The organism is Latilactobacillus sakei (genome assembly GCA_002953655.1).
Taxonomy (GTDB): Bacteria; Bacillota; Bacilli; order Lactobacillales; family Lactobacillaceae; genus Latilactobacillus; species Latilactobacillus sakei_A.
Map to the genome: position 1 here is coordinate 1,498,978 of CP025839.1, position 230,686 is coordinate 1,729,663.

The following is a 230,686-nucleotide window of genomic DNA, read 5'->3' on the forward strand; positions in this document are numbered from 1 at the left end:
ATTCAGCGTAGTTTGTTAAAACGCCGTTGTGAACCAAGTAGAAACGACCATCTTCTGAAACGTGTGGGTGCGCATTGGCTTGACTTGCAATACCATGCGTTGCCCAACGTGTATGACCAACACCAATTGTCCCCTGTACTTCAGGACCAACGGCGGCTTTTAAAACACTAATTTTACCCGGTTCTTTAACCAAATAATCGCGACCCGTTTGACTATTAACATAAATCCCTGCTGAGTCATAACCCCGATAAGCTAATTTTTCTAAACCATTTAATAAAATTTCAGTTGTATCTTCTTTACCAATCACACCGACAATTCCACACATATCAAATTCCTCTTTTTCTCTTTGGTTTTATTTTTAAATTTAATTGGTATAACACTTAAATATAATAACACCAACGTTTTTATTGTCAATATTTTTATCGGTATATATCAATACATATAATTGGTATAGTCCTGAATAAACCCCATTAAATTATGCTATACTAGACCTATTCGAAACTTAATCGGGAGTCTTGATCATGAAAAAAGCCATTCTAATGCTTCGCCTTATTTCGCTAATCGGGTTACTAGTCGGGTTGGGTTTCATCTTGGTTGCCCCGCAGACCGTCGCCTTACATATCACCGCTGATAACGTCGTTGATTCATCTGGTAGTCGCTTCATGTTGCTCCTCGAACCGCTCTTATTGATAATCGTCAATGAAGTCAGTATCTTCAGTATCAAACGCTATCGCCACAATTTTTCATTAACCGAAGCACCGATGATTCTTGTTAAAGAGTGGTATTACATCTCCGCTGCGATTGCCTTGTTGATTACTTTTAGTTTTGTGATGTATCAACAAATCAGTTGGCATTAAAATCATGGGCACAAAAAAAGAGCGTCGGACAAAATTAATTTTGTCTTACGCTCTTTTTGAATCGTCAAAATTTCATCGTTTAAACGTGCTTTTTTGTTGCAACAACTTCCGCTTAATCTAAAATTGCCAGTAATCCTAAAACCTTGGATTACTGGCAATTTGGTCTTAATGCTCAGTTGCTACCCGCAACTAAAAGCACTCTTGATTTAAACATGCTTGTTGAAACTGACTTCTGCGCTTAACGATATTTGCCAAATCAGCGATTTTATCGCTAATTCGTCAAATTAGGTTAATGCTCAAAGTCAAACCGTTTCAAACGCACTCTTTTTTAATTATTCACCAATTTCAGATTGAACGACTGCGGCAATTTGGTCCGCATATTGGTTAACCTTTTCTTCAGTAGCGGCTTCACACATGACACGTAATAGTGGTTCTGTCCCACTAGGACGGACCAAGACGCGGCCATCACCGTTCATTTCTTTTTCAACAGTATCAATGGCAGCTTGGATCTTATCATTTGTTAACCAAGCATCCTTGTCCTTAACTGTTAAGTTAACTAATTTTTGGGGGTAAGTTTGAACTGGGGCTGCCAATTCTGATAACTTCTTACCGGTTTGTTTCATGACATTCATCAATTGAATCCCAGTTAACATCCCGTCCCCAGTGTTATGGTAATCGAAGATAATGATATGGCCAGATTGTTCGCCACCTAAGTTAAAACCTTTTTCGCGCATTTCTTCAACAACGTGGCGATCACCAACGTCTGTTTGGGCCGATTTCATCCCGTTAGCTTCAATTGCTTTATACAAGCCGATGTTACTCATCACGGTTGTAACAATTGTATCTTGTTTCAAACGGCCTTTTTCAGAAAGATAGTGACCCAAAATAAACATGATCTTGTCGCCATCAATAATGTTCCCTAATTCATCAACTGCGATACACCGATCACCATCACCATCAAAAGCTAAGCCCATATCAGCGCCTGATTCTAAGACCTTTTTAACAAGGTTTTCAGGATGGGTTGAACCCACACCATCATTGATATTTAAGCCATTTGGATGGGTCGCAGTGGTTGTAAAATCAGTTTCTAAATCAGCAAAGACCCGGCTAATCAAACCGCTTGTTGAGCCGTTAGCGCCATCAACAGCCACTTTTAAGCCTTCTAAATCATCAGGAATTGTATGTTCCAAGAATTGTGTATATTTCAAAGCACCTTCTGGATATTCTTCAACAGTCCCAAGGCCTTCACCTTCTGGACGTGGTAATGTATCTTCTGGTGCATCTAAAATAGCTTCAATTTCTTCTTCCGTGGCATCAGGTAATTTATAACCATCAGCTCCGAAGAATTTAATCCCATTATAAATAGCAGGATTATGTGATGCCGAAATCATGATACCGGCACTTGCTTCTTGAACCTTAATTAAATAAGCAACTGCTGGGGTTGTGATGACGCCTAATGATAGGACTTCAATCCCGACTGACAATAAGCCAGAAATTAAAGATTGTTCCAACATTTGTCCTGAAATCCGTGTATCGCGAGCAACTAACACTTTAGGCCGTTGGTTTTTATCAGCGTGTTTGGTTAAAACGTAGCCGCCAGCGCGACCTAATTTAAATGCCATTTCTGGGCTTAATTCTAGATTAGCAACGCCACGTACACCGTCAGTTCCAAAATATTTTGTCATGTCTAATTATCTCCATTCCATCTTCTTAAACGTTTTATGATTCGTTCGTATTTGCTGTACTGCTTGAGCTATCACTACTGCTACTTGACTCACTGCTTTGCTCATTATCAGTCGTCTGGCTCTCGCTTGTCGTACTACTGCTACTACTTTGCACTTGGCTTTGACTCATTGAAGTCGTTGACTCTGATGAAGACTGCGTTGTTGTTTCCGTACGACTAGTCGTCATCCCAGTTGGTGCCGTCACCTTAATATTGACCTTCACCTGTTTAGGATGACTGTCATAGACCCCACTTGGGAGCGTCAAAGTCACCGTGCGTGTCGTATCTTTAGTGATGTCCGTCATATCGACCGTTAGTGGTAAGTCTGTTAAGGTTGCCAAAGTTTGCTTCTTCCCGTACACCGTTACCTGTTCTGTTTCTGAACTCAACGTGTACTGGTAGCCGCTCTTTTCACCTGTTTTTTGTAAACTCAGTGGGACCGTCTTTTTATTCATTTGAACGGCAATCTTAATATTAACCGTTTGAGGTGAAATTAAAACATTTACCGTCTTACCATTACGATCAACCGCTTGTAGAAGCGTTTCTTCGTTAATATCATTTTTGGTCCCTTTATCAGGATCAATTGTCGCTACCACTCGCGCCACTGAATTAACAGCTGCCTTGGCACCACTGACTTGCACGACATCTTGACTAATCTTAGGATTGCCAATACTATAGCCAGTCGCCAAATTTTCTTCCTTGACGTTAACTTGTACTGGGAATTCCTTAGTCAATTTATGCTCGATTTTAACCTTAATGGTAGCTGGTTCAATCTTCACTTTGATGTCTTTGTTAATCCCGGTTTGGGTTAATTTAACCGTATGCGTCCCAGCACCTAACTTCGTTAAATCGCCAATCACTCGGAAATTCAACGTATTGACAGCCGATGTAATCAACGCATTAGGACCTGACAAGGTTACTTTTACTTTTTGAGGGTAACCGGTAATAAAATATTTATCGGTATCCGCGTTAATTTGCAATGGGACCTTCACAGTTTCACTGCGGGTTGCTAGCATTTGTGTGTTGTTATTATTAATTTGGCGCGTGGTATTAATTTTATCAACATTAACGTAGCTAAAAAGGAGTAACGATAAGAAAAGCGCTAATATCCGGTACAACCAAGGCCCTTCTATAAAGTTTTTCATTATTTATGGCCTCCTTTTTTGAAGCCGTCAACGAATTCTTGCAATAGGCTCACCTTATCTTCTTCTTGCGTAATTAAGTGTGAGTTTAAGTATTTCAAGTAATCTTCCCGCGTTAAGTCGCGCATCAATTCGTTATTCTTGGTTAACGTGACCCCGCCGGTTTCTTCAGAAACAACGATCGTCAACGCGTCGGTTACTTCACTAATTCCGACAGCCGCACGATGCCGTGTCCCCAGTTCCTTAGGAATTAGGTTACTTTCTGACAGTGGTAAGTAAGCCGCCGCAACGGCAATCTTATCCTCGCGAATAATAACGGCCCCATCGTGCAGTGGCGTGTTGGGAATAAAGATATTAATCAGTAATTCCCCTGTCACATCAGCATCTAGATCAATCCCAGTTTCAATATAATCTTCTAAACCGGTATTCATCTGAATGGTAATCAATGCCCCAATGCGCCGCTTTGACATGTACTGAATCGCCTTGTCTAAGGCTTTAATCAAGTTGTTTTCTTTTTCAAGCTTAGGATTATTGCCCCGCATCAATAGCGAACCGCGCCCGATATGTTCCAAGCCACGACGAATTTCTGGTTGGAAGATGACGATTAACGCAATCACAATCCAACTGATAAATTGATCCATGATGTACGACACGGTTCTTAGGCCAAGGTACCAACTGACAATCTTGATGATGGCGATGACCATGATGCCTTTGAAAAGCTGCACAGCTTTCGTGCCCCGAATCAACATGATTAATTTATAAATAAAATACCAGACCACAATGATATCCAAAATATTGGCTAACATGCGCCAGGTTAACAATTGTGCCCAATCAACTGACATGGTGACCTCCATTCAAAAAATTTCTTTTTCCATTATACCATGAAGCCTTTTTGTTTGCTGATAGCTTCACAATTAATGTTGCATCTTAAATTCTAGGAATAAATCGTTGTATAGACCAACCATCTCAGGTGATAAGTCGCTATAAACTTGTAGTTTATTGAGCACTTTTTGACTTGGGTAATAGGCTGGATTATTCCGGATTGCTGCCGGCAATAATGCTTTAGCTGGCATGTTTGGTGTTGAATAGCCAATGTATTCCGCGTTTTGAGCCGCATTTTTAGGCGCTAACATGAAGTTTAAAAAGGCATAAGCTGCCTTAGTGTGTTTAGCCGTCTTGGGAATCACGAGGTTATCAAACCAAACGTTACTCCCTTCTTCTGGGATCACATAGTGCAGATGTTTATTGTTGGCTAACATTTCAGCTGCTTCACCGGACCAAGTCACGGCAACACTCGCTTCATTTTGAACCATGTACATCTTAATTTCATCGGCAACAATCGCCTTAACATTAGGTGCCATCTGATCAAGGCGGGCCTTAGCAGCTTTTAACGCCACTGGATTAGTACTATTGACAGATTGGCCGTTTTCAATTAAGCCCACCGCCATCATATCCCGCGCACTATCAACAACCATGATTTTACCGCGATATTTTGCCTGCCATAAATCAGACCAATGGGTTAAGGGCCGATCGGTCAATTGATCATTATAGATAATACCTAACGTGCCCCAGAAATAAGGGAGTGAGTATTTATTGCCCGGGTCAAATGGTTGATTCAAATAAGGTTTGCCGATATTTTGATAACCAGTTAAGCGTGAATGATCGATTGGTTTCAAAAGATTGGCCTTCCGCATTTTTTCAATCATGTATTCACTCGGAACCGCCAAATCGTAAGCCGTCCCACCTTGTTTAATCTTAGTGTACATCGCTTCATTGCTATCAAAAGTTTCAACTGAAACGTGATAACCGGTTTGCTTTTCAAATTTCTTAATCAATGATGGATCAATATAATCGCCCCAATTATAGAGGGTTAATGTATTATTTTTTGTGTAACCTTGCGATTTTTGTAGCTGAACCGTCCCGAACCAAAGGGCTGCACAGACGACGAGGATTGCTAACGTTAATCGTCCTAATTTATTCATTTAACTGGCGCCCCCATTTTCTGCTTCCGTTTTGCTTTATGCGCTTGATTGCGTTGGTTTAATAAGTAATAACCGCCCACTAATAATAGTGAGAAGACAAACATCAAGGCTGATAGCGCGTTAATTTCTAAACTAATCCCCTGTCGAGCCCGTGAATAGATTTCAACAGACAACGTTTCAAAGCCGTTGCCAGTAACGAAAAAGGTGACCGCAAAATCATCAAGTGAATAGGTAAAAGCCATGAAAAAGCCGGCAAAAATACCTGAGCTAATATACGGTAAAATCACCTTGCTGAGCACTTGCCAATCAGTCGCACCTAAATCACGCGCCGCATCAACTAATGCAGGTCGCATTTCGTTTAATTTAGGTAAAACCATCAAGACCACGATTGGAATTGAGAAGGCAATATGGCTCAGTAAGACTGACCCAAACCCTAATCCTAACCCCAAGAATGTGAAGAAAATCAAGAAGCTGGCCCCAATAATAACATCGGGGGAAACCATCAAAATATTATTTAAAGATAAAATAATATTTCTTAAACGACGTTGCTTGGTGGAATAAATTCCCAACGCCCCAAAGGTCCCGATAATCGTGGCACATAGTGATGATAAAATCGCGATTAATAGTGTTTCTAGGACAATTTCAATCATCCGTGTATCCGCAAATAAATCTTGGTAATTTTGCCAAGTGAACGATTTAAAGCCGTTCATATTGTCGCCGCTACTGAAGGAATAGAAAATCAGATAAAAAATCGGTGCGTACAACAAAATGAAGACGACAATTAACCAAACATGTTGCCATTTAATCTTAGCTTGTTTCATTTCATCGCCACCTTCTTCTTCGTCTTCTTTTCACCCGTTAACATCATGATAAGGCCCATTGCAACAATCAAGACAACCCCGATTGTCGAACCCATGCCCCAATTCATCGTCGTTAGGAAATGCTCTTCAATCGCGGTCCCCAAAGTAATCACTCGGTTGCCCCCGATTAAACGCGTCAACATGAATAATGATAGTGATGGGATAAAGATCGCTTGGACCCCCGCTTTAACACCGGCCATCGTTAAAGGTAAAACGACTTTTGTAAAGGTCTGCCAATTGCTAGCCCCTAAATCGCGACTCGCATTCACTAAAGAAGGGTTTAATTCTTCCAAACTATTGAAAATCGGTAAAATCATAAATGGAATTTCAATATAGGTTGCCACCACCAAGAAACTAAAGTTGGTGAATAAAATCTGTTGTGGCCCGATACCAAACCACCCTAAGAAATGGTTGATGGCGCCATCTTGACTGAAAATCCCGATAAAGGCGTATGCTTTTAACAAGAGATTAATCCAAGTCGGTAAAATAATGAGTAATAACCACAATTGCTTATGTTTAGTTTGATGGAGCCAATAAGCGGTTGGATAGCTGATTAACAACGTGATTAACGTAATCAAAAAAGCATACCAGAGCGAATTAAGCGTCATCTTTAAATAAGTACCCGATTCAAAATAAGTGACGTAGTTTTGGAGCGTCACATGGTTATTAATATCAAAGAAGGACTGATAAACGATTAAAGCGACCGGCGCTAGCACAAATAACAAAAGCCATAGCGCGTATGGTAAATAATAAATTAATTGTTTTTTCCGCATAAGCCGCCTTAATCCTCCTCTTCATAACTTTCAAGACGCGCGTCAAAATCTTCTTCAGATTCGCCAAAGCGCATGACGTGGACATCTTCTGGTTCGAAGAACAGGCCAACTTGTTGACCGTCTTTAGCTGGATTAGTCGAATGAATTAACCACCGGTTATGATCGTCATCATAGGCAGTAATTTCATAATAATCTCCCCGGAATAATTGCGTATCAACAGTCACAACTAATTGCCCTTGGTTGACGGCCACGATATCCAAATCTTCAGGGCGCAACACAATTTCAACGGCTTCATTAGGTTTCATCCCCGCATCAGCACATTCAAAAACTTTACCCACCATTTCGACTTGATAATCAGCAACCATTTTCCCGGGCAATATATTGCTTTCCCCAATAAAATCTGCGACAAAGTGGTTAATTGGTTCATCGTAAATATCAACGGGTGTCCCGCTTTGAAGGACTTTCCCCTCATTCATAACGAAGATTTCATCACTCATTGCAAGTGCTTCTTCTTGATCATGCGTCACAAACAAGAAGGTAATCCCTAAGCGTTGTTGGAGATCACGTAATTCATATTGCATTGCTTTTCTTAGTTTCATGTCTAACGCTGATAACGGTTCGTCTAACAGGAGGACTTTAGGCTCGTTGGCTAAAGCACGGGCAATTGCCACCCGTTGTTGTTGCCCACCTGACAGTTCACTAATTTCGCGGTGTTCATAGCCCCCTAAACGCACAAGTTTCAGTGCTTCAATCACCTTTTTTTCAACGTCGTTTTTGTTAACTTTACGTAAATTCAACCCAAAGGCAACATTATCAAAAACATTCAGATGGGGAAATAATGCGTAATCCTGAAAAACAGTGTTAACCTGTCGTTTATTAGCCGGCAAATCATTCATCCGTTTTCCTTCAAATAAAACATCCCCAGAAGAGGCGTTTGTAAAGCCGGCAATAATTCTCAGAATTGTTGTCTTACCACAGCCTGAGGGCCCCAATAAGGTATAAAACTTACCTTTTTCTAGTGCCATATCAATTCCTTTTAGGATTTGATTATCGTCATACTTCTTGATGACGTTTTTGAATTCCACCATTGGTTGCTGCATTTTCATAATCCCCTCTACATACTATTATAAATAATGGCTTGATAAGTTAATAAATATCCCTTCAATTATACCGTTTCCGACCTAGTATGCCAATTCAAACCTTGTTTTGTTGTATAATGAAGCTAACTAAACTATCGGAAATGAGGTTTTATATTATGGTCGCTTATCAAGCTTTGGTTCTAACGCACGACAATGAAACTGTTACTGCCCAGTATGCAACAAAATTGACACCTGATTTACCCAAAGAAGGCGTCTTGATCAAAGTTGCCTATTCAGACATCAATTATAAAGACCGCCTCACGATGAACGCTAAAAGTGGCGTTCTTAAAAACTATCCCGCAACACCCGGTGTTGATTTTGTTGGGACCGTAGTCACTTCAGACAATCCTTTTTTTGAAGCAGGAGAATGTGTCTTATGTACAGGCTACGGGACTGGTATTAGCATCGACGGCGGTTATGCCCAATATGTCAAGGTCCCTAGCGAATGGCTCTTGAAGTGTCCAATTGAACTGACACCCCAAGAAACAATGCAACTAGGCACGGCCGGATTTACAGCCGCCATTGCCCTCACTAAGATTCTTAAACAACCCTTTACAAGAGAGCACGACACACCGCTCCTGATCACAGGCGCAACTGGTGGTGTGGGTAGCTATGCGCTCACAATGTTAGCACAACTTGGTTTCACCAATATCACCGCTACGACTCGTGATCTCAGCCAAGCTGATTACTTAACCCAACTAGGTGCCAACCAAGTGATTGCAACCGATGACCTCTTAAACGCCCCGCTCAAACCATTGGCCCATCAATCCTATACTGGTGTAATCGACACACTCGGTGGTGATGTCTTAGCACATATTCTCCCTTACATGGCCCAAGGTGGCTTAGTCGCCGCTTGTGGCAATGCTGCAGGCTTTAAGCTAGCCACAACAGTCTTCCCGTTCATTCTACGGGGCGTGACCCTCGTTGGCATCGATTCAGTGAACTATCCTCGTAAGGATCGCAAGGAAATTTGGCAACTATTAGCGACTAATTTCAAGCCTCAAATATGGCCCCAAATTCGAACAATTGCTTTTTCAGAACTAGCAACCGAACTAGACACGCCAATTAAACAAACTGGACGCGTCGTGGTTAAAATCGATACTGAACATTAAAAAAAGTGATTCTACCATTCCATAACGGATGAGTAGAATCACTTTTTTAATTAGACTTATTTATCCATTTTTTCTTTCACATCATCGATAACATCGTTTGTCTTTTCAGCGACTTTATCTTTGGCTTCTGCTAATTTTTCTTTGGCTTTACCCATCATACCCTTAGCATTACCTTTAGCTTCAGTTTCTTTATCGCCTGTTGCCTTACCGGCTGTTTCTTGAACTTTACCAGTAACTTGATCCTTCATGCCGTCTAACTTCTCTTTATTTGTCATTTAAAACACTCCTTACTGATTTAGTATATCTTTATGGTAACGAATTACTCAACCATTCGTCAAAGTTTATGATTATCATTTGTCGGTTAACTGTCCATCGCGCATGATGTAGACTTGATCGGTATACGCCAAAACCCGTTCGTCATGGGAGACCATCACAATTGTCTGACCTGTTTTTTTAGTGATTGCCGATAACTGCTCTGCTACTTGAATCGCCCGTTTGCTATCTAAACTAGCAGTCGGTTCATCCGCAAAAATTAAATCGGGCTGTCCATAAAGGGCACGGGCAATCGCAACACGTTGACGTTGCCCCCCAGATAAACTAGCTGGATATTGACGCTGTTGCTCTAACACACCTAGTTCCTTCAAAAGGTCTTCTGCCTTATTCGGACTTGGCGTTTGTCGTAAACGATCGACCAATTCAAATTGTTCACTGACCGTTAAAAAGGAAACGAGGTTTGAACTTTGTAAGATAAAACCAAAATCGTTAAATCGTAAGGCCGACCGTTCCTTTTCTGTTAAGTGCCCAATTTCTCGATCCTTAAAATAAAGCTGCCCATCACTAGGGCTTTGCAGGCTCCCCATAATCGTTAATAAGGTCGTTTTCCCCGAACCCGAAGGCCCAGTCAATCCAATAAATTGGCCTTTTTCAATCGTTAAATCGATTTGATTGAGGGCCGTCATTTGCTGGTCACCGCTACCAAATCGTTTTGTAATTTTCTCTAAGCGCATTAAACTCATCATTAAGCCCCTCCAATCGCATCTAACGGATCAATTTTTAAAATCCGCCAAATTGAAAATAGTGCGCCGATGACTGTCATCACCAATAACACGGCTGAAAAGGCGCCAATTAACAAACTATTATTGGCATACGGCACACTAACCGGTAATACCAAGGTGGTTAGTAAGTTACCAATCAGGCCAGCGCCCACACCAATCAACCCTAGGAAGAGTGATTGCCATATCAAACTTGAAACTAACTGGCCACCGGATATCCCTTGGGTTCGCATCACACCATAAACCGTCGTTTTTTCAATGGTAATAATATACATAAAAATACCCACGATAAAAGCGACGATGATTAACAAGGCCCCAATCATCAGTGCGAATGTTTTTACTTGTGGGCCATAGCCTGGAATATTATCAATTAATTGTTTAATCGTTAAATTGGTTAGCTGGTCATCTTTTTTAATAGCTGCACCATCTCTTAAAACAACGGCATTAACCTGATCACTAGCAGCTGGGCCATAACGCATCTGTCTAAAATCTTTTAAACTTAAATATGTTACTGGTTGTGTATTATACCGATGATCAGTCGTCAATCCGACGACTTTATATTTTTCTGAACGCCCATTTAATTGAATTTCTTGATTGATTTTAATGTCTTGCAGACTATCATCTACCACTACTTCACGAGTTGCTTTAGGTAAGCGACCCTTTGTTAGCGTTGGTTTTAAAAAGGCATCAAAGTCAACACCAAAAACGCTCGTATTTTGCTTCTTTACTTTGGCGCTGCTAACAACCCCCATCATTTGCCCTAAATAAGCTCGATCCTTCTTAGCACCTTTAATCGTCGGTAAAGACTGCGCTTGTAACTCAGAAGCTGCCAAGTTTTTATTAGCATACTGGCTCATAACGATTCGCTCTGCATCCCAGTGGTCAATTGCTGAACGGTTATTGTTGGCTAAACCATAAGCCAAACCCGTTAAAAAATAAATCAGGTAAGCAATTAAAAAAATGGTAAAAATAATTAATGAATACCGTAATTTGGCGTGTTTCATTTCTTTAATAGCTAAATACAAATCACTCATCCTTTCTTAAAGCCTATTTCCAAAATACCACATTCGTCAAAAATCTAGTATTTATCTGCTTTCAATATAAAAAAGGGGTGGAACAAAATTAACTTTTGTCCCACCCCTTTTTAGGCTCCAAATATTGATAGCTTAAATCTGTTCTATAAGGCGTTGTCCCTTGCGTGCTTAGTGCTTGGGAAATGTATATTTAGGTTCATCTAATTGATCATCATAATCAATCTGTAAGTCATAATCAGCAAAAAACCAAGCATCAGAGTCACTGGCAAAATAAGTAATCCCGTCTTTTTCAACTTGACCAATTGGTTGACTAACTTCTGCGCGTTCCATCCCTAATGAGAACCCATCATGCACGGCCGTTTGACCATATACTTTACCGAAAAAGCGCACGGCTTCCCCTGGTTTTAAAGCGAGTTCTTCTTGAAACCAATGACTTGCTGCATCTGTAACTGTAATTTGCATCTTCATAACCTCCCAAATTTTTAAACTAATCCGCTAATTGGTGCTTAATGGCATAAATCGCGGCCTGCGTACGGTCGTCGACTTGTAACTTCGCTAAGATGTTAGAAACATGCGTCTTAACTGTTTTGAGTGTGATGAATAATTCATCAGCAATCTCTTGATTACTCCGGCCTTTGGCAATCAAGCCTAGGACTTCTCGTTCACGATTGGTTAAATCTTCGTACAACTTCGTTTCTGCCTGATGGGTCATACGGTTCATCATCTTATTTGTGACTTCAGGCTCTAAAACTGATTGGCCCGCAGTTGTCTTCCGAATCGTATTGGCAATTTCTTCAGCTGTTGACGTTTTTAATATGTAACTTGCTGCACCAGCCTCGATTGCTGGATAGACTTTTTCATCATCAATAAAGCTGGTTAGAATAATAATCTTGGCTTGGGGCCAAGCCTTCAAAATCGTTTTAGTCGCTTCAATCCCATCCATTTCGGGCATGACTAAATCCATTAAAATCGCATCTGGCCGTAACGCCAAGGCTTTTTCAACGCCTTCTTGGCCGTTAACGGCTTGATCGACCACTTCTAAATCGTCTTGCACCCCTAAATAGGTTGAAATGCCCAACCGAACCATCTCATGGTCATCTACAATCAATACTTTTATCACTTTAATTTCGCTCCTTCAAAAGTGGTACTCTAATTTCAACACTCGTGCCTTGATTAGGTAAACTAATAATCTTAGCCGTTCCGCCCACCGATTGGGCGCGCTCTGTAATATTATTCAAACCGTAACTGCCAGCCTTTTGAGCGACCTTTTGATCAAAACCTTGACCATCGTCCATCACTTTCAATAAGACACTGGGGCCGATTTTTTTCAGATAAACTTCAATCTCTTGAGCCTTAGCATGTCGCAAGGTGTTCGATAATAGTTCTTGGACAATTCTAAAAAGATTGTCCTCAATTCCACTTGGTAGAGTGACATTATCAATATCCCAAGTAATTTCCACTGCAATTTTAGTCTTCAATTCATTTAACAACTGAATAATCCCATCGCGTAAACTCTTACCCTCTAGCGTGACTGGCCGTAGATGTAACAATAAGGCCCGCATTTCTGACTGTGCATCATTCAAGACCCGCTCAACCGTCGTTAATGATTGTAGCAATTGTGGATTATCCGCCTGTTTTTGGGCTACTTCACTCAAAGCCGATAGCATCATCGTCGCTGCAAATAATTGCTGACTGACAGAATCGTGTAGCTCGCGAGCCAAGCGGTGCCGCTCTTGGGCCAAAATTTCTTCCTTTGTCTCACCCGCAATCACAGGTGGCCGATCACTATAACTTTGGATGTCCCTTTGTAAGCGTATCATTTTTTGCCGTAATTGTTCAACTGTTTGTTCGATTGTCATTGCAAAATGATCATTATCGGCATTAATTTGCTTAAAGACCGGCGATTCATACTGACCGGAAACTAAATATTGTAATTGACTCTCTGTATGTGACACTTGTTGTCTCAAAACGAGATAAAAAATACTGGTCACAACCGTCGCCACAATCAAAGCTGCCACAATAATATAGGCGATTAAGGGCACATAGAAAAAGCGAACGGTTGCCAGACTCAGTAACCACTGATCCTGTTGAATGCTATAGAAATACGCAAAAAATAACGCCACTGAAAACAGAAGCGTCAACAATCCAGTACTAATAAACACAAAACTGCGCGCAAGTTTACTCATACGAGAATCACCTCAAGGTCACCAACCACTACGTTTGTAATGATTTTCAGATGGCGACTTTCTTCATCATAATTGGTACTATACAACTGAAGTGACTCATTTTTCAAGTGATATTGTTGTTCATCAATTGTGACAGTGCCTAACATCGCCGAGTGGTCTAAATAAACCCCGGTGCCAACTGGCACTAAAATCCGCGTTTTACCAAATCCCTTACGAATAACGATATGGTTATCATCCTTTGGCAAAATCGTACTGCCCAAATCGATAATCGTATCACCGGCTAAAACAGCAAAATTAATGTCATCCCATTCAAAAATGTTCGTACCGATTGTTTGATGACCAAACCAATTATGCCGAGTCACGGTCGCTTGTTTTGGCTTGGGGGCAGTCGTGTTGATTGGCATGAAGTTCTTTTTGCGCCAAGGGGCATTTTCAAATAAGTTATTCAAATTACGATTATTAAAATGACTCGCATGACTATGATTAATCGCTAAAAAGACAATTGCAACAATCAACATCAGCCATAATGAAAAATTAATCAACAATGGGACTGCAAATGCGACACTACTCATCATCGTTAACAACGTCGTCCAAAAACCCCGTTTATTAGCCATTCGACGTTTATTGGCCCAGACTAACCCGAGAATCCCGAGAATGATAAACACTAAATAAGGCGGATACGTAATAATCTGCCAAATAAAGGTCCCAAAAATGATTGCTTCTACGATTAAAAAAATCCGCCAGAAAAACGGCATAATTTGGTCTCCTCTCAACTCTTTAAAATCATTATACTAGCTTAATCATTAAACGCCAATCAGTCTAGGGGCTGATTAACATAAAAAGAGTGCGTTGTCAGTGGTTAGCTTTTGAGCATTTGCAGAACTTAGCGAATTGGTGATGCAATCACCGGTTTGATAAGTTTAGCAAAGCACAGAAAGTTACTGACAAAAGCACGTTAAAAAAAGAGTGCGTTTGAAACGCTTTGACTATAAAAGTTCAGCTAACAAAAAAAGGACCAGGACAAATTAATTTTGTCCTGGTCCTTTTTACTAGTAGACTATTTTTGAAACGTGCTTAATGACGCACTCTACTATTATTTAACTTCCGTAATGGTTACGTGCATGTCGCCGCCTGGTGTTTGAACGACGACTTTGTCCCCCACATGTTTGCCAACTAGTGCTTGGGCAATTGGTGAGTCATTTGAAATCTTACCGTTAAATGGATCAGATTCTGCAGCACCGACGATTTGATAAGTTTCTTCTTCACCGTCTTCATCATCTGTGAAGCTCACTGTTTTACCAACTGCAATTTCATCAATAGCGATACTATCAACATCAATCACTTCAGCAAAACGAAGCATATTTTCAACTTCAACGATTCGTGTTTCAAGTGAGCTTTGTTCATCCTTAGCAGATTCGTATTCAGAGTTTTCTGATAAATCACCAAAACTACGTGCAATCTTAATCCGATCGATTACTTCTGGTCGTTTAACCATTTTTAAGTTTTCAAGTTCTTTAGCTAGGCTTTCTTTACCTTCTGCAGTCATTGGGAATTTTTTTTGTGCCATTGTAGTCACCTCATTATTTAATTATTAATCATTCATATTTAGAATGGATTGAATCTTCGTTACCAAGAGATCAATCGCAACCCGATTATTACCGCCTTCGGGTACGATTAAATCTGCATAGCGTTTTGTGGGTTCAATAAATTCATGGAACATAGGTTTAACTGTTTTGAGATATTGCATCACAATATCGTCAAATGAACGTCCCCGACTCTCCATATCACGACTCATTCGTCTCAATAAACGAATATCGTCATCTGTATCAACGTAAACTTTGATATCCATCAAATCGCGTAAACGGGCATCTGCTAATACCAAAATACCTTCCAAGATAATCACATCTTGTGGTTCCACATGGACAACTTCATCTGTCCGGTTATGGATTTTATAATCATAGACAGGTTGTTCAATTGATTGATGATTTTTCAACATCGTTGCTTGTTCAATCAACAAATCAGTATCAAATGCATCTGGATGATCATAGTTAGTTTCTTGGCGTTCTTCAAAAGAACCATCTTGATGTTTATAGTACGCATCCTGTGGTAATAACATCACCGAATGGTTTGCAAATTTTTGCGCGATTGCCTGGCTAACAGTGGTTTTGCCACTACCTGAACCACCAGTTACGCCGATAATTATGGGTGCTTTTTTTTGACTCGTCATTAGACGCTCCTTTTTCTCAACTTCTTTTTGGACAGACAGAAGTCGACCCCACTTGAGGTCGACTTCTATGATACATTACTAATCTTCGATCGAGCTCGTTGTGTCTGTATGTTGCTCGAAAGTCTTCGAGTAATAAACCTTACCCGTCTTCAAGTTAGCCACAAAGTAGAGATAACCTTGATCACGATCAGCTGGGTTTAAGACCGCCGTTATAGATTGTAAACTTGGCGAGTTAAATGGTCCTGGCCCATAACCTGAGTGAACATAGAGGTTATAAGGTGAGTCGACTTTAGTATCTTTATTATAGAGATGTGTCTTATGCGTATTCAATGCGTACATTACCGAAATATCTGATTGGATTGGCATATCAATGTCTAAACGGTTGAAGAAGACCCCCGCAATCTTTTGACGATCGCTTGCAGTAACCCCTTCACGTTCAACTAATGAGGCCAACGTTAATGTTTGTTGAACAGATAATTTCTTGTTCTTCATTGTTGCATAATATGGTTGTAAGTTTTGATCAGTTGTTTTCACCATTTCAGTAATCAATTCTTTCAACGTGCTATCTTTATAGACTTCATACGTTGCTGGGAAGAGATAACCTTCTAAGTGATAACGAACATCCTTCTTAGCCATCGTTGATGATAAAAGTTGTGGGTATTTCTTCTCGAGGCTTGCCAAGAACTTCTTATCTTGAACTTGCTTCATGAAAGCAGCTTTCGAGAATTTCGTCTCTTTGCCGACTGCGGTTGCAATCTGTTCGAGGGTAACCCCTTCTTTAACTAAGACCTTACCTTTAGCATCCCGTGGGCGCGTTGGGGTCCCTTCTTTTTGAAGGTTGGCAATAATCTTATCTAAGCTCATTGATTGTTTCAAAACATGATAACCTGCTTGGAAATCGGTAAAGTTATGCGTCTTCACATAATAATTAAAGACCGATGCGTTCCGAATGAGTCGCTTATCTTGTAAGATAGCGGCAATTTCCTTGTTGGTTGATCCGTTAGGAATTTGAACCGTAATTTCTTGTTTGGCATTTGTATTATAAGGTTTCAGCGATGATTGCACAAAGCGATACCCCATAAAACCAATAATAATGACTAAGGCTATCAGGATACTGATAATCCAATAGACAATTTTATTAGCCGCTTTTTTTTCAGCCCGTCGTTCAGCGTATTGCCGTTCTTCAGCCGTTTTTTGATTAACTGGCTCCTTTTGATCAGCATTCTTCAAAGGATGACCTCCTAATTGCTCTTTTAAATACAATCCTTAAAACATTATACCAAATTATTTAAAAATTGCATTAACGATTCGTAGATTAACGGACTTTCGCTTGGAAAGTTGCGACTAAGTGGGCCACAACTTTTTCAAAAGCGGCGTTAACTTCTTCTTCTGTTAAAGTAGCGTCCTCATTGAGATATGTCAATGTATAAGCCATTGATTTCTCACCGGCTTCAATATGACTACCCGCATAAACGTCGAATAATGATACTGAAACAAGGTAGCGGCCGCCTTTTTCTTTAATCGCGTTGACCAAATCAGCATTGGTGATTGCTTCAGGTACTTGCAAGGCAATATCCCGTGTCACTTCTGGGAACTTAGGCGCTGGTTTAGCAATGATTGTTTGCCGTTGTAATTCTAAAATTTTAGCCAAATCTAATTCAAAAATATAAGTTTCTTTTAAATGTGTGGCTTTCGCAATTTTAGGATGAATTTGGCCCACAATCCCGACGAAGGTTTCACCGACATAAATAGCGGCAGTCCGACCTGGATGCATTTCTGGATAAGCATCAGTTGCTTGGTAGGCCACTGCTGCTTGCAAGTTATAGCTAGCCATCAAGGTATCAACGACACCCTTGATGGTATAGAAATCAACGGGTGCTGCCGCTTCTTGCCATGATTTCACTTGACGATTACCGCTCATTAAACCAGCAACGTATTCGACTTCATTGGGACGCACTTGATCAGCGTGTTGTAAAAAGACCCGGCCTTGTTCGTACAATGCTAAGTCCGTTTGTTTCCGTGCCACGTTGTAGGCCGCATCATCAAGTAGGCCAGTAACGAGATTCATCCGTAAATAAGCATGATCTTGGGTCATTGGCCAATCAAGAACGGTTGCTGTTTGTTTAGCAGCCAAGGTAAATTGACCCGCTTTTTCTTCGGTTGTCAAAGCATAGCTAATCGCTTGCGTTAACCCAGCACCTTCAAGTGTATGCCGTGTTCGGCGAAGCGCCTTTTGTTCGGTTGTCAAAGCACCAGTTGTCATGTCACCAGTTGGCAAGGTACTTGGTAAATTATCGTAACCGTATAAACGCGCGATTTCTTCAATGACGTCTGCTTGGATTTCAATATCCCAACGACGGGCAGGAATTGTCACCGTCAATTGGTCAGCATTATTAGCCACTTCAAAACCAAACCGTTCAAGTAAATCAATCATCGTTTGAACACTCATGTCAGTGCCTAATACACGGTTGACCCGTGCTGAATCGAGTTGAATCACTTTAGGTTGTGGGGCCAAGTTTGTTGGGCTCACGACCCCCGCAGTCACTTGACCAGCACCTAATTCAGCCATCATAGCGGCAGCGGCATCTAAAGCCACTTGAACGTCAGCGACATTCACACCTTTTTCAAAACGTGATGAGGCATCTGAACGTAAGTTATGGCGTTGCGCCGTCTTGCGAACCGCGGTTGGGGCAAAAATAGCAGCTTCGATAATCACATTTTTAGTATTAGCCGTAATTTCTGAATTGAAACCACCCATGACCCCCGCTAATGCGATTGGTTGGTTACCATCTGTGATGACAATATCTTCATTGGTTAAATCATGTTCTGCTTCATCAAGGGTCGTTAATTTTTCACCTGTTTTAGCTAAACGAACTTCAATTTGCTTATGATCGCCAGTTAAAGTATCGGCATCAAAAGCGTGTAATGGTTGACCATACGTTAGCATCATGTAGTTTGTCACATCAACAAGGTTATTGATGGGGCGAATACCAGCATTCCAAAGACGAGTTTGTAACCACAATGGACTTGGTTGGACCGTCACGTTTTGTAACATCCGGAGGTGATAACTAGGCGCTAACTGTTCATCAGCCACTTGTGCACTGAGTTGATCTTTTGTTTGAACATCACTTTCTGAAATAGCTACGTCTTCAAAATGAGGTGTCAATGATTCAATCGCTGCTACTTCATGAGCCACCCCGTGAATTCCAAGCGCATCGGCTCGGTTAGCCGTTAAATCAAGATCGATAATGTAATCAGTCATCCCAAGTGCTTCATAAACGTCAGTCCCCGGTGCAATTGCTTCTGGGAAAACAAAGATCCCATCGACATATTCTTTAGGCACAACGCTATCGGCAAAACCAATTTCTTGTAGGCCACAGATCATGCCCATTGAAACAACGCCGCGCATCTTGCCTTTTTTAATCTTCACGTTATCTGCAATTCGTGAGTTAGGTAAGGCCACAATCACATATTGCCCAGCGGCCACATTAGGCGCACCACAGACAATTTGGAAGGGCTCTTCTTCACCAACATCAACTTCACAAACATGTAAATGATCTGAATCAGGATGTGGTTCGCAACTTAAAACGTGTCCCACAACAATTTTTTTCAAGCCCGCACTCATTTGCGCAACATCTGCGACTTCAATCCCTGTCCGGGTAATTTTTTCTGCGAGTGCTTCTGGCGCTGTTGTTAAATCTAAATAGTCTTTTAACCAGTTATAAGATACTTTCATTGCTTAAACCTCCTGTGTGAATTGATTTAAGAATCGGACATCGTTTAAATAGAAGTTCCGAATATCATCCACACCATATTTCAACATTGCAAACCGATCGATTCCAAGTCCAAAAGCAAAACCACCGTAAACTTCTGGATCAACACCGCCGGCTTTTAAAACGTTTGGATGCGTCATCCCTGCACCCAAGACTTCAATCCAACCAGTTTGTTTGCAGACACTGCAGCCTTCGCCATTACAACGGAAACATGAGATATCGACTTCGACAGAAGGTTCCGTGAATGGGAAGTAACTTGGCCGGAAACGTAAATCACGATCTTCACCAAAAATATGGTGGATTGTGTATTCTAAGGTCCCTTTTAAGTCAGCCATCGTAATGTTCTTATCAATCACTTGGCCTTCCATTTGGTAGAATTGATGTGAATGCGTGGCGTCATCGGTATCACGACGGTAAACACGACCGGGGCTAATCATCTTGATGGGGCCATTAGCAAAGTCGTGGCTTTCAAGATCGCGTGCTTCGTTAGGTGACATATGGGTCCGCATCAACGTGTCTTTTGTGATGTAGAAGGTATCTTGCATATCCCGTGCCGGATGATCAGCAGGCATGTTTAACATTTCAAAGTTGTGTTTTTCATCTTCCACTTCAAACCCGGCAACGACTTGATAGCCCATCCCGATGAATAAATCTTCTAAATCATCAATCACTTGGGTTAAAACATGCGGTGTGCCCTTTTTAACAGGTTGTCCTGGTAAAGTGACGTCGATTGTTTCGTGCGCTAATTGAGCAGCTTCTTTTTTAGCTTCTAATTCTGCTTTGCGCGCTTCAATTGCTTGGGCTAAATCACTCTTAATTTCGTTAGCAAAAGCCCCTACTTTAGGCCGTTCTTCGTTACTTAAGTCCCGCATACCACGCAAGACCTCCGTAATTGGCCCTTTCTTGCCAAGTACTTCTACTCGAATCTGATTCAATGCATCTAAATCAACAACTTTTTGGATATCTTGCAAACTCTTTTGTTGCAAGTGTTCCAACTGTTCCTTCAATGACATTTGATTTCCTCCTTATTTTTGCCAACAAAAAAAGCCCCGTCCTCAAAAGGGACGAAGCTTCGCGGTACCACCCTAGTTTATGACCTAGTCATACACTCAAGTTTGCATAACGGGCAATACCGGACTCAACGGTCAACTCTGAAAGTGAACTTCACCTAAACTCAACTGAATAACTTACAGTCTATGATTATTCTCCCTGAAAGTTGGTTGTTAGGTTACTCTTTTTCATCTTTGTCTATAAACTTTATTTTAGCGTAAATTCAATGATTAAGCAACTAGTCGTTCGTATCGCACCATTGGTCAGACCAATTATGGACCGCATCCATAACAGGTGCTAGCGATTCGCCTTTTTCAGTTAGTTGATATTCAATCAACGATGAATCAGCACTCGTTATGCGAGCAACGATGCCCGCTTGCTCTAATTCTTTCAAGCGTTCAACTAACACACGATCACTGCACTTGGGCACACTATGAACCAAATGCTTGAAGCGCTGTGCGCCCCCTTCTAATAATACATCAATGATCAGACCATTCCACTTCTTGCCTAAAATTGAGAATGTTTTTTCAAATTTAGGACAGAGTTGGAAGGTCTCTTGACAGTCAGAATTAGCATTTTCTTTTACAATACTCATCATTACTCACCTCACACTTATTATTAATAAGTGTACTCAAAAAGGTTGCAAAAAGCAACCTTGAGGATTGGGGCATCTTTTATTTGTTGGTTTGTGTGGCCGCTGATTGATGGCGTACTTTTTGTTTGAATTTTGACCACAGTGGCGAACAAAATTCAGTAATCGCACAATAATCATCAACTAATGAAACGATATAACTCTCACGATATTTAGGATGGCTGACAGTTGCGCCCCACATATGTTTAACAATAATATCTTTTTCCATTGGTGACAATTCAGTTAACTTCTCAGCGTTCCGAAGAGCAATCCGTGGGTGCACATAAGCATGGGTCCCCAGATCAAACTTCGTATCGCGCCAATCGTAATAGAACAAATCATGTAATAAGCCTGCGCGGGCAACTGAGCGGACGTTAAGATGCCATTTCTTGGCAAGCTCGTAGCTTCGATAAGAAACACTGAGTGAATGTTCTAAACGATCCGAATGATGATGCTGTGTGTAATTTGCTAATTTTTGAACTTCTTCTTTTTCTAACAAATCGGCGATCAGTGCCATATAATCTGCATCTTGATACCACTTAGCTGTTGCGTTCATTCAAAGACTCCTGACTGATTTAAATTCAAATTCAAATTCTGCCACAAGAATAACAGCTTTTTGATTAAAAAAGAAGTCATTTGCTTCAAAAAAAACGCTTCATTAAGAAAACTTAAGAATTAGCCTTCAATCAATTTAAACATTAAAATCCCGGCAGCAACTGCAACGTTTAATGATTCTGCATTCCCAGGAATTGGAATGTAAAGGTTTTGGGTCGTAGCTGCTAAGACATCTTTGGCAACACCGTTTCCTTCATTACCTAAAATCAAAGCCATATCGGCGGTCTTAGGCACATCTTGATAACTGATGGCTTCGGGGTTTAATTCTGTTCCATATACCGGTACGTCTTGTGAGTTGAATTTCTTCATCCAGTCCATTAAGTTACCTTGATAGATTGGTAAATGGAAGTGACTGCCTTGCATTGACCGCAATAATTTAGGATTGTATAGATCAACACTCCCATTCCCTAAAACCACACCGGCAAAGCCAGCAGCATCTGCAGTCCGAATCATCGTGCCGATATTACCAGGATCTTGAACGGCGTCTAATAATAAGTAACGACCCGTTAATTTTTCAGGCATTGGTGTTTCTGACATTTCAACAACGGCAAAAATCCCTTGTGGCGCTTTTGTTTCGCTAAGGTGTTGGGCTACTTCCGGTGCGATTTCAAAAGTATCATCATATAAACCACGTAAGGCGCGTTCATCAACGTATTTTTCGGTGGCAAAGACTTGGCGAATCACTGCTTTATTTTGGATGGCTTCTTGCACTAAATGCCAGCCTTCTAATAAATAAGTATTTTCTTTACGTTGGTTTTTCTTGACGGTTAATTTCTTAGCCGCTTTAATCTTAGTATTTTGGTTCGATTGAATGTATTCCATGTTGTGCTCCAGTCTATTTAGTACTTTCTATTATACGCGACTTGGCCTGTAAATTCTATGGGGCCAACGCCTTGCTTTTTAATCGCCAAATCACCGCCAAGCGATTACAATGGACTAGAGGTGATTAATATGCAAAAAGCAGTCCAATTAGATGTATTTGGCCGGGTTCAAGGTGTCGGCTTCCGCTGGACAACTAAACTGGTGGCCGATCGATTAGGGATTACTGGCACCGTCTCTAACCAACCCGATGGTTCTGTCAAAATTATCGCAATGGGCCCCGATGCCATTTTGGAACAGTTCATTGGCGCCGTTAAAGCGTCTCCGACCCCTAGTGGGCGCGTTGATCGTGTTGTTCAAACACCCTTGCAAGATGTGTCAGCGTGTCATAAATTTTCAGTTGTCGGTTGAAAAACGTTGCCCCTTACAGTATAGTTACACTTATTGAAACTTATCTTGAAAGGGCTAAATTTATGAAAAATTCAAAACGCTTCGCAACACTTGCGATGCTAGCAATGACCGTTACATTATTTCTATCCGGCTGTATGCCACAAAAAATGAGTAGCCATCCTAAAGTCCCAACTGGCTTCATCTATGGTTCATCCTATAAATACATCGCCGTCCCATTACAACATATTATGGAACGCATCGCTGATTTCTTCGGCGGCATCAATGGTTACGGCTGGGCGATCATCATCATCACCTTCGTGGTGCGGATGATTTTACTCCCATTAATGCTTAACCAATCAAATAAAATGACTGCGCAACAAGAAAAAACGCGTCGTTTGAAACCACAATTAGATATCGTTCAAGCACAACAAAAGGTTGCCACAACACCTGAAGAAAAAGCCGAATTAAGCCAATTAATGATGAAGGTTTATAAGGAAAATGATTCAAGTATGATGCCTAGCCTTGGCTGTTTAACCTTATTAATTCAATTACCAATCTTCTCTGGTTTATACCAAGCGATTCAATACTCACCCGAAATTTCAAGTAGTCATTTCTTCGGGATTGGCTTAGGTCAACCCAATATCATTATCACCATTATTGCGACCCTCTTTTACGTTGGTCAAAGCGCCCTCTCACTAGTTGGGATGCCCGCTGAACAAAAGAAACAAATGCAAACAACCGTCCTTATGAGTCCTGCGATTACATTCTTCATTTCGTTATTCGCACCAGCTGGGTTAGCACTTTACTTCCTTGCCGGCGGGATGATTATGATTATTCAACAAATGATCACAACCTTCATCATCATGCCCCGTGTTAAAAAACGTATTGATCAAGAAATCAAAGAAAAACCAATCGTCACAGTCGTCACAAAAGACATGTTCACCAAAAAAGCAGCTGCTAAAGCAACTGAAACACCTGTAACACCAGAAACCACGCACACCAATAAGGCAACGACGCCTTCTGAAACAGGCAAACGTAACTCAGGCAAACAACGCCACAAACCACAAGCATAATTAGAAATACTAAAAGAGGCTCAGACAAAATAATTTTGTCTGAGCCTCTTTTTGATATCCGAATATTGATGGTTTAAACGTGCTTTTGTCAGTAACTTTCTGTGCTTTGCTAAACTTATCAAACCGGTGATTTTATCACCAATTCGCCAAGTTCTGCAAGTGCTCAAAAGCTAACCACTGACAACACACTCTTTTTGTTAATCGTGCTTTTTCGGGCATATTGTTGCAGTTAGCTACAAAATAACCGCCTGAAACGCACTCTTTTTTTAATCAGTATCTTCTTCTGGTGCGGCCTTTGTTTCTCTAACGAGTGGTAATTCAATCCGGAAGACCGACCCATGTCCGACACTACTTTCAAGTGAGACATTACCATCGTAGCCTTCAACTAATTGTTGGGCAATGGCTAATCCTAACCCATTACCGCCTTTTTCCCGACTCCGAGCCTTATCAACCCGGTAGAACCGGTGGAAAACCTTTTTCTTATCTTCTTCCGAAATCCCTTCACCAAAATCTTGGACAGCAACTTGCGCATAACGTTCATCGTTAGCCACCGCGATATGAATTTCCTTGCGCGTCGTTGAATATTTAATCGCGTTATCCAATAGAATAATCATGATTTGCTCAAGGTGGTTCCGGTTAATATTGACTAAAGCTTGACCATGCAAATCATCATCTAAAATAAACGTAAATTCAGGATAGAGCATCTCAAAATTATGATAATTTTGTAAAACGACTTTCCCAACATCCGTCACCTCAGTAGTGCCTTGTGTCACCGCCTGATCAGCCCGCGTTAAATCTAACATCTCTTGAATCAAGTTCTTCATCCGTAAAATTTCTTGCAAAGAAGCTGCTAAAGATTCCGACAAGACTTCCGGATCATCTTTGCCCCACCGATTCAATAATTGGAGGTGACCTTCAATGATCGCAACCGGGGTCCGTAATTCATGCGAGACATCGCTCACAAATTGATCTTGTTGTTCAAAGTAATGCTGAATCCGATTTAACATTTCATTAAACGCAATGACCAGGTCCGAAAGTTCATCTTGACTCCGCCTAGTTTCCGGAATCCGCACATTCGAATTTGGTTCAACATTAATAGCTTCAATCGTCTGCTTCATTGCCTCAATCGGCTGCAAGAAACGATTGGCTAATAAGTAACCAATTACAGCACTAAACAACATTGCAAATAACACAACAACCACCAGAACGATCCGCAATTCCAGCATCGCATGATTATAATCCCTTAGATTATTAGTCACTTCAACATAACCGATGGTGCGATTCGTGTTAGCAGTCTTAATGGGGCGAATCCCGATTAAATGAATCTTCCCAAAAATATGCTCCCGCTTTAAGACATCGGTGTCTTGCTTTGGAAAAGAGGTGGCTCGACCACGTGAGGCGAATAACCCTTGCCGATTTTGATCGTAAACTTTAACCGTCGTATCCTGCTGTGCCAAACGCATTAAAACCGAATCTTGATAAATTGCTTTAGAATCTCTAGGGGCTGGATCTAATTGTTCAGCAACAAATTCTGATGTTAGCGTCTTTTCCGGGCGCCCCAAACGTTGTTGGATGACAGTCACTGTATCGTGAACATTATCGACTTCCTTATGCAATAAAATGTTCGAAATACTACTGAAAATCACAATTGAAAAAATCGCAAAGGTGATAAAAATGGCCAACCCAACTGCAGCTGCCCATTTCACCTTTAACGATATTTTACGACCCTTATTATTATTTTCACTGGGTGTCTCTAAGTCATTTGTTATCACGAGCGCATCACATATCCAGTTCCCCGAACGGTTTGAATATAGCTTTGTTCGCCCGTTCGATCGATTTTATTCCGCAAATAACGAATATAAACATCGACCACGTTTGTTTCAACGTCGGAATCATAACCCCAGACCTTGCTTAACAAGACATCCCGCGCTAAGACCACGTTAACGTTTTCCATTAAGGTTAATAGTAATTCGTATTCACGTTTCGTTAATTCAATAATATCATCGCCACGGCGAACGATACGATTTTCTTTTTCGACTGTTAAATCGCGATAAGTCACCGTTGTTTGTTTGGCAGCATTATGTTCACCCTCAATATCAATCCGGCGTAATAAAGCGCGTAGCCGGGCTAAAAGTTCTTCAATCGCAAATGGCTTAACGATATAATCGTCAGCACCATGATCAAGCCCTGATACCCGATCAATAACGGAATCGCGCGCTGTCATCATGATAATCGGTGTATTTTTAACTTGTCGAACCCGTCGGCAAACTTCTAACCCATTTAATTCAGGTAACATTAGATCCAATAAAATTGAATCCCAGTCTTCGTTTAAAGCAGCTTCTAAACCAGTACGCCCATTGAAATGTACTTCGGTCTCATAGCCTTCGTGCTTTAATTCAAGCTCAACAAACCGGGCTAAATTTTTCTCATCTTCAATAATTAATATGCGACTCATTTAGTCACTCCCTAAAAAAGAAATTTAATGTCCACGCTGAACGTTCTTCGTAGATAAGAATTCTCTAAGAATCAACTCGTCAGTAGTAGCCACTTACTCATTCATTTTAGCATAGTTCCTCATAAATAACTAACAAATCTCGCTGCAAAGCACGTCCCCCTGATTATTTAAGCACCACAATAACGCAATTGGTAACGCCTCAAAAAAATCCAGACGAAAATGAGGCTTTCGTCTGGATTCTTTAGATTCGATTAAAAATTATTGTTCTTTGTACCATGTATAATGGAAGATACCTTCGCGGTCTGTCCGTTCGTAAGTATGAGCACCAAAGTAATCGCGTTGTGCTTGGATTAAGTTAGCTGGCAATACTTCTGAACGATATGAATCAAAGTATGTGATAGCAGCGGTTAAACCAGGAGCAGGCACACCTTGTTGGATTGCCAATGCCGCAATATCCCGAACAGCACCTTGATACTTCTTCGTAATATCTAAGAAGTAATCATCCAATAATAAGTTATTTAAGTCAGCTTTCTTATCAAAAGCATCCGTAATCTTTTGTAAGAAACGGGCACGAATGATACAGCCGGCACGCCAGATTTTAGCGATTTCGCCGTAGTTTAATGACCAGTCATATTGATCTGAAGCCACCCGCATTTGTTCGAAACCTTGTGCGTAACTCATGATCTTACTGAAATAAAGTGCTTGACGAATTTTTTCGATCAATTCTTTCTTGTCTTCAGTTAACTTAGCAACTGTTGGGGCAGGTAAAATCTTGCTTGCAGCTACCCGTTCGTCCTTCATTGCTGAGATATAACGGGCGTAAACTGATTCTGTAATCAATGATTGTGGCACACCCAATTCAAGGGCGCTTTGTGAACTCCACTTACCAGTCCCTTTGTTACCAGCAGCATCTAAAATAACGTCTACGATTGGCTTGTCTGTGCCTAAATCGTCTTTACGGGTCAAGATGTCAGCTGTGATTTCCATCAAGTAACTGTCTAATTCGCCGTGGTTCCATTCTTTGAAGACATCAGCGATTTCTTCAACAGATAAACCAACAACGTTTCTTAACAAGTTATAACTTTCTGAGATTAACTCCATGTCGCCATATTCAATCCCATTGTGGACCATTTTGACATAGTGACCAGCACCGTTAGGGCCGATGTATGTGACACATGGTTGGCCGTCTTCAGCTTTAGCTGACATTTGTTCCAAAATAGGGGCCACTAAATCATAAGCTTCTTTTTGGCCACCTGGCATCATTGAAGGACCTTCTAAGGCACCTAATTCGCCACCGGAAACACCCATACCAATAAAGTTAATCCCTGATTTGTCTAATTCGGCATTGCGCCGAATTGTATCGCCGAAGAAGGTGTTCCCACCATCAATTAAAATATCACCTTTATCTAATAAAGGTAATAATTCGTTGATGACGGCATCTGTACCAGCACCAGCTTTAACCATCAAGATAATCCGACGTGGTTTTTCTAATGATTTAACGAAGTCTTCGATTGTGTAACTTGCGACTAATTTCTTTTCACTATGATCTTGCATCACAGCTTCTGTCTTAGCACCAGTCCGGTTATAAATGGCAACTGTATAACCGCGGCTTTCAATATTCAATGCTAAGTTCTTGCCCATAACTGCCATCCCGATAACACCGATTTGTGGTTGACTCATGTAAAAGGCCTCCTAATAAGTTCTAATTTAATGGTGTATTATCTTCTCAAATTGCTTAATACACTTACTCTGATTATGTTAGCAGAATTGTTCACTAAAGAAAAGCATTTTAATCCATTTGGGCCGGTCCATTTTATAAATAAGTGCAAAAAAAGACGCCCGTCTTAATCGGCGTCGTTTTCTTGTGCTTCTAACAATGCTTTGAGCTTAGCTAATTCTGGATTAGGTGCCTCGGCCTCTTCTGCTTGTTGCTTCGCGTATTCTTCTTCAGAGATTACTGACCAAGCTTGACCAGTTGGCATCACATCTTCATTTTCTTCTTCCGGTGTCAAAATATGACTGGGAATGTGCAATAGGATATGATCTTCAACCGCCACTTGCATATCTAACATTTCACCTTCTAATGGGAATAACATGTCCTCATCAGGGAAACGTGATAATTCTTCATCCGTTGGGTCCACATAAATTTCAGTGAACGTAAAATCAAGTGGGAGGGCCACTGGATTCAAGCTTCGGGTTGATGGCACCGTTAATTGCCCAACCACGTGTAAGTCAGCAATGATGGCCCGGCGATCAACGGTTAATTGACCACTGATGACAAACGGCGTGGCTGCCAAAACATCATTTTCTCTTTCGTGGAGTTGCTTTTCTAAATCAACTGTTTCTTCAAAAGCAAGCGGGTGTTCACGATGCTTTTGTAATGCTTGTACTGACCATTTTAACAATGCGCTTCATCCTTTCCATGATAAAAAATCGGTTGTCTGGCAAAGTTTTGCGACTGCCAGCCAAATTGTTCACGCAAGCGATCGACACGGACTTCTAAGCCCAATAAACCAGTTTCGGCCCCCATTTTGGCGGAAACCTTACTGATAATGGGAAGCTCAGTCGTCTTCTTCAACTGGTGTAAGTGTTGCTGCCCAATCTCGTTAAAGCCCAACAAACGAATATAGGGCCGTTGAAGTCCCTGTTGAATATCCGCTGGTTGAATGTTTAATAAAACATATAGGCAAACCCGTTGAAGTCGGGCATACGTGTATCGTTTTGTTTTTAGAGCTTGTAATAACTCGGTGTAACTATTGGCTTTATGAATCACCTTTTTGAAACGGTATTCCAAACCTTCTGACATCTGGTAGACCTGCCGTAATTGTGCCAGCGACAGACTCTCGATGCGGTATTTTAAGAGTGGCCATAGTTGGTCTTCTGTAAGAAGCGTACTATCCGCTAAGGCTGCTAGCGTTCCGGCTGGTACAACGTGTTGTAAGGCTGCTAAAGCGGTGCCTTGCGTCACAACCTGGCGAATCGCACTCGCACTTGCGTACGGTGCCGTTGAAATGGTCTGATCACCATGTTGTGCTTGTTCTCGCTTGATAGCCAATAAGTTTAATGGTTGCGCTAGCCGTGCATTAGCGACGGCGTAACTAATCCCTAATAGATGGTTTGGTTGATCAATCTGCAAGGATAACTGTTCCTGATAGAACTCGTTCAGCTGTGTTGCGTACGTTTTTTGATAGTCAACAAAAGCAGCAGATTGCTCAGGTAAGTCGATAATCTGCTGCCCCGCTTGTTGATAATCAAATGTCGGTTGTTCACTGCCAAAGGCAATCGTCTGACAGCCAAGCGCTGCTAGCAGTTGCACCGCCCCCGTGGCAAAACGATCTGCTGGTTGCACCGCACTCACAAATGGCAATTCGACCACCATATCCGCCCCATTTTGCAACGCTAATTCAGCCCGCGTCCACTTGTCCAAAAGCGCTGCTTGCCCGCGCTGAACGTAATTCCCGCTCATGCAGACAATCACTAAATCCGCTTGGGATTGCTGGCGCGCTTGTTGAAGTTGATAGATATGCCCATTATGTAGCGGATTGTACTCCGCAATAATTCCTGTAATTCTCATCCTAACCTCTATTTAACCGCGCTGAAGAACCAACGAACACTGTCATCTTGAACCGCTTCTTGGCCAAAATCAGCGCTGACTTTAATTTGTTTAAAGCCGACCGTTTCTAAAGCCGCTACAAAGTCGGCCATTGGATACGTCCGTTCATGATGTAATTCGTTTAATTCTTGGTAACCACCAAGTTGTTCGTCCCAAACGAAGAAGGTTAAATCATGTTCAACTGAATGCGGCACTTCGCCTTCATAACTCGTCCACATAAAGGCCGTCTCTTCGGTTCGGTCATTATACATGAAACCGGGGAATAAAACGTCCATTTGATAGAGTGAATGCGCATCAAATAGGAATTGACCGCCCTCTGCCAGTTGTTGATAAACCTGTTTAAAGACTTGTTGGACCTGATCCAAATCTTGCATGTAGCAGATTGAATCGTCAAAACAAGTGATCGCATCAAATGTGCCCACCTCGCTAAGGTCTAACATGTCGCCTTGCAATAATGGAAAACTCACGCCGGCTTCAGTCGCTTTTTCAGACGCAATAGTCAACATTTCGGTTGAAAGGTCCAAGCCAACAACGTCCAACCCGGCTTGTTTTAAAAGGATGGCTAAATCCCCAGCCCCACAAGCGAGCTCTAAAACGCGGTGTTGATTTTGCAACGTTTGTAATGTGTAATCGCGCCATTGGCCATATAATTCATGATCCATTAAGCGGTCATAGACCGTTGCGAAACTTTGGTAAATCATTCTTCTGTTAACCATTCTGAAACATCAACCATTGGTGCTTCATCCCATAGTTTTTCAAGGTTGTATAATGCACGTTCTTCTGGCATGAAGACGTTGATGACGAGGTCGCCAAAATCCATTAAGATCCAACGTGAACCTTTTTTACCTTCAATTTTCTTAACCATTAAACCAGCTTCTTCTTCAGCATCTTCAATAGCGTCCACAATGGCATCTAATTGACGTTCTGAAGAACCAGTCATCATCACGAAATAATCAGCTAATAAACTGATCCCTTCCATGTTTAATGCCACAATATCTTCTGCTCTTTTACCGTCTGCTGCTTTAACAGCAATTTTTAATAAGTCTAAACTTTTCACTAATGTTCTCCTTTAATGGGCTTGAGTTGGCACCCAAGCATTGTATGTGTCAATTGTTTTAGGATAAATCTTCTTTTGCCCTTCAATTAAAAAGGTCAACGTATTTAAAATTTCAAACCGTACGCCAGCCGCTAAATCAGCAAAGGCAGTTTCCCGCGCTTGCACTACACCTGGAAAATCACGGCCCGGTTCGATGAAGTCAGCGACAAATAAGATTTGGTCGATAACTGTCATCTCTGGAGCACCAATGGTGTGGCGACGCACCGCGTTTAAAATGGTTTCGTCGTGAATGCCTAAATCGCGTTCGATGAAGTAAGCACCAACAACACCGTGCCAAATTGCATTACCGTATTGTAACAATTCCGGATCAAAGCCAGCTTCATGAATCGCTTCAATAAAGACTTCATCTGGTAATTGCTTGGCATAATCATGCACCAAACCAGCAATCGCTGCCCGTTCAACATCGGCATGATTAAGCTCAGCGAGCTTAATCGCAGTCTCTTCAACGCGTAAACAATGTTGAAACCGGCTCTCAGATAGATTGGCAGCCACTTTTTGCGCTAGTTCTGCGCGTGTATACGGCACAATATTTTCTTGGTAAGTAAAATCACTCACGGTATAACCCTTCTTCCTCAATATAATCCGCTACTTTAGTCGGTACCAAGTAGCGAATTGAACAACCCTGTTGCACCTTATTGCGAATCTGAGTTGAACTAATATCGACAAGTGGTGCATCAACCCACAACACGGGATAAGGCGTCTGGCGACTGTAGCCTGTGCGTTGAATACCGACAAACTGCACAAGTTGCACTAAATCATCAATCCGGTGCCAAGTCGGTAAATAATCAACCATATCGCCACCAATGATAAAATAAAAATCCGTATTGGGGTATTGTTTCTTTAACGCTACAATCGTGTCATACGTATAACTGACACCACCGCGTTCGATTTCAACCATTGATAATTCAAAAAGTGGATTATCAGCAATCGCCCGTTTGACCATTTCAACACGATGTTTAGCGGGTAACGTTTTTTTGGTATCGACATGTGGCGGGGTCGCATCCGGCATGAATAAAACTTTATCCAACCCTAATTGCGTCCCCACTTGTTCAGCCATGATTAGATGACCTAAATGTGGTGGATTAAAGGTCCCCCCCATGATGCCGACTTGTTGTCGTTGTTTATCTTCGACAACTAAGACAGACGGTTTTGACTCTGATACACCGTGCACTTTTTTTAATGTTGCATTTTGCATCTCATCACCGCCTTATTAACGTCCGAGCTTGGTAACAATCGTTGAAATTTTTTGGTATTTTTCTTTACGTGATGCCTTATAAATGACTAATGTGCGGCCAATTTTTTGGGCAATTTCAATCCGATTATCGTGTTGCTTCAAGAAGTTGGCTAATTCATCAACCGTTACCTCTGTTGTTTGCAATAAATTAATCTTGATTAATTCTCGTTTTTCGATAGCTTCTTCGATTTGTTCAAAATAAGCTTCTGACAAACCATTCTTACCTAATTGGAATAATGGTTTTGTTGTTTGCGCTAATCCTCTAAGATAGTGCTTTTGTTTACCTGTTAACACGCGCGTTACTCCCTTCGCTAACCTAAATAAGTGCTTTTCTGATCATCACTGAAACGCCTTTTGGTGCATAACCGGCGACAACCACGTTTTCTGGTAATGTAATCCAGCCTAAACCGGCGAAGACTAAATCACTCTTTTCTTTTGTTGAAAATTCATAACGTTGTAAGTCTGGAAAATCTGCTAAGTCTTCTGGATGAGGTGGCTGTAATAAATCACCTAACTGTCTAACATAGAAATTATCCGCATTTTCTAATTTTGTTCTATGGATGTAAAGTTCATTATCAAAGTAACCAACAAAACCGTGGCGGGGCCCTTGAAGATAATCAAAACGTGCCAAGCCGCCTAAGAACAATGTTTGTTGTTCATTTAATTGATAAACTTTAGGCTTAATTTGCTTTTGAGGGGCAATTAAGCGCAGATCCTTATCGTGTAAGTAATGCGCCATTTGTTGCGCATGAATAATCCCTGGCGTGTCAATTAAAGCATGGTCATCTTCGTATAATGGAATATCGATCCGATCCAATGTTGTTCCTGGGAATTGTGACGTCGTAATCACATCGTTATCCAAAATTCCAGTCTGTTTGATGATGCGATTAATTAAGGTTGATTTACCAACGTTAGTTACCCCCACCACATAGACGTCGCGCCCTTTTCGTTCCCGTTCGATGACTGCTAGTAAGTCATCGACTGAGTTCCCTTTTTTAGCGCTGACCAACATCGTTTCAATTGGATGTAAGCCATGTTCCTTTGCTTCTTTTTGAATCCAATTGATAACGCGATTAGGATTGAGGGCAGTTGGTAAGATATCGACCTTATTACCGACTAAGATTACTGGGTTATCACCGATAAACCGGTGTAATCCAGGAATCAAGCTCCCGTTAAAGTCAAAGATATCCACAACGTTAACAATTAAAGCATCACTATCACCGATTTGGTTGAGTAATGCTAAAAAGTCATCATCGTTTAACTTGATATCACTGATTTCATTATAGTGGCGTAATCTGAAACAGCGTTGGCAATAAAGCTGCCCCGTTTCCAACCCTTTTTTTAGGGCTGAATTAGGAGTATAGCCTAGTGCTTCCTTATCAGTCGTTTGAATCTGAGCACCGCAACCAATACAAAATAGTGCTTCTTCAGTCTGTTGTTGTTCTTCAGTCATTTAAATCCTCCCGCCAAGTTAAATCTGCGTGTTTTTTTAGTAGTTGTTGCATAATATATTTTTCAAAAAAACGATTAATAGAAGTATTCCAAGCGTCACTATCAATAATCGGTTTCACTAGAATTGTCCGGACACCGGCAACGTTACCCGCGTGCATATCGGTAATCAATTGATCCCCAACCATGACCACTTCGTGACGTGATAGACCGAGTTGCTTCTTAGCTTTCACAATCCCCGTTGCCAATGGTTTATTGGCTCTGGCGATAAAAGGTAATTGTAATTCGGCCAATGCGCGTTGGACCCGTTGCTGATTATTATTTGAAACCACCATAACCGTAATCTCAGCGGCTTGCATTTGCGCTAACCATTCTTTGAGTTGCGGTGTGCCGTTCGGATTATTCCAAGCAATTAAGGTGTTATCAAGATCCGTTAAAACGGCTTTAATGCCTTGTGCCTTGAGTTGTTCTGGTGTTAAATCGTAGATTGCATTAACCATCCAAGTTGGCTTAAAATTCTTTAGCATGCATTTGTCTCCTTTAATCTAGTCACTGATTAATTATAGGTTATTTAGCAGTAAATTGCACCTTTACGAGGTTAATTATTTGTCCATTCTAATTACCCTTCGAATTTTTAATGATTTTCCTCACAATCTAAGTCAAACTAATCGACATTTAAGCGCTTTTCTGGTACGTTTAAAGAAATTGAAAGGATGTGTTGTTATGGAAAAATTTGGGTTTAATCATTTTGGCGGACCAGATGTTTTTGAAACATTGAACCAGTCACAGCCAGTGCCAAAGGCAAATCAAGTCCTGATCAAAGTACTTGCGTTTGGGCTTAACCCTTACGATGTTGCCCTTAGAACCGGTTCACAACAAACAGTACGTCCTTTACCAATGCCCATCGTCCCTGGGACAGATGTGGTTGGTGAAATTGTGATGCTTGGCGCAGAAGTCAGCGATTATCGCATTGGCGAACTGGTTATTAATCATCGCCCACTCGGCGGTTACAGCGAATTTGTCACAGCTTCAACCAGTAAAATTATCCGTAAACCAGCCAGTCTCAGCATTGCTGAAGCTGCTGGTCTCGCAAGTGCCGGTATTACCGCTTATAATACGTTAATGCACTTTACGAACTTTAAACATGGTGACACAATTGCTATCATGGGCGCTAGCGGTGCTGTTGGTAGTTTACTTACCCAACTCAGCTTAGCTGCTCATTTAAACGTCATTGCCATTGCCCACAGTTCAAACCTTGATTATTTACGATCATTCGGCGTTCAAGAAACAATCGCCTATGATCAACCAGGCGATTTAAGTCATTTTAAACAAACAGCCAAGATTGCTGTCAATCTCAGTCGCGATCCAAAATCGACTGAATTATTGAATGAACTTGTCCAACCGGATGGTTTCTTTACAAGTACAACTATCCTGCCAAGTGAAGCAGAACAAGTGGCTGGTGTCACTTATCAATCTGTCTATCCTCGCCGTGACTATCCTGATTTAACCGCGCTACAAGATTTAAGTGAGCTCGTTGATCAAGGGCTATTGCACGTCACAGTCCTTGAAGAATTACCATTCACACTTGAAGGGGTTATCGAAGGTCATCAACTATTAGAAAGTCACCATGCACCAGGTAAAATCATCGTTTCTCATTAAAAATAATGCAATTTATAAAGAAAGAGTCTCGAACAAAACGAAGTTTTGTCCCAGACTCTTTTTTGGTCTTATTAATTATTTGTTTAATGCAGCTTTAGCAGCTTCAACAACTGATGTGAATGCAGCAGCGTCGTTAACAGCTAAGTCAGCTAACATCTTACGGTTCATGTCGATTTCAGCGACTCTTAAACCGTGCATTAATTGGCTGTATGACATGTCGTTCATACGAGCAGCAGCGTTAATACGAGCAATCCATAACTTACGGAAGTCACGTTTACGTTGACGACGATCACGGAATGCATAACGGTATGAAACCATTACTTGAGTATTTGCTGATTTGAATAATAAATGTTTAGCGCCGCGATAACCCTTGGCTAATTTTAAAATCTTTTTACGACGTTTGCGCGTCACTGTTCCACCTTTAACACGTGGCATAAGAATTTCCTCCTTGAATAACAAACAACGTCAAAGCGTTGTTGTAGTGATCTAATTTTTACTTGAATCCGAAAATGCTATGGCTTATTTAAGGCCTGATAACATTTGACGGATACGTCTCATATCGCTATTTGAAACCATTCCAGATTTTCTTAATTGACGACGTTGTTTCTTAGTCTTACCGTGGAAACGGTGACTTGTGTAGGCGTGGCTGCGTTTTAGGCCGCCATTACCTGTACGTTTAAAACGTTTTGCTGAAGCACGGTGTGTCTTAAATTTTGGCATGATATTTCCTCCTAATAAATCAGAAACAGATTTTTATTTTTGGTCCTTAAGCGGTTCTAACATTAAGAACATGCTACGGCCATCCATTTTAGGACGTGCTGTAACTTTAGCGATGTCCTCTGTTTCTTTAGCAAGTCTTTCTAATACACGTTGACCAATTTCTTTATGCGTAATTGCTCGACCTTTAAAACGAATAGAAGCTTTTACTTTATCGCCTTTGCTAAGGAATTTACGCGCATTGTTCAACTTTGTATTAAAGTCATTTTGTTCAATTGTGGGACTAAGACGAACCTCTTTGAGGCTAATGGTTTTCTGCTTCTTACGAGCATCACGTTGTTTCTTTTGAAGCTCGAAACGGTACTTACCATAGTCCATAATACGAGCAACGGGTGGTTTTGCGTTTGGTGAAACCAAGACAACATCCATATTAGCTTGTTCAGCTAAGGCAATTGCGTCCTGTGTACTCTTGATACCAAGTTGTTCGCCATCTTGAGCAATCAAACGTAATTCTCGTGCACGAATACCATCGTTAACCATCAAATCTTTTGCTATGACTCTTCACCTCCATGAAATTTAGAGAGAAAATGCAGCTAAGCACCAAAAAACGGCCCTTTCAACAGAAAGGCCCGCTATTCGATAACTTAATTCGTCCGAATTAGAAACTATCAGCCCAGAGACATCAAGTGTCTACTAAGGCGAGAAGCGGGAACTTCTGCTTTATTTCTCAACGAAAATAAGTATACTCGGTTTAAGTTTTAAAGTCAAGGTAATCCCAAGCGATTTTCAGAAATTAATTACCGTAGTGATTATCTACTAGCTGCGTTGCTTTCACTTCATCTATGTTATGCGTACCAGCAAGTTGCATCACTAATTCTAATTCCTTTTGTAAATATTCAAAGACGTTCTTAACACCGATACTACCACCTAATGCTAAACCATAGATTACAGGCCGGCCAATTGCAACAATGTCAGCCCCTTCTGCTAGAGCCTTAAAGACATGTTGACCACGGCGAACACCACTATCAAAGACAATTGGGACCCGTTTATTAACAGCTTTAGCAACCACATGTAATGAATCAAAAGCTGCTGGTCCACCATCTAATTGGCGTCCCCCATGATTTGAGACCCAAATACCTTTAGCACCGGCTTGAAGGGCAATTTCAACATCTTCAGCAGTTTGGATTCCTTTAACGAAGACTGGTAAATGTGTGTATTCGGAAATAAAGGCAACATCCTTAGGATTCAAACGTTGCTTAGCTGATTTGTAAACAGCATCCATTGTTTGACCCACACCTGTTTGATAGGCTTCAACAATTGGCAAACCAACTGGAAAAGTAAAATGATTGCGCTTATCTGTTTCACGATTACCACCAACTGTCGCATCAGCCGTTAAGACAATTGCTTTCACATTATGAGCCATTGCTTCGTCTAATATTTTGCGGTTGATATCATTATCTTTGCTCATATAGAGTTGGAACCATTGTGGTGCGCCATCAGCTGCGGTTGCCATATCATCGATACTTGCTGAGGCAAATGAACTCATCGTTAAAAGTGAGCCATATTCCGCCACCCCTTTAGCAGTTGCCACTTCGCCTTGCGTATTAACTAACTTATGTGCGGCAACGGGTGCCATGATGATTGGCGCTGTTAAATGATCCCCAAAAATTTCGGTTGATGTATCTGGATTTTCAATATCTTGTAAGACGCGTGGTGCGATATATTTATGATTAAATGCTGTGATATTTTCATTAATGGTATAGAGGTCACCTGCACCACTATAGATATAACCAAAACCGCCCTTAGGGACAACTTTACCAGCGGCTTCCTCTAATTCATAGAGATTGATAATATCCAATGCTTCTTCTGCAGAACCTGCCATATATTTTTCAGTTGCCATAATAAAACCCCCATTAATTGTTATTTATGAAATCGTTTACATTTATTATTATACCGCTTTTTTGATTGTGTACAACTAAAATACATAAAAAAAGCGCGTTAAATCAAAATAAATTTGATTTAACGCGCTTTTAGCATTTATCACCAATAACTGACCGGTATTACTGTACACAAATCTCAGAAGTTACCCGCTTTGAACGCACTCTTTTTTGAAACGTGCTTTTCAAAGCAACTTCCTGCGTTTAGCACTGTTAGCCAAATAATCGACCTGATCGATTATCCGTCTAACTATGCTAATCCTCAGAAGTTACCCGCTTTGAACGCACTCTTTTTTGAAACGTGCTTTTACAACTTGATTCCTGCGCTTTGCGTCACCTATCAAATAAGCGGTAAATACCGCTTATTCGCTAGGCTGTGCAAATGCTCAGAATCAACCAGTTGTAACGCACTCTTTATAGATTAATCTGCTTTGCGTGTTGTTTGCCATCTCGGCTGTAGTTACCGACTTCTGCAACAATTGCATTGATGAACATGTCTGAAGCTTCTTCGGCAGCATTTTCTTCGCCGTATTTACGGACAGAAACGGTTGCTTGTGCAAGTTCTTGATCCCCAACAACTAATGTGTATGGAATCTTGCTTGTTTGAGCTTCACGAATCTTATAACCCATTTTTTCGTTACGATCATCGATCCGAACCCGTAAACCGTGTTTAATCATTTCATCTTTAATGTTTTTAGCATAGTCATAGTGAAGATCATTCTTAACTGGAATGATCACAGCTTGTGTTGGTGCTAACCATGTTGGGAAAGCGCCTTTGTAAATTTCTGTTAAGTAAGCTGTGAAACGTTCCATTGTTGATACTAAACCACGGTGAATCATAACTGGCCGATGCATTTCGCCATCTTCACCAACATAATGTAGGTCAAAACGTTCTGGCAACATAAAGTCTAATTGGATTGTTGAAAGTGTTTCTTCATTCCCCATAGCCGTCTTTGTTTGAACGTCTAATTTAGGACCGTAGAAAGCAGCTTCACCTTCAGCTTCGACATAGTCTAGGCCAAGATCATCCATGGCACCCTTCAACATTGCTTGTGCCTTATTCCACATTTCATCATCATCGAAGTATTTTTCTGTGTTAGCAGGATCACGATAACTTAAACGGAATGTGTAATCATTGATGTTAAAGTCTGAGTAAACTTCGATCATCAATTTTAAGATTGATTTGAATTCATTTTGAATTTGATCTGGACGAACGAATGTGTGACCATCATTTAAAGTCATTTCACGCACCCGTTGTAACCCTGAAAGCGCACCTGATTTTTCATAACGGTGCATCATACCAAGTTCAGCTAAACGAATTGGTAATTCACGGTATGAACGTGGATGATGTTTGTAAACTTGGATATGTGATGGACAGTTCATTGGCCGTAATTCAAGCATTTCGCCATCGCCCATGTCCATTGGTGGGAACATGTCTTCACGATAGTGATCCCAGTGTCCTGATTGTTTGTACAAGTCTAAGTTCGCCAAGATTGGTGTGTAAACATGTTCGTAACCATTAGCAACTTCCTTGTCAATAATGTAACGTTCGATTGAACGACGAATTGTCGCACCATTTGGTAACCAGTAAGGAAGGCCAGCACCGACTTTAGGGTCAACGAAGAATAAGTCTAATTGATTACCAATAACACGGTGATCACGTTCCTTAGCTTCTTGACGACGTTTCAAATCAGCATCAAGTTCTTCTTGTTTAGGATAAGCTGTTCCGTAAATCCGTTGTAACATTTGGTTACTTGATTTACCTTGCCAATAAGCACCAGCAACTGATAATAATTCGAAGAATTTAACGTCACTAACTTTACCTAACATTGGTGCTAAGCTAAAGTCTGAGTAATCACCTAATTGGTAAACTAAAACGTGATCAGCTTCAACTTCGTCTAATAAAGCAAGTTTATAAGTTTGGCCGGCAAATAATTGCTTAGCGTCATCTTTTGAAACATTGACCCGTGAAATTGCTGCCCCTGATTGGATTAATTTAGCCATTTCTGATTTAATTTCTGGTAAATCTGTCACAGCAACTTGGCCAGCCTCGTTATCTGTATCATAGTAGAAACCATCTTCGGTTGCCATGACTTCACCAAATTGCATTTCTGGATAGTGTTGACTTAAAGTAGCAGCTAATACGAAGGCTGCAGTATGCCAAGTGGCAGTGAGGTTAACCGCTTGATCATCTTTAGTGATGATTTCGATTGCCCCGTCTTCCAAAAGTGGTTGTTGTAAATCAACCACTTCACCGTTAAATTTGCCGGCGATTGCCTTTTTTGCCAAGCTCGTACTGATTGATTTTGCAACATCTAGTAAACTGGTTGCTTGCTCAAATGTTTTTTGAGCACCATCTGGAAAAGTTAATTGAATTTCTGCCATGCTTGAACACTCCTTCTTATTTTTGTAATCAACAATAAAAAAAGTCCCTGAGACACATACAAATATGCACCTCAGGGACGAATTGATTTCGCGGTTCCACCCAGATTGAGAATCAGATGATGATTCTCCAACTTTAAGCGTCTTTAACGGAAACGACCCGACTAACTTAAGCCTCTAGAAAGTGGTCAATTAAATGTCCTTATGAAAAACTTTCAGTTATGTTTTTCTCCCTGATCAATCTCGCCATTTAAAAGGTATCTTTCATCGTTGATTGACTCTATTAAAACACTTAATCCGACTTTACGCAAGCCCTAATTTGATTGTAAGCGTCTATTTTGACCACTGACTTCAACCTCACGGGCTAAATAACGCACGCGTTGCATAATTCGGCCGGCCTTCACCGGCTCCTCATCGCCACGCTGGCTGGTTGTCAAATGTTTCTCCAGTTCGTTCATCGTAAAATTAGAACTGAAGAAAGTGGCTAATTGTTCTTGCATCCGGTATTGCAAAATAATGCCTAATACTTCATCCCGTACCCAAGCGCTCAGTGCATCCGCACCAATATCGTCAATCATTAGAATTGGTGCTTTTTTGATTTGGTTGACCTTTTCGAGGACGTTATTTTGACCAATCGCATTTTTCATCTCAACTGCAAAGGTTGGAAAATGGATTAACGTTGTTTCAAAGCCTTGCAGTGCTAACTCATTAGCGATTGCGCCTAGTAAATAAGTCTTACCAACACCAAACTGGCCGCTTAAATATAAGCCTTGATGAAAATCGGTGGGCGCTTGCCGATAAGCTTCAACAAACTTCAACGCTTCAATCAGCGGTACTTGGCGCTCACTCGCATCATAGTGCGCAAGGCTCGCTTCAACAATGTCTTTAGGCATGTTAATCGATTTTACACGCGCTTTTAATTCGGCTTGTGCGCGTTTTTGTACTAAGTCCGCTGTTGGTTCGTAACTGACATCGATAAAGTGGTTACTCAACACCAATTTAGGGGCGTAGCCAGGGGCCAACGTTGTTTCACCGTTTAAAATTTTCTTTTTTTCATTGACGTATTCATAGATCTTAGCGGCACTGCGCGCCACGGTTTCTTGTGATAGGGCGGCCTGATTAGCCTGAATAAAGGCCTGCACATCAGGATCTTGTAAGGCTTCTTCAACTAATTTATTAAAACGCTGATTCAGGCGTTGCCGGTTCATATAGTCGGTTAAATCTTTGCCCATATTTTCCATTATGATTCCCGCCCTTCACGGATTTTCTTGAGTAATTGATCGATCTCTTGCTGATCGGCCTTACTTGATGTGGTTGGTGGCGCTTGATAATCAGACTTAGCCCACTTCGGTACAGTCTCTTGTTTAGTCTTGGCTTGATAACGTGATTGTCGTTTAGTTTGCTTTGTTTCTTGTTTGGTTTGGAAATCACGAATTTGTAAAATGGCGTCAGCTGGGGTCTTAACACCTTGTTGCGCCCATTGGTTGGCAATCCGATCCAATAAGGCTTGTGTTAAGCCCTCATACTGGCTAATAATATAAACGACTAAAATATTTAAAACATCGTTGTTGAAAATATAACGATTTTGCAAATCCCGTAATGCGCGAATCTCATTTTTGGCCACAAAGCCATGATTTTTCTGCTTGAGATATTCTAAGTAATCAATTGGCAAATACTGCTGACTTTCAGTTAACCACTGCATCTCTTTTTCGTTAAAACCCGCTTTTTGCCATTCTTTTTGGAGGGTCTCGAGTGGCTTCTTAGCTGGTTGTTCGCTGTTATTTTGAACGTTATGCCGGCGCGTATAGTTATTCAAAACATTCTGTTCCAATGCATCCATATTAACCCGACTATCAGCCACATCCATGGTGAGGCCGATTAAGCGCCCTAATTCCATTTCGTCTAAGCCGTAGAAGTAGTGTAAATTAAATAACCGTTGCTCATTACGTAGAATTTCATCCGTATCAATTTGGTGCTGTGCAACCACTTCTTGTAATAAGGCCCAATCAAAGGTCCGCAACTCAACTGGCGTAAAACTTGGATTTTGCGCCTTTTTTTGTTGGTACGTACTTTGGGCTTCAGCAACTGCGGTAGGGGTCGTTGTTAAATGATCATTTTGCACGTGGAAGACCGTCAAAAAGTTCTTTGTGACCTCTTCGTATTCCTTAGAGCGCACTGGTTGTAATTTAAAGTGTTCTCTCAATTCAATAAAGCGCTTCTCACCGACTGACTCGTATAAAATGACACTTAACAAATCATCATTGAAGAAAATATGGGGCTGCATCGGTGCGTATAATTCATACACCAGATTACGACCCGTATTATTATTCTTCTGATAAGTCCGCATTAAGCCCAATGCTTCCAGTTTATTGCGTGCCTCATAGAAAGCCGGCAAATCAACCCCGAGTAAATTCAACAAAGTAGCATGGGTTTGGAAAGTCGTTTGGCTTTTAGCTTGTGTTGATTGGCTCCATAACAAAAGATAGAGACTGTACGCGACAGCCCCCATCAGTGGTTGATATAAATAGGTGACGACTGTTTGATCAAAATCGCTCAAATAGTTAGCTTTTGTCACCATAAACCCATCTTTAGGACTTAAATAATCAAATGCATCTGACATCCACTAACTCCTTTCGACTAATCTTGGTCTTTAGCCTTTTCTTTTTTCATCATTTCTTGTAATTCCGCCATGAAGACGTTCATGTCTTTAAATTGACGGTAGACACTAGCAAACCGAATATAAGCAATCTCGTCAACACCTGGTAAGACAGCCATGACGTATTCGCCGACAGCTTGTGACGACACTTCATTTTCGCCTAACGCGCGAATTTTATTTTCAACTTCATCAACAATTTCAGTCATTTGTTCCATCGTAACCGGCCGCTTTTCAGCAGCCCGAATTAAACCACGTAATAATTTATCGCGGTTAAACTCTTCACGCGTTCCATTTTTCTTAATGACTAATAACGGTGTTTGCTCCACTCTTTCAAAAGTTGTAAACCGGAATTGACAATTTTCGCATTCGCGACGCCGCCGAATAACGCGTCCTTCATCTGTTGGTCGACTATCAATTACCCGTGAACTATTTTGATGGCAATGTGGACATAGCATAAAGACACCTTCTTATCTTTTAATTTAAGGAATATTAATTATATTTTACTATTCTAAACAGACAGTATAACAATATTATAACATGACATGCAACAGAGTGGTCTACCAACTGGGTTGATTCTGAGGATTAGCAGGGTTAGGCGAATAACCGATGCAGTCGGTTGTTTGGCTAACATCGCTAACCGCAGAAATCAAGTTGGCAGAGCACGTTTCAGATTGATTTCGCACCGGGTTACTTTTGCGCATTTACGGAGTGGTGTGAATAGACCAAAAAAGGAGCTGGGACAAAAGTAATTTTGTCTTCAGCTCCTTTTCGATATCCGAATATTGATGGTATAAACGTGTTCTATAAGTCATATCCTTCCGGTTAACCTTGAATGGCAAACGATTGCTTGCAGCAATCATTCGCCATGCTGTGTTAATCCTCAGGACATCCCGACTTATGGCACACTCCTGCCAAAACTGCCTTTAATTGGGCTTCCAATTGAGCCAGTGAACCTTGGTTATCAATCACAAAATCTGCTCTGTCGCGTTTTTCAGTCAATGATGCTTGACTGTTAATCCGTTTCAAAGCATCTTCGCGACTTAATTGATTCCGCGCCATCAATCGCGCTAATTGCTTTTCAACTGGTAAATAAACGACCATCACTCCGTCGCAAACCGTTTCGTAGTGCTGTTCATACAACAACGGTAAATCCAAAATAACTAGCGGTTCTTGATGCGCTTTAGCTGCGGCCATCTCGGCCATAATCGTTTCCCGAATGACCGGTGCGGTAATCGCGTTGAGTTGCGCCAAGGCAGCTTGATTACCAAAGACCAACTTACCCAAAGCTGCTCGATCAACTTGGCCGTTTTGCACAAGTTGCTCGCCAAAAGTGGCTCGAATTTGTGCTTGCACCCTTTGATTATTCGCCAACACTTGGTGTGCGATTTGATCCCCGTCAATAATCGGCAAGCCTTGTTGGGCCATCATTTGCGCCACTGTTGTTTTTCCGGTAGCAATGCCACCCGTTAAGCCTAAGAAATAAGTCATTGTTTTGCATCCCTTTTAAGCTGACACTTTGGACAAAAATGCGTCCCCCGCTGTGCCACTTTAATCTTCTCGATTGGTGTGCCACACCGCTCACAAGGGACCCCTTTTTTGCCATAAACATGCAGCATTTCTTGGAAGGCACCCGCATGACCGGTCGCGTTCAAGAATGTGTTAACCGTCGTCCCACCATGATTAATCGCTAGTTCTAATTCGGCGATAATCTCATCATGAAGACGATCCGTTTCAGCACGCGTCAACACATTGGCTGGTGTTTCGGGATGAATCTGGCTCAACCACAGCGTTTCATCGACATAAATATTACCTAGACCGGTCACAACCTTTTGATCTAATAGCAATGGCTTAATGGCTTTGTGATGCTTTTGTAACCGTTGATAGAAGTCCGCCTTCAAAAAAGTCGTCGGTGTTGGTTCCGGCCCTAGGTCCTTCAACCCCGCTACCGTATTCTCCTGACCGGTTTCAATCAACTGCATTCGCCCAAACTTCCGCGTATCTAAGTAGCGCATTTGTTGCCCATCCGTGAATTCAAAAATCACGTGCGTATGTTTGGTAATTGGCACATTCTTAGCAACCACTTCATACTTACCTTCCATTCGCAGATGACTGACAACCGTCAGCTGTTCTCCGAAACGAATCAACAAATATTTACCCCGCCGATCAACAGCAGTAATTTTTTGGCCCACTAATCCGGCAGTAAAGACTTCATCTGGGTTAACAATGATTTTCGACCAGCGAATATCAATTGCTGCAACCGTTTTGCCAACCGCTAAGGTTTCAAGTCCCCGGCGGACATTTTCAACTTCTGGTAATTCAGGCATTTTCCGTCACCTTATTTCTTAATATCGTACCAAGTGGGGCCAAAACCACTTTCAACTTTCAATGGCACCGCTAATTTAACGGCTGAGTCCATCACACTTGGGACCAATTTTTGTAAGATTGGTATTTCTTCAGTTGGTGCTTCAAAAATCAATTCATCGTGTACTTGTAGTAACATTCTGGCTTGTAAGTTCGCCTTTTTCAATTCTTGTTGCATTAAAATCATCGCCACTTTAATAATATCCGCAGCACTACCTTGGATTGGCGTGTTCATCGCTGTCCGTTCTGCAAAAGAACGAAGGTTAAAGTTTTTAGCGTGAATATCTGGTAAATAACGACGCCGGTGGAAAAGCGTTTCGACATAGCCTTCTTCACGCGCTTTTTTTACAATATCCACCATGAATTGTTGGACACCTGGATATTGTTCGAAATAAGCGTCGATAAAGCGTTTGGCTTCTTGCCGCGAAATGCCGATATTTTGAGATAACCCATAATCGCTAATCCCGTAGACAATCCCAAAATTCGTAGCCTTGGCTTGGCGTCGCATATCGGGTGTCACTTCATCAGCACTGTCTAACCCAAAGATCTTCATCGCTGTATTCGCGTGAATATCCCGATCTTCCTTGAAAGCTTCTTGCATATTGGCATCTCCTGAAATATGTGCCAATACCCGTAATTCGATTTGTGAGTAATCAGAAGCAAACATTTGCCAATCTGGGTGACTTGGAACAAAAGCTTGGCGAATCTTGCGACCTTCTGCCAAACGAACTGGAATATTTTGTAGGTTAGGATCAACTGACGATAGACGACCGGTTTGCGTCAAGGTTTGTAAATAACGCGTATGGACTTTGTTATCTTGATGAATTGATTTCAATAGTCCTTCAACATAGGTTGATTGAATCTTGGCGATTTGGCGATAATCCAAAATGGTTTGAACAATCGGTGCATCCTGCCGTAATTGTTCAAGCACATCAACAGCGGTTGAATAGCCTGTCTTCGTTTTCTTAATGACTGGTAAGCCCATTTTTTCAAATAAAATGACCCCCAGTTGCTTAGGTGAGTTAATGTTGAAGGTTTCGCCAGCTTCCGCGTAAACTTTTTCTTCCAAAATCTTCAAGGTTTGGCTGAATTCTGAGCCCATTTGTTGGAGGCGACTGGCATCGACCCGAATCCCGGTTATTTCCATCTGTGCCAATACAAGGGCCAATGGTAATTCCATATCAGTAAAGAGATCGAATTGTTGATGTTCCTTCAATTGTTCTTCAAGTTGTGGTTGTAAATGATAAATGGCCGCCGCTTTTTGAACAAGATGTTGATACAACAAGGCGGGTTCAGTTGGGACAGCCCGTTTGGCACCTTTCCCATAAACGGCCTCGTCGGTTTGCACATTTTGATACTCGTGTAAATTAGCAACCGTTCCTAAATCATTACTATTATTCGTCGTCTTCAGTAAATAAGAAGCCAATAATAAATCAAAATCAACGCCCGCTAAATGCACCCCTAATCGATTAGCTGCCACTTGTGTCCGTTTGACATCAAAGACCGCTTTAGGATAGCTAGCATCTTCCAACCAATCCTTCAATACTGGTTCCGCTAGTAGCGCAACATCATCACTGACATACCAATGATCTGGTGCACCGATGTAAAAACCAATTAAATCGGCAGTATGGTAATTATCGGTTAACATTTCAACCCCGAAGGCAACCGGTGTTTTAATCGCTTGAACCGTTTCTAAATTATCCAACGTCAAAACGGTATATTGATAGTTTTCTGCCGGTTCAGCCACTTCGGGGGTCACGTTTAGCTGCTTTAAAAAGTTTTGAAAGTTCATCGCTTGGTAAAAAGCAATCAACATATCAATATTGGGGCCTTCATACGTGATGTCCGCTAACTGTGTTTCAATGGGGGCATCGCGTAAAATCGTCGCCAATTTTTTACTCATGAAGGCTTGATCACGATCTTCAATTAAATGTTCCTTCATCTTGCTCTTTTTCATTGCATCAACATTTTCGTAGACGCCTTCAATACTCCCAAATTCTGTTAAGAGTTTCAGGGCCGTCTTCTCGCCGACCTTTGTGACACCCGGATAATTATCGGAAGTGTCGCCCATCAAACCTTTTAAGTCTACGATTTGACTAGGTGCTAAGCCTAATTTTTCTTTGACGTGTGCTGGCGTGTAGGCTTCTGTATCGTTGACACCTTTGACCGTGATGTTGACAGTCGTTTTGTCCGTCGTTAACTGCGTTAAATCGCGATCTCCCGTTACAATATTGACGACAAAGCCGTCTTGTTCTGCTTGGCAGGCTAACGTCCCGATAATATCATCAGCTTCATAGTTCGCTAATTCAGCCGTCTGAATACCATAAGCGTGCAATAGTTCCTTGATATATGGAAACTGTTCTGTCAATTCTGGTGGTGTCTTAGAACGCCCACCCTTATAATCGGCAAATTGTGCCGTTCTAAAAGTTGTTTTGCCCGCATCAAAGGCCACTAAAACATGTGTTGGTTCAAATCGTTTCAAGATAATATCGAGCATATTTTTAAACGCATAAATGGCGTTGGTATGTAACCCATCTTGATTGGTAAAACTATCTAACACTTGGTGCATCGCGTAAAAAGCCCGGAATGCAACACTATTACCATCAATTAATAATAAACTTTTTTGAGAACCCATCGTGTTCCTCCTAAATTCGTAAAGTCGCTTCCTCTATTCTAACAAAGAAAAGCAAGAGCGGATACTGATTTGACCGTACAAAAAAAGGAATCTGGTAAAAAAGTTACCAAGATTCCTTTACTTTATTTTGCTTCTGGCCGATTAAGGTTCATTGACACCATTCGTTCAAAGATTTCTTTACTTTGACCGATAGTAGCATCAACTTTATCCTTGCCCACTTCGTTTTTAAGATCGTTGTATAGATCTAAATAGTAGTAAAGCAAGTGATTGTAAACTTGTAATCCTTTTTCAGTTAAATGTACCCGACGAATCCGTTGATCTTTTTCATCTGATTGTTCAGCGATAAAAGCCATCTTTCGTAATGAACGACATTGGCGTGAAATTGCAGAACGACTAACTTGCATCTTATCTGCTAAAGCACTATTAGTTGTTTCGTTATTGTTATTCTTAATCTCGTGCATCACTAAGAATTGATCAAATGATAATCCATATTTTTGACTTTCTCGGTTCATCGATTCGCTCAAATTATTGATGAGCCAACGATATAATCCTGCGAATTCCATAAAATCGGACCATGAATCACCGATTAGGTCGGACTTATTAGTTGCATCCATGTTTTTCCTCCTATATGTCACTGCCTCGCCACTCATCCATAACTAAGACGACTTACCACAATCTGTTCACTTACTTTAAATAAATAAAAATAAAGTAATCAAAACATAATTTATTCATCTTATACTATGAATTCAGTTGATTAAGCAACATTCCTTTAATTAAACTTCAACTCACTATGACTTAAAGCGTTATAAACAGTTTATAGTATTAAAAACTATATTTCAACCAACTTCCCTCAACTTAATAAAAAGATTAGTGTCGTTGACTATTTTGAACATTATTCACTTTAATATTTAGCAACAATATCAATATTTTTATAATTATTAATAATTGCGTCAAAAATTCATATCTGATTTGATATATTTTAAGCCAGTTCCTTGTTCAATAGCGGGTTAATAACCCATACTGGTTATCTTCTAACAACTAAATATAATATTAATATTTTTATTTTAACCATTAATAACTAACTAGACTTCATTAGGAAGCGTCACAGTAAAAGCAAGAACCTGATGGGTCAAATCCCACAAATTAACTGTAATCGATTGGGGGATAAGGCCATCAGTATCATAGTGACAGCTAGCTTCATATTTGAATTCGGTTTCAGCTTGCTTTTTACTCAAAATAATTCGTGTGGCTAATTGTTCAAAATCGTCTAACGAATAATGCGTCCCTACTGGTTCCCCTGGCACTTGAACATTATTTAGGACCAAGCGATAATGGTTATTTTGATAAATGCTATACAATTGATTTACCCGTGCTTGATTATTCATCATCAAGTAATTCATTTGGGGGCGATCACCATGATTCAAATGTGCTGTACCAGTAAATAATAACCCATCAATATTATCGCCTTCTGAAAGCGTAAAACGAAAAGGCAACAAATGTGTGCGATGATACAAATTAATTTTTTGTCCAGCTACCTTTACATAGTCGTGGCTCACTAAATCATAACCTGGCGTATAAGCCCGTTTACGCTGTTCATCACTGCGCTTAACGATACCGGTTTGAACCATTGCTTGCCGAGCCCTTAACATGCCGGTCGTCAGAAGCGCAATGGCCCCAATAGGTCGTCCTTGTGGCATTTCAGCGACCAATACATCACCAAGGACACCAGGTTTATCTAATTGATTCATGGTCTGTTCAAAATGAACTGCTGTTATGTAGCGATACTTGACTTGCGCGCTATCCAAAAGTGCTTGGTTCTGGCTAGTATCATCCACTTCATCCTGGCCACTGTGATGGCGTACAAATTGGTATAGTGCATAACCTAACCAAATGACGGCCGCAGCCTCCATTAAGGGTTGCTGCCACCATTTCCCAAGGTTATACAAAAGCAGCATTCCTAAATATTTTTTCATCAACTATCCTTTTAAACGAGATTATAAGCCTTAAAATAAATCATAATGAAGCATATACCAGTTTATAGTATTAAAGAACATGTTTCAACAGACATATTATTAAATTAAGTAAAATTTTGCTAAATAGACTATTAATGAGCTGAAATGCCCTTTTTTTACTAAAAAAACAGCCCTAACTAGGCTGCTTTAAATTTATTTAATAATCGTAATTGCAATATGACGCCGTCCCCAACTGACGCATTGGGCAACACTTGGGAAGTGAACATCAATAATGTGGCCCTTAATGGCACCACCCGTATCACCTGCAATTGCATAACCATAGCCCGGCACCAAAACAAGCGAATTTAACGGAATAACTTTTGGATCAACAGCAATACAATTAGGGTTTTTCACCAAATCAATGCCCGTTGCGCCGTAGCGACTTAAGCCTGGTTCTGCCGTTGAATAAGCCGTCGCTTGCACTTCAATTGTCTGTCCGGGCTTTCCTTTGGCAGCAGCAGCTAGCGCGGCTTGTTGTTGATTATTGACTGCTGATAATTTTTGGTTAGCAGCTTTAGCGGCAGCCTCATTTTTCGCCTTAGCAGCGGCTTTAGCTTGTTCTTCAGCTTCTCGTTTTTGTTCTTCAATCTTCTTTTTACTAATATCAGCAAGTTGTTTTTGACTCTGGCTCAAGTCTTTTTTCATCTGATCGACTTGCTTTTGTAAATCAGCCGTTTGCTGGTCTAAATCCTTTTTTTGTTTGTCTAAAGCGGCCTTACTTTCTTCTAAGTGTTTTTGAATCGTCACCATTTTCTGATAACTAGTTGCTAAATCAGTCATATTTTGATTATCCGCATCTTGTAGAATCGTCAAAGTGTAGACGCGACTAAATAGATCACTCAATGAATCAGCCGATAATAAAGTATTTAAGACATCCCGATTATCTTCTGATTTTTGTAATGCCTGCAAGTGGGCCTTGGCATAATCTTTTCGTTCCGCCAATTCCTTTTTTTGAGCCGCTAAAATCGTTTCGGCCTTATTAATATGTTCTTCATTTTCTGTAATTTTCGTTTTTAATTGATCAACTTCTTGATATTTAGTATTCACTTTGGTTAACGTACTTTGAATTTTACCGTTGATCGTATCGATACTTTTTTGTGTTTGATCTTCTTGTTGTTTTAATTCACTAAGACTGGCAGCGCCGACTGGTCCTGCTGTCGTCACAATAATCATCAGCCCTGTCAAAATCATTAAACCAATTTTCTTGAATTGCATCTTGCTTAAGCCCCCCTACGTTATCGCTATCCCAGATTAATTATACAGAATAACGATGGTTAATGCTATTACGTTTTAGTATTAACTATTACAAATTTCTCGTCAAGAAAATAAAGGTGTCTGTTTAGTTCACTTCAACCCCCTATAGTAATGATTACAGCGTAATCCTTCAAGTTTTTTTACAACACTAACTAAAAAAGAGGTCGGACAATATCGTCCGACCTCTTTTAATTAACGTTTTCGTAGTGCTCTTGCCATTTCACGATCTTGTTCCTTACGCTTGAGTGTTTCTCGTTTATCGTATTCCCGTTTCCCTTCACCAACGCCGATTAAGACCTTAGCAAAACCGTGTTTTAAATAAACCCGTAACGGAACAATTGTAATCCCTTTGTCCTTGGTCAAAGCACCAATTTTAGCAATTTCTTTCTTGTGTAACAATAATTTTCGGTTACGCAATGGATCATGGTTAAATTGGTTACCTTGTTCATAAGGACTGATGTGGACATTTTCCAGATAAGCTTCGCCCTTGCGAACGCGCGCAAACCCATCACGCAAACTAATTTTTCCCTTACGCACCGATTTAATCTCGGTCCCGGTTAAAACTAATCCTGCTTCAAATGTCTCCAGGATATTGTAATCATGCCCAGCTTTTTTGTTTTGAGCGATTAAGTTAGCTGGTTTTTGTGGATGTTTTTTTGCCATTCAATCACCTACTTTTTAAAAGTACGTTTTTGTGAGTCCTTTTTAGCCACTGGTCGTCTTGGATGACTGTTTTTCTTTTGGTCACCACGTCGTTGACCGCCTTTTTCATGGTCTCTTGGGCGAGTTGGGCGCTTAGGTCTTGCTTCTATCTTACTCAAAATTTCAGCAGAAGCCAAGGGAACTTCCTCGCTTGCTAATAATTCGAAGTCTACAGAATGTGCGTCTAAGTCAACATTAGCGACTTTAACCCGTACTGGTTGGCCAATTCGGAACATTTTATGGGTTCTTTCACCCACTAAAGCCAATTGACTTTCAACGAAGCTATAGTAATCATCTTTCATTTGAGAGATGTGTACAAGCCCTTCAACCGTACTTGGTAAGGCGATAAACATCCCGAAGCTTGTCACAGAACTAATAACAGCATCATATTCATTACCAACCTTATCAAGCATGTATTCAGCTTTCTTAAGGTCAACAACTTCACGTTCCGTATCAATTGAGCGTCGTTCTTCAAGTGATGTTTGTTCAGCGATGGGTTGTAACTTAGGTGCCCATTTTTCTTTTTCTTCAATCGTCATGCCATTTGTTGCATAACTATGAATTAAACGGTGAACCATTAAATCCGGGTAACGACGAATTGGTGATGTGAAATGCGTATAGAATTCAGCAGCCAAGCCAAAGTGACCCAGTGATTCATCTGAATAATGCGCTTGTTGCATACTTCTTAATAGCATTGTTGTAATAATAGGTTGTTCAGGTTGACCTTCAATTTGTGTCAAGACTTCTTGTAACATCATTGGCGTTACTTTTTTGCTTGAACCTTGAACTTGAATGCCATAAGCGGTGATAAATTCGAAAAAGTTCTTCATCTTATCAGCATCTGGTGTTTCATGAATCCGGTATAAGAAAGGTGCATTAGCCGTGCTGTAATGTTCGGCAACAGTTTCATTTGCAGCCAACATGAATGATTCGATCATGCGTTCTGAAAGACCGCGTTGCCGTAATTCGATATCGATTGCCTTACCGTTTTCATCAACGATGATTTTAGCTTCGTCTTCTTCAAAGTCGATTGCGCCACGATTATGACGTTTCTTCAAGAGGATTTCGTGTAATTCAGCCATTGTTTCAAACATTGGCACCAAACGTGCATATTGGTCACGTAAGTCAGCATCTTGGTCCGTCAAAATCTTATTAACATTGTTATAAGTCATTCGCGCAGTTGATTTGATAACACTTGGGAAAATGTTGTGATCGACCACGTTCCCATGTTCGTCAATTTCCATTTCACAAGTTAAGGCCAATCGTTCAACGTCTGGGTTCAATGAACAAATCCCGTTAGAAAGACGGAATGGTAACATTGGAATCACGCGATCAGTTAAGTAAGTACTTGTCCCCCGTTCGAGCGCTTCAGCATCTAATGGGGAACCTTCGGTAACATAATAACTAACGTCGGCAATATGCACGCCTAAGTAGAAGTGTCCATTGTCCAATTGACGGACATTAACAGCATCATCAAAATCTTTTGAATCGTCGCCATCGATGGTTACAACTGGTTGGTCGGTTAAATCTTTACGGCCAAACTTATCTGTTTCTAAAACAGTATCTGGAATGGCTTCTGATTGTAGTCGAACTTCTTCTGGGAAATCTGTTTTAATATCATGTTGGTAAACAATTGATAAAACATCAACCCCAGGATCGTTTTTATTCCCTAAGACTTGTTTGGCAATCCCACGCATTTGGCCAGGGGTATCGATACTTGGGTATGACGTAATATCGACTTGCACCATGTCCCCTTTTTGAGGGTGTAAACCGTTATCTGTTAAGTAAATTAAATAGCTGCTTAATTTTTTAGCATGGCTTTGAATGTAACCAATTAAGCCGGTTTTTTCTTTTTGGATATCTGAATAAGGCATGAATTCGCCGACGATTTCTTCAATCCCCCGCGTAATCACTTTAGCCACTTTTCCTTCAGGACCGCGGCGGCTGTTTTCTTCTGCTTCTTTGATGATGGCCACTTCAACAGTATCACCATTCATTGCGAAGTTTGTGTTTGGTGGGGCGATAAAAATATCGGGATCACTTGGTTCTTTATCAACCATTGAGACGAAACCAAAACCCCGATCGTTGGCGTGGAAAACCCCTTCGACTAAGCGTTGGCTAGCTGGTAATCTGAATTTACCGGCATCATCCATTAAAAGGTGCTTGTCCCCTTCTAATTCGGCTAATACTTTCACTAAATCCTTGAACCCTTGTGAGCCGGCCACACCGGTTCGTTCACTAATTTCTGATACGTTTAATTGTTGCGTTTCATCTGCTGCAAAAATGGCTAAGATGGCAGCTTTCATTTGGTCAACTTGTGTCAAATCAACACCTCTTCCTTATTTCTTATAACGTTTAATAAATACTTCAACATCTGCTTCTAATTGGTGGTGCGCCCGATCAACCGTAATCACGTGACCGGCATTGTCATACCAGTGATAATCAACTGGTGTTTGTTGTGCTTCTAAGCGTTGTTTTAATGCTGATGCACCGTTAGGATCAATCACTTGATCTTGACCACCTTGACCGATAAAGACTGGCTTATCACCAATCTGATCTAAATCGGCGGTGACTAACGCGCTAAAATCAGCGATTGCTTGTAGTTGTTGTGGTAATTGTTGCTTAATCTTAGCCAATTGAACGGCTTGATCAGCGGCCGTTTTTTCGGTCATCTGATAAAGGCGTTGCGCATAGCCCATAAATAGCGGTGCTAGTTTATCAGTTGGTCCTTCCAGTACTGGCGCGCTAAAAATACCGCCACCAATCACCGCTGGCATCGTTTCGATTGCGCGCATCGCGAACAATCCACCCAATGACAAACCAAACACAAATAGTGGTTTCTTGGCAGCAACTTGTAACTTCTGAATGGCAGCCGTTGTATCCGCCCACCAAGCTTGAACATTCCCTTTTTCTAAGATGTCGAGTGGTTCAAAAGTGGCGTGCCCTGTAAAGTGCGGTGCAAGCACACTGATTTGCTGTTTCTCTAAAAAACGGCCCATCATATGAACATCATTAGCGCTCCCTGTATAAGCGTGCAATAAGACTACGCCAACTGGGCCACTATCATAATAGTAAGGTTGTGGTAACCGATACTGCATTCAAACCCGCCTCCAGTACTTGACCGATTTAATTCATTTAAAAAGGTCTCCTGCTATTTGAACAGGAGACCGCATCAACGTTCTTATTAGAATTCGATCCGTCCTACTTGCTTTAGTGTGATGATAAATAAACTAATGCAATTGCAAAGACGAAAAATAAAGTTCCGAGGACCACTGTTACCTTCTGCATGAAGGCTTCAAATCCTCTAGCCTTTTGCTTACCAAATAAGTCACCAGATCCACCTGATAAAGCACTCAATGCATCTTGTTGTTTACTTGGTTGCATCATGACTGCTATCACAATCAAGATTGAATCGATTAATAATAAGTTCAGGATAAGATTTTCCAACCTAACTCCCTACCTTTCTATCTACACTGTCTTTTAATACTTTAGCATAAAAAGTAGTTAATCACCACTTTTTTATCAATTATTTCACGAGATTCTCATCCGCTTTTTTTAAGGTTTGAGCGGCGGCTTCAATCTGTCGGCGCACGGTTGCTCGCAAGTGATGATCGGTTAAAATCACCAGGGTATCGCCCGCGCGAATTAGTGTATCACCATGCGGAATCAATTCCGCTTCGCCACGGCGCACGGCAATTAACAAACAAGTCTCCGGCCAAGCAACATCGCGGACTTGATGATCTTCCAATGGTGCCCCCGCAAAAATTGGCACTTCTAGACGATCTTTAAATTGCGCCATATCCTGCTTAGGTTGACCGACCAGGCGTTGTAACAATGATGCGTAAATCGGTGCCCCGCCCATCAAATCAACCACGACATACGCGACTAACGATAAAATGGCCAGTGGCATCAGATGGGTGAGGGTCCCGACCATTTCGGTCACCAGTAAAATCGCCGTAAAAGGTGCTTTACCAATGCCGGCAAAGTAACCACCCATCGCAAAAATAATCAAGTTGGGCACATAAACCGGTGCTAACCAGCCCAGTTGAACCATTACCAAGCCATAGACGGCCCCAATTAATGCCCCTAACGATAAGATAGGCAAGAAAATGCCACCCGGCAAGCCAGAACCATACGAAATCATTGAGAAAACAAATCGCAAAACGAGTAACAATGCCACGGTTGCTAAAGTTGGCACTTGTTGCCCTAATTGTGTGATCAAACCGTTCCCCCCACCTAAGACTGTTGGCCACAGATAACCGATGGGCAATACAAGGACTAATGGCAATAAACCCCAATAATATTTAGGCACTGGCAAGCGCTTGTAAAACTGCGGTAGCCAAAGCAACGTTTTTTGATAAACATAGCCTAACAACCCAAGCACAATCCCTAAGAGAACCAAGTGCCAGTACTGATTAATCGGTAAGTTGTGCGTATACGTAATATGCAACGTCGGTGTTAACCCGAAGAAATTTAATGAAATGAAGTTCGCCCCAATTGCACTGGTCAATGCGGTTAACCAGACAAGTGGGGAAAAATTATGATAGATTTCCTCCAACACGAAAAAGGTCCCAGCAATTGGTGCATTAAAGGCAGCCGATAAACCAGCCGCCGCTCCACCGGCAATTAAAATGCGGCGGTCAGCACCATGATCATCTAAGCGGTCCGCAACGCCTTGACCGACTGCTGCCCCTAATTGAATTGAGGGGCCTTCCCGTCCTAGAAATAATCCTGGGGCAATACTTAAAATACCACCAACAAATTTCCGCCAAAGAATCGACCACCAAGCTAGTTCAAATTCACCTTCTAGCTGCCCTTCCACTTGGGGAATCCCCGAACCACTGATATTAGGTTCTTTTTTCAAAAATTGAGCGACTATTAAACCAATCACGATATTCGTGCCGATTAACCACAACCAGTTAAGCGGGTGGGTCTGCAAACTTTGATAAAGCCTAATCGTTAACGCTAATCCCTTTTCAATTGCTAGTCGAAAAAGACTGACTACTAAGCCTGTTACACCACCAACTAATAATCCCTTCAAAATAAAAATAAAGCGGGTTTTATTGAAGCGGCTGGCACGTCTAATTCGTCCGTTTTCCAATAGTGTTCATCCTCCTGTGACTTTTCTTTATCTTATTATAAGCTATAAATCCCGGAACTGCTTAAACGATTTTTTTCACAAATACCTTAATTTAGGATTGCCATTTGATTAAATTTCGATTATATTCAAAGTATACTCATAAAAGGAGGTTGCACATATGCAATCTAAATCGAAACAGCTCCGTTGGTATAATGTTGCACTTATTGCCTTTGTAGCGGTTTGGGGTCTTGGTAATGTGGTTAATAACTACGCACAACAAGGCCTCTCCGTTATTACGTCTTGGATTTTAATCATGCTCTTATATTTCGTTCCTTACGCATTAATCGTTGGTCAATTAGGTTCTACTTTTAAAGATGCTAACGGTGGTGTTTCTTCCTGGATCAAAGCGACAAGTACTAAGCGGCTTGCTTACTACGCCGCTTGGACTTACTGGGTGGTTCACATCCCTTATCTTGCGCAAAAGCCACAAGGGATTCTGATTGCGCTCAGTTGGCTTTTCAAGGGTAACGGGAACTTTGTCAACACGATTTCATCAATGGCCGTTTCGGTCATCTGTTTGGCCCTTTTCTTACTCTTCTTATGGTTATCATCGCGCGGAATCGCAACCTTGAACCGGATTGGGAGTATTGCCGGGACGGCCATGTTTGTCATGTCAATTCTCTTCATCATTCTCGCAGTTTCAGCGCCTTTTATGACAAAAGGCGCCCACATTGCCACACCAGACATGGGTAATATCAAAACGTACATTCCTAAGTTCGATGTTAACTATTTCACAACCATTTCAATGTTAGTATTCGCGGTTGGTGGTGCTGAAAAGATTTCACCTTACGTTAACAATACTAAAAATGCCGCTAAAGAATTCCCTAAAGGGATGTTAGTCTTAGCCGGCATGGTGGCCTTTTGTGCCATCCTAGGCTCATTTGGGATGGGTATGTTATTTGATTCAAACCATATCCCAACTGATTTAATGGCTAATGGTGCTTATGAAGCCTTCCGCCGTCTTGGTGTTTTCTACCACGTTGGGCCACTCTTCGTTATTCTTTATGCCTTAGCAAATACGCTCGCACAAGTGTCAGCTTTAGCCTTCTCAATTGATGCCCCACTCAAAATTTTATTGGGTGATGCCGATAGCAACTTCATTCCTAAAGGCCTTTCAAAACTCAACAAAAAAGGCACCCCAACTAAAGGTTATATGTTAACTGGGGTCCTCGTTGGTCTCTTGATTATCGTGCCTGCCTTAGGGATTGGTAACATGAACGAACTTTACAACTGGTTATTAAACTTAAACTCAGTTGTCATGCCACTTCGTTACCTCTGGGTATTCTTAGCTTATATCCTCTTAAATAAACAACTTAAAAAATTCACGTCAGAATATCACTTTACTAAGAACCCTAAAATCGGCTTAATCGTCGGTAGTTGGTGTTTCTTCTTCACCGCCTTTGCTTGTTTGATGGGCATGATTCCTAAGCTTTCATACGCTGCTAACCCTTCAACATGGTGGTTCCAATTAAGCTTAAACATCATCACACCAATCATCTTCATTGCGCTAGGTATGATCTTACCAGCAATCGCAAGAAGACAAAAAGCATAGAAGTGGTTTTCATAGCGTTTATACTCCGAGGATTAGCCTAACAAGGCGAATAATTGGTGCAACCAATTGTTTGACTTGTGTAGCTAAACGCAGGCGTATGCTATGAAAAGCACGTTACCATCTGAGTGCTATATAAAGCCGATTACGTTCCGAGCATTAGCCTAGTGTCGTGAATAAGCGACTTCAGTCGATTGTTTGCGATACGTAGCTAAGCACAGGAAGTTGCCTTTAAGCGCACGTTATCAACTCTAATCACAACCAAAAAAGGAGCTGAGACAAAAGTAATTTTGTCTTCAGCTTCTTTTTCGATATCCGAATATTGATGGTATAAACGTGTTCTATAAGTCATATCCTTCCGGTTAACCCTGAATGTCAAACGATTGCTTGCAGCAATCATTCGCCATTCTGTGTTAATCCTCAGGACATGCCCGACTTATGGCACACTCCCGTTTTTTATTAACTTAATCTTCTATTTTTAAATCGTTGCCATGGTCGCTCTGTATAAAGCCAACCGATAATCCCGATAATGACAATATTACGTAAGATGACCCACAGTAAGACTATTTTTTCATGGTTGGCTAATAGTTCATAAGGTTGGCGACTGAAAATACCATTCATCCCAAACAACCACGCCAAATATAATGTACCGATAACAACCAGCGGCTTTTTAAAACCAGCAATTTGGACCAGTTGGTTCTTATTTTCAAGTGATAAGCGTTTATAAATCCAAGCGCCACCCCATAACAATAGACAAGTTACTACGAACAAACCAATGATTAACCCAATTTGTTGTTGGTTACGATACAACCGGTATTGCCCATCACCCATTGTTAATAACTTAGTGAGTAACCCGCCATTACTATCAGGGTTAACACCATACTGTTCACTTCCTCGACTCATTACAAAACGTCGCGTGTCACTCATACTAGGAATAGCGAAAGAGAGTGAACAAATAAAACCAAAACTACCAATTAATAACGTTGGTAACTTACCAATTAGTAATCCAATTAAACAACCGATTGTAAAAATCCCTAACATTAAAACAAGGCTGCCAATCTCACGTTGGATTAGCGTTGGGATATTTAGCTGAACGTATGGCGCGCCAATTTTTAACTTCAGAATTGCATAGTAGATAACATCTCCTATCAACAGACTACTTAATAATGTTCCGATTCCATAGCCCAATTTCGTCCAGTATAGCCGTCGCCGCGAACTCTCTAAACTAAACAAGAACGTATCAAAATTAGTCCGTCGATCATTGGCAAATGTTAAGAGCCCTGCACCAAAAACAATCATTATTAGCACGATCATCGTTGGTGAATAAATCATAAATCCTGACTCGTAAGTCTGTTCAAAAACTGGATTAGCTTCTAATCTATAAGCCTCTAATGATTGTTTTTTGGGATGGCCTTTACGATCTTCTTGTAAATATGACTTTGGATGTTGCTTAAAATCTTTAATAAACTGTTCCGAATGATAGTATTGATCCGATGATTGCCATCTATCAACAACAGTCATACTTCTCATCCCTTGCAGCCCAACAATCATCACAAACAAACCGATCAAGTATTTCCAATAGCGTAATTGCATGATTTTCATTAACTGTTTTTGCATTTTTACTGCCTCCACTTCTAAACGAAGACTTGATAGTCTTGTTCGTTAATTAAGTTTGCTTCGAAAACATCTTCCAATGTAATCGGTAGTGCCTCGCATAAAACAGGGTCCAGTGCAGCCAACTCCTGTGCAAGTACATCTGTATAGTCTGGGAAATAAACAACCATCACGCGCCCTGAAACATTTAATAACCGCCCTTTTTCTTTTACTAGTGCTGGAATCTCGTTGGTTTTTAATACCAGTTGCAACTTCCGTGCTGTTTGGCGGAGTGTTTCTAAGCGATAATCGTGACTAATTGTCCGCTCCTTTAAAATCAGTGTCCGGTCAATCAAGGGTTCTAATTCTGCTAGATTATGTGATGTAATCAGCAGTGAAAATTGTTGTTCACCAACTTGATCGAGCAATAGCCGAATCACATTTTTACGAATAATGACGTCTAAGCCATCGAATGGTTCATCCAACAAAATGTACCGTGCATGACTACTGATAGCTAAAATAATATTGAATAAGCCCCGCATCCCTTTTGATAATTGCCGATAATTTTGTTTGAGTGGTAAGCGATACTGCGCTAATAAAGTAGTCAGCTGATTTTCATCAAACTGCGGGTAGGCTTGTTGGTAAAAGCGGCCAATCTGTAATAACGTCAAATTTTTGAAAAATAAGTGATCTTCGTCTAAATAAAAAATTTGGGTCCGCAAGCGACGATCTTCATCGATTGAAACTTGATCAATCAAAATCTGACCACCATCCAATAAATAATGACCGGCGATACTTTTTAGCAATGTCGACTTACCGGCACCGTTGCGGCCGACCAATCCCAAGATTTCCCCCGGTTCTTGTTCAAAACTAATCTCTTCTAGAATTGATTTTTGATCAATTCGTTTATGTAACTTGTTAATTGTCAGCATCTTTTGGACCCCTTTCAAATTGTGCGGTTAACCATTCACGCATCTCAGCCTCTGAAACGTTTAAATAAACAGCTTCTAAAACGAGTTCTTGTAATTGCGCCTTCAGTTGGGCGATTTTAACATTATCCCGGTCGGTCGCTTGGTGTTCAGCGATGTAAGTGCCCCGGCCTTTAACCGTCACTATAATGCCTTGCACTTCTAACAATTTATAGGCCTTGCTTACCGTGTTCGGGTTCATCATTAATTGCCGCGCCATTTCTCGAACCGATGGAATTTGTTCACCCGGTTTTAAAATTCCCTGAAGGACTTGTTCCTTAATCAATAAAATAATCTGTTCGTAGTACGGTTTAGCGCTTGTTTTATCAATCATCATCGCCTTGGCGCCTCCTTTAAATCAATCACTGTATTACAGTGTACTATTATACGTAGTACACTCTCGAAGTCAACCAAAAAAAAGACGCTCACCAAAATTATTCGTTTTGATGAGCGTCTTTTTGTTATTCAGATTTTATTTTTAAATGCGTTGCAAAAAAGTCGGTAATCGTCGTCATTAAGGCGGGTTGCACTAAATGGCGCTCTCCTTGCCCCGTCATAAACGTCACGTTTTGCGCATACGGTTGCCCTTTTATTTGTCGTTCAAAATCAGCCATTTGGTTGTAGGGGATCCGTTCATCCTCGGTACCATGCCAAAATAAAACGGGGCGATTCGCGAGTGCATTCGGTTGTTGCGTTAAATCATAGGCTGTTAGCCAACTCGTCAACAAGCCCAGATCAGCCGGTTGTTGTAAGCCGTGCTGCCGAACATTATCGCGGACCAAGCGTGCATAGGTCAAAGGGGCTGGCGAGCCCATAATACAAGCCGCTACTTTAATTTCTGGCTGTTTCGTCAATAAAGCCGCCGTGGTCATGCCACCCATGGAAACACCACCCACACCAATTAAATCGGCTTTAATCAGGTGCAGTTGCTGCCAATAATCGACGATTAAACTAAATTCCGCGAGATTAGTCTGAATGCTCTGCCAAAAAGTCCATGACGGAATTTCTGATACTGGCTGCAGCCGTTCACCATGATTAAGCGCGTCTGGTAATACGACGCGCATCCCAGCTTGCGCTAATTTACGCGCCTGTGTCAGGACTAGTTCCTTAGCTGAACGCCAACCATGATAATAAATGACTAACGGTAATGGCTGGTGGCGCATGGTTTCTTCAACAACTTCTAATACCGGAATCCCCTTAATCTGCCGCTTTAATACAAGTGCCATCCCAAAATCCCCCTTTTGAAAAGTTCACCATAACTATAGCGAATTATGAAGGAAAAGTCGCGTGTGGTGTATCCAAAAAGAGGGCCAGACAAAATTAATTTGTCTGGCCCTCTTTAATCACCAACACCCGGTTGCTGGTGATTTTGAAACGTGCTTTCATTAACAGCTTTTTGCGCTTTGCTACGTATCGCAAATAATCGGCTGAAGCCGCTCATTCACGACACTAGGCAAGTGCTCAAAAGCTACCCGTTAATGACGCACTTTACATTTCTTTTGGTGCTTGGACGCCTAATAGGTCTAGGGCTGTTTCTAAGACGATGCTGACACTCTTCACTAATGATAGACGAGCGTTTCTTTGGTCGTCGTCTGCCAAAATCTTAGAGTTAGCATAGTATTTGTTAAATGCTTTTGCTAAACGTAATGCGTATTTAGCGACGATTGATGGTTCATATTCTTTGCTTGCGCGTGCAATCACTGCTGGGAAGTTGCTTAACATCTTCAAGACGTCCCAAGCGTTATCGTCAGCAACCACTAATTGATCGTCGACAACGACTTCTTGGTTAGCTTTTCTCAAGATACTTTGCGCACGTGCATTTGTATATTGCACGTAAGGACCTGTTTCACCTTCAAAACGAACCACTTCTTCTAAGTCAAAGTCGAAGTTGTCTAAACGATCATTCTTCAAATCGTGGAAGATAACAGCGCCAATCCCAACTTGTTTAGCAACTTCTTCACGGTTAGGTAAATCTGGGTTCTTCGCTTCAATTTGAGCGCCAGCTAATTTAACAGCATCGTTTAAAACTTCTTCTAACAGAATCACACGACCACTACGAGTTGATAATTTCTTACCACCTTGTGTGATTAAACCAAATGGAATGTGATGGATTTCGTCTGACCAGTCGTTACCCATTTCTTTTAAAACAGCCTTCAATTGGTTGAAATGTTCCCGTTGTTCGCCACCCACGACGTACAATGATTGTACAAAGTTATAAGTGTCATGACGGTACATTGCAGCTGCCAAATCACGTGTCATATAAAGTGTGGCACCATCTGATTTTTTAATCAAAGCAGGGTTTAAGTTATAAGCTGTTAAGTCAACGATTTCAGCACCGCGACTTTCTTGTAGTAAGCCTTTTGATTCGATTGCTTCTACCACGGCATCCATCTTATCGTTATAGAAAGCTTCGCCGTTATATGAATCGAATTCGACACCCAACATGTCATAAATCTTTTGGAATTCCTTCAATGATTCACTTCTGAACCATGACCAGAGTTGTGTTGCTTCTTCATCCCCGGCTTCTAACTTCCGGAACCATGCACGCGCTTCGTCGTCTAGTTCTGGATGTTCAACGTCTTCTTGATGGAACTTAACGTAATATTTTAAAAGGTTTGTGATCGGGTCTTCTTTGACTTCTTCTTCACTCCCCCATTTTTTGTAGGCCACGATTAATTTACCGAATTGTGTGCCCCAGTCGCCCAAGTGATTGATTTTGATTGGGTTGAATCCAACTTTCGTCAAAATCTTAGCAATTGAGTTCCCGATAACAGTTGAACGTAAATGCCCCATTGAAATTGGTTTAGCGATGTTAGGTGATGACATATCGATTGGCACGTTACCACCATGACCTAAATCACTTTCACCGTATTTAGCAGCTTCTGTTAAAACGGTCTTCAAGATTTGGTCACTAAAAGCAGCTTTGTCTAAGAAGAAGTTGATGTAAGGGCCGTTGGCAACGACTTTTTCAAAGCCAGCAACGTCCATTTGATCGACTAAATCTTGGGCGATTTGTTGTGGTGCCTTCCGTAATGTTTTCGCTAAGATGAATGTTGGGAATGCATAATCACCCAAATCTGATGTCTTAGGTGTTTCGATGAGTTGTGCGACCTTGTCTGCTGGTAAACTGTCGCCTAAAACGCTAGTTAATGCTGTGACAACTTGTTGTTTAAAATCCATGTTAATAGCCTCCTTAAATTTTCGAACAAAAAAAGTCCCTTCCAAATAAATGAAAGAGACGAGAATTCCCGCGGTACCACTCTGATTGATCAATCGATCCACTCAATAGTATGCAATTGTTCAACCAAAAGTGCGCCGCATCAGCTTGATTATCCGGCTTCCACCAACCCCGGACTCGCTATTAATCGCTGCTAACACTATTCTTTTGACTGTTCTAACTTGACTCCTAGTATATAGAAGTCCCGTTGACATTTCAACCCCAATTATTCAGCTGCTAAGGCTTCGATTGGGTCTAATTTAGCGGCTTTGCGTGATGGGGCAAGTGCTGCGAGTAAACTAATCACCACACTAATGACAATCCCAAAAATCACATAACCACTGGTAATTGCCACAATCGGCATGTGCGTCAATGGTTGCGCAACCACGTTAACCAATGCTTGACCACCCCAGGCAATTAAAGCCCCTAGAACACTTGAGAAAAGACCGATTAAGAATGCTTCTGATACGAATAGGTGGCGAATATCCTTTTTACGTGCACCGATGGCCCGTAAAATACCGATTTCTTTCGTCCGTTCTGAAACACTGATGTAAAGGACGACGATAATCATGATTGCTGAAACTAATAATGAAATCCCTGCAATCCCAGCTAAGACGTAGAAGGCTAGCATGAGGTACGTATTGATTGAATCTAAGATTGCACCAACACCGGTAATTTGGTAATCTTTTTGCGTTTTACCATTTACCTTACTGTCGTAAGCTTTGATTTTATTTTGAACCGCTTTGACGTTTTGCGTCTTATTCACCGTAACAGCGGCAAAGTTAGGTGCTAAATCTAAGTTTTGGGCTTGATACATCTTCTCTAAAGTGCCATAAGTAATGGCTTCAGTCCCGGAATTGATAATCCCTGAAACCTTCACATCTTGACGCATTTGAACGGGGCGTTGATCCTTGCTAATCGCATTGACGTATATCGTTACTGTCCGACCAACCATCTTCTTGTAATTTTTCTTATCTAATTTTTTGGCAGTTGCTTTGGTTAAAAGAACTTCGTTGGTGCCTGGTTTTGTCCCAGTTTTAATATCTTGAATCCGTTCCGTCTTGTTAAAAGTTTGGAACAATTGGATTGTTTCACTCTTCTTTTGATAGTGAACTTGGACCCCATTGGTATAGTAGCCCTTTTCAACCTTTGTCACGTCTTTAATCTTGTCAAAGCGTTTAATATCTTTATTAGCTAAATTCCCTTGGTCGCCATTTTCGATTTGCTTTTGGCTCACGTTACGAGCCACTTGAATCGTATTGGGGTTCACTTGGGATGATACCTGATCATTGATGTAGCCGGTTACCCCTTGGCCTAAGCCCAACATTAAAATCACTGAGAAAATCCCGATGGAGGCACCAAAAATGATTAACAAGTTCCGTTTAATGTCATAGCGCATATGTTGCATCGCCATTTTAAAAGCTGACATGAAACTCAACGGACTATTTTTCTTAGGTGAGGATTCTGCTGGTGCTGGATAAGCATCCTTGAGGCGCTTATCATAATCAATTTGCCCATCAACCATGTGGACAACACGTGTCCCGTAATCCGCAACAGCCTGCGAATGCGTCACGGCAATAACGAGTTTCCCATCTTCGGCAATTTTTTGTAAAATCGCCAAGATTTCAGCAGTATTTTGACTATCCAAGGCACCGGTTGGTTCATCGGCAATGATCACATCAGGATCGGCAGCTAATGCACGCGCGATAGCGACCCGTTGTTTTTGGCCCCCCGATAGTTGGTTTGGATGCTTATTGATATGTTCCTTTAGGCCAACTTGTTCTAATAAGACGGTTGCCTTTGCAACCCGTTCTTTATGCGATAAAGCGGTCATTTCAAGTGGCACCATGACATTTTCTAAGTTGGTTAAGTGACTGATTAAATTAAAACTCTGGAAAATGAAGCCAATTGTCTGACTACGATAAGCATCGAACTTCTTTTCAGAAGCATTCTTCAGTGATTCGCCATCAACAATTAATTCACCTTCATATTGATGATCCAAACCACCAATAATGTTCAATAACGTCGATTTACCGCCACCAGATTCCCCTAGGATCGACACAAATTCGCCCCGATCAAATTTAAGATTGATGCCTTTTAAAACTTTAAACGCTTCTTTATTCACATGATAGGACTTATGAATATCTTTGATCTCTAATAATGTCAATTGACTACGCTCCTACTACTTATAGTACCCCCAGCATCATGCCGCGGGGCTTTGCTCATAAAACTACTTTACCAAACCGACCTTAACAAACAATCAGTCTAAAGTCTTAAAAATGACGCGCTGTCATTTTATAAAAATCAGCTCTTCAAGATTGCATTATTATATCATCTTGCAGTTTATTTGGACAAAAAAAGAAGCCAGACCATCTTGGTCTAACTTCTTCAATATTTATTCAACTGTTATCCATGAAGCGAGTGACGGGAATCGGACCCGCGACGCAAGCTTGGGAAGCTTGAGTTTTACCACTAAACTACACTCGCATTACTCATTTATTGTAGCATAATCTCCTAGATTTGTGAATATTTTTTTGAAAAAATGATGCAATGACTTAACAGGTACCCTATCAATACTGTATACTAAAGCTAACAACTCAAAGATTGGAGTCCTATTGATGAAAGATTCTCAAGAAACATCGCAAGAACTTTCGGAATCATCGGCTTTTCATTGTCCAGCGTGCCAAGCCTGTATTGATTACGGTATCAAACGCTGTCCGAGCTGTCAGACTGCCATCTTTTATCGTGATATGTCTGAAACTTTCTGGAATGATCGTAAGATTAAGATGTTCAAACAAAGTGACGCAATTCACCACAATCACTAACTTAACTATAAATTAAACCTAGACATCACGCAGAAACTATTTTGTGTGATGTCTTTTTTAGTGCTTATGATTTTTTTAATGTCTAAACGTGTTCTATCAGTCATATTCCTGCGTTTAACGCCGAGAGGTAAACGGTGACTTCCAGTCACCATTCACCTCCCTCTGTTAATCCTCAGAATATCCCCGACTGATGACACACTCTTCTTTTTTAGTGTTTAAAATTTAATACCAACTTTTTTTGTAACCGCCATCACACTATTAAGGACACTACTGGCGCCTATTTTCGTTGCTAAAATTCATTTGTATACCACTTTGATGGTTGCTATAATAGCACACCATACACAGGAGGTCTTTATGCTAGAAAAGAACAAAATGAGTTTATTCAGCTTAGTCATGTTAGGACTGAGCTCAATCATCGGTTCCGGGTGGCTATTTGGTGCTTGGGAAGCAACCACTGTCGCAGGACCGGCTGCCATTATTTCATGGATTGTCGGCGCGATTGTGATTGGGGCGATTGCCTTTAACTACGTCGAACTGGGGACCATGTTTCCTGAAAGTGGTGGCATGAGCCATTATGCGCAATACAGTCATGGCTCATTATTAGGTTTTATCGCGTCATGGTCCAACTGGGTGTCGTTAGTCACGATTATCCCCATTGAGGCTGTCGCCGCTGTTCAATACATGAGTTCGTGGCCCTGGTCTTGGGCCAACTGGACAAACCGTTTCATGCATCATAATGAGATTTCAACCCGCGGTTTATTAGTCGTTTTTGCTTTTATCATTGTCTTTACCCTTTTAAATTTCTGGTCAGTTAAATTCTTGACCCGTTTCACGAGTTTCATCGCCATTTTTAAATTAGCAATTCCATTACTGACAATTATTATGTTAGTTTCAACTGGGTTCCATGCTGAAAACTTCGGCCATTCGGTAGCAACCTTTATGCCGTATGGTTCCGCTAAAATTTTTGCGGCAACCTCGATTTCCGGGATTATTTTTTCCTACAATGCCTTCCAAACGGTCATTAATGTTGGGAGCGAAATTCGGGATTCTAAACGCAATATTGGTCGCGGGATCGCTATTTCACTTGGTATTAGTATCGTCATCTACTTATTACTTCAAATCACCTTTATCGGGGCTGTTTCTCCCGCTTTAATCGCTAAAACCGGCTGGCATGGTTTGAATTTCCAATCACCATTTGCCGATTTAGCAATTTTATTAGGGATTCACTGGCTCGCTGTCCTATTATACTTAGATGCTTTTATCTCGCCATTTGGGACCGGCGTTTCATTTGTTGCATCCTGTGCCCGCACACTGGCGGCCTTGAAGCAAAATAAACATATGCCACCGATTGTCGGTAAGATGAACCACCAATATAATATCCCCAGAGTCGCCATGGCGATCAACGCCGTAGTCAGCATGTTGTTAGTTTCCGTCTTCAGAAGCTGGGGCACGCTTGCCAGCGTTATTTCGACGGCGACTCTGATTGCTTACTTGACCGGTCCGGTAACCGTGATGTCACTTCGGAAAATGGCCCCGGATATGAATCGCCCCGTCCATTCACCATGGATGAAAGTGATGGCGCCGTTATCCTTTGTCCTCGCTAGTCTTGCGACTTACTGGGCAATGTGGCCCACCACAATCAAGGTCATCGGCGTGATTATGCTTGGCCTACCATTTTATTTCTACTATGAATATCGAATTCATTGGGAAAATACCTGGTCCCAATTCAAAGGCAGTCTCTGGTTAATTATTTATTTAGCCTTGTTATCATTAATTTCCTTCCTTGGTAGCCGTGAGTTCAATGGTATCAACGTGATTCCTTATCCACTTGATTTCGTCTTGATTAGCGCCTTAGCCCTCATCTTCTATTATTGGGGTATTATCAGTCGCTTCTATTCAAAATACTTCTCACGCGCTAAACGCATCAATCAGGACGTTCAACTTTAAAAGAGTGTGTCATCAGTCGGAGTTGTCCCGAGGATTAACCGCAAGGATATGACTGATAGAACACGTTTAAGCTAAAAGAATGTGTCATCATTAAAAAAGAGATTGAAACCAAAATTATTTTTGTTTCAATCTCTTTTTTTGCTATCATATCAGCGTTTCTGTTAAAATAAGCGATAAATGGAGGCGCTTAAACATGAAAAAATTTACCGTACAATCAACCGACCGTCAGCATCAACTCCATGTGGTTGCTTGGCTACCAACTCAAAAACCAATTGCAGTTGTCCAGCTTTTAACCGGCATGGCCGAATATATCGAACGCTATGATGCACTCGCTCAATTTTTAGCCGCTCGCGGCATCGTCGTGATTGGTCACGATCATGTGGGTCAAGGACACTCCGTTCAGACGACCGATGAACTCGGCTATTTTGGCCCCCATGGCTTACAGACACTCTTAAACGATTGTACTTTAATCGGGCGCATCGCCCATGAAGAATACCCCGAATGCCCGCTATTTGTGTTGGGCCATTCGATGGGGTCAATGCTTGCCACTCAATATGTCAAACAAACAACTGTCCCACTGGCTGGCGCAATTTTTATGGGCGTTATTGACGTCCCAGTCGTGCTCAAGCCTGTTTTACCACTTGTCAATTTAATCGGGGCTCTTGCGCCTAAACAACCCGGTAAGCTTTTGAATAACCTGGCTTTCGGGGTTTATCCTAAACGCTTTGACGCCAAACGGCCATTCTCGTGGCTTAGTTATAACCAGGACAATGTGGCAGCCTACGAAAAACATCCCCTTTGTGGCTACGTATTCAGTAATAACGGCTTTGCGATGTTATTGACACTGACAGAATTAACGCGCCACGCCGATTGGCAACTGGCCTTAAAAGAACGCCCAGTGCTAGTGCTGAGTGGTCAAGACGATCCTGCCGGCGGTTATGGCCGCCGCGCCCGCCATTTAACGACACAATTTAAAAAGCACACCGTCACTAACGCCACGGTGCGCATTTTGCCACATACAGCGCATGAAATTTTACAAGAAACAAATGCGGTTGAACAGCAACAAGCGATTTATGCTTGGTTGCTTACAGCAATTTCTCAATCTCCTGCAACACGCCATAATTCTCGTTAGTATCCGCGCGGTAGGTGGCATATTGCAACATATCATCATCCGCATTACCCATTAAATAACTGTATTTAACTGTTTGGAGCATTTCTTTATCATTATACGTATCCCCAAAGGCCATCATTTCAGCCGTTGAAATATTGAAATGATTAGCTAAAAAGCGCATCGCGTGGCCTTTATCAATCCCTTTGTTCATGATATCGACCCACTCCACACCAGCCACGGCCACTGAATAGTCAGCGCCAAATGTTGGCCCGTAAATTTGTTCGTAAAAATCGCGACTATTGGCTTCTGGGAAATAAACCGTAAATTTATCCGCTTCAACACTCACTTGCGTTAAATCGGGAACGTATTTGATTTCGGCATAGAATTGACGGAATGTCGCATCTAAAGCTTGGTATTGTTCTTCAATATAAACGGCATCCATTCCACAAATCATCCCGATTCCGGTTTGGCTCTCATTCACAAAAGCGACCATCCGTTGATAATCAGTCAATGGCAATAAGCTCTTGAAGATAATCTCACCTTGATAACTGATGACCCCGCCATTATCGCCCACGAGGCACATGTCATTTTCTAACTTAGCAAACATCTGCTTCAACGTATAGAGTGGCCGACCACTCGCCGCTGTGAAAATGATGCCTTTGGCCGTTAATTGTTTAACAACTTGTTCAAAATTCGGTGGCAACTGGCCACTTTCGTTTAATAAGGTATGATCCATATCTGATGCAATTAATTTAACTGTCATGCTTAACGCTCCCCTATCCTTAGTTACCTTAATAATATAACGGTTTCGGTCCGTCGTCGCAACCGTTTACATCTAACTCATTAAAAATAGCACTGACGCATTTAACGCGTCAGTGCTATTTTCGGTTTTATGCTAATTTTAATCGTTTTAGGCGTAGTGCATTTAATAACACTGACACTGAACTAAAACTCATCGCCGCCCCAGCAATCATTGGGTTTAAAAGTGGTCCCCAAAACAAGTGCAGGACCCCCATTGCGACTGGAATCCCGAGAATATTATAGGCAAAAGCCCAGAAAAGATTCTCTTTGATATTTTGCATCGTTTTTCGACTTAACTTGAAAGCCGTTGGAACGGCCATTAAATCATCGTGCATCAACACAATATCGGCTGATTCAATGGCCACATCTGTCCCTGAACCAATTGCTAAGCCAACATCGGCTTGCGCTAAAGCCGGCGCATCATTAATCCCGTCACCAACCATCGCCACTAATTGGCCGGTTGCTTGTAAGGTTTTAATTTGCGCTGCCTTTTGTTCTGGTAAAACATCACTAATCACTTGTTCGATTCCAACTTGGTGCGCAATTGCTTGAGCCGTCTTTTGGTTATCCCCGGTCAACATCACGACTTGAATCCCCATCTTTTGCAGGCGACTGATGGCCGCTTGACTCGTTGCTTTAACCGGATCAGCCACCGCAATTACCCCTTGTAATTGACCGTCTTGGGCCAAGTACATCGGTGTCTTGCCTTGTTCGGCTAATTGTTGCGCCGTTTTCAAACCGACTTCGATTACAACGCCATTTTCAGCCATCAATTGTTGATTTCCAAATAAAATTGTCTGGTTCGCAACTTGGGCGGATAGCCCGTAACCCGGAATGGCTGTGAAATCGGCCATTGCTGATAAGGTTAATTCACGTTCACTGGCCGCTTGGCTGATTGCACTCGCTAATGGGTGTTCCGAACCGACTTCTACGCTGGCCGCCAATTGTAACAAGTCATCTTCAGTGCCCTGATAAACAACCATATCAGTCACGATTGGTTGGCCAACGGTAATCGTCCCCGTTTTATCCAATACAACGGTTTGAATATGTTGTGCCGTTTCAAGTGCGTCACCGCTCTTAATCAAGACGCCATTTTCAGCCCCTTTACCAGTGCCCACCATAATGGCCGTGGGGGTTGCTAGCCCTAAGGCACATGGACACGCAATTACTAAAACTGAAATCGTAATCGTTAACGCAAAGAGCCACGATTCTTGCCCTAAAAAGAACCACGCTAATCCGGATAATACGGCCAACCCAATCACGATTGGGACAAAAACGCCTGCAATCTTATCCGCTAACCGAGCGATTGGAGCCTTAGTCCCTTGCGCCTGTTCGACCAATTGGACAATTTGCGCCAAGGCCGTATCTTTGCCAATCTTAGTGGCTTTAAATTGGAAATGACCGTTTTTATTTAAGCTCGCCCCAATGACAGCATCGCCAACTTGTTTTTCAACCGGTAAACTTTCACCGGTAATTAGCGATTCATCAACTGCGGAATGGCCCGCGATTACTTCCCCATCAACCGGCACTTTTTCGCCAGGACGGACCACAAGCACGTCGCCGACCACCACTTCAGCTACATCAATCGTCGTTTCGACACCCTCGCGTAAAACCGTCGCTTGTTTAGGCGCTAAATTCAACAATTTTTCGATTGCTGATGAGGTCTGCCCCTTAGAACGCGCTTCAAAATATTTACCCAACGTAATCAACGTCAAAATAACACTGGCTGATTCATAATAGAGGCTCATCACTAAATCGACATGTCCACTGATAATCGCTAAAGTGGCGATTAAGCTGTAACCCCAAGCAGCGCTAGTACCGAGCGCAACTAAGGAATCCATATTGGGATGCCCATTGAATAACGCCTTAAACCCGACAATGAAAAATTGCCGGCCCCAATATAACACTGGTAACGTCAATACTAGTTGGGTGACCGCAAAGTTAACCGGCGCTTGCATCGGTTGCCAAAACGTCGGTAGCGGTAAGCCAACCATATGCCCCATCGATAAATATAAAAGCGGCAACGTCACAAGAGCCGATAACCAAAAACGCCGCCAAAGCGCTTGTAAATGAGCCGTGCGTTTGGCCTGAATCGCCTGCGCTTCTTTTTCCGGATCAATCTGTTCTGTTGCGCCATAACCCGCTGCGCTCACCGCGTCTTCAATCGCGGTCACCGATAATTCGGAATCGTCATATTCGACCTGCATTTTTTCAGTGGCCAAATTGACCGCCGCTTTTTGCATGCCCGGTAATTTTTGCGTTGCCCCTTCAATCGTTTGTGCACAAGAAGCGCACACCATCCCATCAATGTTAAACGTTTTGGTTGTCATTTGCTGGTTGCTCCTTTCAATCCGGTAATCCTAGTCGACCGTGTAGTGTGTCCCTTCAAGTGCTGCTGCCAAGGTCGCATGATCAATTTCAGTAGCCGTTTGGAGCGTTGCTTGTTTTTGGTCTAAACTCACTTCAACCGATTGAACCCCTGCGATTTTTGAGAAGCGTTCCTGTACGTTTTGCGTACAACCATCACATTTCATCCCTGTAATTTTAACGATTTGTGTCATTGTTATATCCTCCAATATCTACATTTGTAAACTAATTGTTCAAAAAAATAACCGCCTCAGCGAAACGATCATTTATTCAATAAAGTTAGTTTACAACCGTAGACTTAAAAAGTCAACCTAATCATCCTAAGCAATAAAAAGAGACTAACTGAGTTGCTAAAAACAACTCGGTTAGCCTCTTATAAGCACTTCGTGATGCCCGTGGCAGGATTCGAACCTGTACTCGGTTACCCAAACAGCGACCTGAACGCTGCGCGTCTGCCAGTTCCGCCACACGGGCGATTTGCTACATGACTATTGTACCAGTGTTATGAAGCCCTGCCAATACCCTTTTAACACTATTTCGCTTATAATAGAGGCAACTAAAGGAGGTCATCAGATGCAAATTATCACAGACGAGTTAGCCCGCCAAGTAATTGTCGCTCGGCCCGCTATTAGTCACAAAGGCGATTTTGGCCGTATTTTAATCATCGGCGGTAGTCAGCAATATGGCGGTGCTGCTATTATGAGCGCCTCTGCTGCCGTTTATGCCGGGGCGGGGTTAGTTTCCGTGGCTAGCGATTTAAGCATTCTCGCTAGCCTGCACACCAGCTTACCCGAAGCCATATTTATTGATTACCGGCAACCCTTCGTCCAATGGGCACCCACTGTTCAAGCCGCCGATGTCATCGTGATTGGTCCAGGACTTGGACTAAGCGCCTTTGCATTGCTGCTTTTAAAACAAGTCTTGCAAGCTGTTCGTCCTGAACAGACGCTCTTAATCGATGGTTCTGCGCTTACCTTAATCGCCCGCGAAAAACTCGCCCTACCAGATGCGCAACTGATTTTAACACCCCACCAAATGGAATGGGCGCGTCTAAGCGGCCTATCGATTGCACAATAAACTGTCGCCAATAATCAAGCGGCACTGGCTGATTATCCAAAGGCCACGCTCGTACTAAAAAAACACCACACCGAAATTTATCACCAAACACAAGTCAGTCAACTCATGATTGGCGGACCCGCAATGGCGACCGGTGGTAGTGGTGATACTTTAACCGGGATTATCGCTGCTTTTTGTGGTCAATTCGGGACCAATTATCAAACTATTAGCGCTGCGGTCTATACGCACAGCGCCATTTCAGATCAACTCGCCCAAAAGCAATACGTCACTTTACCCACTCAAATGATTCAAGCTTTACCCCCATTTATGGCGCAAATGGCTCGTTAAACTTTAAAAACACAAAAATACTAGCCAATGACTGATATCAGTTATCGACTAGTATTTTTGTTAGCTAGTATAGCTTCAAATTTAATGACTCTTTCTTAGCTTCCGATAGAAACCAAGTACAACTGCACTAAGTGCTAATACCGTTCCCAGCACTGAAAGCAGTACTGGATTAGCAACCCCGGTTTTTGGTAATTGTTTCTTAACCGGTTGTGGTTGGGGCTTAATAGTTGTAATTTGCCCTTTTGAATGATCGTTAGGCTTTGTAACTTGGTGTTTATCATTATTGGGTTGGGTTTGTTGGTTTTGATTTGGCGTTTGATGATTAGTTGTTACTTTACGATAAACAAACTTAATGGTGATATCATCTTTCCCCAAAATACCAGCTGCATTCTTAGGCATCGCAATTAGTTGATAGCCTTTGATAGCTGCGGCACTCGCCTTGTAGTGATCGCCTTGTTGGCCAGTCTTAGTAATTGATTTAACTAATTCATGACCTTGTTCATCCACATAACGCGCCGTCATTTTAACATGAGTTGTTGGCACCGTCGTGGTTGTCTCTTTTTGATATTCATAAACAACGGTTTGTCCTGACGTTGTATATTGACCCTTGGCATTAGCCGGTGTCTTCACTAATCGATAACCCGTAATCATTTTCGCATTGGTTTGATAAGCGCTATTCAACTGACCAGTTAAAATATCCGATTTAGCAATTTCTTGACCGTCAGCATCCACATACCTAACCGTCACGGCTTTAGCTGTCGGTAACACTGCATCTTTGACATACGTGTAAATCACTGTTTGGTCCTTATCGGTAAAAGTTCCGTTAGCGTTGCTTGGTGTTTGACTTAAATGGTACCCCGCAACAGTTTTAGCGTTTGTTTTGTAAGATGAGCCTAATTCACCCGTCAGTGTTTCACTAGCTGCTAATTTTTGACCCTTTTCGTCAACGTAATTGACGGTTACAACTTTAGCCTCAGGTGCCACAGCGTCCTTAGCATACGTATAGGTGACTGTTTGCGCCTTATCAGTGAACATCCCTGTAGCATTGTTTGGTGTTTGTACGATGTGATACCCAGCGATGGTCTTAGCGGCGGTCTTATAGCTCGCACCAATTAGGCCCGTCAAGGTTTCACTATCAACCAATTTTTGTCCATTAGCATCGACATAATTAACCGTGACTGGTTGTGCCGTTGGTTTGATATCATCTTTTTTGAAATGTAAAACACCAGTCATCATTTTCCCTTGTTCATTAAGATATGAGAATGTGAAAGTTGTATCCTTCGTATTTGAGTAAGCAGGACTTGTGACTAGTCCGTCATGCTTATTAATCCCTTCGTAACTATAATTAGGGACATTTTCGCCTCGAATGATGATACTATACTGAACTTGATCAACATTAATTGTAGTATGGCGAGCAGTAGCTGCAACCTTCACATTAACCCCTGGCGCAACATCACGAATAATCGAATTTGAATCACCATTTAAAGCGGCTTTTTCAATTTCAGTCGTATCAAAAAAGAAATCTTTCGTCCCCGCCGTTTGGCGAGTATTAATGAACTTCATCTGTCTAAGATGCCATGTTGTGCCAATCTTTACAAAATATTGAATCGTCGTCCCCGCCTGAATATAACCAGAATCACCTAACAATAAACAATTATCATTCGTTGGTGAACCAGTTGGATCAAAGATGGCCCCTCTAAAACTAGCACCTTCTGTATTCAAACTAAAATGCCAACTAAAACCATCTGGTAATGGCGCTTGCTTTAAATCGCCATCCAATGCTGGGCTAAGATCAACGGTTGTCGTATTTTCGACAACATAACCGTGCGTACTAACCGGTTTAGCCATTGCAACTGGTTGTGCTACTCCAGTGGTAGTTGTTGGTGTGGTTGCAAATGTTGTCAGCGCTGGACTAATTGCTGGTAGTACCATGCCTGAAATTAACAAGCTTGTTGCTAGTTTTGATTTTAATGTTTTCATGAATTATTCTCCCAAAATAATTTACTGCTCCCTAAAACCTATGCTTCTTTTTGATGGTCTCTTAATTTGCGCATTAAAATCACAATGATAATAATTAAAATCAAGACGATGCCGGCCCCCGCAATAAGATAGAGGTTTGTGTGATTTTGTTCGATCGACACATCTTTCTTATTGTATTTGTTGGCTTCAGCGCTCTTGATTTCAAAGTCTTTTTGGAACCGCCAATGTTGCTGACCGCTCTTGGCCGTACCCTTGAAGGTATAGCGTCCTGGTTTAAAAGTCTTGCTATTCAAACTAATCCCAAAGTTAAAGTTTGAATTAGGGGCCATCCGTAATTTATCGCGCTTCGCTTGATAAAGCACTTTTGAATCGCCTTTTTCATATATTTTGCCTGAAATTGTCAAATCAGTTAAAATCGCGGCTTGATCATTTTGAATATTAGCATTGACCACATTCCGGTAGTTCACTTGACTTGGTTTCACCGATTTTAAATGTAAATCCGGTTTAACTTGCTTGTCAGTTTCCGTCAACTTAACCCCAATTACATAGGCGTAGCGGTTCACAATTTGACTCGATTCGCTACTCTTAGTCTTGGTGTCTGCCACCTTTTCGCTGAAGTAGATACCACCTAAAACGGTGCCATCAAACGATGCTTTAGGCATTTTAACCTTCACCTTAATCGGTTGGCTACTTTTTGCGGGTACCGTGACTTCTTTATTAGTGGTCGCGATATCTTTAAATGGTCTTTTTAAGGATTTGTCATTTTTCTTTTGTTCGTTATAGGCAACAATCCCGTTATCGTTAGTAGTGGCCGTATTGGGCAATACATTAACCGTGACCGGTTTGGCGGTATCATTACGCATATTAACCACTAAATCTTGTTCTTGTCCGGGTTGCATCTTCAAATCAAAGTAACTCTTAGTTTTATCAACCTGATTCTTCGGAATTTCAGCCTGGACTGAAAACTGCATTTCGGCTGCCGCGGCGGGCTTCACCGATAATACTAAGAATGCTAATCCCGCCAACAATAACCCTAAACCTTTTTTCTGCATGTTTAACGCTCACTTTCTTATGCTGGTGAATCGGTTAAAGTCCATGTTAATGTGGTCTTATATTCACCTTGTACTTTTTTAGTCTTACCCGGGACAAACATTGAGATGCTTTGTTTAGCCGCCGGATTATCCTTACCAAAACGATCTAACCAAGTCCCCGTTCCTTTATTAACAGTCGCATCAATCACGTCTGAGGCAGTGCCAGGTACTAAATTAATTTCGGTACTTGCAGTCGGTGCATCACCGTCATTAGGCGTTGAGAGCGTCCCATTTTTCATTGTGATTAAGGCACCATCTAACGTATCGTTACCGTTTTTAAATTGTGTATCCTGTGTGACTGATAAATGCCACCCAGCGTTACTCCCACGTTTATCCGTTACTTGAACGAAATCTGGTACTTCAACTTCTTTACCAGTACTATCAGTTACTTTGTCGAGACTTGCGTAGTAAGTCGCATCTGTCCCGGTTGTTTTTTGTTCCCCAAATTTAATATTCGAAACGTAATCGATACTCAATGGCCCAGCACTTGGATTTTCATGGCCAGGATCAGTTGGTGTCACTGGTTTGGTTAGATCTGGGTTAGTCGGATCAATTGGGGCCGTTGTACTATTATCGACAACGTACTTGATAGAACCGATTGAATGAGCGATACCGCCATCGGTTGCTACTGGCGCAGCCGCGTGAACTGCATTGCTTTGCCCGGTTAAAAAGCCCACAGCTAATAAGCTGGCCATTGTCAATGTTGTGTATTTGATTGTCTTTTTCATAATTTAATAACTCCCCTATATTTAGATATCAGAATTAAGCAGGTGTATCCGCTAATGTCCAGATTAATGATGTTTCGTACACACTATCTTTTACTTTGGCAGTTGCCCCAGGAACTTTCAAATTAATACTTGTTGCGCCTGATTTATCATCACCAAAGTTAGCTTTCCAAGTCCCCATACCTTGATCTTGTTGGGCCACAGCAACATCAAATGCCGCACCCGGTGTCGCAGTTGTCCCTGGGACCAATGCAATCTTAGCCCCGCCAGTTGGTGCGCCAGCTTGATTATCTGCATCAGTTGTCATATTAATGTTATCTAATGTTATTTCGGCCCCCGATAATTCTTTGGCCGCGGCATCTGTTGACGTTAACTGCTTCCCTTGCGCCACTTGTAATTTCCAGCCCACATTAGTGCCTCGGATATCAGTCAATTGAACAGCATTGGCAACATCGTTAGTCCCATCATTGTCCATTTTTGCTGAATAGGTTTCTTCCTTAGCAGAAATACTTTGCGTACCAAAATGAATATCTGAAGCCTTATCAATCGTCAACGGCGTTGCGGATTGCGTAAAGTTAACGTCCCCTTTAGTGGTTGATTGAATTGGTGTCGCCGAAAATGCGGTGGTTGCTGGGCCAGTGACCCCAGCCAATAATAAACTACTTGTTAAAATAATGTGCTTAACCTTCATGATAAAATCTCCTTTTTTTGGTTATCAAGTAACCGATTATTAGTAAACTCCCCAAAACTTGTAACTGCCAGACTGAAGTGGCCCCCGTTTGTGGTAACCGTGGTGCAGGTTGTGTAACGGTTGACGGTACCTCATGTTGACCATCTTCAATCACAGGCGGATCGGTCGTTGGGATATATGTCCGATCAAACCCGATGTTCGCTTGACTCGTGGCAGTGGCCGCACGAACATCAACCGTACTAACACTGATGAAAAACAGCATTAATACCAACGGTATTAAAAAGCGACTCTTAGACACCTCAATTCCTCCCTACTAATTAGATTTAGACTACGCTGGTGCATCAACCAAGGTCCATTGCATCGTCCCAGTATAGCTTCCCAATTTAGCTAACCCGGGTGCGATACTTAAGGTAGGTCCTGCATCAGCAGCCCATTGCACATCTTGATAATCTGCAGTGCTAGACTTACCATCATAAACATCAACCGCATTAGTCGTATTAATGACTTGATTAGGTTGCCCAGTCTTCTTAAAGATGACGCTATCGCCAAGACTGTCACCATTGCTATTCTTTAATTCGGAAACAAGGTTAGCGGTAATATGCCAATCGGTCTTATTTAAACGCGTATCTTCAATCTGCATCTTCCAATCAGATAATTTGCGCTTAATCTCGGTCGTCATGTTTGCAATCTGACTATTAGCAAAACTCATGGTACCGGGAACAGAAGTAAATAATAGTTGGCCATTTTTAATGGTCATATCGTTATTCAATGCTGGTAGTTCCTGTGTATTACTCAATAACACTTGATGATTGAGAATCGCCGTATCAGTGAAAGCTTCTTTAGCAGTAACGCTATAGCGTAATTTAATTTTTTCAGTTGGTTTTAAATCAATATCTTTAACATTGACCTGGTAGCCATCTGCATTTTCTTGAACGTCGCTGCCCGGAATAGCTTCCCAACTACTTGTATTTGGTTTTTGCATTTCAAAAGTAGCTGGATCAATTGATACTTTATCCTTATCAACCGCTTTAATTTTTTCATTCATTTTGCCAATCTTAAAATCAACTGCATCATCATTTTGTAAGATACTAATCATCTTAAATGGCTTATTTTTGACGTATTTAATCTGATTACCAGCACCAACACTGGGATCTTCGGCTTGGAAAGACTGTGTTACTTTAGGCAATTTGGCTTCTATATCGAGTACAATTGTCGCAATTAATTGGTGCTTCTCATTCATATCATCTGTTAATGTTTCTTGAGTATGATCCATTCGAATTACATATTGCGTATCTTTGCTTGTCGGTGATAATGTAATGCTAGGATCCGCAGGACCATCATAAATAGTTTTCCCAGCAGTATCTATTATTTGATAGGTATGGCCTGATAATAGCGGTGTTGTATCACCGGTCGTTACTGTCCTTGATCCTAATCCTAAATTTAGAATATGCTTATCCGTCGTATCTAAGTTAGCATTTAAATTATCAAAAACCTTTATCTTTTGACTACCACTAATTAACGGTATTTCAACCCATCCATTGATATCCTTATAGACTGGGTTTATATAATTAATAAGTTGTTTTGTATTACTATCACTACTATTAACTTGCCTTTTTAAAAACACGTCACTGGACTCAATAATCCTAGACTGTGGATCTATAATTGTAAGTTGAGTCCCGGCTAGGTTGTATCGACGGATAGGAAAATTCGTTGCTACTTTTTCCGATATAATTCCCATCATTTTATGATTACCAGACAAAAAGAGACTAGACAAATCTAAATTATTGTTAGGTAAATTAGCATAAGAACTTGGAATATTCCCTTCTAAATCATTGTCTGAAAGATCCAATTCTTCTAGTGACTTACAATTTCCTATACTTTCTGGAATACTCCCTTTTATATTATTATTATTTAAAGTCAGTTTTTTTAAATTTTGTGCATTTCCTATATTTTCCGGAAGTTCTCCTGAAACATTAGTGTCTCCTAGCTCAATAGTATCTAATGTAGGTATATCGAATAACTCTTTTGGAAGTGGCTTCCCACCGCAAAAGTTTTTCACTCCATAAACCTTAAAATCCTTCAAGAATTTCAATTTTCCTATTTCGGCAGGGATGGTACCAGAAAGATTAATATTTCTAGGTTCTGCAGTATAAATTCCCATCTCAAAGACCTTAACATTAGGCAGATATTCTATTCCTCTAGGTATATACCCTTCCTTTACGTCTTCCTCCGATACATACCTTAAGTCAATTCGAGTAATTTTTTTTAAATCACCAAACGTAACATTTCCTTGGCTAATATCAAATCCATTTACTTTTATCACTGCTAATAACCATCTTTGATTATCAAAATCATCTGTGGTTACAATATCTGTATCCGCATGGTCCGGTAGGTCTTTTGTACTGTTCTTTTGTTGTTGCGTTGCTTCTTTTGTAGCTAAACTCTGACTACTTGTGGTATTTGGTTCTTGTAGCCCAGGCACCGCTACTTTTTCCGATAACGTTGCTTGATTATTACTTTGAATGCTACTTGTTGGGGTACTTTCCACCGGTGTAATTGTAACCGATGTAGGGGCAGTATTAACGGGTGTGTCATTCCGTGTCGTTTGCGCCTTGAAGACGTATGTCCCCGCCTGAGCTGCTTTAACCGTTAGATTCACTGTTTTGGGGTGCTTAGCTAACCAATCGATCACAATTTGGTGATTAACTTGATCGTAGGTTACCCCCGCATGGGGTTGTGTAGTGGGGGTGTAGCTAAGTTTGTCTGTCAGCGGTACGACCACTTTCGTATCCGCTTGATTCTGATCAGTGATGGTTAGTTGAATCGTTTGATCTTGATTATTAACCTGACTCTTCAACGTTAAGTCGGCGACTTGCGTATCACCGGCCAAAAATTTAGGCACTACTAGATAAATACCAACACTCAGGAATACGCCTAAACAGGTTATTAAAGCTGTTAAAACTAATCGCTTTTTGCGTTTCATTATGCTCATCTTTCCTCCTATAATCTGACTTTCCCGATAATATCGTCATAATCCACGAATCCAAAGGTTCGACTGTCGGTTGATTTTTGGCGATTATCGCCTAAGACAAACAACTTTTTATCCGGCACAATGCTTTGTCCCGTGCTTGTTAAGAGGCTGAACTTTGGTGTTGGCCCTTGTTTGTCAAAACGCTCAATGGGTTTATCGTTAATGTATAAAACTCCACCGCTGGCATAAACCGTATCCCCCGGTAAGCCGATAATCCGTTTAATAAACGTTTTATCGGCCATACTAGGAACGTTTAAGGCAATTACATCACCGCGTTTTAAGCGTGTCGGGTTCTTCATCACGACTACCATTTCGTTATTGCGAAAGGTGGGCTTCATTGATTGCCCATCGACGCTCGCAATTTCGAAAAATTGCGCGAGTGATAATACTAACGAAATGACAACTGCGAGACTTACGCCGCCTAAAATCAATTGCTTCTTCAGTAGAACTTGTCGTGATTTTACCGTTTCGTGATAGGTGCGATTTTTTTTTTAATTTTAGCCAATAACGTCCCGGCTGAATCAGTCGCTACCGGCACTTTAGAACTAGCTGCTGTACGATCCACTCGTTGCGGTTTGTGTCGCGCGGTTCTAATGGGCACCACTTTCGGCGCCATCGGGACCGTTTCAACTTCCGTTGTTTCAGTAGCCTCTTTATTCTCATAGAGCTTAGCCAGTAAATCTTCAATCTTAGCTTGAAGTTCGGCCTCTGGATCTGTTAATTCTGATGCTGAATTTTCTGTCATTTCATCTGCTTTTTTTTTCAAATTACTAACCTTCTTTGGAACGACAATTTCTTGTTGTGGTTTTTGGCGCATCACCGCTTGTTCAAAATCAAATAATTCGAAGAAAAGCGTCGCCATTTGTTGCTTGATACTTTCGTATAATTCATTTTGGCCATAACCCATTTCTGCGATGGCTGCCGTTAAAACTTGTTCGGCGTCGACTGAATCGCTATAGGACCAAGAAACCGGCACAAATTCTAAACGATACCGATCATCGGCGTGCTCGACAACCCGCGTCCAAATAAATTGGGGAAAGGCACTCTTCAACAAGCGAACAATCCGCCGAACCGGCACCCGGGCATGACCGGTAATATCAACTTCAAAGTAATAACGCATCTCTAAATATTGAACGTAGATCTTCGGACTTGGTAGTGTACTGGCATATTTCGTAATGATTTTTTTGTAAGTTTTAATGATTTGTTCCGGATCACTTTCGAACACCAACTGATCATTTTGTTCACTGGGGATCGCGCCGCGATATAGTTTAATCATTCTTCTTCACCCCATCTATTGGTGCGTTTGTTCATTTGGGCCTTGCGCAATCTCATCAATACGCGTCATCCAAGTTGATAAATCATTTTCGATTTGGGTTTTAACCTTCATTAAGTTGGCTTGGAAAACGTCTGCTTCAGCCTTAACCGTTTCAAGCGCTGCTTTTTTCGTTAATTCATAGTCACGTGCTTCTTTCTCGGCCTTTTTAACCATTTGATTGGCGGCGACTTTGGCCGCCACCATAATCTCAGAGATATCTTGACTATCAAGTTCCGAAATATGACTTTGACTTTGTGTTTTTAAGTGGCGGACTTCATGGGCTAATTGTTCCGCCTTATGGCGATATTGATTAGTTTCTTCGACTTTTTGGCGTAATTGATTATTTTCAGTCATCAAAACTTGATTCTTATCTTTTTCAGCTTGTAGGTCCGCGATAATGCGTTTGACTTCAGCATCTAGCGCTTCAATTTCTTCAATATTAATAGCTTCCATTTTTGATTCTCCTTATAAATTTCTAAGACTAGCCAAGTTGAATGGTATTAATTAGTGCGCGACTATCATCCAACTTATGAACCATCGCATCTTCTTCAGTCGCATTGATCAACTTTCCCAAAGCTTGGTTAACAGCTGCTAATTTATCCCGCCCGGCTGGTGTTAAACGGATAAAAACTAAGCGATAGTCAGCTTGTGTGCCAGTCGCTCTAAACCGTTCAACTAAGCGTTTATTCTCTAATTCTCGAGAAAGACGTGAAATCGCTGGCGTACTGATATTAAAAATCCCTGAAAGCTTAGTAGGGCTTGCTAGTTCCACGCTATCGATATAGGTCAGCAAGAAGAACTGCGTATCGGTATTTTCGAAACGGTCTAACTCCGACTTGTAAAATTGATCAATCTCTTTCTTTAATTCAAATAACTTACTAAAAAACTGCACTTTACCACCTCCAAAATACCTAACTGATTCATTCATAACTTGTGAGTTATGGTTATCAAGCAAAAAGTTTATAGTCGATAAATCTTCCACCTCAAAAGTATTTATAAGCTGAATGGCGTATCCGCTTAATTCCTTATAGCAATAGTATTTAAAAAAATTCCAAAATCAACTTGCGCAAAATTAAACAATGATATAAACTATGTTTATTGAGAAATTCACAACTCACGAGTTGCGGTTTAGCTTAATATCATTGACTTTTTAAATTTTATTTATCAATAAAAAAGTAACTTTTAATTAAATAATTATTATCATCGTGATTTTTTGCGCAAAAAAACGGCCTCATAACGTAGGTCGTTTTTTATTCGTACTTAATGAATTAAAAAATAGCAGTCCGCTAAAAGCGAACTGCTATTTTTGTGTTGCTCTTTGTAAAGCATCAATTTCGGTTGTTGTTAACGCCCGGTATTGTCCACGTTTTAAATCAGCCGGCAAGCTTAACGGCCCCATCTGAAGTCGCTCTAGTGTTAACACTTCTTTGCCAACCGCATGAAACATACGCTTAACTTGATGGAACTTACCTTCATGAATTTCAACTTCGATTAAGCTTTCTTGGCGCGCTGTATCAGTCCTTAAAATCGTCAATTGTGCTGGTTGGGCTTCAAAATCACGCAACTTTAGACCAGCCGCAAATTGTGCTTGGTCAGCCGCTGTTACCACTCCGGCAATTTTAGCGCGGTACGTTTTAGCCACGTGTTTTTTGGGACTCAATAAATCGTGGGCTAAGTCGCCATCATTGGTGATCAGCAATAGCCCCGTCGTATCCTTATCCAAGCGGCCCACTGGGAATAAGTCTTCCCGATAATCTGCTGATGCGAATAAATCCATGACCGTTTTTTGCGGATCGGTCGTGGCCGAAATCACACCCGCCGGTTTATTTAATAACCAATAAAAATTAGTTTGATAGCGAATCGGTTCGTCATCAACGTAAACCACCGTTTCTGGGGTCACTTGATATTTCGCTTCTTTGATAACTTTATCGGCCACTCGAACCCGCCCTGCCTTTAGTAATGGTTTGAGCGTTTTACGTGTACCGATATTCATATGACTTAAAAAACGATCAATTCTCATTTTAATTTCAACTTTCTTCTAAACCGGTCTAAGTTACTGCCCAAAACATAATCCGCTAATCGCGATTTCAACGCTAAAACAGCATAGACTAACCCACCAACTGCGACACTAATCACAAGGACGAGCACACTTTGAAGCCGACTTTGCGGATTAAATACTAATAATAATCCTTTAACCGTTAGTGATGTGATCAGATACATAATCACTGAGAAGCCAACGATTCCGATTAAACGGCGAATCGTTTGCCAGGCATCAAAATGATAATAGCGATGTAAGGCAGCTAACATCAAAATGGAACTCGTCGCAAAGGCTAAGCCGGTTGACACGAGCGGACCGTATACCCGGAAGAAATAAATGGCTGGGTACTGGGCCACAACTTTAACGATAAACCCAATCAATAGATAGAACAAGGCTAACCGGTTTTGGTATAACCCTTGTAAAATCGCACCTAAGACCGTGAAGAGGCCTAAGAGAATTGAAATATACGATGAAAATTGTAAGACACTAATCCCTAAGGCATCGTGTGAGTAGAACAAGGTATAAAGTGGTCCGGCCACGGCTGCCATCCCGAAAGCCGCTGGAATCATGACTAAATTAAAGAGTTGAATAGTACTGCCAATTTGTTGGCGTAATTCTTTTTGATTGCCACGCACATGAGCCGCAGACATCAATGGCACCGCCGTAACCGCCATTGCGGCCGCTAATGAAACGGTAATTGAAATCAGCTTATTCGCATTGGCGGCAAATAAGGCGTACAAATTATCAAGTTGGTGATTATTAGCAATCACGAAATCATGCATCATCGGATTAAAGGTGTATTGATCGATGATATAAACCAAGTTAACACTGGCATCGATAACGATAAATGGAATTGATTGGCGAATAATGCCCTTCAATAAATCGGTCGTCGATACTTCTAACTGATTATTACTACCGGCGATTAATTGAGAAATACGCCCGCGTTGTTTGATGTAATGGAAAATTAATAATAACAGCCCTGCAGCGGCCCCGATGAAGGCCGCAAACGTCGCTTGTGTGACAGCATCGACATAACTGCCCTTCATCACTTGCATGATCATGAAGGCCGAAACCGTCATGTAAAGCACTCGTGCGACTTGTTCGATAAACTGTGAAATCGCAGACGGTGCCATTTCGGAATACCCTTGGAAATAACCGCGCATGATACTCAAGAGCGGAATCACTAGCAACGGCCAACTTAATGAACGGAAAACCGGCACCATCCGTGGATCACCGGCTGCCAAGACTGGTGCTAGTGCATATAGCGCTAGCGCCGATAAGACACCCATCCCTAACATTAAGATCAGTGACTTTTTAAAAAGGCGTTGTCCCACGCCATATTCATTCATTTCATTATAACGCGCGATTTGTTTAGATAAGGCGCCTGGAATCCCAGCCGTTGAAATCACTAAGAAAACACTATAAATCTGATAACCCCGGGCGAACAGTGTATTGGCTTGTAAGAAATTTGAGCCAAACCAAATTGGCCATGGAATCACGTAGACAGCGCCTAAGATTCGCGAAAAAATACTGCCGGCAGTCATCCATGCGGAACCGCGTAACATCTGATTCTGTGAAGATTTATCCGTAGTCCCCGTTTTAGGTGAATTGGTCATTTCACATACTCCCTCTTTCAACATCAAAAAGCATCTTCCTACCATTTTAGATGATTGCCTGAAACCTTGCAATTCCTTTAACAAAACTTTACGAAAAAAGAGTGCTTCTAATGACGGTTAGCAACTGAGCATTAATTAAAAATAACCATTAATCTCGCTTTTAAGATTAATGGTTATTTTAGATTAAGCGGAAGTTGTTGTCATCAGAAGCACGTTTCAAATCAGAGTGCTTTAACAAGCGGTTAACTTCCGAGTATAGCATAGCTTGGTGAATGAGCCGCACAGCGGATCGTTTGCTAAGCGTCGCTAGACGGAAGAAGTTGCTCGTTAAAGCACGTTTCAGCCGATTATCTTGTGACGATTAGCCACAAAAAGAGCTGGGCCAAAAGTAAATTTTGTCCCAGCTCTTTTTTAATATTCGAATGCTAATCGTCTAAACGTGTTCCATAAGTCATATCCTTCCGGTTAACCCGACTTATGCCACACTCTGTTTATTTTGTTTTCGTTGTTTGTTTAATCAAGTACCATGTTAATAAGATACTGATGAACACCATGATGCTCCCAAAAATTGGTGTACTCCCCAATCCCCAAGCGGCAGAAGCTTGACCGCCGACCAATGAACCAATCGTAATCCCAATGTTAAAGGCTGAGATATTCAAAGCCGATGCCAAGGGAATATCGTTTGGTGTGAACTTTTCAGCCAGTTGGACAATGTAAAGTTGCAAACCAGGCACGTTCATGAAGGCGAAAAAGCCCATCAATAAGACGTTCATTAAACCAAACCAATGTGAATTCAATGTTAGCATGAACAACATGAGGGTCACTAGTAATCCAATAAACATTCTCAATAATGCTAACAAGGGTTTGTGGTTAGACCACTTACCACCCAATGTGTTCCCCAAGGCAACCATTAAGCCATAGATAACTAAGATAATAACCACCGCACTTGGTGACCAGCCCATCTTCGTTTGTAAAATGGGGGTCACGAAAGTATAAACGGTGAATGTGCCACCATAACCAAGGGCTGTAATTAATAAGGCAATCACGATTGCTTTATTTTTGAAGACCCGAATAATCCCACTAAATTGGCTTGGTTGACCCAATGGTAAGTCGTTTGGAACCAAAAACCAGTTAGCGATTAAGCCCAAGACACCAATGCCCGCAATGAAAATAAACGACATGTGCCAGGTTGAAATTTGACCGATGAAAGTGCCCAGCGGTACCCCAGTAACAGTTGCGACGGTTAAACCAGTGAACATCACGGCAATCGCACTTGCTCGGCGTTCTGGTTCAACAACATCCGCCGCAATCACTGATGCTATTGACATAAAGATCCCGTGTGATAACGCTGAAATAATCCGACCGATTAAAACAACTGAGAAAACTGGGGCAAAGGCCACCGTTAAGTTCCCAATGATAAAGACGATCATAATCCCCAACAATAAATTTTTCCGGGGCCAACGACTAGTTAAGATGGCCAAAATGGGCGCACCAATCGTAATCCCCAAGGCGTACATTGAAACGGTTAAGCCGGCTTGGCTCATTGTAATCCCAAAATCTTTAATCATCAACGGCATTAAGCCAACACTGATGAATTCTGTTGAACCAATCGCAAAGGCACTAATCGCCAATGCTAACAAAGTTAAGTTCGCACGTTGCTTTTTACTCATTTTCCCACACTCCTAATAGACTTTTTAACTGATGTACTATATTATTCAATAGAAGCGTCATTTTCACAATCACGCACTTTTTAGTCAGTAGGTTACTGAAAAGTAATAATTGAGTCTTATCACAATGAAAAGGTGAATCAAAATTAGAAATGAATGAGAAAACTTATAACATTGGTGTTGAAGCCACGATGGAAATCATCGGTGGTAAATGGAAACCGGTCATTTTATGCCACTTACGGAATCAACCACTCCGCTCAAGTGAACTCTTACAAAATATCCCTAAGATCTCTCAAAAAGTCTTAACGCAACAATTGCGCGAACTCGAAGCCGACGGGATTATCAATCGGAAGATCTATCAAGAAATTCCACCGCGGGTTGAATATAGCCTCTCTGAATACGGTCAATCACTCAATCAGATTTTGAACCTACTCTGCTTATGGGGTGAAGATAATATCGACCGCCGCCAATCAGCTGGCGAATCAATCAATGTCTTGCATCGTGATCAAATTAATCCAATCTACTAAAAAAGAGCGCTTTGGGTTGCGGGTAGCAACTGAGCATTAATACAAAATTGGCCGTAATCCAAGGTTTTAGGATTACGGCCAATTTTAGATTAAGCGGAAGTTGTTGCAACCAAAAAGCACGTCTAGACGATCGGAATCTGAATAGCAAAAAAGGCACCAGGACAAGTAATGCTTGTCTTGGCGCCTTCTTCACTATTTGAATATTGATAGTCTAACCGTGTTCTATAAGTCATATTCTGAACTTATGGCACACTCTTCTATGCTTTTTGACGCCCAAACTTTACGAAATAAATAATGATCATTAAAACTAAAAAGATTAGCCCGACAATTAATGAAATTCGTGTTTCTGGGTTAATGAACATGAAAACTAATGTTAAGCACAACATTGCCAACGTGATGTAGTTGGAATATGGTGACCATGGCATTTTAAACGGATGAGTCGCCATCTTTTCGGCGTGTTGTTTTCTAAAGGCAATTTGACTAATTAAGATGACAAACCAAGGCACCATCCCTGGCAAGACACTTGAACTATAAACAAGGACGAAGATATTGCCAGCTTTAGGATAAACTAATGGTAAAATGGCATTTAAAATCACACCGATTAAAATCCCTAATGAAATCGCCCCAACTGCGTAAAATGGCACGCCGTGGCGATTTAATTTTAAGAAACGTTTTGGTAATTGCCCATTATTAGCTAACGTAAACGTCATCCGGCTCGCACTATAAATCCCCGAGTTTGCGCCTGATAAAGCCGCTGTAATTACCACAAAATTGATAATTGACGCTGCGGCGGTGATGCCAATTTTAGCGAAGGTTTGGACAAATGGTGACCCCACTTGGCTGAGTTCATTCCAAGGATAAATACTTAAAATGACGAAAATAGCCCCGATGTAGAAAATGAGAATCCGAGCAACGGTTGATTGAATCGCCTTAACCAATGTTTCTTGGGGATTTTCAGCTTCTCCGGCCGTAATCCCAATCAATTCAATCCCTTGATAAGAAGCCAGGACAATCGCAAGGGCAAAGACAAAGCCTTTGAATCCACCGGTGAAGAAGCCGTGAGTCCATAAATTACTAATCCCAACTGGATGCATGTGATTCCCAATCCCAAAGATAATTAATCCAAGGCCAGCGACAATCATCAAAATAATCGTCACCACTTTAATTAGGGCAAACCAGAATTCTAATTCACCAAACATGCTGACCGATATGAGGTTCGCAGCACATAAGAACGTAATCGCGACTAACCCTGGGACCCACCCCGGTAAGTTCGGCCACCAGAATTCCAGATAACCGCCAATCGCAATCATCTCACTCATCCCGACAACGACAAATTGGAAAACGTTACTCCAAGCTGTCAAATAACCAAAAATGGGATGCATATATTCCGTTGCAAATTTCGCAAACGAACCTGTATCTGGATCAACATACAACATTTCCCCAAGAGCACGCATGATTAAATACAATAATAACCCGGCAATGCCATAGGCGATTAAGACAGAAGGTCCTGTCCATTTAATCGTCGTATTGGCCCCCATAAACAAGCCGACCCCGATTGTCCCACCTAATGCAATCATCTGCATCTGGCGGGCATTTAAATTTCGTTTCATTCTCCTCAAACCCTTCTACTTAGGTGTCCCAATTGTTGGTTAACCCGACAATCTAAATTTACTTATCATCGTATAATAAAAAAAGAAGAAAATCAATATTTTTCTCATCTTTTTATCATTTTAAAACGTTGATAAATAAGGCTTCTCAAGTTAATAGTATTTGTTAGGCTCCTAACTATTAACTTTAGATAAGAAAAAAGGACAGACAAAATTGAATTTGTCTGTCCTTTTTGAAACGTGCTCTTTCAGGTATATCGTTGCGGTTAGCTACAGCAGCCAAATCATCGACTTTGTCGGTAATTCGTCTGCTTAGGCTAATCCTCACGATATAACCACCTGAAACGCACTCTTGTTTGAAACATGCTCTTTGATTGTAACAACTTCCGCTTAATCTAAAATTTCAAATAATTCTAAAACCTGGATTATTTGAAATTTTTTATTAATGCTCAGTTGCTGACCGCAACCAAACACACTCTTGTTTGAAACGTGCTTTTCAAGCTAACTTTCGGCGCTTATCCCAGTGAATCAAACAATCGACTACGTCGCTTATTCGCTTCCCTCTGATAATGCTCAAAAGTTGACCGAGCTTGAACGCACTCTAATTTGCGACGATATTGACCAATTTGTTTGGAATGGCAATCACTTTGCGGACTGTCTTGTCGGCGATAAATTCGGCGACTTTTTCGTTGGCCTTAGCCATCGCTTCTAATTCTTCCTTCGGTGTGTCTTTGGCCACTGTTACTTTAGCCTTTAACTTACCGTTAACTTGGAAGATGACTTCCACTTCGTTAGCAACCAATGCTGCTGGGTCAAATGTTGGCCAATCCGCATAACTAATTGAGTCGTTATGACCAAGCATTGCCCATAATTCTTCCATCATATGTGGTGCGATTGGGGCTAATAACTTCACGAAGCCTTCAGCGTATTCACGTGGAAGTGTATCAGCCTTATAAGCATCATTGATGAAGACCATCAATTGTGAAATGGCCACGTTAAAGTGCATGCTTTCGAAGTCTTCGGTGACTTTCTTAACAGTTTCGTTGTAACTCTTCTTCAATTGGTCATTATTGTCAGCGACAATCTTGCTTGAAAGTTGGTCGTTTTCGTCGGTATCTTCTTCTGTGTATAGACGCCATACACGGTCCAAGAATTTACGAGCGCCGGCTAAGCCCTTTTCACTCCATGAAATGGAAGCATCTAATGGGCCCATGAACATTTCGTATAGCCGTAATGTATCAGCACCAAAGCGATCAACAACATCATCGGGGTTAACAACGTTCCCTTTTGATTTCGACATTTTTTCGTGGTTATCGCCTAAAATCATCCCTTGATTGTATAAGTGTTGGAATGGTTCCTTCGTTGGCACGACCCCGATATCATACAAGAACTTGTGCCAGAAACGAACATATAGTAAATGAAGCACGGCATGTTCTGCACCACCGATGTACATGTCAACTGGTAACCAGTCCTTCAACTTGTCAAAGTCAGCCAATTTATCGGGATTCTTAGGATCAATATAACGGAGATAATACCATGAGCTACCAGCCCATTGTGGCATTGTATTTGTTTCACGACGGCCTTTACGACCATTTTCGTCCGTCACGTTTAACCAGTCTGTTAAGTTCGCAAGTGGACTTTCACCAGTACCAGAAGGTTTGATATCGCTTGTTAATGGTAATTCAAGTGGTAATTGATCTTCTGGCACGACAGATGTTGTGCCATCTTCCCAATGAATAATTGGAATTGGTTCACCCCAGTAGCGTTGACGTGAGAATAACCAGTCACGTAATTTATAACTGATTTGTTCATGACCCACTTTGTGTTCAACCAACCATGGAATCATCTTGTCGATAGCAGCTTGTTTGTCTAAGCCATCTAAGAAATCTGAATTAATCATCACACCAGGTTCTGTGTGAACAGCTTCTTCAGGGTTACCACCAGCTACAACTGGTTTCAATGGTAAACCGAATTTCTTGGCAAATTCCCAATCGCGAGGGTCATGTGCCGGAACAGCCATCACGGCACCAGTCCCGTATGACGCTAAAACGTAATCTGAAATCCAGATTGGTAAACGTTCGCCGTTCACTGGATTGATGGCATAAGCACCCGTAAAGGCCCCTGTTTTGTCCTTCGCCAAATCAGTCCGTTCAAGGTCACTCTTGTGTTCGATTTCTTTTAAATAAGCATCAACAGCTGCTTTTTGTTCCGGCGTAGTGATATCAGCCACTAATTTGTGTTCTGGGGCCATTACGATGTAGCTGACACCAAACATTGTATCGGCACGCGTGGTGAAGACATCAATCTGAGCGTCGTGGTTTTCAACAGCAAATGAAACTTCAGCGCCTTTTGAACGGCCAATCCAGTTACGTTGCATATCCTTGACACTTTCAGGCCAATCAACTAGATCTAAGTCGTCGATTAAACGATCCGCATAAGCTGTAATCTTCAACATCCATTGACGCATTGGTTTCCGGTAAACAGGGTAGCCGCCCCGTTCTGTTTTGCCGTCGATGACTTCTTCGTTAGCCACAACTGTCCCTAAATCAGGGCTCCAGTTAACCGCAACTTCGGCTTCATAAGCCAAGCCTTTTTCGTACATTTTTTCAAAAATCCATTGGGTCCATTTGTAGAAATCGGGATCCGTTGTATTCACTTCGCGATCCCAATCATATGAGAAGCCTAATGAATTGATTTGACGTTTGAAAGTGTTGATATTGGTTTGCGTGAAATCAGCAGGGTTATTCCCCGTATCTAACGCATATTGTTCAGCAGGTAAGCCGAATGCATCCCAACCCATTGGGTGCAACACGTTGAAGCCTTGCATCCGTTTCATCCGGGCCAAGATATCAGTTGCCGTATAGCCTTCAGGATGGCCAACGTGCAACCCTTGTCCTGATGGGTATGGGAACATATCTAATGCGTAGAAATTTTTCTTATCTTTATCTTCTGTTGTTTTAAAAGATTTATGTGATTGCCAGTAGGCTTGCCACTTTTGTTCAACTGCGCGATGATCGTAAGTCATATCAAACACTCCTTATTTTTAGCGTACTTTCAAAAGTATAGACACTTTTGACGCACTCTTTTTTTAACATGCTTTCAAAAGCATACTGTTACGTTTAGCGACATCTGCCAAACAATCGACTTCGTCGCTTATTCGTCCGATGAGGCTAATCCTCACAGTATTGACGCTTTTGACGCACTCCTTTTTTAACGTCAAAAAAGTCCTATGGTATAAATACCATAGGACGAATTGACCGCGATGCCACCTAAGTTCTGCCCAGTTCAAACTGAGCAACTCTCTGGCCGTAACGTGGCTGACGTTTCTATCTACTTGATTTCAATAGAAAACTCAAAGGTGAGTTCGCTAAGTTCAACGACGTGTTCACACTAACCACACGCTCTCTGGACGCTTCTACTTAACTACTAATCCCTCTCAACGTTAAATAATTGTTCTTAGCATACCAAACTCTTACTTCAATTTCAAGACTTGGCCAACTAAGATTAAATCTGAGCGTAAATTATTGGCAGTCTTCAATTGGCTAATTGTCGTGCCATTTTTTTGAGCGATTGACCATAGGCTATCACCTGATTTAACGGTATAAGACTTCGTTTTATTAGGTGTTGTTTGGTTGTTATTGTTAGTTGTTGTTTTACCAGCACTGACTTTTAACACTTGACCTGGATAAATAAAATTATTTTTAATGTTATTTAAACGCACCAATTCAGCCATTGAGATTCCTGATTGTTGTGAAATCCGCCATACTGAATCACCAGCTTTAACCTTGTAGGTTTTAGCGGTTGTCGTTGTTGAGCCATTGTTATTATTGCTACTGCTATTGTTGTTATTTGTTGGTGGTGTTGTTTGGCCCGTTGATTTTTGACCAACAATTAATTTTTGACCAGGATAGATGAAGTTATTACGGATATTATTCCACTTCACTAAGTTTGCCATGGAAACACCATACCGTTTTGAAATCGCCCAAACAGAATCGCCAGACTTAACCGTATAGGTTTGATTATTAGTTGGCGTAGTTGGATTTGTCGGTTTAGTTGGGTTCGTTGGTGTTGTTGGGTTCGTTGTTTGTTTAGCGGAAACAATCAACACATCACCCGGGTGGATCATATTGTTTTTAATGTTATTCCAACTGATCAACGTGTTCATTGAGATCCCATAACGTTTAGCAATCCCGTAAACTGAATCGCCGGCTTTGACTGTGTATTTTTCACCATTTGCTGGTTTGGTTGGATTTGTAGGGTTGGTTGGTGTCGTCGGATTCGTTGGTGTCGTTGGCTTGTTCGCCGAAACAATTAAAACATCACCCGGGTGGATCATGTTGTTTTTAATGTTATTCCAACTGATCAACGTGTCCATTGAGATCCCATAACGTTTAGCAATCCCGTAAACTGAATCGCCGGCTTTAACCGTGTATTTTTCACCATTGGTTGGTTTAGTTGGTGTTGTTGGATTAACTGGTGGTGTTACCGTCCCGCCACCATTATTACCACTTGTGGCAGGTGTATCATATTGCGTTAAATTATATTGTTGGATAAGACGATTTAAACTTGCGGCATAATTAGTAGCGGTCGCATAACGTCCTTGGAGATAGCGTGTTGCATCTTGATAACTTGTCGTATGACTCTTGAAGGCGCCCTGGTAATAAGGTGTTGCGCCAAAAGAAGTATTTTTCAAAACATGCACATAATCTTGTAGTGATTGGTAGTATGAAGGATATTTACGGAAAGCCGCATTGATTTGGTAAAGATTACCATGACCATCGTCTTCGTTTGTTAACATGTAGACAGAACTACCATTATAACTACCCTTAACGCCAAATAGATTGTAGTTAGGCGCTTGGCCTAGAGCACTGTTCCCAAAACCTGATTCAAGAGAAGCTTGGGCAATCATTACTGAAGCGTACAAATCATTTTCACTTGCTAATTGACGGGCTGAGCTAGCAATTGAATTGATAAAAGTTGACGCACTGGTTGATGAATAAGCCATAATTGCTTTGGCTGTTGCCATATTAGCACCTGTATTTTGCGTCCCCACAACTGGTTGAGCTTGCGTTGGTTTAGGTTGTGCGGTAGCAGCTTTGTTGGCATCATTTTCAGTCACCTGAGGCTTCACAACTGGTTGAGATTGGCTTTGGCTACTACTTGTTGTTTGGCTTGATTGACTTTGACTGCTACTTGTTACTTGGCTCGTACTACTGGTTGTTGTGCTGTTAGCAACACTGCTTGTACTTGCTGTGGCTGTATTGAGGTTTGCTTCACTAGCGCTGACTGTGGCTACAGCCGCCTTAGCTTTACCGCTGACGAGACTAGGTGCAACTGCAGACCCCATCAAGAAACTAGCCCCTGCAAAAGTCGTCATATGCCGTACTTTCTTATTCCGTAGTTCCTTTTTTTGTCTGTGCAAAATTATTTTCTGCGTCGCAATTCTCTGTTTTCTAGTCTCTTTCAACGTAAAAACCTCCATATAATTTTTTCTAAAGTAATAGCTATCTTTATTAAGTTTACTTAAAATATATTATAATATTAATAATGCTATAAAACAATGTATATGTTACGTGTATCCAATACTGCTATCGACAGTAGTAAAAATAAAATTGGTAACCTTCATTGTAACAATAGACTTTGAAAGGAGTTCACTATGTCTCATCAAAAGCCACAATTCGCGTCAATGATAGTGGGCTTTTCACTATTTGTCATTATTTTAATCAGTCTGTTAAACCAAGCAACTTGGATTAACAGTGTCGACGTTGCCATCATCCACATCGTCCGCAGCATGGCATCGCCATTGACAACCACCCTCGCAATCGCGATCACAAGCATAGGTAATCCTTATAGTATGCTGGGATTAACAGTCGTAGCAACACTGACGCTCCTTTTTATCCGCCAGACAAATGCGGCCCTGTTTCTATTAGTTAACATGTCCGTTTTTAGTAGTTTAAACCATATCATTAAAGAATGGGTTGCTCGTCCGCGGCCTAGCGCTCATCACTTAGTCGTTGCCAACGGCTTTAGTTTTCCGAGTGGTCATTCTTCTGGCGCCTTATTATTTTTTGGCTCATTAAGCATTATTGCCATTTATCTGATTAAAAACCATTATTGGCGTAACCTAACAATTGGTGTGTGCGTAATACTCACATTACTGATTGGCATTAGTCGGATCTATGTTCAGGTTCACTATCCAACTGATGTCTTAGCCGGTTTCATGTTAGCCTTAACTGGATTAGGCCTTTCGTGGTATTATTTTGATAGTTACCACTTATTACAACAAAAATCGTAATTAAAGGGGATTTTTACCATGTTACTCGATCAGCCAAGTTCTTTTGCCCACTTTCTATTGGACCAAGCTATTCGGCCGGGCGATATTGTGATTGACGCCACCGTCGGTCATGGTGATGACACCTTATTTCTAGCGGAAAAAGTTGACGATTACGGTCATGTTTATGGTTTTGATATCCAAAAAGACGCTCTGGAAACGTGTCAGAAACGATTAACGACCGCCAACCTTAGCCAACAGGTCTCGCTCATCAACCAAGGTCATGAACGGATCATCACCGCTCTCCCCGCTGATTTAAAAGTACAAGCAGCTATCTTTAGTCTGGGATCTCTTTCACCAGAAACGCCGCAAGACGTCACACTTCCCAACACGACAATTTCGGCGTACCATCAGGTCTTATCGCGGCTTAATCGAGGCGGCTTATTGCTTTTCATTATCGATAATCGTTTCTTTAAATCAGAAGAAGAGATTCACTACTTAGTCGCAGATTTAACGCGACTTAACCCAGAACGCTATGCCGTTCGCCATTTCCAAGGCGTCAACCAAGATGTCGGTCAATTACTAACCGTTGTCAAAAAATAAAAAGGTTTCCGGATAAAAGTTATTTTTATCCGGAAACCTTTTTTGATTGCTCAATTTTTTAATTAACCAACAATTTTAGTGCCATGTGCTTCTGTCACGTTTAAGCGTTCAGTAATACCTACAACGTTTTTGGCTGTAATGCCACCGCCGGGTAAAATGCCTAAGCGACCATCAGCTAAGCGCACAAGTTCTTGAAGCCGTTCTTCATTTAACGGTGCCGTTAATGGGCCACCATGTGTTAAAATCCGTTTAATATCATGTTCAACTAACCAGTCGATTGCCTCTGCTTGATCAGCTACTGCCAATTCATCAAAAGCCATGTGGAAAACAACTTGCATCCCGTTAGCAGCACCAATTAGCATTTCCATTGCTTCTTCATCAATCTTATTGTCAGGTGTTAAACACCCCACTACAATCCCGTCAGCGCCTAATTCTTGTGCTGAAAAAATATCGGCTTCCATAATTTTTAATTCTTGATCATTATAGACAAAGTTACCACCGCGAGGGCGAATCATGACCATCACTGGCACATCATGTTCATGTGCATAACGTACTGATTCAGCCATAACGCCCCGACTAACAGTAGTGCCACCAACCGCTAAGTTATCGTTTAATTCAATTCGCTTAGCACCATTACGAATGGCAGCCGGAATTTCAGTGAAATTTTCGACACAAACTTCTTTGATTAACATGGGAAAACCTCCAACTTTTATTTTAAACGTGCTTTTTGGATTGCAACAACTTCCGCTTAATCTAAAATTTCTATTAATACTCAGTTGCTAAACGCACCCAAACGCACTCGTATCCAAACATGCTTTTTAAAGCTGACTCCTGTGCCTAGTTACGCATCGCAACCGATCGACGCCGTCGCTCATTCACGATGCTAGACTAATGCTCAGAGTCAAACCGCTTTAAACGCACTTTGTACTCAAACGTGCTTTTTGAAACATATTCCTGCGCTTAACACTATTTGCCAAACTAGCGATTCCATCGCTAATTCGTCAAATCAGGTTAATGCTCTGAATATACCCGTTTCAAACGCACTCTTATAAGAACATTGCGCCTAATACCAATACCCCTAGGATAATTCGATACCAACCGAAGACCTTGAAGTCGTTTTTCTTGATGTAACCCATCAAGAACTTAATTGAGATAATTGAAATGATGAATGATACCACCATCCCGACCAACAAAATAATTGATTGGTCACCAGTAAAGGTATTACCTTGGTAGAAGAACTTACCAATCTTCAAAATGCTGACCCCAATCATGGTTGGAATTGCCATGAAGAATGAGAATTCAGCACCAACATACCGTGAGGTGCCAATTAAAATCGCCCCTAAAATCGTTGCCCCTGAACGGGATGTCCCTGGAATAATTGATAAGGCTTGGAAACAGCCAATCCAAAAGGCAGTCAACCAAGGTAACGTATTTAAATCTGCAAATTTTGGTGTTCGTTGTTTATTGCGATTTTCAATCACGATAAATAAAATACCATATAAAATTAACATACTTGCGACAACCCAGTTTTGCATTAGATGTTCATCCATCCAATCATTCAATGGGAAGCCAATAATCACTGACGGAATAACCGCCAAAATAACCTTAAACCATAAAGTCCACGTTTGCTTTTGTTCTAACTGGTTCTTTTGCGGTGAAAATGGGTTTAATTTATGGAAGTATAAGACGACAACGGCTAAAATTGCACCGAATTGAATGACGTAATTAAACATATCCATAAAGGCTTTTGATTCGCCCATTTTTAAAACACTACCGACTAAGACTAAATGGCCCGTTGAACTAATCGGTAACCATTCCGTAAAGCCTTCGACAATCCCTAAAATAATTGCCTTAATCACATTTAAAGTTAACACAATCTCCATCCCTCCATGAAACATAGTCGTTCTCTAGTATACTAATTTCAAATCTAGAATGCGACTTAATTTAGAAGTTTAAGGTTTTTTTATTAAAATTAAGCGCCAAAAAAGACCGCTAAATCACGGTCTTTTAACAGTTATTAAAGTGTGGTTTCATCAAAATCAAACTGGCGTTGCGCTAAAACGGCGCTAAAATCAGCGGGCACCGGACTCTTCACCGTAATTGTTCGTTCTTCAAATGGGTGATAGAACGTCAATTGGCGGCAATGGAGTGCTTGGCGCGGTAATAAATCATCAGATTCACCATAGAGGTTATCCCCGATTAACGAATGACCTAACGACGCAAAGTGAACCCGAATCTGGTGCGTCCGCCCTGTTAGTAACTTTAATTTAACGAGTGTGGCCCCGTCACCGTGAGCGGCTTGCCAATACTCGGTCAATGAGCGCTTACCACCCTCACCGACCACTCGCCGCATGTAAAACTCTTCCGAGCGTTTAATCGGACGATCAATCCACGCATGTTGCGGTAAATCTTTGCGCATATCGCCACTAGCAATTGCGATATACGTCTTTTGTAATTCTTTAGATTGTAATTGTCGATCTAACAAACTATGCGCAAAACCGTGTTTAGTGAACATCATCAAGCCACTCGTATCACGATCCAAACGCGTCACAACGTGCACCGCTAAACTTTCTGCTTGTTCATCAATCAAGTATTGCTTAACGAAATTCGCCATCGTATTGTTTGGATGATTGGGAGCCGGTAGCGAAGCGACAAAGGCTGGTTTATCAATAATCAGGAAATGATCATCTTCATAGGCAATCTTTAAATCACCCTTGACTGGGATGACGTGTTCCACCGCCACTTCTGGGGCAAGATAAACCGTCACCACATCATTTTGAACTAATCTGATGTTGGTATGCGCTTCTTGCCCATTCACCAAGATCTGGCCACCTGAAAATTTGATTTTCGATAGCTGACTTCGTGAGATAGCATGTCGTCTTAAAAAATTTCGTAAAATGCAGCCTTCGCTGTCTGTGTATTGCCACTCAAATTTCATGTTTTGACCCAATAAATGCATCTTCGACACGGTCCCAGAAGTGGGTGTGTCGATAACGTGCAAACTGTATTCTTTCTTTTGCAATTTTAAATTGCATTGATTCAATTGGTCGGTCCTTAAACGTAAACTGATCAATCGTCACAACGTAATCGCTGGTGCGTGAGGGTTTTAATAGTAACCACTCATCAGAAGGCAACACAATTGGTGCGGCCAGCGTCCGGTAAACCCGATTATTAATCGACGCAATTTCAGTCAATTGCATCGCTTCTAAGCGTGGATGTAAGACTGCACCACCAATTGATTTCCCATAAGCCGTTGAGCCGGTTGGTGTCGAAACACATAGCCCATCGCCACGGAAGCTTTCAAAAAAGTTCTCTTTGATATAAACATCAGTCCGCAAGGTTGCCGCGTAACGCCGCAACGTCACTTCATTCAATGCCAAGAAGTGTTGGACTTCGTTGGTATCAGCATAGGTAATCTTAACTTCGAGTAACGGATAACTAATACTCTGACCCAAATCTTCTTGTAAAGCGACCACTAAATCATCAACTTCAAAATCCCGCCAATCCGTATAAAAACCCAGGTGCCCTGTATGGACCCCGATAAAGCGGATTTGATCTAGCGCATCGGCATAGCGGTGAAAAGCAGACAATAACGTCCCATCACCACCCACTGAAATCACCACTTCTGGTGTTTGCGCGTCCATCGTAAAACCGTTGTTAATTAACTTATTGGTCAGTTTATCAGCCACTTGTCGAGAAGAGCTGCCGTCATTGCTATATACCGTTATTCTCAATCTGGGGCATCTCCTTCAGAATCATTTTCAGTTGCCTTTTCCAAAGCACTCTGCCACTTGCCATATGAAAAGAGTTGTTGTGCTTCTTGAATTTCTTCGCGAATTTCAGACATTTCTTTATCTAACATAAATGACGCTTCGGCTGCCCGTTTTAAACGTGCTTTCAAGGTTTCAGGGAATTCCCCTTGGTATTTATAATTGAGTGAATGTTCAATCGTTGCCCAGAAATTCATCGACATTGTCCGAATCTGAATTTCTGCCAAGATCAATTTTTCACCACTAATCAATTGCACGGGGTATTCCACCACAATGTGATATGAACGATAACCACTAGGTTTAACGTTTGAAACGTAGTCGCGTTCCTCGATAATCTTCATATCGGTTCGTTGGTGTAATAGACCCACAATTTCGTGGATATCCTCGACGAACTGACACATAATTCGTAACCCAGCAATATCTTGCATATCTTGTTCCAATAAATCTTCTGTGATATACCGCCGTTGCATTTTCTCCTTGATACTATCAATCGGTTTGACCCGGCCCGTTACAAATTCGATTGGGGCATGTTCATTATTTTGTTGATATTGTTTACGCATACCACGTAATTTTATTTTCAATTCACTAACGGCTTGTTCATAAGGCATCAGGAATTTTTTCCAATTTTCGACCATAATAACCCCTCATTCAATCTGTCACATACAGCATTATTTTAACATATATTGGAAAAGAATAGATAGCATTCCTCCCAAATCAAATACAATTACAAGTTTTCAAATTTATGCTAGGATAGTCTTATTCTCAAAAGGCAGGTTATTAAATGACTCAGACCATTGAACGTGAATTTAAAGTCAGTCTCACTGAACAACAATTTAAACAACTGCAAGCCGCTTATCCATGGCCGACACCTTTTACCCAGACTAATTATTACTACGAACTACCACAAAATGAGTTACAACGCCGACATATGGGGTTACGAACTCGTCTTTACCAAGATCATGCAGAACAGACACTGAAAGTCCCCCAAGCTGGTGCGACTCGTACCTTATTGGAGATTACAGATACAATGCCATTAGCCACCGCACAGCATTTGATTGACCAACAAACCATTCATCCCGATCAGCAAATTGCTAAGTATCTAGAAGCAATCGGGATTGATTGGTCAGCCCTTTTTATCTGGGGACAAGCCACTACTAAGCGGCAAGTTCTAACGCTTGCCAGTGGTCGTCTAACCTTGGATCAAACAACCTACCCTGATCAGGCCGCTGACTACGAATTAGAACTAGAATTTGACGACGTAGCACTCGCCAAAGCCTTCTTTCAAGATATCATTAAGCGCTTCAAACTAGCACAAACCGCGCCACTCAATAAGATTCAACGTGCTAGAAATCATCAAAGCTAATTAATTGCAAATCCAAAAAAATTTGTTAAAGTAATACAAGAGCTTTTCAATACGAGACTTAAGTTTGGGGGAACCATTTTGTTAGAAGTGTTTTTATATATTAACCCGATCGGCCAACGTTGCTTACAATCCGAAAAGGCACTTTTAAAAATCATTGATGAGGCTGATATGAATATCCATTTCAAGTTTATACCCGTCCTCAACCTACAAAACGTTGAACGTTATATGCAATTTCAAAATTTAAATCGACGTGACTTAGACCTAAGAAATCACGTTTTTAGTACAATTTATGAAGCGGTCTTAGCTTATAAGGCCGCAACCTTCCAAGGCAGCAAGAAGAGCCAAGCATTTTTGATGCAGCTCCAACAAGTTTTTCAAAAACCTGATACTAAACTTGATACAAAATTGGTCTTAGAGATTGCAGAAAAAGTTCACCTAGATACTGAAATGTTACTTGAAGACTGGCATAGCGATTTAACCAAACAAGTTTTTGATTCGGATCAACAACTTGCTTGCGAAATGAATATTAAAATGACACCATCAGCCGTTGCTTTTGACTATTCTAAAGATGACTCAGAAGCCGGTCTATTGATTGAAAATTGTGATTCTTACGACCTCTTGAAGGAGGTCTGTTCTCAGGGAGTGAGTCCTGAAGACACGTACCAAAAATTACAAAAACATAAGGCTAATGTGACTAAAATCGCCTTTCGCGTACTGTCATAATCAGCATGCCATAAGCGTCCAAGATGCTAAACAACCTTGGACGCTTATTTTTTAGCTCGTAAACCCTGTCGAAGTTGGCGCAACGGCCAATTTTGAAAAGCAGACTGTTCGATTAGTGGTTGCAATAATACGGGACAAAACTGTGAAAATGCGGCTAAAGGTTGATCAGCTAACCACCATTTTAAACGACTTTCAAATTGATTTCGTTGGTAAAGTGGCGGCACTGCAAATTGATAAAAACACCAATCCGGTGCGTTTTGTAGCAATTTTCCTTGCTGGTAACAAAGCTGCTGTAAGCGCACGAAGCGCTCATCCCGCAAATTTAGGCGTTGTGCCAGCCGCATTCGCTGCCAATCAAGTGACCTCTTCTGAATATTAATCGGTTTTAACAAACTATTTTCACTTAAAAATGCGACTAATTGATGAGGTTTAAAGTATTGCGTTCGCCACTGATACCCTTGAAATTCAAGCGCAACGACATGGTGTTGCAAGACCCAACAGTGCAATTGTGTGCTGTAACAAAAAAGATAAAACCCCCAAGCCGGACGATAATTTAAAAAGGCTAATTGCTGCCGACTAAGATGACGTGTTTTGAAACGGAACCGATCGCCAACTATCCAAGTAACTGCCAAGCCACTTGCATGATAGCCCTGCGTTCGCTTCGATAATTGCATCGGAGTCAGTGGACTACATTGATACTCAATCACTTGTGACTCACAATTGGCCTTTGTAAGATAAACATCGGCTCTCTGATCAGGATTAACCACTAGCTCAAAAGTCGCCTGCCACCCCATCACACTAGCAAGTGCTGCAATCGCGGCTTTACCAGCTTGATGCGCATCACTCTCGCCACCGCCGGCTTTAGTTTGATGCGCAAAATAAGGAACCGTCTGCTGACCACCTTTGAGTTGAACTGGTTTTTGACACTGCGGGCAAAAATACTGCCCACTCTCAAGTAAAAAAGCATCCCTAGCATGCACCAACTGACCAGCACGATTCAAAGCAACCTTCATCAAAACCACCCCAAGAAAAAGTACGAAAAAAGCCAGTTGATTATTCATCAACTGGCTTTTTTAACTAATCCTTAAAATAGTAACGCGTTAATTCCAATGCGCTATTTTCCATAACTTTTTGCCCGTATTCACTTAAGAAATCGGCTGTGTAATTTGTTTTATGACCAAATTCATTAGCAACTGCTAAATCATCTTGGACAAATGTTTCCGTTGTATTTTCTAAGAAGAACACTAATTGCGCGTAATATTGGTGTTTATAAACAAAGAGGTTCGAAACACCACTTTCGATGTGCAACTGTTGTGCTAAGGCAATCCAATCTTCAAATGTATCAAACCCCAAAACAACTTGTTTGGTTGGATTATCAGCTTGATTTAAATAAGATTCGATTTCATCTTCCTCTTCATCATCTTCAGCAGATGCTGTATCCCGCTTTAACAGTTGATCCTTAATATATTCCGTAATACCATCTTTACCCTGAACCATTTCTGATTGTGCTTTACTCAAATCAAGATTAGATAAATTTTTACTAATTAACAATTCTAATCCCTGTTCATTAGGTAAAACTTGGAAAGTAACCGCGTCATTATTGGCAAAGACGTGATCTTGATCAACTTCTTCTAGGATTGAGTAAAAGAAGCGCTCGATTTTTTTATGGTTGCTCAATAAATCGAGTCCAGTAATACCACGCTCTTCTAGATCATCATTCTCCAATAAAACACGAATTGTGTTTTCATCGATTTTTTCCATTCTCATGGGACAACGCCCCTTTCTCTTAGACTATTTAGTTAGTCCACACAGTATCCTACTCTTTGCTTTACCATACCAGTATCGGCCACAACATTCAAGTATCAAACCATTTCCATGCGAAAAAAGAGACGAATTTAGTTTGCTACTAAAAAAGTCGAGGTATCCACCTCGACTCTTCGTTAGAATCCTGCCATTAATTGTGCTTGTTGTAATTCTAGTGCCCGTACTTCGCGTGGTAAGAAACGGCGAATTTCATCTTCGTTATACCCGACTTGAAGTCGTTTTTCATCCAAGATAATTGGTCGTCTTAATAGACCAGGGTTTTCTTGAACAAGATCCAATAATTCATTAACAGATAAATCATCAATTTTAATATTCAATTGTTGGAAAATCTTAGAACGCGTTGAAATAATCTCTTCAGTGCCGTCCTCAGTCATTCGCAAAATGGTTTTAATTTCATTTTTATTGAGAGGCTCCGAAAAAATATTGCGTTCTTTAAATGGAATGTTATGTTCCTTTAACCACGCACGAGCTTTACGACAAGATGTACAACTTGGTGAAGTATATAATGTAACCATATGTCTCTCTCCTTTACCTTTTATGAGAACCGGGTTAAACAATCTCATCCCAGTCCCATTCTCTCTTACAAGAACTTATTATACGCGAAATCACTACTAAAAACTAGTTAATTTCCTTAATTTCTAATTAAATATTAATAATTTTTATTAGACTAATAGTTCTATAATGTATAATAAAAGCGTTTCAATCAACCTATATCACACTTTAAGCTTATTATTCTTTTTTTAAAATTATCTTTACCATTTAAAAAAAATTATATTTGCAAACTGTTCTCATGATATTTAACTTATTTTTTGTAAGCTAACAACATGACCTATTCTAACCTAGTCTATTTTAATTGTCAAACCCTGTTGGGCAATTGTCACTGGAATTGTTGTGATAACCGTTTTAGCCTGTGCCAATAAAGTCTCTGGCGAAACAGCTTGTGGTAAGTGGGTCAATAACAACTGTTTAACATCGCTGCTTTGTGCCAGGTTCGCTGATTGCGTTGTCGTCATGTGCGCCATCTTCCCTGTGCGTTCGGCCAAGAAGTTAGTATCAGTCATCAATAAATCCGCACCTTGGCAGAACTCAGCTAACCCTGGGAAATACGCCGTATCCGCGGTAAAGACTAAAACCTTACCGGTTGCTTCTTCTTCAATCCGCACCGCAAATGCGGGCACTGGATGTTCAGTCCGTTTGAAAGTGACTTTCAAAGGACCAAGTTGTAACGTTGTATCCTCCTGATAACCAAAGCCTTGCGTCACGTTTGGTAACGTTAAGCTACCAAAGTGCAATGGGTCTTGTAAATGCCCGTAAATTGGCAAGATAGGTTCTTTCTTTTGCCCCGCTTGTAGTTGCCAGTAATATTGTAAAACGCCGACATCTGCGATGTGATCGTGGTGATAATGCGTCAATAAAACAGCATCTAATTGTAGTGGATCAAATTCTTTTTCAAGTGCTAAGAGTGCGCCACTCCCGCAATCAAGTAATAAATGATAATCGCCACTTGTTAAGAGATAACTACTTGTACCGACACCGGCATATGGATAGCCACCATAATATCCTAAAACTGTTAATTGCATTTTAAATGAACCACCTTTCTATCTTCTTCTATAGTAGCTCACTGCACCCTCATAATGCACCCTTGATGATTAATTATGACCTTTTTTTAATATATAAAAAGGACTGGCCTATATGCCAGTCCTTCTTTTTATTGAATAATTTGAATCCGCTGTTGTTTGATATCTTGATAAAAGGCTGTCACACTGACAATCAAATAAGGATAGAACCAGATAAACCCGATGCCAGCCGTCAAGTAGACCAATAATTCCCAGCCAATAAACGATAAGCCTAATCCCAATAATTTTAGCCAGTGGCCTTTTAAGATAAGCACCGACAAGGATAGTAACATGCGCATTGAGACCTGTGGGAAATCAAACTTAATCAGTACTAGGATTTGATAATACATTAAAATTAATGGTTGCAAGAAGGTGATTGCTAGAATCACCAACAAGAATGCTAGCACAGCCGTATATTGTTTTGGATTCTGACTAATCTGCATAATATAAGGTGCCATTGACGTGATGCCATTATACGTGTAACGGAAAACCCGCTGCCAGCCGATTAACTGGTGAAACGGTGCTAGGCCAATCAGTGTTAAGGCCCAATTAAGTAACTGTTGAATGAAATTCAAAATCACTAGATGCGTATAAAACGGTGGTCGGAATAATACTAACGTATCGCTAAGCCGTGTTTCTTTTTTAATCGTTAATTTATAAGCCGCTAAAAAGACGGCGTTTAAAAAGATAAAATAGAATAAATAGTTGGCAAACGTGTTTAACATTTGATAACCAAATGAATTGGTCTCGAATAAGCCTTGTAACAATGCATCGGTTCCCATTTCGACTAATAGCCAGATAATGACTAAGGTGGCCATCATCTGCCAGTGGCCTTTTAATAGTTGCCGCGCAGTTGCACGATAAGTTCTCAATTGCAAAAAATTTTCCTCCGAGCTTAATATAGTGCATCGTCATTTAACGGTATGTTGACGATACGATTGTAGATTTCAGCAGTCACAAGATAGAATACAAAATAAATCATGATAAAAATGCCACACACAATATAGACTAATTGTAACCCAGGATTATCCAAAAACAAACTCAATAATCGAATTGCAAAAATAGCATGTAGCGTCCCTAAGATAATCGGCAACAAAAAGATTATCAGAATTTGGAAATAAATCGTCCGTTTAATTTCCGAATAAGTCATCCCAATGCGTTTTAAAGTCTTATATTGCAAAATTTCCTCTTGGGCCTCTGATAATTGTTTCAACATAATGATACTCCCAGTCGCCAACATAAACGTTAACGCGATAAATAAAGCAATATACATATAAAAACCAAAGTTAGCATTCGCGCGATCTTGATTGGGCTTGCGCAACAATAAATCGGTCCGCATGAATCCATTTTGGGTTGTTTTGGTGGTTACTCGATAACGTTTAAACCCATTTTCATTTCTAGTCTCTGTCAAATAGCTTTGTTTTTTGGTATTTTGCGATAGGTTAAAAAAAGCGCGCATTAATTTTTTATTTCGGCGTTGTTTAGGTGTTAAATCAAGCGCGTAAACGTGGTCAATTGTAGCCGACTTGATTTGATCGTAATATTGATCTGGGACAGCTACCATATTTAAATTGCCATAAAAATTAACCGACACACCATTAGGAAACAGCCGCCGAAGATGAATAATCCGCAATTGAGGTAGCTCCGGTTGTTTAATTTGGAGGGGAATCCCCGGTTGATCTGCCGGCGCTAGACGTTTATGATGTGGCATCTTAATCATCGTCATCGGTAAATCAATCATCGCAACAGCTTCGTTAGGCCTTAGCTGCGTCGCCGGTAACTTAAATTGTTGCGCCATCAACGCATTATACCGTGATATTGGCAAAACCCCCGTCGCACCTGCTCGTGTCATTGAATCACTCAATAAGGGCGTTGCTAACTCAAACTGCGCATCAACAATCTTATAAGTTGTTACGGTTGTGCGTTGCGGCGTTACCTTATGCGCCTGTAATATTCGCTCAACACCCTTTTTTTGATATTTAGAATAAATAACATCTGCTGGAATATTTTCACGTAACATTTTTTGACTAAACGTATACACCATCGCAGCACTCCCTAGCGCGGTGATGGTCACGGCACTTAAAATCGTAATCATCCACAAGGTTTTCGCATTTTTCTTAAAACGATAACTTAAGTTCGTCACGCTCAGTAAATGCGTCCCGTGATAGTAGAGCCGTTTCCAATGGCGTTCAATCCGTAACCAAACCTGGGTGTAAGCTTGAAAAAAGGCTAGTGTCCCAATAATCTCAAACCATAAAATAGCCCCTAAATAAACAATATCAATCCCATACCCATAACGTTTTTCCAGAGACGGCATCAGTACAAAAATATGTTCCGCTAAATAATACCCCCCAATAATTAGGACCACGCCGGTGAACCCCCAGATGGTCGTTAACCAATTAGGACGGCGCGTTTTACGACTAAACTCAGTTGGATGCAGTAAATCCACCAATTGATAGCGAAAAATTAAACTACTATTTAGTAGCCCCGTTAACAAGAAGAGTAAACCAAAAGTGAGCGTCGTCTGCTTAATCGCATCCCAAGAAATTAAAAACGGAATCGCGACACTGATGCCCATCATCCGTAACAACAGCATGCCAAATAATTTCGATAGAAAGATTCCGAAAAACAAACCAATCAAAAGCGCAATCGTCCCAATCACTAGGCTCTCGGCAAAAAATAGGCCACTGATTTGTAGTCGCGTAACACCCATCACACTAAGCATTCCTACCTCTCGACGCCGCTTTTTCATAAAGAATAAGTTAGCATACGCTAGAAAGAAGACCGTAAATAAAATGATAATAATGCTGGCAACTTGAATCGTCCCACCAAAAAACAAGCGTTCACCTGCCGACTTTAATTTCGACAATACCGGATCGGTTTTGATAGCGGTGAAACAAAAATAAACAACAATTGCCATAATACAGGCCATCAAATACGCCGCATAATCCCGGGCCCGATTAAGAGTACTTCTAACGAGGAGTCGCAACAGCATTGTAACGACCTCCCCCGCCAATTGTTGCTTGCATATCAATGATTTGATTAAAAAACTGTTGTCGATCACCACTGCGGACAATCTCGGAAAATAGCTGCCCATCCTTGATAAACAGAATTCGCCGGCAATAACTAGCCGTGAACGCGTCGTGCGTCACTAATAGAATCGTCGTTTTCTCTTGACGATTAATTTCTGTTAAATACCGTAGAAGCTCTGTCGCTGATTTTGAATCCAAACTCCCCGTCGGTTCATCAGCCAACAACAATGTTGGGTTGATAATCATTGCCCGACCACAGGCCACACGTTGCCGTTGCCCAATTGAAATTTCATCTGGATAGCGGTCTAATAAGCCGCCAATCCCGAGAACTTGTGTCACCTGTGCCAAACGCTTTTCAATTAAAGCAACGCTTAATTTATCCAACGCTAACGGTAACAAAATATTCTCCTTAACCGTCAATGAATCCAGTAAATTAAAGTCCTGAAAAATAAAGCCTAAATCATGGCGTCTAAAATTAGCTAATTTAGCCTCGCGCATTTTCGTCACAACTTGATTCTTGATCATTACTTGGCCGTGCGTGGGCCGATCAATCGTCGCAATCATATTTAAAAGCGTCGTCTTACCAGCCCCAGAAGGTCCCATAATTCCGACGAATTCTCCTTCTTCCACTTCAAACGAGATATTATTTAACGCATTCACTAGATTAAAGCGATGCCCGTAAACTTTAGAAACTTGTTGAACAGCTACCACTGTCATTTTGTCACACTCCCGAATTAACTTGCTTTACATTTTAGCAGAGTTTCACTAAAAAACCCATTTAATCAGACCTTAGTTGGTTGTCTTTTAACTTAAAAATCGGTACTATGAACATAATTATGTCTGAGGAGCGCTTATTATGTTTGAAATTATGATTGTTGAAGATGATCCTACAATTGCTAACTTGATTGCCGAAAACCTAGAGAAATGGCAGTTAAAAGCCATTATCCCTGATAATTTCGATACCATTTTTGACCGTTTTTTAACGGATAAACCCCACTTAGTCTTACTCGATATCAACCTCCCTGTTTATGACGGCTTCTATTGGTGTCGCAAGATTCGTGAAGTTTCTAAAGTCCCCATTATTTTCATCTCTAGCCGCAGCACCAACATGGATATGGTAATGTCGATGAATATGGGCGGTGATGATTTCGTTAACAAGCCCTTTTCAATGGAAGTGCTAATCGCCAAAATCAACGCCCTCTTACGCCGGACCTATAATTACGTTGATCAAAATACCGACGTGATTGAACATAACGGGCTACTCATTAATTTACAAAGTGGTGGGGCCCAAGTTGGTGACACTGTGGTTGACCTTTCTAAAAATGAATATAAATTACTTCAATTCTTAATGCGTCAACACGGTCAGATCGTCAGCCGTGAAAAACTCTTACGAGCATTATGGGACGATGAACGCTTTGTCGACGACAATACCTTAACCGTCAACATCAATCGCCTCCGTAAAAAAATCGAACAGGCCGGCTTGGAAGATTATATCCAAACCAAAATTGGCCAAGGCTACATCATCCCCTAAGGAGTAATTATGACCTTTAAAAAATTCATTCGCGATCACCTATTTCACATTGTATTCTTCTTTGGTGGCATGTTTGTCTTAGATATTGTCTTGTGGTTAGATCCTCACATGCGCCTTGCTAAAGAAACCTTAATGTACCTCGATTTATTATTAACCATTTTCTTTTGTGCGTTCTTAATTGGCCTTTATCTCTATCATCGTAAATGGTTTCGAACAATTCAGATCCGCCTTAACGCTAAAGAAGACGCCCTTAACTGGCCACTGACTGGTGCTACATCAGCTGAAAAACAATACTTCCAAAAATACGTTAATTCGCTATTGGACTATCACCAGCAAAGTATTGAACGTTTAATGCACGCCCAACAAGATCAAAAAGACTTTATTGACAGTTGGGTTCACGAAAGCAAAGTTCCTTTGGCCGCAACCCAACTACTAGTGGAATCGATTGAAGATCAAATCCCAGAGGAAAAATTTAATCAACTCACTGACGAACTCGTTCAAATCGAACACTATGTTGAACAAGTCCTCTACTATTCTCGACTCGATAGTTTCTCCAAAGACTACTTGGTACAAGAATATGCCTTGAAACCTCTCATCAACCAAACCATTCGCCAAAACCGGAACTATTTTATCCAAAATCGGATTCAATTTAAATTAACCGGTGAAGACCATACTGTTTTGACTGATGCGAAGTGGCTAGTCTTCATCTTAAATCAAATCGTCTCGAACGCTTTGAAGTACACCCCTCAAAATGGCCAAATCACAATTGATTTGATGCATGATGAACAAGGTGTTTGGCTCAGTATCAGCGATTCTGGTATCGGTATTCCCGCTGAAGATTTACCGCGCGTCTTTGATAAAGGCTTCACTGGTCAAAATGGGCGCCAATCCAATCAACGCTCAACTGGCCTAGGCCTCTACCTTGCTAAATCATTAAGCAACAAACTCGGTCACGAACTTTACGCCAGCTCAACACCTGGCAATGGTGCGACCTTCAAATTACTATTTCCCTTTTTAAGTTACTATAATGATCCCGATGGCAGCGCACTATTTGGTAGAAATCAGGAATAAAATTTAGTTAGAGTAAGCGGCTGGTATGAATTTATTTTCGTGCTAACCGCTATTTTTAAGCGCTAATTGTTATAATAAACGCATTACTAATTGAAATGGAGTACAACCATGCGCAAATCGAGCCTTTTACCAATCGTACTACTAGTACTAATAACGACCGGCTGTAGCACGCCTCAATCCAAATCCGAATCAACGGCCAGTTCTAAGCAGATAACCACTCAAAAGGTGCTGACCGACGATTCCAAAACCTGGACCCTCGTGCAAAAAGTCGTCTCAAACCAGACCGAAGATGGCCCTGACGACAATCTCAAAACAGCAACTCCTACTAGTCTTGATAAAACAACTAAATGGACGACCGCCAAAGGCCAATTAACGAGCGCTAACCACCAATACAAGCAGATTTCTTTAAAACAGTGGAAAAAGGAGCTTAAAAAAACGCAATTAAAACCACTTCAAAAGTATTATCATTTGATGACCGTCAATCAAGTGAACGCAACTTTAAAACAACTAGGTGCCAATTTTGAAATTAAACAACTTTCAGAGTTAATTTTCTTAAAAGGTCAAACCGACGCTACCGTCTTCCCACAGGCCTTGATTGCTAAAGGCCATCATTTGTACGCCATCAATATGCAATACATGACCAATGGCCTTTATACGACCCTTGATCGTGGTCAGGTTATGACTGATACTCCCCCAAAACCCAAAGCTAAACCAACCGCCCGCCCTCGTTTAAACGGGACTTGGGTAGCTGCTAAAACAACTACCAGCGCAAACGATAGTGGTCAATTACTAATCAAAGACGGTTATCTCTATCAAAAACGCTACGATAGTTACGAACGGTCGGCCATTCAATCGCTCGCCAACTATTCTAAAAAGACGCTTAAGCAAAATCCAATCTACCCCACGCAACAAGCCGCGGCAACTAAAGCTGGTTACCAGTTAACCGCAAAATCAATTGCCAGTGGTGATAGTGTCGGTTACCTCTATCTCTTCATCAATGATCAACAACTCGTCCGAATTGGCGAAGGTATCGCAACCCAGTATGACAAGACCAGTCCTCACGTCACCACCACTGATTTGCCCGAAACTAATATCACTATTTTTGAGCAGATGGATGCTCAAAATCCTGGTGAAGTCGCTTCAACAATTACCACGAAAGCAAGCGCTCCAATTGTTGGCCTGAGTGCTAGCATTAATTATTTGACCGACGCAACAGCCGGCCAAATCACTGACAATCGCGGTGTTGATATCGTAAACGGCGAAGTGGTCATGAATTAAAAAAGAGCGTTACCTTAAAATAGCTAAAAAAGACACCGCAACCAACGTCATTTTGGTTTGCGGTGTCTTTTTAGTACTCTAATGATTAGGCAGCTTCTTGTTGTTCACGGGCTGCTTCTTCTTTTAATGCCATTGATGTGGCGATTTTAATAAATGGTAAGTAGATAATCGTTGAAACGAGTAAGTTAACTGCGGCTAAAACCCCGCCTTGCCAACTAACAGTTGCCATAATCCCGCCGATAATTGGTGGTGTTACCCAAGGTGGCATGATGGTGGCTGCTGGTACTAAACCTGTGCTCGTTGCAAAATACGCAATTGTGACTAAAACCATTGGGGTTAAGATATAAGGAATAAATAAGATTGGATTTAACACAATTGGTAACCCGAAAGTTAAAGGTTCGTTGATATTGAAAACACCAGGTGCGGCACTTAAGTTACCAACAACCATGTATTGTTTATTCTTACGACCAACTAACCAGATTGCAAAAATCAAACCTAAGGTTGCGCCAGTTCCACCTAAGTTAACAAATGAATCAAAGAATGGCTTGTTAACGATGTAAGGCGCTACTTTGCCAGCTTTAATCGCTGTGATGTTAGCAGTAATAGCAGGTGCATTGATGGTTTGCATGAATGGTTCGATCATGTTGGCACCATGTAGGCCGAAGAACCATAAGAATGGTGTAATAAATGCTAATAATAAAGCTGAAGGATAGCTGTTTGCAAGCCCTTGGAATGGTTCTTGAACGGCTTTGTAGAAGGATGTCACGATATTTTCGATACCAAAACCTAATAAAATTGTTGCGAATAATGCAAAAATTGAAATGGTAATCATTGATGGTAATAAAGCAGCAAACGATTTAGCAACTGCCGGTGGTACCCCATCAGGCATTTTGATTACTAAGTGTTTGTTACCTAATAAACGTCTGAGGATTTCAGTTGAAATCATTGCGACAATTAAGGCCACGAATAAGCCCATTGAATCCATGCCAGCCAAGCCACCAACAGCAAAGAATGACCCTAATGCTGTGACACCTGATGCTAGCGGATTAACGTCGTAAGACTTACCTAAGTTATAGGCTACTAGGAAAACGATGAAGACCGACAAAATTGCAAAAGTCCCGCTCCAAGCGTTTCCCCCAAATTTAGTCCAAATATAAGCTTTGTCTGCGCCAGTACCAACTGTCTTTGAGAAAACACTATTCATAAAATTGGTATATGCCGGAATTGGCAAATTATTGAGTAAGGTCGCAAAAGCACCTAAAATCATCAACGGCATTGTTGTGACAAAGGCATCCCGAATGGCAATTAGGTGTCTTTGGTTCCCAACCTTAGCGGCAACTGGTAAGAATCGTTTCTCCATGAAACTAATAAATGAATCCATAAATCTCACTCCCTGTCCTGTTATTTAAAAGCCTATATAATTGCTATTACAATTATTATCATAACGGCTCATGTAAGCGTTGTCAAATAATAACCATACTAAAAAGCTTAAATTGGGAAGACTTTCACTAGTAACCAAAAGAAGCACCAACTCACTGTAATCTTGAGTTGGTGCTTCTTTTTTAATTTATACGGTATATACCATTTGCTTAAAATAAACCGGCATTTTTTTATTAGTAATCTATAGTTAACGGACTAACTTATCCCAAATAACGGGCTTCCCAGCGACCAATGATTTCGGCACATCAATAATACGTTGGTTGCTACTCCCTCTAAATTGTAAGGTTAAATCCATCTTATCTTGCATGAAACGACCATCAACTAAAATATCGATTTGTGATAACAATTCTAATTTATCGGGTGACTCGAGCATTAACTCTTCCCATGTATAACCCGTCCACGACCAAATATCCTTGGTTTGACCGTACGTCTCATGAATACGATCAACCAATGATAAACACGTTTTTGTATTTAAGAAAGGTTCGCCCCCCAGTAACGTCAACCCTTGAACATACGGTTGACCAAGATCGTCAATGATTTGATCTTCCAGTTCTTTGGTATAGGGCCGACCATATTTAAAATTCTGGGCAATTCGATTGTAACAACCGGGACAGGCAAATAAGCAGCCACTCACATACAAACTACAACGGACCCCTTCACCATCAACAAAATTAAATGGTTTGTAATCCGCAATATAATCCTGACTTAGTTCTTCAGATAACCATTCTTGTGGTGCTGGGTTCTTAGGCCCGCGTTTCGTATTTCCCATTAAACAAACTCCTTAACTCAAAATCGTTTATTGTCTTGCAACGTTATTATTATCATTACCAATCGTGATGTGCATATGTTTGACACGACTTGAAATTTCCTTATGCCGACCGTGAACCATTGGTCGTTGTTGGGGATTCCCTAAATAGCCGCAAGTCCGTTTAACAACGTCACACGTTGCTGGATCTGTGTTACCACATTGTGGACATTGGAAGCCCCGTTCAGTTGGTTTAAAGTCACCCTTGAAGCCACACTTGAAACATTGATCAATGGGTGTGTTAGTGCCTAAATAACCAACACGGTCATATGCATAATCCCAAACAGCTTCTAAAGCCTTAGGATTTTGACGTAGATTTGGGTATTCACAATAATGAATGAAGCCACCGGCACAATATTTAGGATAATCTTTTTCAAAATCTAACTTCTCAAATGGGGTTGGTGCCTTACGGACATCATAATGGAAACTATTTGTGTAGTATTCCTTATCCGTGATGTTTTCGACAATTCCAAACTTTTGCGTATCTTTTTGGCAGAAAGTATTCGTTAAACTTTCAGCAGGTGTGCTATAAACTGAGAAATGATACCCATATTCCTTTTCCCAATCAACACAGTGGTTATAGAGGTCCTTAACCACGTCTAAGGTGAATTGCTTAGCAGTTGCATCCTTTTCCCAATCTGGGCCAAAGAAGGCAGCACCGACTTCATAGAGGCCAATATAGCCCAATGAAACGGTTGCGCGTGAATTCTTGAAGACTTCATCAACACTATCCGTTTTCTTCAAGCGTTTGCCAAAAGCCCCGTAACGATAAAGAATTGGGGCGTTTTCAGGTTTAGCTTCCTTAGCACGTTCCACTTTGAAGACAAGGGCTTCCTTGCAGACCTTCAAGCGTTGTTCTAAAATTTCCCAGAACTTAGCTTGGTCGCTCGCCGCTTCAAGTGCAATTCGTGGCAAGTTAACTGTTACAACGCCCAAGTTCATACGGCCACTGTTGACCTCTTGGCCTTGTTCGTTCTTCCAGCCTTGTAAGAAACTCCGACAACCCATTGGCGCCTTAAATGAACCTGTTAATTCGACTAACTTGTCGTACATTAAAACATCCGGGTACATCCGCTTAGTTGCACATTCAACAGCTAGTTGTTTAATGTCATAGTTGGGATCAGTTGGGGCCAAGTTTAAACCACGTTTAACAGCAAAAACGAGTTTAGGGAAAATCGCCGTTCTCTTTTCCTTACCTAAACCTTCAATCCGAATTTCTAAGATTGCTTTTTGAATGGCACGTTCCATCCAACTTGTCCCTAAGCCAAAGCCAAGTGTCGTGAATGGTGTTTGGCCTTGTGATGAATATAAAGTATTGATTTCATATTCCAATGCTTGCATCGCATCATAAATATCTTTTTCAGTCTTGGTTTGAGCATAAGCTGTTTGTTTAGCTTCGCCATCAATCCAGTTTTTAGCATCCGCTAAATGCTTGTCGTAGTTCTTCTGGGCAAAAGGTGCCAATAATTCATCAACCCGATCAGCTGAACAGCCACCATATTGACTAGAAGCAACGTTGGCAATGATTTGTGACATTTGGGCCGTAGCCGTTTGAATTGAATGTGGCGCTTCAACTTCGGCATTCCCAATCTTAAAGCCATGATTCAACATTTCTTTAAAATCAATTAAACAACAGTTCGTCATGGGACTGTAGGGTTGATAATCCAAATCATGCCAGTGAATTTCACCTTTTAGATGTGCATTGGCAACCTTAGGTGGCAACATCTTAAGCCCCATTGCCTTAGCAACGGTGCCGGCCGTTAAGTCCCGTTGTGTATTAAACACTTGGCTATCCTTATTGGCATTTTCATTGACCACGGTTTGATCCTTAGCCAATAATTTTTGAATTGTAAAATTAATATCAGTTGCTTTGTTACGGGCGAAGTCCCGTTGTGTCCGGTAATTAATGTATTCCTGGGCGATGTCATATTGATGATGTTCTAATAATTTGTGTTCAACAATATTTTGAATTTCATAGATTTTAACGTCTTTATCAAACCGTGCCCCGACTTCACTCACGACATCGGTTGCCACTGAATTTAAAATTTGATAATCAAGGGGTTCTAATTCATCCTTAACGTTTTTGGCAGCCTTAATGACAGCTTGTTCAATTTTATCCGCTGAAAAAGGTAAAATACGCCCGTCTCGTTTGACGACTTTAATCTCTAAATCCATTTTTGGGTCTTGTTCTTCACGTATTTCCAACATTGCACCAGTCTCCTTTAAAAAATCACTATCCCCATCATAGACGAATTCAAGATGCCAATCAACTATATATAGTGTATTAGACATTAAAAAAGGCGTATACCAACTGTATGTTGTATACGCCAATTGTGCACAACTTTTTCTTTCCCGCGCCCTTATCAGGATTAGCCTGACCGGGTTAAAAAAAGGATTGACAAGTTTGCTTAATTTTTTAATTTTAATGTCATGGCGTTGATTGCCACGACAATTGTTGAAAGCGACATCAAGATGGCGCCAATGGCTGGACTTAAAATTAAGCCCCAAGCGGCAAATAATCCACCCGCCAATGGAATCGCTAAAATGTTGTAACCAGCTCCCCACCAAAGGTTTTGCGTCATCTTGCGACTAGTAGCATGTGCTAAATTCAAGAAATGCATGATATCATTGGGGTTACTCTTGACCAAGATGACATCTGCGGAATCAATTGCGACGTCCGTGCCCGCACCAATCGCAATCCCAATATCAGCTCGCGTCAAACTTGGCGCGTCGTTGACACCATCGCCAACCATTAGGACCACTTCGCCCTTTGCTTGATAATCTTTAACTAGTGCTTCCTTATCTTCGGGCTTCAAGTTTGCTTGAACCGTCATACCACCCAATTGTTGGGCTACCTTTTCGGCAACCTGTTGATTATCACCAGTTAACATCACTGGTTCAATATGGTGCTTTTTCAACGCCTTAATGAAAGTCAGCGCTTCTGGTTTCAACTGATCACCTTGAGCGACCAATCCTAAGACATTTTGGTCTTGAACTAAATAACTGATGGAATTCCCTTTGGCCGCCAATGTTTCAAAGGCTGCCGTATCAAATGCAATTTGTTTTTCTTGTAGATAATCAGCCGTAACGATTTGATAGTTTTGCCCTTCAATTTCGCCCGTCAGCCCGACGCCTTGAATCGTTTGTACGTTTTCAGCTTGGGGCATCGTAATTTTTTTAGCGTCATTATAAGCCAAAATCCCGGTGGCCAAAGGATGACTTGAGTGGCGTTCCAAAGCGCCCATATAAGCCATCAATTGAGTCTTTGTTATTGCGCCAGTTGGTTGAACCGCATTAACCTTAAAGGCCCCTTGCGTCAATGTCCCTGTTTTATCCATTAAAACCATCGTAATTTGATCCGCGACTTCAATGGCTTGGCGGTTACGGATTAATAAGCCGTTAGTGGCCGCAATCGCTGTACTCCGCGCTACGACTAATGGAATCGCCAAACCAAGCGCATGGGGACAAGCAATGATGAAGACCGTCACCATTCGTTCAAATGCAGTATTCAAATCTGCTAAGAAAAACCAACTGATAAAAGCAATAATTCCAGCCACTAACGCTGCGTAGAAAAGGTATTTAGCGACCTTATCGGCCAAACCTTCGACCTTTGACTTTTCTTGTTGTGCCTGTTTGATTAACTTCATCACTTGGGCTAAGTAGCCACTCTCACCAGTCCCAGTGACTTTAACGGTTAATGTCCCGTCGCCATTGACTGTCCCACCGATTACTTGGTCACCAGTCTTTTTAGCGACTGCTTTGGCTTCACCAGTCACCAATGATTCGTTGACCTGACTTTGACCATTCACCACAAGACCATCCGCCGGGACTTTTTCGCCCGCTGCCACCAAAACGGTTTGACCTTCTTGTAAATTCTTCAAATCAACGGCATGTTGCTGCCCATCTTGATCAAGGACTTGGGCTTGACCGGGTAATAAGGCAGCCATCTTCTCCATCGCACTGCCCGCGCTCATAACGGCATTCATTTCAATCCAGTGGCCTAACAACATGATAACGATTAACGTGGCCAACTCCCAGAAGAAATCCATCACGTGCGTTTGTGTTGCCAAGAAGTGATTAGCAATAAAGGCGTACAAACTATAACCGTACGATACCGTAATCCCCATCGCAATCAACGTCATCATTGCCGGATTTTTATCGGCTAATTCGCCCTTTGCACCTTTTAAGAAGGGGGCCCCGCCGTAAAAGAACAAGAAGGTGGCTAGCAAGAGCACCAACCAATCTGACCCAGGAAATGTGGTTTGAAATGGTAATTTAATCCCCATAAAAGGCGACAACACAATAATCGGAATTGTTGCGACTAATGAGACCCAGAATTTTTGTTTCAAATTCCCCATGTGCATCATATGCCCACCATGCATCATCATATCGCCATGGTCATGGTCCATATCATGCATATCGTGCATGTCCATTTTCCCCATCTCATGATCGTGCATCTTCATATCATCATGTTTCATCGTTATTCCTCCTTTTCACAGTCACATTTATTTGGCAAACAGTCGCAAGCCACTTTTTCTGGTGCAGTGGCTGCTTTAGCTGTTAGTCGTTGCTGTAATTGCAAAATATCCGCCTGACTCAAAGTCGTCTGATCAATCAAGGTGGCTAGCGTCTGGCCTTTTTTCATACCGCATAAGTGGTCAAAAAGATTTTGCGTTGCATTATCCATCGCTTCAATTTCAGGAACCGTTGCGGTGTAGTTAAACCGACGTCCTTCTTTTTCTGTTTTTAAGAAACCCTTTTTAACCAAGCGGCCAATCAATGTTTTAATGGTTGAATCTTGCCAGTCACGCTTTTGTTGCAGTAAATCAATTAAATCTCGACTGTTAACTTGGCCAAGTGACCAGACAATGCGCATGACTTCCCATTCAGAAGTCGTTATTTCATTTGTATTTTCTGCCATCTCGTTCACGCTCTTTCGTTTACATTTGTAATCATGAGTTCAGTTTACAATCAAGAAGCACTTCTGTCAATCATTAATACTTTTGGCCATCAAAAAAGGGTGTTAAGACAAAATTACTTTTGTCTTAACACCCTTTAAAAAGTTTAAGCCTAACGATCTTTCATAAAATCTTCGACTAATTTTTGATTTTCTTCGTTGCTTGTATTGACGTTAACAGCTGTTTCAACTAAATCAGCTAATTCGGCTGTGTCTAAACGTTTCATCAAACTACGAACTCGTAACACAGAAGTTGCACTCATTGAGAATTCATCTAAGCCCATCCCGACAAGGAGTGGTGCCATGATTGAATCGCCGGCAGCTTCCCCACACATACCAGTCCACTTACCTTCTTTATGAGAAGCGTCAATGACGTTCTTAATAAGGCGTAAGATAGCTGGATTATAAGGTTGGTAAAGATATGACACACGTTCGTTCATCCGATCAGCAGCCATTGTGTATTGAATCAAGTCGTTCGTCCCGATACTGAAGAAATCAACTTCTTTAGCAAATTGGTTAGCCAATACGGCACTGGCTGGAATTTCAACCATCATCCCAACTTGTAAATCGTCAGATACAGTTTGACCTGCAGCAATTAATTTTGCTTTTTCTTCTTCGAGAATCCCTTTAGCTTGACGGAATTCAGCAACAGTTGCAATCATTGGGAACATGATCCGTAACTTACCATAGTTAGAAGCACGTAATAAGGCACGCAATTGTGTTCTGAAAATATCATCACGATCTAAACTAATCCGAACTGCTCGGTAGCCTAAGAATGGATTCATTTCTTCTGGTAATGGTAAGTAAGGTAATTTCTTATCCCCACCAATATCCATTGTCCGCACAACAACTGGTTTGCCGTCCATACCTTCTAGAACTGTTTTATAAGCTTCAAACTGGTCATCTTCACTAGGTAACTCAGCTGAATCCATATATAAGAATTCTGTTCGGTATAAACCGATTGCTTCAGAGCCGTTTTCAAGAACACCAGCTAAATCTTTAGGTGTTCCGATATTAGCAGCAATCGTAAATGTTTTGCCGTCTTTAGTGACCGACTTTTCATTCTTTAGTTTTTCCCATTCTGCTTTTTGATCAGCAAAGGCTTGGGCCTTCACATCATATTCAGCAATGTCAGCATCTGTCGGATCTAAAACAACATCACCGTTAATCCCGTCGACAATTAATAAGTCGCCAGCTTTAACATCTTGTGTGACTGTTTCAGTCCCAACAATTGCAGGGATTTCTAAAGAACGTGCCATAATGGCAGAATGTGACGTCCGACCACCAACATCAGTTACAAAAGCCTTAACGAATTTACCGTTTAATTGGGCTGTGTCACTAGGTGTCAAGTCATGAGCAATCACAATTACTTCTTCATCGATTAATGCTGGGTTAGGCAATGTTACACCTAATAAATGACTGAGAACACGCTTGGTAACATCTTTGATGTCAGCAGCACGTTCTTGCATGTATGCGTTATCAGTCATCGCCTCAAAAGTGGCCACGAATAAATCCGCGACCTCTTTCAACGCTTGCTCAGCATTAACCTTGTCATCATTGATTTTACCTTCGATAGCGCCGGTAAATTCTGGGTCTGCTAAAATCATCATATGAGCGTCAAAAACTTGTGCTTCTTCTTCTCCCAATGATTCAGCAGCAATCTTCCGAATGGTCTCTAGATCACTCGTAGAATCTTGTAAGGCCTTATGCAAACGATTAATCTCTTTTTCTGAATCTGAAATAGTTGATTTCGAAAATGACAAATCGGGTTGCACTAACATGTAGGCTTTCGCAGTAGCGATACCATCACTGGCAGCAATCCCTCTTAGTTTAGTCATTATTCAGATAAACCTTCCTTTTTCATTGTTTCTTCAATTGCGTTGATTGCGTCTGCTTCATCAGCACCTTCAGCAGAAATTGTAACGTCTGCGCCTTGGCCAACACCAAGTGACATAACGCCCATGATTGATTTCAAGTTTACAGATTTACCTTTGTATTCTAAGTTGACATCTGAGTTAAATTTGCTTGCTGTTTGTACCAATAATGTAGCTGGACGTGCGTGGATACCTGTGTCTGCTACTACGTGAAAATCGCGTTTTTCCATGTTAATCGATCCCCTTTTATCTATTTATAGATTTATTTTGGCCGAAATAAGTAGTCACTGATGGTGTCTACCCTTTCGAATATTAAGATTACCATTTTTTGAAAAATACTACAACAGTTTCGCTAACAAAATTAATGGTAGTCTACACTATACCGCTTTCAGAACAGCGATAAATCACCTGCCCATTTCGTTGGGCAGCGCCTACAATTTCTTTTCGATGGTCATAATTGACCCATACTTTCTGAAAGTCTAAAAACTCATCATGCTCAACAACGATGGTTTCTTTTTCGTGATTTAACAAGGCATCCATCTCCGCTAAAAAATCTCTTGCCATCTGAATCACTCCCTTATCACGTCTTAATTATTATTTTCAGTGCCCCCATTTTCATCGCTTAAGTGGCGCCACTGCTTCCAATTGTACGCAATTTCGAACCACAAATAAAGTTTTATTTTCGAGTTCGATTACTTGCAACTTTTTTTAGAGATGATTATAATTTATTTAAGGTCAAAGATAGTCAAACAAAACTTTGACGTTACATTTAATAGGCGAAAGGTTGTGACAGATTAAATGCTTTGTCAAAATTGTCAAAAGAACCCAGCAACAATCCATCTCTACACTAGCGTCAATGGTCAAAACCAAGCCATTAACCTTTGTCAAAACTGTTATCAAGCACTAAAACAACAAGGAATGCGTGGTCAATACAACGATCCATTTGGTTTTAGTAATCTTGATGAACTTTTCAACGCCATCAATAATCCAAACGCTGAACGCCAATCAGCAGCTAACCAAGGCCCTCAAACACAAGGGGGACGCAATGGCGGTGGTAATAATGGTCAAAATGGTGAGAGTTTACTCAGTCAATTTGGGGTGAACTTAACCAACCTTGCTAAGGGCGGTCAAATTGATCCGGTAATCGGTCGTGATAAAGAAATTGCACGGGTTATCGAAATTCTCAATCGGCGTACCAAAAACAATCCAGTCTTAATTGGTGAAGCTGGTGTTGGTAAAACCGCCGTTGTCGAAGGCTTAGCACAAAAAATTGCCGATGGCGACGTTCCTGCTAAATTAAAGGACCGCCAAGTCATTCGTTTAGATGTCGTGTCATTAGTTCAAGGAACTGGTATTCGTGGTCAATTTGAAGAACGGATGCAACAGTTGATTACGGAACTTAAACAAAATAAACAAATTATTCTCTTTATTGATGAAATCCACGAAATCGTTGGCGCCGGCAACGCTGAAGGTGGTATGGACGCCGGTAACGTATTGAAGCCGGCTCTTGCACGCGGTGAATTACAACTAGTCGGTGCTACTACCAATAATGAATTCCGTCAGATTGAAAAAGACGCAGCCCTTGCACGTCGTCTTCAACCAGTGGCGGTCAACGAACCATCTGTTGACGAGACCGTTCTAATTTTGAAGGGGCTCCAAGAGAAATACGAAAGTTATCACCACGTTCACTATACAGATGATGCTTTAAACGCAGCCGCAGCGCTTTCTAGTCGCTATATTCAAGATCGTTACTTGCCTGATAAGGCAATTGATCTCTTGGATGAAGCAGGTTCTAAGAAAAACTTGACGATTACCTTAATGGATCCTAAGGCATTAGAAGCTGAGATTAAATCCGCAGAAACCCAAAAACAAGAAGCCCTCAAACAAGAAGATTACGAAAAAGCAGCTACCTATCGTGATCAAGTGACAAAACTATCTGAAATGAAGGCTAATAATTCAGTTGAAAAATCCCAAGAACCGACGATTACCGAAAAGGATATGGAAAAAATTGTCGAAGAAAAAACGCATATCCCAGTCGGTGAATTAAAGGCTCAAGAACAAGCACAACTTAAAAATTTAGCCCAAGATCTTGAATCTCGTGTCATTGGTCAAGATACCGCAGTTGATAAAGTAGCACGTTCAATTCGTCGTAGCCGGATTGGTTTTAATAAATCCGGTCGCCCAATTGGCTCCTTCCTCTTTGTCGGTCCAACCGGGGTTGGTAAAACGGAATTAGCCAAACAAATTGCTAAGGAACTTTTCGGTAGTACCGATGCAATGATTCGTTTTGACATGAGTGAATATATGGAGAAATTCAGTGTGTCAAAATTGATTGGTTCACCTCCTGGCTATGTTGGTTACGAAGAAGCCGGTCAATTAACGGAACAAGTTCGTCGTAACCCTTATAGCTTGATTCTTTTAGACGAAATTGAAAAAGCCCATCCTGACGTTATGCATATGTTCTTGCAAATTCTGGACGATGGTCGTCTGACCGATTCACAGGGCCGGACTGTCAGTTTCAAAGATACAATCATTATCATGACTTCTAACGCTGGCCAAACTGATGCTGAAGCTAATGTTGGTTTCGGTGCCGCTATTTCTGGGCAAACCCACTCGATCCTCAATCAATTATCAAACTACTTTAAACCAGAATTCTTAAATCGTTTCGACGATATTATTGAATTCCAACCATTAAGTAAAGATAATTTGTTGAAGATTGTCAGCTTGATGCTTGATCAAACTAACGCGATGATTGCCGACCAAGGCCTCCACATCGCCGTTACAGATGATGCTAAATCTAAATTAGTCGATTTGGGTTACAATCCTGAAATGGGGGCCCGCCCACTACGTCGTGTTATTCAAGAACAAATTGAAGACCGAGTTGCTGACTACTATTTAGATCATCCAGACCATAAGCAATTAAAAGCAGCGTTAATTGATGACCAGATTCAAATTGTGCAAGGCTAATAACATATATTAAGATTAATTATCATATTTTAAGATTAAATCCGTGTTATATAAACCGTTTTCAGTTATACTGATGTTAAGATTTAAATGATTAGGGAGTGATTAGTATGAGACTCATTAATATTACCAATTCTTATCACCGTTTAGTAACGCAACAACTCGCAACCACTAATGCCGACTATGTAAGTGTCTACTCACTTGGCAAAACCACTGTCCTTTTCACCCGCTCTTCTAAAAGCCGTGAAATTCTTCTAAAAAATGACAAACGACATATTCAACAAGCCGAAATTGATTTTGTGCTTAAGGAATTAGTCGACATTGATTCAACCGACGATGTTGAAATCCTAAACGATGGGCAATTAGTTGAAATTACCATTCCAACCCCTTCCACCACTGCTTCTTAAACGGTTAATGAAGCCCCCCCACGATAGAAATCGTGGGGGGCTTTTTGGCTGCAAGCAAAATAATAGTAATTCAATAGGGCATATCGTATAATACCCCTTAAGCTTATTGAGGGAGGATTTTACGATGCAAACTGTTCAAAAAGGACAACAAATTATTTGCCGCTTAGAAGTTGGCGATGAACTCATCACCGAATTGAAATATTTAGCCGCTACTTTACCAGATCAACTAGGTGCAATTACGGGAATTGGCGCCTGCAACGACGTCACTGTCAGCGTCTACTCACCAGACAGCGATAGCTATGTTAAAACCCGTCGCCAAGAACAAGTTGAACTCTTATCACTAAGTGGTAACGTTGAAAATGCAGATGGTAAAATTTCAATTCACTTACATGCCAGTTTTGCCCGCCTAGATACAAGCGTCTTTGGTGGTCATCTCGAACGGGCCGTTATTTCTAGAACTGGTGAACTAGTAATCTCCCTCGTTCCCGTTGCTGTTGGACGCATCTTGCATCAACCAACCCAATTGCAAGTGCTTGATTTATCATAAAAAACGACTAAAGAAGAGTCAGGCCAAAGCATATTTTGTCCCGGCTCTTTTTTTGTTAGCAAATATTGACCTGGTAACCATGTTCTAAGAGAACTATCCTTTTTATTTAAATTTCTAACTGAATTAGTGACGATTATAAACCACTCTTTTTATAATTTATGATAGACTAGTATTAAGTAAATAACGTTCCACAAGGAGTCCGTATGAATTTTATTAACCTGATTCAATCGTTATTTAGACGGCGGCCAAAACGCCCAACCATTCAACCAGAAACGCACTTTAATCAAGCTACTCCTGAACCAGAAAAGACCAAACAATTCTTCGAGACAGCTGATGCATTTGAAAAAGAACCCCACGCGCAACAAACTGAACCTTTTGTCGCCACACCCATCCAACCACGAAAAAGTTCAGTGACCATCCACTACCTCAACCAAAATCGAATACCGTTGCGGCCTTCGATTACCCTTTCTGGAGCGGTTGGCGCTACGCTTGATTTACCATGGCTAAAATTTCCCGGCTACTATTTAGCCGAAATTACGAATTTAAAACAACATTTCCATGAAGAACCCACTAACATTTGGCTTTTTTATAAACCCCAATTAGCGGCACCAGTCATGGTGATTCATCAGGATTTAGAAGGTGGTTTACTGATTAAACCACAATTTTTACTTGGTGCTTTGAATGAACATTATCAAGCCAACCCGTTAGAAGGCGGTGTGAACTTTATCTATCGCACTTCTAGTAATCAAACGGGACGCTTCAGTGCTGAAACGCAGCTAGTACGGTTCCAATATGATCCACTCAATCTAAAATACAGCGATGCCCCTAATAAACCGTTTATCGAATTAACCGCATCTGTTGATACTTACAAACGACCAACAGAAGAAGCACTAACAACCACGCGCTTACCCAAGCATGCCATTTGGAAGATTTATAGTTGTGCAACGGCGACTTCCGGCCAACAATGGTTCAACCTTGGTAGTTTCTGGATTTCACCTCAACACTATGAACTCCATGCAACAAATCCGAAAGCCACTGCTGACTATCAGGTGCCTAAGTTTACCAATCAATATACGGTGATTGAAACCACCCCACTCAATTTGGATGCGACTTTGAATAACACAACGGCAACCTTATGGGCTGCCCCTTATGAGAAGCCGGCTACCTATCGCCTTGCTTTGAAGACACGCGTACACGTTAAACAAGTCATTGCCCTTGATAATTTCAGTCGCTGGTGTGAACTTGAAGGTGGCCAATGGTTATTGGAATCATTACTAACTTTTGACTAAATAGCCATATTTCATAGCTATATAAAAAGAGGTCTTATGACAAAATTAATTTGTCATAAGACCTCTTTTTGATTGTTTAAACGTGCCACTGGTAACGCACGCGCTTATAATTTAGCTGTTAGTTTAACATCTGGGTACTTGTCTTGGAACCAACGTTCTGCAAATTTATTTTCAAATAAGAAGAGCGGTTCATCGTGGATATCTTTTACCAGTAAGTTCCGTGATGATGACATACTTTGATCTAATTTTTCAGGATCAATCCAACGAGCTGTCCGTGAGCCAATTGGTTCCATGATGACTTCAGAATTATATTCATGTTGCATCCGATATTGGAAAACTTCAAATTGTAATTGACCAACAGCCCCTAAAATATAGTCGCTTGTTGTGTACGTCTTGTACAATTGGATGGCTCCTTCTTGAACCAATTGTTGAATCCCTTTATGGAATGACTTTTGCTTCATCACATTTTTAGCAGTGACGCGCATAAATAATTCTGGTGTAAATTGGGGGAGCTTTTCAAATGAAATAGCTTCTTTACCAGTATGAATTGTGTCCCCGATTTGGAAGTTCCCTGTATCGTATAGCCCAACAATATCTCCGGCAACCGCACTCGTCACTTGTTCACGAGCATCGGCCATAAATTCAGTTGAGTTATTCAAACGCATCTTCTTACCAGTCCGAGTTAACGTTACGTCAATCCCGCGTTGAAATTCACCAGAACAAACCCGTACAAAGGCGATTCGATCACGATGGGCTGGGTTCATGTTGGCTTGAATCTTGAAGATGAAACCTGAGAAATCTTCATTCGTTGGTTCAACTTGTGTTTCTTCTTGTGTTTGATGGGCTTCTGGTGCTGGCGCCATATCAACAAAGGCTTCTAAGAAAGTCTTAACCCCAAAGTTTGTTAAGGCTGAACCAAAGAAGATTGGTGTTTGATCACCAGTAGCAATTTTAGCAGGATCATAAGCATTACCTGCTTCACCAATTAATTCGATATCATCTAGTGCTTGCGTATAAACAGAATCTTCCTTCAACGGATTATCACCAGCAATCTCACCATTTTCATCTAAAGCAAGATAAGGATTGGCTTCATCTTCTGGCCGATACATTTCAATTCGTTTGTTAGCAATATCGTATAGGCCCCGTAAATCTTTACCCATCCCGATTGGCCAGTTCATAGCACAACCTTCGATATCCAATAGTTCTTCCAATTCAGCAATTAAATCGAGTGGTTCGCGACCATCACGATCTAATTTATTCATGAATGTAAAAATAGGAATACCACGCATTTTGCAGACTTTGAATAATTTCTTAGTTTGGGGTTCGATCCCTTTAGCGGAATCAATCACCATGACAGCAGCATCCACTGCCATCAATGTCCGGTAAGTATCTTCTGAGAAATCTTCATGCCCTGGCGTATCCAAGATGTTAATCCGTTTGCCAGCATAATCAAATTGCATCACAGAACTTGTAACGGAAATCCCCCGTTGCTTTTCAATATCCATCCAGTCAGATTTTGCAAACTGGCCACTCTTTTTTCCTTTAACAGTTCCGGCTTGACGAATGACGCCCCCGAATAATAAGAGTTGTTCAGTGATTGTTGTTTTCCCAGCATCCGGATGGGAAATGATTGCAAAAGTCCGCCGGCGTTCAACAGCCGTTTTTAATTCAGTTGGTGTCATTGTTAAATCCTCTCTTTAGTGCCAAAGTCATTAGACCTCAGACGAATCATCTTTTACGGTGATTGTCTTTGGTAATGTTAGTTTCAAATCTAATAAACGTGAACCGACTACCGAACCAGTCGTTAAAACCATTCCGTTCGGTAAATCAATAGATTCTGGATGACCACTGACAGGAATTGCACCAATTTCAGTAATCATAAACCCAGCAATCGTATCAACATCGGCGATTTGAATATCGGTCTGAAAGGCATCGTTAAATTCATTGATTGGCATTCGCCCCATTACTTTATAGTGGGTCTCGTCAATCTTCTGATACAACACGTCTGCCTTATCGGATTCATCTTCAATCTCGCCAACAATTTCTTCTAATAAATCTTCGATTGTCACTAGTCCGACAACGCCCCCATATTCATCTAACAGGATGGCCATCTGAAGTTGTGTGCGTTTCATTTCGAATAATAAGTCATCAATTACAATCGTTTCCGGCACAAACAGAGGTTCTTTCATGACCGTTTCCAATTGTGTGTTTGAAAAGCCCTTTTCTCGTGCTTCTCTTAGTAAGTTCTTGATATGGACAATCCCTACAATTTGATCTTTATCATCCCGGTAAACTGGGATTCGTGAAAATGGTTGTGCCAAGATGGCATCAATGTTCTGATCATTGTCCGCACAGATATCCACCATAAAGGCATCTGTTCTGGGAACCATGACCTCTCTGGCCATCTTCTTATTAAGGGTGATAATCCCTTCTAACATTTCGTACTCGTCAGTTTCCAAGACGCCCGCACTTTTGCCAGATTCAATCATATGAACCATTTCTTCACGGGTCACTTTGGGTTCTGACTCAGAAAAATCAATTGGTGTTAACTTCATCAAAACTGTCGTTGACGCTGATAGCAACCAAACAAACGGCCGCAATAAAACGCCAATGAAGCGAATCGGTTGAACTGCCGCCTTGGCAATCGCTTCTGAGCGATGCAAGGCAACTTGCTTAGGATATAATTCCCCAAAAACAAGTGAGATATAGGATAAGACAATCGTCACAATTAATACGGCTGCTTCCTTCGTCCAAGCCGCATTTCCTAAAAGGGGTGCTAATCTACCCGCAATGGTCGTGGCAGCACTCGCTGAAGATAAGAAACCAGCAAATGTAATGGCAACTTGAATTGTTGCTAAGAAATTATTGGAGTGATTTAAAACCTCCACTAATAAGCGGGCCTTCTTATCACCATTTTCTGCTTGGTTCTCCATCTTTGTGCGACTTAGTGATACTAGCGCAATTTCTGCCGCGGCAAAAAAAGCATTCACTAAGGTTAAAATTAAAATCAACAGTAACTGTCCCCACACCGGACTTCCAGGGTCAGGATTCATCGTCACATCCACTACCTTTCATCTTATAAATTATCGTATTGAGCCGATTAAGACCTACTATGCAGTATAGCATAGTCAAAAATGGAAATTCAACCCAGTAAGAGTCGTTAAAATCGCCTTCAAATCAGTCTTATGCGATTATAATTTAGTCGCTTTATCGACTTTGGTGCGTAAGGCTTGAATATCGTATAAATAAACGACAACCGTTTTGGTAACCGCGTAAAACGGAATTGCTAAAATCATCCCCAAAATACCATAGATATTCCCAGCAACTAGCAAAATAATGATAATCGTCAAGGGATGAATATCTAAGGAACGACCAATCACGTTAGGGTAAATCAAGTTGCCATCAATTTGTTGTACAATGATGACCACAACGATCACCATAATCGTCTTTGGAATTGAAATTGATAAACTAATAATTAGAGCAGGTGCAATCCCAATATAAGGCCCTAGGTATGGAATAATATTGGAAACACCAGCGATAAAGCCTAATAAATAAGCGTATGGCATCCCAATAATTAGATAACCGATAAAGGTGAAAACCCCAACGAATAAACATTCTAATGCTTGTCCACCAATGTATGCTGAAATGGTGGCACCCATTTTACGTAATAAATCAGCAACTTGATCGTTATAGCGATCTGGTAACATCTTTTGAATATTGGGAATGAGTCGGTGACCATCTTTTAACATATAAAAGAGCATAATTGGCACTGTAAAAACCCCGATTGTCACACTCGTAACAGCCCCAATCATGCTGCCAAAACCGCTGGTAAAGCTCTTCATGATATTTTCAGCAATCTTAGATGGTTTCAAATCTAATTGGTTAACATATTTATTAACATCAATATTCTTCAAATGCGGATTCGTTGAAAGCTTATCAACCATGGTCTGCAAACGATGCACGTAATCTGGTAGATTCGTGACCACTTGTGTTACTTGATGAACTAATTGCGGAATCGCTAAGGCCACAATGAAGACAATCCCCCCGAAAAAGACGATAAAAATAATCGCAATGGCCCATTTCCGCGAAATTTTTAACTTACCTAATAAGTTAATCAACGGATTAAATAAGTAGAACAATAACCCGGCCCCAATAATCGGACCAAATAGGGTTGAAATAAAGGTCCCTATCGGATCAAATAGGAAACTAATTTTAGTACAAACAAAAATCAAAACAGCCAAAATCAAAAGTTCGACTGACCAGAATAATAATTTTGATTGACGCAAACGCTCAAACATAAACATTCCTCCACTTGACTTCATCGAAAATAACACCTATTTGTGCTATTATAAACGCAAAGATTGTATTTATTGTACCAAATTTAACTGTAAAGCTACATAAATTCAAACGATTGGTGGTTTTTTCATGCAAATTAAGCAAACACGTGATTTAACAAGTCCTTACTATCAAGATGGTCTCGCTATTCGACAAGCCGTTTTTGTTGATGAACAAAAAGTCCCGGCTGAGTTAGAAATCGATGAATTTGAAGACCAAGCGCTTTACTTCACAGGTTATCTCGAACAACACCCCGTTACAACACTTCGTGTATTAACCGAAGGCGATTTTTACCATGTACAGCGTGTCGCTACAATGAAGGCTTACCGCCACCAGGGACTAGGCTTAGAACTCATGCAAGCTGCCGAAACCTCTGCAAAAGAGAATGGTCGAAAAGGCCTTATCTTAAACGCTCAAGTCACAGCCGTTCCCTTTTATGAGCGTCTCGGTTACCACGCCACTGACAAGCAACATTTCTTGGACGCTGGTATTTTACATCAAGAAATGATTAAGATCCTATAAACCGTTGGCATTCTGGCAATCTTTAACCTATAATAAATATTAAAGTCTGACCATGTTTGCAAAGAGAGGTTTATTATGTCTAAACAAAAAACATTTTTCGTTAATCTATTTTTCTTCGTTATCCCTTATTTGTTAGTCGTTACAATTGCTGCTATTGCTTATAATAGTTTGGTTGTCCATAGCGCTACTTGGGATCGCACAATTTTTGGTGGACTCGTTGGCGCCACATTAATTCTCTTTACAAAAGTCCCACTTGAACGCCCACTCACCATCATGGCCGAACAAACTAAGAATTCCGTTATGCACACGGTTTTGAGTTTTTTCATCATTAGTCGTTCAAATGCTTATAAAATTGGCAACTTCATTTTAGATTTCGTACTCTTTTGCCTCGCAACTTATTTACTAAGAAACTTCCTATCGGCATCGTTTATTGCTGGTAGCCTACTTGGTTGGTGCATAATTGCCATCTTAATCTCAATTAGTATTGCAACCGCTCTTGGTTTTAAGACATTAACAATCCAACAAGATACATCGGTAGAAAATGATTAGCATGCTTTGTCTTTGAGCATCTGCATAGTATTAAGCATGATTTTTTAGTCATCCTTTTCCTTAAGGATGGCTTTTTTTGTGGGCTAATCAACTAATTTTACAAGCCTTTTGGCAACTTGTTACACTTAACCATAAAGAGTGATGAAGGAGATGATGACCATCAACACAATTGCTATTATGGTAGCTGCTGATGAACAGTATGCCGATCAACTGCTACTGACGCTTAAATCAATTCGAGAACATTGTCCTCTAGAAACCGCTGTTGATTTATTTGTTTTGAGTAGTCACCTCTCCCCAACAACTAAATCCGCAGTTGCCCGTCTATTGGCGCTCCCTCATCATGTCTCATTTATCGCAATTAATCCTCGCCGTATTAAAAATTTCCCAGGAAATAATCATTTTGACCAGACCGCGTATTATCGAATCCTAGCACCTCAAATACTGCTCGCTAAACATATTGAACGTGTGCTCTATCTCGATCTTGACACGCTCATTCGTACCGATTTGACACCACTATACAATAGTGATTTAGAAAATAACATTATCGGTGCCGTTATTGATCCTGGTAAAGCGCTGACCTTAAAGAGGCTTGGGGTCCCTCAATCCCAAGCCAATAATATTTATTTTAATGCCGGCGTTTTGCTAATTGACACGGTACTTTGGGAAAGACACCATATCAGCCAGAAAATTCTTGCGATGATGGTTCCTTATCCTGGCCGCCGCGTTAATGATATTCAAGATACGCTGAACGTGGTTCTTGCAGGGCGCTCTAAATTATTAGCACCACAGTGGAACGTTCAAAATACCATTTTATTTAAAACATACGAACCGATTAATAATGAGTATCGTCAGCTTTTTAAACAGGCTATTAAAGCACCGAAAATTATTCACTTCACCACCGAAAAGAAACCGTGGGAGGTCTTCTTAAATCATCCCTATATGCCCGAATATCAAACTTATTTAGCACAACTGCCTGCTGACAAGCGTGATCAAATCAATATTGTTTCTGCAGCTAACTCTAATTTCGTTGAACCCCTCGCCATCTTATATGCTTCGATTCTTAATAATAACGATGATAACCGCCATTATGCCTTCTACGTTTTGAGCGATCAACTAACTGCTCGTGATCAAGCAACGTTACGCCAAATTACCGCCCGCTTCAATGCCGAGTTAACATTTATTGAAGTTGACGAAACACCACTAACGACCGTGATTCAAAACCAACAAATTCTAAAGACTGCCTACTATCGCTTATTAATTCCTAACCTATTACCCGAAATCGAACGCGTCCTCTATCTAGATTGTGACACACTTTGTCTTGCAAATCTGGCCCGTCTGTGGGATATCGAATTGGGAAACACGCCACTAGCAGCCGTTGAGGATGCTAGCTTTCAAAATCGCCTAGCCCAGATGTCAATTTCCTATAAGAGTATCCGGTATTTTAATGCCGGTGTCTTATTAATGAATTTGGCTGTCTGGCGTCAACAAAAACTGACAGAACAGATATTAGCTTTCATTAAAGAACATCCACAAAAACTTAAATTTCATGCTCAAGATGCTCTAAATGCCATCTTGCACGATCGTTGGATTCACTTACATCCTAAATGGAATGTTCAATCTAATATTTTGATGGACTTTATCATAGCCCCGACTGAACGAATCAATCGCCAATTTATGAGTGCTCAAAAAGACCCCGGACTTATTCATTTTTGCGGCTCCGAAAAGCCATGGGATAAAAGTTCAACCCATCCCTATACCCCCCAGTATCGTTTCTACAAAAGTCGCTTTTTAGAAAACAACGGGCCCGTCCCTTTTAAGCCTAACACGGGTTTTGGTGAACATCATTCTTAAAAAAAAGAAGGCCACACAATGTGTGGTCTTCTTTCGTTATTAAGACTAAATAGTGTTCTAACGGTGGTGAGCCAATTCTTGATATCGGTTATACCAAATATCAATATATTCCTTCGAAAATGGCCCTTTGCCATTGTTGATCCAATCTACCAAAACTTTGACATTGGCTTTCAATATCCGATCAGTTTCGGCAGAATAGTGCCACTTCGCACTATGCGCTTCATATTCATCAACGTCTAATAGGCGCTTCTCTCCGTTTGGAAAGACCTTTACGTCTAAATCATAGTCGATGTACTTCAACGCTTCTTGATCCATAACGTGTGGCGATGCCAAGTTGCAATAATATGAAACGCCACCTTCGCGAATCATGGCCACAACGTTAAACCAATACTTCTTATGGAAATAAATAAGTGCCGGCTCCCTCGTGACCCACTTTCTGCCGTCTGATTCTGTAACTAAGGTATGATCGTTACAACCAATGACTGCGTTCTCGCTGGTTTTCAAAACCATCGTATCGCGCCAAGTTCGGTGTAAACTCCCATCGTGTTTATAACTTTGAATCGCTATATAGTCGCCTTCTTTAGGTGCATTCATCGACCTACCTGGCTTTCCAAGGTTATTATTCATAATCACCTATCATTATAGCAAAGACTCTCAAAATTACCTAAAACTTTCTACCGCTAAAGTGAGTCAAATCGTTGCGCCATTTTCTTTTGAACCGTTGGCATCGCAATTTCTGCTAGCGCCGCTTTTGAATACCATTCACCTGGGAAAAAGGCCAAGTCACTGTCCGCCGCAATCGTTGCTGATAATAACGTAATTGTCCACTTCAAATGGGTGAAAACGTGCGTCACCGGTTTGACAGGAACCGGTTTTAAATGCGCTAACGTTAAACCGTACGCTTCTTTGAAGTAGGCTTCAATTCGAGTCATCTGCTCTTCTGGCGTTAATAACTCAGACTCATCATCCTGTAAATCTTCTGCCATCACCAAAGGATAGGTCGTTAAATTTGCTAGCAAACCCGTGCTGGGCCGTTTTTGAAATAAAAAACCTTTTTCGGATTCTATCACGACCGCAAAGAGCGCGACTGGTTTAGGTTTGGCCTTCTTCGTTTTAACCGGATAATCCAACAACGTGCCATCTTGATAACTTCTGAAAAATGGGGCTAATTCGGTGTCACCAACCGTTGGATTTTTAGCCGTACAAACTTGCGAGCCAAAATCCATCACAGCTTGGTTGAAATCACCAGGCCGATCTTTGGGGATCAACGGTAAAATGGCATCGTAAAAAATGCTACGATTTTTCGGATTCGCAATATCTGCATCGATTTTTAAGAGCCGGCTGAAGACCCGAAAAGCATTCCCGTCGATTGCGGGAACCACTTCACCAAAACAAATACTAGCGATCGCGCCCGCTGTATACGGGCCAATGCCGGCTAGTTTTTCTAACTCCGCAGATGTTTGCGGCCATTTACCTTGATAGTCGTCCACCACTTGCTTAGCCGCTTTTTGTAAATTACGCGCCCGTGAATAATAGCCCAGTCCTTCCCAAGTCTTCAAGAGCAACTCTTCTGGGGCCGCTGCTAATGCTTCGACCGTTGGGAAAGTTGCTAAAAAGCGTTCGTAATACGGAATCACTGTTTGGACTTGCGTTTGTTGGAGCATAATTTCAGATAACCAGACCCGGTAAGGTTCTTGATTTTGACGCCAAGGTAAATCGCGACGATGTTCGTCATACCATGCCATAAAGGCGGTCTGAAACGCCTTGCGTTCACTCGGTGTCATCTGATACTTCTTGGTCGTCGATGAAACGGTTGATTGCATCAATATTAAATCCTTTCCGGTAAAGTGCTTGTTGCATCTTCATCCGCCGCTCGCGCGGTTCTAGTAGCCGATAACGCCGCCATTTTTTCTCGCCGAGCGCGGTCAATGCGTCTGCTTCACTATCACTGTCTTCTTCAAGCGCTAATTCGTCAATAATTCGACTTAAATTATCACCACCAAAGCCCTTTTGCATCAAGCCTTGTTTAATCTTTTGTTGTTGTTCAAAAAACGAGCTGTGGCGGTACTTCTTCGCTAACTTTTGGGCAGTTGCTAAGCCGACAGTCACTTGTTCTTCATCTGTATATAGTGTCAACGCTTGGTCGATATGATCAGCACTAACCCCTTTTTGCATCAATTTTTGGCGCACCACTTTGGGCCCCTTATCTGAGGTATTGATTACCGTTCGGACGTAACTATCCGCGTAATCTTGGTCGTCCAAATAATGTAGTTCGCGCAACTTTGTCAAACTGGTTTCAATGCCCTCTGACGTAATCTCATGATCACGTAAGTATTGTGTTAATTCTTTTTCCGTTCGTAATTGGTGACTTAAATAATTCAAGGCCAGTTGATAGGCCTTGGCATTGTCGTCTTCTTTTTGAATGTCGCGTTGTAAGCGACTATCGATTTCGAGCCCTTTTGCAAGCCGAAACTTGATTAAGACACTTTCAGTCACCCCAAAGGCAAACTGCTCGTCGATAAAAATGTTATAGCGCCCTTTTTGTTTTTGTGAGGTAATTTTAGTAATCTGTGGCATCTTATTTTCTCCCGTTGCGTGTCGCTTTGACGTTCAGATAAATCTTAAAGCCAATCACGACCACCGCTAAAATTAGGGTGCCAATGATTAATGGCAAACTCTTCGCTTGAAAAGCGTAGATCCCAATTACAAGGACGACCACCATCGCAATTAAAAATTGATTTCGTTCCCAAAAGTTCATCGTTATTCGCTCCTTCATGGGGAGTTAGTACTAATCCCCGGCTACTGACATACTTCTTATTTAAATGCATTTCATCAATTATATCCTCAGGACATAACCGACTTGCATCACACTCTATAGAGTAGCATAAATCACTACACGCAACAAAAGCGAAGGCTGTTAGTTTCCGATTAGAATATCCGTTTTTTCTAACCGGCTTCTGTTATAATAGGGTACAGCAAATTTCGTGCTATTTATAATTTTAACAATATAGGAGTTAATTAAATGCCAGAACAAACAACTACTAATGAAGTCGAAGTCGGCCAACGTTTCCCATTAACTATCAAACGAATTGGGATTAACGGCGAAGGGATTGGTTATTACAAACGCAAAATTGTTTTCATCCCCGGTGCCCTGCCTGAAGAAGTCGTGATTGCCGAAGTCACAACTGTTGCCCCCCGCTTCATCGAAGCTAAGGTCCACAAGATTCGTCAAGAATCACCACAACGGGTCACCCCTAGAGATGCCACTTACGGTCAAGTTGGTGGGATCGAATTAGAACATCTCAGTTATCCTGGCCAGCTCGCCTTTAAAAAGGATATGATGATTCAAGCTTTAGAAAAATTCAAACCGCATGGTTATAATGCTTACAAAGTAACTGAAACCGTGGGGATGGAAAATCCATGGCACTACCGGAATAAAGCACAATTCCAAGTACGTCAATTAGGTGACCATTTGGGCGCTGGGTTATACGCTCCAAGCAGTCATACTTTGATTGACCTCCCAGAATTTGCAACCCAAACTGATTTAACAATGCGGATTATCCGGACTGTTTTAAAATTAGTTGAAGACCTCGGCATCCCCGTTTTTGATGAAGAAAAGAACGCCGGTATCTTAAAAACAATCGTCGTGCGTGAATCTTTCTCAACTGGTGAAGCCCAACTCACTTTCATCACCAACTCACCCAAACTACCAAAGAAATACGCGCTAATCACCGCCATTCAAGCTGAATTACCCGAAGTGGTCTCAATTATGCAAAACGTCAACAAAGGGAAAAACGTCTTGGTATGGGGCGACCAAACAATACACCTTGCCGGTCAAGAAACAATTATGGAAAATCTCAACGGCGTTCAATTTGAATTGACCGCCCGCGCCTTTTTCCAACTCAATCCGATTCAAACCGCTAAGATGTATAACTTGGTTAAAGAAGCGCTCGATTTAACCCCTGAAGATCGCTTAGTCGATGCTTACTGTGGTGTCGGCACTATCGGCTTAAGTCTTGCCAACCAAGTCGCTGAAGTGCGTGGTATGGATACAATTGCCGACTCAATCGAAGCCGCTAAACATAACGCAGAAATCAATGGCATCGACAATGTGGACTATGCCGTTGGCGCAGCCGAGGACCTCTTACCCGAATGGCTAGATAATGGCTTTGTCCCAACAGCCCTTGTCGTTGATCCACCACGGACTGGTCTTGATCCCAAATTAATCGACGCAATTCTCGACAGCCGGCCCCTTAAATTTGTTTACGTCTCATGTAACCCTTCAACACTCGCGCGGGATCTTAAGACATTGGTGCACACCTACCAAGTTGAAAAAATCCAACCACTAGACATGTTCCCACAAACGGCCAGAGTAGAAGCAATCGTCACAATGAGATTAAAAAGAAATCTATAAAAAATGAGTGCTATTCATAGCGGTTATACTCTGAGGACTAGCCTAATCAGGCGAATAACCGATGTAATCGGTTGTTTGACTGATGTCGCTAGCCACAAGAGTATGCTATGAATAGCACGTTATAATCTGAGTGTTTTTAAAGGTGGTTTACTACCGAGCACTAATCTAATAACAAAAAAACAAGCCATCCTTATTTAGCGGATGGCTTGTTTTAGTTTTCTTTCACTTTAGCTCTCAAAAAGAACGTCACAAGGGGATTATCACTGTCTGTTTCTAACTGATTTGTTTTTAATAATGCCGTAATCAATAACGCTAAGCCAATAACGGCTGAAATGAAGGCCCAACCGCGCGATTGTTGGCTATAACTGGATGCCAGCCCGTTTAAAACCCAAAGCGTAACGGCGCCTCGACCATTTAACCCCGCATCACGGTAACGACGAATACTAAGTGCAAGTGTGGGAATGAATATTCCCACAGCGATAATTGCAAAGATACCCAAATAAATCCAAGGATTAATACCGGCAACTTGGCCTTTAGTGATTAACAATTGCCCTAATAATATAAATAGAGGTATATAGAGGATTACTATGATAATCCCCATCACCCACCAATAACTTGCCCGCGTGCTCCGGCCCATAAAATCAAAATAACCTTTAAAGTAATCCCGAAACGCCGTTTTAATTGTCACTTTACCAGGTACTTCTTGAATTTCACGCATTCTTTTCCCTCCAGTTAACTGCTTATCCATTAATTGTACCGCATCTGGTCCTCAATTTGATACAATAGTTAAAACACATTGGAGGCTCATTATGAAAATTTATTTTGCAAATGCACTCTTCTCACAAGCTGATTTTGATTACAATACGCGTGTTGTTGCAGCGCTACGCCAAGCAATACCAACTTTAGATATCTATTTGCCCCAAGAAAACGCAGCAATCAATGATAAAGAAGCCTACGCTAATTCCGAAATGATTGCCCAAGCCGATACAGAACAACTGGTCGCTAGCGACCTGGTCATCGCAGTCTTAGACGGTCCAACAATTGATGTTGGTGTTGCCAGCGAAATTGGTGTCGCATATACCCGCAACATCCCAATTATCGGGCTTTACACAGACAGTCGGCAACAAGGCGCCACGAATTCACAAAAAGTGGCCGCTTTGCAAACGATTGCTGAAAATCAATTCCATTACCTCAATCTCTATACGGTGGGCTTAATTAAATTAAATGGCACAATCGTTAACTCCGTCGACACTTTAATCGAAACCGTTCAAAAATACTAAAAAATAGCGGCCACTAGTGCCGCTATTTTTGGGGGTTAAATTTCAAATGATTAATAAGATTATCAGTATTTCTGTTTGATGATGTATTATTTGTTATTTTTTTGCATAATCCAAGCCGTCGATAAGTCCATTGCTGCTCTTGTTGCATGAGTCTTGTCTAAGGCGTTAACCATTACAAAGTCATGAATCATACCTTGGAAGCGTACCTGCGTTACACCAACGCCTGCTTCTCGTAACTTGTTAGCATATGCTTCACCTTCGTCACGTAGAACGTCAGCTTCACCGTTTAATATCATTGCATCTGGAAGGTCTTTTAGATCATCTAGGCTTGCCCGTAATGGTGAAGCTGTGATTTGAGCACGTTCTTGCGGATCAGTTGTGTATTGGTCCCAGAACCATTGCATCCCTTCTTTTGTGAGGTAGTAGTTATCTGCAAACTGGTTATATGATGGTGTATCAAAGTTAGCATCTGTTACTGGATAGTAAAGTAATTGTTGATTGATATGGATGCCTTGACGTTGCTTGGTCATTAACGTCATTACGGTTGCCATGTTACCACCAACGGAATCTCCAGCAACAGTCAAACGATTAATATCAAAGTTCTCACTAGCCGCTAATTCCGGTAATTGTTGTAATGTTGCATAATTTTGTTCAATGGCAGTTGGATATTTAGCTTCAGGTGAAAGAGAGTATTCCGGAAAAACAACAACGGAATTTGTGCGTACAGCTAATTCTCGTACCAATTTATCATGGGTGTGGGCACTACCAAAAACCCAACCAGCACCATGAATATAAAAGATAACGGGTAATTTAGCATAATTACCTGCTGGCCGAATGATACGAACATTAATTTCTCCCCATTTTCCAGTATCAGTAATCTTATCTTTAATATCGACATTATATTTTTCAATTGATGAAGATTGAACCTTTTCCAATAAATCTCTTCCTTCAGATGGTTTTAATTCATAAATCCGAGGATGTGGTGCATTTGCTTCACTGAAATTTTTTGCTGCTGGTTCTAAAGTAATTTTATCTGACATACGAAACACTCCCATGTTTATGTTATAATTTAACAAGTAAATCGTGCACGTCTTACTTGTTGTGATTATTATATCGCGCACGATATTGTTGTCAACAATTAAACCTTATTTTTTTCAGAAAGGCTATGAGATTAATGTCAGCACAAAACATTCGTACTTTAGAAGACCATTTTTGTTTTTCAGTCTATGCTACGTCCCATGCTATTCAACGATTATATAAATCAGAACTGGTAAATCATGAGTTAACCTACCCTCAATATCTTGTCCTCGTTGTTTTATATGGACAAGAAGGTATGTCAGTAAAGAAAATTGGCCAACAATTAAACTTAGGGACCGGAACCATTACACCATTACTCAAGCGAATGGAAAAATTGGATTTAGTGATCAGAAAAAGAAATCCTGATGACGAACGTGGGACACTAGTTGCATTAACCTCAAAAGGAAACCAAGAACGGCTTGCGCTAGAAAAACTGCCCACTTTATTAGTTGATAACACGACACTAACAGACCAAGAATGGGAACAACTAACGACTTTGACAAATAAATTGATGAATGAACTTATTCCCCAAAATCAGGACTAATGAACTAATGACCAAAATCTTTATAGTCCGTTGAAGACGGTAGTGCGTTTTAAATCACAAATTTTACCCTGAATGACCGTTAACTGTCTAAATCTAAAGTTGAAACGGTCATTTTTTTGGTTTCAATTTTTAAATAAAGGCGTATGCTAGTCATCAAAAGGAGCTGATTTTATATGTATGATCAATCAACCAAAGAATATCGTTGCAATATTTGTCAACAAGCTATCACAGTCAACACCCCCTGTTGGACCAATATTCAGTTACCTCCCAGCCGTTTCATGAACGGCTATATGGACATTCGCGAAACCTTAAAAAATACGAATGCGTCGATTATTTGTCAAAGTTGTGCCCAACTGATCAATAAGTCAATCGATTTAGATCAGATTCGAGCTCAAGTCTTAGCGACTAAATCGTGACCATCAAAAAAGGATTCAAAGTTAGTTACTTTGAATCCCCTTATGTCGAGGTAGATAGCTTGGTTGATACTTGCTGATTCTGTTGTTTACTCTGGATAATGTTACACCTCAATACTATATTCAATTGTGATTAATCGTTTATTCTAACCCACTGCTTATCGTATTACTCGATCTAGTTTAGTCGTTTCTTGGTGATTGACTCTGCGTGCAGCTTCAGCGATAACGATTAAGGTTGCGTTTGTTACTGCTACGATATTCTTTAACAGACATCAGCCTCCGATATACTCGCACTTATACGCTTTGATCTTGCAATTAAGTTGTCATTGGACCCACTTCCTAGCAATCACTTAGTGTACTCTTACCAATCTTATCTTGCGATGTGTTGTTGTTATTTGGTTCTAAAGTTCTAATACGCTGTACTTCTTGAAACTTAGTACCTGACAAATACGGTGGTGCCTAACAAATGTGTTTCACTTGGTTTTGTTCTGCCAAGCTATCTTTCCTCACCATTAATATATCACCTTATGTAATCGGTTACAACTAAAACACCTCGAAATTTTGAATTAATTTTAAAAAGTTTTAAAACGTTGATATACCAGTATTTTAACCCAAAATAAAAAGGCGATTTTGATAAGATTAACTTATCGGAATCGTCTTTTTGAAACGTGCCTTATCAACCTGATTCTTGCGTTTAGCTACGTCAGTTAAATAATCGATCAACCCGATTATTTCCCTAACTAGGCTAATCCTCAGAATCATCCCGGTTGCTAAGCCACTCTATCTTGTCATATATATTCTTTCGTGGTCCTTCACGCCTTTTAGGATAATTGGCGCGTTGTCCATTGTCAGGTCAATTTCATATTCGCTACCGTCTTCTGGTAGTTCCGTTTGGAATTGGGTTTCGTATTCAACCATCGTCAGTTGACGACGCTTAGCTAATAAGTCGGCATGTTTTTGCTTTGCTAATTGTTTTTCGAAACCGGGTTGTAAAATCCCTGTGAAAAATTCGCTAACGGCCCCTGACCCGTAACTGAAAAGACCGATTCGATCGCCCGCTTCTAGATTAGTTGAATGTTCTAATAATGAAAGGAAGCCCAAATATAGTGCACCAGTATAGATATTCCCAATCTGACGACTGTACAAGGTACTTTCAGCATAACGTTCTAAAAGTTGTGCTTGTTGTTCTTCAGTACCTTCATCTAGAATTGTCCGCAAGGCTTTTAACCCCATCTTAGTATAAGGTAAGTGGAAAGCTAAAGCCTTGAAATCAGCAATGGTCCGCCCCGTTTTAGCACGGTAATCCGCCCATGTTTTTTGGAAGAACTCGATGTATTGTTCTGTCGAATATTTGCCTCGTGCAAAGGCTTCTTTAGAATAGTTTGGCCGCCAGAAATCTTGAATATCTGCACTGTGGACACTCGTTTCTGGTTCCAGAACCATCAAGCGTGGTTGGGCACTGACCAACATGGCAACGGCGCCGGCACCTTGTGTCACTTCGCCCGGTGTTTCTAAACCGTAGCGCGCAATATCAGAACCGATGACCAATGCCTTTTGATCTGGATGAGCCGCAACATAATCATAGGCTGTCATTAAACCAGCTGTTGCCCCGTAACAAGCTTCCTTAATTTCAAAAGTCCGTGCATTGCTGAGGCCTAATAAGCGTTGAATATAGATAGCACCCGCTTTAGATTGGTCAATGCCTGATTCAGTGCCTAAAATCAACAATGAAATATTGTCGCGTGATTCGCCTTCTAATAAATCCAAAGCAGCATTAGCGCCCATTGTGACACTGTCTTGGCTTAATGGTGCAATCGCCATTTGATCTTGGCCAATCCCAATTGTAAATTTATCAGGGTCAACACCGCGCGCATTTGCTAACATCATAAGATCTAAATAAGTATTTGGGGTAAAAAGACCCAATTTATCAATTCCAATTTGCATAATAAACTTCCAATCTATCTGTTTTCAGCACGGATTTGACTTAATAAAGTCGTCGCTGTTTCAGTATTTAAGTGTGGTGCTTTTAATAATTGCGGTAATAAAGTCGTTAATTCGCTGGCCGTTGCGCCAACTGCAATTGCGAGTGATTTAGCTTGGAGTGCCATATGACCTTTTTGAATCCCGTCTGAAACGAGAGCTTTCAAGGCCGCTAAATTCTGACCTAACCCGATGGCCGCAATCACGCCAGCTAATTCTTCAGCCGTTTCGATGGCCATTAAGCGTTGGGCAACTTGAACTGTCGGTAAAATCCCGATTGAACCGCCGACAATGCCGACTGGTAATGGGACGGCAATTTGACCGCACAGTTGATGATCAGCGGTCCACGACCAAGCCGTTAAGGGTTGATAATGCCCGGTACGCGCAGCATAACTGTGTGCACCAGCTTCAATCGCCCGCCAGTCATTACCAGTTGCCATAATCACAGCATCAATTCCGTTCATAATGCCCTTATTGTGCGTCGTAGCTCGAGCCACGTCAAACTGAGCAAACTGAGTCGCGTCAATCAGCCGTTGCGCCACTGCTTCACCCGTTAAGGTCGCCGTCGCTAAAGTCGCCGGATTAAGCGTCACTGATGCTTTAACAACCGACCCAAAGGCAGCGTTCGTCAAAACGCTCAGCAAGATAGTCCCACCTAAAGTCGCTTGAACAGCATGCGCAATCGCTTCACAAATGGTATTCACAATATTGGCGCCCATCGCGGCTTTGGTATCAATTTCAAGATTTAATTTCAGAAAACGATTTTCAACGATCGTCGTTGCAATTTTCTGCAAACCACCACCACGTTTAACAATTGACGGATGCGCTTTTTGGGCGACCGCTTGCAAAACAGTAAAGTGATTATCCACCCATTTTACAGCATCTGCTAGCTGAGGTAAATCAGTTAAAACAACTTCACCAAACATCACCCGTCGGCTGTTTTCAATTGTAACGCCGCCATTTAGGCGCATCATCTTCGCGGCATTATTAGCTGCGGCAATCACTGATGGCTCTTCGATGGCCATTGGTACCTGATAAACCTTACCACCTACCATAACATCTTGCACAATGCCTAATGGCAAGTGATATTGGCCGATATAATTTTCAATCATACTATCGGCTAATTCATCTGCTAACGGTTGGCTTTGTGCCAAAAATTGTGCATCCTTTTCTGAAAGTTGGCTGGCTTCAACCAAGCGGGCTAACCGTTCTGATTTTGACAGTTGATAAAACTTTGGACTAGTCATTTAGCCACGCCTCGTTTAGTTGGATTTCATAAGCAATCCCTAAGCCGCCACCAATACATAATGAGGCGACCCCAGTTGTTTGGTTGGTCCGTTTTAATTGGTGCAACAACGTGGTCATAATTCGTGTGCCTGAAGCGCCAATTGGATGCCCTAAAGCAACCGCACCACCAGCAACGTTCACTTTAGCAGTGTCTAACGCTAAGCCATTTTGAACTGCCACGCTGGAGGCCGCAAAAGCTTCATTGATTTCAAATAAATCAATATCAGCGAGGGTTTGAGCTTGCTTAGCCAATAATTGTTGAATAGCAGGTACTGGCGTGTAACCCATGTAATTAGGATCCATGCCGACTTCTTGATAACCAACTAATGTTGCTTGGTAAACAAGGCCGAGTGCTTCGGCTTTTTCTTTAGACATCACGATCATTGCCGATGCACCATCGTTAATCCCTGAAGCATTAGCCGCTGTAACGGTGCCGTCTGCTTGGAAAGCAGGTCGTAATTTTCCCATTGCTTCAAGTGTTGTATCAGGACGAATGCCTTCATCTTGACTCACTTCAAAAGTTGCCCGTCGTTGTTTCACAGTTACAGGGACGATTTCAGCATCAAACCACCCAGCTTGTGTCGCTTGAGCTGCCTTTTGATGTGATTCTAAGGCGAATGTATCTTGCATCAAACGTGTAATGCCGTATTTGGCAGCCACATTTTCAGCCGTAATTCCCATTGGTTTATTGGTGAAGGCATCATTTAAACCTTCACTACTGATACTATCGACAACGGTTTGATCACCAAACTTGCTACCAAAACGCATTCCGTTATTCAAATAAGGGGCTTGTGACATGCTTTCAGTCCCACCAACTAAAACAACATCGGCATCACCCATCACAATCGCACTTTGTGCAAGACGGATGGCCTTCAAACCAGAACCACAAACTTCATTCACAGTCATTGCAACGCTCGTTTGTGCTAAACCGCTGTTTAACGCGATCTGACGCGCCACGTTTTGCCCTGAACCAGCTTGTAAGACATTGCCAAAAATAGCTTGATCAATTTGGTCAGCTTCAATACCAGCTGCTTGAATGGCTGCTTTAGCCGCGATAGTCCCCAAATCGACTGCGGTTAAACTAGCTAATTGCCCGCCAAACTTCCCAATTGGTGTTCGTTTGGCACTCATAATGACTACTTCTTTCATAATATCCCTCTTCACTTATAAGTCTAATTATTACTATAACTAAAAATTTGGTAATTGTATGCCAAATTTACTTTTCTTTAACTAATTTTTAGGATTATTCTAAAAATGTTTACCATTTTAAGGTGGATTTGGTTTACTCATTAACGTAAGCGATTCACCGGTGGCCTTACAATAAAAACTTGGAGGTTTTCAATATGCAAACAACATGGTTAACATCAACAATTGCGTTCGAATTACAAAACGAGGCCTATGAAGACGATCATCTCATGCGGCGTTTAAGCGCAGTCAAAGAAAACGTACAAGCCGACGAAATTCAAGCAGTTGGCGAAGCCCTTGCCAGTCTGCATGACGACGATCAATTTATCATGGCCGAACTGACAACCAAATCAGTTTATAACACTAAGTAAAAAACATACCAATTCTTTAGGAGGAATTCAAGATGAAAGAACTTAATTTAGAATTTAAAACCAGTGTTAATAAGAACAAAACATTACGCCTACGCCAAGTCAACGAATCATTAACCCCTGAAGTGGTTAAAGCAGCAATGATTAAAATCGCCGACGCTAATCTCTTCGAAAAAGACGACGTCCAACTCTACAAAACACCAGTCGCAGCCAAATACGTTGAACGAATTGAAACACCAATCTTTTCAGATAAATAAGCGTCTGCATCAGTCAGGGATAGCCTGAGGATTAACAAAAGTTAGAATCCAAAAAACGCCCGGGACAAATTCAAATTTGTTCCGGGCGTTTTTTTGCCTTTATGGGTTCTTTAAATTTTAGCTTGTTCGCTTGTCACCATCCTTGACTTAGGTGTACGATGACCCTTATTAAGTTATTAAGGTAGGTTTAGTATGTCACTTTCAAATCCACTAACCATCGATTGGCAACAACTACTGCTTGCCATTATGCGCAACTGTACCCTGTTAATTTTGATGCCACTAGGCTTTGCCGCCTTGTTAACAGTGATTAATCGCTCAACGAAAACACGCTTAGCACGCTGGTGGCCCCGCTCACAGATTGTGATTGGTGGCCTCGGCACCATTATTCACGAATTGAGCCACGCATTATTTTGCTTCATCTTCAATCATCAAATTACTGACATGCAACTGCTCAATCGCAACTTGAACGATTCTAATGACCACTCGCTGGGACACGTCGAACACCGCTATCGTTCTGGGCGGCTGTGGCCCACCATTGGTAACTTCTGGATTGGCTTAGCACCTATTTTTGGTTGCTCCGCGGCAATCTTAGGCCTCACTTGGTTACTAGCCCGCAATACTTTTCAAACCTGGCTGACATTTGCCGAAGAACCAATTTGGCAATGGCAGGCAGTCAAACCATTATTCAGCCAGCTACTGACGACTACCAAACCCAGTTTACTACTCATTTGGCTGATTCTCTGTGGCATGATTGCTATTGGTGGTTTCGACTTATCGAAAGCTGATTATCGAGGGATGATTCCTGGGATTATCGCAACCTTGATCGTCATTATCGGGGGCACTTTCATCACTAGTTTATTCAATCAAACTACCGGCGGGACCAGTTGGCTACTAACTATTCTGACACCATTAATGGTCATTTTAACAATCGTCGTCTTACTCTCATTGATTAGTTGGCTGATTGTCGCTACACTACTTAAAATGCCACAAAGGAGTCGATATCATGCGCGTCATTGATTTATTACAGTTACTCGCCGATACGCCACGTAATGCACTCATTTTTTTCGAAGGCTCAGATCAAAATTGGCCGATTGCCGGTTTTGAACAAGATGTCCACAATGAACAACCACGTCTGTTATTACAGACGGTCGCCAAGAAGCCGCATCCCCTCAAGCAATGGGAATTCAGCCTCCTCTTAAATCACCGTGAATACTATCAACACTACGTTTACGTTAATCAGGATGACCAAGCTTACCCACTATTTGGTTTCCGCGTGGCCCAAAATAAAATTCTGCTCGGCTAATGTTGCAAGTCAGCCGCCAAAGCGGTTAAATACTGGTGACTCGTAACCATTTCCCGCGCATCATTTTGATCAGCCAACTGAACTTCATAGATATTGGTTGCTGCTGGATTTAAAACCGGCACAACCCGGCGCCAATCAATGCGGCCAGTTCCGAGTTCTAAGCCATCATGTTTAAGTCCTAACGAATCAACAAGATGATAATGGGCAATCGCTGGTTTTAGCGTCTGTAAGCTCTGAACTAACACGTCATTATCGCCATGGTACTTAATGAAACAATGGCTCGTATCAAAAGCTAATCGATAGCCTTTTGCTAAAATAGCTTGATCTAAATCAGGATTACCGTAATAAAAAAGCGGTGAAATCGAATTTTCGAAGAATAGATGATCATGACCAATCTTGTTGAGATAGTCCATCCGCTTAAAAAGTACCTCAGCCGCTTCAGTGAGATTGCGATAACCAACTGTCAATTGCTCAACGGGTTCATCATATGAACCGTGGACTAATAATTGAACATCTTCTGCTTGAGCGAGTTGCAATAAGTCCAACGTTGACTGCCACAAAAAGCGATAGCGCGCTGGTGAACTGGCCTCACTCATCGATAATTCAAGATGGCCGCCTTCAAAATTCATCGGATGGTGTAAGATAATGTGCTGCACCCCTTGGTTACGGATAAATTGAATCTTATCGCGCAGCCTTTTTAAACCAGCACTTGCGACATCTTCTTCCGTCAGATGAAATTCAAATACGCTGGGATGATATTGTAAACGATCCTTAATTTGACGGTCATTCACACCCGCCTTTAACCCTAGTTGCATAGCCCGACCTACTTTCATAATTCAACGTTAGTTTCATTTTAACACTTAGCAAAAATGCTAATCAATTATCGGCTCAGCACCAACCTCAATTCGTTTTCAATGTTTATTCATGAGATTTTTGCTATGCTTAGGTTAGTTAATAAAGGAGGTCTTTTTATGGATCGTTATGCCGTTATTTATAATCCGCATTCTGGCCAAGATCATGGCGAGTCAGTTGGTAAAAAAATTGAACAAGCCCTCGTTAAAAACCAGCAGACGGTTGAATTGATGCCTACTAAAGGCCCTAAAGATGCGACACGCTTAGCAAAAAAAGCGGCGCAAGCGCAGTTCGATATCGTAGTCGCTGTCGGTGGTGATGGCACCATCAACGAAGTCGTTAGTGGCCTAGCTACTTTAGAGCAGCCACCTTATTTAGGAATTGTTCCCGCTGGTACCGTTAATAATTTGGCCCGCGTTTTACAAATTCCGTTAGATATTGACCAAGCGATTGAAAATCTACAGCAAGGCCATCTCCAACCACTAGATGTCGGTCAAATCAATGATGACTATCTAATCAGTACGATGACGCTTGGTATTTTAGCTGACGCTGCTTTGAATGTTACCCAGAGCGAGAAACAAAAATGGGGCCCTTTGGCTTTTTTAAACGAAGGTATTCGTGTATTAGCCAAGCATCAACATTACCCTTTAACAATTGAAACCCCTCATCGTCACTGGCAAAAAGACACGCAGTTCTTGCTCGTGACACTCACCAATTCCGTCGGTGGTTTTACAAAATTCAATCCCGAAGCGCAACCAGATGATGGCTATTTCCATGTATTTGTCGCTCCTAAAATGTCATTAATACGCTCTGCTATGTTTCTCCCCTATTTTCTAACAGGCAACTTTAAGAAAATTCCTGGAATGACCTACTTTAAAGCTGATAAAATAACAATTACCACTGACAATCAAGAAAGTGTGCAAACACGCATTGATGGCGATCCTAGTACCAAATCACCGTTAAAAATGCGGTTATTGCAACACAAATTACAAGTCATCACGCCTCACTAGGCTATTAAAAAAGACAAAGTCTTACGACTTTGTCTTTTTTCTATTTCGTTTCATTTTCTTGATAACGTTGATAAAGTGATTCTAAGAATTGAATTTCAGTTACATTTTGATAAGGGAGCACATAGAAATTAGCGAGACCATATGTCACACCAACCAATAATTGCCAGAAATAAAATGAATATTGCATGATTAAGAATTCTAATTTATAGCCATGCATGATTTTACGACTCATGTTAATCGCTTCGCTAGCAGTCATTTCAGGATTTTTTTCCAATAAGACATTAGTCATTGCGTATGAGGCCCCTTTGACAACCCCCGGAATGACAAATAATAATGACCAGCAGAATTGATAGAAGGTGGTTAAAACATTTGCTTTTAATACCCGGTTCTTTTGCGCTTTTACTAAGTAATTAAAAATTTTCAACCCATCGGCACGCTGACCTCGTAAAGTTACGATTGCGCACCACTGTAAAACGGGTTTACGTAAACAAGCAATTAAGAATAGCGCTATTAAGAGCATAATCACCACTACGAACCATAAGAAAGCCGTAAATCCGGTCGGACCTTGGTCAGAATAGAGGTTCCCCCAAATTGTCATTTCAATGGCCGTCATCATTCTGCCAAAACTCATTACCAGAAGAAATGTGACAACAATCATCCCCACCACCAACCACAAGATGGTCTTCATCCATTCGCCATAACGTCCGGATAATTTACGTTGCGCTTCCTTTTTGATGTCCGCCCGCGTCATATTTAACCCCTCGACTTGGTCTAATTGGAGTGCCATTTCTTCATCCGTTTTCAATTTTTCAAAACGGCTCTTCACACTGTCATTTGTTGCGTTTGGATTGGTCATTTGTTCGATGTTAAACCCACATTTGGGACAAAACTTAGCCCCCTCCTTGATCTCCGAACCACAATTTGGACAAAACTTCATGATTATCTTCCCCCACTACTTAATATTAATTAATCCTCTTTATGATACCATTAATTACTCCTTAATGGCGCACAATCAATTAAAAAACACCGCCTACACTAAGCGGTGTTCTCATAGATCTAACGATTAATGACATTAGCTAGTAAAGTCTCATAGTTATTAATCCTTGTTAAATCCAACGTCTTAAATTTTGCGTATAAATATGAAAATAACTGTGTGTATTCTGTTGAACGGCTATCAACAATAACAATCATGATTGCCGTAATACTCGTTTCTTCAATCTTCACTGGTTCGCTTAGTTTAAAATAAAATAATTTAAATGGCGTTTCAATTGGCGCTTTAATATGTGGTAAAGATAATTGTCCAACAACTAGCTGGTTCCCCGCTAACTCACGATTTTCAAGCGCCACTGCTTGTTGCTTAGTCAGCCGACCATCATCTGTTAGCTGAACTAACCCAGCAGCTAAGGTCTCTTTAAAGGTTGGCTGTGATGATAATGACATAAATTGCGTCGGTGTTAAAACTGTTTCAATTTCCTTTTTGATTAATGTTGTGTTAATAACATCTTGAATGGTTAATAAATCATCATCGTTGAGAATCCCGTTAAAGACATAATCAATCTGTGCTGCATGATTTTTTAGTACTTGGTTTCGATCGATAATTAAGATACTATTCGGATGTTGTTCTAATAACTCTTCTAGCTTATCCACCGAATGTGCGATTTCTAAATTAACGCGGTTCATTTTATTTTCAATTAAAACCTGATTAATATTTGAAATTGAATAACGTTCTTCATACATCACTAGATTAATTTTAGCCTCAGAAGCAGTCTGCGAATTGGTCATATATAATGCGATATATTGACTATCAATAAATAGCACATCTAGAAATGCTTGAATATTATCGGTAATCACTTGCGCAAATTCAAAAATAAAAGGATAAATCAACCGCAATTCTTCAAACTGAGCGCGCATATCACTTTCGAAATAGCTCGGAAATGACAAAGTTCTTTGAATATGTTGCACTAAAATTGTCGCACAAACTTCCGTATCAATCTGAACTTGATATTCTTCATTCATCCGCGCTAAAACTCGCCCAAGATTGAAGTCACTAATTTTTTGAATTTTGGCTAATTTTTGCGCTAAATAATCTGAAAAAGTAATGGTTGGGATAGCATTCTGACACAATTGATATGCTATTAGCTGAACGGCCAATTGCTGTTTTGTCTCAAAATTTAAAATGGACGATGTCATTTGATTGGCTTTGACAGTTGCCTTTTCAGACATACCATCTGGTAAATCAGCCATTAAATCCGTAAAAGAAAATAATAGACTCGCCAGTAAATTAATCCGTTCATAATTGGAGGCCGTTATATAAATGCCCTTACTTGTTTTTTTCTCAATCACAAACAGATATTGATAGTTCCTATTGAGCGCTTTAATCTCATCATCAATTTCTTTTTTGGTGAGCCACATTTGATCAGTTAAATCGTCAATCGTCACATATCGATTGATTAAAACAAGTGCTAATAGACGATACTTCTGTAACTGCAGTACTTGAAGTTTCTTTTGTAACTCAGTTTGGTCGTTAATTGTTAATGAATAGCGCTGCGAATTATCAATTGTTCCTAACTGATTAGTTGTTAACCAATAATCAATTAAAGCGACATCCCGAATCACCGTTCGTCTAGAAGTTTTTAAGTACGTTGCTAGTTCGCCTCCAGAATAAGAATTCTTCATCAAATATTGAAGTAGTACAATTTGTCTTTCATTCAGCATAATTATGAACGAAGAGCGACCTTCATTCGTCTCAACCCCTCAATCAGCTTTGACTTAGGACAGCCAATATTCATCCGAATATACCGACTGTCACCATAAACACTGCCGGCCATAATGCCAACGTGTCCAACATTAACTAGTTTAGCCTGTAACTCATCGCTACTCAAGTTTAATTTAGCGACGTTGATCCACGCTAGATAAGTCGCATCAGGTATTTTAAATTCGAGTTCCGGTAATTCTTGTGCAAAGAAATTTGCTAAAATCTGATAATTTTCTTTTAAATAACTATTTAGTTCTTTAACGTAATTAGCGCTGCCTGTATAGCTAGCAATTGTACTTTCAACGCCGAAGATACTTGCTGATGACAAGGCATCTTTTTGTTTCAATGTTTCCAAATATTGTTCGCGTAGTTGCTGATTGGGAATCATTGCATAAGCCCCAATCAAGCCAGGCGTATTAAAAGTCTTGGTGTTCGAACAACATAATGCAACGTTGTCGGTTGTAATCTTCGTAATCGGTACATATTGTTGCTCCCCGATGATAATATCACGATGAATATCATCCGAAATAATAAAAACGCGATGTTCCTGGCAAAGGGCTACAATCCGTTTTAATTCGGCTTCACTGAATAAATGACCCGTTGGATTATGCGGATTGGTTAGTAATAGAATCTTCGTTTTCTCATCCGCTAAAACTGAAGCCATTATTTCCCAGGAAATATCATTATCTTGATCCGCACCTTGAATTGGAATTGTTGCTAATTGGCGGTGATTGGCGGTAATCGTATTAAAAAAAGCGTCGTACATCGGTGTGAAAGTCGCCACTGCATCGTCTGGATTACTCATCAGTCGGATTAAAACCCCTATCGTATACACAACGCTTGGACTATAAACAAGCCAATCTTCAGCCACCGTTACCTCCGGATCACGTTCAAACCAGCTTTTAATGCTCCCTTTATAAGCTTGGTGATTCCAACGTGTATAGCCAAAAATCGGATGTGCCATCCGCTTCTTTAGCGCTGCTAGAATTTCATCCGAAACCGGAAAATCGGTATCCGAAATTGAAAATGGTAAAATATCATTCCGTCCAAAACGGTCTTCAATATAATCCCATTGTGTACTAAAAGTCTGATGACGGTCGATTTCTTGATCAAAATTATATTGCATCATCCTTGCCCCTTCTCAAAAAAGGATGCTATTGGCATCCTTTCATTCGTTATTGTGCTGCTTTTTTAGCTTCTCGCTTGAGCCATGCCCCTTTGAAAATAATAATGAAGGCGACATTGAGGACTAAACCAATCCCAACTGCTAGATAGAAGAAATACCAAGGCTTTTCTAAGCCAATTAAGGGATCAAAAATACCAATTCCGGGTGCAATTCTTTCAACATTAAACATAATTGACAATGCACCGGCTATCCCACCAGCTAATGTATTGGCAGCAATCATTGGAATTGGTGCAGCAAGTGCGTAAGGAATTGCGGGTTCTGTCGCAACAGTTGCCCCAACAATAAAGGCACTAATACTTGAACTCCGTTCTTGTTTTGTAAATAAATCAGGGCGAATCCAAGTTGAAATCGCAGCTGCCATCGGTGGTAACAAGGTTACCACACCGACAATCCCGTACCAGTTATAAATATGTGAGCTAAGTAATGAAAAGGCGAAGAACCAAGCAGTCTTATTAACGGGACCACCCATATCAAAAGCTAACATTGCGCCAATAATAAAGCCCGTTCCAATCTTCATACTGGTTGGGATCGTATTCAAGAAGTCTAACAAGCCACTCATTAACCATGACATTGCTGGGCCAATCAAGTAATACGTTAATAATCCAAAGACTAATAGCGTGATAAATGGAATTAACATCGACCCTAATAATGGCTGTAGTGCTTTGCCCAATTTAACTCTTCTGAAATACTTAACAAAATAACCAACTGATAAACCAATCACAACAGCACCCAAGAAACCAGCACCAGATTTTGTACCTAATAAATCAATATCATTTGCTAAGTATGTGACTAAGAATGCTGGCGCAAACGCTGGTTTATCACCGATTGCATTCGCAATATAAGCACCCATAATTGGAATCATGAAGGTGAAGCCTAGATTCCCAATTGACGTTAATACCCAGGCTAATGACGGGTGTGTCCCTTGAGCAAGTGCCGTGTTGGGCATCCCAAATTGGACCAACATACTGCCTAATGCAACGAGTAACCCGCCACCAATGACAAATGGCAATGCAGCTGAAACACCGGCCATTAAATAGCTCATGATACCTTCTTTAACCGCCGCCTGTTCATTGCCTAGTTTTACTTTTGAAGTATGGAGCACAACGGCTTTGCTATCAATATCATCAAACAAAGTATCAATATGTTTTAAAGCTTCAGAAACAGGTAGCTCAACCACTTTCTTACCATCAAATCTGATTCGATCTTCATCAGAAAGTCCCTTACCAAGTGCCAGTACCACATAATCGGCTTCTTTAATCTGAGCGTCTGTTAAACGATCTTCGACACCGCTAGCCCCCTGTGTTTCAACATGGACTTCGTAGCCTAATGATTCACACTTTTGTTGGATGGCTTCTGCCACCATGTAGGTATGGGCAATTCCCGCCGGACAATTTGTAATCCCTACGATTTTCATATTAATCACTCCTTAATCTGAAAGTACTTTGGTCAACATTGTCAAAATTTCTTCCTTCGTACCTGTTTTTAAAACATCTGTAAAATCTGCATGCATCATTTGCCGACTCAACTTAGCAAGCATCTTCAAATGTGTATCAGATTGATCATCTGGGACCAATAAATTAATGATTGTTTCAACCGGTTGGCCATCCAAAGAATCCCATTCAAGTGGTTCTTGATTTCTGACCATAATTACAGTTGGTTCTTTAACCGCACTATTTTTAGTATGCGGAATTGCAATGTGCTTACCAAAACCCGTTGTAGATTCTGCTTCTCGTTCGTTTAAGCCTTGTTCAATCGCCGCACTGTCTTTTGCACGGTCTTCTTGAAAGGCTAAGTCGGCTAAATAATGGAACATTTCTTTTTGAGTTGCGACATTTACTTCTAAGTTAATTAAATTTTTATCAATCATTGGCATTTGAAATACCCTCTTTCCTTATCAATGACTTAAGGATAATACAACCAGATGGAAACGTTAACACGCATTTTGTCACACTGCTTGTGACAAGTTAATCAAATACTTTAGATATATAAAAAGGACAGTCTTTAAGATAGACTGTCCTTAACTTGATTATTGTTTATTACGCGCGTATCTCGCTTCTACCTTAGCTTTATCCGCTTGCCACCATTCCTCATGGTGCCGATACCAATCGATTGTCTGCTGTAACCCAACTTTAAAATCGGTTAATTGCGGTTGCCATCCAAGTTCTTCACGAAGCTTGGTCGCGTCAATGGCGTACCGCAAATCATGCCCTGGTCGATCCTGAACTTGATCATATGCATCCTTGGGTTGCCCCATCAATGTTAAAATCATTTCCAAAACAGCTTGATTCGTGCGTTGCCCATCAGCACCAATCAAATAGGTCTCGCCAATTCGGCCACGTGTCAATATTGTCCAAACAGCGCTAGAGTGGTCATCCGTATGAATCCAATCACGAATATTTTGGCCAGTGCCATATAACTTAGGGCGCCTACCACTTAAAATATTGGTAATCTGACGCGGGATAAACTTTTCAACATGTTGATACGGCCCATAATTATTGGAACAATTGGAAATCGTTGCGCGTAGCCCAAATGAGCGCACCCACGCCCGTACTAACAAATCAGAACTCGCCTTGGAAGCGGAGTACGGACTACTAGGATTATAACGTGTTTCGGGTGTAAATTTTGCATCACCTACTAACGGTAAATCGCCGTAAACTTCATCTGTAGAAACGTGATGATACCGCACATGATATTGTCGACAGGCTTCAATTAGCGTATAGGAACCCATAATATTAGTTTGAATAAAAGGTGTTGGATCCTGCAACGAATTATCATTATGACTTTCAGCTGCATAATGTACCACCGCGTCCACCTTTTGGACTAACTGCTGAACCAATGGTGCATCACAAATATCACCGACTACCAACGTCACTCGTTCTGCTGGTAAGCCGGCTAAATTAGCCCGATTACCAGCGTACGTTAACTTATCCAAAACCGTTACATGGACTTCTGGCTGTTGTTCAACGACATAGCGAACAAAATTAGAACCGATAAAACCGGCACCACCGGTTACAAGAATATGACGTATCATTTAGCAAATCTCCCAACTACTTGTTATCACTTATCATAGCATGAACAATAAAAAAGAGTTACCAAGTAATTTAAACCTGACAACTCTTTAAATATCTCTTTCTAAACATTCAATACCTTATTCAAGAAGTCCTTTGTTCTGTCATTTTGTGGGTTGCCGAAGACTTCTTCGGGGGCGCCTTGTTCGACAATGTGCCCGTCTGCCATGAAGATGACGCGGTCGGCCACTTCTTTAGCGAAGCCCATTTCATGAGTGACAACAACCATTGTCATCCCTTCTTTGGCTAAGCGTTTCATTACTTCCAGGACATCGCCGACCATTTCTGGATCCAGTGCTGACGTTGGTTCATCGAATAATAGAATATCGGGTTTCATCGCCAAGGCGCGGGCAATAGCGACCCGTTGCTTTTGACCACCTGATAGCGAACCTGGTTTGGCATCGTATTTATCCGATAAGCCAACCGTTTCTAAAAGATGTTTGGCGGTTTCTTTGGCTTCTTCCGGCGTCATTTTGCCCAGTTCAACAGGTGCTAACATAATATTTTCTGCAACAGTGAGATTCTTAAAGAGGTTAAAGTGTTGGAAAACCATCCCAATCTTTTCCCGAATCTGATTTAAGTTACTGTTACGATCACTGAGATTATAGCCGTCGACGATGATTTCACCGCTCGTTGGTTCTTCCAAACGGTTCAAACAGCGGAGAAACGTACTCTTCCCAGAACCGGAGGGCCCAATCATCACAACCACTTCATTGTTACCAACGGTTAAATCCAAATCCTTCAAAACTTCATTACTGCCATAATTTTTAATGAGATGGGACACTTCAATTCTATTCATTAGTTATTCATTCTCCTCTCGATATACTTCGATAACCATGTCAATAACGTAATCACAATCAAGTAAATCAACGCGATCATCCCCCAGATTTTGAAGCCTTCTAGGTTTCTGGCGATGATAATCTTACCAGCTTGCGTTAATTCGACAATGCCGATAATTGATAAGATTGACGTATCCTTCAGCGTGATGATGAATTGGTTAATAAAAGATGGCACCATAATCCGAATCCCTTGCGGTAAGATAACGCGGCGCATTGCCTTGCCATATGGTAAGCCTAAACTCCGGGCTGCTTCCATTTGGCCAGCACTAACGGCACCAATCCCACCTTTCACAAAGGCGGCTGTATAGGCCCCTTCATTGAACATCAGCGTAATCACACCAGCGACCATTGCGGGAATCTTTTGCCCCGTCAAACTTGGAATCCCGGTGTAGATGAATAGAGCTAAAACTAACAATGGTAAGCCCCGGAAGATATAAATGACTGTATCCGAAACGCCCCGTGCAAATTTATTTGGTAATACACCGAGTAATCCGAAGAAGACACCAAAGATGGTGGCGAAGAAAATCGCGATGACTGTTAATAGTAATGTTTGGCCTAAGCCATCTAAGATCGCACCCTTATTTTCTTTTAATAAACCGAAGAAACTGTGATCAGCTTCTTTTTTACTAGTTGCTTTAGTGTTTAAATATTTTGCTTGAATTTTAGCATACTCACCACTAGCTTTTAACTTCTTCAAGCCCTTGTTAAATTTTGCAACTAATTCTGGGTTAGCACCCTTCTTAACGGCAAAACCATAATCGCCACCTTGTGCTGGTTTCGTGACAATCTTCAAGTTCAAGCCAGTCTTAATCCCATATTGCATCACTGGTTGATCTTCGAAACAGGCTACTGAATTACCATTGACAACATCATTGTACATATTGTCAGAATCATCAAAAGTGACTGTCGTAAAGCCATATTCCTTGGCTTTAGACTTTGCGTAATCACCCGCGGCCGTTCCGGTCTTAATTGCGACCCGTTGACCCTTTAAACCTTCTAAACCAGTAATCTTGCTGTCTTTTTTAACCGCCATGACAACCCCAGTATGATAGTAAGGATCCGCAAAATCAAACTTCGCTTTTCGTTCATCGGTAATCGTCATCCCAGCAATCACACCATCAATCTGTCCTGATTGGACCGCTTGAACGGCGGCATTAAAACCGAGTGGTTGAATATTCACCTTGAAGCCTTCTGACTTAGCGATGGCTTTCATGATATCAATATCAATCCCGACATACTTATTATCCTTGTTCGCAAATTCAAATGGTGGATAAGTGACATCGGTCCCGATTTCATAAGTCTTCTCAGCTGCTTGCACAGATTGGACCTGTTGATTACTGAATATAAATAAACCCAGTAATAACAAACTACTTAAAAATAACGTCATTTTCTTCATGTGAATCCTCCTCTATACCCTCTTACCGGTTGCTAAAATTAAAACTTAATAAGTTTAGTTATAATGATGTACTCATAATTATAATCAAAAACACATAATTTGTCGAATTTTTATTCACTTTGCGATCAAATCACGTCAAATCAACCGCGACTAACATCTAAAAAGGCCGGCACAAAATTATTTTGTCCCAGCCTTTTTATCTTCTACTCATATTCTGTCAAATTTACGCACTTCATTTTAAAATTTAACCTAGCTTAACAACATCTGCTAAAGCCTCATTAATTTTGTGGCAATAGTCTTTTTGGATTCGACGAATTTCTTGTATTTTTTCTAGAATTACCGAATCATCTTCGCTATCAATAATTAATAACATCTTTTCAACACTTTCAACATATCCTCTAAAAGCTTCTTTTAAACGTTGATTAGTGTCCGTAAAGTAACTTGGTGGATTAATACTTTCAACTAATTGGACAAAATGCATCAATTTAACTAAATTTTTCTGGAAATACTTTTTTAGAGAATGCAAATTTTCGTTAACGAGACATCTCCCTAATATAATATTACGACAAGTTTGTGTGTATTCGTTAAATACAGTGTCAAATACTAATAACTTTTCAATTATCTGATTACACCGCATGATATAAGTAACTGATGATAACGTTTCTGTTTGACTTAACATTTTATCCTTATTCCCCCTCTGTTAAAGAGATTAAAATCTTTTAAATTCTAATAGTTATCATCATATATAGTACACTTAATTTCTTGTTAGCAACGTTAATTTCTCTATCTTTTTATAATCAATAATAATATAGACCATTAAGGTCATTTATATGACCACTCAGTCTTTAAAGTTTGATAAAGCAACTAAAAAAGAGGCTCTACTAGTAATATTTTAGTAGACCTCTCTAATAATTATTTAGTTATCACTAATAATACCTTTAACTATTAAAGCTGTTTTTATAAATAAAATTGTATTATTGATTAACCAATTATGCGCGATAGCTATTCGCAAACCACTTTTAGCGCCGTGATTCTGTTATAATGAACTTATTAACTTTCGAGGAGTTTTTTGATGATTAAGCCAATTATGCGCGATACCAAATTTTTAAGCCAGGTGGCCTCACCTGCCACAACTGCGGATACAGCAGTTATCACTGATTTAATCGATACTTTACAGGCTAATACAGATCGTTGTGTTGGCATGGCGGCTAACATGATTGGCATTAATAAGCGGATTATTATCGTTCAAATGGGGATTTTACCCGTAATTATGGTCAATCCTGAGATTATTCGTCAGCATAGTCCCTATCAGACTGAAGAAGGTTGTCTTTCATTAATCGGTCAACGTTCAACAAAACGCTATGAAACCATTGAAGTGCGCTATCAAGACCGCCATTTTAAACAACAGCAACAGGCTTTTTCTGGCTGGGTGGCACAAATTATCCAACATGAAATAGATCATTGCGCGGGGATTCTCATTTAAAGGCCCCGCCCACAGCCACCAGTCTTAAATTATCTGGTGGCTTTTTATATTAATTAAAATTTTTTGGCTTTAATCTGAATAATTTACAAAAAAATTCGAGTCATTATACTATTTTTTTACTAAAAAAACACCTTGATTATCGTAATTATTTCAATTTATCACTAAAATAACCGTTACGTTATTAATAATAACCGTTCAGTTAATCAACGACCTCAACGACTAACTCATTATGCCCTATTAGTTACTCAAAAAGGCATAATACCGGCATTTTTTGTTAAAAAAGTGACAGGTTAAAGATGCTATTTTATTAAGAATAGTGATAGAATATTAAATAATCAAATGGTATAAGGAGCATTTTTGATGTTAAATATTGCATTTTGTGATGATAATCAGTGTTTTCTCAAAAAAATCACGCAAGAAATTGATCATTCATTAGCTATTAAAGCAACTTATCAGACTTTTACAAATGCAACTGACTTACTCGATAGCTTTAAACCTGGTGTATTTGATGCTTTATTTATCGATATTTATATGCCAAAAATCAATGGGAAAATGTTAGCTCATAAAATTCGCAATCTGGATAAGCGGGTTAAAATCATTTTTGTTACCCGTTATGAACAGGAAATTCTGAACACTTTGCAATACGATATCTATGATTTTCTGCCTAAGGATCATCTCAGCGAGCGAATTGATAACTTGCTGGCACGTCTAAGCCGTTCCGTTGCTTTTGAAAACAGCAAATACCTCAGACTGAAACTACGAGAAACGACTGGTGAGGAACTTTATAAGAAAGTCTACCTGGATGACATTGTCTACGTCCAATCGCTCAACCGGAAGGTCTATCTTCATCTAGCCGATCAAGCGCAATTTGAACTTATCGGTTATACCTTCCAAGAAATAACCGATTCATTAACTGAAAAAGGATTCCTGAGAACTCATCGAAAATTCACAGTCAATCCCATTTTTATTAATGAAATTAAAAACACCAGTATTCTAATGGATAACGGTGAAGAATTAGATTTAAGCCGACGACGGAAAAAAGAAGTTCAAGAAGCATTTATATGCGGTATACGGGGGATTCTCAGTGACTAATCTAATTATCTACGTCACACCGACTGTGATTGAAGTAGCCATCCTTTATGTCTTATTGATTTTATTTTTGAATACGCGTTTTACGCGCTATAGTCAGATAATCGGTACTTTATTAATTCTTATTATTCTTGGTACGGCTATTATTCTCGTAGTTGCTAACTACACTAGCATGGCCCATTCTCTATTGATGATTACCGGTATCAGCATTTCTGCCTTGTTATTATTTAAAGATAAATTTATCAAGATTTTTTATTTTGTCTCACTTGCTTACTACTTCATCTATTTCTCAGATATTTCTTCTGGTATCATTCTAGCAAATATCTTTCATGAACCAATTCCAGTTATTACAGATGTTGGTAGTGCTTATGGGATTTTATTTTATATCATTACTAAATTAACAATGTTACTTCTCATATACGGCTACTACAAACTTTTTCATAATATTAATTTAGATATCTCCAGACATTATTTAATCGTCATCAATTGCATTTTAATTATGGGGACGATGCTCATTACTAACTTTATGCACATGTTAAGCAATAATTTAAAAAATACACACGCTGAACAACTGTCGACTAAAATCCTGATGATGGTTATTCTATTAAATGCCACTATCTGCTTAACGATTTATCTATTTTCACAACTCAGCCTTTATTATCAAACACGTGAGTTTGAACTTAGTCTTCAAGCGGCTGCTACAGTCTTAAAAAATGAAATCAAAATTCAAAATAAAAAAGAACTTGAACTAAGTCATATGCGACATGACTTTAAAGAAAATATTATGTCGATTAAATATATGATTGAAAACGATCTTAACACTGAAGTCATTAATTACATCAATCAGATTACAGGTCAGTTGGAGAAAGTTAAAGCCCAGGTTTTGACCGGAAACGTTTATATCGATGCGGTTTTAAATAACAATATCCGATTGTGCGCTTCAAAAGATATCGAACTTTCGCTTAAGGTCGATCAAGTCCACACTGAGTCCTTGGAACCCGTTTCCCTCTCCAATATATTGATTAACTTATTGAAAAACGCCGTTGCTGCAACGGAAAAACTACCACCTGAAAAAAGGAAGATTAGCGTCAAAATTTTTGAATACAAACATAAATTGGTATTAATTGTTAATAACACCCACGCTGAGCCTCATCTAGAACATAAGATTAGTCTTTCTAATAAAAGTTGGTTTAAACATGAACCTAGTGGCCTAGGTATTAACATTATTAAAAAGAGTATTGGGCGATTACATGGTGATTATAAAATAGCTTATGACGAAACACACTTTGATATGCTGGTTTTATTACCGATCAACCAAGAATAATCTAGGAGGCGTTAGCTTGGAAAAACTTACAGAAATGATCACTAACATACTCGTTAGAAAAAAAGTAATTTCCGCAGAAGAACAAGTCTTCTATAATTACGGCGTCGAGCTGACAATTAATGAATTTTTGATTACTGCTTCCATCTTACTCTTTGGATTGATCACCCATCAATTTTGGTTAACGATTGGTTATGTGATTCTCTTTAGAATCATTCATACACAAACCGGTGGCTATCACTGCCGGACCTATTTAAATTGTTATCTGACATCTGTTTCTTTAGCGATTATCGCTATCTACTTCGCGCAGTGGCTATTGTCCAATAACACTATCGCGATTGCTTTCTCGCTTTTATCAGCACTTGTTTTCTGGTTTGGAACACCTCTTGTTGAAGATAAACGTGTTAAAAATGAAAAATTTAAACGTAATCGGATCACGATTCTAATTTTTTGTTTACTCTCAGTTTTATGTCTACTCTTCAATTTTTTAGCGGTACCGATTAGTGCCGCCACACTGGCAACTTTAATTTTAGTCACCACATCCCATTTAAAGGAGGTGATATATCATGAAAAAAGTCTTAAATTACATTAAAGAAGCCATCGTATTAAAGATGCGCTTAAACTCGTTAACAGTTTCATCAGCTTGGAGTTACGAAGTTAAAAAACCAGCTGAATTAGACAAATACCTTAAGAGTATTGACTAATTAACAACAAAAAAGATCCCGTCAATGACGAGATCTTTTTTTATGCTTAACGTTACCTCTCTAAACGTGCTTCCTATCGCAATAATTTCCGCTTAATCTAAAATTGCCATTAATCCTAAAACCTGGATTAATGGCAATTTTTAATTAATGCTCAATTACTAACCGCGATGGTCAGCACTCTTCACTTAAACGTGCTTCTCGAACTGCCTTTTCCGGTTAACCACAAAATGGGAATCATGGCTAAACCGCCATAATTCCCATTTTCTTGTTAATCCTCAAAGCCAACCCGTTCGAGTCAGCACTCTATTTATTTTCTTTCTTTTCGCTTTGTTTTAATTCTTCACCCAACTTGATGATGTATTTCTTTAAATCATCTTTAACTTCGGGGTGTTTTAAACCGTATTCGATACTTGTTTCTAAGTAACCGAACTTGTTACCAACATCGTAACGACGGCCCTTGAATTCGTGCGCGAAGACGCGTTGTGTCTTGTTCAATTCGTCGATCGCATCTGTTAATTGAATTTCGCCACCAAGGCCTGGTTTTTGATTTTCTAGGACATCAAAAATTTCCGGTGTTAATAAGTAACGACCGATAATGGCTAAATCACTAGGTGCCTTATCAACATCTGGCTTTTCAACGAAGTTCTTAACATTGTATAAATCATCTTTAACCTTGTTTTCAGGGTTAATGACACCATACTTGTCAACTTCGCTGTGTGGCACTTTCATAACAGCCAATTGTGAGGCATGTGTTTCTTCATATTCGTTAATTAATTGTTTGCTCAATGGCACTTCATCTTCCATCAAGTCATCACCTAACATGACCACGAAAGGTTCGTCAGCCACGAAAGACTTCGCAAGACGAACAGCATCCCCTAAACCATTAGGATGTGATTGGCGAATGAAATAAAGATTAACGCCCATGTCAGTGGTTTCATTAACCATCTTCAACATCTTCGTCTTGTTCTTAGCTTTTAAGTTTTGTTCCAGTTCAGGTGCTGAATCGAAGTGATCTTCGATTGGCCGTTTGCCCTTACCAGTAATAATTAAAATATCTTCGATACCTGAAGCTTTTGCTTCTTCAACGATAAATTGGATCGTTGGTTTATCAACAATTGGCAACATTTCTTTGGCCATTGCTTTAGTGGCTGGTAAGAAACGTGTTCCTAAACCGGCTGCTGGAATAACTGCTTTGCGTACTTTCATTTAAAGAATCCCCCATTAATCATAGTCTAATCATAGTATGCCATACTCAAGCCGATTTGTGACCCTTAGACGCTCAAAAATGAGAAAAATATTAATATCTTAACACTTGTTTGTTAACATAATCACATTAAATTTGTAAGCGCTTGTTAATATTTGCTATCCTCAATTGAATAGTTTATTAGGAGGTTTCTATGTTACTACTACATACGCGTACCATCCCGCTCCAACACACGGTTTGTCCAGATTGCCTGCCTTTAATCAAGACCGTCGATTATGATCTGCGCTTTCGTGAATCGATTAGTTGCCCGTACATCAACCATTATCACATTAATTCCGATACCATGTTGCTAGCGACTAATAAACATCGCAGTTTAATTATCAGTCGTAACAACGGTCTGCAAGCGACGCCCCTTTCAACCCGCAAATTAATGCGCCAGTATAACCGCCAACAACTCATTGATTTCTCACAAATGCGACACATCTATCATAACTTTGGCCGCCTACGGAAACTCCCCCAAATCAACGGTGAATACCAATTTCTACCGCTCAGTGGCACTGCCCATCAAAACGCGAGTTGGTTAGCGCTACACTACGTTAAATACTACGAACAAGCTGGTGATCATCTACGGATTACTTTCCTGAATGAAACAAGTTGCGAACTCCTCTACAAAGGACGTCAGTTAGAGGCCGAAATTCATCAATGTGCCGCAATCGGCCGGATTCTACGCACGAGTCTCGGGATTTGCGCAACTAACTTCGGCTATACCATCGAACTGCAATCTTGCTTTAACAGTAGTATTATCCACAGCTATGATTACTGTCATTGCCAATTATGTAGCATGGTACCGAATAACCCGCAACAATTGATTCGGCTCCTAGATGACTTAGAAATTCACAAATCAAATTATATCTACCAAGCGGCCATACAAGAATACAAGGAATATCCGCTTCACGAATTTGGCTGGTATTTACAAGGTGTCCCCGGCTTTATTCGAAAATTACGCGATTTATAAACCAACCGAAATATTGGTTTTTCAGCAGTTTTCAGCATTAAATAACACTCGTTTCAGAAAATGCAATTCGTAAAAGCTTATTAAACCAACCTTTTGTTGCGATTAAGGATTAAAAACGGTCGTTATTCTTTTGACCGCTAAGTCGTTATAGTGAACTTACCGGGAAAATTCACTGCGAGCTCGCGGCCTAAAGGATGAGATACAATGACCAAATCTAACCAAGCCGCTTTCAACCTCTTACTCCAAGATGACAACTTTATTTATGGTGCCCTTAAATCGCTCCATATTAACCGTTATCACGAGAATTTCGATGATCTCTACCAAGAAGCCCTCTTAACCTTTATCGATGCCTATCAGCGCTTCCCAGGCGATCCTGAGACCCAGGAGCACGAATTCATCGTCTACGCCTACCAAGCGATTAAATGGGCCACCATGCGGCACTTCAGACAAGAAAACGGTCGAAAGAAACAAATCGGCTTCGTTAACCGACTATCTGAAGACGATGCCCTAATGGACTACCTCGATCAGATCAGTGATCCCCACTGCGCCCCAGATAATGCCGTCATCTATAACGAACTCTTCGAAAAACTCTACCAGGTCTGCGACCCGCGTGAACGTCGCTTCCTAGTCCTACGCTACTTTGCCAACGCCAGCCTAAAAGAAATCGCCGCGGACTTAAACATCACACGGCGAACAGCTAATAATATTAAATTTAGGGTGCAGAAAAAGTTTAGTAATCTATTAGTAGATTAAAAAAATGCCTAGTCATTAGCAATAGACTAGGCATTTTTTTAATTTCCATTAGTTTTAAATCCTCTAACAAAATTGCGCATTAGTTTAAAAATATATACTCGAACGTATTCCATTAATAAAAATAAGGCAAACATTAGAATTGAAATTATAAAGAATATGATTAATCCATAAACTAGATTTAAACTTGTTAAACTTCGAAAAGCATCTTGTATTACGTAATTAAATATTATTGGATGAGTATCAATCAAATAGACAGCAAATGATAATGGCGAAATTACTATTAATATTTTTTTTATCTTATCATTTTTTATGTTTATTCTTGTTAGCAAAATAAATAGGCAAATAGAAGAAACTGTAACCATTGGAGATAGGTAACTTAACCAGCGTTCCTCTCCACCTATAAATTTAATTGACACATATTCTGCTCCCACAGATATTAGCGAACAGAGTAGATACAGAATCAGTAACCAAGTATTTTTTAATCTTTTAATTCGTGGACTTACTTTTATATAGGCCCCAATTAGATACAGAATCATTAGCCAAATACCAGAATAACCCTCTAGCTCAAATAAATGCCCAACAAAACCAATAGTTACAGAAAGTGCTACCAAACAAAAGACAATTTTTTCAAATACTAAAAAATCGATAACTTTTATTCCAGCGTTTAAAAATGGAATAAAGAGAACTAAAATTAAATAAGCATTGAAATACCAGTAACTATTCATGATGGTTGGAAAAAAAGAAGTTATTATATCATGCATTTTCAACGGATAACCCCAAAAATAAAATACAATAAATATAAATATTGACCAAAATATTACTATTTTCCAAAGTTCAATAACTCTTTTATATGAAAATCGTTTTCCTGTCATCAAATAACCTGTAACTATTGCAAATATATTCACTGCAATGATTGAGCAGTTTTCTATGAACCAATAGATCATACTCATTGGATTGCTATTAATATCTAAATTTCTTAAAATTCCACCATTTAATAGATTATGCAAAAAAACAACCATCAGCATAGCTAATATTCTAGCAATATCTATCCCAAAATTTCTCTCACTATTACTACTCATTACAAAATCTCCTCATATGAGGTTTTCAACCGACTATTACTAATTGTCTAAGAACTTTAATAATTCTCTCATACAATTATCAACTACCTCAGAGAATGGCTGAGTTGCATCAATCATTTTTATTCTGTCAGTATTGTTTCTCATCAAGTTTTGATAAGACTTTCTAACTTTCTTATGGAAGTCTAATTTTTCATGGTCTAATCTATCATATTGATTCTGTCTATTCTTTTGAATTCGTTCCAAACCAACTTCAGATGGAACATCAAGATATATAGTCAAATCAGGAGTTAATCCATCCGTTGCGAATAAATTCATATCGGAAATAAGTTTTTCTCCAATACTTCTTCCAGCACCTTGATACGCTATTGAACTATCAACGAATCTATCGCATATAACAATCGCTTTTCTATTTAATGCTGGTTGTATTCTTTCAACTATATGTTGACGTCTAGCGGCGGCATACAACAACGCTTCTGTTCTTGAATCCATTTCACTATTATCAATGTCTAGAATCAAGTTTCTAATAGATTCTGAAATATTATTTCCACCAGGCTCACGAGTAACAACTATTTCTTGTTCTATAAGTGAGCTTATTTTAGGTACTATCGCTTCCAAAACACTAGTTTTTCCAGCTCCATCAGGTCCTTCAAACGTGATAAAATTTCCATCCATTATAAATACCTCACATTATTAGTCTTCTACACTACTAATGAATTTCTGTAATGCATCTTGCCATGTTGGTACTTCAAAACCGGTTGCTTTAATCTTCGTCAAGTCCATGATTGAATGTCTTGGACGGAAAGCTTTTTGTGGATATTCGTCTGACGTAACGGGGCTCACTTCTACATCCTTATCCTTCAAGATTTCGCTCGCAAATTCATACCAAGTACATGAATTATCATTTGAAAGTTGGTATAAACCATAAGGGACGTCGTTTTTAACGGAATATAACATGAATTCAGCCAATGTCCGGGTCCAAGTTGGCCGGCCAACTTGATCACTAACAACTGTTAAATGATCGTGTGTCTTAGAAAGGTTCAACATGGTGTAAACAAAATTCTTACCATATTCACCAAAGACCCATGATGTCCGGATGATGTAATATTTGCTCATCGTATTAGCAACAGCTTCTTCACCTGCTAATTTTGTCCGACCATATTCGTTTTTAGGTGCTGCTGGTGTTTCTTCTGTATACATTTGGTCATTAGTGCCATCGAATACATAATCTGTACTGATGTAAACTAATGTTGCTCCAACTGCTTCTGCAGCATTAGCAATATTTTGTGTCCCAACGACATTTACTTTGTAGTTGATTGACTTGCCCGGTTCTTCTTCGGCTGCATCAACGGCTGTATAAGCAGCACAGTGATAAACTAATTCTGGTTTGTTAGTTTCAAAATAAGCATTAACTACTTCTGCATTCGTGATATCCAATTCAGCAGCATCTGTTCCTATATATTCGATTTGATTTTCATCTAATAAATGACGTAATTCGGTTCCTAATTGACCATTGGCACCAGTAATTAAAATTTTCATTGTTAACTCTTCTCCTTAAAAAAAGTAGGCACTCGCCTACTTCCATTTAGTTATATTTATTGACCATTTTTAGCATAGTTGGCTTCAACTGCTGCTTTTTCTGCTTGCCACCAGTCTTCGTTATCACGATACCAATCGATGGTATGTTGTAAGCCTGATTTGAAATCAGTAAATTCTGGTTGCCAGCCTAATTCTTCGCGTAACTTGCTTGAGTCAATCGCATAACGTAAATCATGCCCAGGACGGTCTTTAACTTGATCATAAGCATCTTTAGGTTGGCCCATTAATTCTAAGAGTAATTCCAAGACATCTTTGTTGTTTTGCTCACCGTCAGCACCGATTAAATAAGTTTCACCGATTTTACCTTTAGTTAAGATGGCCCAAACAGCGCTTGAGTGGTCATTCGTATGAATCCAATCACGAACGTTTTGCCCTGAACCATAAAGTTTGGGACGAATACCACTTAACACGTTAGTAATTTGACGTGGAATAAATTTCTCAATGTGTTGATAAGGGCCATAGTTATTAGAACAATTTGAAATAGTGGCTTGTAGACCGAATGAACGGACCCAGGCACGCACTAATAAATCTGAACTAGCTTTTGATGATGAGTAAGGGCTACTTGGGTTATAACGTGTTTCAGGCGTGAATTTCTCGCCAGCACCTTCACCATGACCTGGTAAGTCTTCCCGCAATGGTAAATCACCATAAACTTCATCGGTTGAAACGTGATGATAACGCACGTTATATTTACGACAAGCTTCAATTAAAGTATATGAGCCAATAATATTAGTTTGAATGAAAGGTGATGGATCTTTTAAGGAGTTGTCGTTGTGACTTTCTGCAGCATAGTGCACAACCGCATCCGTCTTTTGAACCAACTTATCGACTAATTCAGCGTCACAAATGTCGCCAACCACTAATTCTACACGATCTGCTGGTAAACCAGCTAAGTTCGCACGATTCCCTGCATAAGTTAACTTATCCAAAACCGTTATGTGAACCTCTGGATGATTGTTAACAACATAGTGGACAAAATTAGAACCGATAAAACCGGCGCCGCCGGTAACAATAATATTTTTCATAAGTTAGAGTCTCCTTAAATTTCACCGTAAACAAATGGGTTGTCTTTTTCGAATTCTGTAAAGGTTGGTTGGTTCGCATCTTTTTCAGATGTAATCGCTTGGTCAAAATCGATTGGCCAGTCAATATTTAATTCTGGGGTCTTAAATGAAATCCCACCATCAGCTGCTGCATCGTAATAGCCATCACATTTGTATAAGAAGTTAACGTTATCGGTTAACGTCACAAAACCGTGGGCGAACCCCTTTGGTACTAATAATTGACGATGGTTACTTGCTGAAAGAATATAGCCTTCCCATTTCTTGTAAGTTGGTGAACCGGCACGCACATCCACGATGACGTCTAAAACAGCACCTGTCACAACTCGGATTAGTTTTGTTTGAGCAGCTTTGCCACGTTGGAAATGTAAGCCACGTAAGACACCAGCTTGAGTTGATAATGAATGGTTGTCTTGAATAAAATCGATATCAATTCCAGCTTCTTTAAAATCACGGTCTGAATATGATTCTGTAAAGAAACCACGGTGATCACCAAAAACAGCTGGTTCAATAATTTTAACATCTTGTAATTTAGTTGTTGTTACTTTTAATTTTCCCATAATTGCTTACCCCTAATCTTCTTTTACTAATCTCAATAAATATTGGCCATAATCATTTTTCTTAAGCGGTTGCGCCAATTCAATCACTTTTGCCTTATCGATATAGTTCATTCGGTAAGCAATTTCTTCTAAACAAGCAACCTTTAAGTTTTGCCGCTTTTGAACGGTTGCAATAAAACTGCTGGCCTCATGTAATGAATCGTGAGTCCCAGTATCTAACCAAGCAAAGCCCCGGCCCATTAGTTCAACATCTAACTGCCCCTTTTCAAGGTAAGCCTTGTTAATATCGGTAATTTCAAGTTCACCACGTGGTGATGGTTTGATATTTTTAGCAATCTCAACAACTTGATTGTCGTAGAAGTACAAGCCTGTCACCGCGTAATTACTGGCTGGATGTTCTGGTTTTTCGATAATTGATTTCGCATGCATGTTTTCATCAAAATCAACGACCCCAAAACGTTCTGGATCATTAACATGATAACCAAAGACCGTCGCACCGACTTCTTTTTGGGCTGTTCTTTGTAGCATTTCTGATAGTCCACCACCATAATAGATGTTATCACCTAAAATTAAGCAAACTGAATCATCACCGATAAAATCGGCCCCAATAATAAATGCTTCAGCTAAACCGTTTGGTTTATCCTGAACCGCATATTCAATGTTTAAACCTAGATCATGTCCATCACCAAATAATTCTTCGAAACGTGGCGTATCAGTTGGTGTGGAAATAATCATGATATCCTGAATGCCAGCTAACATTAAAGCTGACATTGGATAATAAATCATCGGTTTATCATAAACCGGGATAAGTTGCTTTGAAACTGCTTTTGTAATTGGATATAAACGTGTTCCTGATCCACCTGCTAGAATGATACCTTTCATCTTGAAGCTCCCCCTTTATATATCCTTTTCGGTATTTGAATTTTAATACCTAAGATCCAAATAACAGAAACTATTACGCCGATAGAAATAATAATTGCTACGCTCGTAAATAGTACTGCAAATAATATATTACTAATTTGATACCCAATAAACAATACCCCTTCTAGAACTAATCCACCAGTTATAATTAATACATAATATTGGAACAAAAACCTAGTAACCTTTTGTTGGAATCCATATTTAAACACAACGTACGGTTCCCACCAAAGATTAACTAAAATATTACTTGCTATTGTTCCTATTAAAACGGCCGATAATCCTAAACCAGTATACTTAATTAGGATTATAGAAACTAATAGGTTAAGCACTGATTCAAATATTGGCTTATATCTTTGTTGCCAGTAAAGCCCATAGGAATTAGCATAGGTAATTACAGATTGTCTAACAGCTTGTATAAAAAAGTTCAGCGAAATTAAGAAAACCGTTAGACGGGATAGCACATACCCCTCACCAATCCATAATGTTACAAATGCCGTTGAAAATGCGGCTATTCCTACAGCCATTATCAAACTAACAATTATTGTGATCGAAAAATATTGATTAAATACTCGGACTTCTTTCTCTTTACTATCATTTTTAGAGACTGCTAAATTACCAACTGAAGCAGATACCGCAGACACTGCCTGTGTCAGTATTGCGGTAAGTCCTGTTGTTATCAAAGTATAATTTGCATATTTACCAACGGTAGCTAACCCCAAGAAAAACGAAATCACCAAATTATCAGTACCATTTACAACAACTCCACCTAATTTAGCAGAAATCATTCCAGTTACATTCTTTTTAAAATATTTTAAAACATCTTTATCAACAGAAATATTAAAATCTTTCAAATATGGATATTTTTTATCAACTAATCTTGAGATATTAATATTTGAAAAAAGATTTGCCAACAACTGAATAATCAAATAAATATAAAAATTAGGATATACAATTAAAAATACAATTTGAATAATCTGTTGTCCAACGCTAAATCCCACTGTATTAATGGTATTAATATAACCTTCCTGGTTTGCAATTAATAACGTCCTTTTATAGCTTAATAGGTATGTTGAAATCGTCCCCATCAACGCTAGGAAGAAAAACAACCACAATTGCATATCGCTAAATACCGGCTTATGAATTAGATTAGGGATAAATGGCATAAGAACTACGCCACCTAATAAAACGATGATAGCGATCATTCTATACCATTTTTTTAATAATCTCATGATTGCAGATACTTGTGCCTTATTATTATCAGCTAAAGGCTTAAATAACGAAAACGTTATCGCGTTTCCAACGCCCAGTTCTGCTAAATTTAACATGCTTAATAAATTTACAAAAAGTCCATTTAATCCTAGATATTCGCTACCCAAAGTTTTTATAAAAATTGTTCTTGATACAAATTGTGCCAATATTAATACCACTTGCGCTATAGTTGCTACCGATGAATTAACTAATGCAGCCTTGCTTCTCGATTTATTCATCATTGCCTCCACCTAATACACTTATAAATTTATCTCCTGATTTAGTTAAAGAAAATTTATTAGCGACATCTATTCCATTATTAACAAGCAACTGTCTATATTTTTTATCTTCTAATAGTTTTATAATACCTTGATACATTGCTTCTTTATTATTCTCAACGATAACAGCAGACTGTCCATTTGTAGCGTATTCTGTAATACCACCATTATTCACCGATACTACTGCTGCTCCATGATACATAGCCTCTAGGCCTGTCAATCCCCAACCTTCACTACTACTTGGCATAAAATAAATAGCAGACTTCCCATAAATATTATTTGATAAGCATTCTGAATCTGCATTTAAGTAACTCTCAGAAATTATACTTTCGCCTGAATTTGCAGCTCCAAATTCAATAATTTTCAAATCAGGAAATACATCTTTAACCTTTTTTAATACTTCTAATCCAATCGAAGATTGCTTGTCTGGATTAGTATGCCATAAAAAAGATACTATATTTTCTCTTTGATTATTAGGTAGTAAATTAGTTATATTAAATTCATTATGATCAATGAAATTAGTTATTAAAGTTGCTTTAACATCTAATTCTCTTGCTTTTTTTTGTAACCATTTTGAAATTACAATATTATTTAGCCCTAGTCTCCATGTATCTTCAATATCTTTTTTAGTTGCTGAGGGGTCAAACGACTCAAACGCCTGGATAAAATAGAATTTGTGTTTTTCTTTAACGTTAGATGCCAATACCAAGCGGGCAGTTGACCAATGGGTTGCTATTACAGTTCCATGATTTATATTCCTAATAGTATTACTGGAAACATCAAAATGCACATGAATATTGCTCCGTAAATTAAACCACGAAATGTGTCTATAAATATTTTGTTTTAGAACTAATCCACTAATTTTTGCGCGCCATAGATTTAGACTATTAAATTTAGCATTAATCACAAAGTAAATATGTACATCATGTCCTTTATCACTAAAATAATTAGCATATTGAAACACTACTTTATATCCTCCCATAGGAGTATTAGTAGATCTAGGCAACACAAAATTAATTCTCATTTTTAGTTCTCCTGTTATTCAGGCTTTGTCTAAATTCCTTGAATTTTATATCATCCTCTGGTCGATACTTAATCCCGTCTACAATGCCCTTCCAGGCCGATATCAATTTCTTAACTCTAGGTCCTGAATACACTAAAATTCTTCTAGACTGAATCATACTAACAATTACCTGATACTTGTGACGTCTAAATTCCGGATATCGCTTAGAATATATAATAGTATTACGTTGAATATAATATTCCCGAAATGCGGAATGGTCTGAAAAAATAGCTTTTTTAGGAAATAACAAAAGCCTTGATAACATAGGTTTTTGAATAACATCCCCAACCGCATGATCCATAACTACATTATTAACCTGCCAAATTTTGTAACCTGCTAACAATAGTTTAGCATTAAAATCAAAATCAACTTGATCAATAAACATCCATTCATCATAGCCTTGTACAGCTCTCCATGCTTTAATATTGACTAAATTTCCAGAGGCGATTACCATTTTTTTCTGCACAACTTGGTCATATCGTTCATCTAATTTGTTTTTTCTTTGTTCTTCTGTCCACTTGGAATCATTATATTGCGCTGCTAATATTCCAGTATCTTTGTCTTCATATTGACTAGTTGCTTTTAGTTTTTGAATAGATTTCTCTGCCATTTCAGAGTCTTGATCAAGTGTAACTACCCAATTAAATCCTAAATCATCTAAACTTGAAATCGCTCTATTCTGTGCAGCTGCAATACCTAAATTTTGTCCAAGATCAATTATATCTACATTCATTTTCAATACTTGTAACAATTCTTTTATATCATCTAAATTATTCGATCCATTATCTACAATTACAACTCTATCAACCTGATTATAAATCGCATTAATATTTCTTTTTAATCCATTTATATCTGGATTAAAAGTAACTATAATTGCGCCAACTTCATTACTCAATTTTTTATCCCCTAATAATAATATTTTGATTAATAATTCTCATTATATACGGTAATTGATCGCCAATTTTATAAATACCAAAAACTTGAATGACCATTATTACAATACCTATAATTGACGCTGATGCAACATTAAAATATCGAGTAGTCACGGAAATTTTTTCGTTATTAAAAATAATTACAGTCCAAATAAAATAAAATAAACTAACATTTCTAATTAATCTAATATAATCAACTGTTACAGTCATCAATAGAATAGATAATGCAGCTAAAATTAACATCCATAATAGCGGACGATATTCAACTCTTAAGATTTCATTTTCTACAATCGATTTCTTATTAAAAACTGGGAAAAGAGATATGATAATCGCTAATACTAACATTGCAATCCAAACTTTATTAACAGCTGAGTTGGAATAGACATTAGTTAAATTATTAGCTAGTGATTCTCTTCCACTAAATAATTTTGTTATCAATACAGATAAAGAGATTAATATTCCCTTCCCAAATGCTACAAATATTATACTCAAGCCATAAATAATTAATGAAGCATATTTATAATAAGTAAATTCCCTATTTCTAAATAAATAAGTAAATATTGGAATGACAATAAATATCAATCCCAAACTATGGAATAGTGATGATATCCAGACAATTATAATTGCAACAAAGTATCGCCAATTGTCATCTTTTTTCAAAACTACAACCATCCATGTAATTATAGCAATCATTAATGTGTTTCTTACTTGGATAGACTCTAGCGGATACATTGAAATACCATATAGAAAAGATACTAAGGCAACATTTTCAGTCAACTTAACAATGCCCATGAATAGAATGAAATACGTAATTAAACAGAACGCTAATCTAAAATTCTCATAAGTAACACCGTAATTCTTAGCCGTCTGGGCAAAGTACGTGTATCCCTGTTCAAAATTACTCCATTTCATATCGAAACTCGCCAAATATAATTTATAGTCAGCATTATGTCTAATATCTGCTATCCCACTGTAAAACCCAAGTGTCATAAAAGTTAGCAAACCACTTGTCCTCTGAAATTTTTTTAAAAGTCCAAAGATTAAACTCTGTGCTAATATCAATATAATAATCATTCTATAATCCTTTAATTATTAGATTTTAAAATATAGTGTCTGGCGCTAAATGCTTCTTCTTCAGATAACTCTCTAAAACCACCATAAACAGTCTTTATATAGCATTCCGTATCTTCTGGTCCATTTACTTCTATTCCTCTAAATGGATACTTCTTTAGTGATCCCCAAATTTCCGTCGGAATCATTTCTTTATCTTTATACGCTCCCATGTAAGTTCCTGCAAATAAACTATTTTCAATTGAATATTTTGAAAGGTTATTATCAATTTTATACTTAATAGTCTGTGGATTTAGTTTACTTCCGAATGGCTTTGACAGCTTCAATACTTTAATAAGGAATTTTTGACCAATACTTCGTTGCTTTAACATATTTATAGAGCTAGCATAATGCCATGATAAAAGACTTCTGTAAAAAAGAAGTTTATAAAAAAAGACTTTTCTTAAAAAAGGATTATTAGGTGTTCCATCCAATGGTGCTATATCAATTGACGGATGAGAAATTTTTTGTTCTGGATCACTAACTTCCACAATATCGATTGATGTATTCTCAACTCTAATAATTGTATACTTAAACTCTTCGTCTAAAGTATAGTGTTTCACTCTATATTCTGCTGGCATTTCCGTATATATGCTATTCAAAAATCTAGTGTAATCTTCTCTAGGCATACTCAAGTCAATATCGTCATCATATGGGATGAAGTCTTTATAATAGTTAGCTCCAAGAACGGTTCCACCCGTTATAGTATAATTTAAATTGTTCTTTTCAAATACTTTCAATAATTCAATTAATACTTCATATTCTTTATCTTGAATATCTTTTAAACCTACTCTACGACTATCAGAATTACAGTCCATTTTCCCCTCCTAATTTTTCCCTTTACGTGTTCCTGACTTATACCCTAAATACTTAACGCCTGTTCTCATAATTGAATAGGGAATTTTAAGTGGTTTATTATTTCTAATTAAATATTTCCATTCTGAAAAAACAGATTTTAAACCTTCTTTCTCGTTTGTACCAAATTCTTCTTGTATCCATTTATTTTGTCCATGGAACTCACCTATACTTTGGTACCTTCTAAACTGATCTTTGAGCGTATAGCTATGTGAATGTATTACAATTGCTTTAGAGCAATATCCAACTGTATAACCAGCCTTCACGACTTTCGCTGCCATATACATATCTTCTGAAAAATTTAATTTTTCTGGAAAATTATTTACTTCTAATAAAACAGCTCTTCTATAGATTGCAAAAGCATCAGATGAAAAAACAGTTTTGATTCCAAGCTGCTCTTTATCGGCATAAGATTTTTCCATATCATAATCAGGATAATTGAAGCTTCTATCTTTTTTTTCAAAAATATCGGTTTTATTCATATCAACAGACTGTTTTCCATACGCAATAGCCATAATAGGATGTTCCGCTATATATTTCACTAAATTCTCTAATGCCGTAGGTTCAACATAAACATCTTGAGTCATATAAATAATATAATCACAATCAGATAATATCTCAGATATTTTTTTTCTAACTAACCCATGCGTAAATGTTTTCTGCTGTATACTGTATATTTCAAAGTTTTTATCTTTTGCAATTGCGACTGTCTGATCCTTGGATTCAGAATCAACAATTATTTTTCTGTCAATATTTATACTTGATTTAACTATCTTTTCTAATACATCATTCAAATTTGTTCCTGCATTATAAGTAGGAATTGCTAATCCAATTTTCATTTCTATTCTCTCCAACTCAGTACGCATCATTTGGCATAATCATAATTTTGACTGTTCTGAAGAGAATACCCAAATCATAAACCAAACTACTTTTTCTAATATATTTTAAATCCAATTCAACCATCTCATGGAACCCAATACTATTACGACCACTTACCTGCCACAACCCGGTACAACCAGGCTTAACCATTAATCGTTGCCAGTCATAATCGGTATATTCTTTAATTTCTCGTTCCAATGGAGGTCGTGGTCCAACAAGTGTCATATCACCAACTAAGACGTTCCACAATTGTGGCAATTCGTCAATACTATATTTACGAATAAAATGCCCAACTTTCGTAATCCTGGGATCTTCTTTCATCTTAAACATAGCACCTTCAACCTCATTATATTTAAGAAGGTCTTTTAATTTTTGATCAGCATCGCTGCACATTGATCTAAACTTATACATTTTAAATTTCTTTTGTTTTAAACCCAACCGAGTCTGTGAGTAGAAAACACCACCAGCTGGATCATCAACTTTGATCCAAATCGCAAGTACCAAAAATAGCGGGCTTAATATAATTAACCCCGCCAAACTGGCAACAATATCGAATAAACGTTTTAGGCCGCGATAAATATATCGCTGATCTAAAACAGCCTGATTAAAAAGCATTACTTGGCGCGTATTTTCAATCGACGCCCGACTAGTATCCTGCTTTTGCATCTCCATGCTCTATTTCCCCCAATTTAAACTATTTCTTAGACTCTTCGGCACCATAGTAACCACCATAATAGCCACCGTAATAACCGCCTGTATTTTCTGGTTTCACGCGATTCATGATTGTCCCCAAAATCCGTGCGTGAACCACATCTAATAATTCTTTAGACTTAATAACAGAACGTTTATCAGCAATACCCTGTGGCGCCACTAAAATCGTGCCATCCACTTTGCTTGCTAAGATTTGTGCATCGGTTACTGAAATAACGGGTGGTGCATCGAAAATGACAAGATCAAAATGTTTCGTTAACTCAATAATTAACTTATCCATCTTCTTCGTATTTAACAATTCTGATGGATTCGGTGGTACGACGCCACAAGGTAACACGAATAGATGTTCAACCGGCGTTTTTTGAATCGTTGTATTGAAATCAAATTCATCTTCAGTCAATAACGAGGTTAATCCTTTTTTGTTAGGGACTTGGAAGGTTTGATGTACTGTGGGACGACGCATATCTGCATCCACCAATAATACATTTACCCCTTGATCAGCCCAAGTAACCGCGACGTTCGCGCTGATTGTTGATTTACCTTGTGAAGGACCTGATGAGGTAAAAACCAGGCTTCTTAATTTTTGATCAATTGATGAGAATTGGATATTCGTCCGGATCGTCCGGAATTGTTCGGCAATCACTGAAGTAGGTGAGGTTAAAGTAATTAACCCCACTCCTTCTTTCATACTATCTTGATCTAATTTCTTTTCTTTTCTAAATAATCCCATGGTTGCTTACCCTCTTCTCGATAATGTACTTGTCCGCATAATTGCTTTTTTGATTAAGTCCTTAGGCGCAATATTATTAACAACCCCTAGGCTAGTTAAACCGAGTTCTTCTGTTAAGAAACTTTCATCTTTAACCGTTTTATCCATTAACTCCCGAATAAAGGCAATCCCAATACCAATTAATAGCCCTAAGATTAATCCAATTAGAACATTTAATTTATTCTTAGGAGAAACTGGTGTCAAATTAGGTTTCGCCTTTGAAATAATCGAGACATTATCGGTCCCACTCATAATTTTAGGGGCTTTCTTTTGGAAAGTTGTCGCTGTCATATTTGCAATGTCAGCCGCTGTATACGCATTATCTGCTTTAGCTGTTACTGAGAAAACCTGTGAATTTTGATTGTTTGAAATACTAATCATTGATGCAATTTGGTCATCACTTAGTTTACCTGATTTACCGTCATTAAGCTTCTTTGCAACCGGGCTCATAATCACAGGTTTTGTAATCAAATCTTTATACGTATTGATCATTTGAACATCTGTTTGAACTTGATTGTATTGAACATTGGCATCCGTATTCTGTTTACGATTGACCAACAATTCTGTCGATGCACTATATTGTGGTGTAATCACAAAAAACGTTAAGATGCCTGCTAGTACTGTAAAAATCACTGTTGATAAGACGATAAGCCGACTATATTTCCGTAAAATACCAAAAATCTGTTCAATATTAATTGTTTGTTCCATAATATCCTCCAAGGGTTGATTACCGCTGTGATACTCGACCACATACGAAAAGAAGTTAATCATTACTGATTAGCTCCCTGCTAGTATTACTTCAAATCTAATTGATTTCTAAGTAGCGTTGACATGTTTGAAACTTCGTTATCTGACATGACTTGGAAAGATTGGCCATCAATCATCTGACCAGTTCCCTTCAACTGTTTTGTCTTGAAGTTCATTGCATCCCCATAATTGTGTTGAATGTTCAAGACATCCTTTAGGGTCATATTGGTCTGCATGTTATTCTCTAGAATCTGTAAGAACTTATTATATTGGGTTACTAAGTTCAATGAGGTGGCCTTCTTCAAGACCGCTTGAATAATTGCTTGTTGCCGCAGTTGGCGACCAAAATCACCACGTGGATCATCGTAACGCATCCGTGAGAATTTCAACGCTGTCTCACCATCTAATGTCACTGGACCCTTTTCGAAATGGTGACCTTCATAAGTGAAGTCCAAGTCATTATCGACCGTGACCCCCCCGACTGCATCAACCAATTGTTCTAAGCCCTTCATATTCATTAAGACATAATAATCAACCGGTACATTCAAAAATGATTGCACGGTATTAATGGCCATTGGAATCCCACCATATGAATAAGCGGCATTAATTTTCGCCTTTTGTCCGTACCCAGTAATGGTGACCCGTGAATCACGCGCAATACTTAGCATATTGGTCTGTTTCGTCTGCGGATTGACGGTTGCTAGAATCATCGTATCCGTCCGCCCTTTTTCTGTGCGACCTAACTCACCAGTATCTGTTCCTAATAATAAAATTGAAAATGGCGTTTTTTTGTTGAGTTTAACCGCTTGATTGGCTTTACGTTTATTCTGTGTTTTACCTTTAGCCTTGTAAACCGTCTTCGCTGTTTGATCGACATCATAGTAGACCTTCGCAGCAAAAGCACCGCCCGCCAAAACCAAGATACCTAAGACCAGTAGAATGATTTTCCATGGGGTCCATGTTTTCTTATGGTGTTTATGGTGATGATGACGATGTAGTTCTGGTTCATCTGAATTCATGTCTAACTTTCCTCCTCAAGGTGTACGATACGAGAATAATAATTACATTATAGGTTAATCAATGTTAAAAAGAAATCACTTTTTTGTTACCGTCCTGTTACAACACTACTTGCGGACCTAATTATTAACAGTATTTATGACTCATTTTGCTCCTTACGGCGTTCGATGAAATCGTGGACTTTTCCCTGACTAACGTCGACTTGGCCGGATCCCGCTTCTTCAATTGCCACGTTGACAACAGCGCCAAACATTAAAACCATTGCCGAATAATTAAGCCACAATAATAGAATTATAAAAGCCCCAATTGTCCCATAGCTATTCCAAGAAGTCCCAAAATACCGCATGTATAATGAGAAGGCTTGCGCTAATATTAACCAGCCGACTGTGGTTAAGAAGGCCCCTGGTAATACGCTGCGCAGTTGCATCTTAACATTGGGGACAAAGAAATAAACAAAAATCAGAATTACGAATAAGACAATGCTGGTAATCGGCCATTTTAATTGTCCGAAAACATTAATGTAATCTTCCGGTATTTTGAAGATTGGTGTTATAAATTCTAGAAATTGTTGTCCGAATGTAAAAACGACGATCAAACTGACTAATAATAGTAGTAAGACTAATGTGGTTCCTAGAGAGATGAGGCGTTTTAAAATAAAATTCTGAATTTTATCGACTCGATACGCCCGATTAATACTAATTTTCAAGGCGTTGATGCCCTTACTAGCTGCCCACAAGGTTCCTAAAATCCCGACGGATAGCAAACCGCTATTTCGTTTGTTCAATAGCGATTGTAGTATCGGCATAATCCGATTGAAAATCGTCGGGGGCACAGCCGATTTTACATAATCAGCCACACTGAGCACATCTAATTGAAAATACGGCAAGATATTCCCGATAACAATTAACAGCGGAAAGAATGATAACAGTGCGTAATAGGCAATTATCTTGGCGTTATCGCTGATATTGGCCTCTGATGATCGCCGAATCATCAGTTTAATGAAGGCAATCAATTTCTGCTTTCCGGAAATATCCCGTTTAAAAACCGGTAATTGATTTTGTTCGTCTGATTTCATATTTTTCCTCATAAATTCTTAGTATACGCGCTCATGCCGGGTTTCAACAAGAGCATCAAATGTTAAAAAAGTAACCATCTGTGTATATTATACATGATTAAGTGCTAGCCTTATAGTTTTCTGAAAACAAAAAAAGAAGCCTTCTCATTTTTTTAAGAAGGCTTCTTGGTTTGGTGCTTGTTTTAGACGTACACTGTTTTGAAACGTGCTTTTATATTTTACAATAAATATTTTGCATCCATTTCTGGGTCTTGTGATGTTAAGATTTTGGGGCCGTCTTTTGTGATGGCAATTGTGTGTTCGTATTGCGCACAGGCTGTACCGTCTGCTGAGACGTAGTATTCCCAGTCATCACCGGGAACCGTCTTAGACTTGATATGCCAGGTACCACCTAAGATGACCATTGGTTCGATGGTGATGGTCATCCCTTCTTTAAGACGCAATCCCTTACCTGCTTCACCGTACGAAGGGACGTTAGGTTGTTCGTGCATTGTTGGTTGGATACCATGTCCGATTAATTCGCGAACATCACCGTAGTTATTTTCAACTTCAGTGTATTGTTGAATCGCGTGACCGATATCGCCTAAACGATTGCCAACGACTGCTTGATCAATCCCAAGGTATAGGGCCTTACGGGTATCATCCATTAATTTTTGTAATTCTGGTGCAATTTCGCCAACCGCATAAGTCCAGCAAGAATCACTTTCGTAACCGTCTAAGTTAACAGTCATATCGACAGTGACAATATCGCCTTCTTTTAAGATTAGGTTTTTGCGGGGGATTGCATGTGCGACTTCGTCGTTAACACAGACACAAGTGGCATACTTATAACCTTCAAAACCTTTTTCCGATGCCTTAGCACCTTGTTTTTCGATATAGTCATTTGCAAATTCTTCAATGACCCAGCTTGAAATACCAGGTTTGATAATATCGCGTAAACCGCGGTGAACACCGGCGATGACAGCACCCGAAGCCGCCATGCCTTTAATTTCTCGTTCAGATTTTAATGTGATCAAAATGAAACCTCCAATAATTGTTACCAATTCACTATTCGTTGAAACGGTAAATCAACAGCGTGACTTGCTGTCTATCTTCAATCTCATATTATACGCTATCTGATTAAAAATTGTACGGCCGACTGCTTTTTAATTAAGATTAAACACAACGCCTTTTCTTAGTTCTAGGCATTTGCTATAATCCTTATAGCAGAACCTTTATTTTGGCCCCGGTAATTGTGGGCCATTATCTCATTGCACACGTGAAAGGATGTTCCTAATAATGGCAACAGCAAAAGTAGTTTACGCAAGTATGACCGGTAATAACGAGGAAATTGCCGATATCGTTGAAGAAGCCCTCGAAAACTTAGACGTCTCGGTTGAAACGTCAGAAATCTCCCAAGCAGATCCTTCTGATTTTGAAGACACAGACATCTGCATCGTCTGCAGCTACACTTATGGCGATGATGGTGATTTACCAGATGAAGCAGTTGACTTCTATGAAGATTTGAAGGAAATGGATTTAACCGGTAAGGTTTACGGCGTCTGTGGTTCAGGCGATACCTTCTATGATGAATTCTGTAAAGTAGTCGACGACTTTGCCGGCGTCTTCGAACAAACCGGTGCCACCAAAGGCTCAGACGTGGTTAAAGTTGATCTCGCACCAGAAGCAGAAGACATTGAACACTTAGAAAAATTCGTAGCAGAAATAGTAGCAAAACAGAGTGCTCTCTAAAACGGGTTGATTCTGAGCACTAGCATAACTTGGCGAATTAGCGACACAATCGCTAGTTTGACAAGTGTTGCTAAGCACAGGAGTCAGCTTTAGAAAGCACGTTTCAAATCAGAGTGTTTTGACTGGCGTTTAACTTCTGAGTATAGACTCGATTGCCGAATGAACCATGTAATGGTTTGTTTGGCAATCGTAGCTAAACGGAAGAAGTTGCCAGACAAAACACGTTTCCACCAATTCAACATTTTCCCACTGGGTCTAGGGCAATTCCCTTTTGCTTTGGTCCCAGTTTTCTTGTTTTATAAAGAACAACCCGTTTTACATTCTATCATTAATTTAGGGGCTCTTTTTATGGCTTTTATTAAGCGGCTATTATTCAAATACCGAGATTTATTGACCTACACCTTTTTTGGTTTCTTAGCATCCCTCGTCAATATCTTCACTTACTGGATCTTTCGCCATACCATCATTTGGCCATACTTATTGGCGAATACGATTGCTTGGTTGTTGGCCAACCTATTCGGCTTTTTTACCAATAAATCCTTAGTGTTCCAATCTAAATACACAACCTTCAAGGCGCTCTTTGGCGAAGTGCTCTCTTTTTTCTTCTTCCGCGGCGTTTCTTTTTTCTTAGATAACGGCTTGATGATTGTCGCTATTTCATTTTTAGGTTGGCAAAGCATGACAGCCAAGATTGTCGATCAATTAATCGTCGGTATCGTCAATTACATTACGACGAGCTATACTTTCAAAAAAAGCGAACGGCAAATGGCCTTACGCGGGCGGATTTTACGCCATTATCATACTATTTTAAAACGAGGCGATCATCATTAAAACAATTCAAAAACTGATCCACCAATATTGGGAACAATTAATGTACCTGGTTTTTGGCGTCTTAACCACTGCCGTCAACATGGTGGTTTTCTATCTTTTAGACCGTTACACTGGTATGTATTATTTACTCAGCAATACGATTGCTTGGTTCCTATCAGTATTATTTGCCTTTTTTACTAACAAAACATGGGTTTTTCAATCAAAATATACAACTTTTAGAGATTTTTCACGTGAAATAGCTAGTTTCTTCTTTTTCCGTGGTATATCCTATATAATGGATACTGGTATTATGTTTGTCGGGATTTCAATGCTTCACGGTCCTAACATGTTGGTTAAGATTGTCGATCAAATTGTGATTATCCTGGCAAATTATATTTTCAGTAAATGGATTTTTAATAAGTCAACGGAGGCTTAACATGAGCAAAACGATTTCAATTATTGTCCCCTGTTTTAACGAACAAGAATCAGTTCCACTATTTTATGCAGCAGTTGAAAAAGTTGCGGCTCAACTACCAAATCATACTATCGAATACTTATTTATTAATGACGGTTCTGCTGATCAAACCTTACCAGCAATGCGGGCCCTACAAGCACAAGATCCTGAACACGTGCATTACATTTCATTTTCAAGAAACTTCGGTAAAGAAGCGGCGCTCTATGCCGGCTTACAAGCTGCAACAGGTGATTACGTCGCTGTTATGGATGTTGATCTGCAAGACCCCCCTGCTTTATTACCGGAAATGATTCAAGGTATCGAAGTCGAAGGTTATGATTGTGTTGGTACTCGCCGCACAACCCGCGCTGGTGAACCACCTGTGCGCTCATTCTTCGCTAAAAAGTTCTATCAGATTATTAATCATATCTCACAAACTAAAATTGTCGATGGTGCCCGTGATTACCGTCTAATGACGCGTCAAATGGTCGATGCGATTCTTGAAATGACCGAATACAACCGTTTTTCAAAAGGCATCTTCAGTTGGGTTGGTTTTGACACTAAATATCTTGAATATCAAAATCAAGATCGCGTTGCCGGCACAACCAGTTGGTCTTTCTGGGGCCTTTTCAAATACTCACTTGATGGAATTGTGACCTTCTCAGAAACACCACTGGCTATTGCCTCATTTATCGGTTTCTTCTCGTTTATTATTGCCTCAATCGCCTTAGTCTTCATCGTTATTCGCGCCATTATCTTCGGTGATCCAACGAGCGGTTGGCCATCTCTCATCTCAGTTGTTTTGATGGTGGGTGGCTTACAACTCCTTTGTTTAGGGATTGTCGGTAAATACATCGGTAAGATCTATCTAGAAGTTAAAAATCGCCCAGTCTACATTGTTAAAGAAAAGAAATAATCAAAAAAGGAGTTGCGACAAAATTTGTCGCAACTCCTTTTTTAGTTTATAACGTGCTTTAAACAGACCTCTTTTATTTAAAATTCTTCTGGTCGTTGCTTCGTTTGCTCAAAATGATATGCAATCGCGTCTAAAATCCGTTTTGAAGCAAAGCCGTCACCATATGGGTTTTTAGCTTGTGCCATGGCTTCATAGACTTGTTGGTTGTCTAATAGCTCGACCATCGTATCGTGAACCATTTCAGGTTGTGTACCGACTAACTTCAAGGTCCCAGCTTCAACGCCTTCTGGTCGTTCAGTTGTATCTCTGAGTACCAAGACTGGTTTCCCAAGTGATGGTGCTTCTTCTTGCACACCGCCTGAATCAGACATGATGAAGAAACTTCTAGCCGCTAAGTTATGGAAGTCAACGACATCTAGCGGATCAATCAAATGAATCCGTGGATGGTTACCTAATATGCTTTGCGCTGCTTCTTGGACAACTGGGTTAAGATGAACTGGGTAGACGATTTCAACATCATCATGACTCTCAACCACTTGGCGCATAACTTTGAAGACCCGTTTCATCGGTTCGCCTTGGTTTTCACGACGATGCATGGTTACTAGAATCATTCGTTTATCAGCATCAACCACATCTAAAATATCATGATTATAATCGCTTTGAACTGTTTGTTTAAGCGCATCAATCGCAGTATTCCCAGTAATGAAGATATTATCTTCATTGTGGTTTTCTTGCAATAAGTTAGCTTTACTTTGACTCGTTGGTGCAAAATAAAGATCACTTAAAACATCCGTTAATTGACGATTCATTTCTTCTGGGAATGGTGAATACTTATCCCAAGTTCTAAGGCCCGCTTCAACGTGCCCAATGGCCGTTTGATTATAGAAGGCACTGATACTTGCTGCAAAAGTGGTGGTGGTATCACCATGCACTAAGACAATATCAGGTTTTTCAGTGGCAATCACATGATCAAGATTCATTAAAACGTTACTTGTGATTTCACTCAAGGTTTGACGCTGTTTCATGACATCTAAATCATAATCTGGTTTAATTTTAAAAATTTCAAGCACTTGATCAAGCATCTGACGATGTTGCGCAGTGACAACAGTGACCGCTTCAAACTCTGTATCGCGCTTTTTAAGTTCCAATACGAGTGGCGCCATCTTAATGGCTTCTGGTCGGGTACCAAAAACGGTCATTACTTTAATTTTAGACACAAATAGACCTCCTACTACTTACTATTGCTATCCCTTACTATGCTACACGTTTGGCGCACGATTGACAATTATTATTATCGTTTCTTAACGACTTCTTTAGACCCGTTCCAATTCAAAACAGCGCATTAACATCACACCGATTTGCGTTGAGGCGGATTCTTCATCAAATTGTATCAAGTGTGCATTGATTAACGTGGCAAAGCCCGTCATGGTAATCCAAATTTCGTTAATGACTTGTTGTTGCTGTTCTTTTGTCAACCGTTGAAGTGGCTGATAGTCGTGGAGGCGAATATCGGTTACTTGGTTAACAAAAGCGCGTGTCTCGGTAGCGCCAAAATGGTTATCAATAAATAACGCCCGATAAAGTTCTGGTTCAACCGTCGCAAAGCGAATATAGCCTACACCCAAATTAACAAGGGCATCATCGTGATGCTGTTCTTCACTAACATACCAAATTAACCGGGCCTTAGCTTGCTCTAAAACGGCCTGTTTCAACTCAGCCATGCTCCCGAATTCAAGATAAATCGGTTGTGTTGAGCAATTCAAAGCTGTCGCTAATTTACGCGCAGTAATTGACTTCAAGCCCTCTGTTAAAACAAGTTCATATGCTTTGTCGAGAATTTGTTCCGCTTTTATTCTTTTTTTACGTGCCATTTTAACAGCACCTCCCACCTCAATATTGACTCAAAACAGATTCATTAATGTCACTCTAACACAAAATTAAATAACATGAAAACGTTTTTATTACTAAGACAAGTTTTTTTAATCATCCTATGCTATGATATTGGTATCAAATAGGCCTTAAGGAGGATTTTTTATGACAACTTTCCAACATAATCTTGAAAAATACGCGGCATTAATCGCTAAAACGGGGATCAACGTCCAAGACGGTGACACCGTTGTCCTTCAAATCGCAGTTAGTCAAGCGGAATTCGCCCGCGACATTACGGCAGCTTGCTATGATTTAGGCGCGGCCGAAGTCATTATCAAATGGCAAGACGACGCTATCGACCGCATTAACATGCAACACAAAGCCCAAGAACGCTTAGCTGATGTGCCAGACTTTCAAAAACAAGAATATGATTACTGGTTAGCTAATAATGCTAAACGAATTTCAGTGATGTCAAGTGACCCTGATAACTTGAAAGGTTTAGATAGCGATCGGGTCGCTGCTGCCCAACTTGCCAATGGCAAAGCAATGTTGAAAGTTCGCCAAGCGACACAAGCCAATAAGAATAGTTGGATTGTTGTAGCCGCTGCTAGTCCTGCTTGGGCCCACAAAGTCTTTCCTGATTTAGCAGTGCAAGAAGCGACAGACAAATTATGGACTGAAATCTTCAAAACAACCCGCGTTGATCAACCAGATCCCATCTTAGCTTGGGAAGCACATGGTAAAAAATTACACGCTAAGGCTGCTGAACTGAACGCTGCTCAATTTAAAGCACTCCACTATACCGCCCCAGGCACTGACTTAACAATTGGCCTTCCTAAGCATCATATCTGGATGGGCGGTCCACACAATAGTAGTGATGGCCGGCCTTTTATCGCTAATATGCCAACTGAAGAAGTTTTCTCAGCAGCTGATGCCAACCACATTGATGGTTATATCTCATCAACCAAGCCATTGAGTTATGCTGGTAACACTCTGAATAACATGCAATTCACCTTCGAAAATGGCCGGGTCGTTAAAGCGACTGCTGAAGAAGGCAATGATGTCCTCCAAAAATTATTACAAACAGACGAAGGCGTTAAGAGCTTAGGCGAAGTTGCCTTGGTCCCAGACCCTTCACCAATTTCACAATCAAAGATCACCTTCTACAATACGTTATTCGACGAAAATGCGTCAAATCATTTGGCTTTAGGCTCAGCCTACGCCTTTTCAATTGAAGGTGGTACTGAAATGACGCAAGAAGAATTAAAAGCAGCCGGCTTAAATCGTAGTCAAGCACATGTTGATTTCATGGTCGGTTCAAGTGACATGAACATCGATGGCTTAACATATGATGGCCAAATCGTACCAGTCTTCAGAAACGGCGACTGGGCTGACTAATGTTGACACTTTGGCTCATGCTGTTAGGAATTTCGATTTGCCTAACCACCTTTTTTGTCGGGTTAACCGGCTACTATTATTTTCAAAAACAAGCCACTAAGTTATTAGTGGTAATTTCGTTAATTGGGATTGTCTGTACAATTGTCACCTATTACTACTTTCACCAAGCCCTATTAACACCAGCTTTATAATTAATCAAGGATTGGCCCCCAATTTAGCTTTGGCGCCAATCCTTTTTTGTATCGTTCTTATTAATACTTGTACTTAATAACCATTCAAATCTACCCTAATAATTGATTTGACACGATTCTTTCGTTGTGAAGGATTTCCCAAAAGCCATTGATAATCTTTCTCAATTAGCTATAATGAGGGTAAATCAGTCAATCCTAAGGAGATCGTACTCATGAAAGCTATCACGACTACCCCTGCTAAACCACTAGAACATCACTTTCATTTATCAGAACGGCTCAACATCATTCGAGCCGGTGTTTTAGGAGCCAATGACGGCATTATTTCGGTTGCTGGGATTGTGGTTGGCGTGGCAAGTGCGCACCAAAGCCAGTACACCCTCTTCTTAGCCGGGATTTCTGGCATGTTAGCGGGCGCTTTTTCGATGGGCGGCGGTGAATACGTTTCGGTCAGCACACAACGTGATACGCAAAAATCAATGATGCGCCTTCAAAAAGAAGCGATTCAAAACGAATACGATGCCGAAGTGGCCAGTTTACAACGGACCTACGAGTCAAAAGGCTTACCGACACCCCTGGCTAACCAAGTTGCGACAGCGTTCATGCAAAAGGACAGTCTGGATATTACGCTCCGCGAAAAATACAATATTGAATTACACCACTATTTTAACCCTTGGCATGCGGCCTTTTCATCCTTCTTCTCATTCATTCTAGGTTCGCTCTTGCCAATCCTCACGATCCTCGCAATTCCTTACCCTTACAAGGTCAGTGGAACAGTGGCGTCCATTGTCGTCGCTTTAATTATCACCGGCTACACAAGTGCCACGTTAGGTCATGCCAACCGCTTCAAAGGCGTTTTACGCAACGTCTTAACTGGGGTCTTAACAATGGTCGTCACTTACTTAATCGGTGGTTCGATCGGTTAGGCTTTTCTTTGGTAACCAAATTTGCTATGATAGGTTTAATTTAATCGCTGCCACCGGGCAGTTAATCACTTCTATAGGTCTTAGAAGAAGTGATTGACTGCCCTTTTTTGTGGCGCGACAATCTTAGGGGGCTTTATATTATGGCATGGTTTGATTTATTAATCGCAGGATTAGCAGAAGTTTTGTGGGCAACTACCATGAAAATGAGCGGGGGCTTTACCAAGCTCAATTATACGTTATTAACAATTATCGGGATGGTGGTTAGCTTTGGCTTTTTGATTCGCGCCACCAAAGGATTACCGCTCAGCATCGCTTACCCCGTTTGGACCGGGATTGGTGCCGTGGGGGCAATTTTAGTCGGTATCATTTTATTCAATGAACACCTTAGTCTGTTAACGTGGTTATTCGTGATTTTACTCGTGATTGGCATTATCGGAATTAAAGTGACAAGCGGTCACTAAAAATTACCCACAAAAAAAGCCCAACCGAAGTTGGGCTTTTTAATACGCAATAATTATTTAACAGCTGGTGTACCGAACCATTCGATACGTGATTCAACAGTGTCTTTGATTGCTTTTGTACCAGGTGCAAGAACTTTACGAGGATCGAAGCCTTTTTCAGCTTGATCTTTGTTTTCTGCATAGTATTCTTTAACAGCGTTTGACCATGCAATTTGTTGTTCTGTATTAACGTTAACTTTTGAGATACCCATTTCGATTGCTTTAAGGATTTGTTCCTTAGGAATACCTGAACCACCATGTAATACAAGTGGTAAGTCAATAGCGTCAGCTAATTCTTGTAAACGGTCAAAGCTTAAACCTTGCCAGTTTTCAGGGTATACACCATGAATGTTACCAATACCAACAGCTAAGTAGTCAGGACCAGCAGCTGCTAATTGTTTAGCTTCTTCAACGTCAGCTAATTCGCCAGCACCGATAATGCCGTCTTCTTCGCCACCAATTGAACCAACTTCGGCTTCAACTGAGATACCTTTAGCATGTGCTAAAGCAACGATTTCTTTTGTCTTTGCTAAGTTTTCTTCGAATGGTAAATCATGACCATCGAACATAACTGAGTTGTAACCAACTTCGATACATTCTTTAGCAGCTTCGTAGTTACCATGATCTAAATGCATGATAACAGGAACTGTGATGTTCATTGACTTGATTGTTTGTTCAACCAAGTTCTTGCATAATTCGTAACCACCCATATATTTAGCAGCACCCATTGATGTTTGGATCAAGATTGGTGTGTTAGTTTCTTGAGCAGCACCTAAGATAGCACGTGTCCATTCAAGGTTGTTTGTGTTGAAAGCACCAACAGCGTAATGACCTTCACGAGCAGCTTTAAAGATTTCTGTACCATTAACTAATGACATGAAAAAGCCTCCAGATTAATTGCAACTTTTTAGTTGCGATTTTTGAATACGAGTCTATTTTACCATATTTTTACTGAATATGAATCACCTTTGCTAACTTTCTGAAAATGAAAACGAATTCAATATTTCAACCCAATTCCGGCCGGCTTTTCGCTTATTTCTCAGCCGAAAAAATAAATAATGGCAATAATAAAACCCCACAATATCACTGATATTGGAAGCCCATAAACTAGCCCTTTAAACAATAATTTGCCCTCTTAACGTCCGTATTTACGCAAAAAGAAGAAAATATAGCGTCATTATCGCTAAACTTTCTTCTTCTTGTTGTTACTATTTATTTAGGATGCCCCCGGCGAGAATCGAACTCGCAACCTATCGCTTAGGAGGCGATTGCTCTATCCAGTTGAGCCACGAGAGCCTATAACTCTCATTATCGCACCTCGTGAATTAACTGTAAAGTTGATTTAGCAATATTCAGTCGACATCTGTCATTTTTTGATGCATCGTTTCAACTCCGAATAAAAGGACGGCCCCGGCCGCCATTAAAATCGCAATCGTGAAGATCGTAAAAATCACTGTGATTGAGACTTTTTGATTGATGAGATAACCAACTAAAAACGGCCCAACAATTCCACCAATCCGCCCCACTGCAGCTGCTAACCCACTACCGCTACCACGAATAATGGCTGGATATTGTTCCGGTGTGTAGGCATAAAGCGCGCCCCACGCACCCAAGTTGAAAAAGGATAACAAGGCGCCGGCACTAATTAATAGGGCGACGGACTGAGCGGTACCAAAGAAATAGGCGCTGATTGCCGTTCCGATTAAGAAACTGCCAAGAACCCATTTACGACCCCATTTTTCGATTAACCAAGCGGCCGAAAAATAGCCGGGTAGCTGCGCCAAGGTCATGATTAAGACGTAACCAAAACTGTTGACCAAGCTAAAACCTTTGAGCACCATGACGCTTGGTAACCAGAGGAACATTCCATAATACGAAAAGACGACCAAAAACCAGACAAACCACAATAAGGCCGTTTTTTGGCGGTAAGCTGGTTGCCACAATTTCGTGACGCGCTGCCTAAAGGGCAATGGCTTTTGAATCGTAGCTGGTTCGTGGCTATCCTTGACGTGTTCCCGCAGAACCAACGTATAAATAGCGGGTAGTGACGTGATTAATAGAACAACGCGCCAGCCCCAATTAGGAATCACAAAATATGCCAGTAAACTAGCGGCTAACCAACCGGCCGCCCAGAAACTTTCTAATAAGACGACTGCCCGCCCGCGTGTTGCATCCGGTGTATTCTCTGAAATTAACGTCGAAGCAACTGGTAACTCGCCACCTAACCCAATTCCCACTAATAACCGTAAGGCCATGAAGACGATTAATGATGGGCTAAGCGCTGATAAGCCATTCCCAATTGAAAAAAGTAATAGCGAGAAGAGTAAACTATTCCGTCGCCCAATTCTATCGGCCAAAGCACCGAAGAAGACAGCCCCAATCGCCATCCCGATTGAGCCAACACTGCCAATTAACCCCATTTGGCCACTGTTGAGGTGCCATTCTTTAGCAAGGGCTGCAATGACAAACGACAACAATCCGACATCCATCGCGTCAAATAGCCAGGCGCCGCCAGCTGCCCATAATAGTTTGTGCTGTTCTTTGGTCATCTCAAATCCGCCTCCAAAGTTGATAATAATTGTGTTTATCATACTTCTTAGCTTTACAGGTGTCAAGACACCCTAATTGTTGACGTAGAGAATATCAAGTGCTGACAAGGCCGCTTTAATCCGTTCAAAATCCTGTTCAGAAGCGCATTCAATGGTATGTAGGTGAATCCCCCCAGTGAGCGTTGAGAGTAGTTTTTGTTCGGGGTATTTTTTAATTTTTTGCATAAAGCCTTTGACATCTGTCAAATTATTGATGCCTAATTGTCCCGTTATTTCACCGTAAACTTGATGATCGACTGTGACATCAATCACTCGGCCGCCGTTTTGAACAATGGCGGTTAATTCAGCACGGGTTTTGGCTTGAGTATGCTGGCACACCAATTGTGCACGATAACCGGTAATTTGTTGCGTTGTCGTTTGGTAATAATAGCCACTGACCGTCGCAATAATATTGACACCCTGCGCGCGAATGAGCGCAATATCGCCCACGATTGTCTGGCGACTCACGTGATAGGTTTGGGCTAGTTGCTTGGCGCTAATCGGTTGGTCACTGTCTTTAATCGCCGCCAAAATAGCGTCTCTTCTTTGTTGGGTTGTCATTACCACACCTCACTTTTTCTAATACAGCTATTTTAAGCGCAATCGCACAAAAAAGGAAGTGCGTTCGAAACGGGTTGGCTTCGAGCATTAGCGCCGCTCGTCGAATAACTGCTGCAAGCAGTTGTTTGACGAGTGACGCTAAGCACAGAAAGCTACTGACAAAAAACGGTAAAACCATCCATATCTGAATATCAAAAAAGACCTAGGACAAAAATCACTTTTGTCCTAGGTCTTCATTTTTTTAATTTAATTGTTGTCCGTTACTTCGAATGACGCGTTGGTACCAATAAAAGCTGTCCTTAGGATAGCGATTAAGTTCCTTTTCGTCGGTTTCATCTCGATCAACATAGACAAAACCGTAGCGCTTTTGATAACCATTCGTCCAACTCAATAAATCCGTGAAACTCCAGGTTGTGTAACCAATAACAGTCACGCCATCTGTAATAGCTTCTTGAATTGCTTGAATGTGGGCCTTTAAAAAGGCAATTCGATACTCATCATGCACTTGACCGGCCCCTTCTAAGCGGTCATAAGCGCCTAAACCGTTTTCGGTAATTAAGACCGGTAAGTTATAACGACTCTCAATGCGCCGTAATGCCATTCTAAGCCCTTCTGGGTCAATATTCCAATCCCAATCGGTTTGTTGCATATACGGGTTATCAGCCGTCTTAAAAAGACCGGGCACGCCACTTGCTTGGCTCGTCCCTTTTTTCCCAGAGGTATTTTGCTTGGTTAACCCGACACCCCCAACCAATGGATTAGCCGTCACGGTTGTCGTTTGATAATAGTTAAGTCCCATGAAATCAGGCCGGGCCAATGGGTCTTGTAGTAATGCTTGGTCTGCTGCCGTGATATCTGGCAACAAGCCTTCACGGGCCCAATAATTCAAAATCAACTTTGGATAGCGGCCCCAAGCATAAATATCGAGCCATAAATTAGCATTTAATTGCTCCGCATCATCGGCCGCAATCTGGTTCACTGGATCAGCATCTAAGGCATAGGTGGGACTATAGGCAAAACTAGGGCCAATCCCACCTTGATACCCTTTTTCATGGAACAACTTAATGACACTGGCATTGGCTAAGTTGGCCATATGATTAGCTTGATAAGTCCGTTTAGCATCCATCACTGCTGGTGGGTGTTCTGCGGTTAAATAGCCGTGCGTGATGAAGATGTTTTGTTCGTTCAAGGTGACCCAGTGACGCACGCGATCGCCAAAACGTTCGAATAATAAGGCTGCATAAGCTGTAAAATCCGGAATAATCTGCCGCGATTCCCAACCACCATATTCATCTTGCAAGGCTTGCGGTAAGTCCCAATGATAAATCGTAACAATCGGTTCAATCTGATTAGCAATTAATTCATCAATTAAGCGATCATAAAAAGCTAAGCCGTCTTCATTCACCGTGCCGCGCCCTGCAGGTAATACTCGGGGCCACGAAATTGAAAAACGATAGGCTTTTAAACCCGCCCGGGCCATTAACGCAACGTCTTCTTGATAGCGGTGATAGTGATCAACCGCGACATCCCCGTTGGTGGCCTTAAAGGTCTTCCCAGGAATCCGGACAAACTGGTCCCAGACAGACTGACCCTTACCCGCTTCTTGATAAGCCCCTTCAATTTGATAAGCAGCCGAAGCTGAACCCCATAGAAAATCTTGTGGGAATGGCGCCAATTGTTGATATTCCATAATCAAACTCTCTCCTTATCCCGCTAGATATGATTTTTCGATTTGTTTTAACATCTTTTTGAAGCCCCGTTTTCTCATAAAGCCTAAAACGGCACCCATCAATAAATCATTCGTTTGTTGTAATTTACTGTTTGCCTTGGCTTGTTCCCGGTAAATCACTTGGATGGCTTGCGGCCCATTGGCAAAAATATCATAACTTGATTGGTAAGTCCCTCGTGAGGAGCTTGTTTCGTAATGATAGCTCTGATCCTTGATCAACTGAGTAACCTTCAACGTTGCTTGACCACGGTTACCAAACGATTTTTGATACGAATAATTAGCAAGTTGCGCTTCGGTAATTTTTTCGCCAGTTTGTTGTTTGATATCAAATAACACAGACGTCACAATCTTCTGATAGAAATCACTCGCGGGCATACTCAAATTTTGTTTAATTTCCATAACGCAATCACGCTCTTTTCCTAAATTTAATACGTTTCAACAGGTAAGCCAGCCATCTTCCGGTAGACATCGACCACTTCGCCGGCAAGGTCTCTGAACGTAATGGCGTTCATTAAATGATCTTGAGAATGAACGGTTAATAAAGTGACATCAATATGGTCGCCACTGGCTTCCTTAGTTAACATCCCGGTTTGGACATTATGTGCTTCTGATAATGCAGCATCTGATTCCTCTAATTTAGCAGTAGCTTGGTCAAAATCGCCCTTCTTAGCGGCCTGAATTGCTTCCATTGCACTACTCTTGGCGTTCCCACCATTAATAATCAGTCCCATGATTGTTTCTAAGTTTTGTTCATCTGCCATTGTCGGCACCTCCTAAAATTTAGCTCGTCACTGACTTTCGGGCTTGCCCTTCGTGGTAACAAGGCCATTAGGGATAACTTAAGTCTAACGTGGTCTTGTCCAATTTAGATAAAAGGCTTACAAATTAAAAGTCAATTTCCAGCGAGTCCGTTCGCTCAAGTGTCCGTCAAACGAAATAAAACCCTTACTTACATTGTAAACGCTTAACCGGAATTGTCAATTAATAGCTTGCCCACTCTCTCACAATTGCGATCAAATAAAAAAGAAACCTTAACTAAATTAAGGTTTCTTTTCCGTTTGGGCTAGACCGTTAAATCTTTATTTTTCTTGTGGTAGCCCTTATTCTTTTGATCGCGTTTACGATTTTTCTTACGTTTTGGTTTCAAAGGTTCAGCCGGTTGGCGTGTTGGCACTGGTTTCTTAGCCCCTTTTGCCTTACTTCGTTCACCCATTGGTTTGTCATCAGCAACCGGTGTTTTCGTTGGTTGTTGCGTTGGTGTGGCAGCGGCTTTTTGAACCGGTGCGGCTTCCTTCACAACTGCTGGTTTGGTTTCTTCCAAATGATCGCCGACCAAATAACGGGTCACTAAATCATATTCTGGTGCTAACAATTTCCGCAAGTTACGGCCATCATGTTGGTTACCCAACGTTAATACCGTTCCTTCGCGACCCATCCGACCAGTCCGACCAGCCCGATGAATATAGGTAATCTTAGCGTTAGGCACGTCAAAGTTAATGACGTATGGTAAGTCAGTAATATCTAAGCCCCGTCCAGCAACATCCGTCGCTAAAAGCAGTTGAATCTTACCTTCACGGAAGTCTTTTAACGCCTTTTGACGTTCTGTTTGGCGTCCCTGGCCAGATAAAGCAGCATACGTTACCTTTTGGTGTTTCAAGGTTTGAGCCGCTTGTAGTAATTGAGCAGACTGGTTAAAGATCACCAAACCTCTAAAGTTCTTTTGATGCGCTAAATGCCGTAAGACATTGACTTTTTGCGCATTACCAGTTGGAATAAAGGCGTGTAGGACATCCCCACCAGTCTTATCGATTGACCGGACATCAATTGTTTCAATTGGGACCCCAAACCAAGTTTCTAAATCGGTTAGTGTGTCCGTTGAAGTTGCTGAGAAGAAGCCCAATTGCACATCAGCTGGTGATTCTTGCACAATGTGGCGGGTTTCTGATAAGCCACTGTCCGTTAATAATTCATCCGCTTCATCCATGATAATGGCTTGTAGCGTATGGAATTTTATCTTGCGTTGTTCGCTGAGTTCCAATAAACGGCCAGTGGTTGCAACGATAATTTCTGGTTTCGCCTTTAATCGTTCAATTTGGCGCTTAACATTGGCTTTCCCAGTAATCGCTTGGACGTTACAGTCAATCGCCTTGGCATAAGGTTGAATGACATCTCGTGTTTGAATGACGAGTTCTTGTGAAGGGGCCAAGATTAAGACTTGGAGACCTTCACCGGGCATAATCTTTTCTAATAAGGGGAGCGAAAATGCAAGTGTCTTCCCTGAACCGGTTGGGGCTAAGCCCAAAATTGATTTATCCTGTTTTAAAGGTTGGTAAACTGCTTCTTGAATTGGGGAAAGGTCCTTAAACCCTTGTTCATCCCATAGTGCTTGAAATAATGGTGAAACGCTCATGTATTGCCTCCGTTAATGTTGATCTGCATCAAACTGGATCCCGGCCGATTGTCTTAATTGATATAAAACGGCATTGACCGATTGACTTAGTTGTAATAATTCATGATACCGTTTTGTGTCGTGATTAGCAATAATCGTTGCAAAAGTTGCCGCTTCAGCCATCATCGGATTAGCAAGTGATTGTTCGCCGAGGGATGTTATTTTTTGACCACCATCTTCGTATAAATCGACTTGACCAATTGTGCCCGCATTATCTAAGACAATTGTGCTTTGGCCGCCATAAATTTCTGATGTTAAATATGAATCCACTGTCTTGCCAAAGATTAAAGTCACATCGTAATCTGGGTAATGAAGGGTTGCGACCCCTTTACCATCCACCTTAGTTGGTAGCATTTCAGCTTGGTAATCAACCGTGATGGGTTGTCCAAACCAGCTGAGTGCATCGTAAACAACGTAAACGCCTAAATCTTGTAAGGCCCCACCTGAAAAATGAGGTGAGAAAATATTAGGTTCTTCACCTGCTAAAACGGCATCATAGCGAGATGAGTATTTCATATACGACAAGGTTGCCCCGTTGATACTTGGTAATTTGGCAATCGCGTCTTGCACAATTTTGAAATTAGCTTCATGAATTTGGCGAGCGGCCTCAAATAAGAACTGATCGGGATGATCCGCTAATAAAGCAATCATATCTGCCATTTCATCCGGATTACTGAAAGCCGGCTTTTCGACAATCACATTTTTACCGGCTTCAATTGCTTGTTTAGCTTGTTTAAAATGTAAACTGTTGGGGGATGCAATATAAACGGTTTCAAAATCCCGGCTTCCAAAAAAGCCAGTGAGGGTTGTATACGTATTTGCTTCAGGGGCAGTATAGTCTGTTTTAAATTGCTCTGCCTTTTCTTCAGTTCTTGAATAAACCGCTGTCAATTCGAACGCTTCTGCCTCACGTGCAGCATTCACAAATTGTCCTGTAATCCAGTTTGTACCAATAATGCCTAATTTTTGCATGTCAGTCAACTCCTTCAATTAATAGTTTTAGTATACGGGTTTTCGTTAGAAAAACCTATTAAAATCAACTACTAGTTAGTGACCTCAATTAAGTATTTTAATAAATAATCGCGTTCTTTAATAATTCTTAATAAAATCCGCCTTAAGACCGATAATTAATTGCACGCAAGGCACGTAATTCGTGCTAAAATAGAGAGTAATTGAGGTGTGACTATGCGAATTTTTGAATTTAAAAAACCACGAGAATTATTTGATCAAACGATTCATCAATATCAACAAAAGGCCCGGGCCACCCAAGCTAGTAAAATAGCGACTTTTTACGCAGGCCATTGGACTTTTGATGATGAAAAAACGCATAAACGACATACGCTTGAAATCACGCCAAACTTACTCATCCAGATTGATCACAAACCACTAACTGGCAAAGTAATTTTGTTAAGTGAAACCGAGCTTATTTTTCTCGACCATTTTGGTTACCAACTCAAAATTACATGTGAAAACCACCAACCGGTTTCAATCTACGACGAAGCAGAAGACACGGAATACCCAATCAAATAAAGAGTGCTCTTTTCAAGTGCCCCGTTTTTGAGCATTAGCATAGTGTTGTGAATTAGCGACGCAGTCGGTTGTTTGCAATACGACGCTAAGCGCAGAAAGCGACTTGAAAAGACACGTTTCAAATCTGAGTGCTTTTATTCACGTTTTGGCACTGAGTTAAGCACAGGAATCAGGTTGAAAAAGCCAATCTATCCACAAAGAAGCCGCCCGAAATTCGGGTGGCTTCTTTTTTTGCCTATTTTATTGTTTAGCCAATGCCTTGGCAGCGGCTTTGGGTAGGTCCGCTTTATCCACCTTTTGCCACGACATCACGCCTTTGCGGTCGTTAACTTTCAACTCAAGGTAGGCTTGTTTTTGTAATCGTGTCTGCTTGGCGCTGTTAAAGCTCACCTTTTTTTGATGACCGTCTTGATCGTAAGCTGGTTGATCATATTGATAAGAAACATACGACTTGCCTTCCGTATCCTTATCAACTTGCTTCGTGCCATCAGTTGTAATTTGTGTATAGTAAGTTTTACCACCGTAATAATATTCCTTAATCCCCCAACTACCGCCAATAAAGAAAATCACGATAATGATTAATAACAACCAACCTTTGCGTTTAAACATGTTTGTACTCCATTTCTATTTGAGTTTTTGCCATTGTTGCGGTGTCCCTGTGAAAACTGCCAATTGATACTCGGAATCATCGCGGCCACCCGGTATTTTACTAGCAGTGGTATACTGCCAAAAACCATTCTTAGTCCCAACTGTTGGCCGTTGTTGCGTTGTTTGCCACAATGGATAAGTCCCTTTTGTTGGTACATAACGCTTCAATAATGCTGGTGCACCGCCGATAATACAATCTTGATGATAATACTGATTGATAAGTGTTACAAATCGCGCAAGCGCCCGCTGTGTCTTGGCTTTGGCCGGCGGTTTTTGTGCATAATCGTTGTAATAAGAAAGATAAACCATGATTGGCAATTGCCCGGTATCTTGCCCGACTGATTTAATAAATTGTTGGGCCTGATCTTCAGGCGAGCTATCAAAACTGAAAAAATGATAAACCCCAACTGATAGTCCTGAACCCTCTGCCCGACTATAATTACTATCGAAATTATCATCTTTATAGGAAGCCCCTTCGGTCGCTTTTAAATAAACGAATTTCAGACCTTCTTTTTTTAAAATTTGATAATCCTGGTAGCCATCTTCTTGACTAATTTGAGCTCCTAAAACGGGATATTGTTGCTCATTAGGTCGATCAGTGCGATTTTGGAGCCACCACCAAATACCAGTGATCACCGCAATCGCTAGGAGACTTAGCAAAACTATTCGGCGCCAATAGCGCTTTTGAAAACTATCTTGAAAAATCGGCGTCATTCGACGTTTCATCGTTTCACCCCAACTTAAGCTTAGTACGCTTAGTTTACTATTTTCATTAACCGCAAACAAGCGACCTAACAATTTTGTTCGTCGTTGTCACTTTTGTTTGCCTTTTCACTTGAATGGTCTACAATATGTTCAAAGGAGGCGGATTATGCTAGATGAGCGTTTACTGGGGTTAACATTCCAGCTACCCGATGCACAATCGGCGGGCGTGATTTCTTTTTTCGGCGTCTTATATCATTACCGTGTTACCGGACCAGCGGAAACTGGTCTACTGGTTGTCGTCACTGATGTATCACCATTATACTTAACAGTTACGGCCCAACACAATATTTTAGAATACTGAGTTTACTTTGGAGAGGAAGTTTTTAATATGGGGATTTTTCTAACGATTTTATTAATTGTCATTTTGGTGCTAATTGCCATCACTTTATTTTCATCTTTTGCCTTGATTCATACTGGTGAAGTGGGGATTTTAGAACGACTTGGGGTTTACGTGAAGACCTTGGAACCTGGTTTCCACCTTGTCTTCCCCTTTTTATACCACATCACTGAAGTGGTTAATATGAAACAAATTCCGTTGAAAGTAGCGGAACAAGAAGTCATCACCAAGGATAATGTTGTGGTCATGATTTCAGAAACACTTAAATACCACATCACAGATGTTAATTCATATGTTTACAAGAATAAGGATTCTGTTTTGAGTATGGTACAAGATACTCGGGCCCAACTGCGTGGGATTATCGGGAATATGGATTTAAACGATGTTTTAAACGGGACAGAACAAATTAATCACACCCTTTTTGAACAATTGAGTGCTGTGACCGCCGGCTACGGTTTAAATGTTGATCGGGTCAATATCGATTCCATCCAAGTTGCACATGATATTCAAGAATCAATGAATAAGTTACTCCGTGCTTCCCGTGAAAAAGAAGCTAACATTATGGAAGCTGAAGGACTAAAAGCTGCTGCCATCCGCAAGGCTGAAGGGGTTAAGGAAGCAAATATTCTAGAAGCTGAAGCCAACAAGCAAACCCAAATCTTGGAAGCTGAGGGGAAAGCCCAAAGTCAAAGAACGGTTGCTGAAGCAGTTAAGGATCAAATTAACTTAATCAACTCTAGTTTGGTGAATAATGGCGAACTTTACTTGCAATTCAAAAATATCGAAGCCATGGAACACGTTGCGGACGGTCAAAATAACACCATCGTACTCCCCAATAAAGCAATCGATAGCTTAGGTAGCTTACCAGCTGTTGGCGAATTATTAGCGAATAAGGACAAACATCTATAATATTCAAAAGGCGCGCCGGACAATCATTTGTCCAGCGCGCCTTTTTTAGTGCTCTTGTTCGTCTTCTGAATCAGCCCCCGCTTTTGGCGGCTGATTCATGCGGTTACCTGGTTTATTAAGAATATATTGCTCGAGTAGATTGATAATCTGCTGATTCTGCGGTAAATCGGAATGTTGTGCTTGATCTCCGGTAACCGTAATTTCGGTATAGTGCTTAACCTGACCCTGGTAAATATACTTCCCCGCCTCGACACTGCGCGCCGGCACAATCCCATCGTTTTCAAAGTTCTCAGTCCCCGCGATAGAATACATCGATAAGTTCGAGGGAATCTTCTTCCGATTGGCGATAAAATCCGTTAACATTTGCGATTTATGGGCCAACGAGGTTTCTTCAAAATTATACGGTGAGCCGATCGTCATTAATTTTTTAACGGTAATGTCGTCCCGATTAAAATAATTCTCTAAAAAGGCTGTGTAAATCAAACCACCGTTCGAATGCCCGACCGCTTTAAAATTATTAAACTGGTATTTTTGGGCCAATGCCGTGAACGCGATTGAGAACCACTTAGCCTGTTTCTTAATATTACTGTAGCCATCTTTGTTATTTTCAAAGCCAACCACGATAAAAGGTTCGTTATCCCGCGGCTTAATTTCGCCAGAATAACTGATATGATTATTGGTATCGACAGTCAATTTCAATAAACTATGCTTATTGCCCCGCTTTTTATTCAGTTTGGTGACCAACTCATCAAAGCGATTCTGAGTCGCACTACTACCTGGAACAAAGATCACCGGTGACATTTTAGAATCATGCCGTTTGGTTAAAGTCGCCACGTTTTGGCGCGTCCATTGGGCAGCGGGCCACACCAGCGCACCTAAAAATAAGAAACTCAAACCAAGCAGGATTAAACTTTTTCGTTGTAATTTAGTCATCCTGGTCAACCCCTTCCTGCAAGCGATTAGCAAGTTGGATAAATGGTTTATAAATCAAAACCCCGACCAGTACGTTTAGCAAACTAATGACCAATGCCATCCAGTTACCATTAGTCCCAATAAATGCCTGTAGCAATCCCGGGGTTCCTAACGGTACGTTGTAGACCACTGCTGGCATCAAATTGAGTGCAATCGCCAGGGCCGCAATCCCCATATTGACCAGTGGCGTTAACAGAAACGGAATAATATATAACCCGTTCCCTAAAACTGGCAATCCCGTTAAAACAGCACTATTGAAATTAAAGAGTACCGGTATTAATGACCACCGGCCAATCAAATGTTGGTCACGTTGGCGACTGAACAGGAAAATAGCAATCACTAAGGCCAATGTACCACCCGTCCCGCCAATGGCGCCAAATGGCCCGTAAAGCGTTCCTAACGTAAACGGATACGGCACATGCCATGGGGTATGGTGCAAGAAGGCATAATTTAAGTTAGCCGTTGCGGCAAACCCATCACGGCCAAACTGTTCAAGCGTTGGCATACTGGTTAGCCCGAAGAATGTCAGAATCGTAACGAGGACCCCGATCCCAAGTGAAAAAATCAAACTGGTTTGGTTCGCTTTTAAATTTTGTAATTTCAAGATAACCTGATCTGGTAAAATCGAAAATTCCAGCCAGTTGAGTAATAGTCCGACTAAAACGGCAGCCAGAATAATCAAGGTAATCGGTACTAACGAAGCCAACGACCGCCCCACAATTGAGCCATTATTGGGGTTAGCGACCTGTTGGGGTTTACCTAACCATTTGAAGACGAGTCCCACCAAATAACCGATAAACAAACCGAAAAAGAGCGCCCCCATCCCCAGCAAATTTGCATTAAACGTCAATTCACCATTGGGCGTATAGCGCAAAGCTAATAAAAGATAGGCGACTAAGCCCGTGATGCTCGCCAGTTGTTCATCCCGCCGGTAATATTTGGCGGTGTAACGCGCCGTTGCAAAAGCCGCGATTGCTGCCACAATCCCCAAGGTCAAGCTCGTTAAACTATTAAACGGCACCTGCATATACTTGTGCTTCGTTAGCCAAGCTGAAAGGTGAAATATACTTGCGATAAAACTATGGCGATTAAACAATGTCAGTTGAATTAATTGGCTTAAACTACCAATTAACACAAACGGAAATAATAGCGTTAAACTCCGTTGAATAATTTGATACAACGGGTGATTAGTTTGAATCCGTGTGATCCACTGTCCAAATAACATCAATCTAGATTGAACAATTACTTTCATCTGTTAACCCTCTTATCATTTCTCTTATTGGCTTTATTCTAGCCGAAACGTTGCTATTTTGCACGATTTTCTTCCTAGCCAATTAAAAAAAGCCGTCTAATCCCCATAAGGAGGATTAAACGGTCTTTTAAACGTGCTCTGTAAGTCATACTCCTCCGGTTAACTCTGAGTCACAAACAATCGCTTCGCAATTATTCGCGACTCTGTGTTAATCCTCAGAGTATCCCGACTGACGACACACTCTTGTTTTTAAACGTGCTTTCATTAACTACTTTCTGCGCTTTGCTACGTATCGCAAATAATCGGTTGCACCGATTATTCACAATACTAGGCAAATGCTCAAAAGTACCCGTTAATGACGCACTCTTGTTCTTAAACGTGCTCCGTCAGCCATATCATTCCGGTTAGCGACAGCAGTCAAACAACCGACTTTATCGGTTATTCGCCTGCCTCTGCTAATCCTCATGATATCCCCGGCTGATGTCACACTCTATTTTAATACTAATTTGGTTACTGATTCGACGTGCAATGTTTGTGGGAACATGTCCACTGGTTGTGTGCCTTCTGCTTGGTAACCTTGTGCGGCTAACAAGTCTAAATCACGGGCCAATGTTGCTGGGTTACAGCTGACATAGACCATCTTAGCCGGTTTCAATTGACCAACGGCTTCGATAAAGCTTGGTTCCAAGCCTTTACGTGGTGGGTCAACGATTAAAGCATCGACTTGAAGGCCGTCTGTTTGCCATTGGGCCATCACATCTTCAGCTTTGCCAAGTGTGAATTCAACGTTATCAATCGCATTGATTTTAGCATTGTGACGTGCATCCATGACAGCTGATTCAACGACTTCAACGCCATAAACTTGCTTAGCATGTTTAGCCACTGCCAATGAAATTGTCCCGATACCTGAATAAGCATCGATTACTGTTTCATTACCGGTTAATTCAGCTGCTTCAATTGCCTTTTGGTAAAGGACTTCTGTTTGCACTGGGTTCACTTGGTAGAATGATTGTGCTGAAATTTCAAATTTCAAGCCCATTAATTCGTCACGAATAAAATCACGGCCAGCGATTAATTTTGTTTGATCACCGAAAATGACATTGGTTTGAGCCGCATTGACGTTTTGCATGATGCTGACTACTTCTGGAAGAGCCTTCTTGATTTCGATGGCAATTTCACGAGCAGCAGGTAATTTCTTACTCCGTGTAATGAAGACAATCATCATTTCGTGACTATAATAACCGCGACGGACCATGATCGTTCTCAAGACACCCTTATGCGTATCTTCATTGTATGGATCAATGTAGAAACGACGTAAGATATCGCGAACGACTTTGATTGCTTCATCAATCTTAGGATCTTGGATATAGAAATCTTCCATTGGCATCACTTGGTGACTGTGTTTCCGGTAGAAACCAGTCATTAAGGCCCCATCGATAAACCGAACAGGTACTTGAGCCTTGTTCCGGTAACCAGTTGGGTCAGTCATCCCCAGTGTTGGTTGGACTGGAATATCTAAATGCGCTTTTTGGAAAACATTTAAGATTTGATTGCGTTTAAACGTTAATTGGGCTGGGTATGCCAAGTGTTGTAGTGGGGCAATCCCAGTTTGTGAGTAGATATTCGCTTTTGATTCAACACGATCTGGGCTTTTCTTTAATAAGTTAACCAAACGTGCGAAACCGTATTGTTTGTTGACCTTTGTAACTTCTACTTCGGCTTGTTCATCAGGCAAGACACCTTCGATGAATAATGGGTAGTTGTCAACTTTGGCAACGCCCATGCCTTCATAGGTCAAATCCATAATATCAACCGTTAACTTTTCATTTTTTCTTACTGGTGCTTGAATTTTCATAGTAACCTCTTTTTTGTTGTTTAAAAAGAGTCTGAAACAAAACTAGGTTTTGCGCCGGACTCTTTTCGCTTAATAGTTTAGTTTAACCTATTTTACCGTCACCGTCGATATCTTCTTTCGATATTTCTTCGACTTCTTTAACGAATTGATTTTCTGCTGCGAGCTCTTCTGGTGTCTCCGTTGTGATCGCGTGATCCGGAATCGCTTCTTTATTAACGTACATTTCAATGTGCTGTTGTAAGTTAATAAATGTCATTGGCGCATCGCCACCGTATTCACCATCTAGATTAATCATCATCTTATCGTTTTTATCAGCTGGTCGCGCCACTAACTTAGACGTCTTCGTATAAATAATCCGTGGGTCATTGACATGCTTTCCACCCTTAATGACAAGCGCCATCAAATGAACTAATTCGGCCATATTAGCCGTCTTGACCACGATTAATGAGAAATTACCGTCATCCAATTGTGCGTCAGGCGCAATTTGTTCGAACCCGCCGACCGAATTCGTCAACCCTAATAGGAATAATGATGCTTGGCCGTCATAAGTCCCCTCATCATATTCAAGGTGCATCTGAATCGGCTTAATCTGAGGCAACATTTCTGCGCCTTTGACAATATACGCTAAATAACCAAAGATTGATTTGAAATCAGAAGGGACTTCATACGTCAACTCTGTCAACAAACCGCCCCCGGCGATATTCATGAAATAATTATCGTTTGCTTGACCGATATCCATTTTGAGCGTTTGATTTTTTAAAATCACCTTCGCTGCATCCACTGGATTGTCACGCGGAATTTTCAAAGCACGCGCATAATCATTAGTTGTCCCGGCAGGAATAATCGCCATTTTAGGGCGTTTTGTTAGTCCTGCAATCCCGTTGACTACTTCATTGATTGTGCCATCACCACCGGCGGCAACCACTAAATCAAAGTTATCCTTGGCAGCACGTGTCGCTTCTTTTTGCGCTGATGCTGGTTCAGGTGTTGTTTGATAAGCGCTCGCTTCATAACCCGCTTGTTCTAAAATATCCAGAATATCAGCAACACTGCGCTTCATTACTTCATGTCCTGAAGTTGGATTATAAATTAACCGTGCACGTTTTTGCATATGAATCTCCTAATTCTCGATTATCGTTTATTTAATTCAGCCATCAATAAGTCATTAACCACTTTCGGATTGGCTTGACCACGTGTTTCCTTCATAATCTTACCAACTAAGAAGCCAACTGCCCGGTCTTTACCGTTCTTGAAATCGTCAATTGATTGTTGATTATCGTCAAGGATGCCTGTGATAATTGGTGTTAATTTAGCAGGATCTGATAATTGCACCATGCCTTTAGCTTCAACCCATGCTTTTGGATCTGTATCATTTTGGATAATTTCTTGGAAAACCTTTTTAGCAATCTTCGATGAAATAATCCCGTCTTTGATCAAATTGATCATTTGGGCCAAATGTTCTGGGGTGAGTGCTGTTTCTTGAAGGTCAATTTGCTTGTCGTTCAAGTAAGCATTCACTTCGCCCATCAACCAGTTAGAAACTTGCTTAGGTGCAGCACCATTGGCAACAGCTGCTTCAAAGAAGTCAGACATTTCCTTCGTGTTCGTTAAGACACCCGCATCGTATTCTGGTAAACCTAATTCATCAACGTAACGTGTCCGGCGTTTAGCAGGCATTTCAGGCATATTGTCTTGCACTTCTTTCAACCAGTCATCGCCAATGTGCATTGGTGGTAGATCTGGTTCTGGGAAGTAACGGTAATCATCGGCACCAGATTTAACCCGCATTAAGTAGGTTTCGCCTGATTTTTCATCAAAACGACGTGTTTCTGGGCGAATTGTTTCACCAGCAATTAAGAGTTGTGATTGACGCTTGATTTCATAAGCCAAACCTAAACGAACATGATTAAACGAGTTCAAGTTTTTCAATTCTGATTTAACACCATATTGCTTAGCGCCAATTGGTCGCACAGAAATATTGGTATCCACCCGCATTGAACCTTCTTCCATCTTAACGTCAGATGCGCCCGTAAATTGAACGATTTGCCGTAAAGTTTCAAGGTAAGCATAGGCTTCTTCAGGTGTTGACATGTCAGGTTTTGAGACGATTTCGATCAAGGCCGTTCCTTGGCGGTTTAAATCGACGTATGAATAGCCGTCTGAACCATGGGTATTCTTGCCGGCATCTTCTTCGACATGCAATTCAGCAATCCCGATTTGTTTCTTGTGACCATCAACATCAACTTCGATATAGCCGTCTTTACCAAGTGGTTGTTCGTATTGTGTGATTTGATAAGCCTTGGGATTATCTGGGTAGAAATAGTTTTTTCGATCAAAATGAGTATCGCGCGCAATATCAGCATGTAACGCTGTTGCAACCATCATCCCCAGTGTATAAGCCCCCTTATTCAAAGTAGGCAATGTCCCAGGATAACCCCAGTCGATAACATTCGTATTGGTATTAGGTTCTGCACCATAATTAACAGGAGATGGACTGTACATTTTTGAGTTGGTTTTTAATTCAATATGCACTTCAAGTCCGATTGTTGTTTCGAAATTCATTAGGCTTGTCCTCCTTTAAAGCTTGGTACGTTTTTGTTAAATTCTGTGGCTTGTTCAAAGGCATAACCGGCACGATAAACTGATTCTTCGTCGAAGGCTTTCCCAATAATTTGTAACCCAACTGGCATGCCATCAACAAGACCAGCAGGTACTGACATTGCTGGTAAGCCAGCCATGTTAGCAGGAATCGTTAAGATATCATTCATATACATTGTGACCGGATCTGTGACCTTGTCACCTAGTTTGAAGGCAGTTGTTGGGGTTGTAGGACCCACAACTAAATCGTAATCTTCAAAGACTTTTTCAAAATCTTGAATGATTAACGTCCGCATTTGACCTGCTTTTTTGAAGTAAGCATCGTAGAAACCTGATGATAACGCAAATGTCCCAAGCATAATCCGCCGTTTCACTTCATCGCCAAAGCCTTCGGAACGTGATTTAACGTAAACATCTTCAAGTGTCTTAGCTTCAGGTGAACGGTAACCATAACGAATGCCATCAAAACGTGACAAGTTAGATGAGGCTTCACTTGAAGCGATGATGTAGTAAGTTTGAACCGCATATTGAGAATGTGGCAAGCTAACTTCTTCAACTGTTGCACCCAATGACTTAAAGGTTTCAATAGCAGCTTCGATTTGGGCCTTAACAGCTGGTTCAACACCTTCTGCCATGTATTCTTTGGCCACGGCAATCTTCATGCCCTTGATGTCGCCGTTTAAAACAGCCCGGAAATCAGGCACTTCGTAGTCAGCACTGGTACTATCTTTTTCATCATGACCACTAATGGCTTGTAAAACAGTTGCATTGTCAGCAACCGTTCGGCTAAAGACCCCGACTTGATCAAGACTTGAAGCAAAAGCAATGGCACCCCAACGTGACACACGGCCATAAGTTGGTTTGATACCGACAATCCCGTTAAAAGCAGCGGGTTGGCGAATTGAACCACCAGTATCTGTCCCTAAAGCAGCCACCACTTCACCAGCGGCAACAGCAGCCGCTGAGCCACCTGAAGAACCACCAGGCACTTTATCCAGGTCCCAAGGGTTTTTAGTCTTCTTGAAAGCAGACGTTTCCGTTGAAGAACCCATGGCAAATTCATCTAAGTTAGTTTTACCAATCATGATGGCCTTTTTAGCCTTTAATTTTTCAACAACAGTCGCATCAAAAACAGGTTTGAAGTTAGCAAGCATCTTGCTAGCAGCCGTTGTCGTCACACCGTCTGTCAATAAGTTATCTTTAATCCCAATTGGCATCCCGGCTAATAAGTTATCAGCATCGATTGGTTGGGCATCAATTTTAGCAGCCGCTTCTTGAGCGCCTTTTTCATCAATTGTTAAGAAAGCATCAACTTGTTGTTCTTTGGTTTTAATCGTTTCTAATGTATCCGTTACTAATTGACTAGCCGTTAAGTCACCAGCAACTAGTTTGTCATGAACACTTTGTAAATCTTCGTTTAAATAATCCACGGTTAGGCTTCCTCCTTGTCCATGATAGCAGGCACTTTCAATAAGCCATCTGCTGAATCTGGTGCATTCTTCATTAAAATTTCACGATCTGTCCCTGGTTGGGCAACATCTTCGCGAACAATGTTCTTGAGGCCATTTACATGAGTCGTTACGGGAACACCTGTGGTATCCACTTCGTTTAATTCATCAGTCATTTTCATGATGTCGGCAAGTTGTTCAGTGAATTGTTCTAATTGTTCATCACTGAAAGCTAATTTGGAAAGTTCTGCGACATGCTGAACTTGTTTTTTATCAATCATGAGTAAACCCCTTTTCTAATTCAGTCACTATTTATCCATTCTGATTAATTTTACCATATATTACCTTAGATGAAAGTGACATCACCCGGAATTTGGTCGTTTTCTATAACTTATTCTTGTAATCGTTATCATTAGTTGCTAATTAAAACTTTTTACCCTAATTAGTTTTATCATTACTGCCAACAATATATCTTATACAACTGATTAGGACTCGATATTATTCATAACAATGAATGATAGACAACCATACGATTAAAGTTATATAATTGTCTAGACAAATACGTTATAAGAAATAATCATTTAATCATTATTTCAAGGAGGAACTTATTATGACCATTACATCATTTACTCGTTTTTTAGCCGTTGCTAGCCTTAGCTTATTCGCAGGACTAACAATTCAACAACAATCCGTTTCAGCTGCTACTTCTACTGTCGGTGTTACTTTCTCAGGCATCACCCCAGAAATGCAAGCAAAAGCCGCCGAAGAACGGGCGGCTGAAGAAGAAGTGAATGATGCTTGGTTAGAAATGGACTTCAATGATGATTCTCCTGTTGAAGTTGAAGAAACTATCAACGGTCAAACACAACACTATTGGGAATATGCGGATGGCACAACGAGCCAAACTGCACCTGCTGAAACTGGTGATACTGAAGACGTTGCAACAACAACCCAAACGACCGCTCAACCGGTTGCAGAAGCTGCACCTGCCGTTAGCGAACAACAAACACCAGCAACTACTGCTACTAAACAACCAGCACCTGTTAAAAAAGCACAACCTAAAAAAGAAAAATTCAAACCAATGCCAAGTGTTGCAACCATTAAACAACTCACATTTGACTGGGCTTCAGCACAAGTGATGCAGCCCCTAGAAAAAGTGATTGCACATGCCATTAAAGCCCTCTAATTAAAAAAAGCCCCCGCTAATCACCTATTAAGGTGATTAGCGGGGGCTTTTTGAATACTTTATTTAATATTAATAACTGCCAAAGACATGTGTCGTAAAGCCCTTGCTCCCTGATGCACGTCCAACATAGGCTTGCATCCCTTCCGCCGATGTAATTGAGATATCCAGCGGAATATTACGTGGTAAATACTTATCCGCGGCTGTCGCAATATACTGTGTAAAACTCATAATTTCCGTTTCACTGTAGAATTGCGTATTAACCGTGATATTCATACCTGCTAAGACGCCTTCTTCATAATGCGTCTGAGCGGTCACACCACTTAAGTTCGGGAAGAACGTTTCAACTTGTGTTTTAAAACTGTTAAAAGCTGTCGCGTCGTCTTGATTAATTGCTTTTTCATCATTTACCACTGGTAGTACCTGATTTTCCTGATTCAATTCGTGCCATGAATCAATCGTCGTGCTGCCTTTTTTGCTGACCCCATAAGCGAAGAATGTGCCACCAACTAAACTATCCTTAGGGGCTTGTTTATAAAGCCCGATGACAATTGTCGTATCGCTGAGGCCCTTCTTTTGACGCATCCGGCTTAAAACCTTGTTAGCCATTTGTTTGCCTTGTTGGGTCATCATTGCTTTTGAAATCTTCGTTTCAAACGTTGCACCGTATTGTTCCTTGGTATAATAATCAACTTGATTCATCCCTAGGCCAATACTCATGCCCTTCATACTGCCATCTTCGCCTAAATAATCTTGTTCCAATATCTGTTGAAGGTAAATTGGATTCCGTTTATTTGGATCTTTTTGACCATTATCCTCGGGGTTTAAGCCCTCTGTATTTGTTTTTGATTTACGTGCTAACCATTTTTGCGCTTGAGCGGTCTTTAAACTTTGCCCTTCTTGGAAAACATATTTTGAAGTTGGAAATTGTTCTTTGGATAGTTTAAGAAGCCCACTCTCAAGACTCTTAACATCAAAAGAGGTATTACTCTGTTGCGTTGTTAATCCTCGAGTCTGACTAGTTTTATACTGACCATTATCAATTACGCCTTCATACATACTATCGGTCACTTTACCCGTTGTTTGTAATTTTTTAGTCGCTTTACTACTTGAACTCGATGAAGTGCCTGGAAGACTTGTGCAACCTGCTAACAATAAAAGAGTTGCTGCTGCAACGACCCATATTTTATACTTTGCCACTGAGAATGGTGCCTCCTTAATTCCGATTAAAGCGCGTTAAGTAAATTAAACGCGCGCTCTTGGTTATTATACCGAACTTTACCTACTGCGCCAAATAATTATCTAAATCGGCTTCATTAATAATGGGGATTGCCAACGACTGTGCTTTTTCAAGCTTGCTACCAGCATCTTGACCCGCAATTAACGCATCCGTCTTCTTAGAAACAGAACCTGTGACCTTCGCGCCGTTATCTTCAAGCAATTGCTTCAATTCACCACGTGTATACTGCTCTAATTTACCTGTTAAAACAACCGTCTTACCGTTAAAATAGCTGTCACTAGTTGCTGCTTGGGCTTTAGTAACACCGGTATAAGTTAAATTAACGCCGACTGCTTCTAATTCTGCCATCAAGGTTTGGACTTGGCTATCCGCAAAATAAGTCACCAGGCTGTCGGCAATAATCGTGCCAATCGTATCAACCGTAATGATGGTTTCTTGATCACTCGCCATCAAGGCTGCTAAGGTTTGGAAATGTTCAGCCAATAAACGGGCAGCTTTAGCACCCACATGGCGAATCCCTAACCCAAATAATAACCTTTCTAGCGAATTCTGGCGACTAGCATCGATGGCATTTAATAAATTATTAATAGATTTTTCTTTAAATTTATCCAATTGGGCTAAATCATCCGCTGTTAACCGGTATAAATCGGCCACATCGTGGATCAACTCTTTTTCCAACAATTGGGTAATAATCCGTGGCCCTAAGCCATCGATATTCATCGCGTTCCGAGAAGCAAAATGGGTAAGTTGTTCCTTCATTTGAGCCGGACACATTGGATTAATGCAGCGTAATGCGACTTCTTCATCCAGATGCACTAAATCGTGACCACACGATGGACAAGTCGTTGGTATGCCGTAGGCTTGGCTATCGCTAGGGCGTTTGGCTAAAACAACTTGCGAAATTTCAGGGATAATATCCCCTGCTTTATGCAGAAGTACTGTATCAAGCAAGCGGACATCTTTGTCACGCAACATATCCGCATTGTGTAACGATGCCCGCGCAACGGTCGTTCCCGCTAGTTGAACCGGATCCATCACCGCTGTTGGTGTCACAACTCCCGTTCGGCCAACAGTCCATTCGATTTCACGAACAACAGTGGCCGCTTCTTCAGGTGGAAATTTATAGGCAATTTCCCAACGGGGCACTTTGACTGTATTACCTAATTGACGTTGGAGCGCGAGGTCGTTTACTTTTAACACAACCCCATCGATGCCGTACGCCAAATCGTTCCGTGTTCCTTGGTATTGTTCGATAAATGCCTGTACTTCAGCCATATTTTGACAAACAACAGACGTTGGATTCACGTTAAAGCCTAATTCCGCTAAAACATGGAGGGCCTCACTTTGCGTTGTCACTTGCACATCATCAAACGTGACAATCGTATAAATAAAGGCGCTCAATTGACGAGCGGCTGCCACCTTAGCATCCAATTGGCGTAAACTACCAGCCGCCGCGTTCCGGGGATTAGCAAATGGCGCTTGGCCTTCTGCTTCTCGTTTTTGATTCAAATCCGCAAAAGCCGCTTTGGGCATGTAACATTCGCCACGGACCTCGATTGAAACAGGGCGCGTTAGTTTTTGTGGAATCGCTTTGATGGTCTTTAAATTCTGAGTAATATCTTCGCCAATTGTCCCGTTCCCCCGCGTGGCACCGCGAACAAAGCGACCTTTTTCATAAATTAAATCAATCGCTAAGCCATCGATTTTTAACTCAACATTATAATCAATCTCTGTTTCGGTATTTTTCCGTAACCGTTGGTCAAACGCCGCCAACTCGGCTTCAGAAAAGACATCCCCCATCGATAACATCGGAATCTCATGCGTGACTTTTTTAAAACCTGGTAAGACCTGTCCACCGACTTTTTGGGTTGGTGAATCATTAGTAACGATGACCGGAAAAGCGGCTTCGAGCTGTTCTAAATCGCGATATAGTTCATCATACACATGATCTTCCACTAAGGGCGCATCCTGTGTATAGTACGCCTGACTGTAGTCGGCTAATTGATCACGCAATTGTTGCGCAAGTGAAGCCGCCTCACTCTGGGTATAATCTTCAACTGGTTTGGCTAAACCCATATTGGACACTCCTTTGTTGGATTAAAACGTGCTTTTTGTGGTAACAACTTCCGCTTAATCTTAAAACCTTGATTAAGTGCTATTTTGTATTAAGGCTCAGTTGCTAAACACAACAAAAAGACACTCTGATTTTAAACGTGTTCCAGCAGGCATATTTCTGTGCTTAACAAAATTTGCCAAATCGTCGATTACATCGTCAATTCGTCAAATCCAGTTAATGCTCAAAATATAGGCGCCTACCGTCGCACTCTGATTTTAAACGTGCTCCGGCAGACATACGCTTCCGGTTAGTTACATACCGCAAACCACCGGCTTTGCCGGTTATTCACGATATGCCACTAATCCTCAATGCATAAACGCCTGTCGTCGCACTCTGATTTTGAAACGTGCTTTTTCCGACATCTTCTTCCGGTTAGCGTCATCAGTCAGCTCACCGACGTTGTCGGTAATCCGCCTGATGATGCTAATCCTCAGAAGATAACCGTCGGCAACGCACTTTATTCTACTTTTTCGATTGGTGCGAAGCTTGCTAGTAGTCTCTTAACACCTTGTTCCTTGAAGGCGATGTCTAGTTCTTGATCGCCGCCTGTGCCGTTAACCTTGACGACTGTGCCAATGCCCCACTTCTTATGTTGGACTTTTTGGCCTGCTTGCCAACTACCACTCTTATCGCCACCGGTTGTGTCAGCGATTTTATGGCTAGTCGTGGTTTTAGGGCCATTATACGTCGTAGCAGTTGCTCTGGCGTAGCTATTTGACTTGCCAAATGGTAATTTACGTTCGGGAATACTACCGGCATTACCGTTTGCATAATCCAATAACTGATCGTCAATTTCGCCGACAAATCGGGAGGCCTGATTACTTTGTTGACGACCGTACAACATCCGTGAGTATGCATTCGTTAAATAAAGCTTACTTTCAGCACGGGTAATCCCAACATACGCCAAACGTCGTTCCTCTTCTAACTCGTCTTCTTCTAATAACGCCCGTGATAGTGGAAAAATACCTTCTTCCATCCCCATTAAAAAGACCACTGGGAACTCAAGGCCTTTAGCCGCATGCAAGGTCATCATGGTGACTTCACTAGCTTCTTCTTCAACAGAATCCAAATCAGAAACCAATGATAATTCCGCTAAGAAGTCCACAAATAAATCACTATCTTCTTCTTCGAGTTCATAATGTTCATCAAATTGCTTAGTAACTGAGAGTAATTCTTCAATATTTTCTAGACGGGTTTGCGCTTCTAATGTATTTTCAACTTCGAGTGCCTTCTTGTAGCCGGTCTTATCCAATAATTGTTCGGTCAAGTCCGTCACGTTTAAGAATTCACGCATCTTCGCCAAATCGCCAATGACATTCCCAAAGTCGATTAAAGTATTGCGACTTCTAGCAGGAATCGTTGATAATTCAGCATTTTGTGCCGCTTCTAATAATGACCATTGGTGATCATCAGCAAACTGGCCTAATTTTTCAAGCGTGCCCGGGCCAATCCCCCGTTTAGGGCTGTTGACGATTCGTTCAAAACTCATTGAATCGGCCGCATTAACCACTAAACGTAAATAAGCGAGGATATCCTTAATTTCTTTCCGGTCGTAGAATTTATGTCCGCCGACCATTTTATAAGGCATGTTAGCTTTAACAAACGCTTCTTCAATTGTCCGAGATTGCGCATTAGTCCGATATAGCACTGCAAAGTCGCCATACTTGCGGTGATTTTTTTGCATTTCTTCTTGGATCTTCGTAATGACAAATAAAGATTCGTCGCGTTCACTCTGGCCTCGATAATACGTAATCGGTTGGCCTTCTTCATTTTGGGTCCACAATTCCTTGGGTTTCCGGAAAGTATTGCGATTAATGACCCCATTCGCGGCTTCCAAAATGGTCTTGGTTGACCGATAATTTTGTTCCAACATGACTGATTTAGCGTCTGGGTAATCATGTTCGAAGTTCATGATATTGCTGATATCAGCACCCCGCCAACCATAAATACTTTGATCGGCATCCCCCACAACACAGAGATTTTGGTACTTCTCAGCTAACATATTCACCAATGTGTATTGTGCTTCATTGGTATCTTGATATTCATCAACGTGAATATATTGGAATTTTTCTTGATAATGCGCCAAAGTTTCCTTATTTTCTCTAAATAAGCGAATTGTTTGCATGATTAAATCATCAAAATCAAGCGCTTGGTTTTGATGGAGTCGTTTTTGATATTCTGTATAGCATTTGGCCGCCATCTTTTCAAACGGCCCATTCGCTAAACCTTGATAGTCAGCTGGTGTTTGAAGCGCATTTTTCGCTTTACTAATGGTCCCTAAAATTGCTTTGGGTTCATATTTTTTAGTATCAATATCTAAATCCCGACAAACATGACGCATCAACGTCAATTGTTCAGAAGGATCCGCAATCGTGAAGGCCCGGTTGTAGCCGATTTGTTCAATTTCCCGCCGTAAAATCCGCACACAAAGGGCATGGAAGGTTGAAACCCAAACATCTTGAGCGCCTTCGCCTAGTAAATTGCCCACCCGTTCACGCATTTCGCGCGCTGCTTTATTGGTAAAAGTGATGGCTAAAATGCGCCATGGCAATACATGTTTTTCTTCAATTAAATACGCAACACGGTGCGTTAATACCCGCGTTTTACCACTGCCGGCACCCGCCATAATTAACAGTGGTCCTTCAGTTGTTAGCACCGCCTCAGCTTGTTCGGGATTCATTCCTTTTAAGAGCTCTTGTTCAGACAAATATAGTCATCCTTCCGTAATTGCAATTAGTCTTTATTATAACAAACTAGATAGGTAGAAAAAAGCGAACACGCCTTAGTAAACGGATTACAATTCTAGTCAATCTTATGCCTTGACCTGGGACGCGTTTCATAAATTATACTCACATTAATCCAAGAAAGGTGGCATTCATTATGATTAAATATATTTTTTCTGACTTAGACGGCACATTGTTAAACCAAGCGGGGCAACTTTCCGAAAAAGATATCGCAACGGTCAAAACAAGCCCGCTACCAATCTCATTAGTGTCAGCCCGTTCGCCACAAGAAATGCAAGCGACGGTTGCACAACTCGAACTGACAACCCCCCAAGTCGCTTTTAATGGCGGGCTCATCTACAAACCCACCGATTTATTTCCCATGGTCCTCGCCGAATATCCACTTATGACAACGACCGTCGCCCAACTAGTCGCTGCATTACAAACCGAATTTAGCGACATCAGTTTAAGCGCCTATGATTTACAACATTGGTACACACAAAAAATCGATGCCGGAATTGAAACTGAGGCCCAACTCACCGGACTCTTACCGACCATCATTAATTTTGACGAACAGTTGAAAAACCCATTCATCAAAATTTTTAAGGTCATGTTGATGCTCCCAGATGACGAACAACGGACAGCCGTTTTGCAATTTATTAACCAACTTCACTTACCTAGTATTTCCGTGCAACAATCAGGTACAATGTACGTAGAAATCACCAGTCAACAAGCGACTAAAGCGCAAGCTCTAACAACAATTCTCAAAAATGCCGACTTGACCCCCGCCGACTGTGCTGCTTTTGGTGCCGGTCAAAATGATTTATCAATGTTAAGTATCGTCGGGCACCCCATTGTGATGGGCAATGCCAGTGATCAGATTCAAGCTGCCGGTCAATTTATTACTAAAACCAATCATCATAGCGGCTTTAGCTACGGGATTAAAAAATACATTACAAAAGTTAATCAAAAAGTAGGTTAAAATCATGCCAACCATTCGTGATATTGCTAGAAAAAGCGGCTATTCGGTTTCGACCGTCTCCCGCGTTTTAAATCAACAAAAATACGTGTCTGATACTGCCAAAGAAGCGATTGAAGCGGTCATCAAGCAACTGGATTACGTCCCCAATAGTTTGGCGCGTGATTTAAGTTTTGGCCAAAATAAAAATATCGGGGTCGTCCTACCACACAATGATCATCCCTATTTCAATCAACTCTTAAACGGGATCATGGACGCCGCTTTTTCGAGTGGCTATCACATCGTATTACTGCCTTCTGAATATAACCGGAGCGTTGAGCGCGATTACCTCGAGCAATTGAAGCGGAAGAATTTTACGGCGTTGATTTTTACCTCGCACGAACTGCCACTAGCGGTTTTAGAAGACTATACACGCTACGGTCAGATTGTTTGCTGTGAAAATCCCGGGCAGCATCATATTTCAGCGGTGTATTCCAACCGTGAACCGGCCTATTTAGCCGCCTTTGACTACCTTAAATCACTTAAAGTTCAACAAATCGGGCTGCTCTTAAGCCGTAACTTAGCTAAAAGTCCCACTTGGGTGGCCGTCACAGGGGCTTATCAACAAGTTTTCCACCAAAAACCGGACCAGCAATTGATGATTGGTGGCATGCGCTCTTTTGAAGATGGCTACCGCGCTGCCGAACAACTGATTGCCCGCCAACCGGCTCTTAATTGCTATTTTACTAACGGTGATGATATCGCGGCTGGCGTACGGCAATATCATTGGGACCACCAACTTCCTGTCCCCATTTTAATTGGGCAGGAAAAACAACTCTCGAGTTTCCTCCTAAAAATGCCCACCATTGACCACCATTTCTTCACATTGGGGCAAAAAGCCTTTGAACTCGCCCTCAGCAATCAACACCATCAATGTGCATTTGAATCGGAATTTATTTGGCGCTAAAAAACGAAAGTGTGCCATCAGTCGGGTATCTCCTGAGGATTAACAGAGAGTAGCGAATGATGGCGTTAGCAATCGTTTGCCATTCGGCGTTAACACTGGTAGAACACGTTTAAACTATCAAAATTTGAATACAAAAAACGGCGCTAAAGACAAAATTAATTTTGTCCCAGCGCCGTTTTTTTGATGTTTGAGTAGTGCTCAGAGCCTACCCCGTTGGCAAAACCACTCTTATTTGAAACGTGCTTTTTCCAACAGCCCCTTGTGCCTAGCTTTGCATCGTAAATAATCGATTTCATCGCTTATTCACGACGCTTTGCTAGTGCTCAGAACCTACCCCATTGGCAAAACCACTCTTATTTTGAAACGTGCTTTTGTCAGCAACTTCTTGCGTTTAGTCCTTCAGTCAAATAACCGACTTTGTCGGTTATTTGACTGATTAGCCTAATCCTCAGAAGTTACCCACTAACAAAACCACTCTTATTTGAAACGTGCTTTTCCCAACAGCCTCTTGTGCCTAGCTTTGCATCGTAAATAATCGATTCCATCGCTTATTCACGACACTTTGCTAGTGCTCAGAGCCTACCCCGTTGGCAAAACCACTCTTATTTTGAAACGTGCTTTTGTCAGCAACTTCTTGCGTTTAGTCCTTCAGTCAAACAACCGACTTTGTCGGTTATTCGCCTGATTAGCCTAATCCTCAGAAGTTACCCACTAACAAAACCACTCTTATTTAAATACTCTGTCAAAGATTGTTTGGACTTGGCTGAGGTGCCAGTGGTAATCGAAGGCGTCGTCCATTTCTGCTGGTGTTAATTGCGCCATAACCTTTGGATCTGCTTCTAGTAATTGACGGAAATCTTTTTGTTCATCCCATGCAAGGGCTGTTTTAGGTTGCACCAAATCATAAGCTGCTTCCCGGCTTAAACCAGAATCAACTAACTTCAATAGGACCCGTTGGCTGTAAATCAAGCCGTGCGTTAAATTCATGTCAGCTTTCATTTTTTCTGGGAAAACCGTTAGTTTTTCAATAATGCGTGTGAAGCGATTTAGGATATAGTCTAATAAAATCGTCGTGTCAGGTAAGATAATTCGTTCTGCTGAACTATGTGAAATATCCCGTTCATGCCATAATGAAACATCTTCCATCCCCGTAACGACGTGGCCACGAATGACGCGGGCTAAGCCACTAACGTTTTCAGAACTGATTGGATTACGTTTATGTGGCATTGCTGAAGAACCCTTTTGACCTTTAGCAAAGAATTCTTCCACTTCGCGAACTTCGGTACGTTGTAAATGACGAATTTCAGTGGCAAAATGTTCAATTGATGTTGCGACAACTGCCATCGTATTGATATAGTCAGCATGCAAATCACGTGGCAAGACTTGTGTTGAAATATCTTGGGCGCGAATGCCGAGGTGTTCCGTCACGTACGCTTCGATTTCTGGTGAGATGTTTGCAAAAGTACCAACTGCCCCACTGATTTTACCGGCTTCAACGCCTGCTGCAGCCCGTTCAAAACGTGCTTGATTCCGTTTCATTTCAGCATACCAAGTCGCTAACTTCAAACCAAACGTTGTTGGTTCAGCGTGCACACCGTGTGTCCGGCCAATCATCACCGTATTTTGATATTCGTAAGCTTTTTGCTTCAAAACCGCCATGAATCGTTCGATATCGGCCCGAATTAAGTCGTTGGCTTGTTTTAAAATATAACCTTGGGCGGTATCAACAACATCTGTAGACGTTAAACCGTAGTGCACCCATTTCTTTTCGGCACCCAATGATTCGGAAACCGCGCGGGTAAAAGCGACCACATCATGGTGTGTAATTGTTTCTAAGCGATTGATTTCTTCAACGTCAAAGCTCGCGTTAGCACGCACTTTAGCAGCGTCTTCCGCTGGAATGTCGCCTAACTTAGCCCAGGCTTCCACGGCTAAAATTTCAACTTCGAGCCAAGCTCGGTAACGATTTTCAGTAGTCCAGATGGCACCCATTTCTGGGCGTGTATAACGTTCTAACATGTTTCTTCCTCCAAGTACGTTCAGTTGAAAGCATCAACTAACGGTCGATTTCTTTTTAAATTAATTCGGCTGCTTCGAAATTATCTAATAGTGGTTGAATATTATGCCCGACGGCCGTGATATAGCCACTTTCTTGCGTCCCAATTGTCTGGCAACGGTTGAAATACCAATCCGGCTTAATCTTCATTTGTGTTTGAACCAATGGCCATTGTTCAGGTGTTGTTCTTAAACAAACCCCTGCGTTATTTAAGCGTGAAGGCCCGATTGCTAACTGGCAAATTGCCTTTAAGTGGTATTCATATTGTGAGAAGTTCAAAATACGATTAAGCACATCCCCAGTTTCATGAGGTGCGGTAATGATTCGTTTGATATAGATATTCATATCTGCGGTCAAGAAGAACTCAATCCCAAAAATCCCGATATAGTCTAAATTCTGACCAATCACAGTCGCTAAGCGTTCAATTTCTTCTGCGACATCCTGATCAATGCGGGCTGGTGTAATCGATAATTGTAAATCCTGATCTTGCATTTGATTTTCAATAATCGGTAACGTGACCACTTGGCCTTCATAATCCTTGGCAACCATCACGGCCAATTCTTGTTGTTTAGGGACCCACGATTCCAATAGGTAAGCGCCCAATTCCAGCGTATCGTCCATTTTGGCCAAATCGGCTGGTGATTCAAGGTATTGATGATATTGCCGACCAAAACCACGTTGAATCGGTTTTAAAATACAAGGATAACCAATTGAATCGACCCCTTGTTCAATATCCGTCTTATCGACAACTGTCACATATGGCGAGATATTGATATTAAGATCATTTAAGAAGACCTTTTCGAGGTAACGATCTTGCGTCATTGAGAGCGCATCGCTACCTTGGGGGACATTGTAATCTTGTACTAATTGTTCTAATAGTGTTTCATCGAGCGATTCATCCGTATACGTGAGCACCTGGCAACAATCGCCTAAGCGTGCGAGCGTTTCGTATTGCTGTGGATCGCCTTCAATCTGAATATCAAGTACTGCGGCTAATGATGAATCTTGTGTCTGTTCGGTGACAATTGCCGCAACGCGGTAGCCCATTTCCTTAGCTTTTAAAGCTAACATGTACGCACGTTGATCATTTCCAATAATTCCAATCGTTTGACCCGGATAAATAACTGGCATCTTTCTACCTACTTTCTTATGCACATGACTTCAATTCTCAGATACCTCTATTATAGCGAATTCTGCCCCTAACTACCTAGTACTTTAACTAAATCTTGATATTTTTTGCACAAAAAAAGGGAGTGTGCCATAAGTCGGGATATCCCGAGGATTAACACAGACTGGCGAATGATTGCTGTAAGCAATCATTTGACATTCAGGGTTAACCAGAAGGATATGACTTATAGAACACGTTTAGACTATTAAAGTACGGATATCAAAAAGGAGGCTGAGACAAATTTTACTTTTGTCCCAGCCTCTTTTTCAAATTAATTTTCGTTATTTTCGTCTAAGAAGACCACTTCGCCTTGTTCAAAAGCAGCAATCCGTGCTAATGATTCAACGTGAATGCCGCGTTGGTCTAATAACTCGCGACCCTTTTGGAATGTTTTTTCGATGACAATGCCGACCCCTTCGAGTTGGGCACCAGCTTGGTCGATAATTTCTAATAAGCCTTCAACTGCTTGACCGTTTGCTAAGAAATCATCAATCACTAAAACACGATCGTTTTCGTTCAAGAATTTCTTAGAAATTGAAATGTGGTTGTTAACTTTCTTCGTATATGAATAAACAGTTGCGCTATACATATTATCTTGGAGTGTTAAACTCTTGTGCTTACGTGCAAAAACAACGGGAACGTGGAAAGCAAGGCCAGCAAAGACTGCTGGGGCAATGCCTGATGATTCAACCGTTAGGATTTTAGTAATTGGGGCACCTTCAAATAATCGCTTAAACTCTTCACCCATCGCTGCCATGAGTTCTGGATCAACTTGATGATTTAAGAAGTTGTCAACCTTCAATACATCTTCTCCTAAAACCTGACCATCTTTTTTAATACGTTCCTCTAATAACCGCACACCTAGCACTCCCTTGTTTTCTGAAATTGAATTAAAAATAGGTTACCACAAATAAAAGCTAGCGACAACTTTAATTAAGACTTTTCAAGATTTATTATCATAAACAAGATTATTTATAGTGTTTATCAATCAAATTGGTCCAATCGATAGGTCTTGACGAGTTCGATTAACTTCTCCGGATAATTAGGATCCGTTGCATAACCATCTTGCTTGAGCGCTTGGGCTGCCTGTGTATAATTGGTGGCTGCCACAACGTGTTGATAATGATTATGATCCCAAGAGGTCCCGTGCGCAAAGAGTAAGACGTGATCTAACATAGACTCGCGATAGTCACGGTAAACGCGAAAGCGCGCGGTAGTCGTCACCCATTGGCCATTCAAGTATTCCTTAGTGGTCATCTCTTTGGTATTATCCGGGTCATCGCCTTTAATCCCAAAATAGTTATGGTAATCCGCTGCAAGTGAGCTTTTGCCCCAATCACTTTCTAAGATGGCTTGGGCCAGTGTAATACTAGAAAGTACATGGTATTTTTGTTGTAATTCTTGTGCATAGGGTGCTAATTGATTAATGAATTCTTTTTTCTTCTTCACTTTAGCTAATTCTTCTTGTTTGGCCTCATTGGCTAAGCGTTCCTGAGTTTGTGCACCGGTGTATTGAATATATAGGACTAACCCAACTCCCAGAGCAAATAAAACGCCCAACAGGACGACTAGCCATTCTGTCGGTTGTCTCTTTTTAGTGTTGTACCATTTTTTGGTCGTGCGCCGTTTTTTCTTCTTCGCCACTAATCTGCCTCTACTTCGTTCAATCTACTTTATATTGTACACAAAATTACCTCGAAGACCAATGCTTAATCTGCTTAATTGCCTTTAATTCCTATTTTGTTTTTTTATTGTTATAATATCGTTTGGAACCGATTACGATAGTAAAGGACTGATTTATTTGACAACTCTTAACTGGGGCATTATGGGTCTAGGCAATATTGCCGGTAGTTTTGCAACTTACTTCAACCAACCGGACGGCCAAATCTATGGTGCTGCTTCTCGTTCATTAGAAAAGGCAACCGCCTTCACCCAACAATATCATATCCCTCATGCTTATGGTAGTTACGCTGAGATGTTGGCCGATCCTGCCATTGATATTATCTACGTCGCCACACCTCACAACTATCACTTCGATGGGATTATGGCGAGTTTAAACGCTGGTAAACATGTCTTTTGCGAAAAGGCCATCACCATGAACCGCCGCGAATTAAACGCTGCTAAAGCACTAGCGGCCGAAAAGCATTTAATCTTAGCCGAAGCCATGACGATTTATCATATGCCACTTTTTGCAGAAATTGAACGTCAACAAGTTGCTCAAGATTTAGGGGCCCTAAAATCAATTCAGGTTACTTTTGGGAGCTTCAAAGAACTTGATCCAACCAATCGCTTTTTCAACCCTGAATTAGCCGGTGGCGCGATGTTAGATATCGGTGTTTACGCCCTCGCATTTGCGCGGCGGATGCTGAGTGCTAAGCCAGAATTGATTGCCACCCAATGGGTCCCATCAGAATCCGGTGTCGACCAACAATCAACACTCCTCCTTAACAATGCCCATCAAGAAATGGTAACTGTTACCCTTAATCTTCACGCAAAGATGCCTAAACAAGGCGTCCTCGTTTATGAAAAAGGTTATGTGACCGTCGATGATTATCCACGACCAGATAAGGCCCAATTAACCTTCCCTGATGGGACTACTCAAATCATCCAAGCGGGCGATGCTACCAACGCTATGAACTACGAATTACACGACTTCCAAGAAGTTGTTCGAGGTCATCAAGCAAATGACACACTCGCCCTAACAAGCGACGTCATGGACATTATGACCGACGCTCGCGCCCAATGGGGGTTTGTTTACCCATTTGAACAACCTTCAGACTTAAATTAAAAGGATTAATGATAAAAAGGCCTAGGACCAAAAGCATTTTTTGTCCTAGGCCTTTTTATGTTGGCCTCTTATAGTGGTTGACTCAAAACCACCATATCCTGCAATTGAATCCCATTTTCGATAATTGGTGCTTGATATTGTTCAAAAAAGCCTTTACGAATATGATCAAAGCGAAATCCCTGGCGTAGATAGAAGGCAATTGCCGCTAAGCTACCATCCCCAGTGCCTACCAGCAATGTTCGATACCCTAAGTCAGCCATCATCTGTTTCAAATCACCGAGTGCTTGTTGCCCATAACCTTGTCCCCGATAAGCTGGCAATAAGGCGATATTCTTCAATTCGACTTGTCCCTGTTTGGCAAACGTCACATGCATAACACCAATCACAGTTGATTGGCCGGCTAAACGAAGACTGTAGAGCTGACCATCGTTTAAATAACGGCGAATCATCCCGATTTCTTCATCTGCTAGTCGTAAATAAGGTAAGTAATCCTCACGCTCGTTTGGTGCAATCGTTTGATACGCTAACATCCTGCCCGCCTTTCTTTAGCCCATAAAAAAAGGACCAACTGATTGACAGTTGATCCACGACTAATATTTATAAATTAGTTTTTGTTTACGTTAACGGCTTGTGGTCCACGATCGCTTTCTTCGATATCGAAAGAAACGCTTTGACCTTCTTCAAGAGTCTTGTAGCCTTCACCTTGGATAGCTGAGAAATGTACGAATACATCACTACCATCTTCGCGAGTTACAAAGCCATAACCTTTTTCTGCGTTAAACCATTTTACAGTTCCGTTTTCCATGAGAAAACTCCTCCTTGTGTCGTTAGACACGTATAAATTTGTGTATTTCTGTCGGTGCGATGGAAGAAAGTTCTTTTGGAAACATTCGAACCATAACCTGTCAAAAAGTACAAACATAGTGTAACATATGAAAAAAAGAGAAACAACCCTAAACACTAAAAAATAAACCGTTTTCTTTGTTCGATAACCGAACTTTTATACTTTCCATTAAATTGGCGTTTTTCCGACATCTACCATAGCAAACAGTTGGCTTTTAGACGTATTTACGCTAAGATGAAGTTAATGAATTTAACTACTGGAGTGCCTGACAATGCTAAAAATACTAAAACGATTACTACCCATTTTGGGATTACTATGCTTACTAGCTGGTTGCGAAAAACCACTCGATACAAAACAGCAGGTCAAAGACGACCTCAACACCATTTTACAGATTTCTAAGACCCAACAATCGGCGCTCAGCACCCTAGAGGATGCCGGCCAGGGCGTCCCGGATAGCTATCTTAAAATCCAAGCAAAATATCCCGATCAGAATCTTTTAGATGTTAAGGGGTCTAAAATTTCACAAACTACTGCCAAACGAACTGCCGCTTACGACACACTCAAATCCCAACAAGCTGAGTTAAAGCCAGTCGTTAAACGACTGATTAAAATTGCTAATCAAGAAAGTGATGAATTACCAATTGAATTCATCAAGGATTTAAATCAAAGCTTGAAACTATCCGCACTTGATTACACAACGCTTTCAAATTTCTACGACGCCGCTGCCACAGCTGAAAGCGACTTTTATGCCGATCATACATCGGCCGATGCACACGCGGATGATTTGGCAGCCCCCATCAATCGGTTGAATCAATATTATAGTGCTATTTACCAACAAGCCGAAATTGCTAAGGTCAATATTAACACGGTTACTGCACAGGCTAAGAAGGTTCAAAAACAATTAGAATAATCACTAAAAAGGGCCCGGACAAAAATTACTTTTGTCCGGGCCCTTTTTTATTCGCGTTTAAATCTTAACAATGGCTTGGCCACAAATGGTGTTACAATCACCGCTAAGGCTATTTCCATCAAGGCGTTAATCGCCACAGCACTCAACATCACGATAATTAAGT

222 protein-coding genes, 3 tRNA genes and 2 pseudogenes (2 of these 227 running past the window's edge) are annotated in these 230,686 nt (G+C 40.7%); 56 read left to right on the forward strand and 171 right to left on the reverse strand.

Going from position 1 to position 230,686, the window contains the following annotated elements:
• Positions 1-325, reverse strand: the 5' portion of a protein-coding gene (glmS, locus tag C0213_07475) for a glutamine--fructose-6-phosphate transaminase (isomerizing) (protein AUX12265.1). 1,490 nt of this gene lie to the left of the window's left edge; only the first 325 of its 1,815 coding nucleotides appear in the window; it begins with the start codon at positions 323-325; its stop codon lies beyond the left edge, outside the window.
• A gap of 196 nt (positions 326-521) precedes the next feature.
• Here glmS and C0213_07480 point away from each other — a divergent pair, with 196 nt between their 5' ends.
• Positions 522-857 carry a hypothetical protein gene (locus C0213_07480; GenBank protein AUX12266.1) on the forward strand — a complete coding sequence of 112 codons (336 nt, stop codon included), beginning with the start codon at positions 522-524 and terminating at the stop codon, positions 855-857.
• 332 nt (positions 858-1,189) lie between these two features.
• Here C0213_07480 and C0213_07485 read toward each other — a convergent pair whose 3' ends face one another.
• From C0213_07485 to C0213_07515, 7 genes are all read right to left on the reverse strand, one after another.
• Entirely contained in the window at positions 1,190-2,542 is a 1,353-nt protein-coding gene (locus tag C0213_07485) for a phosphoglucosamine mutase (protein ID AUX12267.1), read from the reverse strand.
• A 34-nt stretch (positions 2,543-2,576) separates the two neighbouring features.
• Positions 2,577-3,698: a hypothetical protein gene (locus C0213_07490; protein ID AUX12827.1), complete on the reverse strand. Its 1,122-nt coding sequence runs from the start codon at positions 3,696-3,698 to the stop codon at positions 2,577-2,579.
• Positions 3,699-3,724: 26 nt separating this feature from the next.
• Positions 3,725-4,564 carry a TIGR00159 family protein gene (locus tag C0213_07495; protein ID AUX12268.1) on the reverse strand — a complete coding sequence of 280 codons (840 nt, stop codon included), beginning with the start codon at positions 4,562-4,564 and terminating at the stop codon, positions 3,725-3,727.
• A 72-nt stretch (positions 4,565-4,636) separates the two neighbouring features.
• Entirely contained in the window at positions 4,637-5,704 is a 1,068-nt protein-coding gene (locus C0213_07500) for a spermidine/putrescine ABC transporter substrate-binding protein (GenBank protein ID AUX12269.1), read from the reverse strand.
• Positions 5,701-6,525, reverse strand: a complete 825-nt coding sequence (locus tag C0213_07505; GenBank protein ID AUX12270.1) for an ABC transporter permease — start codon at positions 6,523-6,525, stop codon at positions 5,701-5,703. The genes C0213_07500 and C0213_07505 overlap by 4 nt, the downstream gene beginning before the upstream one ends.
• The gene (locus C0213_07510; GenBank protein ID AUX12271.1) at positions 6,522-7,337 is read right to left on the reverse strand and encodes a spermidine/putrescine ABC transporter permease; all 816 of its coding nucleotides are present in this window, start codon (positions 7,335-7,337) and stop codon (positions 6,522-6,524) included. The genes C0213_07505 and C0213_07510 overlap by 4 nt, the downstream gene beginning before the upstream one ends.
• Positions 7,338-7,345: 8 nt before the next feature.
• Entirely contained in the window at positions 7,346-8,437 is a 1,092-nt protein-coding gene (locus tag C0213_07515) for a spermidine/putrescine ABC transporter ATP-binding protein (protein ID AUX12828.1), read from the reverse strand.
• Between the two features lie 155 nt (positions 8,438-8,592).
• On the opposite strand from C0213_07515, the gene C0213_07520 reads away from it, so the two are divergent.
• The gene (locus tag C0213_07520) at positions 8,593-9,588 is read left to right on the forward strand and encodes an NADPH:quinone reductase (protein ID AUX12272.1); all 996 of its coding nucleotides are present in this window, start codon (positions 8,593-8,595) and stop codon (positions 9,586-9,588) included.
• Positions 9,589-9,644: 56 nt separating this feature from the next.
• Here the strand turns inward: C0213_07520 and C0213_07525 are convergent, their stop codons facing one another.
• From C0213_07525 to C0213_07595, 15 genes are all read right to left on the reverse strand, one after another.
• Positions 9,645-9,863 (reverse strand): CsbD family protein, encoded by a 219-nt coding sequence (locus tag C0213_07525; GenBank protein AUX12273.1) that lies wholly within the window; start codon positions 9,861-9,863, stop codon positions 9,645-9,647.
• A gap of 75 nt (positions 9,864-9,938) precedes the next feature.
• Positions 9,939-10,604 carry an ABC transporter ATP-binding protein gene (locus tag C0213_07530; protein AUX12829.1) on the reverse strand — a complete coding sequence of 222 codons (666 nt, stop codon included), beginning with the start codon at positions 10,602-10,604 and terminating at the stop codon, positions 9,939-9,941.
• A gap of 2 nt (positions 10,605-10,606) precedes the next feature.
• Positions 10,607-11,665, reverse strand: a complete 1,059-nt coding sequence (locus C0213_07535) for an ABC transporter permease (GenBank protein ID AUX12274.1) — start codon at positions 11,663-11,665, stop codon at positions 10,607-10,609.
• Between the two features lie 177 nt (positions 11,666-11,842).
• Positions 11,843-12,136: an iron-sulfur cluster biosynthesis protein gene (locus C0213_07540; GenBank protein AUX12275.1), complete on the reverse strand. Its 294-nt coding sequence runs from the start codon at positions 12,134-12,136 to the stop codon at positions 11,843-11,845.
• A 25-nt stretch (positions 12,137-12,161) separates the two neighbouring features.
• Positions 12,162-12,794, reverse strand: coding sequence for a DNA-binding response regulator (locus tag C0213_07545; protein AUX12276.1), 633 nt, complete (start codon positions 12,792-12,794; stop codon positions 12,162-12,164).
• Between the two features lies 1 nt (position 12,795).
• Positions 12,796-13,860 (reverse strand): sensor histidine kinase, encoded by a 1,065-nt coding sequence (locus tag C0213_07550; GenBank protein AUX12277.1) that lies wholly within the window; start codon positions 13,858-13,860, stop codon positions 12,796-12,798.
• The gene (locus tag C0213_07555; GenBank protein AUX12278.1) at positions 13,857-14,615 is read right to left on the reverse strand and encodes a hypothetical protein; all 759 of its coding nucleotides are present in this window, start codon (positions 14,613-14,615) and stop codon (positions 13,857-13,859) included. Before C0213_07555 ends, C0213_07550 begins: the two co-directional genes overlap by 4 nt.
• A gap of 338 nt (positions 14,616-14,953) precedes the next feature.
• Positions 14,954-15,427: a transcription elongation factor GreA gene (locus C0213_07560; protein ID AUX12279.1), complete on the reverse strand. Its 474-nt coding sequence runs from the start codon at positions 15,425-15,427 to the stop codon at positions 14,954-14,956.
• 24 nt (positions 15,428-15,451) lie between these two features.
• On the reverse strand, positions 15,452-16,087 hold the full coding sequence (locus C0213_07565) for a uridine kinase (GenBank protein AUX12280.1): 636 nt from the start codon (positions 16,085-16,087) through the stop codon (positions 15,452-15,454).
• 78 nt (positions 16,088-16,165) lie between these two features.
• Entirely contained in the window at positions 16,166-17,317 is a 1,152-nt protein-coding gene (locus tag C0213_07570) for an endolytic transglycosylase MltG (protein ID AUX12281.1), read from the reverse strand.
• 85 nt (positions 17,318-17,402) lie between these two features.
• Positions 17,403-19,823, reverse strand: a complete 2,421-nt coding sequence (locus C0213_07575; protein AUX12282.1) for a phenylalanine--tRNA ligase subunit beta — start codon at positions 19,821-19,823, stop codon at positions 17,403-17,405.
• Between the two features lie 3 nt (positions 19,824-19,826).
• On the reverse strand, positions 19,827-20,873 hold the full coding sequence (locus C0213_07580) for a phenylalanine--tRNA ligase subunit alpha (protein AUX12283.1): 1,047 nt from the start codon (positions 20,871-20,873) through the stop codon (positions 19,827-19,829).
• Between the two features lie 275 nt (positions 20,874-21,148).
• Complete coding sequence (locus tag C0213_07585) at positions 21,149-21,505, reverse strand: transcriptional regulator (GenBank protein AUX12830.1); 357 nt, start codon at positions 21,503-21,505, stop codon at positions 21,149-21,151.
• Positions 21,506-21,584: 79 nt separating this feature from the next.
• Entirely contained in the window at positions 21,585-22,097 is a 513-nt protein-coding gene (locus tag C0213_07590) for an HD domain-containing protein (protein ID AUX12284.1), read from the reverse strand.
• A 119-nt stretch (positions 22,098-22,216) separates the two neighbouring features.
• Positions 22,217-22,978 carry an RNA methyltransferase gene (locus tag C0213_07595; GenBank protein AUX12285.1) on the reverse strand — a complete coding sequence of 254 codons (762 nt, stop codon included), beginning with the start codon at positions 22,976-22,978 and terminating at the stop codon, positions 22,217-22,219.
• Positions 22,979-23,107: 129 nt separating this feature from the next.
• Here C0213_07595 and C0213_07600 point away from each other — a divergent pair, with 129 nt between their 5' ends.
• On the forward strand, positions 23,108-23,386 hold the full coding sequence (locus C0213_07600) for an acylphosphatase (GenBank protein ID AUX12286.1): 279 nt from the start codon (positions 23,108-23,110) through the stop codon (positions 23,384-23,386).
• A gap of 62 nt (positions 23,387-23,448) precedes the next feature.
• Entirely contained in the window at positions 23,449-24,438 is a 990-nt protein-coding gene (locus C0213_07605) for an insertase (GenBank protein ID AUX12287.1), read from the forward strand.
• A gap of 266 nt (positions 24,439-24,704) precedes the next feature.
• Here C0213_07605 and C0213_07610 read toward each other — a convergent pair whose 3' ends face one another.
• The 12 genes from C0213_07610 to C0213_07665 form a co-directional block, all read right to left on the reverse strand.
• A complete protein-coding gene (locus C0213_07610; GenBank protein ID AUX12288.1) occupies positions 24,705-26,210 on the reverse strand; it encodes a two-component sensor histidine kinase in 1,506 nt (501 codons plus the stop codon).
• On the reverse strand, positions 26,207-26,893 hold the full coding sequence (locus tag C0213_07615) for a DNA-binding response regulator (protein ID AUX12289.1): 687 nt from the start codon (positions 26,891-26,893) through the stop codon (positions 26,207-26,209). The genes C0213_07610 and C0213_07615 overlap by 4 nt, the downstream gene beginning before the upstream one ends.
• Before the next feature lie 258 nt (positions 26,894-27,151).
• Complete coding sequence (locus C0213_07620) at positions 27,152-28,573, reverse strand: phosphogluconate dehydrogenase (NADP(+)-dependent, decarboxylating) (protein AUX12290.1); 1,422 nt, start codon at positions 28,571-28,573, stop codon at positions 27,152-27,154.
• A gap of 164 nt (positions 28,574-28,737) precedes the next feature.
• Positions 28,738-29,298: a DUF177 domain-containing protein gene (locus C0213_07625; GenBank protein AUX12291.1), complete on the reverse strand. Its 561-nt coding sequence runs from the start codon at positions 29,296-29,298 to the stop codon at positions 28,738-28,740.
• Entirely contained in the window at positions 29,292-30,467 is a 1,176-nt protein-coding gene (locus tag C0213_07630; GenBank protein AUX12292.1) for a nucleotidyltransferase, read from the reverse strand. The genes C0213_07625 and C0213_07630 overlap by 7 nt, the downstream gene beginning before the upstream one ends.
• Positions 30,468-30,475: 8 nt before the next feature.
• Positions 30,476-31,207 (reverse strand): class I SAM-dependent methyltransferase, encoded by a 732-nt coding sequence (locus C0213_07635; protein ID AUX12293.1) that lies wholly within the window; start codon positions 31,205-31,207, stop codon positions 30,476-30,478.
• The gene (gene rsfS / locus C0213_07640; protein AUX12294.1) at positions 31,204-31,563 is read right to left on the reverse strand and encodes a ribosome silencing factor; all 360 of its coding nucleotides are present in this window, start codon (positions 31,561-31,563) and stop codon (positions 31,204-31,206) included. The genes C0213_07635 and rsfS overlap by 4 nt, the downstream gene beginning before the upstream one ends.
• 12 nt (positions 31,564-31,575) lie before the next feature.
• Positions 31,576-32,178 carry an HD domain-containing protein gene (locus tag C0213_07645; protein AUX12295.1) on the reverse strand — a complete coding sequence of 201 codons (603 nt, stop codon included), beginning with the start codon at positions 32,176-32,178 and terminating at the stop codon, positions 31,576-31,578.
• Positions 32,171-32,818 carry a nicotinate-nucleotide adenylyltransferase gene (nadD, locus tag C0213_07650; protein ID AUX12296.1) on the reverse strand — a complete coding sequence of 216 codons (648 nt, stop codon included), beginning with the start codon at positions 32,816-32,818 and terminating at the stop codon, positions 32,171-32,173. Before nadD ends, C0213_07645 begins: the two co-directional genes overlap by 8 nt.
• 15 nt (positions 32,819-32,833) lie before the next feature.
• Entirely contained in the window at positions 32,834-33,151 is a 318-nt protein-coding gene (locus tag C0213_07655; GenBank protein AUX12297.1) for a ribosome assembly RNA-binding protein YhbY, read from the reverse strand.
• Positions 33,152-33,173: 22 nt separating this feature from the next.
• A complete protein-coding gene (locus tag C0213_07660; protein ID AUX12298.1) occupies positions 33,174-34,310 on the reverse strand; it encodes a ribosome biogenesis GTPase YqeH in 1,137 nt (378 codons plus the stop codon).
• A complete protein-coding gene (locus C0213_07665) occupies positions 34,303-34,833 on the reverse strand; it encodes a YqeG family HAD IIIA-type phosphatase (protein ID AUX12299.1) in 531 nt (176 codons plus the stop codon). Before C0213_07665 ends, C0213_07660 begins: the two co-directional genes overlap by 8 nt.
• A 196-nt stretch (positions 34,834-35,029) precedes the next feature.
• Here C0213_07665 and C0213_07670 point away from each other — a divergent pair, with 196 nt between their 5' ends.
• Positions 35,030-35,965 (forward strand): NADP-dependent oxidoreductase, encoded by a 936-nt coding sequence (locus tag C0213_07670; protein AUX12300.1) that lies wholly within the window; start codon positions 35,030-35,032, stop codon positions 35,963-35,965.
• 75 nt (positions 35,966-36,040) lie between these two features.
• On the opposite strand, the gene C0213_07675 is transcribed toward C0213_07670, so the two are convergent.
• The 19 genes from C0213_07675 to C0213_07765 all read right to left on the reverse strand — a co-directional run bounded on the left by C0213_07675 (position 36,041) and on the right by C0213_07765 (position 57,722).
• Complete coding sequence (locus tag C0213_07675; GenBank protein ID AUX12301.1) at positions 36,041-36,400, reverse strand: 50S ribosomal protein L20; 360 nt, start codon at positions 36,398-36,400, stop codon at positions 36,041-36,043.
• Positions 36,401-36,484: 84 nt separating this feature from the next.
• Positions 36,485-36,685 (reverse strand): 50S ribosomal protein L35, encoded by a 201-nt coding sequence (locus tag C0213_07680; protein ID AUX12302.1) that lies wholly within the window; start codon positions 36,683-36,685, stop codon positions 36,485-36,487.
• 33 nt (positions 36,686-36,718) lie between these two features.
• Positions 36,719-37,222, reverse strand: coding sequence for a translation initiation factor IF-3 (locus C0213_07685; protein AUX12303.1), 504 nt, complete (start codon positions 37,220-37,222; stop codon positions 36,719-36,721).
• 253 nt (positions 37,223-37,475) lie between these two features.
• The gene (locus C0213_07690) at positions 37,476-38,582 is read right to left on the reverse strand and encodes a lactate oxidase (GenBank protein ID AUX12304.1); all 1,107 of its coding nucleotides are present in this window, start codon (positions 38,580-38,582) and stop codon (positions 37,476-37,478) included.
• A 451-nt stretch (positions 38,583-39,033) separates the two neighbouring features.
• A complete protein-coding gene (locus C0213_07695) occupies positions 39,034-41,004 on the reverse strand; it encodes a threonine--tRNA ligase (GenBank protein AUX12305.1) in 1,971 nt (656 codons plus the stop codon).
• Between the two features lie 311 nt (positions 41,005-41,315).
• A complete protein-coding gene (locus C0213_07700) occupies positions 41,316-42,242 on the reverse strand; it encodes a primosomal protein DnaI (GenBank protein ID AUX12306.1) in 927 nt (308 codons plus the stop codon).
• Positions 42,242-43,621 (reverse strand): helicase DnaB, encoded by a 1,380-nt coding sequence (locus tag C0213_07705; protein ID AUX12307.1) that lies wholly within the window; start codon positions 43,619-43,621, stop codon positions 42,242-42,244. Before C0213_07705 ends, C0213_07700 begins: the two co-directional genes overlap by 1 nt.
• A gap of 17 nt (positions 43,622-43,638) precedes the next feature.
• Complete coding sequence (gene nrdR / locus C0213_07710; GenBank protein AUX12308.1) at positions 43,639-44,112, reverse strand: transcriptional regulator NrdR; 474 nt, start codon at positions 44,110-44,112, stop codon at positions 43,639-43,641.
• Positions 44,113-44,530: 418 nt separating this feature from the next.
• Positions 44,531-45,145, reverse strand: a complete 615-nt coding sequence (locus tag C0213_07715; GenBank protein ID AUX12309.1) for a dephospho-CoA kinase — start codon at positions 45,143-45,145, stop codon at positions 44,531-44,533.
• On the reverse strand, positions 45,142-45,981 hold the full coding sequence (locus C0213_07720) for a DNA-formamidopyrimidine glycosylase (protein ID AUX12310.1): 840 nt from the start codon (positions 45,979-45,981) through the stop codon (positions 45,142-45,144). Before C0213_07720 ends, C0213_07715 begins: the two co-directional genes overlap by 4 nt.
• Before the next feature lie 11 nt (positions 45,982-45,992).
• Positions 45,993-48,653, reverse strand: coding sequence for a DNA polymerase I (locus tag C0213_07725; protein ID AUX12311.1), 2,661 nt, complete (start codon positions 48,651-48,653; stop codon positions 45,993-45,995).
• A 122-nt stretch (positions 48,654-48,775) separates the two neighbouring features.
• Positions 48,776-49,267, reverse strand: coding sequence for an HTH domain-containing protein (locus C0213_07730; protein ID AUX12312.1), 492 nt, complete (start codon positions 49,265-49,267; stop codon positions 48,776-48,778).
• Positions 49,268-49,735: 468 nt separating this feature from the next.
• The gene (locus C0213_07735) at positions 49,736-50,626 is read right to left on the reverse strand and encodes a hypothetical protein (GenBank protein AUX12313.1); all 891 of its coding nucleotides are present in this window, start codon (positions 50,624-50,626) and stop codon (positions 49,736-49,738) included.
• A 192-nt stretch (positions 50,627-50,818) separates the two neighbouring features.
• The gene (locus tag C0213_07740; GenBank protein AUX12314.1) at positions 50,819-51,880 is read right to left on the reverse strand and encodes a cell surface protein; all 1,062 of its coding nucleotides are present in this window, start codon (positions 51,878-51,880) and stop codon (positions 50,819-50,821) included.
• A 231-nt stretch (positions 51,881-52,111) separates the two neighbouring features.
• Complete coding sequence (locus C0213_07745; GenBank protein AUX12315.1) at positions 52,112-52,582, reverse strand: SsrA-binding protein; 471 nt, start codon at positions 52,580-52,582, stop codon at positions 52,112-52,114.
• An 8-nt stretch (positions 52,583-52,590) separates the two neighbouring features.
• Positions 52,591-54,945, reverse strand: coding sequence for a ribonuclease R (rnr, locus tag C0213_07750; GenBank protein ID AUX12316.1), 2,355 nt, complete (start codon positions 54,943-54,945; stop codon positions 52,591-52,593).
• 15 nt (positions 54,946-54,960) lie between these two features.
• Entirely contained in the window at positions 54,961-55,719 is a 759-nt protein-coding gene (locus C0213_07755) for a lipase (GenBank protein AUX12317.1), read from the reverse strand.
• 112 nt (positions 55,720-55,831) lie between these two features.
• Positions 55,832-56,068 (reverse strand): preprotein translocase subunit SecG, encoded by a 237-nt coding sequence (locus tag C0213_07760; protein ID AUX12318.1) that lies wholly within the window; start codon positions 56,066-56,068, stop codon positions 55,832-55,834.
• 79 nt (positions 56,069-56,147) lie between these two features.
• The gene (locus C0213_07765) at positions 56,148-57,722 is read right to left on the reverse strand and encodes a ClC family H(+)/Cl(-) exchange transporter (protein ID AUX12319.1); all 1,575 of its coding nucleotides are present in this window, start codon (positions 57,720-57,722) and stop codon (positions 56,148-56,150) included.
• A 157-nt stretch (positions 57,723-57,879) separates the two neighbouring features.
• On the opposite strand from C0213_07765, the gene C0213_07770 reads away from it, so the two are divergent.
• Positions 57,880-59,313, forward strand: a complete 1,434-nt coding sequence (locus C0213_07770; GenBank protein AUX12320.1) for an amino acid permease — start codon at positions 57,880-57,882, stop codon at positions 59,311-59,313.
• A gap of 456 nt (positions 59,314-59,769) precedes the next feature.
• Here C0213_07770 and C0213_07775 read toward each other — a convergent pair whose 3' ends face one another.
• The 7 genes from C0213_07775 to C0213_07805 all read right to left on the reverse strand — a co-directional run bounded on the left by C0213_07775 (position 59,770) and on the right by C0213_07805 (position 67,575).
• Positions 59,770-60,927: a hypothetical protein gene (locus C0213_07775; GenBank protein AUX12321.1), complete on the reverse strand. Its 1,158-nt coding sequence runs from the start codon at positions 60,925-60,927 to the stop codon at positions 59,770-59,772.
• A gap of 17 nt (positions 60,928-60,944) precedes the next feature.
• Entirely contained in the window at positions 60,945-61,832 is an 888-nt protein-coding gene (locus tag C0213_07780; GenBank protein ID AUX12831.1) for a multidrug ABC transporter, read from the reverse strand.
• Entirely contained in the window at positions 61,822-62,208 is a 387-nt protein-coding gene (locus C0213_07785) for a GntR family transcriptional regulator (GenBank protein AUX12322.1), read from the reverse strand. Before C0213_07785 ends, C0213_07780 begins: the two co-directional genes overlap by 11 nt.
• 124 nt (positions 62,209-62,332) lie before the next feature.
• Positions 62,333-63,097: an esterase gene (locus C0213_07790; protein ID AUX12323.1), complete on the reverse strand. Its 765-nt coding sequence runs from the start codon at positions 63,095-63,097 to the stop codon at positions 62,333-62,335.
• A 262-nt stretch (positions 63,098-63,359) separates the two neighbouring features.
• Complete coding sequence (locus tag C0213_07795; GenBank protein ID AUX12324.1) at positions 63,360-65,051, reverse strand: arginine--tRNA ligase; 1,692 nt, start codon at positions 65,049-65,051, stop codon at positions 63,360-63,362.
• Between the two features lie 263 nt (positions 65,052-65,314).
• A complete protein-coding gene (locus tag C0213_07800) occupies positions 65,315-67,255 on the reverse strand; it encodes an ABC transporter ATP-binding protein (protein ID AUX12325.1) in 1,941 nt (646 codons plus the stop codon).
• Positions 67,256-67,501: 246 nt separating this feature from the next.
• Positions 67,502-67,575: transfer RNA gene (locus C0213_07805), tRNA-Gly, on the reverse strand.
• A 131-nt stretch (positions 67,576-67,706) separates the two neighbouring features.
• Here C0213_07805 and C0213_07810 point away from each other — a divergent pair.
• From C0213_07810 to C0213_07820, 3 genes are all read left to right on the forward strand, one after another.
• Positions 67,707-67,913 (forward strand): hypothetical protein, encoded by a 207-nt coding sequence (locus C0213_07810; protein AUX12326.1) that lies wholly within the window; start codon positions 67,707-67,709, stop codon positions 67,911-67,913.
• A gap of 354 nt (positions 67,914-68,267) precedes the next feature.
• Positions 68,268-69,860 (forward strand): amino acid:proton symporter, encoded by a 1,593-nt coding sequence (locus C0213_07815; protein ID AUX12327.1) that lies wholly within the window; start codon positions 68,268-68,270, stop codon positions 69,858-69,860.
• A 193-nt stretch (positions 69,861-70,053) separates the two neighbouring features.
• Positions 70,054-70,992, forward strand: a complete 939-nt coding sequence (locus C0213_07820; protein AUX12328.1) for an alpha/beta hydrolase — start codon at positions 70,054-70,056, stop codon at positions 70,990-70,992.
• On the opposite strand, the gene C0213_07825 is transcribed toward C0213_07820, so the two are convergent.
• The 3 genes and pseudogenes from C0213_07825 to C0213_07835 all read right to left on the reverse strand — a co-directional run bounded on the left by C0213_07825 (position 70,946) and on the right by C0213_07835 (position 74,613).
• Positions 70,946-71,734 (reverse strand): HAD family hydrolase, encoded by a 789-nt coding sequence (locus C0213_07825; protein ID AUX12329.1) that lies wholly within the window; start codon positions 71,732-71,734, stop codon positions 70,946-70,948. The two genes, C0213_07820 and C0213_07825, sit on opposite strands and share 47 nt — an antisense overlap.
• A 127-nt stretch (positions 71,735-71,861) precedes the next feature.
• A pseudogene (locus C0213_07830) lies at positions 71,862-74,333 on the reverse strand (copper-translocating P-type ATPase).
• Positions 74,334-74,526: 193 nt separating this feature from the next.
• Positions 74,527-74,613 (reverse strand) — tRNA-Leu (locus tag C0213_07835).
• Positions 74,614-74,712: 99 nt separating this feature from the next.
• Here C0213_07835 and C0213_07840 point away from each other — a divergent pair.
• Positions 74,713-75,543, forward strand: a pseudogene (locus tag C0213_07840) (NAD(P)H-hydrate dehydratase).
• A gap of 81 nt (positions 75,544-75,624) precedes the next feature.
• Here C0213_07840 and C0213_07845 read toward each other — a convergent pair.
• From C0213_07845 to C0213_07905, 13 genes are all read right to left on the reverse strand, one after another.
• Positions 75,625-77,523, reverse strand: coding sequence for a hypothetical protein (locus C0213_07845; protein AUX12330.1), 1,899 nt, complete (start codon positions 77,521-77,523; stop codon positions 75,625-75,627).
• Positions 77,524-77,561: 38 nt separating this feature from the next.
• The gene (locus C0213_07850; GenBank protein ID AUX12331.1) at positions 77,562-78,575 is read right to left on the reverse strand and encodes a cell surface protein; all 1,014 of its coding nucleotides are present in this window, start codon (positions 78,573-78,575) and stop codon (positions 77,562-77,564) included.
• Between the two features lie 17 nt (positions 78,576-78,592).
• A complete protein-coding gene (locus C0213_07855; GenBank protein AUX12332.1) occupies positions 78,593-79,342 on the reverse strand; it encodes a WxL domain-containing protein in 750 nt (249 codons plus the stop codon).
• 34 nt (positions 79,343-79,376) lie between these two features.
• Positions 79,377-80,030, reverse strand: coding sequence for a WxL domain-containing protein (locus tag C0213_07860; GenBank protein AUX12333.1), 654 nt, complete (start codon positions 80,028-80,030; stop codon positions 79,377-79,379).
• Positions 80,020-80,328, reverse strand: coding sequence for a hypothetical protein (locus C0213_07865; protein ID AUX12334.1), 309 nt, complete (start codon positions 80,326-80,328; stop codon positions 80,020-80,022). Before C0213_07865 ends, C0213_07860 begins: the two co-directional genes overlap by 11 nt.
• Before the next feature lie 30 nt (positions 80,329-80,358).
• Positions 80,359-83,013, reverse strand: coding sequence for a hypothetical protein (locus C0213_07870; GenBank protein AUX12335.1), 2,655 nt, complete (start codon positions 83,011-83,013; stop codon positions 80,359-80,361).
• Between the two features lie 17 nt (positions 83,014-83,030).
• Positions 83,031-83,504: a signal peptidase I gene (gene lepB / locus C0213_07875; protein ID AUX12336.1), complete on the reverse strand. Its 474-nt coding sequence runs from the start codon at positions 83,502-83,504 to the stop codon at positions 83,031-83,033.
• A gap of 17 nt (positions 83,505-83,521) precedes the next feature.
• Positions 83,522-84,337, reverse strand: coding sequence for a hypothetical protein (locus tag C0213_07880; protein ID AUX12337.1), 816 nt, complete (start codon positions 84,335-84,337; stop codon positions 83,522-83,524).
• A gap of 15 nt (positions 84,338-84,352) precedes the next feature.
• Positions 84,353-84,829 carry a hypothetical protein gene (locus C0213_07885; GenBank protein ID AUX12338.1) on the reverse strand — a complete coding sequence of 159 codons (477 nt, stop codon included), beginning with the start codon at positions 84,827-84,829 and terminating at the stop codon, positions 84,353-84,355.
• 28 nt (positions 84,830-84,857) lie between these two features.
• On the reverse strand, positions 84,858-85,268 hold the full coding sequence (locus tag C0213_07890; GenBank protein ID AUX12339.1) for a hypothetical protein: 411 nt from the start codon (positions 85,266-85,268) through the stop codon (positions 84,858-84,860).
• Positions 85,269-85,676: 408 nt separating this feature from the next.
• On the reverse strand, positions 85,677-86,396 hold the full coding sequence (locus C0213_07895) for a 16S rRNA pseudouridine(516) synthase (protein AUX12340.1): 720 nt from the start codon (positions 86,394-86,396) through the stop codon (positions 85,677-85,679).
• On the reverse strand, positions 86,393-88,030 hold the full coding sequence (locus C0213_07900; protein AUX12341.1) for a transporter: 1,638 nt from the start codon (positions 88,028-88,030) through the stop codon (positions 86,393-86,395). Before C0213_07900 ends, C0213_07895 begins: the two co-directional genes overlap by 4 nt.
• A gap of 491 nt (positions 88,031-88,521) precedes the next feature.
• Positions 88,522-89,700, reverse strand: coding sequence for an MFS sugar transporter (locus C0213_07905; protein ID AUX12342.1), 1,179 nt, complete (start codon positions 89,698-89,700; stop codon positions 88,522-88,524).
• 149 nt (positions 89,701-89,849) lie between these two features.
• On the opposite strand from C0213_07905, the gene C0213_07910 reads away from it, so the two are divergent.
• The gene (locus tag C0213_07910) at positions 89,850-90,224 is read left to right on the forward strand and encodes a MarR family transcriptional regulator (GenBank protein ID AUX12343.1); all 375 of its coding nucleotides are present in this window, start codon (positions 89,850-89,852) and stop codon (positions 90,222-90,224) included.
• A gap of 257 nt (positions 90,225-90,481) precedes the next feature.
• Here C0213_07910 and C0213_07915 read toward each other — a convergent pair whose 3' ends face one another.
• The 3 genes from C0213_07915 to C0213_07925 form a co-directional block, all read right to left on the reverse strand.
• Positions 90,482-91,834, reverse strand: a complete 1,353-nt coding sequence (locus C0213_07915) for an amino acid permease (GenBank protein ID AUX12344.1) — start codon at positions 91,832-91,834, stop codon at positions 90,482-90,484.
• Between the two features lie 598 nt (positions 91,835-92,432).
• Positions 92,433-94,856 (reverse strand): leucine--tRNA ligase, encoded by a 2,424-nt coding sequence (locus C0213_07920; protein AUX12345.1) that lies wholly within the window; start codon positions 94,854-94,856, stop codon positions 92,433-92,435.
• Between the two features lie 447 nt (positions 94,857-95,303).
• Positions 95,304-97,298 carry an N-acetylmuramoyl-L-alanine amidase gene (locus C0213_07925; GenBank protein AUX12346.1) on the reverse strand — a complete coding sequence of 665 codons (1,995 nt, stop codon included), beginning with the start codon at positions 97,296-97,298 and terminating at the stop codon, positions 95,304-95,306.
• A 189-nt stretch (positions 97,299-97,487) separates the two neighbouring features.
• Between C0213_07925 and C0213_07930 the strand changes: the two genes are divergently transcribed.
• Together C0213_07930 and mraW are read left to right on the forward strand one after the other, a co-directional pair.
• Complete coding sequence (locus tag C0213_07930) at positions 97,488-98,126, forward strand: phosphoesterase (protein ID AUX12347.1); 639 nt, start codon at positions 97,488-97,490, stop codon at positions 98,124-98,126.
• Between the two features lie 18 nt (positions 98,127-98,144).
• Positions 98,145-98,705 (forward strand): 16S rRNA (cytosine(1402)-N(4))-methyltransferase, encoded by a 561-nt coding sequence (gene mraW / locus C0213_07935; protein ID AUX12348.1) that lies wholly within the window; start codon positions 98,145-98,147, stop codon positions 98,703-98,705.
• Between the two features lie 62 nt (positions 98,706-98,767).
• Here mraW and C0213_07940 read toward each other — a convergent pair whose 3' ends face one another.
• From C0213_07940 to C0213_07960, 5 genes are all read right to left on the reverse strand, one after another.
• A complete protein-coding gene (locus C0213_07940; GenBank protein AUX12349.1) occupies positions 98,768-99,397 on the reverse strand; it encodes a copper homeostasis protein CutC in 630 nt (209 codons plus the stop codon).
• A gap of 354 nt (positions 99,398-99,751) precedes the next feature.
• A complete protein-coding gene (locus C0213_07945; protein ID AUX12350.1) occupies positions 99,752-100,579 on the reverse strand; it encodes an undecaprenyl-diphosphatase in 828 nt (275 codons plus the stop codon).
• 143 nt (positions 100,580-100,722) lie between these two features.
• Positions 100,723-101,643, reverse strand: coding sequence for an RluA family pseudouridine synthase (locus C0213_07950; protein AUX12351.1), 921 nt, complete (start codon positions 101,641-101,643; stop codon positions 100,723-100,725).
• Complete coding sequence (locus tag C0213_07955) at positions 101,633-102,439, reverse strand: NAD(+) kinase (protein ID AUX12352.1); 807 nt, start codon at positions 102,437-102,439, stop codon at positions 101,633-101,635. The genes C0213_07950 and C0213_07955 overlap by 11 nt, the downstream gene beginning before the upstream one ends.
• Positions 102,436-103,110: a GTP pyrophosphokinase gene (locus C0213_07960; protein AUX12353.1), complete on the reverse strand. Its 675-nt coding sequence runs from the start codon at positions 103,108-103,110 to the stop codon at positions 102,436-102,438. The genes C0213_07955 and C0213_07960 overlap by 4 nt, the downstream gene beginning before the upstream one ends.
• Before the next feature lie 146 nt (positions 103,111-103,256).
• Here C0213_07960 and C0213_07965 point away from each other — a divergent pair, with 146 nt between their 5' ends.
• Both C0213_07965 and C0213_07970 read left to right on the forward strand, forming a co-directional pair.
• The gene (locus C0213_07965; protein AUX12354.1) at positions 103,257-103,838 is read left to right on the forward strand and encodes an adenylate cyclase; all 582 of its coding nucleotides are present in this window, start codon (positions 103,257-103,259) and stop codon (positions 103,836-103,838) included.
• 78 nt (positions 103,839-103,916) lie between these two features.
• On the forward strand, positions 103,917-104,561 hold the full coding sequence (locus C0213_07970; GenBank protein ID AUX12355.1) for a dithiol-disulfide isomerase: 645 nt from the start codon (positions 103,917-103,919) through the stop codon (positions 104,559-104,561).
• Positions 104,562-104,605: 44 nt separating this feature from the next.
• Here the strand turns inward: C0213_07970 and C0213_07975 are convergent, their stop codons facing one another.
• The 7 genes from C0213_07975 to C0213_08005 all read right to left on the reverse strand — a co-directional run bounded on the left by C0213_07975 (position 104,606) and on the right by C0213_08005 (position 111,750).
• The gene (locus C0213_07975; protein AUX12356.1) at positions 104,606-105,622 is read right to left on the reverse strand and encodes a hypothetical protein; all 1,017 of its coding nucleotides are present in this window, start codon (positions 105,620-105,622) and stop codon (positions 104,606-104,608) included.
• Positions 105,623-105,638: 16 nt separating this feature from the next.
• Positions 105,639-106,328, reverse strand: a complete 690-nt coding sequence (locus C0213_07980) for an adaptor protein MecA (protein ID AUX12357.1) — start codon at positions 106,326-106,328, stop codon at positions 105,639-105,641.
• A 173-nt stretch (positions 106,329-106,501) separates the two neighbouring features.
• The gene (locus C0213_07985; protein AUX12358.1) at positions 106,502-106,900 is read right to left on the reverse strand and encodes a transcriptional regulator Spx; all 399 of its coding nucleotides are present in this window, start codon (positions 106,898-106,900) and stop codon (positions 106,502-106,504) included.
• 324 nt (positions 106,901-107,224) lie between these two features.
• The gene (locus C0213_07990; protein AUX12359.1) at positions 107,225-107,965 is read right to left on the reverse strand and encodes a hypothetical protein; all 741 of its coding nucleotides are present in this window, start codon (positions 107,963-107,965) and stop codon (positions 107,225-107,227) included.
• Between the two features lie 128 nt (positions 107,966-108,093).
• A complete protein-coding gene (locus C0213_07995; GenBank protein AUX12360.1) occupies positions 108,094-108,879 on the reverse strand; it encodes a hypothetical protein in 786 nt (261 codons plus the stop codon).
• A 17-nt stretch (positions 108,880-108,896) separates the two neighbouring features.
• Positions 108,897-110,996 carry an ABC transporter permease gene (locus tag C0213_08000; protein ID AUX12361.1) on the reverse strand — a complete coding sequence of 700 codons (2,100 nt, stop codon included), beginning with the start codon at positions 110,994-110,996 and terminating at the stop codon, positions 108,897-108,899.
• Positions 110,974-111,750 (reverse strand): multidrug ABC transporter ATP-binding protein, encoded by a 777-nt coding sequence (locus C0213_08005; protein ID AUX12362.1) that lies wholly within the window; start codon positions 111,748-111,750, stop codon positions 110,974-110,976. Before C0213_08005 ends, C0213_08000 begins: the two co-directional genes overlap by 23 nt.
• A gap of 139 nt (positions 111,751-111,889) precedes the next feature.
• Here C0213_08005 and C0213_08010 point away from each other — a divergent pair, with 139 nt between their 5' ends.
• From C0213_08010 to C0213_08020, 3 genes are all read left to right on the forward strand, one after another.
• Positions 111,890-112,564: a DNA-binding response regulator gene (locus C0213_08010; protein AUX12363.1), complete on the forward strand. Its 675-nt coding sequence runs from the start codon at positions 111,890-111,892 to the stop codon at positions 112,562-112,564.
• 9 nt (positions 112,565-112,573) lie between these two features.
• Positions 112,574-113,635, forward strand: a complete 1,062-nt coding sequence (locus C0213_08015; GenBank protein AUX12364.1) for a histidine kinase — start codon at positions 112,574-112,576, stop codon at positions 113,633-113,635.
• Positions 113,636-113,743: 108 nt separating this feature from the next.
• The gene (locus C0213_08020; protein ID AUX12365.1) at positions 113,744-114,913 is read left to right on the forward strand and encodes a hypothetical protein; all 1,170 of its coding nucleotides are present in this window, start codon (positions 113,744-113,746) and stop codon (positions 114,911-114,913) included.
• Positions 114,914-114,998: 85 nt separating this feature from the next.
• Here C0213_08020 and C0213_08025 read toward each other — a convergent pair whose 3' ends face one another.
• The 8 genes from C0213_08025 to C0213_08060 form a co-directional block, all read right to left on the reverse strand.
• Positions 114,999-116,294, reverse strand: coding sequence for a PTS lactose transporter subunit IIC (locus C0213_08025; GenBank protein ID AUX12366.1), 1,296 nt, complete (start codon positions 116,292-116,294; stop codon positions 114,999-115,001).
• A gap of 246 nt (positions 116,295-116,540) precedes the next feature.
• A complete protein-coding gene (gene nrdG / locus C0213_08030) occupies positions 116,541-117,122 on the reverse strand; it encodes an anaerobic ribonucleoside-triphosphate reductase activating protein (protein AUX12367.1) in 582 nt (193 codons plus the stop codon).
• A gap of 27 nt (positions 117,123-117,149) precedes the next feature.
• Entirely contained in the window at positions 117,150-119,366 is a 2,217-nt protein-coding gene (locus C0213_08035) for an anaerobic ribonucleoside-triphosphate reductase (protein ID AUX12368.1), read from the reverse strand.
• A 200-nt stretch (positions 119,367-119,566) separates the two neighbouring features.
• Complete coding sequence (locus C0213_08040) at positions 119,567-121,636, reverse strand: copper-translocating P-type ATPase (protein ID AUX12369.1); 2,070 nt, start codon at positions 121,634-121,636, stop codon at positions 119,567-119,569.
• A gap of 2 nt (positions 121,637-121,638) precedes the next feature.
• Positions 121,639-122,079, reverse strand: a complete 441-nt coding sequence (locus tag C0213_08045; GenBank protein ID AUX12370.1) for a CopY/TcrY family copper transport repressor — start codon at positions 122,077-122,079, stop codon at positions 121,639-121,641.
• 149 nt (positions 122,080-122,228) lie between these two features.
• A complete protein-coding gene (gene ptsP, locus C0213_08050) occupies positions 122,229-123,953 on the reverse strand; it encodes a phosphoenolpyruvate--protein phosphotransferase (GenBank protein AUX12371.1) in 1,725 nt (574 codons plus the stop codon).
• Positions 123,953-124,219 (reverse strand): phosphocarrier protein HPr, encoded by a 267-nt coding sequence (locus tag C0213_08055; GenBank protein AUX12372.1) that lies wholly within the window; start codon positions 124,217-124,219, stop codon positions 123,953-123,955. Before C0213_08055 ends, ptsP begins: the two co-directional genes overlap by 1 nt.
• A 142-nt stretch (positions 124,220-124,361) precedes the next feature.
• Positions 124,362-124,553, reverse strand: coding sequence for a hypothetical protein (locus C0213_08060; protein AUX12373.1), 192 nt, complete (start codon positions 124,551-124,553; stop codon positions 124,362-124,364).
• A 234-nt stretch (positions 124,554-124,787) separates the two neighbouring features.
• Here C0213_08060 and C0213_08065 point away from each other — a divergent pair, with 234 nt between their 5' ends.
• From C0213_08065 to C0213_08080, 4 genes are all read left to right on the forward strand, one after another.
• The gene (locus C0213_08065; GenBank protein ID AUX12374.1) at positions 124,788-126,956 is read left to right on the forward strand and encodes an ATP-dependent Clp protease ATP-binding subunit; all 2,169 of its coding nucleotides are present in this window, start codon (positions 124,788-124,790) and stop codon (positions 126,954-126,956) included.
• Positions 126,957-127,063: 107 nt separating this feature from the next.
• Complete coding sequence (locus C0213_08070) at positions 127,064-127,360, forward strand: hypothetical protein (GenBank protein AUX12375.1); 297 nt, start codon at positions 127,064-127,066, stop codon at positions 127,358-127,360.
• A 124-nt stretch (positions 127,361-127,484) separates the two neighbouring features.
• Positions 127,485-127,907 (forward strand): DUF296 domain-containing protein, encoded by a 423-nt coding sequence (locus tag C0213_08075; GenBank protein AUX12376.1) that lies wholly within the window; start codon positions 127,485-127,487, stop codon positions 127,905-127,907.
• A 203-nt stretch (positions 127,908-128,110) separates the two neighbouring features.
• Positions 128,111-129,196, forward strand: a complete 1,086-nt coding sequence (locus tag C0213_08080; GenBank protein ID AUX12377.1) for a hypothetical protein — start codon at positions 128,111-128,113, stop codon at positions 129,194-129,196.
• A gap of 104 nt (positions 129,197-129,300) precedes the next feature.
• Here the strand turns inward: C0213_08080 and C0213_08085 are convergent, their stop codons facing one another.
• The 3 genes from C0213_08085 to C0213_08095 form a co-directional block, all read right to left on the reverse strand.
• Entirely contained in the window at positions 129,301-130,878 is a 1,578-nt protein-coding gene (locus C0213_08085) for a peptide chain release factor 3 (protein AUX12378.1), read from the reverse strand.
• Between the two features lie 30 nt (positions 130,879-130,908).
• Complete coding sequence (locus C0213_08090) at positions 130,909-132,249, reverse strand: HlyC/CorC family transporter (protein ID AUX12832.1); 1,341 nt, start codon at positions 132,247-132,249, stop codon at positions 130,909-130,911.
• A gap of 138 nt (positions 132,250-132,387) precedes the next feature.
• The gene (locus tag C0213_08095) at positions 132,388-133,494 is read right to left on the reverse strand and encodes an AI-2E family transporter (GenBank protein AUX12379.1); all 1,107 of its coding nucleotides are present in this window, start codon (positions 133,492-133,494) and stop codon (positions 132,388-132,390) included.
• Positions 133,495-133,621: 127 nt separating this feature from the next.
• Between C0213_08095 and C0213_08100 the strand changes: the two genes are divergently transcribed.
• The 3 genes from C0213_08100 (at position 133,622) to C0213_08110 (ending at position 136,453) form a co-directional block, all read left to right on the forward strand.
• A complete protein-coding gene (locus C0213_08100) occupies positions 133,622-134,053 on the forward strand; it encodes an N-acetyltransferase (protein ID AUX12380.1) in 432 nt (143 codons plus the stop codon).
• A 75-nt stretch (positions 134,054-134,128) separates the two neighbouring features.
• Entirely contained in the window at positions 134,129-134,602 is a 474-nt protein-coding gene (locus tag C0213_08105) for a hypothetical protein (protein AUX12381.1), read from the forward strand.
• A gap of 141 nt (positions 134,603-134,743) precedes the next feature.
• Complete coding sequence (locus C0213_08110; protein ID AUX12382.1) at positions 134,744-136,453, forward strand: glycosyltransferase family 8 protein; 1,710 nt, start codon at positions 134,744-134,746, stop codon at positions 136,451-136,453.
• A 57-nt stretch (positions 136,454-136,510) separates the two neighbouring features.
• Here the strand turns inward: C0213_08110 and C0213_08115 are convergent, their stop codons facing one another.
• From C0213_08115 to C0213_08130, 4 genes are read right to left on the reverse strand one after another with little or no spacing between them, the layout of a single operon-like run.
• Positions 136,511-137,080, reverse strand: a complete 570-nt coding sequence (locus C0213_08115; protein ID AUX12383.1) for a DUF402 domain-containing protein — start codon at positions 137,078-137,080, stop codon at positions 136,511-136,513.
• Between the two features lie 53 nt (positions 137,081-137,133).
• Entirely contained in the window at positions 137,134-138,237 is a 1,104-nt protein-coding gene (gene mutY, locus C0213_08120) for an A/G-specific adenine glycosylase (protein ID AUX12384.1), read from the reverse strand.
• A complete protein-coding gene (locus C0213_08125) occupies positions 138,224-139,030 on the reverse strand; it encodes a recombination regulator RecX (GenBank protein AUX12385.1) in 807 nt (268 codons plus the stop codon). Before C0213_08125 ends, mutY begins: the two co-directional genes overlap by 14 nt.
• 1 nt (position 139,031) lies before the next feature.
• On the reverse strand, positions 139,032-139,211 hold the full coding sequence (locus tag C0213_08130) for a hypothetical protein (protein AUX12386.1): 180 nt from the start codon (positions 139,209-139,211) through the stop codon (positions 139,032-139,034).
• A gap of 264 nt (positions 139,212-139,475) precedes the next feature.
• Here C0213_08130 and C0213_08135 point away from each other — a divergent pair, with 264 nt between their 5' ends.
• Positions 139,476-140,867: a 23S rRNA (uracil(1939)-C(5))-methyltransferase RlmD gene (locus tag C0213_08135; GenBank protein ID AUX12387.1), complete on the forward strand. Its 1,392-nt coding sequence runs from the start codon at positions 139,476-139,478 to the stop codon at positions 140,865-140,867.
• 211 nt (positions 140,868-141,078) lie between these two features.
• On the opposite strand, the gene C0213_08140 is transcribed toward C0213_08135, so the two are convergent.
• Complete coding sequence (locus C0213_08140) at positions 141,079-141,585, reverse strand: DUF805 domain-containing protein (protein ID AUX12388.1); 507 nt, start codon at positions 141,583-141,585, stop codon at positions 141,079-141,081.
• Positions 141,586-141,676: 91 nt separating this feature from the next.
• On the opposite strand from C0213_08140, the gene C0213_08145 reads away from it, so the two are divergent.
• Entirely contained in the window at positions 141,677-142,147 is a 471-nt protein-coding gene (locus C0213_08145) for a nucleoside 2-deoxyribosyltransferase (GenBank protein ID AUX12389.1), read from the forward strand.
• A gap of 86 nt (positions 142,148-142,233) precedes the next feature.
• On the opposite strand, the gene C0213_08150 is transcribed toward C0213_08145, so the two are convergent.
• Positions 142,234-143,187: a lipase gene (locus C0213_08150; GenBank protein ID AUX12390.1), complete on the reverse strand. Its 954-nt coding sequence runs from the start codon at positions 143,185-143,187 to the stop codon at positions 142,234-142,236.
• 134 nt (positions 143,188-143,321) lie between these two features.
• On the opposite strand from C0213_08150, the gene C0213_08155 reads away from it, so the two are divergent.
• The gene (locus C0213_08155; GenBank protein ID AUX12391.1) at positions 143,322-143,768 is read left to right on the forward strand and encodes a MarR family transcriptional regulator; all 447 of its coding nucleotides are present in this window, start codon (positions 143,322-143,324) and stop codon (positions 143,766-143,768) included.
• A 173-nt stretch (positions 143,769-143,941) separates the two neighbouring features.
• On the forward strand, positions 143,942-144,184 hold the full coding sequence (locus C0213_08160; protein ID AUX12392.1) for a hypothetical protein: 243 nt from the start codon (positions 143,942-143,944) through the stop codon (positions 144,182-144,184).
• A 777-nt stretch (positions 144,185-144,961) separates the two neighbouring features.
• Here the strand turns inward: C0213_08160 and C0213_08165 are convergent.
• Genes C0213_08165 through C0213_08175 form a run of 3 tightly spaced genes read right to left on the reverse strand, consistent with a single transcriptional unit; the run spans position 144,962 to position 148,597 of the window.
• Complete coding sequence (locus C0213_08165) at positions 144,962-146,125, reverse strand: hydroxymethylglutaryl-CoA synthase (GenBank protein AUX12393.1); 1,164 nt, start codon at positions 146,123-146,125, stop codon at positions 144,962-144,964.
• Positions 146,126-146,139: 14 nt separating this feature from the next.
• Entirely contained in the window at positions 146,140-147,408 is a 1,269-nt protein-coding gene (locus C0213_08170; GenBank protein AUX12394.1) for a hydroxymethylglutaryl-CoA reductase, degradative, read from the reverse strand.
• Entirely contained in the window at positions 147,401-148,597 is a 1,197-nt protein-coding gene (locus tag C0213_08175) for an acetyl-CoA C-acetyltransferase (GenBank protein ID AUX12395.1), read from the reverse strand. The genes C0213_08170 and C0213_08175 overlap by 8 nt, the downstream gene beginning before the upstream one ends.
• Positions 148,598-148,791: 194 nt before the next feature.
• On the opposite strand from C0213_08175, the gene C0213_08180 reads away from it, so the two are divergent.
• The 4 genes from C0213_08180 (at position 148,792) to C0213_08195 (ending at position 150,561) form a co-directional block, all read left to right on the forward strand.
• Positions 148,792-149,004 (forward strand): hypothetical protein, encoded by a 213-nt coding sequence (locus C0213_08180; protein ID AUX12396.1) that lies wholly within the window; start codon positions 148,792-148,794, stop codon positions 149,002-149,004.
• Positions 149,005-149,036: 32 nt separating this feature from the next.
• Positions 149,037-149,258 carry a DUF2922 domain-containing protein gene (locus C0213_08185; GenBank protein AUX12397.1) on the forward strand — a complete coding sequence of 74 codons (222 nt, stop codon included), beginning with the start codon at positions 149,037-149,039 and terminating at the stop codon, positions 149,256-149,258.
• Positions 149,259-149,450: 192 nt separating this feature from the next.
• Positions 149,451-150,275, forward strand: a complete 825-nt coding sequence (locus C0213_08190; protein ID AUX12398.1) for a hypothetical protein — start codon at positions 149,451-149,453, stop codon at positions 150,273-150,275.
• Positions 150,262-150,561 carry a hypothetical protein gene (locus C0213_08195; protein AUX12399.1) on the forward strand — a complete coding sequence of 100 codons (300 nt, stop codon included), beginning with the start codon at positions 150,262-150,264 and terminating at the stop codon, positions 150,559-150,561. The genes C0213_08190 and C0213_08195 overlap by 14 nt, the downstream gene beginning before the upstream one ends.
• On the opposite strand, the gene C0213_08200 is transcribed toward C0213_08195, so the two are convergent.
• Positions 150,558-151,376: a xylose isomerase gene (locus tag C0213_08200; GenBank protein AUX12400.1), complete on the reverse strand. Its 819-nt coding sequence runs from the start codon at positions 151,374-151,376 to the stop codon at positions 150,558-150,560. The two genes, C0213_08195 and C0213_08200, sit on opposite strands and share 4 nt — an antisense overlap.
• Before the next feature lie 156 nt (positions 151,377-151,532).
• Here C0213_08200 and C0213_08205 point away from each other — a divergent pair, with 156 nt between their 5' ends.
• A complete protein-coding gene (locus C0213_08205) occupies positions 151,533-152,423 on the forward strand; it encodes a diacylglycerol kinase (GenBank protein AUX12401.1) in 891 nt (296 codons plus the stop codon).
• 40 nt (positions 152,424-152,463) lie between these two features.
• Here C0213_08205 and C0213_08210 read toward each other — a convergent pair whose 3' ends face one another.
• The 9 genes from C0213_08210 to C0213_08250 all read right to left on the reverse strand — a co-directional run bounded on the left by C0213_08210 (position 152,464) and on the right by C0213_08250 (position 162,346).
• Complete coding sequence (locus C0213_08210) at positions 152,464-153,360, reverse strand: hypothetical protein (GenBank protein ID AUX12402.1); 897 nt, start codon at positions 153,358-153,360, stop codon at positions 152,464-152,466.
• Between the two features lie 119 nt (positions 153,361-153,479).
• On the reverse strand, positions 153,480-155,138 hold the full coding sequence (locus tag C0213_08215; protein ID AUX12403.1) for a hypothetical protein: 1,659 nt from the start codon (positions 155,136-155,138) through the stop codon (positions 153,480-153,482).
• A 2-nt stretch (positions 155,139-155,140) separates the two neighbouring features.
• Positions 155,141-156,307: a beta-cystathionase gene (locus C0213_08220; protein AUX12404.1), complete on the reverse strand. Its 1,167-nt coding sequence runs from the start codon at positions 156,305-156,307 to the stop codon at positions 155,141-155,143.
• Between the two features lie 46 nt (positions 156,308-156,353).
• A complete protein-coding gene (locus C0213_08225) occupies positions 156,354-157,787 on the reverse strand; it encodes a PTS subunit IIBC (GenBank protein AUX12405.1) in 1,434 nt (477 codons plus the stop codon).
• Positions 157,788-157,790: 3 nt separating this feature from the next.
• Positions 157,791-158,237 (reverse strand): hypothetical protein, encoded by a 447-nt coding sequence (locus C0213_08230; GenBank protein AUX12406.1) that lies wholly within the window; start codon positions 158,235-158,237, stop codon positions 157,791-157,793.
• Positions 158,238-158,390: 153 nt separating this feature from the next.
• A complete protein-coding gene (gene rfbB, locus C0213_08235) occupies positions 158,391-159,395 on the reverse strand; it encodes a dTDP-glucose 4,6-dehydratase (protein AUX12407.1) in 1,005 nt (334 codons plus the stop codon).
• 101 nt (positions 159,396-159,496) lie between these two features.
• Positions 159,497-160,231 (reverse strand): peptide ABC transporter ATP-binding protein, encoded by a 735-nt coding sequence (locus tag C0213_08240; protein ID AUX12408.1) that lies wholly within the window; start codon positions 160,229-160,231, stop codon positions 159,497-159,499.
• Positions 160,231-161,667, reverse strand: a complete 1,437-nt coding sequence (locus tag C0213_08245; protein ID AUX12409.1) for a glutamine ABC transporter substrate-binding protein — start codon at positions 161,665-161,667, stop codon at positions 160,231-160,233. Before C0213_08245 ends, C0213_08240 begins: the two co-directional genes overlap by 1 nt.
• A 244-nt stretch (positions 161,668-161,911) precedes the next feature.
• Entirely contained in the window at positions 161,912-162,346 is a 435-nt protein-coding gene (locus tag C0213_08250; GenBank protein AUX12410.1) for a hypothetical protein, read from the reverse strand.
• Positions 162,347-162,739: 393 nt separating this feature from the next.
• On the opposite strand from C0213_08250, the gene C0213_08255 reads away from it, so the two are divergent.
• From C0213_08255 to C0213_08270, 4 genes are all read left to right on the forward strand, one after another.
• The gene (locus tag C0213_08255; GenBank protein ID AUX12411.1) at positions 162,740-163,150 is read left to right on the forward strand and encodes a peptide deformylase; all 411 of its coding nucleotides are present in this window, start codon (positions 162,740-162,742) and stop codon (positions 163,148-163,150) included.
• A 360-nt stretch (positions 163,151-163,510) separates the two neighbouring features.
• Entirely contained in the window at positions 163,511-164,242 is a 732-nt protein-coding gene (locus tag C0213_08260) for a hypothetical protein (protein ID AUX12412.1), read from the forward strand.
• A complete protein-coding gene (locus C0213_08265; GenBank protein ID AUX12413.1) occupies positions 164,235-165,563 on the forward strand; it encodes a hypothetical protein in 1,329 nt (442 codons plus the stop codon). Before C0213_08260 ends, C0213_08265 begins: the two co-directional genes overlap by 8 nt.
• Entirely contained in the window at positions 165,511-166,152 is a 642-nt protein-coding gene (locus tag C0213_08270) for a hypothetical protein (GenBank protein ID AUX12414.1), read from the forward strand. Before C0213_08265 ends, C0213_08270 begins: the two co-directional genes overlap by 53 nt.
• Before the next feature lie 415 nt (positions 166,153-166,567).
• On the opposite strand, the gene galU is transcribed toward C0213_08270, so the two are convergent.
• Positions 166,568-167,470, reverse strand: coding sequence for a UTP--glucose-1-phosphate uridylyltransferase (gene galU, locus C0213_08275; protein AUX12415.1), 903 nt, complete (start codon positions 167,468-167,470; stop codon positions 166,568-166,570).
• 191 nt (positions 167,471-167,661) lie between these two features.
• Between galU and C0213_08280 the strand changes: the two genes are divergently transcribed.
• Both C0213_08280 and C0213_08285 read left to right on the forward strand, forming a co-directional pair.
• Positions 167,662-168,483, forward strand: coding sequence for a hypothetical protein (locus tag C0213_08280; protein AUX12416.1), 822 nt, complete (start codon positions 167,662-167,664; stop codon positions 168,481-168,483).
• A 204-nt stretch (positions 168,484-168,687) separates the two neighbouring features.
• A complete protein-coding gene (locus C0213_08285; GenBank protein ID AUX12417.1) occupies positions 168,688-169,236 on the forward strand; it encodes a sigma-70 family RNA polymerase sigma factor in 549 nt (182 codons plus the stop codon).
• Between the two features lie 38 nt (positions 169,237-169,274).
• On the opposite strand, the gene C0213_08290 is transcribed toward C0213_08285, so the two are convergent.
• The 18 genes from C0213_08290 to map form a co-directional block, all read right to left on the reverse strand.
• A complete protein-coding gene (locus tag C0213_08290) occupies positions 169,275-170,315 on the reverse strand; it encodes a hypothetical protein (protein AUX12418.1) in 1,041 nt (346 codons plus the stop codon).
• Positions 170,316-170,354: 39 nt separating this feature from the next.
• The gene (locus C0213_08295; GenBank protein ID AUX12419.1) at positions 170,355-170,987 is read right to left on the reverse strand and encodes a dTMP kinase; all 633 of its coding nucleotides are present in this window, start codon (positions 170,985-170,987) and stop codon (positions 170,355-170,357) included.
• Between the two features lie 18 nt (positions 170,988-171,005).
• The gene (rfbD, locus tag C0213_08300) at positions 171,006-171,851 is read right to left on the reverse strand and encodes a dTDP-4-dehydrorhamnose reductase (protein ID AUX12420.1); all 846 of its coding nucleotides are present in this window, start codon (positions 171,849-171,851) and stop codon (positions 171,006-171,008) included.
• Positions 171,852-171,907: 56 nt separating this feature from the next.
• Positions 171,908-172,936 carry a dTDP-glucose 4,6-dehydratase gene (gene rfbB, locus C0213_08305; GenBank protein AUX12421.1) on the reverse strand — a complete coding sequence of 343 codons (1,029 nt, stop codon included), beginning with the start codon at positions 172,934-172,936 and terminating at the stop codon, positions 171,908-171,910.
• A gap of 14 nt (positions 172,937-172,950) precedes the next feature.
• Positions 172,951-173,532, reverse strand: a complete 582-nt coding sequence (gene rfbC, locus C0213_08310) for a dTDP-4-dehydrorhamnose 3,5-epimerase (GenBank protein ID AUX12422.1) — start codon at positions 173,530-173,532, stop codon at positions 172,951-172,953.
• Positions 173,533-173,544: 12 nt separating this feature from the next.
• Complete coding sequence (rfbA, locus tag C0213_08315; GenBank protein AUX12423.1) at positions 173,545-174,414, reverse strand: glucose-1-phosphate thymidylyltransferase; 870 nt, start codon at positions 174,412-174,414, stop codon at positions 173,545-173,547.
• A complete protein-coding gene (locus C0213_08320; GenBank protein ID AUX12424.1) occupies positions 174,411-175,943 on the reverse strand; it encodes a transporter in 1,533 nt (510 codons plus the stop codon). The genes rfbA and C0213_08320 overlap by 4 nt, the downstream gene beginning before the upstream one ends.
• Complete coding sequence (locus C0213_08325) at positions 175,933-177,003, reverse strand: hypothetical protein (protein ID AUX12425.1); 1,071 nt, start codon at positions 177,001-177,003, stop codon at positions 175,933-175,935. The genes C0213_08320 and C0213_08325 overlap by 11 nt, the downstream gene beginning before the upstream one ends.
• Positions 176,993-177,967 carry a glycosyltransferase gene (locus tag C0213_08330; GenBank protein ID AUX12426.1) on the reverse strand — a complete coding sequence of 325 codons (975 nt, stop codon included), beginning with the start codon at positions 177,965-177,967 and terminating at the stop codon, positions 176,993-176,995. Before C0213_08330 ends, C0213_08325 begins: the two co-directional genes overlap by 11 nt.
• Positions 177,942-179,048, reverse strand: a complete 1,107-nt coding sequence (locus tag C0213_08335) for a hypothetical protein (protein ID AUX12427.1) — start codon at positions 179,046-179,048, stop codon at positions 177,942-177,944. Before C0213_08335 ends, C0213_08330 begins: the two co-directional genes overlap by 26 nt.
• A gap of 11 nt (positions 179,049-179,059) precedes the next feature.
• Entirely contained in the window at positions 179,060-179,902 is an 843-nt protein-coding gene (locus C0213_08340; protein AUX12428.1) for a hypothetical protein, read from the reverse strand.
• Between the two features lie 9 nt (positions 179,903-179,911).
• Positions 179,912-180,808, reverse strand: coding sequence for a rhamnosyltransferase (locus tag C0213_08345; protein AUX12429.1), 897 nt, complete (start codon positions 180,806-180,808; stop codon positions 179,912-179,914).
• Entirely contained in the window at positions 180,795-181,490 is a 696-nt protein-coding gene (locus tag C0213_08350; protein ID AUX12430.1) for a multidrug MFS transporter, read from the reverse strand. Before C0213_08350 ends, C0213_08345 begins: the two co-directional genes overlap by 14 nt.
• A gap of 22 nt (positions 181,491-181,512) precedes the next feature.
• Positions 181,513-182,259 (reverse strand): exopolysaccharide biosynthesis protein, encoded by a 747-nt coding sequence (locus C0213_08355; protein ID AUX12431.1) that lies wholly within the window; start codon positions 182,257-182,259, stop codon positions 181,513-181,515.
• 6 nt (positions 182,260-182,265) lie between these two features.
• Positions 182,266-183,006, reverse strand: a complete 741-nt coding sequence (locus C0213_08360; protein AUX12432.1) for a chain-length determining protein — start codon at positions 183,004-183,006, stop codon at positions 182,266-182,268.
• Between the two features lie 86 nt (positions 183,007-183,092).
• Positions 183,093-184,064: a transcriptional regulator gene (locus C0213_08365; GenBank protein AUX12433.1), complete on the reverse strand. Its 972-nt coding sequence runs from the start codon at positions 184,062-184,064 to the stop codon at positions 183,093-183,095.
• Between the two features lie 134 nt (positions 184,065-184,198).
• Complete coding sequence (locus C0213_08370) at positions 184,199-185,137, reverse strand: YihY/virulence factor BrkB family protein (protein ID AUX12434.1); 939 nt, start codon at positions 185,135-185,137, stop codon at positions 184,199-184,201.
• A 218-nt stretch (positions 185,138-185,355) separates the two neighbouring features.
• Complete coding sequence (gene map, locus C0213_08375) at positions 185,356-186,153, reverse strand: type I methionyl aminopeptidase (GenBank protein AUX12435.1); 798 nt, start codon at positions 186,151-186,153, stop codon at positions 185,356-185,358.
• A gap of 262 nt (positions 186,154-186,415) precedes the next feature.
• Here map and C0213_08380 point away from each other — a divergent pair, with 262 nt between their 5' ends.
• The 4 genes from C0213_08380 (at position 186,416) to C0213_08395 (ending at position 189,048) form a co-directional block, all read left to right on the forward strand.
• Complete coding sequence (locus tag C0213_08380; protein AUX12436.1) at positions 186,416-186,868, forward strand: flavodoxin; 453 nt, start codon at positions 186,416-186,418, stop codon at positions 186,866-186,868.
• A gap of 348 nt (positions 186,869-187,216) precedes the next feature.
• The gene (locus C0213_08385; protein ID AUX12833.1) at positions 187,217-187,699 is read left to right on the forward strand and encodes a GtrA family protein; all 483 of its coding nucleotides are present in this window, start codon (positions 187,217-187,219) and stop codon (positions 187,697-187,699) included.
• The gene (locus C0213_08390) at positions 187,692-188,114 is read left to right on the forward strand and encodes a GtrA family protein (GenBank protein AUX12437.1); all 423 of its coding nucleotides are present in this window, start codon (positions 187,692-187,694) and stop codon (positions 188,112-188,114) included. The genes C0213_08385 and C0213_08390 overlap by 8 nt, the downstream gene beginning before the upstream one ends.
• Position 188,115: 1 nt before the next feature.
• Complete coding sequence (locus C0213_08395) at positions 188,116-189,048, forward strand: glycosyltransferase (GenBank protein AUX12438.1); 933 nt, start codon at positions 188,116-188,118, stop codon at positions 189,046-189,048.
• A gap of 77 nt (positions 189,049-189,125) precedes the next feature.
• On the opposite strand, the gene C0213_08400 is transcribed toward C0213_08395, so the two are convergent.
• Both C0213_08400 and C0213_08405 read right to left on the reverse strand, forming a co-directional pair.
• Positions 189,126-190,247, reverse strand: a complete 1,122-nt coding sequence (locus tag C0213_08400; protein AUX12834.1) for a UDP-N-acetylglucosamine 2-epimerase (non-hydrolyzing) — start codon at positions 190,245-190,247, stop codon at positions 189,126-189,128.
• 114 nt (positions 190,248-190,361) lie between these two features.
• Positions 190,362-190,919 carry a TetR/AcrR family transcriptional regulator gene (locus C0213_08405; protein AUX12439.1) on the reverse strand — a complete coding sequence of 186 codons (558 nt, stop codon included), beginning with the start codon at positions 190,917-190,919 and terminating at the stop codon, positions 190,362-190,364.
• A 163-nt stretch (positions 190,920-191,082) separates the two neighbouring features.
• On the opposite strand from C0213_08405, the gene C0213_08410 reads away from it, so the two are divergent.
• The 4 genes from C0213_08410 (at position 191,083) to C0213_08425 (ending at position 193,890) form a co-directional block, all read left to right on the forward strand.
• On the forward strand, positions 191,083-192,315 hold the full coding sequence (locus tag C0213_08410) for an aminopeptidase (GenBank protein AUX12440.1): 1,233 nt from the start codon (positions 191,083-191,085) through the stop codon (positions 192,313-192,315).
• The gene (locus C0213_08415) at positions 192,315-192,506 is read left to right on the forward strand and encodes a hypothetical protein (protein AUX12441.1); all 192 of its coding nucleotides are present in this window, start codon (positions 192,315-192,317) and stop codon (positions 192,504-192,506) included. The genes C0213_08410 and C0213_08415 overlap by 1 nt, the downstream gene beginning before the upstream one ends.
• A gap of 212 nt (positions 192,507-192,718) precedes the next feature.
• A complete protein-coding gene (locus tag C0213_08420) occupies positions 192,719-193,429 on the forward strand; it encodes a hypothetical protein (protein AUX12442.1) in 711 nt (236 codons plus the stop codon).
• Between the two features lie 140 nt (positions 193,430-193,569).
• Positions 193,570-193,890: a QacE family quaternary ammonium compound efflux SMR transporter gene (locus C0213_08425; GenBank protein ID AUX12443.1), complete on the forward strand. Its 321-nt coding sequence runs from the start codon at positions 193,570-193,572 to the stop codon at positions 193,888-193,890.
• 53 nt (positions 193,891-193,943) lie between these two features.
• Here C0213_08425 and fba read toward each other — a convergent pair whose 3' ends face one another.
• The 9 genes from fba to C0213_08470 form a co-directional block, all read right to left on the reverse strand.
• Positions 193,944-194,807 (reverse strand): fructose-1,6-bisphosphate aldolase, class II, encoded by an 864-nt coding sequence (fba, locus tag C0213_08430; protein AUX12444.1) that lies wholly within the window; start codon positions 194,805-194,807, stop codon positions 193,944-193,946.
• Positions 194,808-195,151: 344 nt separating this feature from the next.
• Positions 195,152-195,225, reverse strand: a tRNA-Arg gene (locus C0213_08435).
• 56 nt (positions 195,226-195,281) lie between these two features.
• Positions 195,282-196,478: an MFS transporter gene (locus C0213_08440; GenBank protein ID AUX12445.1), complete on the reverse strand. Its 1,197-nt coding sequence runs from the start codon at positions 196,476-196,478 to the stop codon at positions 195,282-195,284.
• 72 nt (positions 196,479-196,550) lie between these two features.
• Complete coding sequence (locus C0213_08445) at positions 196,551-197,078, reverse strand: transcription repressor NadR (GenBank protein ID AUX12446.1); 528 nt, start codon at positions 197,076-197,078, stop codon at positions 196,551-196,553.
• A 241-nt stretch (positions 197,079-197,319) separates the two neighbouring features.
• Positions 197,320-198,768 carry an aryl-phospho-beta-D-glucosidase gene (locus C0213_08450; GenBank protein AUX12447.1) on the reverse strand — a complete coding sequence of 483 codons (1,449 nt, stop codon included), beginning with the start codon at positions 198,766-198,768 and terminating at the stop codon, positions 197,320-197,322.
• A gap of 15 nt (positions 198,769-198,783) precedes the next feature.
• Positions 198,784-199,206, reverse strand: coding sequence for a DUF3284 domain-containing protein (locus C0213_08455; protein ID AUX12448.1), 423 nt, complete (start codon positions 199,204-199,206; stop codon positions 198,784-198,786).
• A 26-nt stretch (positions 199,207-199,232) separates the two neighbouring features.
• The gene (locus C0213_08460; GenBank protein AUX12449.1) at positions 199,233-199,568 is read right to left on the reverse strand and encodes a PTS lactose/cellobiose transporter subunit IIA; all 336 of its coding nucleotides are present in this window, start codon (positions 199,566-199,568) and stop codon (positions 199,233-199,235) included.
• Positions 199,569-199,870: 302 nt separating this feature from the next.
• Positions 199,871-201,217 (reverse strand): helicase, encoded by a 1,347-nt coding sequence (locus tag C0213_08465; GenBank protein ID AUX12450.1) that lies wholly within the window; start codon positions 201,215-201,217, stop codon positions 199,871-199,873.
• Positions 201,218-201,229: 12 nt separating this feature from the next.
• Positions 201,230-202,228: a gfo/Idh/MocA family oxidoreductase gene (locus C0213_08470; protein ID AUX12451.1), complete on the reverse strand. Its 999-nt coding sequence runs from the start codon at positions 202,226-202,228 to the stop codon at positions 201,230-201,232.
• A gap of 213 nt (positions 202,229-202,441) precedes the next feature.
• Between C0213_08470 and C0213_08475 the strand changes: the two genes are divergently transcribed.
• Positions 202,442-202,786, forward strand: coding sequence for a DUF4828 domain-containing protein (locus C0213_08475; GenBank protein AUX12452.1), 345 nt, complete (start codon positions 202,442-202,444; stop codon positions 202,784-202,786).
• 240 nt (positions 202,787-203,026) lie between these two features.
• On the opposite strand, the gene C0213_08480 is transcribed toward C0213_08475, so the two are convergent.
• Together C0213_08480 and C0213_08485 are read right to left on the reverse strand one after the other, a co-directional pair.
• Positions 203,027-203,395, reverse strand: a complete 369-nt coding sequence (locus C0213_08480; protein ID AUX12453.1) for a hypothetical protein — start codon at positions 203,393-203,395, stop codon at positions 203,027-203,029.
• 15 nt (positions 203,396-203,410) lie between these two features.
• Positions 203,411-204,160, reverse strand: coding sequence for a glycosyl hydrolase (locus C0213_08485; protein AUX12454.1), 750 nt, complete (start codon positions 204,158-204,160; stop codon positions 203,411-203,413).
• Positions 204,161-204,305: 145 nt separating this feature from the next.
• On the opposite strand from C0213_08485, the gene C0213_08490 reads away from it, so the two are divergent.
• Together C0213_08490 and C0213_08495 are read left to right on the forward strand one after the other, a co-directional pair.
• Positions 204,306-204,500, forward strand: a complete 195-nt coding sequence (locus C0213_08490; GenBank protein ID AUX12455.1) for a hypothetical protein — start codon at positions 204,306-204,308, stop codon at positions 204,498-204,500.
• 27 nt (positions 204,501-204,527) lie between these two features.
• Positions 204,528-205,445, forward strand: coding sequence for an SPFH/Band 7/PHB domain protein (locus C0213_08495; GenBank protein AUX12456.1), 918 nt, complete (start codon positions 204,528-204,530; stop codon positions 205,443-205,445).
• A gap of 45 nt (positions 205,446-205,490) precedes the next feature.
• Here the strand turns inward: C0213_08495 and C0213_08500 are convergent, their stop codons facing one another.
• The 7 genes from C0213_08500 to C0213_08530 all read right to left on the reverse strand — a co-directional run bounded on the left by C0213_08500 (position 205,491) and on the right by C0213_08530 (position 213,851).
• Positions 205,491-206,378 carry an acyltransferase gene (locus C0213_08500; protein AUX12457.1) on the reverse strand — a complete coding sequence of 296 codons (888 nt, stop codon included), beginning with the start codon at positions 206,376-206,378 and terminating at the stop codon, positions 205,491-205,493.
• Positions 206,371-207,642 carry a PTS sugar transporter subunit IIC gene (locus C0213_08505; protein AUX12835.1) on the reverse strand — a complete coding sequence of 424 codons (1,272 nt, stop codon included), beginning with the start codon at positions 207,640-207,642 and terminating at the stop codon, positions 206,371-206,373. The genes C0213_08500 and C0213_08505 overlap by 8 nt, the downstream gene beginning before the upstream one ends.
• Before the next feature lie 517 nt (positions 207,643-208,159).
• Positions 208,160-209,524, reverse strand: coding sequence for a 23S rRNA (uracil(1939)-C(5))-methyltransferase RlmD (locus tag C0213_08510; protein AUX12458.1), 1,365 nt, complete (start codon positions 209,522-209,524; stop codon positions 208,160-208,162).
• Positions 209,525-209,606: 82 nt separating this feature from the next.
• Positions 209,607-210,635, reverse strand: a complete 1,029-nt coding sequence (locus C0213_08515; protein AUX12459.1) for a diacylglycerol kinase — start codon at positions 210,633-210,635, stop codon at positions 209,607-209,609.
• Positions 210,636-210,655: 20 nt separating this feature from the next.
• The gene (locus C0213_08520; GenBank protein ID AUX12460.1) at positions 210,656-212,086 is read right to left on the reverse strand and encodes an Asp-tRNA(Asn)/Glu-tRNA(Gln) amidotransferase GatCAB subunit B; all 1,431 of its coding nucleotides are present in this window, start codon (positions 212,084-212,086) and stop codon (positions 210,656-210,658) included.
• On the reverse strand, positions 212,086-213,552 hold the full coding sequence (gene gatA, locus C0213_08525; GenBank protein AUX12461.1) for an Asp-tRNA(Asn)/Glu-tRNA(Gln) amidotransferase GatCAB subunit A: 1,467 nt from the start codon (positions 213,550-213,552) through the stop codon (positions 212,086-212,088). Before gatA ends, C0213_08520 begins: the two co-directional genes overlap by 1 nt.
• A 2-nt stretch (positions 213,553-213,554) precedes the next feature.
• A complete protein-coding gene (locus C0213_08530) occupies positions 213,555-213,851 on the reverse strand; it encodes an Asp-tRNA(Asn)/Glu-tRNA(Gln) amidotransferase subunit GatC (protein ID AUX12462.1) in 297 nt (98 codons plus the stop codon).
• Positions 213,852-214,180: 329 nt separating this feature from the next.
• Between C0213_08530 and C0213_08535 the strand changes: the two genes are divergently transcribed.
• Positions 214,181-214,756: a hypothetical protein gene (locus C0213_08535; GenBank protein AUX12463.1), complete on the forward strand. Its 576-nt coding sequence runs from the start codon at positions 214,181-214,183 to the stop codon at positions 214,754-214,756.
• A gap of 69 nt (positions 214,757-214,825) precedes the next feature.
• Here the strand turns inward: C0213_08535 and C0213_08540 are convergent, their stop codons facing one another.
• The 3 genes from C0213_08540 to pcrA all read right to left on the reverse strand — a co-directional run bounded on the left by C0213_08540 (position 214,826) and on the right by pcrA (position 220,816).
• Positions 214,826-215,953, reverse strand: a complete 1,128-nt coding sequence (locus tag C0213_08540; GenBank protein AUX12464.1) for a CamS family sex pheromone protein — start codon at positions 215,951-215,953, stop codon at positions 214,826-214,828.
• A gap of 82 nt (positions 215,954-216,035) precedes the next feature.
• Positions 216,036-218,069: a DNA ligase gene (gene ligA, locus C0213_08545; protein AUX12465.1), complete on the reverse strand. Its 2,034-nt coding sequence runs from the start codon at positions 218,067-218,069 to the stop codon at positions 216,036-216,038.
• Positions 218,070-218,566: 497 nt separating this feature from the next.
• Positions 218,567-220,816 (reverse strand): DNA helicase PcrA, encoded by a 2,250-nt coding sequence (gene pcrA / locus C0213_08550; GenBank protein ID AUX12466.1) that lies wholly within the window; start codon positions 220,814-220,816, stop codon positions 218,567-218,569.
• 173 nt (positions 220,817-220,989) lie between these two features.
• Between pcrA and C0213_08555 the strand changes: the two genes are divergently transcribed.
• Both C0213_08555 and C0213_08560 read left to right on the forward strand, forming a co-directional pair.
• Positions 220,990-221,814: a haloacid dehalogenase gene (locus C0213_08555; GenBank protein AUX12467.1), complete on the forward strand. Its 825-nt coding sequence runs from the start codon at positions 220,990-220,992 to the stop codon at positions 221,812-221,814.
• A gap of 4 nt (positions 221,815-221,818) precedes the next feature.
• Complete coding sequence (locus C0213_08560; protein AUX12468.1) at positions 221,819-222,757, forward strand: LacI family transcriptional regulator; 939 nt, start codon at positions 221,819-221,821, stop codon at positions 222,755-222,757.
• A gap of 726 nt (positions 222,758-223,483) precedes the next feature.
• Here the strand turns inward: C0213_08560 and C0213_08565 are convergent.
• The 4 genes from C0213_08565 to C0213_08580 all read right to left on the reverse strand — a co-directional run bounded on the left by C0213_08565 (position 223,484) and on the right by C0213_08580 (position 227,625).
• Positions 223,484-224,776, reverse strand: a complete 1,293-nt coding sequence (locus C0213_08565) for an adenylosuccinate lyase (protein ID AUX12469.1) — start codon at positions 224,774-224,776, stop codon at positions 223,484-223,486.
• Between the two features lie 55 nt (positions 224,777-224,831).
• Positions 224,832-225,944, reverse strand: coding sequence for a phosphoribosylaminoimidazole carboxylase (locus tag C0213_08570; GenBank protein AUX12470.1), 1,113 nt, complete (start codon positions 225,942-225,944; stop codon positions 224,832-224,834).
• A gap of 308 nt (positions 225,945-226,252) precedes the next feature.
• Positions 226,253-226,840, reverse strand: a complete 588-nt coding sequence (locus tag C0213_08575; GenBank protein AUX12471.1) for a xanthine phosphoribosyltransferase — start codon at positions 226,838-226,840, stop codon at positions 226,253-226,255.
• Positions 226,841-226,965: 125 nt separating this feature from the next.
• The gene (locus C0213_08580; GenBank protein AUX12472.1) at positions 226,966-227,625 is read right to left on the reverse strand and encodes an N-acetylmuramidase; all 660 of its coding nucleotides are present in this window, start codon (positions 227,623-227,625) and stop codon (positions 226,966-226,968) included.
• A 157-nt stretch (positions 227,626-227,782) separates the two neighbouring features.
• On the opposite strand from C0213_08580, the gene C0213_08585 reads away from it, so the two are divergent.
• On the forward strand, positions 227,783-228,769 hold the full coding sequence (locus C0213_08585; protein AUX12473.1) for an oxidoreductase: 987 nt from the start codon (positions 227,783-227,785) through the stop codon (positions 228,767-228,769).
• A gap of 68 nt (positions 228,770-228,837) precedes the next feature.
• On the opposite strand, the gene C0213_08590 is transcribed toward C0213_08585, so the two are convergent.
• Together C0213_08590 and C0213_08595 are read right to left on the reverse strand one after the other, a co-directional pair.
• Positions 228,838-229,299: an N-acetyltransferase gene (locus tag C0213_08590; GenBank protein AUX12474.1), complete on the reverse strand. Its 462-nt coding sequence runs from the start codon at positions 229,297-229,299 to the stop codon at positions 228,838-228,840.
• A 74-nt stretch (positions 229,300-229,373) separates the two neighbouring features.
• The gene (locus C0213_08595; GenBank protein ID AUX12475.1) at positions 229,374-229,574 is read right to left on the reverse strand and encodes a cold-shock protein; all 201 of its coding nucleotides are present in this window, start codon (positions 229,572-229,574) and stop codon (positions 229,374-229,376) included.
• 310 nt (positions 229,575-229,884) lie between these two features.
• Between C0213_08595 and C0213_08600 the strand changes: the two genes are divergently transcribed.
• Positions 229,885-230,523 carry a hypothetical protein gene (locus C0213_08600; GenBank protein ID AUX12476.1) on the forward strand — a complete coding sequence of 213 codons (639 nt, stop codon included), beginning with the start codon at positions 229,885-229,887 and terminating at the stop codon, positions 230,521-230,523.
• Positions 230,524-230,570: 47 nt separating this feature from the next.
• Here C0213_08600 and C0213_08605 read toward each other — a convergent pair whose 3' ends face one another.
• Positions 230,571-230,686 carry the 3' end of an ECF transporter S component gene (locus tag C0213_08605; GenBank protein AUX12477.1) on the reverse strand. Its footprint extends 478 nt past the window's final position, so 116 of the gene's 594 nt are visible here — the last part of the coding sequence; the start codon falls outside the window, past its right edge — the gene reads right to left on this strand; its stop codon occupies positions 230,571-230,573.

Bases quoted from the DNA above. Each gene is read 5' to 3' on its own strand.
- C0213_08425 (AUX12443.1), top strand. From the start codon at position 193,570: ATGGCATGGTTTGATTTATTAATCGCAGGATTAGCAGAAGTTTTGTGG.
- C0213_08075 (AUX12376.1), top strand. From the start codon at position 127,485: ATGCAAACTGTTCAAAAAGGACAACAAATTATTTGCCGCTTAGAAGTT.
- C0213_08055 (AUX12372.1), bottom strand. From the start codon at position 124,219: ATGGAAAAACGCGATTTTCACGTAGTAGCAGACACAGGTATCCACGCA.
- mraW (AUX12348.1), top strand. From the start codon at position 98,145: ATGTTACTCGATCAGCCAAGTTCTTTTGCCCACTTTCTATTGGACCAA.
- C0213_07540 (AUX12275.1), bottom strand. From the start codon at position 12,136: ATGCAAATTACAGTTACAGATGCAGCAAGTCATTGGTTTCAAGAAGAA.
- C0213_08445 (AUX12446.1), bottom strand. From the start codon at position 197,078: ATGACAACCCAACAAAGAAGAGACGCTATTTTGGCGGCGATTAAAGAC.
- C0213_07825 (AUX12329.1), bottom strand. From the start codon at position 71,734: ATGACAGTTAAATTAATTGCATCAGATATGGATCATACCTTATTAAAC.
- C0213_08115 (AUX12383.1), bottom strand. From the start codon at position 137,080: ATGAATAATAACCTTGGAAAGCCAGGTAGGTCGATGAATGCACCTAAA.
- nadD (AUX12296.1), bottom strand. From the start codon at position 32,818: ATGCAAAATGCAACATTAAAAAAAGTGCACGGTGTATCAGAGTCAAAA.
- rfbD (AUX12420.1), bottom strand. From the start codon at position 171,851: ATGAAAATTTTAATTACTGGTGCCAATGGTCAATTAGGAACCGAATTA.
- C0213_08025 (AUX12366.1), bottom strand. From the start codon at position 116,294: ATGGATTCATTTATTAGTTTCATGGAGAAACGATTCTTACCAGTTGCC.
- C0213_08250 (AUX12410.1), bottom strand. From the start codon at position 162,346: ATGTTAAGTCAAACAGAAACGTTATCATCAGTTACTTATATCATGCGG.
- C0213_07560 (AUX12279.1), bottom strand. From the start codon at position 15,427: ATGGCACAAAAAAAATTCCCAATGACTGCAGAAGGTAAAGAAAGCCTA.
- C0213_07635 (AUX12293.1), bottom strand. From the start codon at position 31,207: ATGATTTACCAAAGTTTCGCAACGGTCTATGACCGCTTAATGGATCAT.
- C0213_07950 (AUX12351.1), bottom strand. From the start codon at position 101,643: ATGAAATTTGAGTGGCAATACACAGACAGCGAAGGCTGCATTTTACGA.
- C0213_08415 (AUX12441.1), top strand. From the start codon at position 192,315: ATGTTGACACTTTGGCTCATGCTGTTAGGAATTTCGATTTGCCTAACC.
- C0213_07715 (AUX12309.1), bottom strand. From the start codon at position 45,145: ATGACTTATTTCTTAGGCTTAACGGGTGGCATTGCTACCGGAAAAACA.
- C0213_08015 (AUX12364.1), top strand. From the start codon at position 112,574: ATGACCTTTAAAAAATTCATTCGCGATCACCTATTTCACATTGTATTC.
- nrdR (AUX12308.1), bottom strand. From the start codon at position 44,112: ATGCTATGTCCACATTGCCATCAAAATAGTTCACGGGTAATTGATAGT.
- C0213_07870 (AUX12335.1), bottom strand. From the start codon at position 83,013: ATGAAACGCAAAAAGCGATTAGTTTTAACAGCTTTAATAACCTGTTTA.
- mutY (AUX12384.1), bottom strand. From the start codon at position 138,237: ATGACACCGAGTGAACGCAAGGCGTTTCAGACCGCCTTTATGGCATGG.
- C0213_07815 (AUX12327.1), top strand. From the start codon at position 68,268: ATGCTAGAAAAGAACAAAATGAGTTTATTCAGCTTAGTCATGTTAGGA.
- C0213_08160 (AUX12392.1), top strand. From the start codon at position 143,942: ATGTATGATCAATCAACCAAAGAATATCGTTGCAATATTTGTCAACAA.
- C0213_07605 (AUX12287.1), top strand. From the start codon at position 23,449: ATGAAAAATTCAAAACGCTTCGCAACACTTGCGATGCTAGCAATGACC.
- C0213_08555 (AUX12467.1), top strand. From the start codon at position 220,990: ATGATTAAATATATTTTTTCTGACTTAGACGGCACATTGTTAAACCAA.
- C0213_08295 (AUX12419.1), bottom strand. From the start codon at position 170,987: ATGGATGGAAATTTTATCACGTTTGAAGGACCTGATGGAGCTGGAAAA.
- C0213_07905 (AUX12342.1), bottom strand. From the start codon at position 89,700: ATGAGTAAAAAGCAACGTGCGAACTTAACTTTGTTAGCATTGGCGATT.
- C0213_08505 (AUX12835.1), bottom strand. From the start codon at position 207,642: ATGTTATTTGGACAGTGGATCACACGGATTCAAACTAATCACCCGTTG.
- C0213_08230 (AUX12406.1), bottom strand. From the start codon at position 158,237: ATGCCAATGATTGATAAAAATTTAATTAACTTAGAAGTAAATGTCGCA.
- C0213_08345 (AUX12429.1), bottom strand. From the start codon at position 180,808: ATGATGCGTACTGAGTTGGAGAGAATAGAAATGAAAATTGGATTAGCA.
- C0213_07660 (AUX12298.1), bottom strand. From the start codon at position 34,310: ATGACTGAAGAACAACAACAGACTGAAGAAGCACTATTTTGTATTGGT.
- C0213_07520 (AUX12272.1), top strand. From the start codon at position 8,593: ATGGTCGCTTATCAAGCTTTGGTTCTAACGCACGACAATGAAACTGTT.
- C0213_08080 (AUX12377.1), top strand. From the start codon at position 128,111: ATGAATTTTATTAACCTGATTCAATCGTTATTTAGACGGCGGCCAAAA.
- C0213_08460 (AUX12449.1), bottom strand. From the start codon at position 199,568: ATGGCAGATGAACAAAACTTAGAAACAATCATGGGACTGATTATTAAT.
- C0213_08490 (AUX12455.1), top strand. From the start codon at position 204,306: ATGCTAGATGAGCGTTTACTGGGGTTAACATTCCAGCTACCCGATGCA.
- C0213_07725 (AUX12311.1), bottom strand. From the start codon at position 48,653: ATGGGTTCTCAAAAAAGTTTATTATTAATTGATGGTAATAGTGTTGCA.
- C0213_07770 (AUX12320.1), top strand. From the start codon at position 57,880: ATGCAATCTAAATCGAAACAGCTCCGTTGGTATAATGTTGCACTTATT.
- C0213_07845 (AUX12330.1), bottom strand. From the start codon at position 77,523: ATGAAAACATTAAAATCAAAACTAGCAACAAGCTTGTTAATTTCAGGC.
- C0213_08475 (AUX12452.1), top strand. From the start codon at position 202,442: ATGCGAATTTTTGAATTTAAAAAACCACGAGAATTATTTGATCAAACG.
- C0213_07580 (AUX12283.1), bottom strand. From the start codon at position 20,873: ATGTCATTGAAGGAACAGTTGGAACACTTGCAACAAAAGAGTTTGCAA.
- C0213_07720 (AUX12310.1), bottom strand. From the start codon at position 45,981: ATGCCTGAATTACCAGAAGTTGAAAATGTCCGCCGGGGACTTGAAACC.
- C0213_08355 (AUX12431.1), bottom strand. From the start codon at position 182,259: ATGGGATTATTTAGAAAAGAAAAGAAATTAGATCAAGATAGTATGAAA.
- C0213_07575 (AUX12282.1), bottom strand. From the start codon at position 19,823: ATGAAAGTATCTTATAACTGGTTAAAAGACTATTTAGATTTAACAACA.
- C0213_08395 (AUX12438.1), top strand. From the start codon at position 188,116: ATGAGCAAAACGATTTCAATTATTGTCCCCTGTTTTAACGAACAAGAA.
- C0213_08145 (AUX12389.1), top strand. From the start codon at position 141,677: ATGAAAATTTATTTTGCAAATGCACTCTTCTCACAAGCTGATTTTGAT.
- C0213_07510 (AUX12271.1), bottom strand. From the start codon at position 7,337: ATGCGGAAAAAACAATTAATTTATTATTTACCATACGCGCTATGGCTT.
- C0213_07665 (AUX12299.1), bottom strand. From the start codon at position 34,833: ATGCTAAAGAATTTTAAGCCAACTTGGATGGTTAATGCAATCTACGAT.
- C0213_07705 (AUX12307.1), bottom strand. From the start codon at position 43,621: ATGTCAGATGCATTTGATTATTTAAGTCCTAAAGATGGGTTTATGGTG.
- C0213_08600 (AUX12476.1), top strand. From the start codon at position 229,885: ATGCTAAAAATACTAAAACGATTACTACCCATTTTGGGATTACTATGC.
- fba (AUX12444.1), bottom strand. From the start codon at position 194,807: ATGTCATTAGTTAATGGTACAGAAATCTTTAAAGCTGCTCGTGAAGGT.
- C0213_07940 (AUX12349.1), bottom strand. From the start codon at position 99,397: ATGTTAATCAAAGAAGTTTGTGTCGAAAATTTCACTGAAATTCCGGCT.
- C0213_08215 (AUX12403.1), bottom strand. From the start codon at position 155,138: ATGCTGAATGAAAGACAAATTGTACTACTTCAATATTTGATGAAGAAT.
- C0213_08360 (AUX12432.1), bottom strand. From the start codon at position 183,006: ATGGAACAAACAATTAATATTGAACAGATTTTTGGTATTTTACGGAAA.
- C0213_08350 (AUX12430.1), bottom strand. From the start codon at position 181,490: ATGGAGATGCAAAAGCAGGATACTAGTCGGGCGTCGATTGAAAATACG.
- C0213_07680 (AUX12302.1), bottom strand. From the start codon at position 36,685: ATGCCAAAATTTAAGACACACCGTGCTTCAGCAAAACGTTTTAAACGT.
- C0213_08500 (AUX12457.1), bottom strand. From the start codon at position 206,378: ATGACTAAATTACAACGAAAAAGTTTAATCCTGCTTGGTTTGAGTTTC.
- rfbC (AUX12422.1), bottom strand. From the start codon at position 173,532: ATGGGAAAATTAAAAGTAACAACAACTAAATTACAAGATGTTAAAATT.
- C0213_08165 (AUX12393.1), bottom strand. From the start codon at position 146,125: ATGCAAATTGGAATTGATAAATTGGGTCTTTTTACCCCAAATACTTAT.
- C0213_07620 (AUX12290.1), bottom strand. From the start codon at position 28,573: ATGAGTCAACCACAAATCGGTGTTATCGGGATGGCAGTTATGGGCAAG.
- C0213_08220 (AUX12404.1), bottom strand. From the start codon at position 156,307: ATGATGCAATATAATTTTGATCAAGAAATCGACCGTCATCAGACTTTT.
- C0213_07690 (AUX12304.1), bottom strand. From the start codon at position 38,582: ATGGCAACTGAAAAATATATGGCAGGTTCTGCAGAAGAAGCATTGGAT.
- C0213_08410 (AUX12440.1), top strand. From the start codon at position 191,083: ATGACAACTTTCCAACATAATCTTGAAAAATACGCGGCATTAATCGCT.
- C0213_08480 (AUX12453.1), bottom strand. From the start codon at position 203,395: ATGTTTAAACGCAAAGGTTGGTTGTTATTAATCATTATCGTGATTTTC.
- C0213_07920 (AUX12345.1), bottom strand. From the start codon at position 94,856: ATGACTTACGATCATCGCGCAGTTGAACAAAAGTGGCAAGCCTACTGG.
- C0213_08035 (AUX12368.1), bottom strand. From the start codon at position 119,366: ATGTTGGAAATACGTGAAGAACAAGACCCAAAAATGGATTTAGAGATT.
- C0213_08440 (AUX12445.1), bottom strand. From the start codon at position 196,478: ATGACCAAAGAACAGCACAAACTATTATGGGCAGCTGGCGGCGCCTGG.
- C0213_08590 (AUX12474.1), bottom strand. From the start codon at position 229,299: ATGTTAGCGTATCAAACGATTGCACCAAACGAGCGTGAGGATTACTTA.
- C0213_07985 (AUX12358.1), bottom strand. From the start codon at position 106,900: ATGGTTACATTATATACTTCACCAAGTTGTACATCTTGTCGTAAAGCT.
- C0213_08485 (AUX12454.1), bottom strand. From the start codon at position 204,160: ATGAAACGTCGAATGACGCCGATTTTTCAAGATAGTTTTCAAAAGCGC.
- C0213_07810 (AUX12326.1), top strand. From the start codon at position 67,707: ATGAAAGATTCTCAAGAAACATCGCAAGAACTTTCGGAATCATCGGCT.
- C0213_08400 (AUX12834.1), bottom strand. From the start codon at position 190,247: ATGACCGTTTTTGGTACCCGACCAGAAGCCATTAAGATGGCGCCACTC.
- C0213_07885 (AUX12338.1), bottom strand. From the start codon at position 84,829: ATGGAAGCTATTAATATTGAAGAAATTGAAGCGCTAGATGCTGAAGTC.
- C0213_07960 (AUX12353.1), bottom strand. From the start codon at position 103,110: ATGGTCGAAAATTGGAAAAAATTCCTGATGCCTTATGAACAAGCCGTT.
- C0213_07500 (AUX12269.1), bottom strand. From the start codon at position 5,704: ATGAATAAATTAGGACGATTAACGTTAGCAATCCTCGTCGTCTGTGCA.
- C0213_07980 (AUX12357.1), bottom strand. From the start codon at position 106,328: ATGAGAATGGAAAAAATCGATGAAAACACAATTCGTGTTTTATTGGAG.
- C0213_07880 (AUX12337.1), bottom strand. From the start codon at position 84,337: ATGATTAAACTATATCGCGGCGCGATCCCCAGTGAACAAAATGATCAG.
- C0213_07670 (AUX12300.1), top strand. From the start codon at position 35,030: ATGGAAAAATTTGGGTTTAATCATTTTGGCGGACCAGATGTTTTTGAA.
- C0213_08340 (AUX12428.1), bottom strand. From the start codon at position 179,902: ATGGACTGTAATTCTGATAGTCGTAGAGTAGGTTTAAAAGATATTCAA.
- C0213_08000 (AUX12361.1), bottom strand. From the start codon at position 110,996: ATGCTGTTGCGACTCCTCGTTAGAAGTACTCTTAATCGGGCCCGGGAT.
- C0213_08205 (AUX12401.1), top strand. From the start codon at position 151,533: ATGGATCGTTATGCCGTTATTTATAATCCGCATTCTGGCCAAGATCAT.
- C0213_07775 (AUX12321.1), bottom strand. From the start codon at position 60,927: ATGCAAAAACAGTTAATGAAAATCATGCAATTACGCTATTGGAAATAC.
- C0213_08140 (AUX12388.1), bottom strand. From the start codon at position 141,585: ATGCGTGAAATTCAAGAAGTACCTGGTAAAGTGACAATTAAAACGGCG.
- C0213_07495 (AUX12268.1), bottom strand. From the start codon at position 4,564: ATGTCAGTTGATTGGGCACAATTGTTAACCTGGCGCATGTTAGCCAAT.
- C0213_08285 (AUX12417.1), top strand. From the start codon at position 168,688: ATGACCAAATCTAACCAAGCCGCTTTCAACCTCTTACTCCAAGATGAC.
- C0213_07590 (AUX12284.1), bottom strand. From the start codon at position 22,097: ATGAACGCAACAGCTAAGTGGTATCAAGATGCAGATTATATGGCACTG.
- C0213_08405 (AUX12439.1), bottom strand. From the start codon at position 190,919: ATGGCACGTAAAAAAAGAATAAAAGCGGAACAAATTCTCGACAAAGCA.
- C0213_08175 (AUX12395.1), bottom strand. From the start codon at position 148,597: ATGAAAGAAGTAGTCATTATGAGTGCCAAACGAACACCAATTGGGAAG.
- C0213_08510 (AUX12458.1), bottom strand. From the start codon at position 209,524: ATGAAAATTCAAGCACCAGTAAGAAAAAATGAAAAGTTAACGGTTGAT.
- C0213_08110 (AUX12382.1), top strand. From the start codon at position 134,744: ATGAAGGAGATGATGACCATCAACACAATTGCTATTATGGTAGCTGCT.
- C0213_08385 (AUX12833.1), top strand. From the start codon at position 187,217: ATGGCTTTTATTAAGCGGCTATTATTCAAATACCGAGATTTATTGACC.
- C0213_08260 (AUX12412.1), top strand. From the start codon at position 163,511: ATGTTAAATATTGCATTTTGTGATGATAATCAGTGTTTTCTCAAAAAA.
- C0213_08085 (AUX12378.1), bottom strand. From the start codon at position 130,878: ATGACACCAACTGAATTAAAAACGGCTGTTGAACGCCGGCGGACTTTT.
- C0213_07795 (AUX12324.1), bottom strand. From the start codon at position 65,051: ATGGATTTTAAACAACAAGTTGTCACAGCATTAACTAGCGTTTTAGGC.
- C0213_08130 (AUX12386.1), bottom strand. From the start codon at position 139,211: ATGAACTTTTGGGAACGAAATCAATTTTTAATTGCGATGGTGGTCGTC.
- C0213_07990 (AUX12359.1), bottom strand. From the start codon at position 107,965: ATGCAATTAACAGTTTTAGGATATTATGGTGGCTATCCATATGCCGGT.
- C0213_07730 (AUX12312.1), bottom strand. From the start codon at position 49,267: ATGGATGCAACTAATAAGTCCGACCTAATCGGTGATTCATGGTCCGAT.
- C0213_07860 (AUX12333.1), bottom strand. From the start codon at position 80,030: ATGAAGGTTAAGCACATTATTTTAACAAGTAGTTTATTATTGGCTGGG.
- C0213_07505 (AUX12270.1), bottom strand. From the start codon at position 6,525: ATGAAACAAGCTAAGATTAAATGGCAACATGTTTGGTTAATTGTCGTC.
- C0213_07685 (AUX12303.1), bottom strand. From the start codon at position 37,222: ATGGTTAACGATGGTATTCGTGCACGAGAATTACGTTTGATTGCTCAA.
- C0213_08565 (AUX12469.1), bottom strand. From the start codon at position 224,776: ATGTTAGAACGTTATACACGCCCAGAAATGGGTGCCATCTGGACTACT.
- C0213_08155 (AUX12391.1), top strand. From the start codon at position 143,322: ATGTCAGCACAAAACATTCGTACTTTAGAAGACCATTTTTGTTTTTCA.
- C0213_08570 (AUX12470.1), bottom strand. From the start codon at position 225,944: ATGCCAGTTATTTATCCGGGTCAAACGATTGGAATTATTGGAAATGAT.
- ligA (AUX12465.1), bottom strand. From the start codon at position 218,069: ATGGGTTTAGCCAAACCAGTTGAAGATTATACCCAGAGTGAGGCGGCT.
- C0213_08090 (AUX12832.1), bottom strand. From the start codon at position 132,249: ATGAATCCTGACCCTGGAAGTCCGGTGTGGGGACAGTTACTGTTGATT.
- C0213_08170 (AUX12394.1), bottom strand. From the start codon at position 147,408: ATGACTAGTCCAAAGTTTTATCAACTGTCAAAATCAGAACGGTTAGCC.
- C0213_08380 (AUX12436.1), top strand. From the start codon at position 186,416: ATGGCAACAGCAAAAGTAGTTTACGCAAGTATGACCGGTAATAACGAG.
- C0213_07485 (AUX12267.1), bottom strand. From the start codon at position 2,542: ATGACAAAATATTTTGGAACTGACGGTGTACGTGGCGTTGCTAATCTA.
- ptsP (AUX12371.1), bottom strand. From the start codon at position 123,953: ATGACTAAACTAAGAGGGATTGCTGCCAGTGATGGTATCGCTACTGCG.
- rfbB (AUX12407.1), bottom strand. From the start codon at position 159,395: ATGATACGTCATATTCTTGTAACCGGTGGTGCCGGTTTTATCGGTTCT.
- C0213_07600 (AUX12286.1), top strand. From the start codon at position 23,108: ATGCAAAAAGCAGTCCAATTAGATGTATTTGGCCGGGTTCAAGGTGTC.
- C0213_08240 (AUX12408.1), bottom strand. From the start codon at position 160,231: ATGAATAGAATTGAAGTGTCCCATCTCATTAAAAATTATGGCAGTAAT.
- C0213_08040 (AUX12369.1), bottom strand. From the start codon at position 121,636: ATGAAACATGATGATATGAAGATGCACGATCATGAGATGGGGAAAATG.
- C0213_08200 (AUX12400.1), bottom strand. From the start codon at position 151,376: ATGCAACTAGGGTTAAAGGCGGGTGTGAATGACCGTCAAATTAAGGAT.
- C0213_08185 (AUX12397.1), top strand. From the start codon at position 149,037: ATGAAAGAACTTAATTTAGAATTTAAAACCAGTGTTAATAAGAACAAA.
- C0213_07480 (AUX12266.1), top strand. From the start codon at position 522: ATGAAAAAAGCCATTCTAATGCTTCGCCTTATTTCGCTAATCGGGTTA.
- C0213_08595 (AUX12475.1), bottom strand. From the start codon at position 229,574: ATGGAAAACGGAACTGTAAAATGGTTTAACGCAGAAAAAGGTTATGGC.
- C0213_07695 (AUX12305.1), bottom strand. From the start codon at position 41,004: ATGGCAGAAATTCAATTAACTTTTCCAGATGGTGCTCAAAAAACATTT.
- C0213_08135 (AUX12387.1), top strand. From the start codon at position 139,476: ATGCCAGAACAAACAACTACTAATGAAGTCGAAGTCGGCCAACGTTTC.
- rfbB (AUX12421.1), bottom strand. From the start codon at position 172,936: ATGAAAAATATTATTGTTACCGGCGGCGCCGGTTTTATCGGTTCTAAT.
- C0213_07700 (AUX12306.1), bottom strand. From the start codon at position 42,242: ATGGAAAATATGGGCAAAGATTTAACCGACTATATGAACCGGCAACGC.
- C0213_07555 (AUX12278.1), bottom strand. From the start codon at position 14,615: ATGCCGTTTTTCTGGCGGATTTTTTTAATCGTAGAAGCAATCATTTTT.
- C0213_08280 (AUX12416.1), top strand. From the start codon at position 167,662: ATGTTACTACTACATACGCGTACCATCCCGCTCCAACACACGGTTTGT.
- C0213_08495 (AUX12456.1), top strand. From the start codon at position 204,528: ATGGGGATTTTTCTAACGATTTTATTAATTGTCATTTTGGTGCTAATT.
- C0213_08190 (AUX12398.1), top strand. From the start codon at position 149,451: ATGTCACTTTCAAATCCACTAACCATCGATTGGCAACAACTACTGCTT.
- C0213_08365 (AUX12433.1), bottom strand. From the start codon at position 184,064: ATGAATTCAGATGAACCAGAACTACATCGTCATCATCACCATAAACAC.
- C0213_08195 (AUX12399.1), top strand. From the start codon at position 150,262: ATGCGCGTCATTGATTTATTACAGTTACTCGCCGATACGCCACGTAAT.
- C0213_08560 (AUX12468.1), top strand. From the start codon at position 221,819: ATGCCAACCATTCGTGATATTGCTAGAAAAAGCGGCTATTCGGTTTCG.
- C0213_08530 (AUX12462.1), bottom strand. From the start codon at position 213,851: ATGATTGATAAAAAACAAGTTCAGCATGTCGCAGAACTTTCCAAATTA.
- C0213_08095 (AUX12379.1), bottom strand. From the start codon at position 133,494: ATGTTTGAGCGTTTGCGTCAATCAAAATTATTATTCTGGTCAGTCGAA.
- C0213_08060 (AUX12373.1), bottom strand. From the start codon at position 124,553: ATGGCAAGAGATTTTTTAGCGGAGATGGATGCCTTGTTAAATCACGAA.
- C0213_08070 (AUX12375.1), top strand. From the start codon at position 127,064: ATGAGACTCATTAATATTACCAATTCTTATCACCGTTTAGTAACGCAA.
- C0213_08515 (AUX12459.1), bottom strand. From the start codon at position 210,635: ATGCAAAAACGTGCACGGTTAATTTATAATCCAACTTCAGGACATGAA.
- C0213_07910 (AUX12343.1), top strand. From the start codon at position 89,850: ATGAATGAGAAAACTTATAACATTGGTGTTGAAGCCACGATGGAAATC.
- C0213_08010 (AUX12363.1), top strand. From the start codon at position 111,890: ATGTTTGAAATTATGATTGTTGAAGATGATCCTACAATTGCTAACTTG.
- C0213_07565 (AUX12280.1), bottom strand. From the start codon at position 16,087: ATGACGAGTCAAAAAAAAGCACCCATAATTATCGGCGTAACTGGTGGT.
- C0213_08455 (AUX12448.1), bottom strand. From the start codon at position 199,206: ATGGAAATTAAACAAAATTTGAGTATGCCCGCGAGTGATTTCTATCAG.
- C0213_07530 (AUX12829.1), bottom strand. From the start codon at position 10,604: ATGAGTTTAATGCGCTTAGAGAAAATTACAAAACGATTTGGTAGCGGT.
- C0213_07740 (AUX12314.1), bottom strand. From the start codon at position 51,880: ATGCAATTCAAGAAAATTGGTTTAATGATTTTGACAGGGCTGATGATT.
- C0213_07895 (AUX12340.1), bottom strand. From the start codon at position 86,396: ATGAGAATTGATCGTTTTTTAAGTCATATGAATATCGGTACACGTAAA.
- C0213_07850 (AUX12331.1), bottom strand. From the start codon at position 78,575: ATGCAGAAAAAAGGTTTAGGGTTATTGTTGGCGGGATTAGCATTCTTA.
- C0213_07550 (AUX12277.1), bottom strand. From the start codon at position 13,860: ATGAGTAAACTTGCGCGCAGTTTTGTGTTTATTAGTACTGGATTGTTG.
- C0213_08245 (AUX12409.1), bottom strand. From the start codon at position 161,667: ATGAAGAAAATGACGTTATTTTTAAGTAGTTTGTTATTACTGGGTTTA.
- galU (AUX12415.1), bottom strand. From the start codon at position 167,470: ATGAAAGTACGCAAAGCAGTTATTCCAGCAGCCGGTTTAGGAACACGT.
- C0213_07515 (AUX12828.1), bottom strand. From the start codon at position 8,437: ATGCAGCAACCAATGGTGGAATTCAAAAACGTCATCAAGAAGTATGAC.
- C0213_07615 (AUX12289.1), bottom strand. From the start codon at position 26,893: ATGAGTCGCATATTAATTATTGAAGATGAGAAAAATTTAGCCCGGTTT.
- C0213_07790 (AUX12323.1), bottom strand. From the start codon at position 63,097: ATGGCACTTGTATTAAAGCGGCAGATTAAGGGGATTCCGGTATTAGAA.
- C0213_07630 (AUX12292.1), bottom strand. From the start codon at position 30,467: ATGAGAATTACAGGAATTATTGCGGAGTACAATCCGCTACATAATGGG.
- C0213_08100 (AUX12380.1), top strand. From the start codon at position 133,622: ATGCAAATTAAGCAAACACGTGATTTAACAAGTCCTTACTATCAAGAT.
- rfbA (AUX12423.1), bottom strand. From the start codon at position 174,414: ATGAAAGGTATCATTCTAGCAGGTGGATCAGGAACACGTTTATATCCA.
- C0213_08420 (AUX12442.1), top strand. From the start codon at position 192,719: ATGAAAGCTATCACGACTACCCCTGCTAAACCACTAGAACATCACTTT.
- C0213_07915 (AUX12344.1), bottom strand. From the start codon at position 91,834: ATGAAACGAAATTTAAATGCCCGCCAGATGCAGATGATTGCATTAGGT.
- C0213_08005 (AUX12362.1), bottom strand. From the start codon at position 111,750: ATGACAGTGGTAGCTGTTCAACAAGTTTCTAAAGTTTACGGGCATCGC.
- C0213_08255 (AUX12411.1), top strand. From the start codon at position 162,740: ATGATTAAGCCAATTATGCGCGATACCAAATTTTTAAGCCAGGTGGCC.
- C0213_08450 (AUX12447.1), bottom strand. From the start codon at position 198,768: ATGGAATATCAACAATTGGCGCCATTCCCACAAGATTTTCTATGGGGT.
- C0213_07855 (AUX12332.1), bottom strand. From the start codon at position 79,342: ATGAAAAAGACAATCAAATACACAACATTGACAATGGCCAGCTTATTA.
- C0213_07930 (AUX12347.1), top strand. From the start codon at position 97,488: ATGTCTCATCAAAAGCCACAATTCGCGTCAATGATAGTGGGCTTTTCA.
- C0213_08520 (AUX12460.1), bottom strand. From the start codon at position 212,086: ATGAATTTCGAAACAACAATCGGACTTGAAGTGCATATTGAATTAAAA.
- C0213_08535 (AUX12463.1), top strand. From the start codon at position 214,181: ATGACCATTACATCATTTACTCGTTTTTTAGCCGTTGCTAGCCTTAGC.
- C0213_08125 (AUX12385.1), bottom strand. From the start codon at position 139,030: ATGCCACAGATTACTAAAATTACCTCACAAAAACAAAAAGGGCGCTAT.
- C0213_08020 (AUX12365.1), top strand. From the start codon at position 113,744: ATGCGCAAATCGAGCCTTTTACCAATCGTACTACTAGTACTAATAACG.
- C0213_08045 (AUX12370.1), bottom strand. From the start codon at position 122,079: ATGGCAGAAAATACAAATGAAATAACGACTTCTGAATGGGAAGTCATG.
- C0213_08320 (AUX12424.1), bottom strand. From the start codon at position 175,943: ATGATGAATAAATCGAGAAGCAAGGCTGCATTAGTTAATTCATCGGTA.
- C0213_07900 (AUX12341.1), bottom strand. From the start codon at position 88,030: ATGACCAATTCACCTAAAACGGGGACTACGGATAAATCTTCACAGAAT.
- C0213_07755 (AUX12317.1), bottom strand. From the start codon at position 55,719: ATGCAGTATCGGTTACCACAACCTTACTATTATGATAGTGGCCCAGTT.
- C0213_08370 (AUX12434.1), bottom strand. From the start codon at position 185,137: ATGAAATCAGACGAACAAAATCAATTACCGGTTTTTAAACGGGATATT.
- C0213_07735 (AUX12313.1), bottom strand. From the start codon at position 50,626: ATGAAAAAATATTTAGGAATGCTGCTTTTGTATAACCTTGGGAAATGG.
- nrdG (AUX12367.1), bottom strand. From the start codon at position 117,122: ATGGGAAATACGAAACGCGGGCCTAAGAACCCAGCACCACAAGAATGG.
- C0213_08325 (AUX12425.1), bottom strand. From the start codon at position 177,003: ATGAGAATTAATTTTGTGTTGCCTAGATCTACTAATACTCCTATGGGA.
- C0213_08465 (AUX12450.1), bottom strand. From the start codon at position 201,217: ATGAGCGTTTCACCATTATTTCAAGCACTATGGGATGAACAAGGGTTT.
- C0213_07675 (AUX12301.1), bottom strand. From the start codon at position 36,400: ATGCCACGTGTTAAAGGTGGAACAGTGACGCGCAAACGTCGTAAAAAG.
- C0213_07525 (AUX12273.1), bottom strand. From the start codon at position 9,863: ATGACAAATAAAGAGAAGTTAGACGGCATGAAGGATCAAGTTACTGGT.
- C0213_08290 (AUX12418.1), bottom strand. From the start codon at position 170,315: ATGAGTAGTAATAGTGAGAGAAATTTTGGGATAGATATTGCTAGAATA.
- C0213_07965 (AUX12354.1), top strand. From the start codon at position 103,257: ATGACTCAGACCATTGAACGTGAATTTAAAGTCAGTCTCACTGAACAA.
- C0213_08210 (AUX12402.1), bottom strand. From the start codon at position 153,360: ATGAAGTTTTGTCCAAATTGTGGTTCGGAGATCAAGGAGGGGGCTAAG.
- C0213_08065 (AUX12374.1), top strand. From the start codon at position 124,788: ATGCTTTGTCAAAATTGTCAAAAGAACCCAGCAACAATCCATCTCTAC.
- C0213_08335 (AUX12427.1), bottom strand. From the start codon at position 179,048: ATGATTATTATATTGATATTAGCACAGAGTTTAATCTTTGGACTTTTA.
- C0213_08105 (AUX12381.1), top strand. From the start codon at position 134,129: ATGTCTAAACAAAAAACATTTTTCGTTAATCTATTTTTCTTCGTTATC.
- C0213_08270 (AUX12414.1), top strand. From the start codon at position 165,511: ATGACGAAACACACTTTGATATGCTGGTTTTATTACCGATCAACCAAG.
- C0213_07785 (AUX12322.1), bottom strand. From the start codon at position 62,208: ATGATGATTGATAAAACAAGCGCTAAACCGTACTACGAACAGATTATT.
- C0213_08150 (AUX12390.1), bottom strand. From the start codon at position 143,187: ATGTCAGATAAAATTACTTTAGAACCAGCAGCAAAAAATTTCAGTGAA.
- C0213_08180 (AUX12396.1), top strand. From the start codon at position 148,792: ATGCAAACAACATGGTTAACATCAACAATTGCGTTCGAATTACAAAAC.
- C0213_07595 (AUX12285.1), bottom strand. From the start codon at position 22,978: ATGGAATACATTCAATCGAACCAAAATACTAAGATTAAAGCGGCTAAG.
- C0213_07975 (AUX12356.1), bottom strand. From the start codon at position 105,622: ATGAATAATCAACTGGCTTTTTTCGTACTTTTTCTTGGGGTGGTTTTG.
- C0213_07820 (AUX12328.1), top strand. From the start codon at position 70,054: ATGAAAAAATTTACCGTACAATCAACCGACCGTCAGCATCAACTCCAT.
- C0213_07745 (AUX12315.1), bottom strand. From the start codon at position 52,582: ATGGCAAAAAAACATCCACAAAAACCAGCTAACTTAATCGCTCAAAAC.
- C0213_08470 (AUX12451.1), bottom strand. From the start codon at position 202,228: ATGCAAAAATTAGGCATTATTGGTACAAACTGGATTACAGGACAATTT.
- C0213_07585 (AUX12830.1), bottom strand. From the start codon at position 21,505: ATGAGTATTGTAAAAGAAAATGCTAATTCTGACTGTCAAGAGACCTTC.